Origin of the sequence: Pantoea hericii, assembly GCF_014155795.1 — a bacterium.
GTDB lineage: Bacteria > Pseudomonadota > Gammaproteobacteria > Enterobacterales > Enterobacteriaceae > Pantoea > Pantoea eucalypti.
On sequence record NZ_SCKV01000001.1, the window covers coordinates 170,730 to 401,415 of the forward strand.

170 protein-coding genes, 1 tRNA gene, 2 pseudogenes, 1 riboswitch and 1 other annotated feature (2 of these 175 only partly in view) are annotated in these 230,686 nt (G+C 53.9%); of the genes and pseudogenes, 86 read left to right on the plus strand and 87 right to left on the minus strand.

The genetic code is table 11. The annotated features are described in order from the left end of the window. On the plus strand, nucleotides 1–887 hold the 3' portion of the coding sequence (locus tag H7K52_RS00820) for a LacI family DNA-binding transcriptional regulator (RefSeq protein ID WP_154926613.1). The gene continues 175 nt to the left of window position 1, outside the view; 887 of the gene's 1,062 nt are visible here — the last part of the coding sequence; its start codon lies beyond the left edge, outside the window; its stop codon occupies nucleotides 885–887. Between the two features lie 95 nt (nucleotides 888–982). Here H7K52_RS00820 and tmaR read toward each other — a convergent pair whose 3' ends face one another. From tmaR to dacD, 3 genes are all read right to left on the minus strand, one after another. Beyond that, the gene (gene tmaR, locus H7K52_RS00825; protein WP_004571340.1) at nucleotides 983–1,309 is read right to left on the minus strand and encodes a PTS system regulator TmaR; all 327 of its coding nucleotides are present in this window, start codon (nucleotides 1,307–1,309) and stop codon (nucleotides 983–985) included. Nucleotides 1,310–1,469: 160 nt separating this feature from the next. Beyond that, complete coding sequence (locus H7K52_RS00830) at nucleotides 1,470–2,528, minus strand: FUSC family protein (RefSeq protein ID WP_154926614.1); 1,059 nt, start codon at nucleotides 2,526–2,528, stop codon at nucleotides 1,470–1,472. A 252-nt stretch (nucleotides 2,529–2,780) separates the two neighbouring features. After that, the gene (gene dacD, locus H7K52_RS00835) at nucleotides 2,781–3,944 is read right to left on the minus strand and encodes a serine-type D-Ala-D-Ala carboxypeptidase DacD (RefSeq protein ID WP_181162198.1); all 1,164 of its coding nucleotides are present in this window, start codon (nucleotides 3,942–3,944) and stop codon (nucleotides 2,781–2,783) included. A gap of 577 nt (nucleotides 3,945–4,521) precedes the next feature. Here dacD and sbcB point away from each other — a divergent pair. Then, complete coding sequence (sbcB, locus tag H7K52_RS00840) at nucleotides 4,522–5,949, plus strand: exodeoxyribonuclease I (protein ID WP_004571337.1); 1,428 nt, start codon at nucleotides 4,522–4,524, stop codon at nucleotides 5,947–5,949. Between the two features lie 60 nt (nucleotides 5,950–6,009). Here sbcB and H7K52_RS00845 read toward each other — a convergent pair whose 3' ends face one another. The 5 genes from H7K52_RS00845 to ltnD all read right to left on the minus strand — a co-directional run bounded on the left by H7K52_RS00845 (nucleotide 6,010) and on the right by ltnD (nucleotide 11,079). Then, nucleotides 6,010–7,365, minus strand: coding sequence for a GntP family transporter (locus H7K52_RS00845; RefSeq protein WP_004571336.1), 1,356 nt, complete (start codon nucleotides 7,363–7,365; stop codon nucleotides 6,010–6,012). Nucleotides 7,366–7,489: 124 nt separating this feature from the next. Beyond that, nucleotides 7,490–8,275 carry an HPr family phosphocarrier protein gene (locus H7K52_RS00850; protein ID WP_004571335.1) on the minus strand — a complete coding sequence of 262 codons (786 nt, stop codon included), beginning with the start codon at nucleotides 8,273–8,275 and terminating at the stop codon, nucleotides 7,490–7,492. Then, entirely contained in the window at nucleotides 8,275–8,919 is a 645-nt protein-coding gene (gene otnC / locus H7K52_RS00855) for a 3-oxo-tetronate 4-phosphate decarboxylase (protein ID WP_105098999.1), read from the minus strand. Before otnC ends, H7K52_RS00850 begins: the two co-directional genes overlap by 1 nt. After that, nucleotides 8,912–10,174, minus strand: a complete 1,263-nt coding sequence (gene otnK / locus H7K52_RS00860; protein WP_008926048.1) for a 3-oxo-tetronate kinase — start codon at nucleotides 10,172–10,174, stop codon at nucleotides 8,912–8,914. The genes otnC and otnK overlap by 8 nt, the downstream gene beginning before the upstream one ends. Then, complete coding sequence (gene ltnD, locus H7K52_RS00865) at nucleotides 10,174–11,079, minus strand: L-threonate dehydrogenase (RefSeq protein ID WP_039659849.1); 906 nt, start codon at nucleotides 11,077–11,079, stop codon at nucleotides 10,174–10,176. Before ltnD ends, otnK begins: the two co-directional genes overlap by 1 nt. 266 nt (nucleotides 11,080–11,345) lie before the next feature. On the opposite strand from ltnD, the gene ygbI reads away from it, so the two are divergent. Continuing rightward, entirely contained in the window at nucleotides 11,346–12,107 is a 762-nt protein-coding gene (gene ygbI / locus H7K52_RS00870; RefSeq protein ID WP_182629524.1) for a DNA-binding transcriptional repressor YgbI, read from the plus strand. A 49-nt stretch (nucleotides 12,108–12,156) separates the two neighbouring features. On the opposite strand, the gene H7K52_RS00875 is transcribed toward ygbI, so the two are convergent. Together H7K52_RS00875 and H7K52_RS00880 are read right to left on the minus strand one after the other, a co-directional pair. Beyond that, nucleotides 12,157–13,515: an APC family permease gene (locus H7K52_RS00875; protein WP_008926051.1), complete on the minus strand. Its 1,359-nt coding sequence runs from the start codon at nucleotides 13,513–13,515 to the stop codon at nucleotides 12,157–12,159. Nucleotides 13,516–13,919: 404 nt separating this feature from the next. Next, the gene (locus H7K52_RS00880; RefSeq protein WP_004571329.1) at nucleotides 13,920–15,335 is read right to left on the minus strand and encodes a glutamine synthetase family protein; all 1,416 of its coding nucleotides are present in this window, start codon (nucleotides 15,333–15,335) and stop codon (nucleotides 13,920–13,922) included. A 204-nt stretch (nucleotides 15,336–15,539) separates the two neighbouring features. Between H7K52_RS00880 and puuD the strand changes: the two genes are divergently transcribed. The 6 genes and pseudogenes from puuD (at nucleotide 15,540) to H7K52_RS00910 (ending at nucleotide 21,156) form a co-directional block, all read left to right on the plus strand. Then, complete coding sequence (gene puuD / locus H7K52_RS00885) at nucleotides 15,540–16,307, plus strand: gamma-glutamyl-gamma-aminobutyrate hydrolase (RefSeq protein ID WP_182629525.1); 768 nt, start codon at nucleotides 15,540–15,542, stop codon at nucleotides 16,305–16,307. Continuing rightward, nucleotides 16,300–16,857 carry an HTH-type transcriptional regulator PuuR gene (gene puuR, locus H7K52_RS00890; protein WP_008926054.1) on the plus strand — a complete coding sequence of 186 codons (558 nt, stop codon included), beginning with the start codon at nucleotides 16,300–16,302 and terminating at the stop codon, nucleotides 16,855–16,857. Before puuD ends, puuR begins: the two co-directional genes overlap by 8 nt. A gap of 19 nt (nucleotides 16,858–16,876) precedes the next feature. After that, complete coding sequence (locus tag H7K52_RS00895) at nucleotides 16,877–18,154, plus strand: NAD(P)/FAD-dependent oxidoreductase (protein WP_182629526.1); 1,278 nt, start codon at nucleotides 16,877–16,879, stop codon at nucleotides 18,152–18,154. 418 nt (nucleotides 18,155–18,572) lie between these two features. Beyond that, nucleotides 18,573–18,932: a GtrA family protein gene (locus tag H7K52_RS00900; RefSeq protein ID WP_110411272.1), complete on the plus strand. Its 360-nt coding sequence runs from the start codon at nucleotides 18,573–18,575 to the stop codon at nucleotides 18,930–18,932. After that, entirely contained in the window at nucleotides 18,929–19,873 is a 945-nt protein-coding gene (locus tag H7K52_RS00905; protein WP_110411271.1) for a glycosyltransferase family 2 protein, read from the plus strand. Before H7K52_RS00900 ends, H7K52_RS00905 begins: the two co-directional genes overlap by 4 nt. A 297-nt stretch (nucleotides 19,874–20,170) precedes the next feature. Next, nucleotides 20,171–21,156: pseudogene (locus H7K52_RS00910) on the plus strand (DDE-type integrase/transposase/recombinase). 327 nt (nucleotides 21,157–21,483) lie between these two features. On the opposite strand, the gene H7K52_RS00915 reads toward H7K52_RS00910, so the two are convergent. Next, nucleotides 21,484–22,782, minus strand: coding sequence for a DUF6056 family protein (locus tag H7K52_RS00915; RefSeq protein ID WP_220486687.1), 1,299 nt, complete (start codon nucleotides 22,780–22,782; stop codon nucleotides 21,484–21,486). 694 nt (nucleotides 22,783–23,476) lie between these two features. Here H7K52_RS00915 and H7K52_RS18895 point away from each other — a divergent pair. Further along, nucleotides 23,477–24,491, plus strand: a pseudogene (locus H7K52_RS18895) (transposase). Between the two features lie 412 nt (nucleotides 24,492–24,903). Here the strand turns inward: H7K52_RS18895 and H7K52_RS00920 are convergent. Next, nucleotides 24,904–25,731 (minus strand): SDR family oxidoreductase, encoded by an 828-nt coding sequence (locus H7K52_RS00920; protein WP_182629528.1) that lies wholly within the window; start codon nucleotides 25,729–25,731, stop codon nucleotides 24,904–24,906. Nucleotides 25,732–25,910: 179 nt separating this feature from the next. On the opposite strand from H7K52_RS00920, the gene hisL reads away from it, so the two are divergent. The 12 genes from hisL (at nucleotide 25,911) to H7K52_RS00980 (ending at nucleotide 35,988) form a co-directional block, all read left to right on the plus strand. Next, the gene (hisL, locus tag H7K52_RS00925) at nucleotides 25,911–25,958 is read left to right on the plus strand and encodes a his operon leader peptide (protein WP_100396937.1); all 48 of its coding nucleotides are present in this window, start codon (nucleotides 25,911–25,913) and stop codon (nucleotides 25,956–25,958) included. Beyond that, nucleotides 25,934–26,054, plus strand: a sequence feature (His leader region). (Overlaps the previous gene by 25 nt.) Before the next feature lie 45 nt (nucleotides 26,055–26,099). Next, nucleotides 26,100–26,999, plus strand: coding sequence for an ATP phosphoribosyltransferase (hisG, locus tag H7K52_RS00930; protein ID WP_004571317.1), 900 nt, complete (start codon nucleotides 26,100–26,102; stop codon nucleotides 26,997–26,999). 3 nt (nucleotides 27,000–27,002) lie between these two features. Then, nucleotides 27,003–28,307, plus strand: coding sequence for a histidinol dehydrogenase (gene hisD / locus H7K52_RS00935; RefSeq protein ID WP_039659829.1), 1,305 nt, complete (start codon nucleotides 27,003–27,005; stop codon nucleotides 28,305–28,307). Further along, nucleotides 28,304–29,380: a histidinol-phosphate transaminase gene (gene hisC, locus H7K52_RS00940; protein WP_182629529.1), complete on the plus strand. Its 1,077-nt coding sequence runs from the start codon at nucleotides 28,304–28,306 to the stop codon at nucleotides 29,378–29,380. The genes hisD and hisC overlap by 4 nt, the downstream gene beginning before the upstream one ends. After that, the gene (gene hisB, locus H7K52_RS00945; protein WP_078804558.1) at nucleotides 29,377–30,444 is read left to right on the plus strand and encodes a bifunctional histidinol-phosphatase/imidazoleglycerol-phosphate dehydratase HisB; all 1,068 of its coding nucleotides are present in this window, start codon (nucleotides 29,377–29,379) and stop codon (nucleotides 30,442–30,444) included. Before hisC ends, hisB begins: the two co-directional genes overlap by 4 nt. Beyond that, nucleotides 30,444–31,034 carry an imidazole glycerol phosphate synthase subunit HisH gene (gene hisH, locus H7K52_RS00950; RefSeq protein ID WP_182629530.1) on the plus strand — a complete coding sequence of 197 codons (591 nt, stop codon included), beginning with the start codon at nucleotides 30,444–30,446 and terminating at the stop codon, nucleotides 31,032–31,034. Before hisB ends, hisH begins: the two co-directional genes overlap by 1 nt. Then, entirely contained in the window at nucleotides 31,034–31,771 is a 738-nt protein-coding gene (hisA, locus tag H7K52_RS00955) for a 1-(5-phosphoribosyl)-5-[(5-phosphoribosylamino)methylideneamino]imidazole-4-carboxamide isomerase (RefSeq protein ID WP_182629531.1), read from the plus strand. The genes hisH and hisA overlap by 1 nt, the downstream gene beginning before the upstream one ends. Beyond that, nucleotides 31,753–32,529 (plus strand): imidazole glycerol phosphate synthase subunit HisF, encoded by a 777-nt coding sequence (hisF, locus tag H7K52_RS00960; RefSeq protein ID WP_182629532.1) that lies wholly within the window; start codon nucleotides 31,753–31,755, stop codon nucleotides 32,527–32,529. The genes hisA and hisF overlap by 19 nt, the downstream gene beginning before the upstream one ends. After that, complete coding sequence (hisIE, locus tag H7K52_RS00965; RefSeq protein ID WP_039659822.1) at nucleotides 32,523–33,134, plus strand: bifunctional phosphoribosyl-AMP cyclohydrolase/phosphoribosyl-ATP diphosphatase HisIE; 612 nt, start codon at nucleotides 32,523–32,525, stop codon at nucleotides 33,132–33,134. The genes hisF and hisIE overlap by 7 nt, the downstream gene beginning before the upstream one ends. A gap of 114 nt (nucleotides 33,135–33,248) precedes the next feature. Continuing rightward, entirely contained in the window at nucleotides 33,249–33,725 is a 477-nt protein-coding gene (locus H7K52_RS00970; RefSeq protein ID WP_004571308.1) for a YbaK/prolyl-tRNA synthetase associated domain-containing protein, read from the plus strand. Nucleotides 33,726–33,791: 66 nt separating this feature from the next. Continuing rightward, nucleotides 33,792–34,583 carry an ABC transporter substrate-binding protein gene (locus H7K52_RS00975; protein WP_182629533.1) on the plus strand — a complete coding sequence of 264 codons (792 nt, stop codon included), beginning with the start codon at nucleotides 33,792–33,794 and terminating at the stop codon, nucleotides 34,581–34,583. Between the two features lie 106 nt (nucleotides 34,584–34,689). Continuing rightward, a complete protein-coding gene (locus H7K52_RS00980) occupies nucleotides 34,690–35,988 on the plus strand; it encodes a succinylglutamate desuccinylase/aspartoacylase family protein (protein ID WP_004571306.1) in 1,299 nt (432 codons plus the stop codon). 36 nt (nucleotides 35,989–36,024) lie between these two features. Here the strand turns inward: H7K52_RS00980 and gndA are convergent, their stop codons facing one another. From gndA to wbaP, 24 genes are all read right to left on the minus strand, one after another. Then, complete coding sequence (gndA, locus tag H7K52_RS00985) at nucleotides 36,025–37,434, minus strand: NADP-dependent phosphogluconate dehydrogenase (RefSeq protein ID WP_039659816.1); 1,410 nt, start codon at nucleotides 37,432–37,434, stop codon at nucleotides 36,025–36,027. Nucleotides 37,435–37,687: 253 nt separating this feature from the next. Continuing rightward, a complete protein-coding gene (locus tag H7K52_RS00990) occupies nucleotides 37,688–39,835 on the minus strand; it encodes a glycoside hydrolase family 99-like domain-containing protein (protein WP_154926621.1) in 2,148 nt (715 codons plus the stop codon). A 34-nt stretch (nucleotides 39,836–39,869) separates the two neighbouring features. Continuing rightward, on the minus strand, nucleotides 39,870–41,888 hold the full coding sequence (locus H7K52_RS00995) for a class I SAM-dependent methyltransferase (RefSeq protein WP_182629534.1): 2,019 nt from the start codon (nucleotides 41,886–41,888) through the stop codon (nucleotides 39,870–39,872). Continuing rightward, nucleotides 41,881–43,254: an ABC transporter ATP-binding protein gene (locus H7K52_RS01000; protein WP_154926623.1), complete on the minus strand. Its 1,374-nt coding sequence runs from the start codon at nucleotides 43,252–43,254 to the stop codon at nucleotides 41,881–41,883. The genes H7K52_RS00995 and H7K52_RS01000 overlap by 8 nt, the downstream gene beginning before the upstream one ends. Next, entirely contained in the window at nucleotides 43,244–43,996 is a 753-nt protein-coding gene (locus H7K52_RS01005) for an ABC transporter permease (protein ID WP_375150327.1), read from the minus strand. Before H7K52_RS01005 ends, H7K52_RS01000 begins: the two co-directional genes overlap by 11 nt. A 115-nt stretch (nucleotides 43,997–44,111) precedes the next feature. Further along, nucleotides 44,112–45,080, minus strand: a complete 969-nt coding sequence (locus H7K52_RS01010) for a glycosyltransferase family 2 protein (protein WP_110411259.1) — start codon at nucleotides 45,078–45,080, stop codon at nucleotides 44,112–44,114. Beyond that, nucleotides 45,043–45,591 carry a dTDP-4-dehydrorhamnose 3,5-epimerase gene (rfbC, locus tag H7K52_RS01015; protein ID WP_110411258.1) on the minus strand — a complete coding sequence of 183 codons (549 nt, stop codon included), beginning with the start codon at nucleotides 45,589–45,591 and terminating at the stop codon, nucleotides 45,043–45,045. Before rfbC ends, H7K52_RS01010 begins: the two co-directional genes overlap by 38 nt. Beyond that, a complete protein-coding gene (rfbA, locus tag H7K52_RS01020; RefSeq protein WP_182629535.1) occupies nucleotides 45,591–46,472 on the minus strand; it encodes a glucose-1-phosphate thymidylyltransferase RfbA in 882 nt (293 codons plus the stop codon). The genes rfbC and rfbA overlap by 1 nt, the downstream gene beginning before the upstream one ends. 44 nt (nucleotides 46,473–46,516) lie before the next feature. After that, the gene (rfbD, locus tag H7K52_RS01025) at nucleotides 46,517–47,404 is read right to left on the minus strand and encodes a dTDP-4-dehydrorhamnose reductase (RefSeq protein ID WP_039659807.1); all 888 of its coding nucleotides are present in this window, start codon (nucleotides 47,402–47,404) and stop codon (nucleotides 46,517–46,519) included. Beyond that, nucleotides 47,404–48,483: a dTDP-glucose 4,6-dehydratase gene (gene rfbB, locus H7K52_RS01030; protein WP_004571295.1), complete on the minus strand. Its 1,080-nt coding sequence runs from the start codon at nucleotides 48,481–48,483 to the stop codon at nucleotides 47,404–47,406. Before rfbB ends, rfbD begins: the two co-directional genes overlap by 1 nt. A gap of 435 nt (nucleotides 48,484–48,918) precedes the next feature. Further along, entirely contained in the window at nucleotides 48,919–49,935 is a 1,017-nt protein-coding gene (gene galE, locus H7K52_RS01035) for a UDP-glucose 4-epimerase GalE (RefSeq protein WP_182629536.1), read from the minus strand. Nucleotides 49,936–49,977: 42 nt separating this feature from the next. Next, on the minus strand, nucleotides 49,978–50,880 hold the full coding sequence (gene galF, locus H7K52_RS01040) for a UTP--glucose-1-phosphate uridylyltransferase GalF (RefSeq protein ID WP_004571293.1): 903 nt from the start codon (nucleotides 50,878–50,880) through the stop codon (nucleotides 49,978–49,980). Between the two features lie 278 nt (nucleotides 50,881–51,158). Continuing rightward, entirely contained in the window at nucleotides 51,159–52,499 is a 1,341-nt protein-coding gene (locus tag H7K52_RS01045; RefSeq protein ID WP_004571292.1) for a lipopolysaccharide biosynthesis protein, read from the minus strand. Continuing rightward, nucleotides 52,496–53,719, minus strand: a complete 1,224-nt coding sequence (locus tag H7K52_RS01050; protein ID WP_004571291.1) for a glycosyltransferase — start codon at nucleotides 53,717–53,719, stop codon at nucleotides 52,496–52,498. Before H7K52_RS01050 ends, H7K52_RS01045 begins: the two co-directional genes overlap by 4 nt. 4 nt (nucleotides 53,720–53,723) lie before the next feature. Further along, nucleotides 53,724–54,986, minus strand: coding sequence for a colanic acid biosynthesis pyruvyl transferase WcaK (gene wcaK / locus H7K52_RS01055; RefSeq protein WP_033762030.1), 1,263 nt, complete (start codon nucleotides 54,984–54,986; stop codon nucleotides 53,724–53,726). 161 nt (nucleotides 54,987–55,147) lie between these two features. Next, on the minus strand, nucleotides 55,148–57,364 hold the full coding sequence (locus H7K52_RS01060) for a phage tailspike protein (protein WP_110411253.1): 2,217 nt from the start codon (nucleotides 57,362–57,364) through the stop codon (nucleotides 55,148–55,150). A gap of 82 nt (nucleotides 57,365–57,446) precedes the next feature. Then, the gene (locus tag H7K52_RS01065) at nucleotides 57,447–58,481 is read right to left on the minus strand and encodes a glycosyltransferase (RefSeq protein ID WP_004571288.1); all 1,035 of its coding nucleotides are present in this window, start codon (nucleotides 58,479–58,481) and stop codon (nucleotides 57,447–57,449) included. Nucleotides 58,482–58,527: 46 nt separating this feature from the next. After that, the gene (locus H7K52_RS01070) at nucleotides 58,528–59,280 is read right to left on the minus strand and encodes a glycosyltransferase family 2 protein (protein ID WP_039659802.1); all 753 of its coding nucleotides are present in this window, start codon (nucleotides 59,278–59,280) and stop codon (nucleotides 58,528–58,530) included. Nucleotides 59,281–59,350: 70 nt separating this feature from the next. Next, the gene (locus H7K52_RS01075) at nucleotides 59,351–60,268 is read right to left on the minus strand and encodes a glycosyltransferase family 2 protein (protein ID WP_182629537.1); all 918 of its coding nucleotides are present in this window, start codon (nucleotides 60,266–60,268) and stop codon (nucleotides 59,351–59,353) included. Nucleotides 60,269–60,397: 129 nt separating this feature from the next. Further along, complete coding sequence (locus tag H7K52_RS01080; RefSeq protein ID WP_039659798.1) at nucleotides 60,398–61,534, minus strand: EpsG family protein; 1,137 nt, start codon at nucleotides 61,532–61,534, stop codon at nucleotides 60,398–60,400. Between the two features lie 277 nt (nucleotides 61,535–61,811). Next, nucleotides 61,812–63,989 carry a tyrosine-protein kinase Wzc gene (gene wzc / locus H7K52_RS01085; protein ID WP_004571284.1) on the minus strand — a complete coding sequence of 726 codons (2,178 nt, stop codon included), beginning with the start codon at nucleotides 63,987–63,989 and terminating at the stop codon, nucleotides 61,812–61,814. A 12-nt stretch (nucleotides 63,990–64,001) separates the two neighbouring features. Next, nucleotides 64,002–64,436 (minus strand): arsenate reductase/protein-tyrosine-phosphatase family protein, encoded by a 435-nt coding sequence (locus tag H7K52_RS01090; protein WP_008926086.1) that lies wholly within the window; start codon nucleotides 64,434–64,436, stop codon nucleotides 64,002–64,004. Between the two features lie 9 nt (nucleotides 64,437–64,445). Beyond that, nucleotides 64,446–65,585, minus strand: a complete 1,140-nt coding sequence (locus tag H7K52_RS01095; protein ID WP_033762024.1) for a polysaccharide export protein — start codon at nucleotides 65,583–65,585, stop codon at nucleotides 64,446–64,448. 294 nt (nucleotides 65,586–65,879) lie between these two features. Then, the gene (gene wbaP / locus H7K52_RS01100; RefSeq protein WP_004571283.1) at nucleotides 65,880–67,313 is read right to left on the minus strand and encodes an undecaprenyl-phosphate galactose phosphotransferase WbaP; all 1,434 of its coding nucleotides are present in this window, start codon (nucleotides 67,311–67,313) and stop codon (nucleotides 65,880–65,882) included. A gap of 794 nt (nucleotides 67,314–68,107) precedes the next feature. Here wbaP and H7K52_RS01105 point away from each other — a divergent pair. After that, entirely contained in the window at nucleotides 68,108–69,679 is a 1,572-nt protein-coding gene (locus H7K52_RS01105) for a TerC family protein (protein WP_154926627.1), read from the plus strand. Nucleotides 69,680–69,709: 30 nt separating this feature from the next. Here the strand turns inward: H7K52_RS01105 and asmA are convergent, their stop codons facing one another. From asmA to udk, 3 genes are all read right to left on the minus strand, one after another. After that, nucleotides 69,710–71,533: an outer membrane assembly protein AsmA gene (asmA, locus tag H7K52_RS01110; RefSeq protein WP_154926628.1), complete on the minus strand. Its 1,824-nt coding sequence runs from the start codon at nucleotides 71,531–71,533 to the stop codon at nucleotides 69,710–69,712. Nucleotides 71,534–71,545: 12 nt separating this feature from the next. Further along, nucleotides 71,546–72,127, minus strand: coding sequence for a dCTP deaminase (dcd, locus tag H7K52_RS01115; protein WP_004571280.1), 582 nt, complete (start codon nucleotides 72,125–72,127; stop codon nucleotides 71,546–71,548). 82 nt (nucleotides 72,128–72,209) lie between these two features. Further along, on the minus strand, nucleotides 72,210–72,851 hold the full coding sequence (udk, locus tag H7K52_RS01120; protein WP_004571279.1) for a uridine kinase: 642 nt from the start codon (nucleotides 72,849–72,851) through the stop codon (nucleotides 72,210–72,212). A 283-nt stretch (nucleotides 72,852–73,134) separates the two neighbouring features. Between udk and H7K52_RS01125 the strand changes: the two genes are divergently transcribed. The 3 genes from H7K52_RS01125 (at nucleotide 73,135) to yegD (ending at nucleotide 78,682) form a co-directional block, all read left to right on the plus strand. Then, nucleotides 73,135–73,749, plus strand: a complete 615-nt coding sequence (locus H7K52_RS01125) for a phosphatase PAP2 family protein (protein WP_008926091.1) — start codon at nucleotides 73,135–73,137, stop codon at nucleotides 73,747–73,749. A 163-nt stretch (nucleotides 73,750–73,912) separates the two neighbouring features. Further along, nucleotides 73,913–77,254: a diguanylate cyclase gene (locus H7K52_RS01130; RefSeq protein ID WP_182629538.1), complete on the plus strand. Its 3,342-nt coding sequence runs from the start codon at nucleotides 73,913–73,915 to the stop codon at nucleotides 77,252–77,254. 75 nt (nucleotides 77,255–77,329) lie between these two features. Then, the gene (gene yegD / locus H7K52_RS01135; RefSeq protein ID WP_182629539.1) at nucleotides 77,330–78,682 is read left to right on the plus strand and encodes a molecular chaperone; all 1,353 of its coding nucleotides are present in this window, start codon (nucleotides 77,330–77,332) and stop codon (nucleotides 78,680–78,682) included. A gap of 371 nt (nucleotides 78,683–79,053) precedes the next feature. Here the strand turns inward: yegD and H7K52_RS01140 are convergent, their stop codons facing one another. Both H7K52_RS01140 and H7K52_RS01145 read right to left on the minus strand, forming a co-directional pair. Beyond that, the gene (locus tag H7K52_RS01140) at nucleotides 79,054–80,394 is read right to left on the minus strand and encodes a carbohydrate porin (protein WP_182629540.1); all 1,341 of its coding nucleotides are present in this window, start codon (nucleotides 80,392–80,394) and stop codon (nucleotides 79,054–79,056) included. A gap of 206 nt (nucleotides 80,395–80,600) precedes the next feature. Then, on the minus strand, nucleotides 80,601–81,560 hold the full coding sequence (locus H7K52_RS01145; protein WP_004571274.1) for an aldo/keto reductase: 960 nt from the start codon (nucleotides 81,558–81,560) through the stop codon (nucleotides 80,601–80,603). Between the two features lie 240 nt (nucleotides 81,561–81,800). Between H7K52_RS01145 and H7K52_RS01150 the strand changes: the two genes are divergently transcribed. The 13 genes from H7K52_RS01150 (at nucleotide 81,801) to H7K52_RS01210 (ending at nucleotide 101,522) form a co-directional block, all read left to right on the plus strand. Next, entirely contained in the window at nucleotides 81,801–83,039 is a 1,239-nt protein-coding gene (locus H7K52_RS01150) for an MdtA/MuxA family multidrug efflux RND transporter periplasmic adaptor subunit (protein WP_182629541.1), read from the plus strand. After that, nucleotides 83,039–86,161, plus strand: coding sequence for an MdtB/MuxB family multidrug efflux RND transporter permease subunit (locus H7K52_RS01155; protein ID WP_078804578.1), 3,123 nt, complete (start codon nucleotides 83,039–83,041; stop codon nucleotides 86,159–86,161). The genes H7K52_RS01150 and H7K52_RS01155 overlap by 1 nt, the downstream gene beginning before the upstream one ends. Next, nucleotides 86,158–89,229 (plus strand): multidrug efflux RND transporter permease subunit MdtC, encoded by a 3,072-nt coding sequence (mdtC, locus tag H7K52_RS01160; RefSeq protein WP_004571271.1) that lies wholly within the window; start codon nucleotides 86,158–86,160, stop codon nucleotides 89,227–89,229. Before H7K52_RS01155 ends, mdtC begins: the two co-directional genes overlap by 4 nt. Nucleotides 89,230–89,283: 54 nt before the next feature. After that, entirely contained in the window at nucleotides 89,284–90,690 is a 1,407-nt protein-coding gene (gene mdtD / locus H7K52_RS01165; protein ID WP_140916245.1) for an MFS transporter, read from the plus strand. Then, a complete protein-coding gene (gene baeS, locus H7K52_RS01170) occupies nucleotides 90,687–92,075 on the plus strand; it encodes an envelope stress sensor histidine kinase BaeS (RefSeq protein ID WP_004571269.1) in 1,389 nt (462 codons plus the stop codon). Before mdtD ends, baeS begins: the two co-directional genes overlap by 4 nt. Before the next feature lie 6 nt (nucleotides 92,076–92,081). Continuing rightward, complete coding sequence (gene baeR / locus H7K52_RS01175; RefSeq protein WP_004571268.1) at nucleotides 92,082–92,789, plus strand: envelope stress response regulator BaeR; 708 nt, start codon at nucleotides 92,082–92,084, stop codon at nucleotides 92,787–92,789. A gap of 120 nt (nucleotides 92,790–92,909) precedes the next feature. Further along, nucleotides 92,910–94,292, plus strand: coding sequence for a prephenate-dependent tRNA uridine(34) hydroxylase TrhP (trhP, locus tag H7K52_RS01180; protein ID WP_110411246.1), 1,383 nt, complete (start codon nucleotides 92,910–92,912; stop codon nucleotides 94,290–94,292). Between the two features lie 222 nt (nucleotides 94,293–94,514). Beyond that, nucleotides 94,515–95,414, plus strand: coding sequence for a lipid kinase YegS (gene yegS / locus H7K52_RS01185; protein WP_004571266.1), 900 nt, complete (start codon nucleotides 94,515–94,517; stop codon nucleotides 95,412–95,414). A 206-nt stretch (nucleotides 95,415–95,620) separates the two neighbouring features. Continuing rightward, nucleotides 95,621–96,835, plus strand: coding sequence for a D-mannonate dehydratase ManD (gene manD / locus H7K52_RS01190; protein WP_182629542.1), 1,215 nt, complete (start codon nucleotides 95,621–95,623; stop codon nucleotides 96,833–96,835). A gap of 10 nt (nucleotides 96,836–96,845) precedes the next feature. After that, nucleotides 96,846–97,856, plus strand: a complete 1,011-nt coding sequence (locus H7K52_RS01195; protein WP_110411245.1) for a Zn-dependent oxidoreductase — start codon at nucleotides 96,846–96,848, stop codon at nucleotides 97,854–97,856. Between the two features lie 80 nt (nucleotides 97,857–97,936). Further along, nucleotides 97,937–99,220 (plus strand): MFS transporter, encoded by a 1,284-nt coding sequence (locus H7K52_RS01200; protein ID WP_004571263.1) that lies wholly within the window; start codon nucleotides 97,937–97,939, stop codon nucleotides 99,218–99,220. A 67-nt stretch (nucleotides 99,221–99,287) separates the two neighbouring features. After that, nucleotides 99,288–100,748: a mannitol dehydrogenase family protein gene (locus tag H7K52_RS01205; RefSeq protein WP_008926101.1), complete on the plus strand. Its 1,461-nt coding sequence runs from the start codon at nucleotides 99,288–99,290 to the stop codon at nucleotides 100,746–100,748. 87 nt (nucleotides 100,749–100,835) lie between these two features. Beyond that, nucleotides 100,836–101,522, plus strand: coding sequence for a GntR family transcriptional regulator (locus H7K52_RS01210; RefSeq protein ID WP_004571261.1), 687 nt, complete (start codon nucleotides 100,836–100,838; stop codon nucleotides 101,520–101,522). Between the two features lie 51 nt (nucleotides 101,523–101,573). Here the strand turns inward: H7K52_RS01210 and thiD are convergent, their stop codons facing one another. Next, entirely contained in the window at nucleotides 101,574–102,374 is an 801-nt protein-coding gene (gene thiD / locus H7K52_RS01215) for a bifunctional hydroxymethylpyrimidine kinase/phosphomethylpyrimidine kinase (RefSeq protein WP_008926102.1), read from the minus strand. Beyond that, nucleotides 102,361–103,158: a hydroxyethylthiazole kinase gene (gene thiM, locus H7K52_RS01220; RefSeq protein WP_008926103.1), complete on the minus strand. Its 798-nt coding sequence runs from the start codon at nucleotides 103,156–103,158 to the stop codon at nucleotides 102,361–102,363. Before thiM ends, thiD begins: the two co-directional genes overlap by 14 nt. Before the next feature lie 34 nt (nucleotides 103,159–103,192). Beyond that, a riboswitch (TPP riboswitch) is annotated at nucleotides 103,193–103,289 on the minus strand. Nucleotides 103,290–103,745: 456 nt separating this feature from the next. Between thiM and H7K52_RS01225 the strand changes: the two genes are divergently transcribed. The 6 genes from H7K52_RS01225 to H7K52_RS01250 all read left to right on the plus strand — a co-directional run bounded on the left by H7K52_RS01225 (nucleotide 103,746) and on the right by H7K52_RS01250 (nucleotide 108,832). After that, entirely contained in the window at nucleotides 103,746–103,997 is a 252-nt protein-coding gene (locus tag H7K52_RS01225; protein WP_182629543.1) for a hypothetical protein, read from the plus strand. 1,249 nt (nucleotides 103,998–105,246) lie between these two features. Beyond that, nucleotides 105,247–105,615 carry a hypothetical protein gene (locus tag H7K52_RS01230; RefSeq protein WP_182629544.1) on the plus strand — a complete coding sequence of 123 codons (369 nt, stop codon included), beginning with the start codon at nucleotides 105,247–105,249 and terminating at the stop codon, nucleotides 105,613–105,615. Continuing rightward, nucleotides 105,612–106,079: a hypothetical protein gene (locus H7K52_RS01235; protein ID WP_182629545.1), complete on the plus strand. Its 468-nt coding sequence runs from the start codon at nucleotides 105,612–105,614 to the stop codon at nucleotides 106,077–106,079. The genes H7K52_RS01230 and H7K52_RS01235 overlap by 4 nt, the downstream gene beginning before the upstream one ends. Before the next feature lie 17 nt (nucleotides 106,080–106,096). Further along, nucleotides 106,097–106,513 carry an endonuclease domain-containing protein gene (locus tag H7K52_RS01240; RefSeq protein WP_182629546.1) on the plus strand — a complete coding sequence of 139 codons (417 nt, stop codon included), beginning with the start codon at nucleotides 106,097–106,099 and terminating at the stop codon, nucleotides 106,511–106,513. A gap of 444 nt (nucleotides 106,514–106,957) precedes the next feature. Beyond that, a complete protein-coding gene (locus H7K52_RS01245) occupies nucleotides 106,958–108,034 on the plus strand; it encodes a primase-helicase family protein (protein ID WP_259400567.1) in 1,077 nt (358 codons plus the stop codon). Between the two features lie 372 nt (nucleotides 108,035–108,406). Continuing rightward, nucleotides 108,407–108,832: a hypothetical protein gene (locus tag H7K52_RS01250; protein WP_182629547.1), complete on the plus strand. Its 426-nt coding sequence runs from the start codon at nucleotides 108,407–108,409 to the stop codon at nucleotides 108,830–108,832. Between the two features lie 7 nt (nucleotides 108,833–108,839). Here H7K52_RS01250 and H7K52_RS01255 read toward each other — a convergent pair whose 3' ends face one another. The 3 genes from H7K52_RS01255 to H7K52_RS01265 form a co-directional block, all read right to left on the minus strand. Next, on the minus strand, nucleotides 108,840–109,577 hold the full coding sequence (locus H7K52_RS01255; protein ID WP_310736368.1) for a recombinase family protein: 738 nt from the start codon (nucleotides 109,575–109,577) through the stop codon (nucleotides 108,840–108,842). Nucleotides 109,578–109,978: 401 nt separating this feature from the next. Further along, complete coding sequence (locus H7K52_RS01260; protein ID WP_182629549.1) at nucleotides 109,979–110,995, minus strand: Shedu immune nuclease family protein; 1,017 nt, start codon at nucleotides 110,993–110,995, stop codon at nucleotides 109,979–109,981. A gap of 2 nt (nucleotides 110,996–110,997) precedes the next feature. Continuing rightward, the gene (locus H7K52_RS01265; RefSeq protein WP_182629550.1) at nucleotides 110,998–111,330 is read right to left on the minus strand and encodes a hypothetical protein; all 333 of its coding nucleotides are present in this window, start codon (nucleotides 111,328–111,330) and stop codon (nucleotides 110,998–111,000) included. A gap of 591 nt (nucleotides 111,331–111,921) precedes the next feature. Here H7K52_RS01265 and H7K52_RS01270 point away from each other — a divergent pair. Then, nucleotides 111,922–112,890 carry a DUF4062 domain-containing protein gene (locus H7K52_RS01270; RefSeq protein ID WP_182629551.1) on the plus strand — a complete coding sequence of 323 codons (969 nt, stop codon included), beginning with the start codon at nucleotides 111,922–111,924 and terminating at the stop codon, nucleotides 112,888–112,890. A gap of 67 nt (nucleotides 112,891–112,957) precedes the next feature. Here the strand turns inward: H7K52_RS01270 and H7K52_RS01275 are convergent, their stop codons facing one another. Beyond that, nucleotides 112,958–114,262: a tyrosine-type recombinase/integrase gene (locus tag H7K52_RS01275; protein WP_182629552.1), complete on the minus strand. Its 1,305-nt coding sequence runs from the start codon at nucleotides 114,260–114,262 to the stop codon at nucleotides 112,958–112,960. 493 nt (nucleotides 114,263–114,755) lie between these two features. Here H7K52_RS01275 and H7K52_RS18995 point away from each other — a divergent pair, with 493 nt between their 5' ends. Both H7K52_RS18995 and H7K52_RS01280 read left to right on the plus strand, forming a co-directional pair. Further along, nucleotides 114,756–114,953 carry a hypothetical protein gene (locus H7K52_RS18995; protein WP_004571258.1) on the plus strand — a complete coding sequence of 66 codons (198 nt, stop codon included), beginning with the start codon at nucleotides 114,756–114,758 and terminating at the stop codon, nucleotides 114,951–114,953. 98 nt (nucleotides 114,954–115,051) lie between these two features. Then, nucleotides 115,052–116,011, plus strand: coding sequence for an AEC family transporter (locus tag H7K52_RS01280; protein WP_004571257.1), 960 nt, complete (start codon nucleotides 115,052–115,054; stop codon nucleotides 116,009–116,011). Nucleotides 116,012–116,074: 63 nt separating this feature from the next. On the opposite strand, the gene ahpF is transcribed toward H7K52_RS01280, so the two are convergent. Together ahpF and ahpC are read right to left on the minus strand one after the other, a co-directional pair. Beyond that, nucleotides 116,075–117,640, minus strand: coding sequence for an alkyl hydroperoxide reductase subunit F (gene ahpF, locus H7K52_RS01285; protein WP_004571256.1), 1,566 nt, complete (start codon nucleotides 117,638–117,640; stop codon nucleotides 116,075–116,077). 71 nt (nucleotides 117,641–117,711) lie between these two features. Next, a complete protein-coding gene (gene ahpC / locus H7K52_RS01290) occupies nucleotides 117,712–118,275 on the minus strand; it encodes an alkyl hydroperoxide reductase subunit C (protein ID WP_004571255.1) in 564 nt (187 codons plus the stop codon). Between the two features lie 247 nt (nucleotides 118,276–118,522). Here ahpC and H7K52_RS01295 point away from each other — a divergent pair, with 247 nt between their 5' ends. Further along, nucleotides 118,523–118,978 (plus strand): GNAT family N-acetyltransferase, encoded by a 456-nt coding sequence (locus H7K52_RS01295; protein ID WP_004571254.1) that lies wholly within the window; start codon nucleotides 118,523–118,525, stop codon nucleotides 118,976–118,978. Here the strand turns inward: H7K52_RS01295 and apbC are convergent. Then, on the minus strand, nucleotides 118,975–120,087 hold the full coding sequence (apbC, locus tag H7K52_RS01300; protein ID WP_004571253.1) for an iron-sulfur cluster carrier protein ApbC: 1,113 nt from the start codon (nucleotides 120,085–120,087) through the stop codon (nucleotides 118,975–118,977). The two genes, H7K52_RS01295 and apbC, sit on opposite strands and share 4 nt — an antisense overlap. A gap of 176 nt (nucleotides 120,088–120,263) precedes the next feature. Between apbC and metG the strand changes: the two genes are divergently transcribed. The 6 genes from metG (at nucleotide 120,264) to sanA (ending at nucleotide 127,437) form a co-directional block, all read left to right on the plus strand. Continuing rightward, a complete protein-coding gene (gene metG, locus H7K52_RS01305) occupies nucleotides 120,264–122,297 on the plus strand; it encodes a methionine--tRNA ligase (protein ID WP_182629553.1) in 2,034 nt (677 codons plus the stop codon). Nucleotides 122,298–122,526: 229 nt separating this feature from the next. Next, on the plus strand, nucleotides 122,527–122,919 hold the full coding sequence (locus tag H7K52_RS01310) for a CidA/LrgA family protein (protein WP_004571250.1): 393 nt from the start codon (nucleotides 122,527–122,529) through the stop codon (nucleotides 122,917–122,919). Next, a complete protein-coding gene (locus tag H7K52_RS01315) occupies nucleotides 122,912–123,604 on the plus strand; it encodes a CidB/LrgB family autolysis modulator (RefSeq protein WP_004571249.1) in 693 nt (230 codons plus the stop codon). The genes H7K52_RS01310 and H7K52_RS01315 overlap by 8 nt, the downstream gene beginning before the upstream one ends. A gap of 120 nt (nucleotides 123,605–123,724) precedes the next feature. After that, a complete protein-coding gene (cdd, locus tag H7K52_RS01320; RefSeq protein ID WP_182629554.1) occupies nucleotides 123,725–124,615 on the plus strand; it encodes a cytidine deaminase in 891 nt (296 codons plus the stop codon). Nucleotides 124,616–124,884: 269 nt separating this feature from the next. Continuing rightward, nucleotides 124,885–126,582, plus strand: coding sequence for an NAD-dependent malic enzyme (locus H7K52_RS01325; RefSeq protein WP_004571247.1), 1,698 nt, complete (start codon nucleotides 124,885–124,887; stop codon nucleotides 126,580–126,582). 135 nt (nucleotides 126,583–126,717) lie between these two features. Continuing rightward, nucleotides 126,718–127,437 carry an outer membrane permeability protein SanA gene (sanA, locus tag H7K52_RS01330; RefSeq protein ID WP_004571246.1) on the plus strand — a complete coding sequence of 240 codons (720 nt, stop codon included), beginning with the start codon at nucleotides 126,718–126,720 and terminating at the stop codon, nucleotides 127,435–127,437. Between the two features lie 442 nt (nucleotides 127,438–127,879). Here sanA and mglC read toward each other — a convergent pair whose 3' ends face one another. The 7 genes from mglC to H7K52_RS01365 all read right to left on the minus strand — a co-directional run bounded on the left by mglC (nucleotide 127,880) and on the right by H7K52_RS01365 (nucleotide 136,117). Beyond that, nucleotides 127,880–128,890, minus strand: a complete 1,011-nt coding sequence (mglC, locus tag H7K52_RS01335; RefSeq protein WP_003854114.1) for a galactose/methyl galactoside ABC transporter permease MglC — start codon at nucleotides 128,888–128,890, stop codon at nucleotides 127,880–127,882. Between the two features lie 19 nt (nucleotides 128,891–128,909). Continuing rightward, nucleotides 128,910–130,430, minus strand: a complete 1,521-nt coding sequence (gene mglA / locus H7K52_RS01340; protein WP_003854115.1) for a galactose/methyl galactoside ABC transporter ATP-binding protein MglA — start codon at nucleotides 130,428–130,430, stop codon at nucleotides 128,910–128,912. Between the two features lie 68 nt (nucleotides 130,431–130,498). Continuing rightward, nucleotides 130,499–131,494: a galactose/glucose ABC transporter substrate-binding protein MglB gene (mglB, locus tag H7K52_RS01345; protein ID WP_003854116.1), complete on the minus strand. Its 996-nt coding sequence runs from the start codon at nucleotides 131,492–131,494 to the stop codon at nucleotides 130,499–130,501. 309 nt (nucleotides 131,495–131,803) lie between these two features. Continuing rightward, nucleotides 131,804–132,844, minus strand: a complete 1,041-nt coding sequence (galS, locus tag H7K52_RS01350; protein ID WP_182629555.1) for an HTH-type transcriptional regulator GalS — start codon at nucleotides 132,842–132,844, stop codon at nucleotides 131,804–131,806. 146 nt (nucleotides 132,845–132,990) lie between these two features. After that, the gene (yeiB, locus tag H7K52_RS01355) at nucleotides 132,991–134,151 is read right to left on the minus strand and encodes a DUF418 domain-containing protein YeiB (protein ID WP_008926106.1); all 1,161 of its coding nucleotides are present in this window, start codon (nucleotides 134,149–134,151) and stop codon (nucleotides 132,991–132,993) included. Between the two features lie 48 nt (nucleotides 134,152–134,199). Then, a complete protein-coding gene (gene folE, locus H7K52_RS01360; RefSeq protein WP_008926107.1) occupies nucleotides 134,200–134,865 on the minus strand; it encodes a GTP cyclohydrolase I FolE in 666 nt (221 codons plus the stop codon). A gap of 124 nt (nucleotides 134,866–134,989) precedes the next feature. Next, nucleotides 134,990–136,117: a YbfB/YjiJ family MFS transporter gene (locus H7K52_RS01365; RefSeq protein ID WP_008926108.1), complete on the minus strand. Its 1,128-nt coding sequence runs from the start codon at nucleotides 136,115–136,117 to the stop codon at nucleotides 134,990–134,992. Nucleotides 136,118–136,234: 117 nt separating this feature from the next. On the opposite strand from H7K52_RS01365, the gene ptrR reads away from it, so the two are divergent. From ptrR to fghA, 3 genes are all read left to right on the plus strand, one after another. Next, nucleotides 136,235–137,146: a putrescine utilization regulator PtrR gene (gene ptrR / locus H7K52_RS01370; protein WP_003854125.1), complete on the plus strand. Its 912-nt coding sequence runs from the start codon at nucleotides 136,235–136,237 to the stop codon at nucleotides 137,144–137,146. 73 nt (nucleotides 137,147–137,219) lie between these two features. Then, nucleotides 137,220–138,344, plus strand: coding sequence for an S-(hydroxymethyl)glutathione dehydrogenase/class III alcohol dehydrogenase (locus H7K52_RS01375; RefSeq protein ID WP_010248270.1), 1,125 nt, complete (start codon nucleotides 137,220–137,222; stop codon nucleotides 138,342–138,344). A 12-nt stretch (nucleotides 138,345–138,356) separates the two neighbouring features. Continuing rightward, nucleotides 138,357–139,199, plus strand: coding sequence for an S-formylglutathione hydrolase (gene fghA, locus H7K52_RS01380; protein WP_182629556.1), 843 nt, complete (start codon nucleotides 138,357–138,359; stop codon nucleotides 139,197–139,199). A 143-nt stretch (nucleotides 139,200–139,342) separates the two neighbouring features. Here the strand turns inward: fghA and H7K52_RS01385 are convergent, their stop codons facing one another. The 5 genes from H7K52_RS01385 to H7K52_RS01405 all read right to left on the minus strand — a co-directional run bounded on the left by H7K52_RS01385 (nucleotide 139,343) and on the right by H7K52_RS01405 (nucleotide 144,261). Further along, a complete protein-coding gene (locus H7K52_RS01385) occupies nucleotides 139,343–140,131 on the minus strand; it encodes an ABC transporter ATP-binding protein (RefSeq protein WP_003854130.1) in 789 nt (262 codons plus the stop codon). Beyond that, on the minus strand, nucleotides 140,131–141,207 hold the full coding sequence (locus tag H7K52_RS01390) for a FecCD family ABC transporter permease (RefSeq protein ID WP_003854131.1): 1,077 nt from the start codon (nucleotides 141,205–141,207) through the stop codon (nucleotides 140,131–140,133). Before H7K52_RS01390 ends, H7K52_RS01385 begins: the two co-directional genes overlap by 1 nt. Nucleotides 141,208–141,426: 219 nt before the next feature. Then, the gene (locus tag H7K52_RS01395) at nucleotides 141,427–142,893 is read right to left on the minus strand and encodes an amino acid permease (RefSeq protein WP_003854132.1); all 1,467 of its coding nucleotides are present in this window, start codon (nucleotides 142,891–142,893) and stop codon (nucleotides 141,427–141,429) included. 117 nt (nucleotides 142,894–143,010) lie between these two features. Next, nucleotides 143,011–143,877, minus strand: coding sequence for a DNA-binding transcriptional regulator YeiE (gene yieE, locus H7K52_RS01400; RefSeq protein ID WP_003854133.1), 867 nt, complete (start codon nucleotides 143,875–143,877; stop codon nucleotides 143,011–143,013). Nucleotides 143,878–143,886: 9 nt separating this feature from the next. Continuing rightward, on the minus strand, nucleotides 143,887–144,261 hold the full coding sequence (locus H7K52_RS01405; protein WP_003854134.1) for a YkvA family protein: 375 nt from the start codon (nucleotides 144,259–144,261) through the stop codon (nucleotides 143,887–143,889). A gap of 106 nt (nucleotides 144,262–144,367) precedes the next feature. Here H7K52_RS01405 and H7K52_RS01410 point away from each other — a divergent pair, with 106 nt between their 5' ends. Both H7K52_RS01410 and nfo read left to right on the plus strand, forming a co-directional pair. Further along, nucleotides 144,368–145,423 carry a YeiH family putative sulfate export transporter gene (locus H7K52_RS01410; RefSeq protein WP_182629557.1) on the plus strand — a complete coding sequence of 352 codons (1,056 nt, stop codon included), beginning with the start codon at nucleotides 144,368–144,370 and terminating at the stop codon, nucleotides 145,421–145,423. A gap of 51 nt (nucleotides 145,424–145,474) precedes the next feature. After that, nucleotides 145,475–146,320: a deoxyribonuclease IV gene (gene nfo, locus H7K52_RS01415; protein ID WP_003854136.1), complete on the plus strand. Its 846-nt coding sequence runs from the start codon at nucleotides 145,475–145,477 to the stop codon at nucleotides 146,318–146,320. A gap of 165 nt (nucleotides 146,321–146,485) precedes the next feature. Here the strand turns inward: nfo and fruA are convergent, their stop codons facing one another. The 4 genes from fruA to H7K52_RS01435 form a co-directional block, all read right to left on the minus strand. Next, nucleotides 146,486–148,198 (minus strand): PTS fructose transporter subunit IIBC, encoded by a 1,713-nt coding sequence (gene fruA / locus H7K52_RS01420; RefSeq protein ID WP_110411237.1) that lies wholly within the window; start codon nucleotides 148,196–148,198, stop codon nucleotides 146,486–146,488. Between the two features lie 16 nt (nucleotides 148,199–148,214). Then, nucleotides 148,215–149,153 (minus strand): 1-phosphofructokinase, encoded by a 939-nt coding sequence (gene fruK, locus H7K52_RS01425; RefSeq protein WP_003854138.1) that lies wholly within the window; start codon nucleotides 149,151–149,153, stop codon nucleotides 148,215–148,217. Beyond that, on the minus strand, nucleotides 149,150–150,280 hold the full coding sequence (gene fruB, locus H7K52_RS01430) for a fused PTS fructose transporter subunit IIA/HPr protein (RefSeq protein WP_105098969.1): 1,131 nt from the start codon (nucleotides 150,278–150,280) through the stop codon (nucleotides 149,150–149,152). The genes fruK and fruB overlap by 4 nt, the downstream gene beginning before the upstream one ends. A gap of 272 nt (nucleotides 150,281–150,552) precedes the next feature. Continuing rightward, nucleotides 150,553–150,807, minus strand: coding sequence for a YkgJ family cysteine cluster protein (locus H7K52_RS01435; protein ID WP_003854141.1), 255 nt, complete (start codon nucleotides 150,805–150,807; stop codon nucleotides 150,553–150,555). A 163-nt stretch (nucleotides 150,808–150,970) separates the two neighbouring features. On the opposite strand from H7K52_RS01435, the gene yeiP reads away from it, so the two are divergent. From yeiP to yejF, 9 genes are all read left to right on the plus strand, one after another. Then, nucleotides 150,971–151,543: an elongation factor P-like protein YeiP gene (gene yeiP, locus H7K52_RS01440; protein ID WP_003854146.1), complete on the plus strand. Its 573-nt coding sequence runs from the start codon at nucleotides 150,971–150,973 to the stop codon at nucleotides 151,541–151,543. A gap of 73 nt (nucleotides 151,544–151,616) precedes the next feature. After that, on the plus strand, nucleotides 151,617–152,585 hold the full coding sequence (locus H7K52_RS01445; RefSeq protein WP_182629558.1) for a CobW family GTP-binding protein: 969 nt from the start codon (nucleotides 151,617–151,619) through the stop codon (nucleotides 152,583–152,585). 42 nt (nucleotides 152,586–152,627) lie between these two features. Continuing rightward, nucleotides 152,628–153,335, plus strand: a complete 708-nt coding sequence (locus H7K52_RS01450; protein WP_008926115.1) for a phosphatase PAP2 family protein — start codon at nucleotides 152,628–152,630, stop codon at nucleotides 153,333–153,335. 512 nt (nucleotides 153,336–153,847) lie between these two features. After that, nucleotides 153,848–154,423 carry a bifunctional murein DD-endopeptidase/murein LD-carboxypeptidase gene (gene mepS, locus H7K52_RS01455; RefSeq protein WP_071591717.1) on the plus strand — a complete coding sequence of 192 codons (576 nt, stop codon included), beginning with the start codon at nucleotides 153,848–153,850 and terminating at the stop codon, nucleotides 154,421–154,423. Nucleotides 154,424–154,639: 216 nt separating this feature from the next. After that, nucleotides 154,640–156,202, plus strand: coding sequence for a cyclic di-GMP phosphodiesterase (locus tag H7K52_RS01460; RefSeq protein WP_033763094.1), 1,563 nt, complete (start codon nucleotides 154,640–154,642; stop codon nucleotides 156,200–156,202). Between the two features lie 44 nt (nucleotides 156,203–156,246). After that, nucleotides 156,247–158,055: an extracellular solute-binding protein gene (locus H7K52_RS01465; protein ID WP_182629559.1), complete on the plus strand. Its 1,809-nt coding sequence runs from the start codon at nucleotides 156,247–156,249 to the stop codon at nucleotides 158,053–158,055. An 11-nt stretch (nucleotides 158,056–158,066) separates the two neighbouring features. Continuing rightward, nucleotides 158,067–159,161 carry a microcin C ABC transporter permease YejB gene (locus tag H7K52_RS01470; RefSeq protein ID WP_003854153.1) on the plus strand — a complete coding sequence of 365 codons (1,095 nt, stop codon included), beginning with the start codon at nucleotides 158,067–158,069 and terminating at the stop codon, nucleotides 159,159–159,161. Continuing rightward, on the plus strand, nucleotides 159,158–160,180 hold the full coding sequence (locus H7K52_RS01475) for an ABC transporter permease (RefSeq protein WP_008926119.1): 1,023 nt from the start codon (nucleotides 159,158–159,160) through the stop codon (nucleotides 160,178–160,180). The genes H7K52_RS01470 and H7K52_RS01475 overlap by 4 nt, the downstream gene beginning before the upstream one ends. Next, nucleotides 160,181–161,785, plus strand: coding sequence for a microcin C ABC transporter ATP-binding protein YejF (gene yejF, locus H7K52_RS01480; RefSeq protein ID WP_039659754.1), 1,605 nt, complete (start codon nucleotides 160,181–160,183; stop codon nucleotides 161,783–161,785). Here yejF and H7K52_RS01485 read toward each other — a convergent pair. The 3 genes from H7K52_RS01485 to rsuA form a co-directional block, all read right to left on the minus strand. Further along, complete coding sequence (locus H7K52_RS01485) at nucleotides 161,772–162,092, minus strand: YejG family protein (RefSeq protein WP_003854157.1); 321 nt, start codon at nucleotides 162,090–162,092, stop codon at nucleotides 161,772–161,774. The genes yejF and H7K52_RS01485 overlap by 14 nt on opposite strands. Nucleotides 162,093–162,379: 287 nt before the next feature. After that, a complete protein-coding gene (locus H7K52_RS01490) occupies nucleotides 162,380–163,576 on the minus strand; it encodes a Bcr/CflA family multidrug efflux MFS transporter (protein ID WP_182629560.1) in 1,197 nt (398 codons plus the stop codon). Nucleotides 163,577–163,625: 49 nt separating this feature from the next. Beyond that, nucleotides 163,626–164,345: a 16S rRNA pseudouridine(516) synthase RsuA gene (gene rsuA / locus H7K52_RS01495; protein WP_105098965.1), complete on the minus strand. Its 720-nt coding sequence runs from the start codon at nucleotides 164,343–164,345 to the stop codon at nucleotides 163,626–163,628. A 155-nt stretch (nucleotides 164,346–164,500) separates the two neighbouring features. On the opposite strand from rsuA, the gene radD reads away from it, so the two are divergent. Both radD and rplY read left to right on the plus strand, forming a co-directional pair. Beyond that, nucleotides 164,501–166,255 carry a DNA repair helicase RadD gene (gene radD / locus H7K52_RS01500; protein ID WP_182629561.1) on the plus strand — a complete coding sequence of 585 codons (1,755 nt, stop codon included), beginning with the start codon at nucleotides 164,501–164,503 and terminating at the stop codon, nucleotides 166,253–166,255. Nucleotides 166,256–166,431: 176 nt separating this feature from the next. Then, nucleotides 166,432–166,716: a 50S ribosomal protein L25 gene (gene rplY / locus H7K52_RS01505; RefSeq protein ID WP_003854168.1), complete on the plus strand. Its 285-nt coding sequence runs from the start codon at nucleotides 166,432–166,434 to the stop codon at nucleotides 166,714–166,716. Nucleotides 166,717–166,836: 120 nt separating this feature from the next. Here the strand turns inward: rplY and yejK are convergent, their stop codons facing one another. After that, complete coding sequence (yejK, locus tag H7K52_RS01510) at nucleotides 166,837–167,841, minus strand: nucleoid-associated protein YejK (RefSeq protein WP_033743236.1); 1,005 nt, start codon at nucleotides 167,839–167,841, stop codon at nucleotides 166,837–166,839. A gap of 158 nt (nucleotides 167,842–167,999) precedes the next feature. Here yejK and H7K52_RS01515 point away from each other — a divergent pair, with 158 nt between their 5' ends. From H7K52_RS01515 to H7K52_RS01540, 6 genes are all read left to right on the plus strand, one after another. Further along, the gene (locus H7K52_RS01515) at nucleotides 168,000–168,227 is read left to right on the plus strand and encodes a YejL family protein (protein ID WP_010248348.1); all 228 of its coding nucleotides are present in this window, start codon (nucleotides 168,000–168,002) and stop codon (nucleotides 168,225–168,227) included. A gap of 22 nt (nucleotides 168,228–168,249) precedes the next feature. Then, entirely contained in the window at nucleotides 168,250–170,004 is a 1,755-nt protein-coding gene (yejM, locus tag H7K52_RS01520; protein WP_182629562.1) for an LPS biosynthesis-modulating metalloenzyme YejM, read from the plus strand. 73 nt (nucleotides 170,005–170,077) lie between these two features. Then, nucleotides 170,078–170,154: transfer RNA gene (locus H7K52_RS01525), tRNA-Pro, on the plus strand. Between the two features lie 449 nt (nucleotides 170,155–170,603). Further along, entirely contained in the window at nucleotides 170,604–170,807 is a 204-nt protein-coding gene (locus tag H7K52_RS01530; RefSeq protein ID WP_003854174.1) for a hypothetical protein, read from the plus strand. Between the two features lie 68 nt (nucleotides 170,808–170,875). Continuing rightward, a complete protein-coding gene (locus H7K52_RS01535; protein WP_182629563.1) occupies nucleotides 170,876–171,592 on the plus strand; it encodes a 4'-phosphopantetheinyl transferase family protein in 717 nt (238 codons plus the stop codon). 255 nt (nucleotides 171,593–171,847) lie between these two features. After that, entirely contained in the window at nucleotides 171,848–173,512 is a 1,665-nt protein-coding gene (locus H7K52_RS01540) for a carboxylesterase family protein (RefSeq protein ID WP_182629564.1), read from the plus strand. 229 nt (nucleotides 173,513–173,741) lie between these two features. Here the strand turns inward: H7K52_RS01540 and H7K52_RS01545 are convergent, their stop codons facing one another. From H7K52_RS01545 to apbE, 3 genes are all read right to left on the minus strand, one after another. After that, on the minus strand, nucleotides 173,742–175,394 hold the full coding sequence (locus H7K52_RS01545) for a multidrug ABC transporter permease/ATP-binding protein (RefSeq protein ID WP_039659748.1): 1,653 nt from the start codon (nucleotides 175,392–175,394) through the stop codon (nucleotides 173,742–173,744). A gap of 96 nt (nucleotides 175,395–175,490) precedes the next feature. Continuing rightward, nucleotides 175,491–176,132 carry a DNA oxidative demethylase AlkB gene (gene alkB, locus H7K52_RS01550; RefSeq protein ID WP_003854182.1) on the minus strand — a complete coding sequence of 214 codons (642 nt, stop codon included), beginning with the start codon at nucleotides 176,130–176,132 and terminating at the stop codon, nucleotides 175,491–175,493. Then, the gene (gene apbE / locus H7K52_RS01555; protein ID WP_003854184.1) at nucleotides 176,132–177,181 is read right to left on the minus strand and encodes an FAD:protein FMN transferase ApbE; all 1,050 of its coding nucleotides are present in this window, start codon (nucleotides 177,179–177,181) and stop codon (nucleotides 176,132–176,134) included. Before apbE ends, alkB begins: the two co-directional genes overlap by 1 nt. A gap of 168 nt (nucleotides 177,182–177,349) precedes the next feature. On the opposite strand from apbE, the gene H7K52_RS18840 reads away from it, so the two are divergent. Continuing rightward, a complete protein-coding gene (locus H7K52_RS18840; RefSeq protein WP_008926126.1) occupies nucleotides 177,350–177,460 on the plus strand; it encodes a hypothetical protein in 111 nt (36 codons plus the stop codon). A 361-nt stretch (nucleotides 177,461–177,821) separates the two neighbouring features. On the opposite strand, the gene ompC is transcribed toward H7K52_RS18840, so the two are convergent. The 6 genes from ompC to H7K52_RS01585 form a co-directional block, all read right to left on the minus strand. Then, nucleotides 177,822–178,934: a porin OmpC gene (gene ompC, locus H7K52_RS01560; RefSeq protein ID WP_003854188.1), complete on the minus strand. Its 1,113-nt coding sequence runs from the start codon at nucleotides 178,932–178,934 to the stop codon at nucleotides 177,822–177,824. Nucleotides 178,935–179,532: 598 nt separating this feature from the next. Further along, complete coding sequence (locus H7K52_RS01565; protein WP_008926127.1) at nucleotides 179,533–180,702, minus strand: beta-barrel domain-containing protein; 1,170 nt, start codon at nucleotides 180,700–180,702, stop codon at nucleotides 179,533–179,535. Then, a complete protein-coding gene (locus H7K52_RS01570) occupies nucleotides 180,699–182,843 on the minus strand; it encodes a type I secretion system permease/ATPase (protein ID WP_140033193.1) in 2,145 nt (714 codons plus the stop codon). Before H7K52_RS01570 ends, H7K52_RS01565 begins: the two co-directional genes overlap by 4 nt. A 16-nt stretch (nucleotides 182,844–182,859) precedes the next feature. Further along, nucleotides 182,860–184,215 carry a TolC family outer membrane protein gene (locus H7K52_RS01575; RefSeq protein WP_003854194.1) on the minus strand — a complete coding sequence of 452 codons (1,356 nt, stop codon included), beginning with the start codon at nucleotides 184,213–184,215 and terminating at the stop codon, nucleotides 182,860–182,862. Nucleotides 184,216–184,518: 303 nt separating this feature from the next. Then, nucleotides 184,519–186,453, minus strand: coding sequence for an Ig-like domain-containing protein (locus tag H7K52_RS01580; RefSeq protein ID WP_182629565.1), 1,935 nt, complete (start codon nucleotides 186,451–186,453; stop codon nucleotides 184,519–184,521). Nucleotides 186,454–186,794: 341 nt separating this feature from the next. Then, nucleotides 186,795–204,494 carry an Ig-like domain-containing protein gene (locus tag H7K52_RS01585; protein ID WP_182629566.1) on the minus strand — a complete coding sequence of 5,900 codons (17,700 nt, stop codon included), beginning with the start codon at nucleotides 204,492–204,494 and terminating at the stop codon, nucleotides 186,795–186,797. Between the two features lie 749 nt (nucleotides 204,495–205,243). Between H7K52_RS01585 and H7K52_RS01590 the strand changes: the two genes are divergently transcribed. The 3 genes from H7K52_RS01590 to rcsB are packed head-to-tail and all read left to right on the plus strand — an operon-like array spanning nucleotide 205,244 to nucleotide 209,727. Next, nucleotides 205,244–206,398, plus strand: a complete 1,155-nt coding sequence (locus H7K52_RS01590; RefSeq protein WP_003854200.1) for an MFS transporter — start codon at nucleotides 205,244–205,246, stop codon at nucleotides 206,396–206,398. A 19-nt stretch (nucleotides 206,399–206,417) separates the two neighbouring features. Beyond that, on the plus strand, nucleotides 206,418–209,075 hold the full coding sequence (rcsD, locus tag H7K52_RS01595; protein ID WP_008926131.1) for a phosphotransferase RcsD: 2,658 nt from the start codon (nucleotides 206,418–206,420) through the stop codon (nucleotides 209,073–209,075). Between the two features lies 1 nt (nucleotide 209,076). Next, on the plus strand, nucleotides 209,077–209,727 hold the full coding sequence (gene rcsB, locus H7K52_RS01600; RefSeq protein WP_003854204.1) for a response regulator transcription factor RcsB: 651 nt from the start codon (nucleotides 209,077–209,079) through the stop codon (nucleotides 209,725–209,727). 52 nt (nucleotides 209,728–209,779) lie between these two features. Here the strand turns inward: rcsB and rcsC are convergent, their stop codons facing one another. Both rcsC and gyrA read right to left on the minus strand, forming a co-directional pair. Next, a complete protein-coding gene (rcsC, locus tag H7K52_RS01605) occupies nucleotides 209,780–212,632 on the minus strand; it encodes a two-component system sensor histidine kinase RcsC (RefSeq protein WP_003854206.1) in 2,853 nt (950 codons plus the stop codon). A gap of 1,064 nt (nucleotides 212,633–213,696) precedes the next feature. Beyond that, entirely contained in the window at nucleotides 213,697–216,369 is a 2,673-nt protein-coding gene (gene gyrA / locus H7K52_RS01610; RefSeq protein ID WP_003854208.1) for a DNA topoisomerase (ATP-hydrolyzing) subunit A, read from the minus strand. Between the two features lie 177 nt (nucleotides 216,370–216,546). On the opposite strand from gyrA, the gene ubiG reads away from it, so the two are divergent. The 4 genes from ubiG (at nucleotide 216,547) to yfaE (ending at nucleotide 221,529) form a co-directional block, all read left to right on the plus strand. Beyond that, on the plus strand, nucleotides 216,547–217,272 hold the full coding sequence (gene ubiG, locus H7K52_RS01615; RefSeq protein WP_182629567.1) for a bifunctional 2-polyprenyl-6-hydroxyphenol methylase/3-demethylubiquinol 3-O-methyltransferase UbiG: 726 nt from the start codon (nucleotides 216,547–216,549) through the stop codon (nucleotides 217,270–217,272). Nucleotides 217,273–217,777: 505 nt separating this feature from the next. Next, nucleotides 217,778–220,063, plus strand: a complete 2,286-nt coding sequence (gene nrdA / locus H7K52_RS01620; protein WP_003854215.1) for a class 1a ribonucleoside-diphosphate reductase subunit alpha — start codon at nucleotides 217,778–217,780, stop codon at nucleotides 220,061–220,063. Between the two features lie 72 nt (nucleotides 220,064–220,135). Next, entirely contained in the window at nucleotides 220,136–221,266 is a 1,131-nt protein-coding gene (gene nrdB, locus H7K52_RS01625; RefSeq protein ID WP_003854217.1) for a class Ia ribonucleoside-diphosphate reductase subunit beta, read from the plus strand. Nucleotides 221,267–221,268: 2 nt separating this feature from the next. Continuing rightward, entirely contained in the window at nucleotides 221,269–221,529 is a 261-nt protein-coding gene (gene yfaE / locus H7K52_RS01630) for a class I ribonucleotide reductase maintenance protein YfaE (protein ID WP_003854219.1), read from the plus strand. 139 nt (nucleotides 221,530–221,668) lie between these two features. On the opposite strand, the gene H7K52_RS01635 is transcribed toward yfaE, so the two are convergent. Together H7K52_RS01635 and elaB are read right to left on the minus strand one after the other, a co-directional pair. Then, entirely contained in the window at nucleotides 221,669–222,865 is a 1,197-nt protein-coding gene (locus tag H7K52_RS01635) for a nicotinamide mononucleotide deamidase-related protein YfaY (protein WP_008926467.1), read from the minus strand. A gap of 245 nt (nucleotides 222,866–223,110) precedes the next feature. Next, the gene (gene elaB / locus H7K52_RS01640; protein WP_003854223.1) at nucleotides 223,111–223,422 is read right to left on the minus strand and encodes a stress response protein ElaB; all 312 of its coding nucleotides are present in this window, start codon (nucleotides 223,420–223,422) and stop codon (nucleotides 223,111–223,113) included. Between the two features lie 335 nt (nucleotides 223,423–223,757). Here elaB and H7K52_RS01645 point away from each other — a divergent pair, with 335 nt between their 5' ends. Continuing rightward, entirely contained in the window at nucleotides 223,758–225,416 is a 1,659-nt protein-coding gene (locus H7K52_RS01645) for a glucan biosynthesis protein D (RefSeq protein ID WP_182629568.1), read from the plus strand. A 32-nt stretch (nucleotides 225,417–225,448) separates the two neighbouring features. Here the strand turns inward: H7K52_RS01645 and H7K52_RS01650 are convergent, their stop codons facing one another. The 4 genes from H7K52_RS01650 to nuoL all read right to left on the minus strand — a co-directional run. Beyond that, nucleotides 225,449–225,907: a GNAT family N-acetyltransferase gene (locus tag H7K52_RS01650; RefSeq protein ID WP_182629569.1), complete on the minus strand. Its 459-nt coding sequence runs from the start codon at nucleotides 225,905–225,907 to the stop codon at nucleotides 225,449–225,451. A gap of 124 nt (nucleotides 225,908–226,031) precedes the next feature. Further along, the gene (gene nuoN / locus H7K52_RS01655) at nucleotides 226,032–227,489 is read right to left on the minus strand and encodes an NADH-quinone oxidoreductase subunit NuoN (protein ID WP_003854230.1); all 1,458 of its coding nucleotides are present in this window, start codon (nucleotides 227,487–227,489) and stop codon (nucleotides 226,032–226,034) included. A gap of 6 nt (nucleotides 227,490–227,495) precedes the next feature. Further along, nucleotides 227,496–229,016 carry an NADH-quinone oxidoreductase subunit M gene (nuoM, locus tag H7K52_RS01660; protein ID WP_003854232.1) on the minus strand — a complete coding sequence of 507 codons (1,521 nt, stop codon included), beginning with the start codon at nucleotides 229,014–229,016 and terminating at the stop codon, nucleotides 227,496–227,498. A gap of 210 nt (nucleotides 229,017–229,226) precedes the next feature. Next, on the minus strand, nucleotides 229,227–230,686 hold the 3' portion of the coding sequence (gene nuoL / locus H7K52_RS01665; RefSeq protein WP_182629570.1) for an NADH-quinone oxidoreductase subunit L. The gene runs 376 nt beyond the window's last position; 1,460 of the gene's 1,836 nt are visible here — the last part of the coding sequence; its start codon lies beyond the right edge, outside the window — the gene reads right to left on this strand; it ends in the stop codon at nucleotides 229,227–229,229.

The following is a 230,686-nucleotide window of genomic DNA, read 5'->3' on the forward strand; positions in this document are numbered from 1 at the left end:
CGGGCAAAGCGACGCGCACGCTCGGTCTGGCTACCAGCGATCTGGCGCTGATGGCACCGGCGCAGATCGCCTCGGCGATTCAGCAGCGTGCTGCGAGGGCGGGATATCATCTGGTGATCGCGATGGACAGCGGTAACGATGCGGCCGCCACCGTGAATGAACTGCTGGCACAGCGGGTCGATGGGCTGCTGATCAATCTGCCGCTGGAGGCGGACGAGGCGCAGCAGATCCAGTTGCTGTGTGGCAGTAAACCGGTAATCTTTCTGGATGTTGAACCCAGGGCCGCGGTGGCGCAGTGTCAGTACCCGAATGAGTCTGGCGCGCGCGCTGCCGTTGAACATCTCGTGGCGCTGGGTCACCGTCAGATTGGCCTGCTAAATGGACCGCTGCGCTCGGTGTCCGCCCGTCAGCGTGAAAACGCATGGCGTCAGGCGCTGGCCGATCATCAGTTAACGCCGCACTGTTCCCTGCGGGGCGACTGGAGCGCACAGTCCGGCTACCAGGCGCTGCTGGCGCAGTTGCCCGACGATCTGCCACAGGCGCTGCTGGTCGCAAACGATCAGATGGCGCTGGGTGCGATGCGGGCGCTGCATCAGTATGGCGTGGCGATTCCCGGTGAGATATCAGTGATTGGTTATGATGATACCGCCGAGAGCGCATGGTATCAGCCGCCGCTGACCACGGTGCGGCAGGATTTACACTTTCTTGGCGCACAGAGCGTCGAGCGGATGCTGGCGCGGCTTCAGGGTGAAGAAGCTTCACACATCGCGCTGGAAACTACGCTGGTGATCCGCGAGACCACCGCCCCGCCCGCAGATAATCAGGTCGATTTAGTGGCGCTGTCACAGCAGCTACAGGGGATTGCGCGAAGGCTGGCGGGTAAATAAATCTGCGGTTATGCGGGCAATAAAAAACCCGCTCCACCAGAGTGGAAGCGGGTTCGCATGGGAGCTCAGTCGCATTAGCGCTCAGCTATAGGCCCTTACGCTTTTGGGTGTTCGCCCACGCCCATCGCTTTGATCTTTTTAGACAGCTCGCGACGCTCTTTCGACAGGTCGGCGTTTTTGATGATGTACTCATCGACGCGATCTTCATAATCCACACGCATGCTGGCGATGATTTCCTGAATAGCCTCAACGCTCATGCCCGGTTTGATATATTCGCTCAGGTTGTCGAGCAGCAGAACGCGCTTCTGGTTGTCGCGAATTTTCTTCTCGTTGTCGACGATTTCACGCTGCAGTTTGTTTTTGCGGCGGAACATACGCACGAACTCCAGTACGTCCTGAAATGACTGCTTGGCATTTTCCATGATGGCACCTTTCTTTGAGCCTGCTGACGCAGGGAGAGAGTCAAAACGATCAGCTTAGCGGCTAGCCCGCCAGGTAAGCAATTTTCACAGCTAAATTCAGACTGGCTCTTATCTTAGCGCAAAGAAACCCGGTTTCACATTAAGTCATTGTCTGAGGTGATTATTTGCGCAGCGCCATTCGCATCAGATCGGTCATCCGCTCCAGCTGTTTCGCCAGTTCCAGCGTCAGCCAGACGTAGCCGTAGATGGGCGTCTCTTCCAGACCATCGCTGCCCGCGTCGGCGATCAGCCGTCGCAGTTCGCCGCTGATTTCAGTCAGCTCATGGCTGTTGGCAATCACATCTTCCGTTTCCCCCTCAATCGCCATCACCGACAGCGCCCGCAGCGTGTTCTCGGTCATCTGCTGGGTGCGGCGAAGTGCGGGTGCGTTAAGCATAATCAGATGGCTTTCACGCGATGCCCACCAGGCATTAATCTGCATCTCAATGGTGTTAACCATATTACGGTTAATGGTCTGAATGGCTTCAAGCACCGACTTCGGGATGCGCGTCTCTTTGCTCGACGGCTCCAGCAGCGCTCGCATCTTAATGACGCTGCTCAGCAATTTGCTCAGCGGCTTGTTGAGACGCGGCTTTTCAACCAGGTTGGGCGAAAAACCGGCGTGATAGATCTTCGCCATTTCCGCCAGCGCGTCAGAGAGCTGAATACGCCAGTGGATGTAGGCCCGCTGCGCCCAGATCGCGGTAAACAGCAGCGCCATCAGCGATCCCAGAATCACATCACCGCCCCGCCACAATGCCATGGTGAAATCGCCGGTTGGCGCACCCACCACCACACTCAGCGTAATTCCGATCAACAGCGCCATGTAGGGATGTTTGCCCAGCGTCAGATAGCCGCTGATCACCATGATGACACCGCACCAGGCCAGCATCACCGGCATCGAGATCAGTTCCAGCTTCAGAGCAATCAGACCGGAGATGGAGCCCGCCACCGTGCCGCTGATACGCTGCAGCGCGCGCGGAAAGACATTTCCCCAGGTGGAGATCGGTCCCATCACCACCACCAGCGTAATCAGCGGCCAGGTGCCTTCAGGTATCCCGGTTGCCCGGACAAAGATGAAGCAGAGCAAAAAGGCGATGGCAATGCGCACGCCGTGAACGGAGCGGTAATGGCGATAAAACCAGAACTCCAGTTTTGATATGGGCTTATCAGGACGCAAGGTGGCTTTCCGGTTGCGGGAACATAATGTGGCTATCTTAACCCTGAACGCGGCTCAGGCTTAGCGCAGGCGGGATATTTCAAACAGTTTTGACGTTCGCTTACAATTATCAACATCCGTCTCACATACCTGCCCGGAAGTTAAAAACAACTGGCTACGGCTCTGTAACTTTTATCGACACGCAGTCACAGGGCATCAATGTGAAAACGGGCAGCCCGCAGGCTACCCGTTTAAGTGCTGACAATCGGCTAATCAGAACTTCTGCTTCAGATAATCCGTCACGCGGGTAATGACACCGGCCGGTTCAACCGCACTGAGCGCCACCAGCGGATAGTGAGCAATCTGCTGATCTTTATCGATCACCTGAATTTCACCCACCACTTCATTGGCTTTCAGCGGGGCTTCCAGATCTTTGCGATTAATGACGTACTTCGCTTTCACGTTCTGCACTTCACTGCGCGGCAGCGACAGATACACATCATCTGCGGTTCCGACATCGACCTGATGAGGATTACCGTACCAGACATTTTCAGTGCCAATCTTCTTACCGGCGTGGAACAGCTGAACAGTATCAAAGGTGTTCTGGCCCCAGACCAGCAATTTACGCGCCTGCTCTTCACGGCCTTTTGAACTTTTACCCCCCATCACAACGGCGATGAGGCGATGCTTGCCCACCACATTCGAGGCAATAATGTTAAAGCCTGCCGTCTCAGTGTGACCGGTTTTCAGTCCATCAACGTGAAGATTATTGTCCCACAGCAGGCCATTACGGTTGTTCTGAGTGATGCCGTTCCAGGTCAGGGTTTTCTCACTGTACATGGCATAAAAGTCCGGCTCACCATCAATAATGGCGCGTGACAGTTTTGCCATATCAAGCGCACTGGAGAACTGACCGGGTGCATCCAGTCCATGCACTGTTTCAAAATGGGTATTCTGCAGACCCAGTTTTTCGACATAGTGGTTCATCATGCCGACAAAGTTTGCTTCGCTGCCCGCCACGTAATCCGCCAGCGCAACGCAGGCGTCGTTACCGGAATCGATGATGACGCCACGGCTTAAGTCCCGGACGCTCAGTTTATCGCCTGGCTTCAGGAACATCAGCGATGAGCCTTTAAACACCGGATTACCCGCTCCCCAGGCATCTTTTCCGACCGTGACCATATCGTCGCGGCTGATTTTTTTCTGGTCGATAGCGCGATCCACCACGTAACCGGTCATCAGCTTAGTCAGGCTGGCGGGGTTGCGGCGTTCATCGGGATTACCCGCCGTCAGGACCTGCCCGGTGGTGGCATCCATCAGCACCCAGGAAGCGGCATCAATCGCCGGAGGCGTCACAGGAAAGGGGATCGCATCAGCCTGTGCCAGCGAGGCCCAAAATAGAGTAGCGGTAACGGTGAACAGCAGACGCCTTTTCAACACTTCATCCTTAATTACACGGGAGAGAAAATTTCTAAAACGAAACGGAAACAGCCGCACGTTTTACGTTAAAAGCGTTGTGAAGGTTTGAATAAATTGAAAAAAAGTATGAACTGATGACGGGGTTTGACCTGCCAGGTGTCGGATTACCGCCAGTGATCCGCGTCATCCCACAGGTAAAGAGCAGATTTCATAGGGCGACCTGCACCGCGAGCGCCGGGCATGACGCAGTAAGAACAGGCGAAACAGCGTCCGGTCTGGGAGCGTGACAAACGACACCAACAGGGTCTTATTCGTCTGACGCTGCGGTTCTTGCTGCGGTGCAGCTAAAAAGCAATGTAGCGGGTTAAACCCTTAACTTCTGGCGTGCCGGATTATGGTTTACCATACAGGTAAAGCCCCATCGGCTGTATTGGGCCACTATAATGGCACGACACGGCTGAACCACAATCAGCGCACATCAGACACAACGAACATCATTCAGCCTGCTGTGCGCAGACAAATTCAGAGCGAACAGAGAGCCGTTTTCTCGCTTTCTGTTTATAAAGTCAGTGAACGCAATGAACGGATATGAAATTTGAATAACGACCGCGTACAGCCTACTTTCCTCTTCCACGATTATGAAACCTTCGGCACCAGCCCCTCTCGCGACCGGCCCGCCCAGTTTGCCGGCCTGCGCACCGACAGCGAGTTTAATCCGGTTGGCGAGCCCGACGTGTTCTACTGCCGTCCGCCTGATGACTATCTGCCACAGCCCGAAGCCGTGATGATTACCGGCATTACCCCGCAGATAGCGATGAGTCGCGGCATGATCGAAGCAGAGTTTGCCGAGCGTATTCATACGCTGTTCACCACCGAACAAACCTGTGTGGTGGGCTACAACAACGTGCGTTTCGATGATGAAGTGACACGCAATATCTTCTATCGCAACTTCTATGACCCTTATGGCTGGGCCTGGCAAAATGGCAACTCACGGTGGGACCTCCTGGACGTGATGCGTGCCTGTTACGCATTGCGCCCTGACGGGATCATCTGGCCGGAGAATGAAGAAGGCTTCCCCAGCTTCCGGCTGGAGCATCTGACCAAAGCCAATGGCGTAGCCCATGAAAATGCCCATGATGCGATGTCTGATGTGTACGCCACGCTGGCGATGGCGAAGCTGGTAAAAGAGAAGCAGCCAAAACTGTTTGAGTTTTTGTTTACTCATCGAAACAAAAACAAGCTGATGAACCTGATCGACATCCCGCAGATGAAGCCGCTGGTCCATGTCTCCGGTATGTTCGGTGCCGCGCGCGGCAACACCAGCTGGATCGTGCCGCTGGCCTGGCATCCCGATAACCGCAATGCGCTGATCGTCGTGGATCTGGCGGGTGACATGTCGCCGTTGTTGCAACTGGATGTTGACACGCTTCGTGAGCGTCTTTTTACGCCGAAAAACGACCTTGGCGATCTGCCGCCGGTGCCGGTAAAACTGGTGCATATTAACAAATGTCCGGTGCTGGCCCCTGCCAGTACGCTGCGTCCGGAAGATGCGGCCCGTCTGGGCATTGACCGTCAGCACTGTCTGGCGAATCTGGCACTGCTGCGTCAGCAGCCCGACGTGCGGGAAAAGCTGGTCACGCTGTTTGCGGAAGCGGAGCCGTTTACGCCGTCAGACGATGTAGACACGCAACTTTATGATGGCTTCTTCAGTGATGCCGACCGCGCCGGGATGAATATCATTCGTCAGACCGCGCCCGCGAATCTGCCCGCGCTCGACCTGAGCTTTGAAAGTGCACGGGTGGCAAAACTGCTGTTCCGCTACCGGGCGCGTAACTTCCCCGGCACGCTGGATGATGCCGAGCAGCAACGCTGGTTGCAGCATCGCCGTGAAGTGCTGAATGCTGAGCGCGTGTCGGCGTTTATGCAGGAGCTGGAGGGACTGGCCAATCTGCATGAAGCGGATGCAGAAAAGGTTGGGCAGCTGAAAGCGCTCTATCTCTATGCGCAGGAGCTGGTTTCCTGACGTACTGAGACACTCAGACCCGGCATCACCTGCCGGGTCTGAGTGTCTGATATTGCTGAATCAGAGTACGGTCCACGCCAGCCAGGTCAGTGCAAAACCGCTTAATCCCATTATTGTCGTCAGCACGGTCCAGGTGCGTAAACCATCGGCGACGGATAATCCAAGATAACGTGTCACCACCCAGAATCCCGCATCGTTGACATGCGACAGTCCCAGGCCGCCAAAACAGGCTGCGAGGGTGACCAGTACCCGCTGCATATCCGTCACGCCAGTTACCGCCTGCGTCAGCAAACCGCTGGTGGTCAGGATGGCCACCGTGGCTGAACCCTGTGATGCACGCAGTGCCAGCGACAGGATAAACGCAGCCGGGACCAGCGGCAGATGCAGCGTTTCAAGCGTGACCGCAAGCGCTTTACCCACGCCCGACTCCACCAGCACTTTACCGAATGCCCCACCCGCACCGGCCACCAGAATCACGCTGGCTGAGGTGGGAATGGCCCGACCGGTCAGATCTTCCAGCTTGTCTTTGCTCCAGCCCCGTCGCACGCCCAGCAGCCACGCCGCCAGACCTAAAGCAATCAGCAGGGCAATCGGCGGCGTGCCAATCACGGTCATCACATTTCGCAGCAGGCTCCCTTCTGTCAGGAGTGTGTGGGACAGCGTTCCCAGCACAATTAACACGATCGGAACCACAATCAGACCGCTGATGGTCAGCGCGCCGGGTGGAGCTGGCTCATTTTTCTTTTCCTGTCCCTCCGGCTTCGCCATCTGCAACTGTTCCAGCACCTCCACCGACAGATGGTAATGGCGACGGTTCATGACCTTCGCCACGTAGTAGCCGATGATGCCGACCGGCACTGAAATCGCAATACCCAGCATCATCAGCCAACCCATATCGGTGTGCAGGATGCCCGCCGCAGCGGCTGCTCCCGGATGGGTCGGCAGCGCCACGTGCACTGTCAGCATCACACCCGCCATCGGCAGACCAAATTTCAAAGGTGAGACGCGTGCCACCTTAGTGAAGCCATAAATCAGCGGGATGACGATAATAAAGCCCACTTCGAAAAACACCGGAATGCCCAGGATAAAGGCCGCCATGGTCAGGGCCGCGACGGTTCGCTTTAGCCCCAGCGTTTTACTGAAGCGTTGCGCCAGCGATTCAGCACCGCCCGAGGCTTCAATAATCGCCCCAAGCATGGCACCCAAAACGATAATGATGGTGATATGACCGAGCAGTCCACCCATCCCGGTGATAATCGTCTCCATGATTTTTTCAGCCGGAATGCCGGTCGCGATAGCCACCAGCAGACTGACAATTAACAGGGCGACAAACGGATGAACTTTGGCTTTGATGACCAGCAGCAGCAGGATCACGATGCTGGCGGTCGCTATGGCTAACAGCAGTGCGGTGGACATAGTAAACCTCAGAAATTGTTATATTTTTTGGGTTATCGGCGTACAGAAATAGCAGGTACAGGGCCAGAAAAAAGGCAAGCCTCTCCCTACCGGTGCCGAAACACCGGTTTTAAAGCACGTTAAATCAGGTTCTTATCTTCCAGGTTTTAAACCAGCCAAGCCCCTCAGTAGTTTTTCCGCGCGGGATATACTCGCAGCCGATCCAGCCGGTATAGCCAACCTCATCCAGCAGCGCGAAGAGGTACGGATAATTAATTTCACCCTCATCCGGCTCATGGCGATCCGGTGCCGACGCAATCTGTACGTGACGATAGCGTCCGGCATAGTGGCGAATCAGATGGCTGAGGTTGCCGTCAACGCGCTGCGCATGGAACAGGTCAAGCTGAGTAAACACATTAGGCCGGTCGATCTGTTCAGCCATCTCCAGCGTCTGATACTGGCTGGCGTAGAGATAGTTGGGTTTGGTTGTCGGGTTAAGTGCTTCTATCAGCAGGGTGATGCCGTGCGGCGCAAAGCACTCAGCCGCATAACGCATGTTGCTGATAAAAGTCTCGACGTAGCGCTGGCGGTCGGCACCAGGCGGCACCGTCGCGGCCATGATATGAACCTGCGGGCAGTTCAGCGCAATCGCATAACTCAGGGCGCGATCGATATCCGCCTTAGCTTCCGCTTCCCGTCCGGGAATGGCAGAGACGCCCCACTCACCCGCCGCAATGTTGCCGGGAGCCGTGTTGAACAGCACCAGCTCCAGATGATTATCATCAAGCCACTGTTTTATCTGCGCGGCGGGATAGTCATAAGGAAACAGAAATTCCACCGCAGTAAAACCGGCTTCAGCTGCTGCCGCGAAGCGTTCAGCAAAGGGGTATTCTGTAAACTGCGTCGAGAGGTTAGCAGCAAACTTCGGCATTATCGTCTCCTTAATTCCGCCACTTCGCCATCATTGAGATAACGAATCGGGCGGTCGCCCAGGGTAAAGATCAGCCGGGCAGTCTCTTCCAGCTCTTCGGTGTTGTCTGCCGCTTCCTGTAGTGACTTGCCCACCACCACCGGACCGTGATTCGCCAGCAGAAAGGCACGGTAGCGCGGAGCCAGCGTTGCCAGATCCTCGGCCAGTCGTTCATCGCCCGGCTTGTAGTAAGGCACGACCGGCACATCACCCACGCGCATCACGACATAAGGCGTAAACGGGCGAATGCAGTTTTTCTTGTCCAGACCCTGTAAACACGACAGCGCTGTGAGGTAGTGGCTATGCAGATGCACCACTGCCCTGCAGTCGGGATTATTCAGGTAGAGCGCGCGATGAAACGCGATTTCCTTGGAGGGTTTATCACCGGAGAGCCATTCCCCCTCAGGCGTGACTTTTGACAGCCGATCACCCTGTAATTCCCCGAGGCAGGAACCGGTGGGTGTCGCCAGCAGATTGCCATCGGCCAGCAACATAGAGAGGTTACCTGCGGAGCCGGTGGCATAGCCACGCTGAAAGAACGACGCGCCAAGACGCACCATCTCGTCACGCGCCTGCTGCTCCGCGAAAGAGAAAGATTCAGACATAAGTAAACTCCGTTTGCGCGCGGCGGAAAAAGTCTTCATCGCCAAAATTGCCTGATTTCAGGGCCAGTGAGAGCGGCTGATGGATATCGCGAACCCAGGGTACGCCAGGTGAAATGGTCGGGCCGATGTGAAAGGCCGTTACGCCCAGGCTCTGCGCAACCACACCGGAGGTTTCACCGCCCGCTACGATAAAGCGCTGCCAGCCGCGCTGCTTCAGCTCACGGGTGACGGCGGCGAACAGCTGCTCAACGGCTTCACTGCTGCGCTGCGCACCATAGCGCTGCTGAATGACCTGCAACTGTTGCGCGTCCGCAGTGGCAAACAGCAGCGGTGCCAGCGCCTGATGGCGATGTGCTTCTACCCAGTCGCACAGCTGTCGGGCATACCCTTCAGCATCTTCCAGGCAGTGTTCAATCTCAACTTCGCAGGCCGGTGCCAGCTGGCGATACGCGGCAACCTGCCGGATGGTCATCTGCGAGCAGGAGCCGGAAAGCACCACGGCGCGATCGCCCTGCGGACGACCAGCCTGCTCCGCCTCAGCGTCGGTCTCAGCCGTCGCCCACTGCCGTGCCAGACCGATAGCCAGCCCCGAACCGCCGGTGACCAGCCGCATATCGCTTAGTGCCGCGCCCAGCGTCACAAGATGATCCTGATGCAGAGCATCGGTCACGACGTAGTTGATCCCCTGCGCCGCCAGCTGGCCCAGCGCCTGACGCACTGACTCTGCGCCCTGTTCGACCTTCGCCGCTGCGATCAGCCCGGCTTTTCCCGACGCCTGCGACGTCATCAGACGCAGCAGGTTGCTGTCGTGCATCGGTGTGACCGGATGATGACGCATCCCGGAATCTGACAGCAGCTGATCACCGACAAACAGATAGCCCTGGTAGACAGTGCGGCCATTGACAGGCAGCGCCGGACAGATGACCGTCTGCGTTTCACCCAGTGCGTTCAGCAGCGCATCGGTCACCGGACCGATATTGCCCTGCGCTGTGCTGTCGAAAGTAGAGCAATATTTGAAGTAGAAGCGCTCGCAGCCCTGTTGCTGCAGCCAGGCCAGCGCCGCCAGCGACTGGGCAACCGCCTGCTCTGCCGGACAAGAGCGGCTTTTCAGGCTGACCACTATCGCCTGCGCCCCGGTGATTTCTTCGCTGGCGGGAATGCCGTTGAACTGAATAGTGCTCAGGCCGTTCTGCACCAGAAAACTGGCGATGTCCGTTGCACCGGTGAAATCGTCCGCTATGACCCCAAGACGCATCAGTTTTTCTCCCCGGCCTGTGGCAGCGTGATGCCGCTGAAGATTTTAATTACCGCGCTGTCATCTTCGCGGCCATATCCCGCGTTGCTGGCTTCGGTGAACATGTTGAGGGCGGTTGAGGCCAGCGGCAGCGGGAAGTGCAGCGATTTGGCAGTATCGGCGACCAGGTTAAGATCTTTCACAAAGATATCGACGGCTGATTTCGGGCTGTAATCCCCGTCTACTACATGCTTCATACGGTTCTCGAACATCCACGAATTGCCCGCCGCATTGGTGACGACTTCATACATGGTGTCCAGCGGGATACCGGCCCGCGCCGCCAGCGCCATCGCTTCTGCACCCACGGCGATATGAACACCCGCCAGCAGCTGATGGATAATTTTGACGGTAGACCCAAGGCCGATTTCACTGCCCACGCGGTACACTTTGGCCGCGACAGCATCCAGCACCGGCTGCAGGTACGCAAAGGCTGCGTCGCTGCCTGAGGCCATTACGGTCATTTCACCGCTGGCCGCTTTGGCGGCACCGCCGGAAACCGGGGCATCCAGCATCAGCAACTGGTGTTCGGCCAGCCGCTGTTCAATCTGCTGCGCATCGTGCGCGGAGAGCGTGGATGAAACCATGACTGCGGTGCCGGGACGCAGTTTTGCAGCCAGGCCCGCTTCACCGAACAGAATGGCGTTTACCTGCTGCGCGTTCACCACCAGCAGCAAGACGGCATCAAGTTGGTCTGCAAAGGCAGAGGCGGATGGCTGCGCATCACGTGCGCCGGCCTGACGTAAACTCTCCAGCGCAGCGGGGTTTAAATCGACACCCCAGGTGTTTAAACCGGCACGCAGACAGGATTTCGCGGCACCCATGCCCATAGAACCTAACCCGATAACACAGATATTTTCAGCTGGCACGTTACGCCTCCACTGTTAAATTAAGTGATTATTTGTTTGTTACTGTTAATCCTGCCAGCTTACTCCCGGTAAAAATGTGTCGCCCCTCACAAAAAAACATCACACTTGTGAACAGGAACAATTTTTAACATGGCATACTTGTCCGCAATCAGGCCATTAAACGGCGTTTAAGCACGGTATCATGGGGTGCATGCTGTTATTTTTTGTTCTGGATAAGCGGCAGATACTTTATAGTGTGAAAAAATGATAATTATCAGGGAGCAGATATGATTCCGGTTGAACGTCATCAACAGATTCTGGCGCTGGTCGCCGATCGTGGCGTGGTCAGTATTGCAGAACTCACTGAGCGGCTGGGTGTGTCACACATGACCATACGTCGTGATGTGCAGAAACTGGAGGAACAAGGTGCGGTGCTGTCCGTTTCTGGCGGCGTGCGATCGGCCGATCGGCTGGCGGCTGAACCCTCACATCTGACGAAAAGCGCCCTCTACAACGATGAAAAGTGCGCTATCGGCCGCACCGCGGCCCGGCACATTCCGCGTAACAGCTGCATCTATCTGGATGCCGGCACCACGACACTAGCGCTGGCACGAGAGCTGGTGGATCGGGATGATGTGCTGGTGGTGACCAATGATTTTATGGTGGCGAATCTGCTGATGGAAGCGAGTCAGTGCCGGGTTATTCATACCGGCGGCACCGTATGCCGGGAGAACCGCTCCTGTGTCGGCGAGTCGGCGGCACGAAGCCTGCGTCATCTGGCTATCGATATTGCCTTTATTTCCGCCTCCTGCTGGGGGCCGCGCGGCTTGTTTACGCCGGATGAAGATAAAGTGATGGTGAAACAGGCGGTGAGTGAGGTGAGCAGTAAGCGGGTGCTGCTGAGTGACAGTTCAAAGTACAACAGGATTGCGACGTTTCTGGCATTACCGCTGGAGAAGTTTGATGTCGTTATAACCGATAAAAAACTGAGCGATGCAGGGCGGGAGTTGTTAAATACGGGTAACTGGGAGCTGGTGCTGGCCAGTTAAACCGTTGCCGCCTTCCCGCAAGATCGGAAAGGCGGCAACGTTAGCGCGATTAGACTTCTTCGCTGAACTGCGGCACCGGATTACGGAAGCTGCGGGTCACAAAGGCCAGGTAGATAATCCCGATGGCGGCCCAGATCAGGCCCAGCTCCATAGAACTCTCTTCCAGGTTTACCCACAGCGCACCCACCGTCAGTGCACCCAGCAGCGGCAGCAGCAGATACTGAACGTGATCTTTCAGCGTGCGGTTACGCTTCTCACGGACCCAGAACTGCGCGATCACCGACAGGTTAACGAAGGTAAACGCCACCAGCGCACCAAAGTTAATCAGCGCGGTAGCCGTAACCAGATCAAAGTTAATCGCCATCAGCGCAATCGCACCGACCAGCAGCACGTTGAGCGACGGGGTACGCCATTTTGGATGGATGTAACCGAAGAAACGCTCCGGGAACACGCCATCACGGCCCATTACATACATCAGACGCGATACGCCAGCGTGCGCTGCCATACCGGATGCCAGCACCGTGACCACCGAGAAGATCAGGATGCCAACCTGCAACGCTTTACCGGCGACAAACAGCATGATTTCAGGCTGTGAGGAGTCCGGGTGCTGGAAGCGGGTGATGTCCGGGAAGTAAAGCTGCAGGAAGTAAGACGCAGCGATAAAGATCACACCACCAATCAGCGCAGTCAGGAAAATAGCGCGAGGAATCGTGCGTTCTGCATCTTTGGTCTCTTCCGACAGCGAACTGATGCCATCAAAGCCGAGGAACGAGAAGCAGAGTATGGTCGCACCGGTAATCATCGGCACCACATGGGCATTCTCAGACCAGAACGGACGGCTGCTTACCAGCGTACCGGAACCGACGCCGCTGGCCACACCGTAGATCACCATCGCAGTGATCCCGACCATGACAACCACCTGCAGCACCACAATCACGCTGTTGAAGTTCGCAACAGTTTTGATGCCCTTGAGGTTAGAGAGCGTCATAAACCCAACCAGCAGCACAACAAAAATCCACGACGGAATGCCCGGCACCAGCGATTCGAAATAGTTTTTAGCCAGCAGGATGTTGATCATCGGCATGAACAGGTAGTCCAGCAGAGATGACCAGCCGACCATAAAGCCGACGTGCGGACTGATTGCCTTCTGAGCGTAGGTATAAGCGGAGCCCGCAGAGGGGAAGCGGCGTACCAGCTTACCGTAACTTACAGCAGTAAACAGAATCGCAACCAGCGCAAAAGCATAAGCGGTGGCGACGTGACCGTCGGTCAGCCCGGAAACGATGCCAAAGGTATCGAACAGGGTCATAGGCTGCATGTAGGCTAAGCCCATCATGACGACCGGAAGTAACGTGAGTGTTTTTTTGAGTTGCGCACGCTGCGGTGCGGCGGAGGTATTAAGCGACATGCTTCAGTCCCCCATGTGCAACAACCTGGCTGGGCTGGGTCACAGGGCAACTGCGCATTAAGCGACAGGGAGAAAGGTTAGCGGTTGACGCGGCGCCGTAGTCATCACGAAAACGCGTACCAGCGTTAGCTGGCAGAGTGTAAAACATCCCCATCTTTGTAATCCTCAATCTCACGCTTACGCGTGTTTTCAGTGTTTATCTATCCGGGTGCGTGCCCGGCCTCGGTTAAGTCAGCAAAAACGCTCTATTAAAACCTGATGCAAAAAAAATAACCGGCGCGTGAAGCGTCGGTTATCATCTGATTTTGCAGGCCGCGTATTCTGCCCCAACCCGTGGCAGAAATACAAGCCATCGGGACATCATATGCAAAAATAACGCACGGAATTGCTGGTAAACCGGCGTTTCAGGCGTTTTTCAGCATCCAGTCAATTTCCGTAGAGGTAATCAGCCGTTCAAACTGCATCAGTTCATAATTTTTGCAGCTGTGCCAGACACTGGCAAAACGTTCGCCCAGTAACTTCTGCAACGGATAACTGTTGTCAAATTCATACAGTGCATCGCTCTGACGAATCGGCAGTGCCAGCCCCTCGGCATGATGACCGTTGCCAGTGACCGGATGCGGCAACGGCAACTGAGTATCGAGTCCATGGAGCATCCCGGCCAGGATAGCCGACACCACCAGATAAGGGTTAGCATCGGCACCGGCCACGCGATACTCGATACGATGGTTATCAATATCGCCACAGGGAACGCGCAGCGCAACCGTCCGGTTGTTATGGCCCCATGAGGCCTGTAACGGCACATAGGCATCCGGAACAAAGCGGCGATAGGCATTCACGTTAGGTGCCAGCAGCGCCATTGACGCGGGCATCAGATCGATCATCCCGGCCAGCGCGCGTTTCATCAGTGGCGAATCACTGCCGTCATCGCAGGCGAAAGCATTGTGATCGGCCGCATCCAGCATGCTGATATGCACATGCATGCCGCTGCCCGCATATTCCTCATACGGCTTGGCCATAAATGTTGCGGTCATACCGTGATTTTCCGCCACCTGACGAATCAGACGCTTGAGCTGCACCGCATGGTCGCAGGCGCGCAGCACGTCGCGCGTGTGGTGAAGGTTAATTTCAAACTGTCCGGGCGAGGCCTCCGCCAGTGCGCCGTCGGCCGGTATACCCTGCTGACGCGCCAGATCGTCAATGTCTCGAAGCACATCGGCGAAGTGATCGAGGTTATCTACCGAGTAGACCTGGCTCTGCATATTGCGTTCATCACTACCAGGCGAACACGGCGGCTGGATAAAGCCTTCTGCATCACGCTTTTTGTCCACCAGATAGAACTCCAGCTCTACCGCTACCACCGGAAACAGCCCTCGGTTACGCAGCTGTTGCCACAGCCGGTTAAGGACATTTCGGGGTTCAACGTCAAAGGGAGTGCCATCTTGGTTGCACATGGTTAACAACAGCTGCGCAATGTGTTGAGGGTCAGACGCGGAGGGAACTAACGTACCGGTGACGGGCAGACAGAGGTTATCAGGTTCGCCCAGTGACTGGCCGAGTCCCGCTTCTTCCACCGTGTTGCCGAGGATATCCATGGCAAACACCGAGGCGGGGAAATAACACCCTTTTTCCAGTTTAGACAGCGCAGAGACCGGAATGCGCTTGCCGCGGAACACACCATTTAGATCATTTAACAGGATGTCGACATACTGCGTTTCAGGATGGCGCTCCAGCCAGGTTTTCACCTCAAGCTGGAACGCGCTGGTTCGTTTCTCTTCACTGTGAAGCATGAAGTCTTCCACTTCTACCAGGTTAGTCATGATCTCACCCGCCCCTATTAGGTTTGCGTAATGCTCAAAATAACAGCCACACCACTAACATAGCGCCAACATAAAAAGTGTGCAAATGTAACAATTCTGTTTGAAGAACAAACAGCAGGTTGTTAGATTGAAAAAATATTGCACACTTAGTCACCAGACGTGCCTTTTCGGTAGATATTTCGAACAGCGATGCGAGGACGGGAGATGGGCATTATTTTTGACAAGCCGTTGATTGGCGTAGTGATGTGTCAGAAAGATTTGGGCGGCCATCTGACCCAGACGGTTCAAAACAAATATATCGACGCGATTGTTCTTGCAGGCGGTGTGCCGCTGGCACTTCCCCACAGTCTGATGAATGCCCCTCATCTATTAGAAAACGCTATGGCTGTTCTGGATGGCCTGCTGCTAACCGGCAGCCCAAGTAATATCGAACCCTGGCATTATGGCGAGCCGGGCGAAGAGCCCCATGCCGATCCGGGGCGGGACCATCTTGCCTTTCAGCTGATCACCTGGGCCACCAGCCATAAAATGCCGATATTCGGCATCTGCCGTGGCATGCAGGAGCTGGTGGTGGCGAATGGCGGCGCGCTGTGGAGAGAAGTCAGCGGTCAGCCGCCGTTTCAGCGTCATCATGAAGATGAGACGCTGCCACTGGATCAACAGTATGCACCGGCACATCAGGTCACTATCGAACCGGATGGCGTGCTGGCAACATTACTCGACAGTGATAGCCCACTGAGGGTCAATTCACTGCATCATCAGGGCGTACGCGAACCGGGCCCGCAACTGCGCGTTGAAGCGCGTGCGCCGGATGGCCTGATTGAGGCCGTCAGTCTGCGCCATCATCCCTTCGCCCTCGCGGTACAGTGGCATCCCGAGTGGCAGCCAGAAAGCACGGCGGGATCGCAGGCGCTGTTCAGCGGCTTTATTCAGGCCGCCATTCGCTATCACAGGGGAAAAGCAGATGAGTGATGCCACGCTGGCACCAGGACGACGGCTGGCGCAGATTCGCCAGACGCTGGGGCTGTCGCAACGCCGGGTTGCCGAACAGGCCGGGCTGACTCACAGCGCCATCAGTACCATTGAGCAGGATAAAGTCAGCCCGGCAGTCAGCACGCTGCAGAAGCTGCTGAAGGTTTATGGGCTATCGCTGTCAGAATTCTTTTCGGAACCCAAACCGGACGCAGAACCCAAAGTGATTGTCCGTCCCGGCGACCTGGTGGAGATTGGCAGCCAGGGTGTTTCGCTGAAGCTGATCGACAACGGTGGTGCGCAGCGCTCGCTGGGCATGCTGCTGGAAACGTATCAACCCGGCGCCAGTACCGGCGAGAAGCTGCGTCATCCGGGCGAGGAAACCGGCACGCTGCTGGAAGGCGAAATTACGCTGGTGATTAACGGACAAGCGTTTCATCTCTCCGCCGGAGAGAGCTACGTGATTGATACCGGCTTACCGCACAGCTTTACCAACAGTGCAGACTTCCCGTGCCGCATTGTCAGTGCCCACACGCCAGCAAATTTCTAGGCGCATTCCGGAGGTTGTTATGAATTATGTGGAGAGTTATTACGCTGCGACAGCCAATACGCATGCGCCCTGGCCGACGCTGCAGGAGAGCATTCAGTGTGACGTCTGCATTATTGGCGGTGGTTTCACCGGTCTTTCGGCGGCACTGCATCTGACCGAGGTGGGTTACGACGTGGTCGTGCTGGAAGCAGCACGCGTCGGCTTTGGTGCCAGCGGTCGTAATGGCGGTCAGGTGGTGAACTCCTACAGCCGCGACGTGGATGTGATTGAACAGCGTTACGGCAAAGAGAGCGCCCGCATGCTGGGCGGCATGATGTTTGAAGGCGCTGAGATTATCCGCGACCGCATCAAGCGGTATGCAATTGAGTGTGACTACCGTCCTGGCGGCATCTTTGCGGCCCTGAATACGCGCCAGATGGCGCATCTGCAGAAACAGAAAGCGTTATGGCAGCAGTATGGCAATTACGATCTGGAGCTGCTGGACGAACGCGCCATTCGCCGCGAAGTCGCCACCGAACGCTACGTCGGCGGACTGCTGGATCGGCGTGGCGGTCATCTGCATCCGCTGAACCTGGCACTGGGTGAAGCAGAAGCCATCCGGCGACATGGCGGGCGCATCTATGAACAGTCTGCGGCAACCAATGTGGTTTACGGCACACCTAATCGGGTGAAAACGGCTCACGGCGAGGTGAGCGCAACGTTTGTGATCTTCGCCGGTAACGCCTATCTGTCACCGCAACTGGAGCCGCGCCTGAGCAGGAAAAGCATGCCGTGTGGATCGCAGATTGTCGCGACCGAGCCGCTGACACCCGACCAGGCGTTATCGCTGATGCCGAACAACTACTGTGTGGAAGATTGTAACTATCTGCTGGATTACTTCCGACTGACCGCAGATAAGCGGCTACTTTATGGCGGCGGTGTGGTCTATGGCGCACGTGAACCGGCGGATATCGAAGCGTTAATACGACCCAAACTGGCGCGCACGTTCCCGCAGTTGCAGAATGTGAAGCTTGACTTCAGCTGGAGCGGCAATTTCCTGCTGACGCTGTCGCGCATGCCGCAGTTTGGCCGGCTGGAGAACAATGTCTATTTCATGCAGGGCGACAGCGGCCATGGTGTGACCAGCACGCATCTCTCCGGCAAGCTAATCAGCGAAGTGTTACGCGGCGACGCCGAACGGTTCGATGCTTTTGCCCGCCTGCCTCACCTGCCCTTTCCCGGCGGACGGCGGTTTAAAGTGCCGCTGACGGCGATGGGCGCGGTGTGGTACGCGCTGAGGGACCGATTGGGGGTGTAGTCGATTATTTTATTGTGCAGCCCGGCCAGAGGCTCTTTCCGTCAGAAGTTTGGACTTTATCGATTTCTGGCGATCGCCAGGTTGATGAGTTTTAAGGGGTACACTCATCAACCTCTACTGCAACATTCCGATGCTGCTGATGCCCGACTCATGGCTTTCCATCTATTTTAGAGCACCAATGCCACGGGATTTTCATAAGAACAGACAGGGTCACTAATTTTTTTGCTGAGTGCGGACTGATCTTGCACTTCCTGATTCACATCATTAGAAATCGCTGGCCTCTGTATAGGCCTTTTTCATTCAATAGACCACCTTAACGGATTTCCCCGAGTAACTCACTTAACCCCCTTTAACAATTTCTTGATCCTGACGCTGGCAAGTGTCAGGATTTGCCCCTCACTTTTTACAGAATTTTGCCATGCTGAAACTTTTTGCAAGATACATGTCAGTTGGTGTCATTAACACGCTAATTCATTGGACCACCTTCGCTATCTGTGTCACGAGTGGGCTACAGCAATCACTCTCCAACTTTATTGCGTTCTGTGTTGCCGTCACCTTCTCTTTCTTTGCTAACGCAAAATGGACGTTTGGTTCTGAAGCCACTACTACGCGATACATCATGTATGTGGTTTTCATGGGGATGGTGGCCGTCATGATTGGTGCATACGCCGATCGCATGAAGGTGAATCCGATCATCACCCTCGTCGTCTTCTCAGCAATAAGTCTGGTGTGTGGTTTTATCTATTCAAAATATATTATTTTCAGAGATAAGAAATGAAGATATCGCTTGTTGTTCCCGTTTTAAACGAACAGGAAGCACTTCCTGTTTTCTATCAGACCGTAAGAAATTACATGCCGCTTGCAGATGATGAGATTGAGATTGTTTTCGTCAACGATGGTAGCACTGACAACACAGAATCTCTGATTCAGGCGATCATGAAAAATGACGTCTTGGTAAAATATGTCAGCTTTACACGAAATTTTGGTAAAGAACCTGCTCTTTTTGCAGGTCTTGAAGCATCAACTGGAGATGTTGTTATTCCTATAGATGTTGACCTGCAGGACCCAATCGATGTTATTCCTCTTCTGCTTTCGAAATGGAAAGAAGGTGCAGATGTTGTACTTGCTAAGCGTGTGGACCGTTCATCAGATAGCCGTCTTAAGCGTAAAAGCGCTGAATGGTTCTATAAGTTGCACAACATGATTAGCAAACCGCAGATTGAAGAAAATGTGGGCGATTTCAGGCTAATGTCCCGCCATGTTGTCGATAACATTAAGCTTTTGCCTGAGCGAAATCTGTTCATGAAAGGCATTCTTTCATGGGTGGGTGGTAGAACAGAGGTGGTTGAATACACTCGAGCTGAACGCGTTGCTGGTTCGACAAAATTTAATGGATGGAAACTCTGGAACCTGGCACTAGAGGGTATAACGTCATTCTCTACGTTTCCTTTGCGCATGTGGACTTATATCGGTTTTTTTGTAGCCGGTCTCTCTTTCTTATACGGCGTATGGATGATTGCCGACAAACTAATCTGGGGAAACCCAGTGGCTGGTTATCCGTCAATCCTGGTTTCGATTTTATTCCTTGGAGGCATTCAGCTAATAGGGATAGGCGTGCTGGGTGAGTATATAGGTAGAATTTATATTGAGACCAAACAACGTCCTAAATATATAATCAAAAAAGAGCATCGCTGCATTAGGCAATTAAATGAAGATTAGGATAGATTAGTGCTATGCCCCCCTGAATTTTACCTAACTTGATAAGATTGGTATCAATTTTTTCCAGACCTCAGGGGGAATAATTAATGAGCATCAAAAAGAAAGGGAGATAATAAAAGTCTCGCATTTATTCCAATCTGTAAATTCAAGGTAATATTATATGAACGAAACTTGCACCTTTACTCTAATTTTAGGATTGAGTGACTTTCTCTCAGTTGATTGGTACCGCCTATTTCAATAATGTCTTCATAAGCCACATGAGGCCCCTCAAGAAGAAGCTTTTTTTACAACAAACAGATCAACAGTATTCTCCACGAGGCCTAAGCCGGAGTTTCCGCCAAAAAGTCCTACCGTAAGCACGCCATTTTCAACGCCACGTTTTACACCCTACGTAAGAAGGATAGCGGTATAGAGGCATTTCAGGTGGTTCTGGGCCGAAAGTTCTGACGACAGATCAGAAGTGGGAAGCCGTGGAGGTCATGTGTGATGCAATTTTTCTTTCGCAACGCCGTGTCTGCAGTCTGGCAGGTCTGCCACTTTCAACCTGCCGTTATTCGACTCAGCGTCTGGCTGCTGACGCGTAGCTGCATTTACCTGGCACTTGAACGCCGCCGCTTTGATTACCGGCGCACCTGGCAATTATTGCACCGGGGAGGCCTTTACATCAACCACAAGCGGGTATACCGACATCTATCAGTTCAACGGCTTGGGAGTAAAGCGCAAGCGGCGCCATAAGAGTCTGGCGACTGAGCGGCTTCCGCTTTTTCGCCCGGATGCGCCGAACCTGACATGGTCGATGGATCTTGTCATGAATGCACTTGCCAGCGGCCGCGGATTAGGTGCCTGACATGTGTGGACGACTTAACGAAGGAGTGTCCAACGTTTACCACTGCATTCGAAATTTCAGATGTTCAGGTCATGCGCATTTTGGAAAGCATTGCACTTTTTTGGGGCTATCCAGCGACGATGAAAACTGACAAGAGGCCGGGATTCGCATGCCGCGCACTGGTTCAATGGTCCTTTGAGCATGGCGTTGAGTTGCGACTTATCCAGCCAATAGAACGGATTGATTGAGAGTTTTAACGGACGAATTTAGCGATGAATGTCTGAATGAGCACTGGTTCACCGATATCGTTTACAACAGGAGAATTATTAATGACTGGCGGCAGGATTATGACGAGTGTCGTTTATATTTAACACTTAATTATCAGACACAATCAGCGTTTGCAGCACGGTGGCGAAATGGAAAATGTGAAGTTAAACAAACCGACATTGCTAACTGACGGTTGTATCTGATACTGGGACAATTTAGAAATAAAGACTAAATCGCGATTTCTGCAAAATCTTAGTTAAAAAGCAGAAGTAAGTTATGATTTAATTAAAATTAACTGAGTAGGATTTATAAATAATTACATTGAGCCTAAGTCCGATGACATACCGCCTGGTTGTTTATCGATTGAAAATCTGGACATACATGTCACACCCTAAAAAAGTGGAATTAGACTTCAAATTATTAGGCTACAAAAAATAATGCAGCCCAATCTGTTGATATATAAAAATACTATACTAATAATAAATTAAACATATAGTGCCTCGTAAATTTATTAATACTAACCTTTCAAAATGCAACTATAAAAATAATTTGGCTTGTTAGTCATATTAAACATAAACCAATCATCTCTATTGTTTATATACCTGTATCCCGCATCTGTATTCAGGTGTGACACCTTCACTCCAGTTTCACACTCCTTTGTTCCATATGCAGAAAGAATTTTAGCTTCACGCTCATTCGATTTAAAGCTAACTTCAGAATATATATTAAAAGTATACAAACCAAAGAAAAGAGACAAAATAAAAGGTGCTACTAAAATATTTTTTGTCTTAACGGGTTGGATTAATTCACTTATCGCGTAAGCCACAAAAGAAAACATAACACACCACGCGAACAGGAAACCTCTTGGCTCTGTATAAGGTGATGCCATCATAGATCCGACGACCAAAATGGAGGCCGCAATCATTGAGTAATGGTAAGCAGTAAGTTTTCCTTTTTTCTGAAGGTAACAACAGGCGGCAATAGCGATGACCAGCATAACAGACGTTGTTTCAAAAAATTTGGCACACACATCTACAAACCTGGATATGTAATAGGCTGCGAAGTCAGATCCCTTGTTTATCGTTGAGTCATAATATGCCTTCCTAATCTTTGTCGAGGGAGCGAGCATCAATATAGTCCAGCCTGTCATAATGGATATGATCGGAAGGTAGTTGGAGATGCCTTTCCGATTTTCAACCACACAAAGCAGAAGGAGCGCAACGGACAGAGCAAGTGGGACGTTTTCGAAACTTAAACCAGAAAGTAGACAAACAACAAGATATGTGCCGAACGTTAACTTTCTTGATTTCAATCGTTCGAGTCTTTCCTTTTTGGAATATGCAAAAGCAGTAGCCATAACAAGTATCATGGGCTGCAAATACTCTGAATTCGCTGTTTTCCAGAAAAAAACTTCCATACCTGGCCAAAGAACAAAAAGCATTACCATGCAGATAAGTGCTACTAGAATTCGCTGTCCTTTTTCTTGGGCTCCTGATAATAGTGACAAACAATACATAAATGGTATTACTGATAGGGAGTAAAACATCACTGATATCCAGTGTGGAAGACTTAGCTCGAATATAGCTATTTGCTCTCCCAATCTGGCATTCCATCCTGATATCTGCATACTAGATTTCGCAGCGGCAAAACTGAGCCTTTGAATAAGCCCCCCATCTATGAAGTGCTTGGTCAAGCCATAATCTTCGCCCATTTTTGGCGCTATGAAAACAATCGACAAATAGATTGAATATATAACAAGAGAAAATATAGCCATATCTCTTTTCAAGTATGAGCTACATTCAAAATTCTTATCCATACTATACTAACTCTCTCTTTATAATGAATAACAAATTGATGACAAAAAAATCCACACAAATAAACTATTGCTGTAAATACAAAAGCTTCGATGGCATGACTTTTATTGTGCCTGCGGCATTAGGGTCAGTGTCGGACGCCATTCCACCCCTGGAAGAAATGCAGAAAATCGCTAATAATACTGGTTTACGAATTAAGTATCTATATGACATTAGTAAAAAAAGAAAACATCTCGGACAGAAAAAATGCTTCGAAGTAAACGAAAGCTTTCCATTGCTCTTCAACAAGAAAACAGCTAAAACCAGCAACTGAATAACCGTATATATCACGTTAAAAAATATGTAACGTGCTAAGATAAGGAGCATTAAAATTCCCTCATTAACAATGATGGCACGGATCTTGTCATTAGAACACAAACAACGCAAGAATTGTTAAGCATTATTGAGCGTTCAAAAGCCAAGTCATCGGATAATGACTCAAGATCTGCTGTCTGGACAGGCTGCGCAGTGTATAACTTTAGCTTAGTTACTTGCCATATCAAGCATCAATCAAATCCCCCTTCCCGTTGAAGAGTTGAATCGTCACGCATAATCTAAATAGCTGCGTGGAATAGTAGTTCACTTAACGGGAACTTATCCCGGATGGCGCGATCTTATCATTCGCCAACCATCAAAAACCAACAATCGTACTGAACGATGCCGATCATAGTATCCATTTCCCGCGGCGAACGACGCGTGTTGCAGAAAGTAGCCCATAAAACGCGTTAAAAAAATCATGCCTGCAGACTAACCAATATGCTCATGCTGTATCGGGACGATCGCGTCAGCGACGTTGGTCGAACGCTCTGCTGCCCCCGTTCATCTTAGGGTAGCTGGATTAACTGTTTTACTTTATCGGGTGTTGAAGGCCAGAAATCCTTACACGCAGGACGCTCCCGATACTAGCCCTTTGAACTTATCTGTACATTGTTACGTGAGCCGATAAAACTCTCTCCCGGCGTTTTTGGTTTTCAACACTTCTGTTGGATCGCGGAATTAATGTTGAAATGATTAGTAATATAATCGAATTTCAGTTGCATTCGGAACGATACGTTGCTGGTTGCCATCTGCTGAGATTGGTCTGGCTCAGTGCTGCACATTCGTTGTATATCCGCGCCCCGTATAAAGAAGAAAAACTGGCTGCTATCCATAATGCACTAAAAAATGTAGCGCAGCCCATCTGGTCTTTTATGAAGATGAGGTGGGCATTTACCCATTTACCTCAATCCTAAAATCGGTTCAGCTTTGCAGGCAACAAAATTGCGAAGTCACACTGGAACAAAAGGAAAATACTATCTGGCCAGGGCGTTACATTGTGGCAATTGAAAATTCAGCTACATTGATGGCAACAGTAAAAGATTAGTACTGTTTATTAGCCTGCTCAAACTCTTTAAGGCCGCATATTGACGGAAAAAAACCATAATCTTTATGTGTAGATAACTAAATTATCAACAAGCCATTAAACAAAGCGCTAGCTGAAAGCGACCCCAAAACTCAGCGTTATTTCCAACCTATTCAATCGACCTGATTGAATGACGTTGAGCTGTTATGACAGGCACGTCATGACACGACAACTCGCCACTATTAATACCGTTCAATGCGGCAACTGCTGAAAAAGGTAAGCCACTTTATGAAAAAATCAGGCCATTTCCCGAGGAAAAATATAGTCTGACTAAACCGAAGCGGTATTAGGCGCAGATGTTTAACAATGTAACTATATTTGAAGCCAAACTTGGTCAATAATCAGAAATTTGTATTAATGGCGTGCCTTCAAGAAGAGATCCTATCAGATGCCCGTAAAGCATAAAGCCCTTTAGAGCTCGTGACTCAGAACTTAAACTATCTTACTCAATACAATAATTAACTAAACGAAGCACACGTAATTGTGAGCGAGGTAATAAAATCTATTACCCACTTAAAATATGAATATGTCTTATAATAATTTGCAGACACGCTATTTCTTTGTAAGATATCTATAGGAAAACGACCAAGTGTAGAGGCTGAATTTTTTCATCCCCGACACATGTATGAAGTAAATTCACGAAGCCCTTTTGCCTCAAACATAATCTATTTGGAGACATCTGTTACTCCAGTGGCATCTTCACAGGATCGTCATAGCGGTACTCAAAACCGAGTTCGCTACAGATCCGCGAACCATCAATCAGCTTGCCACTGTCTTTGACGGCTTCTGGCGCGAACTGCGGCGGCTGCAGACCCAGCTGACGCGTAACCGCTGGATAGAATGTGTCACGCGACGGATGTTTTGATGCACTCAGATTATACACCCGGCCGCCTTTCGGCGACTGTAGCAGCAGCGCAATCGCCTCGACCACATCATCCAGATGCACCAGATTCACGCCCTGCGAGCCATTTGCCACATCCTGCTTACCCGCCAGGAAGCGACCTGGATGGCGTTTTGGCCCGACCAGACCGGACAGACGCAGAATATCCACGCTGGTCCCAGGCAGATCGTGCAGCCAGCTTTCCAGTTTCACCAGCGTCTTTCCGGCTACCGTTTCTGCAGCCAGCGGACTGTTTTCCCGCTTAACACCTGAACTGCCGCCATAAACTGACGTTGAGCTGGTAAAGATGATGCGCGGCACTTTGTAGACCAGCGCGGTATCGACCACATTCTGCACCGCCTGCAGATAGGCCTCGCCACCTTCTGCGGTGCGGCTGGCGGGCAGCGTAACGATCACTGCATCAACGTTGAACAGCGGTTCAATATCGGCGGCATCACAGAGCAGTTCCGGCGTCAGTTCCAGCTGGAACGCCTCAATCCCGCAGCGACGTGCGGCTTCAACACCGTCTGGCGTGGTTTTGCTGCCGGTAACCTGCCAGCCTCGCGCGGTTAACGCCGTGGCCAGCGGCATGCCCAACCAGCCCAGTCCCACAATCGCGACCTTCTTCATTTTGACTCCTGACGTGAAACATCAACCCCGACTTCACCGTAGTTTGCCCCCGGATTGCAAACCAGAACAACCTGTTTCAGTGCTTTCCGAATCGCCTGTTTAAAAAAGTGTTGCCAAGCGCAGCCATCTTCGTTAGGTTAAACCCCACAAATGAATACTCATTCATCGACGAGATTATTATGACACGCGTTCAGTTCAACCATCATCATCACCATCATCCTGATTAGTCTTTCAGGCGATTGGTGCTGGAAGACTTTCAAGATCTTCCAGTGGTGTGAACGCAAGAGAACCCCCGGAAGATCGTCTTCCGGGGGTTTTTTTATGGGCTGACGTAACCACACATTCAGGACAGGAAAAGGACAGGAACCATGTTAGATAACACCCGTTTACGCATAGCTATGCAGAAATCTGGCCGTTTAAGTGATGATTCACGCGAACTGCTGGCGCGCTGCGGCGTTAAAATCAACCTTCAGCAACAGCGCCTGATTGCGTTTGCGGAGAACATGCCAATCGACATCCTGCGTGTGCGCGATGACGATATCCCTGGCCTGGTGATGGATGGCGTGGTCGATTTAGGCATCATCGGTGAAAACGTCCTGGAAGAAGAACTGCTCTCACGTCGTGCTCAGGGTGAAGATCCGCGCTATTTCACGCTGCGCCGCCTGGATTTCGGCGGCTGCCGCCTGTCACTGGCGATGGCGACTGACGCCGAGTACACCGGTCCGGAATGCCTTGATAAGTCCCGTATCGCCACCTCTTATCCTCACCTGCTCAAACAATACCTCGACAAAAAAGGCGTCAGCTTCAAAACCTGTCTACTGAACGGTTCCGTGGAAGTGGCGACCCGTGCGGGTCTGGCGGATGCCATCTGCGATCTGGTCTCCACCGGTGCAACCCTGGAAGCCAACGGCCTGCGCGAAGTTGAAGTCATCTATCGTTCCAAAGCCGTATTAATTCAGCGTGACGGCGAGATGCCTGCCGCCAAGCAGGAGTTGATCGACAAAATGATGACCCGTATTCAGGGCGTGATTAAAGCGCGTGAATCGAAGTACATCATGCTGCACGCGCCGAGTGAGCGTCTGGAAGAAGTCATTAGCCTGCTGCCTGGCGCAGAGCGCCCGACCGTTCTGCCACTGGCAGGTGATGTCAGCCGCGTAGCGATGCACATGGTCAGCAGCGAAACCCTGTTCTGGGAAACGATGGAAAAACTGAAAGCACTGGGTGCCAGTTCCATTCTGGTGCTGCCTATTGAGAAGATGATGGAGTAAGCCATGGCCTTTTCTACCCCGATTGAGTGGCAGCAGTGCACCCCCGAACAGCAGCAGGCGCTGCTGTTACGTCCCGCTATCGCCGCCTCTGAAAACGTCACGCTGACGGTGCGCAACGTGCTGGAACAGGTAAAGCTGAACGGCGATGACGCTCTGCGCGAGTTCAGTGCCCGCTTCGACAAAGCGCAGGTGGAAAACCTGCGCGTGACGCCGCAGCAGATAGCAGAAGCCAGCGCCCGTTTAAGTGACGAACTGAAGCAGGCGATGGCCGTCGCGGTGGGGAATATCGAAACCTTCCACAACGCGCAGATTCTGCCGCCGGTGGATGTTGAAACACAGCCTGGCGTGCGCTGCCAGCAGATCACTCGCCCGGTGAAATCGGTCGGACTCTATATTCCTGGTGGTTCCGCCCCGCTCTTCTCTACCGTGCTGATGCTGGCGACACCTGCCCGTATCGCTGGTTGTGGCCGCGTAGTGCTCTGTTCGCCGCCGCCGATTGCCGATGAGATTCTTTATGCCGCGCAGTTGTGTGGCGTAGAAGAGGTGTTCCAGGTGGGTGGCGCGCAGGCTATCGCCGCGCTGGCCTTCGGTACGGAAACCGTGCCGCGCGTCGACAAGATTTTTGGTCCGGGCAATGCCTGGGTCACAGAAGCAAAACGTCAGGTGAGTCAGCGTCTTGATGGCGCCGCGATTGATATGCCAGCCGGGCCTTCAGAAGTGCTGGTGATTGCTGATGAAGGTGCCACCCCCGCGTTTGTTGCGTCTGATCTGCTCTCACAGGCCGAACATGGTCCTGACTCGCAGGTGATTCTGCTGACGCCGTCACTTAAGCTGGCCGAAGCGGTCGCGGTCGCCGTTGAGCAGCAGCTGGCGCAGTTGCCGCGTGCGGCCACGGCGCGTCAGGCGCTGGAAAGCAGCCGCCTGATCGTGGCGCGCGACCTTGAGCAATGCGTTGAGATTTCCAATCTTTACGGCCCGGAGCACCTGATTCTGCAGACCCGCCAGCCACGCGAACTGGTGGAGTCCATCACCAGCGCCGGTTCGGTATTTTTAGGCGACTGGTCACCGGAGTCCGCAGGCGATTACGCCTCAGGCACCAATCACGTGTTACCGACCTACGGTTATACTTCGACCTGTTCCAGCCTGGGCCTGGCTGATTTTCAGAAACGCATGACGGTGCAGGAGCTGACGCCACAGGGCTTCCTGAATCTGGCCGCGACCATTGAAACCCTGGCCGCCGCCGAGCAGCTGGATGCCCACAAAAATGCCGTCACCCTGCGCGTTGCCGCACTAAAGGAGCAAGCATGAGTCAGGATATTGAGCAGCTGGCGCGCGCCAATGTACGCGCTCTCACGCCTTATATGTCGGCGCGTCGTCTGGGTGGCAATGGCGATGTCTGGCTTAACGCCAACGAGTTTCCGTTGCCGGTGCCGTTTGAACTGTCACAGCAGACACTGAACCGCTATCCGGAGTGTCAGCCGAAAATCGTGATTGAGCGCTATGCGGCTTACGCAGGTTTAACGCCGGAGCAGGTGCTGGTGAGCCGTGGGGCAGATGAAGCGATTGAACTGATCATGCGCGCTTTTTGTGAGCCGGGGCAGGATGCGATTCTGTTCTGTCCACCGACTTATGGCATGTACAGCGTCAGCGCCGAAACCATCGGCATTGAATACCGTACCGCGCCGGCGCTCAGCGACTGGCAGCTGAATCTGCCTGCTATCGCGGAACAGCTGGACGGCGTGAAAGTCGTTTATCTTTGCAGCCCGAACAACCCGACCGGCAACCTGATTAATCAGGATGATATCCGTCAATTGCTGACGATGACCGCCGGTAAAGCGCTGGTGGTGGCCGATGAAGCCTATATTGAATTTTGTCCTCAGGCGACGCTGACTGGCTGGCTGAAGGATTATCCGCACCTGGTGGTCCTGCGTACCCTCTCGAAAGCCTTTGCGCTGGCGGGCCTGCGTTGCGGCTTTGCGCTGGCCAATAAGCCCGTTATCGACCTGCTGATGAAAGTGATTGCGCCCTACCCGCTGGCGACCCCGGTGGCCGATGTGGCCGGTCAGGCATTGAGTGAACAGGGTATTGCGCTGATGCGTGAACATGTTGCGGAGCTGAATGCAAACCGCAGCTGGCTTCTGGCCGAACTGCCTCAGTTGGCCAGCGTTGAGCAGGTTTTCCCCAGCGAAACTAACTATGTTCTGGCGCGCTTTACCGATTCACCAAAAGTCTTCAAAACCTTATGGGATCAGGGCATTATCCTGCGTGATCAGAACAAAAATCCGGGCCTGTCGGGATGTCTGCGCATCTCCATCGGCACGCGTGAAGAGTGCGCACGAGTGATCGCCGCGCTGCAAGCCTTTTCTGTGGAGCAAGCATGAGCCAGAAGACCCTTTTTATTGACCGCGACGGTACATTAATCTCTGAGCCGCCTGAAGATTATCAGGTGGACCGACTGGATAAGCTGGCGTTTGAGCCAGACGTTATCCCGGCGCTGCTGGCGCTGCAGGCCGCCGGTTATCGCCTGGTGATGATCACCAACCAGGATGGTCTTGGCACCGCCCGTTTTCCGCAGGCCGATTTCGACGGTCCGCACAATCTGATGATGCAGGTTCTGACGTCGCAGGGCATTGCGTTTGACGATGTACTGATCTGTCCGCACATGCCGGACGACCACTGCGACTGCCGCAAGCCCAAAACTAAAATGGTGGAAGCCTGGCTGACAGAGGGCGCGCTGGATACCGCCAACAGTTACGTGATTGGCGATCGCCTGACCGACGTTCAGCTGGCAGAGAACATGGGTATTCAGCCTATCCGCTACGGCGCTGACGGCGAGAACTGGCAGACCATCCAGCAGCGTCTGACGCAGCGAGATCGCCATGCGCTGGTGCAGCGCAACACCAAAGAGACGCAGGTGCGGGTTGAACTGTGGCTGGACCGCGAAGGCGGCAGCAAAATCAATACCGGCGTGGGTTTCTTCGACCATATGCTGGACCAGATTGCGGTGCACGGCGGGTTCCGCATGCACATCGAAGTAAAAGGCGATCTCTACATTGACGATCACCACACGGTGGAAGATACCGGTCTGGCACTCGGCGAAGCGCTGCTGAAAGCGCTGGGAGATAAACGCGGCATTGGCCGGTTTGGCTTTGTGCTGCCGATGGATGAATGCCTGGCGCGCTGTGCGCTGGATATCTCCGGCCGACCGCACATCGAGTTCAAAGCAGAGTTCAACTATCAACGCGTGGGCGATCTCAGCACCGAGATGGTCGAGCATTTCTTCAGCTCGCTCTCCTACGCCATGATGAGCACGCTGCATCTGAAAACCAAAGGCAAGAACGACCATCACCGGGTCGAGAGCCTGTTTAAAGCCTTTGGTCGTACGTTGCGCCAGGCGATCCGCGTTGAGGGCAATACGCTGCCAAGCTCGAAGGGAGTGCTGTGATGAACGTGGTGATCATGGATACCGGTTGCGCCAACCTCTCATCGGTAAAGTGGGCGATTGAACGTCTGGGTTACACCCCGGACGTGAGCCGCGATCCCGATGTGGTGCTGCGCGCCGACAAACTCTTTCTGCCCGGCGTCGGCACCGCACAGGCAGCAATGAACCAGCTGCAGGAGCGTGACCTGATCGATCTGGTGAAAGCCTGTACCCAGCCGGTGCTGGGGATCTGTCTGGGTATGCAGCTGCTGGGACGCGGCAGCGATGAAAATGGCGGCGTGCTTACCCTGGGTATTATTGATGAGCCAGTGTCTTTGATGGACACTCATGGCCTGCCATTACCGCACATGGGCTGGAACCAGATTACCGCGCAGGCGGGCAATCATCTGTTCCGTGGCATCGACGAAGGATGCTACTTCTACTTCGTCCACAGCTACGCCATGCCCGTTAACGCCAGCACCATCGCCCAGTGTCACTACGGTGAAGCCTTCACTGCCGCGGTGCAGAAAGATAACTTCTTCGGCGTCCAGTTCCATCCGGAACGCTCGGGCAAAGCGGGCGCGCAGCTGCTGAAAAACTTCCTGGAGATGTAATGATTATCCCCGCGTTAGATTTAATTGACGGCAAAGTGGTTCGTCTGCATCAGGGCGATTATGGTCAGCAGCGCGATTACGGCAGCGATCCGCTGCCCCGTCTGCAGGATTACGTAAGCCAGGGCTCGACCGTACTGCATCTGGTGGACTTAACCGGCGCGAAAGATCCGGCGAAACGCCAGATTGCGCTGCTGAAAACTCTGCTTAACGGCGTTGATGTCACGGTGCAGGTCGGTGGCGGCATTCGCAGCCGGGACGATGTTCACGCGCTGCTGGAAGCCGGAGCCAGTCGTGTGGTGGTCGGTTCCACCGCGGTGAAACAGCCTGAAGAGGTAAAGCGCTGGTTTGCGGAGTTTGGCGCAGAGGCGATTGTGCTCGCGTTAGACGTGCGCATTGATGCCAGTAACCGCAAAGAAGTCGCAATCAGTGGCTGGCAGGAAGCGGCAGGCGTGACGCTGGAGGAGGTCATTACCGATTTTCAGCAGGTGGGTCTGAAGCACGTGCTGTGCACCGACATTTCGCGCGACGGCACCCTCAGCGGCTCCAATGTTTCGCTCTATCAGGAAGTCACGGCGCGCTTCCCGACGATTGCTTTCCAGTCTTCGGGTGGCATTGGCGAACTCAATGATATCGCCGCCCTGCGCGGTAGCGGTGTTCAGGGCGTAATTGTCGGACGTGCGCTGCTGGAAGATAAATTCACTGTTTCGGAGGCGATTGCATGCTGGCAAAACGGATAATTCCCTGCCTGGACGTACGTGACGGCCAGGTGGTCAAAGGCGTACAGTTTCGCAATCACGAGATCATCGGCAACATCGTGCCGCTGGCGCAGCGCTACGCCGCTGAAGGTGCCGATGAACTGGTGTTCTATGACATCACCGCCTCATCTGATGGCCGCGTCGTCGACAAAAGCTGGGTGTCGCGCGTGGCTGAGGTGATTGATATTCCGTTCTGCGTAGCAGGCGGGATTAAAACCCCGGAAGACGCGGCGCGCATTCTGGAGTTTGGTGCGGATAAGATTTCGATTAACTCACCAGCGCTGGCCGATCCTTCGCTGATCACCCGCCTCGCTGAACGTTTCGGTGTTCAGTGTATTGTGGTCGGCATTGATACCTGGTTTGATGAAGCCAGCGGTAAGTATCAGGTGAATCAGTACACCGGTGACGAAGCGAGTACCCGCGTGACACAGTGGGAAACGCTGGAGTGGGTGCAGGAAGTCCAGAAACTGGGTGCAGGCGAAATCGTGCTGAACATGATGAACCAGGATGGCGTGCGAAACGGCTATGACCTGGTGCAGCTGAAGAAAATGCGTCAAGTCTGCCATGTGCCCCTGATCGCCTCTGGCGGTGCCGGCACGATGCAGCACTTCCTCGACGCGTTTACTGAGGCGAATGTGGATGGTGCTTTAGCGGCCTCGGTATTCCATAAGCAGATTATTAATATTGGTGAGCTGAAAAGCTTCCTGATCGACAACGGAGTGGAGATTCGCGCGTGCTAACCGAACAACAACTGTCCCAGCTCGACTGGGACAAAACACAGGGCATGATGCCGGTCATCGTTCAGCATAACGTCTCAGGCGAAGTGCTGATGCACGGCTATATGAACCCAGAGGCGCTGGAAAAAACGCTGGCAGAAGGCAATGTCACCTTTTTCTCCCGCACCAAAAACCGGTTGTGGACCAAAGGCGAGACCTCCGGCAATTTTCTGCAGGTCGTAAGCATTACGCCCGACTGCGACAACGACACGCTGCTGGTGCTGGCAAACCCGATTGGCCCGACCTGCCATCTGGGCACCACCAGCTGCTTCTCGCCGGCTGTGCCTGAGTGGACTTTCCTCTATCAGCTGGAAGAACTGCTGGCGTCACGCAAGACGGCCGATCCTGAAAGCTCCTACACTGCCCGGCTTTACGCCAGCGGCACCAAGCGCATTGCGCAGAAAGTGGGCGAAGAAGGGGTTGAGACCGCGCTGGCGGCCACCGTCAACGATCGGGATGAACTCACTAATGAAGCGTCTGACCTGGTCTATCACCTGATGGTGTTGTTACAGGATCAGGATCTGGACTTCAGCGCCGTGATCAACAACCTGCGCGCCCGCCATAAATAATTGTGCAATATGCTGCTCAGAATTTCGCCTTTATGGGGGTTCTGAGCAGAATCCTTCTCAATCCTCACCCCCATCCCGCACAATAATGGCGACTCAAACCTCGGGGAGAGAACCGTGACGACCCATGAAAAATTAATCGCCCTGCTCGACCAGCATCAGGCTCGCTATCGTCTGATGGAACATGAAGCAACAGGCAAATGTGAAGCCGTTGCGGCGATACGCGGCACCGAAATCGGCCAGGGCGCGAAAGCGCTGGTCTGTCATGTGAAAGGCAATGGCGTGAAACAGCACGTGCTGGCGGTGTTACCGGCTGATCAGCAGGCCGACCTGAGTAAAGTCGCAGCGGCGGTCGGTGGACGGCGCGCCTCACTCGCCAGCCCGACAGAGACCGAACTGCTGACCGGTTGTGTATTCGGGGCTATCCCGCCGTTCAGCTTTCATCCTGACCTCAGACTGGTCGTTGACCCCACGCTGTTTGAACGTTATCCGGAGATCGCGTTTAACGCCGGTCTGCTGGAGCGCTCAGTGATCCTGAACACCGAAGATTACCGGTCGCTGTGCGCGGCTGACGTGGTGAAGATAACGCAGTAATTGCCATCCCGGCAGCCCGGCGATACTCTGCATAAACATGCATCACGACAGAATAAGAGCAAAATCATGAACATTTTCACTCAACGCCTGCGTCAGACGCTGGCAGTGGCGGTTATGGCTGGTTGTGCGTTTGGCGCGCAGGCGAAAATCGAACAGGTGCGTTTCGCGGTCGATCCGACCTATCCACCGTTTGAATCGAAAACACCACATGGCAAGCTGGTCGGCTTTGATATCGATCTGGGCAATGCGCTCTGTACCCAGATGCAGGCGAAATGCGTCTGGGTTGAAAGCCAGTTTGACGGCATGATCCCGGCGCTGAAAGCGCGTAAATTCGATGCCATTCTCTCTGACATGGGCATTACCGAAGAGCGCCTTAAACAGATCGATTTCACCATGCCGCTCTATGACACCCACACCCAGCTAATCGCCCGTAAGGGTTCTGGCATATTGCCAACGGTTGAATCCCTGAAAGGGAAAACAGTCGGCGTGGAACAGGGAACAGTACAGGAGCGCTATGCGCTGGCGAAATGGCAGCCCCATGGTGTGACCGTGGTGCCTTATGGCGATCAGGCACAGGTTGAAAGCGATCTGGTTTCAGGCCGGCTGGATGCGGTCTTCACCGATGCGGCACAAGCGGCCATTGGCTTCCTGAAGCATCCGCAGGGTAAAGACTTTGAGCTGGCTGGCCCGATTATTCAGGATCCGATTATCGGCCCTGGCACGGCAATCGGCCTGCGCAAAGGCGATGCGGAGCTGAAAACGGCACTGGATAATGCCTTTGCCGGAATCAAAAAGAACGGCACGTTTGACAAGATTCAGAAGCGCTATTTCGCTACGGATATCTCTATCCAGCAGTAACCTCGCGGTCGCCCTTTTTCGTCCTCACCGCGATCCGGCACTATACTTTAACTTTTTCAGGACGGCGCACTGTCGTCCTTTGCCGATTAAAGGACATTAACACGGTATGCATCAACAACATCATCCACTGTTAAGCGCCTCTTTAGGCACCCAGCGTGAAATCATCAGTTTTCATTTTGCTCCGGACCACGAGCGTCAGGTCTATATCCAGGCTGCACTTCATGGTGACGAACTGCCCGGTATGGCGGTGGCATGGTTTCTGAAACAAAGACTGCAGTCGCTGGAGTCCGCCGGACAGCTCAAAGCCGCGTTTACCCTGGTGCCGGTTGCTAATCCCCTGGCGCTGGGACAGCACTGGCACGGCACCCATCTGGGTCGTTTCCATACGCTCTCTGGTCAGGACTTTAATCGCCGTTTTCCGTCACTGGGTACCACGCTGGCGGCCGGACTGGCGGATAGCCTGACGCAGAGTGAATCGCAGAACCGAAGCCTGATTCGCGACGCGATCGATCGTCACTATCGCGATACCGTGCCAAAAACGGAGCTGGATGCGCAGCGTTATACGCTGATGCGAATGGCCAGCCAGGCGGATCTAATGATTGACCTGCACTGTGACTGGGAAGCCGTGCCGCATCTCTACACCACGCCGCATGCCTGGCCGGACATTGAGCCGCTGGCGCGATGGTTAGGCAGTGAAGTGCAGCTGCTGGCGCAGATCTCTGGCGGTGAACCGTTTGATGAAGCCTGCTGCGAACCCTGGCTGACGCTGGCAGAACGCTTTGGCAAAGATTACCCCATGCCACGTGGATTGCTGCCGGTGACGCTGGAGTTGCGTGGCGTGCGTGATGTGTCGCCTGAACAGGCGGAGAAAGATGCAGATGCGATTATTTCGGCACTGCAGGAAAGTGGTTATATCGGCTACAGCGAGCCATCAATTTCCGTGGAAGTGGCTGCTCCTGTAATCGGTGGCGATGAACTGGTTCCGGCAAGCGCGGGCGGTGACGATATCGTGGCAATCAATGACGGTCCGATTGGTTTAAACGTGCCTGACGTTGCTGAAGCGCCAGGAGAGACGGGCGTGATTAAAGAACGTCACAGCGAAGGATCGGCGGCAGCCTCCCCTGCCCTGAAAAATCCCCCTACGCCGTTAGCAGGTTGCGAATATATTCATTCGCCGGTGTCAGGTCTGATTCTGCATCGTAAACCGCTTGGCGCACAGATTCGGCCAGGAGAAGTGGTCGCTGAGATTGTCGATCCGATTACTGACCATATCACGCCACTGGTGGCAGAGCATGGCGGTATCCTTTATGCAAGGCACTGGGTGAGGTTTGCGACGGCAGGCATGCTGGTGGTGCGGCTGGCGGGTGAGAAGGAGATTCGGAGCGGGGATTTGCTGGTAGGGTAAAAAAAAGGGCTTCCCGAGGGAAGCCCATTTTAGTGATTAATCTAACCACTCGGTGTGGAACACACCATCTTTGTCAATGCGCTTATAGGTATGCGCACCAAAGTAGTCACGCTGCGCCTGAATCAGGTTGGCAGGCAGCACTTCTGAACGGTAGCTGTCGTAGTAAGCAATCGCCGCAGAGAAGGTTGGCGTCGGGATGCCGTTCTGAATCGCGTAAGAAACCACATCACGCAGCGCCTGCTGATACTGATCCGCGATATCTTTGAAGTATGGCGCCAGCAACAGGTTAGCGATGCCTGCATCTGCTTCATAAGCATCAGTGATTTTCTGCAGGAACTGAGCACGGATGATGCAACCCGCGCGGAAGATCTTAGCGATTTCACCGTAGTGCAGGTCCCAGTTGTTCTCTTCTGACGCAGCACGCAGCTGTGAGAAGCCCTGCGCATAAGAGACAATTTTACCCAGGTACAATGCACGACGAACTTTCTCGATGAACTCTGCTTTGTCACCAGTAAACGCTTTAGCTTGTGGACCGCTCAGTACTTTAGAGGCCGCAACGCGCTGCGTTTTCAGTGACGAGAGGTAACGGGCAAAAACAGACTCGGTGATCAGTGACAGAGGCTCGCCAAGATCCAGTGAGCTCTGGCTGGTCCATTTACCGGTACCTTTGTTTGCTGCTTCATCCAGAATCACATCAACCAGATATTTACCTTCTTCGTCTTTCTTGGTGAAGATATCTTTGGTGATGTCGATCAGGTAGCTGCTCAGCTCGCCGTTATTCCACTCGGTGAAGGTTTCAGCCAGCTCTTCGTTGTTCAGGCCCAGAGCGCCTTTCAGCAGAGCATAAGCTTCAGCGATCAGCTGCATGTCGCCATACTCGATGCCGTTGTGAACCATCTTCACATAGTGACCCGCGCCGTCCGGACCGATGTAAGCCACACAGGCTTCGCCATCTTCCGCACGTGCCGCGATCTTATCCAGAATCGGCGCAACCAGCTCGTACGCTTCTTTCTGACCGCCAGGCATGATTGATGGGCCTTTGAGTGCGCCCTCTTCACCGCCGGAAACGCCGGTACCGATGAAGTTGAAGCCCTGATCAGAAAGCTCTTTGTTACGACGGATGGTGTCTTTATAGAAAGTGTTACCGCCATCGATCAGGATGTCACCTTTATCCAGGTGTGGAGTCAGTGAGGCGATAGTCTTATCAGTCGCTTCACCTGCCTGAACCATCAGCAGGATACGACGAGGTTTTTCCAGCGATTCGACAAACTCTTCAACGGTGTAAAAAGGAGCAAGCTTCTTACCCTGGTTCTCAGCGATGACTTCATCAGTCTTTTCGCGTGAACGGTTGAAGATAGAAACAGTGTAACCGCGGCTCTCAATGTTAAGAGCCAGATTGCGGCCCATCACTGCCATACCTACAACGCCGATCTGTTGCTTGGACATTACATACTCCTGTCTGTGGTCTCGCATGGTGTTACCCGTAACACCACTTTGTAAGTGATCAGTATGTTAACTCAGGATAGCGGATTAAAGGTAATGAATGGTGCGGTTGCGTGAGGAAATTATGTTAAGAAAAATCAACCTGATAGGTTAATTATCCTAAATATGATTCATCAGTTTAAAACGCACGGAAAGTTAATAAAAAAAGTTAACCAGCAGGCATCAACCTTAATGGGCATTGATGCCTGACAAAAAGTTAAAGTGAGGTGATATCGACCACTTTAAAACCTTGTGCATTCGCAACTGCACCAGTCACCCTTTCGACGCTGTGAGCAAGCGTGCCATCTAGCTGACCCGCCTCAAGTTCAAACTCTTCTTCATCCAATAAATTGCTGGCCAAAGGATCGAGAGCATCTTTCCTGAACCAGAACATTGAACCCGCCGGGAAACTGGTTTTGAATGTCTTAAACAATTCTGGAGAATCCATTCTTGTAAAAAGCTTTTCGAGCCAATATCTGTTGCCCAAATTTATTTCAGGGATGGAAAGATCAGTTATGGAATTTCTTGGGGCAATTATTCCTATATCATCATGAAGCTCGAAATGGTTAATGATTTTTGAAACATGTTCGCGCGATCCAAGAAGATCTGCGAACAGACTTTCACGCCATTGCTGGCCATCAACTCGATGAGGTGATTTCTTAGTATGGACTTTACAAATATATTTATAACCGAAGCCATCTGCAACCTTAAGCGCTTTGATGAAAGGTCGGATATCTCGTCCACGATTATCTACCATCACAAAAAACACATTTGCAAACGATGCTTTTATTTTCTCAAGCGTGGTCAGTTTAACATCACTGCGCATGGTGATGATGAGGTCAAGTTTATCCTGATACTGCGCAATATATTTTTCGACCAATTCGCAAGCCAAATCTTCATAATAAGCATGTAGAATTACAGCTGACTTAAAGCGGGGTTTAAACTCCTGATTAATATCTGCAATAAGTTGGTTATCGCAATCATATTTCAAGAGTGAATTACGTAAGATGTTTGCTGTAGCATGTAAATATGCATATCCATTATGACGATCAGGCTCAAGATGCGCACCTTCGGCCCATTCATTCCAGGCGTTGACAAAGACAAGGCGTTCTTCAGGTTTGCGATTCATTGTGGTTTTAATTGCACTATCAAGCCACTTAGCATAGAGCTCAGGTTTAGCATTATAGAAAGAGAAACCTTGAGTGGGCTTTCTGGCTTCATTATCCCATGATGGCATAACTGCTTTGAAACAGGTAAAATCCTGGTTATCGATTTTACCTGCTCGCAACGCCAACTCTTCATAATCATAAACCCGACCAGAAAAGTTTTTATTTAATGGCGTGATACTATCAGTAATATCTTTTGCACCAACCTGATGTGGTGGGAATTCTACAATAGCATCGAAGTCGTAAGGTTGCGGACTTGAGACATCGAAAGCATTAACGACAACCAGGTAAAGACCTGGTAATCCATTTTTGATGGCATGCTCGCGCCAGCGTTTACCCGTCTCTTTGGCATCAGGAAGTGAGCTTGCACGATACAGAATAAGCAGTGGCTTACCATCTACCCTGATATAACGCTCATCCTTAAGTGCAGGCATGATATCATCTAAAAAGGCAATATCATCTTCTGGAGAATGTTTTTGTGAAATCAAAACATCATTTTCCAGACCGTCCCAACGACGTGTCCAGTTCTCATTAGCCCAACATAAACAAAAATCAATATCGAGCGATTTATCCTTAAGGAAATTTTGTACAGGCGTTTCCATCAAACGCTTGCCACCAAACCAGTAATGGTGGAAGCAAAAACCGTTAACGCCATACTGTTTAGCAAGATCGATCTGCTGTCGCATTACCTGAGGTAAACGTAAGTCATAAAACCCAAGTTCGCCAGGTAAGCGTGGCTGCTGATGCCCAAGATATTGCGGCCTTGCTTTCGTCACGTTTGTCCATTCAGTAAAACCTTCCCCCCACCACTCATTGTTTTCTTTAAACGGATGAAATTGCGGAAGATAGTAAGCAATAACTTTTACAGGTAAGTCAACACCTTCAAGGCTATCAAGCGCCTTAGGAACATAATGACTTTGTTCGTTGACTTTCAATGACGCTTTTTTGAAATCAGTTTTTAACCAGGCCTCAATGAGCGAAGATCTATCGTTGATAGATGTTTCTTCAAAGCTATTTTCAGAAGTAGGGTTATAAGCATAAACGCCAGAATTATTATTCTTATAGGCTGAATGCAATCTGCTATAGACAGCTTTAACGCCTTCTTCCTTATAAAGCTTTGAGACCAGTTTAATGCGATATTTTAAAAGATCGCGATCTCCAGAGGATAACATCTTTTTTGCAAAACGATAGATTTTCAACGTCAACACCCTTATCTGATTTCAGATTGCCAGTTTAGTATTTGTTCAGCGATTTAGCAGACCGACTGAAAAATGAAGCTAATTTCCATGCTCTTGATGAAGTAATTTTCTGTAATTTATCCGTCTTAACTTTAACCTCTTCCATAAGTTTTTCTTCTCTGGATTTTTGTTCGGCGGCAACGCTAAGAAGGTTATCGATTTGCTCCTGCAACCGCGAACATGATGCTTGCGCATCTATCAACTCTTTCTCTTTTACATCCAATAAACTATTTTTACCAAATATCTCCTCGCCTTTCTCCTTAATCTGCTTTTCGACATCCTTCATTTGATTTTCGACATTGGCTACAGTAGAGGAGAGATCCTGATTTGAATGATAAACTCTGGCAAGTTCGCTTTTATAATCATTCAGGAAATCACGGACAACGAAATACGAATTTTTATAGCGTTCAAATAGATCGTTAGTGTCAACATTGACCACTTGCGAAACCAAAGCGACTTCTTGTTTTAAGTATTCGTTAAAATGCTCTTCCGTTAGCTCCGGGAAAATTTCTGTTACTATAAACTTTGTAGTGTTAAATACATTAGAATCTGACAACTCTTTTGTAGGAGCAACGGATGTCACTCGTAAAAGTGAGTTAAATACACCCCTGAAAACGAGATATGAAAGCATCAGTGGCCTTTCAGAACTTAATTCCAAATCGAATATTTTGTAACCTTGTACCGTTTTTATAATATTAAACGGAGTTGCGTCCAGGTATTCGGGTGGCAACTCGGTACTCCATTTCCATGAAGAAGAAATATTTTCAGTGACCAGCGCTTCACTAATCCACACTCTTGCCCAATCAATAACGCTGCTTAATTGCCAGCCGTGCTTGTTTATGATGCTTACCAGGCTTAGCCACAGGCTTTCACCTTGATAGAAAGGTTCACCACCAATAAACTCCCCTGAAATTTTATAGCTCTCAATCTTATAATTTCCGTTAATCTCAAGGAATTTTATTTTTTTCTGACTATCATTTATTCTTGCATCGGAATAATACCATGCTAATGTATTATCACTTACGTGATTTTTAGATGACATTGAAGCTATCATCAGAAATGAGTTTGACAAATCTGATGAAAGTTCATTATTCCAGATTATTTTCGTGGACTCTTCTAAGGAAAAAGTATAGGAATCAGGGGCCTGCGCATCTTTGTGATGAACTTCACTCACTAACGGATAAATTACTGAACTACGCTGCTGATGACCATAGGGAGTAATAACTAAAGTAGGTAACTTGTAGTCAGGAAAGGGCAGGAATTCTTCAACATTGCTAAATCCTGCATTTTGCATCATTTGTATGAGTTCGATTCTACCAAAAGTGCGTACACCATTATCATGATAGGCGTTATTAATGCCCACCATAGGTATACCCAAATGATCTTCTTTAGCTCCGGCTAAATACTTCATGCCGAGTTGGTTCTCAATGGCTACGAATAATGAACCATCAGAGTTCAATCTCTTCTTACAAAAGGATAAAAGTGATAATTGCCCTTCAGCACCCAGGAAGCATTGAGCATATTCAAGAACGCCAATCAATAAAACGTAATCAAATTCACCAATATCCGGAATTTTATCGCTTGAACAATTAATTACTGTAACATCTTCTAAATCTTTACAGCGTTTACGCGTTATAGATGCTCTTCTTTTGCTGCCTTCAATTGCGATGACTTCTGCACCAGCTTCAGCAATAAAGCGGGTTATTGCACCACATCCACATCCAATCTCGAGAACACGTTTACCCTTGAAATTTTTCCCGAACGGTCTTAATAAGTTAGATCTTTTTGAAGTTAAATGATATTGTGAAGGCCAGTCTTTTATATATCCAGCAAGTTCCTGAGAAAGCACGGAGCAGTCTTCAGCTTTTGTGACGACATCTAAAATGTAGTTTTCATGATAATCGCCGTCATTATAATTAAATTCCTGCTGATCTTTTTCGGTCCAGATTTTAAGTTCAGAGTCGTAAACGAAATCAGACGATAGTAGTACCGTAGAAAGTTTTTCTTTATTCACAGTTAATCGAAGCCTCTAAATTTACCAGACCTAAGAATTCTGGGGTAGGTTCTACTGCAATATGAATTGAATCATATCTCCGATCGTGCGGAACCACCTCTCCTGATGTGTTATAGCTGGCCAGGCCTATTGAAATGAAATAATCACCCTGGAAAAGACGCATGGGTAGTTCAATATTAACTGTATAGGATTTCCCTTCCTCTCCAACTTCAATAAAAGGAATTTCTAATATATTTGTATTGGTATTATAAATTGTTATTCCATCTTTAGTTTTAACCGCAAAACCAAAAATAGGTCTGAAAATGGTCGAGTTGAACTTAACAAGGAATTTAAATTTCATATTCCCGTTTCCCGACACACTATACGGGTATAAGTTTTCACCCTGAACAAGCGAAAAGTCTTGGATCTCAGCAGTCCTGTCACCCCAACGAAATTCGTTCGCGTTATAATTATTACGCTTTTCGAACCCAAATTCTTCTAAAGTGACGACTGGCTCAACCTCCTGACTTACGTTAAATCTTTCAGTCTGATTTTTCTCGATTTCGCTAGCTGATTTTATATGATCATCTTCTACTGCTCGCTTAGTATTGGTTGATGATGACTTTCCAAACAATAGATCGAGATACTGATTAACAATATCTTTAGGAGCACCGTTGTCTACTATTGAACCATCGTTCAATAGTAGAGCTTTATCACAATGAGTAATGATCTGTTCAGTCGCATGTGATACAAAAAGAATAGATGTGCCATCATTTTTGAGTTGCTTAAGTCTGGCAAAGCATTTTGCCTGAAACTTAGCATCCCCGACGGCTAATGCTTCATCAACGATTAATATCTCAGGGTCAATTTGAGCCTGTACAGCAAACGCAAGACGAACCATCATTCCGCTTGAATAAGTCTTAACTGGTGTATTAATAAAATGTCCAATATCGGCAAAAGCCAGGATATCATCCAGTTTATTATCAATCTCTTCCTTAGTCAGACCTAATAGCGCGCCGTTAAGATAGACATTTTCACGCCCAGTGAAGTCACCATTAAATCCAGCACCTAATTCAAGCAGGGCAGCAACACGACCTTGAATATTGACAGTTCCTTGGGTAGGAGATAATGTACCCGCAATAATCTGCAATAATGTTGATTTGCCAGAGCCGTTACGACCAACTACACCCAGCGTTTCGCCTTTAGGTAAATTAAAACTTATATCCTGAAGCGCCCAAAACTCTTCATGATACACCCGGGGGACTTTCCCAAGTCTGCGCTCGATATTAGGTACTATAAATTGTTTAAGTCGTCTGACAGGACTATCGAAAACCTGATAGCATTTGCTAACATCAATTATTTCTAATGCATTATCTTTAGATAACATCAGCAAATCCCTTACGTGTTTTCTGGAACCAGAAGTAGCTAAGCCATAATATTACTGTTGATATACAAGCATATATTATCAGACCATTGAAATCAGGCAATCTACCCCAAATCACAACTTCCCGAGTTTGCTCGATTATGAACGTTAATGGATTAGATAATATAATGACCTGATATTTCTGAGGCACAGAAGAAAGCGGGTAAAATACGGGCGAAAGAAAAAGTATTACCGTAATTAACAACGTTATAAACTGCCCTAAATCTCTGATAAAAACACCCAGCGAAGAAATCAAAAAACTTAAAGCCAAAACTAAAATTAATACGGGAATGAATACCAATGGAAGTAACACCGCCGTCCAGTGGATATAACCGTTCGCAAAAGCAAATGCCAGTAAGAGTACAAAAATATTGATCAGCGCCTGAAAACATGCGGACAATAAAGCTATTACTGGGAAAGAATCAAGTGGGAAAACTACTTTTTTAACATAGTTGGCATTATTAAGTATTAATGTGGGTGATTTAGTTAATACCTCGCCAAAAATCCCATGCACAATCAACCCTGCAAAAAGAATTATCGCAAACTGCGCTTTTGACTCATTTGCCGCAGCATTCCCCCAACGTGCATTAAATACTTCTGAAAAGACAAGCGTATAGACAGCTAACATAAAAACAGGATTTATGAAGGACCAGAAAATGCCCATCACTGAGCCTTTATATCTGCTTATTACGTCGCGCTTGGTCATTTCGAAAATAATATGTCTATTAATATAGGTATTCTTGCATAACGACCATAGGGATGTATCGTGTCTAGTATTCTGCTGCAAAATTTCACCTTTAATGGGTAAATTTATTTATCGATCATAATTTCTTCAGAAATATAGCAACGTAAAGGCCTAAAGTGCCTAAAAACGTCTGACGGTACATATCCAACTTTCTGAATATATAAAGTCTTTTAAATAAATTACTGCTTCTGGCATCATTAAATCTATCAAGAATAACCTTTTTCTCGGGAGCGACATTGATGTCGGCTTTACTTAACGCGTAAAGATTAGCGTCAATCCATTTCTTGAAATGCCCATCAAGTAACCCGCCAATACGTTTAAATCTTGCTATCCATCCCAGGTTTGATCCAACAATGTTGTTGGTATGTTGCCGATAATTGATTGCAGGTTTAGGATCGTAGTATATATGCCCATCGACTGCTGTTATAACAATGTATATCCACCAATCGTGAGATATGATCAATACGTCTCTCGGCGTTTTATTGATGATATTTCGTGCTGTTCGATTAAGTACCATGGTATTGCCACCAGCAATACTTTGAATAAGGGCATTCTTGAACGATGGCGGCTTACTGAATAGCGGTGACTCACCCAGATGATGACCATTCTCATCGATTAATCTGGTTCGCCCACAATAGACTGAAGGGACATTATGACTGTAGCCAGATAGAGCCGATATGCTCCTTGCTAATTTATCTGGCATCCATTCATCATCTTGATCACTGAATGCATAATAATCAAACGCATCCCCGCACTTCTCCAGTAAAGATAGAAAATTCCAGGCAAATCCCTTGCCTGGACCATTGATTATAACAAAACGCTCACTGCCTAACTTCTCCTGATAATATTGCAATATATCAAGAGTCCCGTCAGTTGATCCATCATCCGAGACAAACACCGTCCATTCTTTTTCAGTCTGATTTATAATTGAATCAATCTGCTGTCTTATATATTGACTACCATTGTAAGAGCATAAAAGGACTGCGGTACGCGTTTTTATTTGCATCTCAATCGAAAGTTTCTGCGTTATTAAGTAATACGCCATCTTTATCTTTACCAGATAAAGTCATTTCTTCAACTTCAGGCCATTCAATATTTATCTGCGGATCATTCCACAAAATGCTTCTTTCGGACTGAGGAGCATAATAATTTGTAGTTTTATAAATAAACTGAACACGCTCTGAAAGCGTTATGAAACCGTGAGCAAATCCCTCAGGAATCCATAGCTGACGGTTGTTTTCAGCACTTAAATGCACGCCGACCCAGTGTCCAAACGTTTCGGATGAACGTCTGATATCCACCGCGACATCAAAAACCTCACCTTCAACGCAGCGTACGAGTTTGCCCTGCGCATGTGGATTAAGCTGATAATGGAGTCCTCTTAGTACGCCTTTTTTGGACATTGAGTGATTGTCCTGAACAAAATCGACATGACGACCAACAGCTTTATCGAAAATAGACTGATTGAAGCTTTCCAGGAAAAATCCACGTTCGTCACCAAACACTTTAGGCTCAATGATTTTTACGTCAGGAATTTTAGTATCAATAATATTCATTATAAACGTCCTTCAACCAGCGCCATCAGGTATTTGCCATATTCATTTTTAAGATATGGTTTGGCCAGTTCCTGTAATTGCTCTTTATTAATGAAACCCATTCTGAATGCGATTTCTTCCGGACAGGCAACTTTTAGCCCCTGACGTGATTCTATAGTCTGGATAAAATTGTTCGCTTCCATCAGGCTTTGATGTGTGCCGGTATCTAACCAGGCGTGTCCGCGGCCCATAATTGATACAGAAAGCTTCCCCTGCTCCATGTAGATCCGGTTGATATCCGTAATCTCCAGTTCACCGCGGGGTGATGGCGCAAGGTTTTTCGCCATTTCCACAACACTGTTGTCATAGAAATAGAGACCGGTCACTGCATAGTTGCTGCGAGGATGTTCAGGTTTTTCTACCAGAGAAATGGCTTTGCCATCTTTATCAAATTCAACAACGCCATAACGCTCAGGGTCAGTGACGTGATAGGCAAAGACAGTTGCCCCATCATCTTTCTTCGATGCAGTTTCAAGTTGCTTGTAAAGATCGTGACCATAGAAAATATTGTCGCCAAGGATCAGCGCGACTGAGTCGTCACCAATAAACTCTTCACCAATGATAAATGCCTGAGCAAGACCATCAGGGCTAGGCTGAACTTTATACTGAATCGAAATTCCCCACTGTGAGCCATCTCCCAGCAGACTTTCAAAGCGCGGCGTGTCCTGCGGGGTACTGATGATCAGAATGTCATTAATTCCTGCCAGCATCAGCGTACTGAGCGGATAGTAAATCATTGGTTTGTCGTAAACCGGCAGCAATTGCTTGCTGACTGCCATCGTTACCGGATAGAGGCGCGTTCCTGAGCCACCAGCGAGAATAATGCCTTTATTCTTTTTCACAATTTCACCTTAATTGGCCAGGCCGCTATTGCGGCCTGCTTCTATTAAATAAGAGTTTCAAGCAACATACGTTCAACGCCAACTGTCCAGTCGGGCAGGTTCAGACCAAAGGCCTGTTGAAACTTTTCTGTATTGAGTCTTGAGTTTGCCGGTCGTTTAGCCGGTGTAGGGAACGCACTCGTTGGCACAGCTTTAATTGCCTGTACCTGCAGTTCGATGCCTTGCGCTTTTGCAAACTCTATCACTTTAGTGGCATAGGCATGCCAGGTTGTCTCTCCCCCTGCAATCAGGTGATACAGACCAGTAACGGTCCTGTCATTCAGAGCAACTCTGATTGCATGAGCAGTGCAGTCAGCAATCAACTCAGCGCCGGTTGGTGCACCAAACTGGTCATTGATTACTGATAATGAATCGCGATCTTTTGCCAGTTTCAGCATCGTTTTGGCAAAGTTATTACCTTTAGCTGCGTAGACCCAGCTTGTACGGAAAATAAGATAGCGGCTCATGTGGCGGACAATGGCTTGCTCACCTTCCAGCTTACTCTGTCCATAAACATTCAGCGGAGCGGTTGCATCATCTTCGCGCCAGGGTCTATCACCTGAACCGTCAAAAACATAATCCGTTGAGTAGTGAACCAGCCACGCGCCGATTTCCTCGGCTGCCTGTGCCAATGCTTCAATAGACGTTGCATTGACCACGTGCGCTTTATCTTGCTCAGTTTCGGCTTTATCAACAGCAGTGTAAGCAGTGGCATTCACGATCACGTTCGGATTGAGCTTTCGAACTGTCTCGGCGATGCCAGCAGGATTTTCAAAATCACCACAGTAATCAGTTGATTGACGGTCAACAACCGTCAATTTTCCAAGCGGAGCCAGCGCCCGTTGTAACTCCCAACCCACCTGGCCGTTTTTACCAAAAAGCAAAATATTCATTAGCTACGCTTCTCGTAATTTTCTTCGATCCAGTTCTGATAAGCACCACTCTTGACATGCTCAACCCACTGCGAATTGTTGAGATACCATTCAACGGTTTTTTTCAGGCCCGTTTCAAAGGTCTCTTCCGGTTTCCAGCCAAGATCTTTTTCGATCTTAGCGGCGTCGATCGCGTAGCGGCGATCGTGACCCGGACGATCCTGAACGTAGGTAATCTGATCGCTGTACGGGGTTGCTTTTGGTCGCAGCTCATCCAGCAGTTCGCAGACTTTCAGCACAACATCGATGTTTTTCTTTTCGTTATGACCACCGATGTTATAGGTAGTGCCGGTCTCTGCATTTTTCACCACGGTATAGAGCGCGCGCGCGTGGTCTTCAACATAGAGCCAGTCACGAATCTGGTCGCCTTTGCCATAGATAGGTAACGGTTTGCCTTCCAGCGCATTACTGATAATCAACGGGATCAGTTTTTCCGGGAAATGGTAAGGACCGTAGTTGTTTGAACAGTTTGTCACAATCACCGGCAACTTGTAGGTTCGGCCCCAGGCGCGTACCAGATGATCGCTGGCTGCCTTCGTTGACGAGTAAGGGCTGCTTGGCGCATAAGGGGTTTCTTCGGTAAACAGCGGTAGTTCACCGTCCATCTCGTCCGGATGAGGTAAGTCACCATAGACTTCATCCGTTGAAATATGGTGAAAACGGAAAGCTGATTTACGCTCTTCAGGCAGAGCGCTCCAGTACTGACGGCTTGCCTCTAGCAGTGCATAGGTGCCAACCACGTTGGTCTGTACGAATTCCGCCGGACCGGTGATTGAACGGTCTACATGGCTTTCTGCGGCAAGGTGCATGATGGCATCTGGCTGAAATTCATTTAACGCTTCAGTGATAGCCTGACCGTCGCAGATATCGATCTGCTTAAAGGTGTAGCGTGGATTGCTGCTAATCTCTTTCAACGATTCAAGATTGCCTGCGTAAGTAAGTTTATCAACGTTTATGACTTCATCGTTCGTATTGTTGATAACATGACGCACAACCGCTGAACCGATAAAACCTGCACCACCAGTGATAAGAATCTTCATAACGTATTTATTCCTGACAAGCTATCTGAGGCATGGGCGCCTGAATAAGAAGCAGACAATCATAGGTGTTTTCAGAGCACGCTACCGCCCCTGGGTTACAGCTCCCACGATGCTGATTATCTTTGACCGAATAAGTATGCTGAAACATGAACTCGCCAGGTGTTCAGCATTCAATTGATTGATATCACTTTATTAATGAAATTAGTTAAGTGGGTTTATCATTCAACCATCGTAAATTCTATCACTCAGGTATAGCTATTACGAATAAAATGCGATTATGCCGAGGGTGTTAGTTCAACTTATGAGCGCTTTGCAGGCACAGATGATGGTTGCTGATGCGCCAGGACGATGCAATCAGAATATTGAGAAAGGTCTTATAAGATAATTCAAACCAAATATAAGAAAGGCGAACCTATGTTCGCCTTCTGTTTTCAGCTACTTAAACCCATCCGGGTTCTTACTCTGCCAGTTCCACGTATCGCGCATCATCTCATCGATGCCGCGCGTCACGCGCCAGTCGAGCGTACTGTTCGCCAGTGACGCATCGGCCCAGAATGCAGGCAAATCGCCATCACGGCGTGGCTTAATTTCAAACGGAATCGCTTTACCAGACGCCTTCTCAAACGCCTTGATCATCTCCAGTACAGAGAAGCCTTTGCCGCCGCCCAGGTTAAAGGCCGTGTAGCCCTCAACTTTATTGAGGTGGTCCAGTGCTTTCAGGTGCCCTTCCGCCAGGTCTACCACGTGGATATAGTCACGCAGGCAGGTACCGTCTGGCGTATCGTAATCACCGCCAAACACGCCCAGCTTCTCCAGACGCCCAATCGCAACCTGCGCAATGTATGGCAGCAGGTTGTTCGGGATACCCGTCGGGTCTTCACCAATTTCGCCAGACTCATGCGCGCCAACCGGGTTGAAGTAACGCAGGGCAATGGCCTTGAACTTCGGCTCTGCTTTAGCGAAGTCGCGCATCACGAACTCGGTCATCAGTTTAGAGGTGCCGTAAGGACTGGTGGTACCGCCAATCGGGGTGGTCTCAACGTATGGAACCGGTGCATCTGCGCCGTAAACGGTCGCTGATGAGCTGAAGATGAAGTTCCAGACGCCGGCGTTGCGCATCTCTTCCAGCAGTACCACGGTGCCTGCTACGTTGTTCTCGTAGTATTCCAGCGGCATGCGGGTTGATTCACCCACTGCTTTCAGGGCTGCGAAGTGGATGACGGCTGAAATGCTATTTGACGCGAATAAATCACGCAGGCAGGCACGGTCACGGATATCGCCTTCAACGAAGGTCGCTTTTTTACCCGCCAGTTTCTCAACGCGATTAATCGCTTCGCGAGAGGCATTGCAGAGGTTATCCAGAACCACAACATCATCATCACCGCGCTGCAACAGCGCCAGTACGGTATGGGAGCCGATATACCCTGCTCCGCCCGTTACTAAAATTGCCATGTGAGCTCCTTTCAATCTGCCGCGCAGAACGCGGCGAATTTATTACTTTTGTTTTGCGAGGATGGTCTGGATAGCTTCGCGGAACTCACGACCCTGCGTGTTACTGCGCAGTCCGTAAGAGACAAACGCCTGCATGTATCCAAGTTTACGACCGCAGTCGAAACTGTGACCGGTCAGCAGCGAAACATCAACGGTTTTGTTTTTGCTCAGGCTGGCAATCGCATCGGTCAGCTGAATACGACCCCATGCGCCTGGCTCAGTGCGCTCCAGTTCCGCCCAGATATCAGCAGAAAGAACATAGCGACCTACCGCTGCCAGGTCAGAGCTCAGTCCTGCAGTATCTTCTGGCTTCTCAACGAAATCGGTGATGGTGCTGATGTCACCTGGGTGTTCAATCGGCTCTGCAGTGGTGATCACTGAGTACTCAGTCAGATCGGACGCTGGCATATGCTGTGCCAGAACCTGGCTGTGGCCGGTCTCTTCGAAACGGGCAACCATTGCAGCCAGGTTATAACGCATGTGGTCCGCGGTAGAATCATCCAGCAGGACGTCTGGCAGCACCACCACGAACGGGTTATCACCGATCATTGGACGGGCACAGAGAATAGAGTGACCCAGGCCCAGTGGCTGTGCCTGACGCACGTTCATGATCGTTACGCCTGGCGGGCAGATAGACTGCACTTCGCTCAGTAGCTGACGCTTCACGCGTGCTTCGAGCAGTGCTTCCAGCTCGTAAGTGGTGTCGAAGTGGTTTTCTACTGCATTTTTAGATGCATGCGTGACCAGCACAATCTCTTTAATACCCGCGGCAACGCACTCGTCAATGATGTACTGGATCATCGGTTTGTCGACGACAGGCAGCATCTCTTTCGGAATGGCTTTAGTCGCAGGGAGCATATGCATACCGAGGCCCGCAACGGGGATTACTGCTTTAAGCTTGGTCATATTTATTCCGTTTAATAAAATGAAGATGTGGGTCGATTATGCAGGATCGGCCGGAAGTCCAAGTATAATCTTTATCTGAAAAGCGGACAGTAACTCTCTGTCATATCTTGGAAATTCGGCATTTTGCCCATTGCCAGATACGGCATAAACTGAATAAAGACAATCAGTAATCAAATATGACGACTGTGATCTGCAGCACTATCCGTTGGATGCCTGAGACCAGCCATAAATGAAAACGGGCGACCCTAAGGTCGCCCGTTGATATATCTGTGCAGTAATCAGAGCCAGCCTTCAAACCACTCTGGCATCACAAACAGATTAAAGTGATTTACCAGCAACATCACACCGACAAATACCACCGACACCGCCACCCACTGACGGGCATAAGGAATAAACCGAATGCCAATCACCGGCTTGATAAAGAACGGATGCGCCAGTGCGGAGATCAGGATCTGCGAGATAGAGAGCGTAAGCGCCACGTAGAGCACGTTAGGCCAGATAAAGGTGGTCGCCAGTACGGCCAGCACCACAATACTCGCCACGATGTTCCAGTAAAACTCTACGTTGGTCCGCCCGTTGGCCTGTGAAATCGCCCCGGTCAGGCCGCCCATCGGTCGCAGCATGCCAAACAGCAGCATTAGCGGGATCAGATGATAAACCTGCTCATGCGACGCACCATAAAGCACACGGACGATGACCGGCGAGAAGATACCAATCACCAGGTACATCGCGCTGCTGAACAGCATGATCCCCAGCGTGCCCTTCAGGAACAGCTTTTTCAGCTGCTCGGCATCGTGCTGCTTTTCAGCAAAACGTGGCAGTGCCAGACGGTTGATCACCGGCGTGACCAGCTTCAGCGGTTGCAGTACCAGCTCTTTCGCCAGCGAGTAGACACCCAGCATCTCGGCACCCATCACTTTACCCACCACCAGCGCATCCGCCTGGGTACGCAGCTGATTAATAGTCTGCGAGCCGAGCTGATAGCTGCCGTAGCGAATGGCGCCGATAAAGGTCGCTTTGTCGAACTCCCACGTCGGACGCCATGACTTTTCGCCCAGCGCAATCATGCAAAGGATGCGGGTAAAGGCGTTGATAAACAGACCCAGAATCGCGGCTGCCACCGTGAGCGAGGTGAACTCCAGCATCGCCACGACACAGAGGAAGGCAAACAGCTTGGTGCCCATCTCAATCTTCGCCAGCGAGACCATCCGCTTGGTTTTGATGTAGTGCGCCTGATATTGGGACAGATGCCCCAGCACCAGGAAGTTCAGGCTGGTCAGCATGATCAGCCCGGTCAGCTCTGGCAGATGATAGAACCAGGAAACCGGGAAGGCGATCAGTAACATGATCAGACCGGTGCACAAGCTGAGTGAGACGTTCACCCAGTAGATAGTGCTCTGCTCACGACGAGTAATATTCTGGCGATGCACCAGATAACTGCTCATCCCCATATCCTGCAGCACACCCGCCACCGCCAGGATGGCGTTGATGATGGCTAACAGGCCCAGCTCGTGGGTTTCCAGTTTGCGGGCGAGAAAGCTCAGCTGTGCAACCTGCAACACTGCGGAAAAGCAGGTGCTGCCGAACAGCCAAATCGCCTGTGACTTAAATCCACTCACACCAGTCGCTCCAGAATCTGTGCCAGTTCGCCATAGGCGATATGCTGATTAAATTCAGTCTCAACTTTGTGACGTGCAGCTGCGACGACGGGCGCCACATCCACTTCGCCCTGAGAGAGCTTCAGCAGCGTTTCCGCCAGCGCCTCAGGATCATCCTCTTCCACCAGCCAGCCAGACACGTTGTTCTCAATCAGTTCCGGAATACCACTGTGGAAGGTTGAGACGACCGGCAGGCCCACCGCCATCGCCTCCATCAGTGCAACCGGAATACCTTCCATGTCACCATCTGCGGCGGTTTTAGACGGCAGAAGGAAGATATCGGCTTCGCTCAGCGCACGACGAATCTCCTCCTGCGGTTTGAAGCCCGGCATGCTGACGCAATCCTCCATCCCCTCGCGGGCGATGAAATCACGCATCATCTCATCCTGATCGCCATTGCCGATGATGGTGTACTGAAACTGACCGCCACGCTGCTTCAGGATGGCGCTGGCTTTGACCGCCACATCCAGCCCTTTCTTCTCGGTCAGACGCGCCACCGAAACGATACGCAGCGGCGTCTGGAACGCCTGCCGCGGCTGGAAGTTAAATTTCTCCGGTTCAATGCCCATACGCGTCACGTGAATTTTTTCCGGCGGACAGCCCATCTCGATCAGCTTGTTCTCCCACAGGTGGCTGATAGGCAGCATCAGCTCACTCTGGCGGAACAGATTGACGTAATCGAGTTTGTGCTCTTCCAGAATGTGACGACGGGAAATATCGGCGCCATGAAACACGGTCGCCTGTTTACCCTTGAGCACGCCCAGTTCACGCAGCTTGTTCGCCAGCGCACCGGCATAGCCGAAATGCACCAGGAACACATCTGCAGTGAAGGTCTGCTTTGCATTCGCCACAATCGACGGCAGCAGCAGTTTGCTGGACTGCGCGCCATAACGGCGCACATTCAGCGAACGCAGTAGCGACGGTTTGGTCACTTTTGGCAGCACCAGTTTGATACGCTGGTTCAGCTTATCGACAATTGAGATTTTCTCTTCCGGCAGCAGATAGTGCGTCTTCGCCGCCAGACCATACTCATCAAACGCGGCATGCCGGTTCACTAAATCGCCGGGAAAGACTGAAATGATCTCCACCTCGTAACCGGCATCAATAAAATGGGTTACCTGATTTAGTACGAATGTCTCAGAGGCAACCGGGAAACGCATGGTGAAAAAAGTCAGTTTCATCACATTACCCTAATACTTTGAGAATCTCTTCAGTGATCCGGTTGCCAATTTCCCTTTCATTCGCAACGGCCGTGTTGACCTTCAGCTTGATGTTGTCGTAATCAGCAAGGACCGTTTTCACCTTGTCGATCAGCGAGCCATCCATCAGGCTTTTTACGTCGGTTGCCATCTGCGGCAGACCAAGCTGGTTCATCACACCCATCGACTTGTGCTCGTAGTTGATTGCCACAGCCGGGGTGCCAAAGTTCATGGAGATAATCGCCGAGTGCAGGCGGGTACCAATGGTCAGATGACAATGACTCAGCAGGATGCCCAGCTCCAGGTCATTAAACTCATCCATGATGACATGGTAATATTCAGGCTGCGTCACGTGGTCACGCAGTGTCAGTGCGACCATGCGATCATCTTTGGCATAGCTGTCGATGCCGGTACAGGTTGAGAACGCCACAACCTGATAGCCTTCCGCAATCATGGCGTTGATGACCCGGCCAAATGCTGCTTCATACTCTTTCTGTGTGACACCCAGACGCTTATCAAACGGCGCCAGTTCACGCACGGTGATCGCGATGGTTTTACGACCATCGATAATGCCCTGCCAGTAGAGCAGGTTATGGCTTGGGTTTTCGACTTCACGCGCACGTACCAGGAAAGCAGTATCCACACCAGACGCCACTTTAGAGCTGGTCACACCATCGCGCTTCATCAGATCAAGGCTGACCGATTCGCGCAGCACCAGGCTGTCGACCCGATCAAAGACAAAATTCGCCAGCGCATTAACGCGCGGGTTCTGGAAAGGCCCCACTGAGTGACCAATCAGGTAGATCGGCTTTTTGGCCATCAGTGCACAGAGCGCATGGTCGAACTGGGTTACGCCATAGAGGTCAACGAAGAACGATCCTCCCACCTGAATAATCGCATCATATTTTTCCAGACTTTCCGTAAACGCTTTCAGGTGCGGTGGTACTGAGAAGGACTTAAAGATACCGCCCTTGCCCAGATGCGCCATCATGATATCGGGCATCAGGCGGTTCGCGACTTTACGTTTAAACGAACCGACCAGACCTTTACCAGACTTGCTGTTGTGCAGATACAGCGCATCCTGCTGTATATCCTGCTGGAGCAGATAACCGGAGCTGGTTGGATAACGGCTTATAACGTCAATCTCTAAATCACTCCGTGCAGACCGCATTGAATCAATCAGTCCACGAAGAATCGCGCCATCCCCGCGGTTCCCACACGTGTGGTTACCCACCAATAAAATTTTCATAAAAACTCCGAATGAATTTTTTTTAATTCTGAAAGCCGCCCAGATCCGCAATGGGCAAAATGAACTCTGATTAAAAGTAATGCTTTACGGGATAACGCACCCAAAGGTAGTGCTCCTGTTGAAACCGGCCGCCTCCATTCTGGCGGCCGTTATAGACGCTGTTACGACTTAATCGCGAAGTAAGGCAGTGCAACCTGTTTCCCGTTGATTACCACGGAAACAAACCCTTCTGGCTTACTGGTATCAACCTGATCGGCTGAGATCGGACGGGAAGCCATTAACAGATCGCCCTGCTCGTTGGCACCGATACCCGCTTTGCCGTTGTGCAGGCTGAAGCGCTGTGGCGCGCGTTTCGTCGCGTCACCTGACGGTGGATTGCCCTTCTCCATTACCGCATTGACCCGCGCACAGCGTCCGGTCACAAAGCGATCTTTACCGGTGGTTTTCACCAGCACGGCAGCCGACGGCGTCCAGCCCGCCAGTTTGACGTAGAGATGCACATCGGTGTCATGCTCAGCCACATAGCGCACATCCACAATCGGGCAGCTGCCTTCGGCTGACCAGCTCGCTTCCGAGCGGTCTTTCTTACGCTGCACGTGGATTACCGCGCGGCCGCCGGTGGTCTTGTCGCCGATCAGGTTCATCAGCGGCTTATCACCACTGCCGTTACTGAATTGCGACTGACCGAAAATCTCGATCTCCCATGAATCCCCCACCGTCGGTGAGTAGAGGCTACCGAGATCAAACCAGGTTTCCTGATTCGTGTTGTTCTCTAAGCGCCAGCGCGAGGTGATGTAGTTGTACTTCAGGCTGCCATCCAGTGCGACGCCATAGGACTCAACGCGGGTAGAGCCCATTTCCCAGATGCTAAGCAGACGATCGCCCTGCATGGAGTTATCAATCCAGCTGCCCGACTGGAGACTGGTCTGACGCATATTCAGGCGAGTGTTATGGGCGATAAGCGGATTCTTACAATCCTCAATGCTCAGCGCATCAACGATCCACTGGCCGTTGGAGAGATCGCCTGGGTTATCGCAGTGCTCAATCCAGCCGTTATGGATAATTGACTGGCCGCAGCGCGGCAGGTTAAGGACTTTACCGCCACGACAGTGCTGCGCATTGAAGTTTGACAGCTCAATTGCGGTGCTGTGGTCCCATTTGCCCTGCTTCTGCCCTGACCAGCCCGATTTAATCACGTCGCCGCTGCAACGAGAGGCGTACCACTGGTCAATTTTACAATCGAGAGTATCCTGCAGGCTGATGGCCGTGCCGCCAACGGCGTTAAAGCGCAGGCAGGCACCCCGGAAATATTGTCCGCCAGGACAGTTGTTATGGAAAAAACCCTGCTGATTTGCACTCTTATCGCTGTTGCCATTAAAAATCAGGTTGGAAAGTTCAACGCGACGGGCGTTCATCTCAAAGACGAACGCTGACTTACCATCCGAGACAATTGTGGTCGCTGGAAAATAGCCGAAGTTCACCATCGCACCGGACATGCGGAAGAAGTTGAGATACTTATCGCCAAGGTTACAGGCTGAGACCATAAAGGTACCGGCCGGGAACTGGACGCAGATCTGCTGGTTAGCCTGCTGCGACCACTGGAACATCGCCATAATGGCGGGTGCCGTATCGGTTTTGCCATCGGCAATCGCACCGAAATCAAACAGCGTCAGGCGGTTAAAATCGTCTACCACGCGACGCCAGGAGAACCCCTCGCCGGCAAAATTCACACCGCCATCATTCTGGGCAGGCTGGAAGCTCCCGACAAACTCGCCGCCGCCAACTTCCCGTCCTTCATGCCAGCTTTTCAGCTTAACCTTGGCCCCTTCAAACAGTGGACGGGTTTTACGTAACTCCGCCACAGACGCAATCTCACCAATCAGCTGATAACCCGCTGGCTGCGCCAGACGCTGACTGAAATCTGCAGCGCCCGGACGACTGACATCCGCAATATTGAACAGCGTCTGACCGTTGCTGTCTTCCACCGTCATCGAATGCGAAGGATCGGCAATCAATGCGGCATTGTCCTGAATAAACTGGGTAAAATTGCCTTTATTCAGCGCGATGGGCTGCGCAATCTCAGACACCTTACCGCTGGCGTCACGCAGGAAGACCGGAATCTGGTTACCAGGCTTACTGGCATCCGCACCCGCTTTACCGATCCAGAGTTTTCCTTCAAAGCTCTGCCAGAATTGCGGTGGCATCGCGTAGACATTTTCTGGCGTCAGGATCGGCACGTCGCCTTTCGGGATATTAGTGGCATCAACCGGCTTCAGGGCAATACCGTTACTTTTTGCAGCGTAGCTGGAAAAGGTGCTCACGGAGAGAGCCCCCACCAGAGCGGAGGCGGCGGTCTGTAAAACTTCTCTTCTTTTCATGCATCAATTCCCGTAGTCAATAAGGCCATTGGCCATGGCGGTGTCCCTGAGGCACGTCGCAAGTGAGCGTTTCCAGCTCCGGTTAAACCAATGACAGCCAGCTTTGCTTAATCTGGTTACCGTCGAATTTCAGCGCGGTTTGTTTGGTTTTTTCGCTCATGGCATAGAACAGGGCGTCATCGGTAGCGAGCTGCTCCATTCGTGCCAGAAACGTGGCTTTATCATTCATCGGAACCAGGAAACCGTCTTCACCGTGATTGATGATCTCCTGCGGTCCGGTCGGACAGTCATACGCTACAACGGGCAGTGACCAGGATTTTGCTTCCAGCAGCACCAGTGGCAATCCTTCATAACGCGAGGTCATCAGCGCCATATCGCTGTCACGGTAGTAGTCATTGATATTGCTGACCTTACCGACAAACTTCACGCTGTCAGTGATGCCCAGTACGGCGGCCTGATCGTGCAGCTGCTGACGCAGTTCACCATCACCGGCAATCACCAGCGTCCAGTCCGGATGGCTGCGTGCGAAGTCGCGCCAGATATCCAGCATCAGATCAAACCCTTTCTGGTTATCCAGACGGCCCACCGCCAGCGCCTGACGATGACGAGTCTGACGCTGAAAACCTTTGTAGACGACGGGGTTAGGAATTTGCTTGCTGGGAATGTGCCAGCGGCTGAACACCTGATGATCTTTGTCGGTCAGAACAATCACGCGGTCGTAGTAGCGCAGCAGCAGAAACTTGAGGAACTTGATCGGCTTGCTGAAGGAGTTAATGGCAATGTGCTCGCAGGCGTAGGCTTTGCCCCGTTTCTTCTTCATTGCCAGCAGATTCCAGAAGGCAAACATGACGCTCAGACGCCCCATGCTGATCAGGAAGACGGTATCGAAACCCTCTTCGTGGATCCGGGCTACCGCGCTTTTAATGGGGTTGCTCTGCCCTTCGAAGCTGACAATCTGTCTGACATGTTCAAACGGATAAAAAGTCTTACCACTGCCTTCCAGCGAGTAGATGGTGACGTCATGTGTTTCGCCAAGACACTCTGACATGAAGTTACAGATGTTCTCGGTGCCCGCATACGAATAAGCATCTTTGATCACCAGGACAATTTTTTTCATGAAACGCTATCCACCTCAAATAATAAAGACAATCCTGCCGACAGGCTCAACGATGCTTAAGGGTAAACAGCACACCATTCACCATATACCAGGCGTAATAGTAATAGATTTTTAACGGATTGTTTTTATAGATAATTCTTAATAATTCAAGGTGCCACTGGGCTGCTTTGTTCTTATTGCGAGAAAGGGAATCGCCTAATTCGTAATAGTTGACAAGAATCGTCTGAATTACCCGTGCCTGCTTATAGCGGGTGAATAATTCATACAAAAACAGGAAATCTTCATGACCTTTGCGCTGGAAGAAAAGTCCCTGTGGCGGACGACGGAAACAGACAGAGGAGAAGCAGACGCGATACTGCTTTTTCACAAAGTTGTCCTGCTGCAGGTAAGGCTTTCCGTAGGTAATGTCGTGCTCAGCCTTGCGGGTTTTATAGTGATATTCGGTAATCACAAAATCATCACCGGCGGCGATAGCAGCTACCTGCTGGGTCAGCTTATCCGCATGCCACTCATCATCGCTGTCAAGAAAGGCAATAATCTCTTCAGTGGCCGCGCGCAGTCCGACGTTGCGGGTCTCTGCTGCGCCCATGTTGACCGCGTTATCCAGAATGGTAATGCGCGGATCCTGACAATGCTCCCGCACAAATGCCAGCGAGTCATCAGTGGATTTATCGTTGACCAGATAGAGGTGCCAGTCGGTATAGTGCTGATTGATAACCGATTGCACAGCGCGTAACACGGTCTGACGGGCATTGTACATAGGCATAACAATGCCAACGGTTCCAACAGAAGTATTCATCTTCAACCCTGAATGTAAACGAAAAGAGAGGTGCTCCTGGTATCAGGAGCAGAGCGAGGCGCAGTGCGCGTCAGGAGATCGCTTTCTCACCGCCAAAACGTGCTTTGACCTTGTCTTTAACCCGGTTCATAAAATAAGCACGGTTGTCTTTATTGGTGAGGAAGAAGTAGCGAGCAAAGCTCAGGCTCGCCATCAGCGACTTACCGTCCATTTTGTAGCGCAGCGGCAGCTTAAAAGCTTTGTAGGTGTGGATATCACGCGGGGTAAGATGCGGCTTCATGCTATCAAGCCAGAACATCGAGTAGTTCACCGATTCGCCTTTATGTTTTGAGCCAAATTTTGTGACCAGGTGGTAGTTCGCCAGCGGTGCGGCGATCATCACAAAGTCATAGCCCATGCGGTCGGCACGAATGCAGAAATCATAATCCTGATGACGGATGTAGCGGGTATCGAACTGAATTTTCGCCGCATCTTCCCGTTTCAGCACAATCGTGCTGGTCTGGATAAATCCATAACAGCCGAACAGATACTCAGCGACGGTTTCATTTTTGCCTGGTGGCTGCATTGGCATCACTTTCAGGAATGTGCCGTCCTGATAGATATTTACCTGGCTGAAAATAATGACATTCTTTTTGCCCTGTGCGTCCAGTTGAGCAATTTTTTCAGTTACCTGCTGCAGTTTGTCCGCCGCCCACTCATCATCGGCGTCAAGAAAACTGACATAATCACCGGTCGCCAGCTCAATGCCTTTGTTACGTGCACCGGCCCCGTTGAGTTTGACCTCAGAAAGCACCAGATTGATGTCGAGATCCTGATAGCGTTCGCTGCGAACGACCTCCGCCAGCGCGGCGGCATCTGCAGACTTATCATCCACGATGATGACTTCGAAATTACGATACGTTTGTGCTTTAACGCAATCCAGCGTCGTGACAATCGATTCTGACGCGTTATAAGCCGGAATTACGATGGAGAAACGAATGTCCTTCATTGCCAGCACCTCATTAAAAAGTTCAAAAAAATAAACAGTTCAGTCGACAACGGTCGATTAAAAATCTGAATTCTCACACGCGAGCGCCCCCGCGTGACACTTATCACGAAGGGGCGCCCGTCGGGTCAATCAGTGGACCAGCCAAAACTCCCGCGCCACTTCATAGCCAGTAACGGCCTGCTTGGTTGAAATGGTGTTGTAGTAGAGGTAATAGAGCAGGAAGAACACCAGCATGGCGTACAGCGCTGGCTTCCACGATCGCCTTGCCTGATAAATCAGTGAGGTCAGGATGATCGGCTCGACCTGTTGCAAATAGTTGGACAGGCGCGAACCTGAAGGGAAGTTGTACAGGAAGATCCTGACAGCACCGCCAATAGCAAAACTCATGATCAGCAGATAGTTAAGACGATACTGAGCATAATTTTCGCGCTTCAACTGGTCAGTAAGCATGAAATAGAAGAAGACAAACACCAGCATGATGTTTTTCAGGTTCGATACGGCCAGGATGCTGCCACCCATTGCGTAGGACGGGTCATTGTTATAGCCCGATGCCCTTTCCCCCAGCGATCCAAGATGACCCGCAATCAGGGCAACAAAGCTGGATCCGCCCACTACGGACAGCGGCAGACTGGCAACGATAATGACCACAGGCCACCAGCGCCAGTCGCGAATAAACAGGAACGGCACAAGTGTTACCACCATTACGGCAGTGTTATGGCTTGTAAACGACAGAATAAAGAAGGCAAAAGCCCACCAGTAACGCTTGAGATAGATTGACCACAGGACACCAAGGAACAGCGCAGAACTCAGTCCAAAGCGAATCTGGTTTATATCTTTGTTAATAAAGATGTGCGCTGAATAGAGCACCAGCGCCAGCACCGGATACGGTGACATCTTTTTGAAAAAGTAAGCATTGATGGATACGGCAAGGGCGCAGAAAACAAACAGAAAGATGCTGGCATTATGCGAAAACAGACTGGTGATCCAGGCCGTGGCAAAAATCAGCGGTTCGTAACGGAAAAAAGCAACGGTTTTAAAGAAGCCGTTAATCTCTATACGTCGAACAAAGTCTTCAAAGAAGCTCCGGTACTGGAAGTCATCCATGCCGGTGCCAAGGCCGCGTATTCCCCCAAAAACAATCAATAGAATGGCAGCAAAACAGAGCAGCCAGGTCAGAATATGATTTGTGCGTTCGTCTTTTTTCAGGGCTAATTCAAACAGCGAAATCAGCAGTAAAAATCCTGATACATACCAATATGGAGCCATGGTGTGATTCCTTAATTCCACAAGTTCTCATGCCAGCAATAATCACGCTTCGCCTTCCCGACGGGCTTTTCAGTAAACCTGACAGTACGGTCACACATTGCGTGCAGGCAATGCCATGCTGGTGATGAATTCTGTTGATTGACGCTCGCCATGCGATTTATAGAGGTATCGCTTTTGTGGGTTTGGACAGAATAACCTGTGTAAATTGATGCGTGTCGTCATTCAAAAGGACGATAAAAAGGGGCGGTCAGACCGCCCCCTGGTTATTACTCAATGATCAGCTTTTGCTGGGCTTGCTGTAGTCATAGGCGTAGTAGTCATAGCCATGTCCGTAAGCATTGGCAGCTTTACGCACCACGGCATTGAGGATCACACCTTTAATCTCAATACCGTTCTGGGCAAAGCGTTTGAAGCTGACGTCCACTTCTTTGGTGGTATTGGCTTCGAAACGCGCCACCATCAGTGAAGTACCGGCCATTTTACCGATAATTGACGCATCGGTGACGGCCAGGATTGGCGGCGTATCGATTAACACCAGGTCGTAGTTCTTGCTCGCCCAATCCAGCAGCTCACCCATACGACGATGCATCAGCAGCTCAGACGGGTTCGGTGGAACCTGACCACGTGGCAGGAAGTCGAAACCGTAGACGCCCTGCTGAATCAGCGCCGGGCTGAATTCCGTTTTACCGGAGAGCACGTTTGACAGGCCTGATTTGTTATCAGCGCCCAGCAGCTCGTGGGTGTAACCACGACGCATGTCGCCATCGATAAACAGAACACGCTGACCCGCTTTCGCGACCAGTGTCGCCAGGTTGGCACAGATAAAGGTTTTACCAATACCCGGGCTGGCGCCGGTGATCATCAGGATGTTGTTTTTCGCTTCCATCATGGCGAAGTGCAGGCTGGTGCGCAGGCTACGAATCGCTTCGATAGAGAGGTCAGTCGGATTACCCAGCGCCAGCAGTGTTTCGTGCGGGTCGGTTTTCACCTTGCTGCCACGACGCGCCAGCGCTTCGGTATCTTTCTTACGCTGCCACTCAGAGAGTGGAACGCTGGCGTAGACATTCATGCCCAGCTCTTCCAGCTGTTCCGGGTTCTCGATACCGTGATGCAGCAGAGCTTTCAGCAGAACCAGACCCACTGACACGAACAGGCCCAGAATCAGGCTTGCAGCGATAATCAGCAGCTTCTTCGGTGCAACCGGTGAATTAGCCGTCTGCGCATTGTCGATGATGCGGACATCACCCACGGTGCTGGCTTTGCTGATGCTCAGCTCCTGCTGACGGTTCAGCAACTGCATGTAGATCTCCTGACCTGACTGAACGTCACGGGTCAGACGCAGGATTTCCTGCTGAGTCTGTGGCATGCCAGAAATTTTCTTGTTCAGCTGAGCCTGTTCACCTTCCAGCGTTTTGCGTTTTTCAAGCAGCGCGCGATACGTTGGGTGATCTTTGGTAAACAGCTGAGACACTTCAGCTTCACGGAAGGTCAGTTCGTTCAACTGGCTCTGCACGCTGACAGAAGAGTCCAGGGCGGATTTCGCTTCCAGTGACAGGTCAACCGATTCGTTCTGACGACGGAACGTATTCAGTTTGTTTTCTGCTTCATCCAGCTTGGCGCGAACGGCAGGCAACTGAGTGCGTAAGAAATCCAGGCTTTTCTCTGCCTGCTCTGACTTGCGCTCAACGTTCTGTAACAGATAGTTGTTCACAATCTGATTCAGGACTTTGCTGATCTGCTCGGGATCTTCACCCAGATACTCCAGACCCAGTACGCCGGTATCTTTACCTTTGTCTGCAACGGTCAGGTTAGCCAGTACGGAACGGATCGCCTGCAGGTCATTCAGCTTAGTCACGGTGAAGCTGGTGCCTTCATCGGCATGAATCTCGCTCACCAGCATGCTGATGTCGCCGTGCGACTCCAGCTGGCCGACTTTACCTTTAAACAACTCATCGCCATCTTTAGAGACGGTGTAGCTATCCGGACCGGTAACTTCCAGCTCGACATTACGTTTTTCGACAGTGCGTGGGATTTCCAGACGCGAAATCGCGATATCAGCAGGTTTGTTGCCCATCAGGCGCGACAGGCCCTTGCCGATAACCGGGAAGTAGTTCTGCTCAACCACAGTATCCAGACCCAGATCGTCAACGGTTTTGCCGATGACCATACGGGATTCCAGAATCTCGATCTCCGTATCGGAGGCTGGCGTTTGTGGCAGAATGCTGTCAATTTCGTTCAGGACGGTACTGGCATTCTTCTGCTCAACCTGAACTAACGCATCTGCGCTGTAAATCGGTGTTGCAAACAGTGTGTAGAGTGTTCCCGCCAGCATGAAAAATGCGGTAACGGCAACAATGATCCAGCGATGATCAATTAGCTGTCCCACAAGATGCGCCAGATCCCATCCATTCGAATCCTCTCCCGGCGCAGTTCTGACCTTATTTTTTATATTCATGGATAATCCCAACTATCGGCTTAATACGTTGACCCATTTCTGGGTAGCGTTTTCCAGTAACCCGTAAATCTCTTCAAAGGCCTCACGGCTTTTTCTGTACGGATCCGCAATTTCTTTCTGATTGAGCCAGTGCCCAAGCAACATGGTTTTGCCACGTGCAGCCGGGTCGATGCGATTGACCTGTTCAATATGTCGCTTTTCCATGACCAGAATCAGATCAGCCTGGCGGCACATTTCGGCCGTCAGTTGCTGTGCCTGATGTCCTTCCAGCGACAGGCCCTGCGCTGCCGCGACCTCGGATGCCATTCTGTCGGCCGCATGGCCTACCAGCGCTCCCAGGCCAGCAGAGCGAACATCCAAATCGGGCAATGCACGTTTAAACAGGCGCTCTCCGGTAGGAGAGCGGCAGATGTTGCCAATGCAAACGACTAACACGGACGTAATCATGGTCAGACCTTAGTTCGACCAGTTGCGGATACGCTGTGCGGCCTGAGTCGCATCGTTGATACCAGCAATGGTTGGTATCAGTTGCGAAATCACACGGTTCCAGCGCGTCAGCGGTGTAGAGGTGACATAGACGATGTCATAAGGCTGGAGCTGGAAATCGGTTCCCATCACCATGGATGCCGCATCTTTGGTGTTCAACTGATAGATGTTGGCAATCTTGCTGCGATCGGTGCCGTGCAGTGGACGGATAACGAAGACACCAGTAGCGTCAGAGGTGGTTTGATCCATCCCCGCCGCATTGCCCAGCGCTTCCGCCAGCGTCATGCCGCTACGGTCCATTTTCAGCGTGGTTTGCTGCTTCACTTCACCCATCACGAAGATTTTCAGATCATCGTTACGCGGAACGTAGAGAATATCGCCTGGATAGAGCAGGTGGTTCTGGCTCAGGTCGCCGTTCTGCATCAGTGCCTGCAGAGAGACGCGCTGTTCACGACCGTTGTGCGTCAGCACGACGTTACGCCAGTCAGCATCAGGTGCCAGGCCGCCAGCGGCGTTGATCGCATCCAGAACCGTCAACGGTACGTTGGTGATCGCCTGCTGACCTGAGGTGGTCACAGAACCCGTAACATAGGTTTTCTGCGATTTGAACGAGGCGATGCTGACATCAACCTGTGGACTTTCAATGTACTGAGCCAGACGACGCGAAACTTCGTCACGCACTTCGCCGACGGTACGGCCCGCGACACGGACGCGACCAATGTAAGGATAGAAGATGGTGCCGTCAGAATGCACCCAGTTACCGGTGTCGCTAGCGCTACGGTATTGACCCGCTGGCGTGGTCAGTTCCGGGTGATCCCAGACTGTCACGGTCAGGACATCGCCCACGCCAATACGGTATTCATAGTTCTGAATTTCGTTCTGCAGTGCCGGGTTCGTCTGAGCCACCAGAGGCTTAGGACGCATCTTTTCAACCAGTGAAGGCGTTAACGGAAAGACGTTGACGTATTTATCGATGTCAAAGTTGCTATCCTGCTGCTCGATAACATCTTTTCCTGATGTAGTAAGACGAGAACCGGGTTCGATTGTACACCCGACAAGGAATGTGGCGGATACCAGCAAGGGTATCAATTTCATTTTGATTGTAATCATTTAGATCTTCGCTATCAGTTATTTATTGATAGAGGCGAAACCGCCGCTGTGTAAGCGTCCAACAAAAAGTAAATCCTGGCTGACTAAAGCCTTAAGCACTGAACCTGTCGTTCATTATCCTTGCTCCACTTGTTATAAGTAGTGGCCATCAACCAGGGTGTACCTGAAACGCCTTGCATCATAGCGGACTATGGATGCACTGCGATATCCCTGGTGATGGCCGCTATTAACGACACGCCTGACAACGGCACAACACCTCTGAGCGCGCGTTAGCACGCTCATTTCGACTCACGGTTAATAGGCACCGTCGCGTTTTAACACCACACCCACTGTTTTGAACAGAATGGCAATGTCATTCCACAGTGACCAGTTTTTTACGTACCACGAATCGAAATAGACGCGGGTTTCATAGTCAACGTCATTACGACCGCTGACCTGCCACAATCCCGTCATGCCCGGCTTAGCCATCAGGTAATAATCAACATCACCAGCATAACGACAGAGTTCATCTTCAATGACCGGACGAGGTCCAACCAGACTCATATCACCGCGCACCACGTTCCAGAGCTGAGGCAGCTCATCGAGGCTTGTTTTACGGATGAAGTGGCCCACTTTAGTAATACGTGGATCATTTTTGAGTTTGAAATCTTTATCCCATTCCGCACGCGCAATCGGATCGGTGCGTAATACCTCTTCCAGCACTTCTTTGGAATTGATGACCATTGAACGGAATTTCAGGCATTTGAATTTACGGCCATTCATTCCCACACGTTCGTGACCATAAATCGGCGGTCCACCATCACGGCCCACCAGGAAGCCCAGCACCAGCAGCGCTGGCATCAGCATCAGGATAATTGAGAGTGCACCCACGATATCGAATGCCCGCTTCAGGAAACGCGAGGTGCGTTTAGCCAGGTTATTCTGAACACGCAGAATCATCACCTCATGGCTAAAGATATAAGCCATGTCTGTACCGTAAAGCGGAACACCACGCAGGGTCGGAATCACTGAAACTGAACGGCAGTTATGCATCGCCAGCGATTTTAGCCAGATATCACGATACTGACTCTGCTCATACTCGACTGCCACGATAAACTGGGTTTCGCTGTTAGTCAGGCTCCAGAGCTCCTGCTCATCACGCAGCACTGGCACGCCATTCATGATCTCCTGCGGACAGGTTCCATCAACGTCGTAGAAAGCGATAACGTCAAAACCCATGACCTCTTCGCTTTGCAGTGCCTGCCAGGCTTCGTGCGCATTTTTGCTGCTGCCGATAATAATGGTTTGTTTCTTCCACAAGCCTTTTTTATTCAGCAGACGTTTTGAGAGCGCACGACAGGTTGGAATTAAAATCAGCGCCAGAACCCAGGTCAGTAACCAGACGAAACGCGACATCTGCCACTGCGACAGTGCGGTGATCGACAGATCGATGACAGAAAATATAAGAATGGTACGAAAAACTTCTTTTAATTCGAACCAGAAAGGTTTCCGGTAGGTATAGTGCCGAAGCCTTACCCAGAACCAGCCAATACAAATTACCGACAGACAAATGTGTGTGGCAATTTTTAAATTCATTTCTTTTTCAGAAATATCTGCCAGCGGCGAACCTGAGTGAAGATTAATTAGCATCATCGCCACAAATAATGCTGCGTTGAAACAAATTAAGTCTGAACATGCCAGCATTAATTTGGTAATAAGACTTTTAAACGTAAATTCTGTATCGCGCATATTTAACTCTTTATTTTATTTCCTTAAACCCGCAACGGCTATCGCCTGTTAAATCATTAAGCGACGAAACCTCTCCAGACTGAGCCGTTTCTAAGGGGAGCTCCTGCGGCGTTTACGCCAATGATCTTAACCATAAACCAGTAATATTGTGATGAATACCAACAGATTACTCTGACTTAACCACCGCCAGCGCTGCTCACTTTATCAACAAAAACACGATTCGGGCACGCTACCGCCCTTGGCTGTCGCTGCCAATATCGCTGTCGTCATTCATATTGATCCCCGTAATGCAGTAACGTTATCGCATTGCATCGTGCAGACGTTCACCGGCGAATGACTCATTCGTCACATTGCGATTAATGTCGAATAGGCTCGCGAATTACGACTCTGGGGCAGAGTTTGCAAACTTGTTGCTATACTAGTTATTACTGGCTTGTTTACAAGCAGGTCCCGCTATCCCTGGACTATTTTAGGAAAAAGACTACCAGCGATTAGTATTGAGGCCTGACAGGCAGTGCAATGCTTTCTTCAAAATTAGGATTAATGCCATACTCGTGATGAGATAAATCGCATAAGCCCGACAGGTGAATATCTCATCCAGGGTTAAAAAGGAGTCAGAATACTCTCTGCTGCATTCTGTGAATTTAATCAAAACGTCACACTCATATGTTCATATTTTGCACGATATATCGCCTTGATTGGGTCATCGCTCCCCTGCCCTGCCATTTGTACGTGGCTTCGCACTCCTCTATCATCAGAGAAAACTCAATTTAAAATATTCAGGTGAACATGACATGCTGGAGGTAATTGCAGATCCCTCGCTATGGGCGGGATTAGTAACGCTAATCGTTCTGGAACTGGTTTTAGGCATCGACAATCTTATCTTTATTGCCATCCTGGTTGAGAAGCTGCCTGGACCGCTTCGCGACCGCGCACGTGTGATAGGACTGCTGCTGGCGTTATTCTGCCGATTATTGTTACTGGCATCGCTTTCCTGGCTGGTTACCCTTAAAGAACCCTGGATCACGCTGGGCGGACACCCCTTTAGTGCGCGCGATCTGTTGCTGCTGTCAGGCGGCATTTTCCTGCTATTTAAAGCCACTACAGAGTTGAATGCGCGTCTGGAAGGACACGATGAGGCGTCCGGTCAACAAAAAGGCGGCGCTAAATTCTGGCCGGTGGTGGCGCAAATCGTGGTGCTGGATGCCATATTCTCACTGGATGCGGTCATTACCGCCGTGGGCATGGTGAATGATCTGCCCGTCATGATGGTTGCTGTCACCATTGCCATTTTGCTGATGCTGCTCGCCAGCAAGCCGTTAACCCGCTTTGTGAACAACCATCCGACAATTGTCATCCTCTGCTTAAGCTTTTTGCTGATGATCGGTTTCAGCCTGGTGGCGGAAGGCTTTGGCTTTGTCATTCCTAAAGGGTATCTCTACGCGGCCATCGGCTTCTCAGTTGTCATCGAAGCGCTTAACCAGCTGGCACACTTTAATCGCCGCCGCGTGCTGTCGGCTGGTCGCCCACTGCGCCAGCGCACGGCTGAAGCGGTATTAAGGCTGCTGCGCGGGGCAGCAGAACCGGCGGAGCTGGATGCCAAAACCTCATCGCTGATTGCTGACAGCGATGAGAGTATGCTCTTTAACCGCCAGGAACGCGCAATGATTGCCCGCGTGCTGGGCATGGGTCAGCGTCACGTTAACAGCATCATGACCTCGCGTCACGACGTCGACCATATTGATCTCAGTGATGATCCGGCTGAGATCATGTCGCGCCTTGACCGCAATCAGCACACGCGCATTCTGATAACCGAGCACTCCAGTGAACCACTGGGTGTGGTGCATGTTATCGATCTGCTGCACCAGTCGCTGCACAACAATTCACTCGATTTACGCGCCCTTATCCGACAACCGCTGGTATTTCCTGAGCGACTGACCCTGCTGCAGGCGCTGGAACAGTTTCGTCAGGCTCATACACATTTTGCCTTTGTGGTGGATGAGTTCGGTTCAATGGAAGGCGTGGTGACGCTGAGCGATGTGATGGAGACCATCGCCGGCAATCTGCCGAATGAGGCGGGTGAAATTGACGCCCGTTACGATATACAGATTCAGGGTGAAGGTCACTGGATTGCCAACGGCCATATGCCACTGGACGATCTGGCGCTCTATGTGAAATTGCCGCTGGATGAACAGCGTGACTACCATACGCTGGCAGGCTTACTGATGGATAAGCTGCAACACATTCCTCAGGAAGGCGAAGTGTTGCAACTGGGTGACTATCTGCTGCGAACGCTGCAGGTTGAAAATCATCGGATTCAGAAGGTAGAAATCCTGCGGCAGCCTGACGCAGATTACGAGGTATAGCCACTGCCAGGGGCGCAGGGAATGCGCCCGCTAGGGACGCATGATTTTCTTCAGATTCTCTTTGTTCTCGCCCTCTTTCTGGCGATCAATCCACTGATTCAGACGTGACCTGGCCTCACTCTGCAGACGGTTACGAAGAACATCATCCACTGGCAGGGAATATTGCAGGCTGTTCCAGCCGCCATACATACGCAGTGGGATAGGCTGACTGGAAAGTGCCTTTACCAGCGCATCATCGCCACGCCAGCCGCTGATTTTCAGTCCCAGCGTCACATCCAGCTGTTGCTGCACCATGTCGACTTTGCCCGCGCCCTGTAATCCCAGATTCTGACCGTTACCATTGAGATCACTGAAGCTGAGTACACCTTTATTCAGCGCCACCTGCCCGCTGATCGACTCAATACCCTCTTCTACGGCATCCTGGCTGCTGACCTTATCGCTGACCCGAGCCACAGCACGCTGCACCATTTGCTGGAGATTAAGCTGTGCCAGCTTCAGGTTGCTGGCACTGATCGTCGCCCTGCCCTGCCAGCTGCGCTTTGCCGCCTCGACTGTCAGCGTATCGCCGGACAGCTCCCCGTCAAGACTCAGGTTGCCCTGCAGACTTTCCGGTAGTGCAAACGCTTTCAGCAACGGCTGGATTTGAATAAACCGGAGTTGCGGTTTCAGGCTGACCCGTGTCTCTGGATGACGAATGTCGATGCTGCCGGGAATCGAGAAGCTGCCATTACCCAGCTTGCCGCTGAGGGTGTTCAGCGTCATGAGTCCCTGCTGATTGCGGGCATTTAACGTAAAATCAGTCAGCGAGAGGCCGCGCCATACCGCATTATTCGCCTGAAGTTTTAGCGCCAGATCCATGTCGTTGAGAGGAGAGTCCGCATTGGTGCGTTCACGCGGCGCAGCAATCACCGGCGAACGGGCCACGGTGGCGTGCTGCGCGCCAGGCGCTTCAGAAACGGGCGCACTGGTGAGTAAATTATCGAGATTCAGGTTGCTGGCTTTCAGATCCAGCGCCAGCTGCTGTGGCGGCACCACATGACCACTGCCCTGCCCGGTCAGGGTACTGTCATTTGCGGTGAGCTGCAGACCACTAAAGGAGAACTGCTGCCGGTCACCATTCCATTCGCCTTGCAGGCTTAACGACCCTTTAATCCCCTGAGACGGAATGTCGGCGCCCGATAAGGTGTAATCGAGCTGCTGCAGCTGGCCGGTAAGACGGTGCGGATATTGCGCAGCATCCAGCTGGCCTTTGAGATTCAGCGCGGCGTTGCGCTGGTTGCGCATCAGCGTCGTGCTCAGAGAGAGTGTCGCCAGCTTGTTCGCGTCCTGATCCATCGTAATGTTGAGGTCGCGGAAATTATATTCGTCGCCGCCTGGCTGTTGCCAGATCAGCAGACTGTCGGCTACCCGCAGTTTAGCGATATCAAATGACCAGCCGGTGGATGGCGAGGCAGGCTCCGCATCACGCGGACCCTGAGGGGCATTTCTGGCAGGCTGCGCGCTACTGTCGGGCGTTACCCGCACTATCGCATTTTTCAGCAACACCTGACTGACGCTGAGCTGATGGGATAAAAGAGGCCAGAGATCAACATCGAGACGCATGTTCTCCGCTGAGACCAGCGGCTGAGTCGCCCCCGGCGCGGTGAGGCTCATCCGCCCAGCCAGGATGCTGAGCTGAGGCCAGACGTGCCAGCGCAAATCGTTACTGACCTCAAGGCGATAACCACTGCGTTGTTCAACCTGTTGCACCATATAGGTACGGAAGTCGTTGGGATTGACCAGCAGCACCAGCGCGCTCAATCCCGTTACGACCACCACTAACAGGATGGCCAGCGTGGTTATCACTCTTTTCATTACATCCTCAGATCAGTCTTTATCGATACGGCTGGCATCAGCGCCCTGCTGACCCCGATATTTAGCATCTTCACGTCGGTTATAAGGACGCGCAGCCGGGCCTGAAAGCGGTTCAAAACTCAGCGCGCCGATTAACATACCCGGACGCAGAGCCAGTGGCAGTTTACCTGAATTGTAGAACTCCAGCACGATACGACCCTGCCAGCCTGGATCAATGCGGTGCGCCGTCACATGCACCATCAGCCCGAGGCGCGCCAGTGATGAACGGCCATCCAGCCAGCCGACCAGGTCGTCAGGCAGCGTCACGGATTCCAGCGTTACCGCCAGCGCCAGCTCACCCGGATGGAGGAAAAAGGCTTCACCATCAGGCAACACGATCTCATCGCTCATGACCCGATCCAGTGCCGCGCTTACTTCCTGTTTCGGGCCACTCAGGTCGATAAAGGCCGCGGTATGGCCGCTGAAGGTGCGGAACTGATTCCCCAGGCGCACATCGACGGTTGCCCCATTAATGCGCTCGACAGGCGGGCGTGGCTCAATGGCCAGTTTGCCATTGTCCAGCCAGGCTTCAATATCGCGATCGCATAATCTCATTGCGGAAACTCCATGGCATAAGTGTAGCGAACCGGTGACAGCGTGCCTGCCACCGGTCTGCACCCGTCCGGATGGACGTGGGTTATTCAAAAAACTGGTTAATTTTCGCCTTCAGGATATCAATGGCGATACGGTTTTTTCCGCCGCGCGGCACAATGATATCGGCGTACTGTTTTGATGGCTCGATAAACTGCAGAAACATCGGACGTACGGTCTTCTGATACTGACTCATTACCGAATCCATTGAGCGGCCGCGCTCATTGACGTCACGTTTCATACGGCGCATCAGACAGATATCAAGCGGCGTGTCGACGAAGATAGAAAAGTTAAGTTCCTGGCGCAGACGGGCATCGGTTAACAGCAGAATGCCTTCAAGAATAATGACCTTTTTCGCTTTCAGGTGCTGCGTTTGCTGAGTGCGGGTGTGCTCAACGTAGCTGTAGACCGGCAGCTCAATGTCCTGCCCGGCTTTTACCGCCTGCAGATGCTGCAACAGCAAATCATGATCCATCGCACTCGGATGGTCATAATTGGTTTTAACCCTCTCTTCCATGGTGAGGTGACTTTGATCTTTGTAATAAGCATCTTCCGGGATAACCCCGATATGCTCGTCACCTACCTGATCACGGATTTCACGATAGAGCGTGCTGGCAATTAAACTTTTACCGGATGCGGAAGCGCCGGCAATGCCTACAATCACGCACTGATGAGACTTGTCAGTCATACTTTTTTAAGACCTGATAACTGGAGCCTGCCACTGGTCACACATTACGCGGGCAGCGGACGGGCCGAAATGGAGAGGGTGTGTTCGCGCTAAGTATAGGGATTTCGGCCTTTTGATGCCAGAAAAATGGCACCGGCGTCTTTTCAGACTTTCTCCTTTGGACGCCACTCATTTCACCGATAAACTAGCAGCACACCATATTATAAAAAAATGGCCTGTGCGGCACGCTGTTGTCTGAACGCGTGTCGTTAACATGACGACCAAATGATGCATCAGGAGTGGTATGCACTGGAAGACTTTGACCTATTTTGGCGACAGCATGCTGTTGATTCCGACAGCGGTGATTATTGCGCTGATTTTGCCGTGGAAAAGTGATAACCGCCTTACGGTCTTTTACTGGATTGTGGCCTTTGGCCTGGCTGGCCTGACAGTCAGCATCTCAAAGATTCTGTTTCTCGGGTTTGGCATCGGCAGTGCCCGCTTTAATTTTACCGGCTTCAGCGGTCACAGCGCGATGTCCGCTACCCTGTGGCCAGTGATGCTGTGGCTGATTTCCGGACGCTGGTCAGCAAAATGGCGCATTGCCGCGATTGGCGTGGGTTACCTGATTCCTCTGATGGTTGGGTTCTCGCGTCTGATCATCCACGCTCACTCGAAAAGTGAGGTTGCCACCGGTTTGCTGCTGGGCTTCACGTTGAGTACCGCGTTTCTGATCTCTCAGCGCCGCACCGCGCTCAAAGGCTTTAGCTGGCCACAGATCGGTGCTGCACTGTTAGTGCCGTTTCTATTAATGGGTCATGGCCGTGTCGCCACGACGCAACAGTTTCTGGAACGCTTCTCAGCCAGCCTCGCGGGGCTGGAGAAGCCCTATACCCGCGCCGATCTTTTCCGCCAGTAATCAATACGCTGGTCATCAATTTCTCTGTGCCCGTCAATTCACCGAATAACGGGCAATATTGATTTCACCCCTTTTTTCTTTGCCGAATGTGCTAGCATGCAGTCAGAGAATGACTGGTGCCTGATTCGCCGTAGCGGAGCGTTGCACCCTGACGGAAGTCCGCATGACGATAGAGATCCTGTCCCCGCAAAAGAGCACGCCAAACTGCTGGCTTTCGGCGCTGTTCCTTGGCTGTATAGTGTTTGTCCTGACACTGTTCTGTCTTGAACTGATCGTGGTCAGCGGGAAAATCTCCCCGCTCTGGTTCCCGACGACATTAATGACTGTGGTGGTTTTCCGCTGTCCGTCACGACAGCTACCCCTGCTGCTGACTGCCTGTGTGCTGGGCACCGCCGCGGCCAACGCCATCATCATCGGGCCCGCCTTTTCAAACATTAAATTCGCCCTGTTAAACCTTATTCAGGCCAGTGTCGGTGGCATGCTGCTGCGCGCGCTGCTGGATCGGCGCGCGCCACTGAACTCTCTGCATGACTGGGCCCGGATGGTGTTATCGGTGGGTATCGTGACACCGGTTCTGGGCGGACTGCTGGCGCTATGGACGCTGCAGGTCAGCGGCCATGCTTCGTTTCCCTTCTTCTATACATGGGTGATCTCAGAAATCATCGGCATGCTGGTGTTAGGCCCGATGCTGCTGCTGCTGCCCTGGCCGCTGCGACGGGCCCAGTTCAGCGAGCTGGGCAGGCAGTTGCCAGAAACGTTGATGACGCTGCTCCTGACCCTGGGTGCCAGTTATCTGTCGCTGCGTTTTCTGCCCTGGCCCTTTACCTTTATTGTCGTAATCCTGTTCTGGTGCGCGGTGCGCCTGCCCAAGCTGCAGGCGTTTGTGCTGTTCTTCATCAACGCCAGTTTTATCTCGATGCTGCTGGCTTTGGATGCGGTCAGCGTAGTAAACAACAACAGCGCGCTGGGCCCGGTCTCCAGCTGGTTACCTTTCCTTCTGGTGTTGATCCCCAGCCACATTATGTCGCTGGTGATGGATGCGTTCCGGCGTGAAAAACTCCACATCACCGACAGCGAAACCCGCTTCCGTCACGCCATGGAATACTCTGCAATCGGTATGGCGCTGGTGGCGCCTCAGGGTAAATGGCTGCAGGTTAACCGCTCGCTGTGCGATATCCTTGGCTATCCGGCCGAAGAGCTCAAACGCCTGACATTCCAGCAAATTACGCATCCCGATGATCTGAGCCTTGATCTGCAACATACCAGCCGATTGCTGGAAGGTGAGATTGATACGTACACGTTTGAGAAGCGCTATTTTCGTAAAGATGGTGAGATTGTCTGGGCACGCCTCACGGTATCGCTGGTGCGCGATGGCAGCCAGGAACCGCTCTATTTTATCGCGCAAATTATTGATATCTCTGAGCTGAAGCAGAGTGAGCAGGTGAATCGCCGGCTGATGGAGCGCATCACGCTGGCCAACGAAGCCGGTGGCATTGGCGTGTGGGAGTGGAACCTGCTGACCGGTGAAATGTTATGGGACAAGCGCATGTATGCCCTGTTTGGTCTCGCCTCTCATGAGTCGCCCAGCTATGACCTCTGGATCCATCTGCTGCATACCGCAGATCGGGAGTATGCTGCGCTGACGGTGCAACAGGCGATTGAGCTGCGCAGTGCTTTTCACATGGAGTATCGCGTGGTTAATGCCGAGGGCCAGCGCTGGGTGCGCACCCAGGCAAACCGTTTACTGAGTAAAGAGGGCCGCATTGAGCGCATGCTGGGGATCTGCCAGGACATCACCCCGCTTCGTAATCTGAACGAAGCGCTGTTTCAGGAGAAAGAGCGCATGGCGATAACCCTGGACTCAATTGGCGAAGCGGTTATCAGCACGGACAAAGAGATGCGTGTCGCCTTTATGAATCCGGTGGCGGAGAAGATGAGTGGCTTGTCACAGGAGCAGGCTGCCGGGCAGCCGCTCAGTGAGCTGCTGCACATAACTCAGGGACGTAACGGCCCGAAAGTGGAGAATCTGCTGTTGTGCCAGTTGCCACCGGAAAAAATCACCCCCAGTCTGGCTGAAGATCTGGTGCTCCACACCCCGGATGGCGGCCACATCGATATTCATTACAGCATCACGCCACTGCGTTCAGAAGCGGGCGTGGAACAGGGTGCCGTCATGGTTATTCAGGATGTGAGTGAATCACGTAAACTGATGAAGCGCCTGAGTTACAGCGCCCTCCACGACACCCTGACCCGCCTGCCTAACCGCGCCAGCTTTGAGCTTCAGCTTAAACGTCTGCTGTTTGATGCCGCTGAACATCAGCATCAGCATGTGCTGGTGTTTATCGACCTGGATAAGTTTAAAGCGGTCAATGACACCGCAGGGCATGCTGCAGGCGATGCATTGCTGCGCGAGCTCTCCGATCTGATGCAGCACCATCTGCGCAGCAGCGACTTCCTGGCCCGACTGGGCGGCGATGAGTTTGCGCTTCTGATGCCTGATTGCGATGTGGGTCAGGCACATGACGTGGTGCAGCGCATCGTCGCTGCAGTCAACGATTACCGCTTCCAGTGGCTGGGTCGCCTCTATCATGTGGGCGCCAGTGCGGGAGTGACACAAATTTCAGCAGAAAACTGTCAGAGCAGCGACGTCCTTTCTCAGGCGGATATCGCCTGTTACAACGCCAAACGCAGTGGGCGTGGACGACTGATGATTTATGAGCAGCATAGCTTACCGCTGCCGGGTAACCATCAGGGAATGGATGCCGCGATGATTGATGCGCTGCAGATTGAACTGCCCGCCTGGCCTGTTGCGCCACCCAAAACCCCGCAGGCCGCCTTTATCTGGCTGCTTGATGTACAGCTGTTAACCGCAGATGGATTACTGCTGGATGAGACGTTGCTGCGCAATAACCTGCACGATGAGACGCTGCGACGTCGTCTCGATAACAATATTCTTGCGGTTTTTTTCCGCCACGACGTGGAAAAGCTCAATCAGAAAGGCATTCCGGTGATTTTGCCGCTTGATGCCGGGATACTCAGTGATGCCGCCTTTGTGGAGCAACTCTGTCAGCGCTTTGTCGCGGCCGGTCTCTCTGAAAGCCACTGTGGTTTCGCTTTCCCTGCGGCCAGCGTGTTGAGCAAAGGCGATCAGCTCTATTCCGCACTGCTGCAACTGCGGCAGTGTGGCTGCCGTATCGTATTGCAACATTTTGGCCGAAATCTGGACGCGTTTACTCTGCTGAGTAACGAGGTAGTTGATTACCTGGTACTGGCACCTGAACTGGTTGCTAACGTTCACAATAATCTGATGGATGAGATGCTGCTGACCATTATTCAGGGCCAGGCAACGCAGCGTAACATCGCGGTGCTGGCCGGTCCGGTTTCGGTCCCTGCTGTGCTCAGCACGCTGGCTACCCTTGATGTGGATGGCGTCTGGGGCAGTGCCGTGGCCGAGCGGCAGCCATTACGCGCACTGGCCGAAGATCGAATCTTCGCTATCCGTTAATTCCAGCGCGACCTGCTTGCTACACTGATGAAGCTGCGCTAAAGTCGCCCCCTTTTTTCCGGCATGGGGGCGAAAATGTTCATAGGATTCGATTACGGTACGGCTAACTGCTCAATTGCAGTCAGCGAAAATGGCACGCCACGTCTGTTAACGCTGGAAAATGATCAGCGCCTGCTGCCGTCGATGATCTGTGCGCCTACCCGCGAGTCGATCAGCGAATGGCTCTATCGCCATCATCAGGTGGCAACACCTGATAGCGAAACCACCGCGTTGTTGCAGCGCGCCCTGCGTTATAACCGCGAAGAAGATATTGAGGTTCAGCCCAACAGTGTGCAGTTTGGCCTTACCGCGCTGCAGCACTATATGGTCGATCCCGAAGATGTCTGGTTCGTTAAATCCCCCAAATCCTTTCTCGGTGCCACTGGCCTGAAGCCGCAGCAGATTGCTCTGTTTGAAGATCTGGTCTGCGCTATGATGCTGCACATCCGCCAAAAGGGCGAAAGCCAGCTTGATCACGCTATCGATCAGGCTGTGATCGGGCGTCCGGTCAACTTCCAGGGCTTAGGCAGTGAAGAGTCTAACCAGCAGGCTGAAGGCATTCTGCTTCGCGCAGCACACCGTGCCGGTTTCCGCGACGTGGAATTTCAGTTTGAACCGGTGGCAGCCGGACTCGATTTCGAAGCCACACTCAAACAGGAAACAACCGTGCTGGTTGTGGATATCGGCGGCGGAACCACCGACTGCTCGATGTTGCTGATGGGGCCAAAGTGGCGTGATAAGGCCGACCGCCGCGAAAGCCTGTTGGGCCATAGCGGTTGCCGCGTTGGCGGTAACGACCTGGATATCATGCTGACGTTTAAGACCCTGATGCCGCTACTTGGCCTGGGTGGTAATACCCAGAAAGGCACCGCCTTGCCAGCCCTGCCGTGGTGGAACGCCATCGCGATAAATGATGTGCCGGCACAGAGCGACTTCTACAGCCCGGCCTGCGGAAAGTGGCTGCGGGATTTAGTGCGGGATGCTGAACAGGGTGATGTGGTGGCTCGCCTGCTGAAAGTGTGGCAGCAAAAACTCAGTTATCGCCTGGTGCGGGCAGCGGAAGAGAGCAAGATTGCGCTGTCAGCCAGCCCGGCGCATACCGCCTCTCTCGACTTTATTGCCGCGGCCTTAGAGACAGAAATTGGTGTGGAGCAGTTGCAGGACGCCATCAGTCAGCCGCTGGAGAAAATTCTGGAGCAGGTGCAGCTGGCCTTAGCCACCAGCCAGATTAAACCGGATGTCATCTACCTGACCGGCGGCAGTGCGCGTTCACCGTTACTGCGCGCGGCACTGCAGCAGACGCTGCCGGATACGCCGATTGCGGGCGGCGATGATTTCGCCTCCGTCACCGCCGGGCTGGCCCGCTGGGCAGAAGTGATGTTCCGTTGATCTTTGGCAGCCCTGCTATGTAAAAAAAAGCACCTTTAAGTGCCCTTTCAGACTGCTGACAAATTCAAATCATGGTGTAACTGGCAGCGACGGAATAACTCAACAAGCAGGGAACACGGTCAGAGGAGGAAAGCGTCCCGCGCCATGGACGGCGCGGGCCGAGCGTGCTAGGGATTGGTGTAAGCGACTTTCCGATCTGACCGTGTTTACTGCACTGGCTCGATCTCACAGCTAACCGAGCCAAACTTCGTCATCAATCTCAAACGGCAACTGCTTATCGTTTTTGTTTGCAGACAACGATGAGCACGCTCCCATCGCTTTACGTTTGGGAGCAGTCTGCCTGATACATCTGAGCCCTTTTGGGCTGTAAATCAGAAGGCAATATTGGCGCTGATACCGCCGATAAACGCATCCTTCACTTCGCTTACCGCGCCTGGCGCCACCACATACTGCAGGTTTGGTCGCAGTGACATCCAGTTCGTCACTTTGGCGTTGTAATAAACCTCATAGTTGTACTCTGAACCTTCCTGAATCGGCAGATAAGTCGGGCTGTCAAAGCGGCTCTCGCCATTCGCCTGATTCTGCTGACGCAGAGCGCGGGTGTAGTCGCTGTTCACATGAATACGCGACGCGCCCACGCCGATCTCATCCTGAGGACGGGCATCAAACGGTCCTGTCCAGGTAAACGCGATAGACTGGTAGTTATCCGTCTTCGAGGTCTTGTGATCGTTCATCACCGCCTGAACCCGCACGCCCAGACCACGATTCACATCGCCATCCTGCGCGGTCAGCTGTTGCTGTAACAGCAGATAGCCGCCATAGGCATGCGCCTGATCCTGATAGCCGCCATTGCGCCAGCTGCCATAAACATCGCCATCCACCGACGAATAGTAATAACCGATGCGGTAGTTACCCGGTAATTTCTCCGGCCCGAACGTCGGTTTCCAGCCCAGTTCCACCGGCACCAGATTGCCCTCGGAATTGCTGGTATCCAGACGGAAGCCATCTCCACGATCATAGTTAGCTCGGTTCTGATCGTAGAAACCAACCTGGAAGAAGACCTCCGGGGTGATATTGAACTTAATCCGACCGCCCCACTGCGATACCGGCCAGTTGAACCAGCGGTCGCCGCGCCAGTTACCTGCCTGTCCGCTGCCCAGTGCCAGGTTCTGGAACAGGTTGCCATCGAAATTATCGAAGTCTTCACCCACCGTCACGCGTCCGGCTTTCAGATCGACCACATCGTTAAACAATCCTTTGCGTAACCAGAACTGTGTCAGACGCCAGGTCTGGCCGCGACCATACACCTCCTGCACGGAGGAGAGCATCCCGGTGCGTTGATCCGCGACCTGCTCAGAAACATTCTGTCCGTTACGATTCGTCACGGTCATCTGAAATTCGGCATCCTGCCAGTCCAGCAGCTTTTGCAGGTCGAAATTGGTACCGAACGTCCACTGGTCGCTGTAGCGCATGGTGGTGTTGGTATTTGCGCCACCCCCTAAATTTGCGGCGCTCTCCATGGTGTAGTTGACGTCAAACTTGATGCCGTCATCCTGCAATTGCGTTCGGTAGCCGCCCCAGTCACCAAACATCCATTCGGAGTCCGGACTCAGCGCGTCAGCAGCCATGGCTTGTGAAGAAAAAATGGCCAGGATCAGGGTGCCCGTTGCCATACTGGCAGCGGAAAAGGTGGGTGCTTTTCTGTTTTTCATCTTGTTTATTCTTATGTGAGTTACGGGAAGTGACGCGCAGAGGATAGTGCTGGGTAAACGCTGTTTTTTATAAATACGTGCGCATAATTTCCCGTAACATCCGTTTATTAATGCAAGTGTGATCGGGATCTCTGATTGATTATTCTTTGGGCGGGCTTACTTCCTGCACAGGCATACCGTAAAAAGGGGCGCTGGCGCCCCTGAATTTAACGGCTCGCCTGGTTCAGTTGCGCGATCTGCGCGGGGGTCAGCGTCAGTTGCATCGCACCAGCCAGATCGTCGAGTTGTTTAATCGACGTCGCACTGACGATCGGGGCGGTGATGCCAGGACGGGCAATCAGCCATGCCAGTGCCACCTGAGCTGGCGTCGCCTGATGGGCTTCACTGATGGCATCCAGCGCATCCAGGATCCGCAGACCGCGCGGGTTAAGGTATTTCTCCACCACGCCCTGCCCGCGTGCGCTTTTACCGGCATCTGCTGCATCACGATATTTGCCACTGAGAAAACCGCTGGCAAGCGAGTAGTAGTTGATCACGCCTAAACCCTGCGCCATGACAACGGGCTCCAGTTCCGACTCATAAGGCTGGCGGTCAAACAGGTTATATTGCGGTTGCAGCGTTTCATAACGCGCCAGCCCCTGCGATTCACTCACCTTCAACGCCTCCTGCAGACGCGCTGCGCTGTAATTGGAGGCACCAATGGCGCGCACTTTACCTTCACGGATCAGGCTGTCAAAGGTGCTCAGCGTTTCCGTCAGCGGCGTATCCTGATCGTCGCGGTGTGCCTGATAGAGATCGATATAGTCAGTCTGTAAGCGGCGAAGTGAATCTTCGACTGCCTGACGGATATATTGCGGCTTCAGCCCGGTCTTCTCAGGCGACATTTCCATGCCAACTTTGGTTGCCAGCACGATCTGGTCACGTTTTCCGCTTTTCTTCAGCCACTCTCCAATAATGGTTTCGGATTCACCGCCTTTATTGCCTGGCGCCCAGCGGGAGTAGACATCGGCGGTATCGATGAACCACAGCCCTCGTTCAACCAGCCCATCCAGCAGAGAAAACGAGGTGGGTTGATCCACCGTCCAGCCAAACACATTGCCGCCAAACGTCAGTAACGGCACCGTAATCCCACTGTCACCCAACTGCCGGGTTTGATTCTGACTCATTATCTGCTCCTTAATTTGCCTGACAAACTGCCTGTTTCTCAGCATAGCAAAGTGTTTTCACGCCTTTATGACGATTGTGCTGCGATTAATGTAATAACAGGCATAATTACCCGGCCCTGACAGATATCCTTATTTCCTTCAAATTTTGCCTGTCAGAGGCGACTACACTCTGTCGTTTGCAGGCTACCCATTTGATGCCTGCGCCTGGGACTACGTCACTGCTGGAGAGCATCAACAATCATGAGCACCCGACACCCTGTTATGAAGAAAACACTGATCGCACTGGCCCTGATTGCTGTGGCCGCTGGCGGCTACTATGCCTGGCAGCGCACTGCCCAGCCACAGAGCAGCAGCCAGACGGACTCGCCCGGGCCTCGAGGTGGCAAGGGCAGCGGTGACGGCGCTCGTCGGCCACTCGCCCCGGTTCAGGCAGCGACGGCTACCAGCCAGAGCGTGCCGCAATACCTTAGCGGATTGGGTACCGTCACGGCGGCTAACACGGCCACGGTGCGTAGCCGGGTCAATGGCGATCTGCTGGCGATCCACTTTACCGAAGGCCAGCAGGTCAACGCGGGCGATCTGCTGGCAGAAGTCGACCCACGTCCTTACCAGGTGGCGTTAACCCAGGCTCAGGGCCAGCTGGCGAAAGATCAGGCGACGCTGGCCAATGCCCGTCGCGACCTGGCGCGCTTCGAGAAGCTGGCAAAAACGTCGCTGGTATCGCAGCAGGAGCTGGATACCCAGCGCTCACTGGTGAATGAAACGCTGGGCACCCTGAAAGCGGATGAGGGCGGCGTCGCCAGTGCGCAGCTCAATCTGACCTACAGCAAAATCACTGCACCGATTGCCGGCCGTGTCGGCCTGAAACAGGTGGATGTCGGCAACTACGTCACCAGTGGCGACACCACCGGTATCGTCGTGATCACCCAGACGCACCCGATTGATGTGGTCTTTACCCTGGCGGAGAACAGCATCAGTTCCATTCTCAAGGCACAGAAAAGCGGCCAGCCGCTGCTGGTGGAGGCCTGGGATCGCAGTAATGAGAATTTAATCGCCAGCGGCAAACTGCTGAGCCTTGATAACCAGATTGATGTGACGACCGGCACCATAAAAATCAAAGCGCGGTTTGATAATCAGGATGACGCCCTCTTCCCTAATCAGTTCGTCAATGTTCGGCTCAAGGTCAACACCTTGCAGAATGCCGTTGTGATTCCGCCTGCCGCATTACAGATGGGCAACGAAGGCCACTTTGTCTGGGTGGTCAACAGTGACAACAAGGTCAGCAAGAAAAGCGTGATTGCCGGCCTGCAGGATAGCCAGAAAGTGGTGGTCAGCGCCGGTCTGGAAGCCGGTGAACGGGTCGTGACCGATGGTCTGGATCGTCTGACCGAAGGCGCGAAAGTCGAGGTGGTCGCGCCGCAGAGCAACGCACCGCGCGCCACCCGCGCCGCCCTGCCGTCAAAAGGAGAGCGTGAGTAATGCAGGTCATGCCTCCCGATCACAGTGGCGGGCCGTCACGCCAGTTTATTCTGCGTCCGGTCGCCACCACGCTGTTGATGATTGCGATTTTGCTGGCCGGAGTGCTGGGCTACCGGTTCCTGCCGGTCTCGGCACTGCCGGAAGTCGATTATCCGACCATCCAGGTGGTTACGCTTTATCCTGGTGCCAGCCCGGATGTGGTCACCTCCTCCATTACCGCCCCACTAGAGCGTCAGTTTGGTCAGATGTCGGGGCTGAAACAGATGGCATCGCAAAGCTCCGGCGGTGCCTCGGTGGTAACACTGCAGTTTCAGCTGACGCTGCCGCTGGATGTGGCCGAGCAGGAGGTGCAGGCGGCCATTAACTCCGCCACTAATCTGTTGCCCAACGACCTGCCCAATCCACCGGTCTACAGCAAAGTAAACCCTGCCGATCCGCCCATCATGACGCTGGCCGTCACGACGCGCAGCATGCCGCTGACGCAGGTGCAGGACATGGTGGAAACGCGGGTCGCGCAGAAAATTTCGCAGGTCAGCGGTGTCGGCCTGGTGACGTTGTCAGGCGGTCAGCGCCCGGCAGTGCGGGTAAAAATGAATGCGCAGGCGCTGGCGGCGCTGGGTCTGACCAGTGAAACGGTGCGAACCGCCATCAGCAATGCCAACGTTAACTCCGCCAAAGGCAGTCTGGATGGTCCGACGCGTTCTATTACCCTGTCAGCCAATGACCAGATGAAATCCGCGGAAGATTATCGCCAGCTGATTATCAGCTACAAAAATGGCGCGCCGGTGCGTCTTGGTGACGTGGCGACCATTGAACAGGGAGCAGAAAACAGCTGGCTTGGCGCCTGGGCCAATCGCGATGCGGCGATTGTGCTTAATGTCCAGCGTCAGCCTGGCGCTAATATTATCGCCACTGCAGATAATATCCGTGCCATGTTGCCCGCCCTGACGGAAACGCTGCCCAAATCGGTAGAGGTGAAACTGCTCACCGACCGCACCACCAATATTCGCGCGTCGGTGAACGACACGCAGTTTGAGCTGATACTGGCGATGGCGCTGGTGGTGATGATTATCTATCTGTTCCTGCGTAACGTGCCCGCCACGCTGATCCCGGCGGTGGCGGTGCCGCTGTCGCTGATCGGCACCTTTGCGGCGATGTACTTTCTCGGTTTTTCCATTAATAACCTGACGCTGATGGCGCTGACCATTGCCACGGGTTTTGTGGTCGATGATGCCATTGTGGTGATTGAGAACATCTCGCGCTATATCGAAAAAGGGGAAAAGCCGCTTACCGCCGCGCTGAAAGGTGCCGGTGAGATCGGCTTTACCATTATCTCCCTGACCTTTTCGCTGATTGCGGTACTGATTCCACTGCTGTTTATGGGCGACGTAATTGGCCGTCTGTTCCGCGAATTTGCCGTGACGCTGGCCGTAGCGATTCTGATTTCCGCAGTAGTGTCACTCACCCTGACGCCGATGATGTGCGCCCGGATGCTGAGCGCAGAGTCGCTGCGTAAACAGAACCGCTTTTCACGGGCCAGCGAGGCGATGTTTGATCGTATCGTGGCCGCCTATGGCCGTGGCCTGAAACGGGTGCTGAATCACCCCTGGCTGACATTGTCGGTCGCGCTTGGCACCCTTGTGCTGACGCTGCTGCTGTGGATGGTGATCCCGAAAGGCTTTTTCCCGCAGCAGGACAACAGCATTATTCAGGGTACGCTGCAGGCACCGCAGTCGGTCTCCTACGCCAGCATGGCAGAGCGCACCCGCGACGTTGCCTCCATCATCATGAAAGATCCGGCGGTTGAGAGCATGACCTCGTTCGTCGGCGTCGATGGCACCAATGCCTCACTGAACAGCGCGCGACTGCAGATTAACCTTAAACCTCTGGATCAACGCGACGACCGCATTCCGGCTATTCAGCAACGCCTGCAACAACAGGTCAGTCAGCTGCCGGGCGTGCAGCTCTGGCTGCAGGCGGTGCAGGATCTCACCATCGATACCCAGGCGAGCCGCACGCCGTACCAGTTCACGCTGCAGTCCGGCTCCCTGTCGTCGCTTAGCACCTGGGTGCCGGCCCTGCTGACCCGGCTCAGTACCCTGCCACAGCTGCGTGACGTCAGCAGTGACTGGCAGGATCAGGGGCTGGAAGCTTATGTCAACGTTGACCGCGACAGCGCCAGCCGCCTCGGTATCAGCATGGCCGATGTCGATAACGCGCTGTACAACGCGTTTGGGCAGCGACTCATCTCCACCATCTATACCCAGGCAAATCAGTATCGTGTGGTGCTGGAGCAGGATAATAACGCCACACCGGGGCTGGAGAGCCTGGAGGCGATTCGCCTTAACAGCAGCGATGGCGGCAGCGTTCCGCTGAGCGCCATCGCCCGTATTGAACAGCGTCACACGCCGCTCAGCATTAACCATCTGGACCAGTTCCCGTCGGCGACCTTCTCCTTCAACGTGGCTGATGGCTATTCGCTGGAAGATGCGGTGAAGGCGGTGTCGCAGGCGGAAGCGCAGCTGGGCATGCCCGCGGAGCTGATGACCCAGTTCCAGGGCAGTACGCTGGCGTTTGAGGCGGCGCTGAGCAGCACCGTCTGGCTGATTGTGGCAGCCATCGTGGCGATGTACATCGTGCTGGGCGTGCTCTATGAAAGCTTTATTCACCCGATTACGATTCTCTCAACACTGCCCACTGCCGGTGTCGGCGCGCTGCTGGCGCTGATGCTCAGCGGCAATGAGCTGGATATCGTGGCAATTATCGGCATCATCCTGTTGATCGGCATCGTGAAAAAGAACGCCATCATGATGATCGACTTTGCGCTGGCAGCCGAACGTGAACAGGGCATGAAGCCGGTAGATGCCATCTATCAGGCCTGTCTGTTGCGCTTCCGTCCGATTCTGATGACCACACTGGCAGCCCTTCTCGGTGCGCTGCCGCTGATGCTCAGCACCGGCGTCGGTGCCGAATTGCGTCATCCGCTGGGAATCGCCATGGTCGGTGGCCTGATTCTGAGTCAGGTACTGACGCTGTTCACCACACCGGTGATCTATCTGCTGTTTGACCGCCTGGCGCATGCTACCCGCCGACGCTTTGGCCGTACGGAGGCCGCAGAGTGAAGTTTTTTGCCCTCTTCATCCATCGGCCCGTCGCCACGACCCTGCTGACACTGGCCATCGCCCTGGCCGGGATGCTGGGCTTCCGTCTGCTACCGGTGGCACCGCTGCCGCAGGTCGATTTTCCGGTCATCGTCATCTCGGCCTCGCTGCCGGGCGCCTCACCGGAAATCATGGCATCGTCGGTGGCTACACCGCTGGAACGCTCGCTGGGACGCATCGCGGGGGTCAGTGAAATGACCTCCACCAGTTCGCTGGGTAGCACCCGCATCATTCTGGTGTTTGATTTTGATCGCGACATTAACGGCGCGGCGCGCGACGTGCAGGCCGCCATTAACGCCGCGCAAAGCCTGCTGCCCACCGGCATGCCGTCGCGTCCAACCTACCGGAAAGTTAACCCTTCTGATGCGCCGATCATGATCATGACGCTGACCTCAGATACCTACAATCCGGGTCAGCTTTATGACTACGCCTCTACCCAGCTGGCGCAGAAGCTGTCACAGATTGAAGGCGTGGGCGATGTCACCGTGGGCGGCAGTTCGCTGCCTGCGGTGCGCGTGGCGCTGAATCCCCAGGCACTGTTTAACCAGGGCGTATCGCTGGATGCGGTGCGCACCGCTATCTCCAATGCCAATCAGCGACGACCGCAGGGCGCACTGGATGACGGTCAGCAGCGCTGGCAACTGCGAACCAATGACGCGCTGCAGACTGCCCGGGAGTATCAGCCGCTGGTGGTGCATTACAACAACGGCGCGGCGGTCAGGCTGTCGGATGTGGCGACGGTAGAGGATTCGGTTCAGGACGTGCGCAACGCCGGAATGTCACGGGGTAAACCTGCGGTTCTGCTGCTGATCCGCAAAACGCCTGAAGCGAACGTCATTGATACGGTCGATCGGATTCGCGCTGAAATGCCGCTGTTGCATGAAGTGATCCCTGCTGCCATCGATCTTGAGATTGCTCAGGATCGCTCGCCCACTATTCGCGCCTCGCTGCATGAAGTGGAGCAGTCGCTGATTATCGCCGTGGCGCTGGTGATTCTGGTGGTGTTTGTTTTCCTGCGCTCGGGCCGCGCCACGCTGATCCCGGCCGTTGCCGTGCCGGTTTCGCTAATCGGCACGTTTGCCGCGATGTACCTGTGCGGCTTCAGCCTGAATAATCTGTCACTGATGGCGCTGACCATTGCTACCGGTTTTGTGGTGGACGATGCGATTGTGGTGCTGGAGAACATTGCCCGTCACGTGGAAGCCGGCATGAAGCCGCTGGCTGCCGCGCTAAAAGGGGTGCGTGAAGTCGGCTTTACCGTGCTGTCGATGAGCCTGTCGCTGATTGCGGTGTTCCTGCCGCTCCTGATGATTGGCGGGCTGATTGGCCGCTTCTTCTCTGAGTTTTCCATTACGCTGTCGGTGTCGATTCTTATCTCGCTGTTTATCTCGGTCACGCTGACGCCGGTGATGTGCGCTTATCTGCTGAAGCCGCACGCGCCGCGCAGCCAGCCACGTCAGCGCGGGGTGGGCCGGCTACTGATGGCGATTCAGCAAGGCTACGGTCGGTCGCTTAACGTGGTGCTGAACCATGCACGCTGGGTGCTGCTGCTGTTTTTCGCCACCATCGCCCTGACAGGCTGGCTATTCGTTCATATCCCGAAAACCTTTATGCCGGAACAGGATACCGGGCGACTCTCCGGCTTTATCTCTGCCGATCAGAGCATTTCCTTTCAGGCGATGCGCAGCAAGCTGCAGGATTTTATGGAGATTGTCGGGGCCGATCCGGCGGTGGACAGCGTGGTGGGCTTTACCGGTGGGATGCGGACCAACAGCGGCTCGATGTTTATCTCGCTGAAGCCGCTGTCGGAGCGTAAAGAGAGTGCCCTTGAAATAATCGCCCGGCTGCGCACTAAGCTGGCGAAAGAGCCGGGGGCGAATCTCTATCTGAATGCGGTGCAGGATCTGCGCGCAGGGGGGCGGGAATCGAATGCTGCTTATCAATATTCATTGCTCTCGGACGATCTCGGCGCACTGCGGACGTGGGAGCCGAAAATCCGCGAGGCGTTCTCCGCGCTGCCGCAGCTGGCGGACGTGAACTCCGATCAGCAGGATAAAGGCAGCGAAATGGCGCTGACCTACGATCGTGAAAGCATGGCCCGGCTTGGCATTGATGTCTCTCAGGCCAATGCCCTGCTGAATAACGCTTTTGGTCAGCGTCAGATTTCCACTATCTATCAGCCGCTTAATCAGTACAAAGTGGTGATGGAGGTCGATCCGCGCTACACCCAGGATATCAGCGCTCTTTCACAGATGTTTGTGATAAATAGCGACGGTAAAGCCATCCCGCTGTCGTGGTTCGCCCACTGGCAGCCGGCGAATGCGCCGCTGTCGGTGAACCATGAAGGGCTGTCAGCCGCCTCGACGATCTCTTTTAACCTGCCAGAGGGTGTGTCGCTGTCACAGGCATCGGAAGCAATTGAACGGACCATGACCGCGATTGGTGTGCCCTCCAGCGTGCGCGGCAGTTTTGCCGGTACGGCGCAGGTGTTTCAGCAGTCGCAAAGCAGCCAGCTCTGGCTGATGCTGGCAGCCATTGCGGCGGTCTATATCGTGCTGGGCATCCTCTACGAAAGCTATGTGCATCCGCTGACGATTCTCTCTACCCTGCCCTCGGCGGGTGTCGGGGCGTTGCTGGCGCTGGAACTGTTCGATACGCCCTTTAGCCTGATTGCGCTGATCGGTATTCTGCTGCTGATTGGCATCGTGAAAAAGAACGCCATCATGATGGTCGATTTTGCGCTGGAGGCCGAGCGTAACGGCCAGCTGAGTGCGCGAGAGGCGATTTTCCAGGCGTGCCTGCTGCGCTTCCGGCCAATTATGATGACCACGCTGGCGGCATTGTTTGGCGCGCTGCCACTGGTGCTGAGCAGCGGCGACGGTGCCGAACTACGTCAACCGCTGGGAATTACCATTGCAGGCGGGCTGGTGATGAGCCAGTTGCTGACACTCTACACCACGCCGGTGGTCTATCTGATGATGGATAAATTGCGGCGCAAAAAGCGTCCGCTGACCGCCGCCGCGCAATAGCCGTAATGAGTGTGTCGGCAGGCACGGCGCGTAATGCTTTTATCGGGGGGATCGATGACTACGCAAAGCACTAACGTCCGCTGGCAACTGTGGATCGTTGCCATCGGCTTCTTTATGCAGACGCTGGATACCACCATCGTCAATACCGCGATCCCATCGATGGCGCACGATCTGGGAGTCAGTCCGCTGCACATGCACTCGGTGATCGTCTATTACGTGCTGACGGTGGCGGTGATGCTGCCGGTCAGTGGCTGGCTGGCGGATCGTTTTGGCGTGCGCAACGTTTTCTTCTGCGCGATTCTGCTGTTCAGTATCGGCTCGCTGCTGTGCGCCATGTCCGGCACGCTGGATCAGCTGGTGCTGTCGCGCGTGGTTCAGGGGATTGGCGGCGCCATGATGGTCCCCGTGGGTCGCCTGACGGTGATGAAAATCGTGCCGCGTGAGCAATATATGTCCGCCATGACCTTTGTCACCCTGCCCGGCCAGATTGGCCCGCTGCTGGGTCCGGCACTGGGCGGTGTGTTAGTAGAGTACGCCAGCTGGCACTGGATCTTTCTCATCAATATTCCGGTCGGCATCGCCGGCGCTATCGCCACTCTGATGCTGATGCCCAACTACAGCATGCAGACGCGGCGCTTTGATTTCGCCGGGTTTATCCTGCTGGCCGCTGGCATGGCAACCCTGACACTGGCGCTGGATGGCCAGCGCAGCAGTGGTGGCTCACCGCTGTTACTGGGTGCCATGATTCTCGTTGGCCTGTTCTCTCTGCTCTTCTACCTGATACATGCACGCGGCAATGATAATGCGCTGTTCAGCCTGAAACTGTTTGATAACCGCGTTTATGCCATTGGTCTGCTGGGCAGTTTTACCGGCCGCATCGGCAGCGGCATGCTGCCCTTTATGACCCCTATTTTTCTGCAGATTGGCATGGGCTACAGCCCGTTTCACGCCGGTCTGATGATGATTTCAATGGTGCTGGGGAATATGGGGATGAAGCGCATAGTGGTGCGCATCGTCAATCTTTACGGCTACCGCAACGTGCTGGTGATGTCGACGGTGGCGCTGGCGCTGGTGGTCCTGCTGTTCCCCCTGGTGGCGCTCATGGGTTGGGTCTGGCTACTGCCGCTGGTGCTGTTTCTGCAGGGCATGGTCAATGCCATTCGCTTCTCTTCAATGAATACCCTGACGCTGAAGGAGCTGCCCGATGAGCTGGCATCCAGCGGCAACAGCCTGTTGTCGATGATTATGCAGCTGTCGATGAGTGTTGGCGTCACCGTCGCCGGGCTGTTGCTGGGCGCATTTGCTCATGAAAACATGGCGAACAGCACCGCGAATCACTCAATGTTTATTTATACCTACCTTTGCATGTCGCTGATTATTCTTCTGCCCGCGCTGGTGTTCTGGCGCGTTCCGCCACAGACGAATGCCAACGTTGATTTGCGACGCCGGAGAGAAAAATGAGAGTTAACCTGCGACTGGGCATCGGTGCCAAACTGTTTATGGCGATTTTCGCTACCTGCATGCTGGTCCTGATCACCATGCACTGGGGCGTTCGGATGAGTTTCGAGCACGGCTTTGTCGACTACATTAAACGCGGCAACGAGCAGCGGTTGAACCTGCTCAGCGATGCCCTCGCCGATCAGTATGAGCAGCACGGCAACTGGGATTTCTTGCGCCATAACGATCGGCTGGTCTTTACCATGCTGCGCTCGCTGGAGCAGAATCCCGACAGCAACAGCCAGCTACCGCCGCACGGCTGGCGGACCCAGTTCTGGATCCTCGACCAGCAGTATAAAGTGCTGGCCGGACCAAAATCGCCGGTGCCACCCGAAGGCACACGACGCAACATCACCACCAGCAACAATAAAGTGGTCGGCTGGGTGATCGGCTCGCCGCCGGAGCGGCTGACGCGCAGCACGGACATTAACTTTGATCAACAGCAGCGGCGGACCAGCTGGATTATCGTGGGGCTTTCAACGCTGCTGGCGGCACTGGCGACCTGGCTGATGGCGCGCGGTCTGCTGGCGCCGGTCAAGCGACTGGTCGACGGCACCCATCATCTGGCGGCCGGTAATTTTGCTACCCGCGTGGAGGTCAGCAGCCGGGATGAGCTGGGCCAGCTGGCCGGTGACTTTAACCTGCTTGCCAGCTCGCTGGAGAAAAACGAGAGCATGCGGCGCGCTTTTATGGCCGACATCTCCCATGAGCTGCGCACGCCGCTGGCGATCCTGCGTGGTGAACTGGAAGCGATGCAGGATGGGGTGCGCAAACTGACGCCGGAAGCGATCGCCTCGCTGCAGAGCGAGGTGGTGGTGCTGACCAAGCTGGTGGACGATCTGCACCAGCTGTCGCTGTCGGATGAGGGTGCCCTTGCCTACCGCAAACAGGCCACCGATCTGGTTCAGTTGCTGGAGGTGACGGCGGGCAGCTTTGCCGAGCGCTATCGCGCACACGGCCTGACGCTGAAACTGAATCTGCCCGAAAACGCCCCGTTCTTTGGCGATCCCGACCGGCTGATGCAGTTATTCACCAACCTTCTTGAGAACAGCCTGCGCTACACCGACAGCGGTGGCCGCGTTGAAGTGACACTGAAGTATGAAGCGCCCCACTGGTGCATCGATTTTGATGACAGCGCACCTGGCGTGGATAAAGAACATCAGGTGCAGATTTTTGAGCGTTTCTTCCGCACCGAAGGCTCGCGCAACCGCGCCAGCGGCGGCTCGGGTCTGGGACTGGCCATCTGTAAAAATATCGCTGATGCACATGGTGGCGATATTCATGCGTCGCACTCTGATTTAGGTGGACTGAAAATCGCGCTACACTTGCGCTATGTTCCCCTTGTGTAAACGCTTATGAGCCAGGAAAACCACGACCCGCTGATTCTGGTGGTCGAAGATGAGCCGAAACTGGCGCAGCTGATGATCGATTATCTGCACGCCTCAAACTACCGTACCCATCACATCGCCGACGGCAACGCGGTGCTGGAGTATGTGCGTCAGACGCCACCCGACCTGATGCTGCTGGATTTAATGCTGCCTGGCACCGATGGCTTAACGCTTTGCCGTGAAATCCGCCGTCATTCCGAGCTGCCGATTATTATGGTTACCGCTCGTACCGAGGAGATCGATCGGCTGCTGGGATTAGAGCTGGGCGCGGATGACTACATCTGCAAACCCTTCAGTCCGCGTGAAGTGGTCGCACGGGTCAAAACGATTCTGCGCCGGGTCAGGCGTTCAGCGGAAGAGCCGCAAAGCGCCTCGTTGCTGCGGGTCGACGAAAGCCGCTTCTTCGCCAGCTGGCGCGAAAAGCCACTGGATCTAACTCCGGCGGAATTCCGCCTGCTGAAAACGTTGTCGCTGGAACCGGGCAAGGTCTTTTCACGTGAACAGCTGCTCAACCATCTTTATGATGACTACCGCGTGGTCACGGATCGCACCATCGACAGCCATATCAAGAATCTGCGGCGGAAGCTGGAGAACCTCGACAGTGAGCAACCTTTTATCCGCGCCGTTTACGGGATGGGCTATCGCTGGGAAGCCGATGCCTGTCATTTGATCTAGTTTGATCCCGATCAATTTACTTCCCTTTTCTCACTGCCTACAATTCCGCACCCTTTGCAGGGCTTAATGGTCCTGCACCTGTCGCCTGAAGCGACATACTGACCTGACATCAGTGAGAAGATCATGAAACCCGAACTGCTTTCCCCTGCTGGCACGCTAAAAAACATGCGTTACGCCTTTGCTTATGGGGCCGATGCCGTCTATGCCGGCCAGCCGCGCTATAGCCTGCGGGTGCGCAATAACGAATTTACTCACGAAAATCTTGCGCTGGGCATCAATGAAGCGCACGCGCTGGGCAAAAAATTCTATGTGGTGGTGAACATTGCACCGCATAACGCCAAGCTGAAAACCTTTATTCGCGACCTGACGCCGGTGGTGGAGATGCAGCCTGACGCGCTGATCATGTCCGATCCCGGTCTTATCATGCTGGTGCGCGAGGCTTTTCCGACGATGCCGATTCACCTGTCGGTGCAGGCCAATGCGGTCAACTGGGCCACGGTAAAATTCTGGCAGCAGATGGGGCTGAGCCGGGTAATCCTGTCACGCGAGTTATCGCTGGAGGAGATTGGCGAGATCCGCCAGCAGGTGCCGGAGATGGAGCTGGAAGTCTTCGTTCATGGCGCGCTCTGTATGGCCTATTCCGGTCGCTGCCTGCTGTCAGGCTATATGAACAAGCGCGACCCGAATCAGGGCACCTGCACCAATGCCTGCCGCTGGGAATATAAAGTGCAGGAAGGCCAGCAGGATGAGGTGGGGAATATCGTCGGTATTCACACGCCTGTCGCAGTGCAGGATGTCACGCCTGTGCTGGGCATCGGTCAGCCTACCGACAAGGTGTTTCTGCTGGAAGAGAAGATGAAACCTGGCGAAGTGATGAGCGCGTTCGAAGATGAGCATGGCACCTATATCATGAACTCGCGGGATCTGCGCGCGGTCGCGCATGTTGAACGGCTCAGCGAGATGGGCGTTCATTCGCTGAAAATCGAGGGGCGTACCAAGTCCTATTACTACTGCGCCCGCACCGCCCAGGTGTATCGCCGGGCGATTGATGATGCCGCTGCCGGGAAGCCGTTTGATCCGTCACTGCTGTTAACGCTGGAAGGTCTGGCCCATCGCGGCTATACCGAAGGCTTCCTGCGCCGCCACACGCATGACAGTTATCAGAATTATCAGCAGGGTTTTTCCGTGTCCGATCGCCAGCAATTCGTCGGCGAATTTACCGGCGAGCGTCGGGGTGAGTGGGCTGAAGTGGCGGTGAAGAACAAGTTTATGCTGCACGACAGCGTGGAGATCATGACGCCCGAAGGAAACCTGAATTGCCAGCTTGATGCGCTGCAGAACGCGCGCGGCGAACCCACAGAGGTTGCGCCGGGCGATGGCCATCGTGTCTGGTTGCGGGTGCCGCAGGAAGTCGATCTGCGTTTTGCACTGCTGCTGCGCAACTTCGATCATGGTGAAGATACCCGGGATCCACATAATCGTTTACCAACGGAAACATTTTGAGGAAATCAGAACAGGATCACAGACCCCTGTTCAGCGCTGCTTTATAGTCCTGCCTGCTGCTAATGAGTAACAACAAACGGCAGATTTACCTGGAACCACCTCATTTACCCGCCCGGCTCCCCCGTGCGGGTTTTCTTTTTTCTCTCTTTCGCCAATTATTTACTGCTGGCAGCTATGTTATAAATTCCCCTTCTTACTCTGTAGATCTTCAAGGAACGCAAAATGGATAATAAACCGCTAACGCTACTCATTCTGAATGGGAAAGGCGCGGGCAATGATGATCTGCGCGAAGCCATTACTGCCCTTCGTGAAGAAGGCTTCGATATTGCGGTGCGTGTCACTTTTGAAAAAGGTGATGGCGACAGGTACGTCAAAGAGGCGATTGCGCTGCAGGCGGAGACGGTGGTAGCAGGTGGTGGCGATGGCACCATCAACGAAATCGCGACGGCGCTGGCGGCATCGAATGCCGATCATCGCCCGGTGCTGGGCATCCTGCCGCTGGGAACGGCCAATGATTTTGCCACCAGCGTGGGCATCCCGGAAGAGATGGAACCGGCATTACGCCTGGCGATCCAGGGCAAAGCCAGCACCATCGACCTGGCCAGAGTGAACCAGGATCACTACTTCATTAACATGGCGACGGGTGGATTTGGCACCCGCATCACCACGGAAACCCCGGAAAAGCTAAAGTCGGCACTGGGCGGTGTTTCCTATTTTATTCACGGCCTGATGCGCATGGATACGCTGAAACCTGATACCTGCGAGATCAGCGGTCCCGATTTCAACTGGCAGGGTGATGCGCTGGTCATTGGTATTGGTAATGGACGTCAGGCGGGCGGTGGTCAGCGACTCTGCCCTTCGGCCCTGATTAACGATGGCCGGCTGGACGTCAGCATTGTCACCGCACAGGAGCTGCTGCCGACCCTGTTGCACTCACTGACGGGCGACGATGACAATCCGGGCATCGTCACCGCACAGCTGGAGTCACTGACCATCCGTTCTCCGCATGAAATGACCTTTAACCTTGATGGCGAGCCGCTTTCAGGACGGGAATTCGTGATTGAGGTGATGGCAGGCGCATTAAGCTGTCGCCTGCCACCACAGTGTGAACTCCTTTCCTGAGCCTGATTCAGGGGGCGAAAGCCCCCTTTTAATGCCGGTCTGAATCTCTGTTTGTAAAAAACACCTCTTTCATTCCCTTTTTTGCCGCGCCTGGGTACCCCTGAAAACACTCTGTGACTGGGTTCACAACTCTGTCAGACCAACTTGTATGGTAGTATTAAAGTGCGTACTTTTTCATCATTGAACGCTGACTGAAAGGCACCAGGATGAAAATTGTTAAGGCGGAAGTATTTGTAACCTGCGCAGGCAGAAACTTTGTCACTCTAAAAATCACCACCGATCAGGGACTGACCGGCATTGGCGACGCCACGCTGAATGGCCGTGAATTACCGGTCGCCTCCTACCTGAAAGATCACATCTGTCCGCAGCTGATTGGCCGCGATGCCCATCAGATCGAAGATATCTGGCAATATTTCTACAAAGGCGCTTACTGGCGTCGCGGTCCGGTGACCATGTCCGCTATCTCTGCGGTCGATATGGCACTGTGGGATATCAAAGGTAAAGCCGCCAATATGCCGCTTTACCAGTTGCTGGGTGGTGCCTCACGCACTGGCGTTATGGTCTATTGCCACACCACTGGCCATTCCATTGATGAAGTGATGGATGACTACGCGAAACACAAAGAGCGGGGCTTCAAAGCGATTCGCGCCCAGTGCGGCGTGCCGGGCATGAAAACCACCTATGGGATGGCGAAAGGCAAAGGCCAGGCTTACGAGCCGGCAACCAAAGGTCACTGGCCGGAAGAGCAGTTCTGGTCAACCGAGAAATACCTCGATTTCACGCCGAAACTCTTTGCGGCTATCCGCGACAAATTTGGTTTCGATGAGCATCTGCTGCATGACATGCACCATCGCCTGACACCGATTGAAGCCGCGCGTTTTGGCAAGAGCGTGGAAGATTATCGCCTGTTCTGGATGGAAGATCCGACACCCGCCGAAAACCAGGAATGCTTCCGTCTGATCCGCCAGCACACCGTCACGCCGATTGCGGTGGGCGAAGTGTTTAACAGCATCTGGGATTGTAAGCAGCTGATTGAAGAGCAGCTGATCGACTACATCCGCACCACCATCACACATGCGGGCGGCATTAGCGGTATGCGACGTATCGCTGATTTTGCCTCGCTCTATCAGGTGCGCACCGGCTCCCACGGTCCTTCAGATCTCTCCCCGATTTGCATGGCGGCGGCACTGCACTTTGACCTCTGGGTGCCGAACTTCGGCGTGCAGGAGTACATGGGCTTCTCTGAACAGATGATGGAGCTATTTGACGCAAACTGGACCTTTGATCAGGGCTATATGCATCCCGGCGACAAACCGGGCCTTGGCATAGAGTTCAACGAGAAACTGGCTGCGAAATATCCCTATGAACCTGCCTATCTGCCGGTCGCCCGTCTTGAAGATGGCACCCTGTGGAACTGGTAAGGAGAAACTCATGAAAAGTGTTGTTATTGAACAGCCAGGCGAACTGGTGATAGCTGAACGTCCACTGCCACAACCGGCGGCAGGTGAAGTCCGGGTCAAAGTGGCCTATGCCAGTATCTGCGGTTCGGATGTGCATATCTGGCACGGCCATAACCCGTTCGCGAAATATCCTCGGGTTATTGGTCACGAATTTTTTGGTGTGATCGATGCGGTAGGTGCGGGAGTCGATGCGGCCCGACTGGGTCAGCGCGTGGCGGTCGATCCGGTGGTGAGCTGCGGCAGCTGCTATCCCTGCTCAGTAGGCCGCCCCAATGTCTGTACCACACTGCAGGTGATTGGCGTGCATCGCGACGGCGGCTTCAGCGACTATGCGCTGGCCCCGGCAAAAAATGCCTGGGAGTTGCCGGACGCCATCCCCGACAAGCTTGCCAGCCTGGTTGAGCCCTTTACTATCGCAGCCAACATCACGGCGTTTCTTAAGCCGCAGCCAGACGATGTCGCCCTGATTTATGGCGCCGGACCAATGGGGCTTACCGCGATTCAGGTGCTGAAAAACGTCTATAAAGTGAAAAAAGTGATGGTAGTGGATCGTCTGCCGGAACGCCTGGCGCTGGCTGAAGAGAGTGGTGCCGATCAGCTGTTCGATAACAGCGAAATCCCACTGGCAGCACAGCTTGAGGGCGTCCAGCCCACGCTGATTATCGACGCCGCCTGCCATCCCGCTATTCTGGCAGAAGCCGCCGCGCTCGCCTCACCGGCCGCGCGTATCGGTCTGCTGGGATTCTCCGGCGAACCGTGCAGCATTACTCAGCAGAGCCTGACCAGCAAAGAGCTGTCGCTGTTTACCTCGCGTCTCAACAGCAACCGCTTTCCACAGGTGATCGCGTGGATGGAACAAGGCTTGATCCAGCCAGAGAAACTCGTGACGCACTACTTCCCGCTGCAGGAGATTGAACGCGCGATGAGCCTGTTCGAAAAAGATCCGCGCACCTGCTGCAAAGTGATCCTGCAAATGGGTTAACTCCCGCTGAACACCAGGTCTCCTTCGCCGGTGCGTACCCGCCGGCCTGATTAAAAAAGAAAACAGATCACGGAGTTTGTATGTTCAAGAATCTGCGCTGGACCCTCGTTTTGCTGCTCTTCCTGGTTTACATGATCAACTACCTCGATCGTGTTGCCCTCTCACTGACGGTGCCGCTGGTGGAGAAAGATCTGGCGATCAATGCTGAGCAGTTCGGCATGATTTTCGGCAGCTTCTTTTTCGGCTATGCCCTGTTTAACTTTGTCGGCGGCCTCGCCACTGACCGCTTTGGCCCGAAAATCGTGCTGGCCGTGGCGGTGGGTGCCTGGTCCATTTTCTGCGGCATGACCGCACTGGCGACCGGCTTCTGGTCGCTGCTGATTCTGCGTGTGCTATTCGGCATGGCGGAAGGCCCAATCTGCTCCTCAGCCAACAAAGCCATTAACGGCTGGTTCCCGAAAAAACAGGCCGCAACAGCGATGGGCTTACTGAGTGCCGGCTCACCTTTGGGTGGTGCCGTCGCCGGTCCGATCATTGGCTATCTTGCTCTGGCCTATGGCTGGCGTCCGGCGTTTGTGATCGTCTGCTGTATCGGTCTGGTCTGGATGGCGTTCTGGCTCTTCTTTGCCGCTGATAACCCGGCAAAAAGCAAAATTGTCACCGAAAAAGAGCGTCTGCTGATTGATCGCCTGAAAGCCACCAATCCGAATGATGAGGTTGACCTGGCTGAAACGCCGCATCCGTTTGGCTACTACCTGCGCCAGCCGATTATCCTGGTCACGGCGTTTGCCTTCTTCTGCTACAACTACATCCTGTTCTTCTTCCTGAGCTGGTTCCCGGCCTATCTGGTGCAGGCGCACGGCCTGGATATCAAATCCATGAGCATCACCACCATGATCCCGTGGATAGTCGGATTCGTTGGTCTGGCGCTGGGTGGCTGGATCTCCGATAAAATCTTCAATATCACCGGCAAACTGTTGTTGTCCCGTAAAATTGTGCTGGTTGTCTCACTGCTGGCAGCCGCAATTTGTGTGGCACTGGCGGGTACGATAAAAGAAGTGGTTCCCGCCGTTATGATGATGTCGGTGTCGATTTTCTTTCTCTATATCACCGGCGCGATCTACTGGGCGATTATTCAGGATGTGGTACACAAGAGTCGTATCGGCAGCATCAGCGGCTTTATCCATCTGGTGGGTAGCCTCTCCGGCATCATCGGGCCGATCGTCACCGGCTTTATTGTCCAGCACACCGGTAAATTCGATAGCGCCTTTGTACTGGCGGGTTGTGTCGCCGCGCTGGGGGCTTTCCTGGTGCTGTTCGTGATTCGCAGTCCGAAATCCCAGGATAAACCGGTTTCGGTCTGAGTGTTGTTCCGCTAACAGAACGATGATTTCGGGGCGCCATGCGCCCCGTTTGCCATAAGGACGGAGTATGTTACAGATTGATCGCCTGCCCGCTGAGGTCCAGCGCCCCACTTACGACCGCAGCAATTTAAAGACTCGCATGGTACATATTGGTTTTGGTGCGTTTCACCGCGCGCATCAGGCACTCTGCAGCGATAAGCTGGCTGAACAGGGCAGTGACTGGGGCTACTGCGAAGTTAACCTCAACAGCGGCAATCTGATTCAGGCTCTGCGTGAGCAAAATCTGCTCTATACCCTGACAGAGATGGCCGATGACTCACTGCAAACCCGGGTCATTGGCGTGATTACTCAGGCGCTGCACGGCAAAAGTGATGGGATTGAGGCGGTGATCAACGCAATGAGTCAGCCAGAGGTGGCCATTGTCTCTATGACCGTCACCGAGAAAGGCTATTGCCATCAGCCCGCCAGTGGAAATTTAAACCCCGATCATCCTGACATCGTGCACGATCTGCAGAATCCAGACTCGCCTCGCTCGCTGCCGGGTCTGATTCTGGCCGCGATTCGCCGCCGGCGGAAGCAGGATCTGCCTGCGTTCAGCGTCATGTCCTGCGACAACATGCCGGAAAATGGTCACGTCATCCGTAATGTGATTGTGCAGCTGGCACAGTATCAGGATCCGGCGCTGGCAGACTACATTCAGCAGCACATCACCTTCCCCTCCACCATGGTGGATCGCATCGTTCCGGCCATGACCGATGCGGCATTTGCCGCGCTGAACGCGCGCCTGGGTTGCAGCGATCCCGTTGCGGTTGAAGCGGAACCCTTCTTCCAGTGGGTGATCGAAGATAACTTCGTTAATGGTCGTCCGGCGTGGGAAAAAGCAGGCGCAGAGCTGGTCAGCGATGTCCTGCCCTATGAAGAGATGAAACTGCGGATGTTGAATGGCAGCCACTCTTTCCTGGCCTATCTTGGCTTCCTGGCCGGTTATGAGTACATCAGCGACTGCATGGCCGATCCTCATTTCCGCGCCGCCGCCCGTTCACTGATGGTGGATGAGCAAGCCCCGACGCTGCGCACTCAGGGCGTGGATCTCAATGCATACGCCGATTCGCTGATTGCCCGTTATGAAAACCGTGCGATTAAACATCGCACCGGACAGATTGCCACTGACGGCACCCAGAAGCTGCCACAACGTATGCTTGATAGCCTGCGCTGGCACCTGCAGCGCGGCAGCGACTGCGACCTGCTGCTGCTGGGCGTGGCGGGCTGGATGCGCTATGTCGGCGGCATTGATGAGAAGGGTCAGCCGATTGAGATTCGTGATCCGATGAAAGCGCAACTGGCAGAATGCGTCGCCAGCAGCGAAGAGGGTGAAGCGCGTGTTCGGGCGTTACTCTCCATGCGCGAAGTGTTTGGCGACGATCTGGCGCAGAATGCCGATGTGGTCGGCCGACTGACCGCCTGGTATAACAAACTGACCGCTCAGGGCGCGCGCACGACGGTGCATCAGTCTCTCAACCGCAGCTAAAAGGGCTGGCGCAGACGCAGCGCGCTGATTAGACTGGCACTTTCCCATCGCGCTGGCTTTTGCCAGCCGTAATATGGATATTGCTGCATGTCGATCGCCTATACCATTACGACCAGCGAACCGGTAAATCAGCAGATTTACCGGTATCTGCGCAAAGATATTGTCACCTGCGCAATTCAGCCAGGCTCGCTGCTTTCTGAAAAGGAAGTGTCCGCGCGCTTCAACGTCTCACGCCAGCCGGTGCGCGAAGCGTTCATCAAGCTGGCTGAAGCCGGACTGGTACAGGTATTGCCGCAGCGCGGCACCTTTGTGCGCAAAATCTCCGCTAAGCGGGTAGCGGATGGCCGCTTTATCCGTGAAGCGGTGGAAGTGTCGGTGGTTCGTCGTGCGGCGCTGGAGATAGACGATTCGTCGCTGATGGCGCTGGAACATAACCTGCAGCTGCAGCGCATGGCTGCTGAGCGCCATGACAGCCAGGCTTTTCTTACGCTGGACGATGAGTTTCATCGCCTGATCGCTGAAAGTATCGACTGCAAGCTGGCCTGGGAGACGGTGGAGAACATCAAAGCGGCAATGGACCGCGTGCGCTTTCTGACGCTGAGTGAAGTCTCGCCGCCAGAAAAGCTGATTGAGCAGCATGAAGAGATTTTTGCCGCGCTCAAGGGCCATGACGACAATGCCGCCGAAGCGGCGATGCGTCGCCACCTGCAGGAGATGATCTTCTCAATCACCCCCATTGCCGAGCGTAACAGCGCCTGGTTTGAAGCACCCTAATCGCTCATCACCCGCACCGCCTGAATTTCAGGCCGGTGCGGGTCTTCGCCGTCACCACCATTGATGAAAATGGTGAACCGGCCCGATGCCCTTCCCGACCTCCAGCGTATCTGCCATTAACAACGCCTGTTGTAACCAGTTTTTGGCTTCCCCAATCGTCTCTGCCCAGTCAGCATGACGCGGACGCAACGCGGCTAAGGCGGCCGACAGCGTGCAGCCGGTGCCATGGGTGTGACGGGTGTTGACGCGAGACGTGCTGAATCGCTGCTCAGTGGAATGCGTGATCAGCCAGTCCGGGCTCTCTGCCGCCGTAAGATGTCCGCCTTTCATCAGCACAGCCTGACAGCCCAGCGCCAGCAATGCCCGTCCCTGCTCGCGCATCTCCGCCTCATCGCTGGCGACAGCACAGTTGAGCAACGCCGCCGCTTCCGGCAGATTCGGTGTGATCAACGAGACCTGCGGCAATAACAGCTCACGTACGCTGGCCACGGCGTCTGGCGAGAGCAGCGCATCGCCACTTTTTGCGACCATCACTGTATCCAGTACCACAAACGGGATATCAGCCTTTCTCAGCCGGGCAGCAACCTGCTCTACGATAGCCGTTTCTGACAGCATGCCAATTTTTGCGCTGTCGATGCGCACATCACTCAGCACCGAATCGAGCTGGGCGGCAACAAAGTCAGGTGCAATCCGGTAAACAGACTGCACGCCTTGCGTGTTTTGTGCCACCAGCGCGGTTATGACGCTGGTGCCATAGGCGCCCAGAGCCGAGAAAGTTTTCAGATCGGCCTGAATGCCTGCCCCGCCGCTGGGATCGGTACCGGCAATCGTCAGGGCATTAATGCGCTTCATTGCCGACCTCCAGCGTCCAGAGGGCATCAATAAACGCGGTGGCAAAACTGCCCGGCCCGGCAGCCTGCGCCGCTGCCTTTTCCCCCGCCAGGGCCATGAACTGACAGGCGGCCGCGACATTCATTAGACGATCACCAGGCAGACTGCTGAAGCCCGCTACCACGGCGGAGAGTGCACAGCCGGTGCCCACCACCCGTGTCATTAACGGGCTGCCACCGCTTATGGCGAGGATCCGCTGACCATCCGTGGCGTAGTCCACTTCACCGGTGACGATCACCAGCGTTTTCCAGGTCTCAGCGAGTTGCTGTGCTGCATCAATTGCCGCATCCGCCTGATGCAGTGTATCAACGCCCCGCCCGCCACTGGCCTGCTGTGCCAGCGCCAGAATCTCTGATGCATTGCCGCGGATCACCGCCGGTTGCTGACTCAATAACTGCTGACAGAAGTCACTGCGCAGCGTCAGCGCGCCGACCGCAACCGGATCGAGTGTCCAGGGTGTGCCCGCCAGATTAGCGGCAGTGATGGCAGCCTGCATCGCCTGCTGCCGTTCGCGGGTTAACGTGCCCACATTAATCAGCAGCGCATCGGCCAATTCACTGAACTCTGCGGCTTCTTCCGGATCGATCACCATCGCCGGTGAGGCATTAAGTGCCAGCAGTACATTGGCGGTGAAGTTCTGAACCACGTCATTGGTCATGCAGTGCACCAGCGGTGACTGACGGCGGAAAGTGTGCAGGATGGGCGCGAAGTGCGCGGCAGAAAGGTGTTGAGATTGATGTGTCATCGTAGCTCCCAACCGGCGAACAAGAAGGCGAATGCGGTCAGGCATCAGACTTCCCTACGCTGGCATTATCCAGATCAGGTAATACGGGTATTTCTCAGCCTTCACAAAGAAGGGCACCCCGAGTCTTTGAAGTAAATCTCTCATTACTTTTCACCAGCATACGGGAAGTGTCGCTTGCAAAGCAAGCTTGCCTGACCGCATTCGCCTTCTTGATCGCCGGAAACAGATAAAGCCACAATACCTCACCTTTGACCTCACATTTTACCACACCTTTGACCTCACCTAGGGATTATCCAGCAGGCAACAAAAAATCCGCCATAAAGACGGGTGTTTGTTGAAATGCTTCATTGTTGGTCGAAGCTGTAAGGATGTGTGGAAAAGAGGAATTATAATTTTCTGCTATCCAGTTGAGTTTAGATAGCTCAAAAAACCATCGGAATAACCTCATGTGGATTTATACAGTTTTTAGCATGTTTGGGTATTGAATTGTTCTCGCTTCGCCTTAACATAGAACACTACATATGGTGTAAAATTAATTTATCGGCACTATATGTAGTAACTTTATACCTCTACATAGGAAAATAATTATGGGCAATAACTCTAAGCAATCATCAAACAAACTAGGCTCTCTCGCTGCCAGCATTCTGAACGATCCGAATGCATCGGGGATTCAAAAGAAGCTGGCTGGTTCTGTGTTATCTCAGACACATACGCCAAAGCAAACCAGTGCTGAAATGGAACACATTGCCTCTCAAGTATTGAAAAATGGAAATTCAGCAGAAAACACCAAGATTCTGGCTGGCTCCGTCCTTTCGCAATCAGTGAAAGAGCGCAAGTGATAATCGGCGGGGAAACCCGCCTTCAATCTTTCCAATACATACTTTATGATAAAATACAATACAAACGATAAAAAATATTGACTTAGAAAAAGAAATATGCTACCCTACACCCGAAAACGCGAGCGATAGCGAGTGTTATAATCCATTTCTTTAAAAATACTCTATAGCTATGTTTCATGTAGTAGATGACTATCGAAGATAGGAGTCTAGGAATGGAACATAGCTAAAGAATATATCCCTTCCTGATAAGGATAAAGGGATAACATCATTGAATGGTTAGATGCATAACATTACTCTAATATCCACCAATGTTAGTTCTAACCTCTCTGATTTAACAGATGGAACACATTACAACTAGGAAAGCTTAAATTGACATCAATCTCAAGATTATCCCACTGGGAATACAAACCCATTAAGCCATTCCTTTAATCCTCTCTTACATCCTCAACACTGAACCTTAATTCAATCATTAATATCTTTAAAATCCCTTCTTGGGACGTCACAGAAGCTTTCTGACCCAACTGTATAATGATGCTCTGCTCACATTCTACCGCCCCACTAATTCCCCCACTCCGATAGTCCTGAATAATTTTAGCTTTGATTGAGAAAGAGTAAGGAGAACTCTAATAGCAGGCTTGTGTCCAGCACTGTGCAAAACTATTTGCCGTTAATAGTAAAAACTACCGGGACTCGCTCATCAACTTTGCAATGATTTTCCCAAGCTACTAGAAAAATTTATCAGTGGTGATCTCACGCATCTAAATCGTGCTGAATGGTTAGACTTACCGCAAGGTGCCTAAATCTATTTAATCCGCTTTAGTAAGAAACTTAGCCGCCATAGAGAAGCGAGGATTACAGAACGGCAGTCAACCAATCCACTACTCACCCTCGCAATAGACCCATACCGAACGAGACTTCAATAACAGACCTTACGATTTAAGTCAATATTTTTATCTTGACATTTTGTGCTAAATCTGTTATCATAAGATTGTAGGGTAAGCAAAGCGCGAGATACTTATCACAGAGTTTACTTCTTCCTATCAAGCTTTGAGCATCACAGGCCCAGCCGTGATCGCGTCACACAGCACCATTTCATAGCAAACCTTCACACACCAGTGAAACCCAAAATCTCCCACGCGATTGCCGCGCTCATTATCAAAACTGTCATCCAAGCAGTGTCTCCGTAATGAGCCGGAACATTCCTTTCGCGTGGGATTTTTTCATCTAAACAAAAGGAAATCTCATACAGATGAGTGACAAAGATCTGAACCTTATCGAGACGTGGCTACCTCGTTTCGACTACCACGTTTACCGTGACCGCCTACGTAGTCACAACCTACCGACAACCCCAACCCGTGTGGCCTTCCTGTATTGGGCTGAACAGAGGATGAAGCACTGCTTCACCTGGGAAGACTTCATTCAGGAATGGGACAACGGCAACCCGCACCGCGTGATCAATCAGTGGCTGGAATCGGGCCTTATTCAAAAGGACTTCTACAACGGCACCTGGTATTACGTCACCGAATACTCCGCAGACAGCAAATCCCCATTTACGTGTAAGAGCTGCAACCGCACGAACATCAAACGACTTTTAGAAATCAAGGAACAACAACAATGAAACCATTCTCACTACCACCAGCAGCAATCAAAGAAATCAAAGCCATCTACAAGGCAGAACGAGACGGATATGTTCACCAATACGTGCAGCGCCTTCTACGTGAACGTGTCGAGCTGACAGAACCCCACCCGATCAGTTTAGTGCGCCTGCAAGAGCACATCCTCAACGGATACCGCATCGCAGACCTGAGATCACAGGCTATCTTCATTCCGGGTAGCCCAATGATGCGAGTGGTATTAGATCGCCCTCAATCTGTCATCGATGCAGATCGTGCAGAGCTTATCACCCAAGCAGAAGCCGCATTAATGGACGAAATCACCGACGAGATCACAAAGGTTTATGAAACAGCTTATCGCGCTGAAATGGAAGCCAAAGCAGCAGAAGAAGCCGCAGCACTTCAGGCAGAAGCACCAACAATGCGCGAACGTATCCGTGCCGCACTATCAGAGATTGAGGTGGGCTAATGTTCAGTGAGTTTGCTATGAAAAAGAATCCTGAACGCCTGGCAACGGCGAAACGTGCACCCTATCGGGAAATGATGACAAAGGCACAGGGTGGCATTGACTGGATCACCGGGGCGCGTCTGCGCAAACCGATGATTGACCACGACCACAACACAGGACGTTGCCGCCTCATCCTGAACGCCAACACCAATACATTTGAGGGACGGCTCAACGCCCTACTGAGTGCCACGCTTGAGCGCCACGAGTGGAGTGCAGCCCTGTTTAACCGCCATCCAGACGTTTACGCCTCAGTGGTGGATCTCATCTGTGAGTTTTGGCCCTATCAGGCAAACTATGAGTTTATCCGTAGGGTGAGTCTGAGATTTGGCGTCTATTACAGCGCCGTATGGGAAGAAATGGGACACCTTAAGTATGAGGTAGTGAATGGAAGCTGATTTGCTCGAACTGGTGAGGCTTAACCTCATCGAGCTACGTTACACAGACGAAGGAACGCCAGTTATCTACCACATTGCAACCGACAGATTTCACTCCCTTCTCGACCTGCACCACCTCACATCATAGGTAATCAAATGAACAACACAGAACGCGGGATTCCACTTCGAATCCCCCAGGACTTACGCGCCGTTATTGACCAGCAGCGGGGCGATTTATCACAACAAGCTTTTATCCTGAAACAGCTTTATAACACTTTGGAGACTTCCCTTAATGCACGACAAGATCAGACCATTCGCCAGGCACCTTGAGTCAGAGGGCTACGGCTTTATTTCCCTGCCAAACGGCGTAAAGCTACGTAATACGCATACAGGTGCACGCATACAGGTGCAGATCACAGCCTTGAATCATTAGCACCAAAATACGTGCGATGGACACACGGCGAAGTGTGGAACCCCACCCACATCAATAAACTTTACCAGCTATTACCGTTCATCGAATCTATCGTATTTGACCCGGCAATGCCGCAGGGTTTCAACGGTAACACGATCAACACATACCGGACGTTTACGCCAGCGCGTGACGCAGCTACTGATCTGACTCTCTGGCACGAATACACGGAACGCCTCTACCCGGACGAGGCAGACCGCCGCGCCGTGTTCAGTTGGCTGGCGCACATCTTCCAGCACCCGGAGCAGCGCCCAACGTGGCATATCGTTTCGCCATCCGATACCGGAACGGGGAAAGGGTTTCTATTCCAGCAGGTGTTATCTCCCTTGCTGGCAGACCAGACGAAGCATTACAGCAGCTATACCCAACTTACTGAGAAGCACAATGAAAGCCTGAGCAATAACCTGATCATAGTGTTCGATGACCCGCCACAGGCGTCCAAGCGTGTAGCTGAGAGCCTTAAATCAATCCAGACGGAGCCAACGGTAGACATTCGCCCATTGTATGAGGGCGCACGTAAGGTGCGCACATACGCCAGGTTTATTACGTTCAGCAACAACGATCATCCAATTGACGTGGAAGCCAACGACCGCCGCCACTATGTCACCAGAAAGATGCACCACAAGATCGACGGAGACGAGACGGCGACTTTCATCGCGCAGCTTGCTTGCTGGTTAGAAGCCGGAGGATTGGAAGCGGTTCACCGCTGGTTTATGGAGTATGACCTGTCAGAGTTCAACCCATACCGACCACCGTTTAGCGCGGAGCTGGAGATCCTGAAACAGGCAAGCATCAGCCCGGAACACCACGAGGCCGAAGCCTTTACCGAAGAAAGAAAGGTATTTACGTTCGACGTTTTCCGCGATAGTTGTCCGGCATTCTCACGCCAGAATGAGGCCAGCGATTGGCTGAAGGAACACGGTTACACCGCAGATAGACTTTTCAGGAATGGCCCACACAAGAACGTGCCGAACATCACCAAAGGTGCGCTGTGGTATCCCGCCAACTGGACGAAGGAACAAGCCTCAGAATGGTATCTGTCACACATTCATCATCTGGAGATTGCCGCTTAGCCGGGACTAATGCCATTTCAGCCGGGACTAAATATTTAGCCACGTCCAGATTCAGCCCTTGTGCCATAAGGGTTAGACGGGACAGACGGGACTAAAGTCTATACTTCTTATTATCTTTGGACTGATCATTTCCGGGACTCTCCGGAGATGGGCATCTCACGCAAGCAAACTTTCCCCGCGAAAGTGCCGCTACGCTTAACAACCCTTCATTCAAAAGTTTTATTCAATACCGGCGTTTCATACCACAGCTTGACAAGTGGTATGACCAGTGGTATGACCAGTAGATGGTTTTAATTTTAATAATCAACAGGTGCAACTAATCCACGGCATACAGCCGATGCATCAGATCACCGCAGACTTACAGGAGGCCATTTGGCAGCTAACAAACGATACAAAAAGAACCTGGATACCTTCCTTGCAGATCCCGCAAGAAATGAACGCATCAGCGCCATCAGGAGCGATTTAAACCGTATAGACAAGACAAACACACAGGAAGCAACAAGCGTTGCTGAAAAGGCCAGACAGAAGCTAATACCGTGTCCCCGCCGTATTGACGGGACACCTCTCATAGAATATGCATCGGGCTACCTGATTCATCAGGATGACTTTGAGGATTACGTAAGCGGTGCGCGTCAGCTACCCACGGACAAACGTCAGCAGGTGGACGCAGAGAGCATCACTGAGAGTTGGGAATGGTTTATTGTGAAATGGCGAACAGCCTGGACACTTGAGAATTGGGATTTTAATGTATGGCCTTGCACTCTGGCAGATGATTTAAGACAGGTGCACCACCCATAGGAGAGGGTTACGCCCTCTTCTCGATCCGCATCACCTGAGTTGCAGTCCACTCGCCACCGCGACGAGTCTTAATCCCTTTCCCGTTCAGGTAGTCAGCAACCGCCTGTAATGTCTCAGCGCCACGCGCACGGGCCGCAAGGATGTTATCCGCGACAGTAGCGGCGAACGCATCAGCCTTAGCTTTACGCACCACCACAGAAGCACCACGGTTAGCGCCGGAGGCATTCACCTTTTGAATATTGTCGCTCCACGTCTTCACCTTCTCTTGTGCCACCGTATCGCCACCAGCGGCACGGGTTTTGAGTGCCTGTAATGCCGCTTTGGTTCGGCTCTTGATGAAGTCGCGCTCTTGCTCAGCCAGCGCCGCGAACAAATGGATCTGGAAGTTATCAGCACCGGGCATAGTTGCCACCAGAACAGAAACAATCTCCATCACTGTAGCCACATCCTTAACGGAACGGCTCAGCCTGTCCACCTTAGCCACCAGTAGGCCAGCGCCAGTGCGTTTACAGTGTTCCAGTGCAGCGCGTAAGCCGGGACGCTCCATCGGGGCCAGCGCCCCAGACACGCCTACATCCTCATACTCACCAACTACACACCAGCCACCAGCAGCAACAGCCGTTGTAATGTAGTCCTCTTGGGCTTCCATACCTAAGCCGCTCTTGCCTTGCTTTTCAGTCGAAACACGCTTGTATGTGATCACGTTCATCTGTGGCTCCCTCCTCTCGTTGTCGTTGAGATGCATTTTACATTTAACTTTTACATTTATCTACCGCACGGGTGCTATATGTAATATTTATAGGTTAAGCAAAAACTGTCAAAAAGACTTCATTAATCGATAGTAACTATCAGATATTTGAACGGCATCAGAGCCAGGTTTTAGGGCGGGGAGAAATTTCGTATTAAGTAGTCAGAAAGTGACAGTTACAGGCAACACTAAACGACACCTGAGCTTGCGGCGTGGAAATTTAGAAATTGGGTTGCAGAGGGGGTCGTCAAAATTTTCCGGTAATCGCAGGTAGTATGAATTAGGTGTGAGGGAGTGAAGAACATGTTTAAAAATTTAAATACAATTGAGTCGCCTTATCAGGAAAAATGAAATTTTCTATAGAACTAAAGGCATAATAACTTTAAGATGCAAAGAAATTACTCACGAAGAACTAGCGTTGATGTTAGTTTGTCTTCAATCACCTCAGCACTTTTAACAATATATCGTGATCTTTCAAGCAACTCATCATAAAAGAGTATATCGATATTTTTCAAATTCCTACGATATAGCTCTAAGGTTTTCCTTTTTATTGCTTTTTCTTTATCCGTTCCTTCGATTGAAGAAAGAGATCCTATGATAAGAATGCATTCAGCATCAAATGTTTCTTCGCGAATCAAATTACCATCAGCAGTATAATTACGAGTTTGACTTTCAATTTCCCAATTGGCTTTCTGTGCAATAATTTGACTCACTGCATCCGTTAATTCACCTGATAAAAACCAAGTGTCAGACCTACCCTGACGTTTCGTGAAAAGTTTCGTAGTTGGGGTTTTTAGCTCAACTATTTTAGTATACCGGGAATCTGACATTAGAAAATCAGCGATAACATCATTTGCGCCATTTAGATCAGTCTTTGATACATGGGCTTCGCGTTGTAATATCTTAAGGTATTTATATGTCAGCCCATAACCAAAAATCCACTCATTACGTTCAAAGAATTTTTGCCAATCAGGCTCATTGTATTGATCTGAATCCTTCAGCATATCTTCATATTCTGCCAAGGAATCTTTTCTACCAAGGATGGTATTAATATCATTGTGGGTTAACTTCTTGCTAACCAGATGCTGTAGGGCCATGATCAAGGATGCATTATCTGTATTTTCCAGGATATTAATCACTTCCTGATAATTACCTTTAACTTCAACAAAGCGTCCAGTTGACAACGATTTATGATCACAGATAATACTATATTTCGAAAGGTGATGATGTAACTCGCGTAAATTTTGAACATCCAATTTGCAGGTAAATCTTGAAGCACCTGTAGTCGAGCATAAAGCATAAAAGTTTGCTGATAAATCCGCTACATTCTTTTCACAAGAATCAAGACCAGAGATATTCAACATTAACTCATTATTATGATCACTTCCAATAAGATAAGAGTGATTGAGACTCATGACTACACCTTAGCAATAACATTCAAGTAGTAATCAGATTCAGGTCTGTATTTATCATCAATTGGAAAGTCAGGCTCACTGCTCAAAATTACAACATCAGTGATTGACTCTATATCAAATTGGCGAAACTCGGGGAAATTAACTTCACTATCTGTTACACCCGCAGTCTGAACTATGTGCAGCTTGGTAGTTTCAACGCCATCAGATTTTCGACGAAGTATATAAATTGCATGCACATTACCTATACGCTCTCCTCTCACCTTGCCGGGCTTATTGTATTGAAAAGATATGGGCTTACGGCTGAGAACAGACTCTCTTAAAAGCTTTAGACTCATTTCAACATCCCTTTGCAGTTGGTAGATAACAGTGTTTTTTTGGGAGATATCTTATTGACCATACGAACATATCCAAATTCCATCAAACGTGTCAATGTATTTCGAATAATTTCTGCTCAAGAAATTTCATTCACCAACTCATGAGCCCTATTCATCTATCAGAGATTCGATGAACCGCCGCTGCTGTTCAGATAATTCCCAACCATCAAGTGGCAATTTTTCTTCCTCACTCTCCTCTTCTTTCACATTATCATCCATAACACACTACTCCAAAAGAGAAAACAGGCACCAGCCATTAACATCCATGCAGTTCTACGAGTCATGTTACATACCACTATTGATAGTATTAATCGATCAATATTATTACATTGATATGTTTTAACGATCAATAATTATCCTTCAACCAACTTTTTGATTAGCATTTTTTGTATTTTTGATTTAAAAAAAACAGCATGCACTCTCAAATTTTACTGGTTATATAAACAGCACTTTGAAAATAATCTATAGTTTTCTATGAATCTCGTTATAGATTTTTTGAATAATTTAAGAGTATCTTAACGGGATTAATCCCAAGGAAAGGCATCAAGGCTTATGAAACGAAAGCTTCAAATTTTTGTATCAAGCACGTTTACGGATTTAATACCTGAAAGGCAGGCCGCTGTTAGCGCTATTCTTAAGGCTGGGCATATTCCTGCTGGTATGGAGCTTTTCACTGCTGCGGATCGCTCACAGATGGACACAATCAAACGCTGGATTGATGAATCTGATGTTTACATGCTTATTCTTGGGGGTCGATATGGATCAGTAGAGTCTTCGTCAAACAAAAGTTATACAGAGCTAGAATATGATTATGCTATTGAAAAAGAAAAACCATTATTTGCAGTTGTAATTAATGAAGATGCTTTAGCTGCAAAAGTTAAATCTCAAGGGATTGAGATTGTAGAAATGAAGAATCCTAAAGAGTTAGCTTCCTTTAGAGGTAAGGTATTGTCAAATATATCTTCTTTCTTCTCCGATGAAAAAGATATAAAGCTTTGCGTTCATGAAATTTTATCTGATTACGCTTCAAATCGCAGCCTTAAAGGTTGGGTTTCGGCATCTGAAATACCTGACGTAGAGACTTTAGTAAGCGAAATTAGTAAGCTACAAAAAGAAAATGAGAGCTTACAAAAACAGTTAAGCAAAAGTGAAACGAGTTTAAAATCTAAAGGCGGAATAACTGAGGAAACATTCTTAGATATTAAAAATGTTCTCAAAACCAAGAAAATTGAAATCCCTGCCAACATATCCTCATCTAAAGAATCATATGAAAGCAATATATTTAATGTTTTTGTTTCCAACTCACCATCTATGGTTAAGGGCATAACAAATTCAGCACAAAACACTCCAACTGAGCTATTTTACTATCACAAAATCTGTCCCATTCTACAAATTCATGGATTAGTTGAAAACGAAAAGGTTCCTAGTGTTAGATACAGACGCTATTTTGTTACTAAGAAAGGCATTGAGTTTCTAGCTCAGCATGAGCTTTTGCAAGCCCAGAACGCTGATAGAAAATAGCTCTACATTTTAAAAGAATGCGAGGTATACCTCGCATATTCAAAACCAAGTAAGTTGTAATTCATACTTATAGATTGCAACTATTCCATTTTAAACCATCAATAACATAGCATATTGTTGAAAGAGGAAACGAGTGTAAGTATCGCTTTGTAACGCCAATTCCCGTCATTTGATGCCCTAGTGTAGCCTGAAGATGTGCAACGTTTTTCACCCAACCAGCCATTGAGGTTGTGGCTACAGCATGGCGCATTGAATGAAGTAACCTTCTTTGCAGGTGATCATCAATATAGGGAATACCAAGTAGATCCCTAACATCAGAAAATGTTTTACCAATCTTTGTCATGTTGCTTCCTGAGACATCAGGGAAAAGAACATCATCAGATGATGCTACAAAGTTTAAGAAGCCCAATTCAATCAGGTGCAAGTGTATAACCACTCTACGGGTTGCATTGTCTGTTTTTCCCTGCCCACCTTCAGCAATAAGCAGGTAATGACGTTTGCTGTCTTCGTCATATTTGATTTGCTGTTTACGAAGCGTGGCTATTTCACCTCTTCTGGCACCGGTGTAAGCAAGCAGCAGCATTATCCATTTCTCCCAGCCCTCCGGCTGCCCAATAGCCCAATGAACAAACTTCCTCATCTCAGATGCAGAGTAAGCGCCATACCGTGCTTTAGAGGCTGAAGCAGAGATCCCGTCTGTGGGACTCTTTTCAAGTATTCCTTTGTCATCAGTAAGGAAGGTTTTGAATAGGCTTTTGTAGACCTTCAAATGCTTATGCACTGCCTCATCACCCACAAGATTAGCCTCTGGAACGTCTTCAAGCGCAATCAATTGTTCTAGTGTCATAGAGCGGTATGGCTGCACAACGCGCTTGGGAAGACTTTCAACCACTTCCATCACTTGCTTGATGTCGTGTTTATTGACTGTGGCTACATCCTTATCCCTGCCGAGAACAACAAACAAAACTTCCATAAAGCGCTCATTGGCCTGTGCTATTCCACGACTCCACTTTGTGCCTTTAGCTGCCCTATACATTTCCCAGGCTTTAACGAGTGACAAACCAGATTTTACCTCTTTAGGCTTCACTACTTTCTCAGACTTAGATTTACCACCTGCAAACGAAAGAACGCTTTTCAAATCACCTGCTATTGAGGATTTGATTGCATCAATGCGTTTTGTGAAATCTGTTAGTGCAAGAGTTTGATCTTGGACAAATGGAACTAGAGGAATCAGCGAAGCCATTATTGCGCTGGCAACACGATAGCTATCAGTGTCGAGGCTACGTTTAAAAGATTTCCCGTCAGAAAAGCGGAATTGGATGTAATAAGTATTTGCACGCTGAAACGTATAGCGAAGAGATTTATACCTCACAATGTCACCCTCAATTGACCTCAGTGAAAAACAGAGAGCAATGAGAGATAAGTAACCCGTTGTTTTTACTCAAAACGGGTTACGATTCCTTCTTTGACGCTGGCCCTACGCTGGCATTATCCAGTTCAGGTCAGCGGGTTTTTCTCAGCCCTTTCCGTGTGGAAAGCGGCACCCCGAGTCGTGTTACGGCTTGCAGCATAGGAGAGCTATACGGTGAAAGCAAGCGACACCTGTCGGGGAAATAATCCGTGCTGAAACAATTCATATGATCCCGATCAACGCCTGAGGTCACAAAAAAAGGCTTAATGCTGCGGGCTAAAAGGATACCTCTTTATGGTTATCCCTGTTAATCACTCTGGTGGGCAATATTTCCTGCAGTGTCTCTGACTGCATAATAATAATTAACCTGCTTGCAGCATCATCGTAAAAAATATTTTATTTCATGAGGTTAGTTACCTCCTGAAGCGGAACTTCATACTATGCAGGATGTATGATGCGATTTTTAGCGCTTATTCCACACCGTCATCGATGGCAGGATATTATTATTGAACGTCAGGGTGCCGTCGCACCCAGTGGCAGATATTATTTTTCAACCTATATTTCCGCACGCTGCTCAGGCTGTAACGAAATAATCCATCGCGTCTATTATCGTGATATCACCGATGAACAGGCGCGTCGCTGGTTAGATTAGTCGCCCTCACGGCGGAGGGTTCAGACACCGTTCCAGTTAACAGTTAGTTAGCAATTTGTTAGTCTGGTAACTAATCATCGCCTGATCAGACGCCCTCTATGCCACTGCTGTTTGAAAGCTTAAGCCATCAAATTTATCTTTCTGCCCCGCTATTTATCCTGATCTTACTGGGATACTGCCTGACACGCCTCGGAAAATGGCCTGCCAGCATCAGCGAAGGGATGAACCGCTTTGTGTTTAACGTTGCACTGCCCTGCATGCTGTTTCGGGTAATGAGTACCTTCTCACAAAGCCCGCCGGTGGATGCGCGCCTGTTACTGGCCTTCTTCGGCAGTTGCCTGCTGGTGTTTATCGTGGGGCGACTGCTGGCAACAAGGCTGTTCGATCTGGATGGCGTGGCGGCTTCAGTCTTTGCCCTGGGCGGTATCTTCTCTAATAACGTGATGCTGGGGATCCCGGTGGCCACCGTGTTACTCGGGCCGGAAGCGCTGCCACCGGTGGCACTGGTATTGGTGTTTAACAGCCTGATCCTGTGGACTTTACTGACCGTTTCAGTCGAGTGGGCGAAACAGGGCAGCTTCTCGCTGAATGGCCTTTGGCGCACATTGATCGGTGTGCTGAAGAATCCGCTCATCATTGGCATTCTCAGCGGTACAGCCTGGAGTTTTCTGCAACGCCCGTTGCCACTGCTGGCCGCTGAACCATTAAAGATGCTGGCCTCGCTGGCCGCGCCGCTGTCGCTGGTCACGCTGGGCATGAGCCTGGCGCACTATCGGGTGCGGGACGGCTTAAAAGAGAGCTACACCATTTGCCTGCTGAAGCTGGTGCTGCAACCGATGACGGTATGGGCTATCGCGTGGCTGACCGGTCTGCCGCCGCTGGAGAGTAAAGTGGTAGTCCTGCTGGGATCAATGGCGGTGGGAGTAAACGTTTATCTGATGTCGCAGAAGTTTAATGTCATTACCGGCCCGGCGGCGGCCAGCATGCTCTTTTCTACGGTGTTTGCCGCGGTAACGACGCCGATATGGATGATGCTGATGACGCTGGCGGGCTATTAACAGACTAAAAAAAGCCCCTCAGCACGAATGCTGAAGGGCTATTGTCTGTCTGACTAAACGTTATTAAGCTGATTTAGTGCGAATCAGATAGTCAAAAGCGCTCAGTGAAGCTTTTGCGCCTTCGCCGCTGGCAATAATAATCTGCTTGTACGGCACGGTGGTGCAGTCGCCCGCCGCGAACACGCCTTTCAGGCTGGTTTCGCATTTACCATCGATGATGATCTCACCCATTTTATTGCGCTCAACCGCGCCTTCCAGCCACGGGGTATTTGGCAGCAGACCGATCTGAACGAAGATACCAGAGAGCGGCAGCTCATGGGTGGTCTGCGTCGTACGGTCAAGATAGTGCAGGCCGGTCACTTTAGTGCCGTCGCCTTTCACTTCGGTGGTCTGCGCGTTCAGGATGACATCAACGTTCTTCAGGCTACGCAGCTTATCCTGCAATACCTGGTCGGCACGCATCTCACCGGCAAACTCCAGCAGCGTAACATGTTCAACGATACCCGCCAGGTCAATGGCTGCTTCAACGCCGGAGTTACCGCCGCCGATCACTGCCGTACGCTTGCCTTTAAACAGCGGGCCATCGCAGTGTGGGCAGTAGGTGACGCCTTTGGTGCGATACTCTTCCTCACCCGGCACACCCATGTTGCGCCAGCGTGCGCCGGTCGCCAGAATGATACTGCGAGACTTCAATACTGCGCCGGAGGCGGTTTCGATGGCATGCAGTCCGCCCTCTTTCGCCGCCGGGATCAATTTGATGGCGCTCTGGCTTTCAATGACATCCACATTGTAATCATCAACGTGTGCGCGCAGTGAACCTGCCAGTTTCGCGCCTTCGGTTTTCGGTACGGAAATATAGTTTTCGATATCCACCGTATCCAGTACCTGGCCGCCAAAACGTTCGCCCATCAGGCCAGTACGGATACCCTTACGCGCTGAGTAGATGGCTGCCGCTGCACCCGCCGGGCCACTGCCGATAATCAGGACTTCATAGGCGTCACGCTTGTTCAGCTCTTCCGCTGCACGTTTATCCGCGTTGGTATCTACTTTGCTGACGATTTCCGCCAGGCTCATGCGGCCCTGACCAAACTCCTTACCATTCAGGTAAACCGCTGGCACGCCCATCACGTTGCGTTCCTGAATCTCGTTCTGGAACAGGCCACCGTCGATAGCAGTGTGGCTGATGCGCGGGTTAATCACCGCCATCAGGTTCAGCGCCTGGACGACGTCCGGGCAGTTATGGCATGAGAGTGAATAATAGGTTTCGAAATGGAAGTCGCTGTCCAGCGCGGCGATCTGGTCCAGCAGGCTCTGTGCTTCTTTAGACGGATGCCCACCGGTCTGTAACAGTGCCAGCACCAGTGAGGTAAATTCGTGACCCAGAGGTGAACCGGCAAAACGCGGGCCGCTGTTCGAACCTGGGTTGGTGATCAGAAATGAGGGCTTACGCACCTGACGATCGTTCTCTTCGCGGAAGCTGACTTTGTCAGACAAGCCGGCGATATCAACCAACAGTTCACGGATCTCGGTTGATTTTGCACCCTCATCCAGGGTGGCAATCAACTCAACAGGTCTGGTTAATTTCTCAAGGTAGGCCTTGAGCTGGGTTTTCAAATTTGTGTCGAGCATAGTGATATCCTGGTCAAAAAATCGGGTGCCGCAGCACCCGATTGGAGAATGATCGAAAGAGCAAAGCGGGATTAGATTTTGCCAACCAGGTCCAGAGACGGAGCCAGTGTTGCATCACCTTCTTTCCATTTAGCCGGGCACACTTCACCTGGGTGAGAAGCCACGTACTGAGCCGCTTTCACTTTACGCAGCAGGTCAGAGGCGTCACGGCCAATGCCTTCAGCGGTGATTTCGATTGCCTGGATTACGCCTTGCGGGTCAACGATGAACGTACCACGGTCAGCCAGACCTTCGTCTTCACGCATGATTTCGAAGTTACGGGTCAGCGCGCCAGTCGGGTCACCGATCATTGTGTATTTGATCTTCGCGATGGTGTCTGAAGAACCGTGCCAGGCTTTGTGGGTAAAGTGGGTGTCGGTAGAAACGGAGTAGATGTCTACGCCCAGTTTCTGGAACTCTTCGTAATGGTCAGCTACGTCGCCCAGTTCGGTCGGGCAGACGAAGGTGAAGTCAGCTGGATAGAAGAAGAACACACTCCATTTACCTTCAACGTCTTTCTCGGTTACGTCGATGAATTCGCCGTTTTTGAATGCTGCGTTTTTGAACGGCTTAATTTTGGTATTGATAATAGACATCTGGTGGCCTCCGTTAAAATATGTGATGCAGGTTACATAATTTTCGGGCCAACATCTAATATGCGGACGTTATCAATCTGATAAACGAAAGCTATCAAACGCTGAGAGCCTGATGCTCTCTGGCCCGGCAGGCAGTGTACAGCGATTTACGTGACATTTAACCCGCTTTATCTTTTACGTGATCTTTTAGGCACGTCTCCGCTAATCACTGCTAGTTTTGTAAGACCAGATGATAAGGAGCTGACCCGTGGAGATTCGTCCGTTTACTGAAGCCGACCGTCCTTTCCTGCGTACGCTGTTTCTGGCAGCGCGACGACATAACTGGCGCTGGCTGGAGGGCAGCGAGTGGCAACTGGAAGATTTTGATGGCGTTATTCTGGGGGAGACCGTCCTGGTTGCGGAGGCTGATGGCCATCGGGTCGGCTTTGCAGGTCTGCTGGAGAACGACAACTTCCTGCACAGTCTCTATGTCGATCCAGACTGGCAGGGGCGCGGCGTGGGCAGCGCGTTGCTGGAGGCGGTAGAGGCGCGTTTTACCTCAACCGGCGCGCTTAAGTGCCTGCAGAAGAACAAAGCGGCGCAGGCATTTTATCTGAAGCATGGCTGGAAGATGATTTCACAGGGCGAAGGCGAGCACGGCGGTTATGTGCTGATGCACTACCCGCTGGCCTCACAATACGCCAGCGGGTCGGGTCGGGCTTAAAGCGCGCGGAAGGCGATATCGCCAGGGATGACCTCGCCCTGCCAGTAAAGCTGGGCCGCGACGCGTCCGGCCAACTGGCGATACAGCGTGGTAAACTCGCTATCGGGCCGGCGAATCACTGTCGGTTCACCTTCATCAAGATCCTCGCGCAGATCAATGTGCAGTGGCAACTGGGCCAGCAGTTGCGTCTGGTAATCTTCCACCAGTTTCTGCGCGCCGCCGGTGCCGAAAATCGGCTCGTGGAAGCCACACTGGCTGCAGACATGCAGGCTCATATTCTCTACCACGCCCAGCACCGGCACATTGACCTTTTCAAACATGACCAGTCCTTTGCGGGCATCAATCAGGGCGATATCCTGCGGCGTCGTGACCACCAGCGCACCGGTTACCGGCACGTTCTGCGCCAGCGTCAGCTGAATGTCGCCCGTGCCGGGCGGCATATCCAGCACCAGATAATCCAGCTCAGGCCACAGAGTCTCATTCAGCAACTGCATAAGCGCTTTACTGGCCATGGGTCCGCGCCACACCATCGCATTGTCATCCGTGACCAGATAACCAATGGAGTTGGTGGCCAGCCCATGTGCCATGATCGGCGCCATATGGGTCCCATCCGGCGAGGTTGGCCGCTGGTCCTGAGTCCCAAGCATGTTCGGCACAGACGGGCCGTAGATATCCGCGTCAAGAATGCCGACGCGCGCGCCCTCAGCTGCCAGCGCCAGTGCCATATTTACGGCGGTGCTGGATTTACCCACGCCGCCTTTGCCGGAGCTGACCGCAATAATGTTTTTAACCCCGTTAACGCCCGGCTGGTTTTTCACCCGCTTCAGGGTGGCGATATCGTGGCTGAGCCGCCAGTCGATGGCGCGTGCGCCGGTCTGACGCAGCAGGTCGGCGCTGACCTGCTCTTTCAGGGCATCGAACCCGCTGGCCCACGCAAACGGCATCAGCAGTTCAACATGCAGCGTTCCATCCAGCTGCGCCACGTGGTGCAGCGCTTTCAGCGAGGTGAGATTCTGTTTAAGGGTCGGATGCTCAAAGCTTCTCAATACGCCCGCTACGATGGCGCGCAGGCCCTCTGGCGTATGCGGTTCCCGGGATTGTACTGTCATCCCCTGCTCCTTATTTCTGCTGTGCTTACGCTGTGTTTCAGCGATGTATTGTCAATGATATCAGATGCTCGTGGATCTGCGGCGACTGGCGGGGTGAATCCCTTATGTTTACGCAGGAGAAGCCATCAGTTACCATCTAAGCCCGTTTTTTCAATCAACAGAAAGCTACGCAAACTATGACTCAAGTCGCTAAAAAAATTCTGGTAACGTGCGCACTGCCTTACGCGAACGGATCAATCCATCTCGGCCACATGCTCGAGCATATCCAGGCAGATATTTGGGTGCGTTACCAACGAATGCGTGGCAATCAGGTTTATTTCATTTGCGCCGATGATGCGCACGGCACGCCTATCATGCTGAAAGCTCAGCAGCTGGGCATTGCGCCGGAGCAGATGATTGCAGAAATGAAAAGCGAGCATGAAGCCGACTTTGCCGGTTTCAACGTCAGCTATGACAATTATCACTCCACTCACGGCAATGAAAACCGCGAGCTGTCTGCGCTGATTTACGGCCGCCTGAAAGAGAACGGTTTTATTAAAAACCGCACCATTTCCCAGCTTTACGATCCGGAAAAAGGGATGTTCCTGCCGGACCGTTTTGTGAAAGGCACCTGCCCGAAATGTAAGTCACCTGATCAATACGGCGACAACTGTGAAGTCTGCAGCGCGACCTACAGCCCGACCGAGCTGATCGATCCGAAGTCTGTGGTTTCTGGTGCGACGCCAGTTCTGCGCGACTCTGAGCACTTCTTCTTTGATCTGCCGTCCTTCAGCGCCATGCTGCAGGCGTGGACCCGCTCCGGTGCGCTGCAGGATCAGGTGGCGAACAAAATGCAGGAGTGGTTTGAGTCAGGCCTGCAGCAGTGGGATATCTCACGCGATGCGCCTTACTTCGGCTTTGAAATTCCGGATGCGCCAGGCAAATACTTCTACGTCTGGCTGGATGCGCCTATCGGCTACATGGGCTCGTTCAAGAACCTGTGCGACAAGCGCGGCGACATCGACTTCGACGAATTCTGGCGTAAAGACTCCACCACCGAGCTGTATCATTTCATCGGTAAAGATATCGTCTATTTCCATAGCCTGTTCTGGCCAGCGATGCTGGAAGGCAGCAACTTCCGCAAGCCGAACAATCTGTTTGTACACGGCTATGTCACCGTTAACGGTGCCAAGATGTCGAAGTCGCGCGGCACCTTTATCAAAGCCAGCACCTGGCTGCAACATCTGGATGCCGACAGCCTGCGTTACTACTACGCGGCGAAACTCTCTTCACGTATCGACGACATCGACCTGAATCTGGAAGATTTCGTCCAGCGCGTAAATGCCGACATCGTCAACAAAGTGGTTAACCTGGCGTCACGTAACGCAGGCTTCATTACCAAACGCTTTGAGGGCAAACTGGCAGCAGAACTGGCCGATCCGGCGCTCTATCAGACCTTCGTTGATGCGTCAGAGAAGATTGGTGATGCCTGGGCTGCGCGCGAATACAGCCGTGCTATCCGTGAAATTATGGCGCTGGCCGACCTGGCGAACCGTTATGTCGATGAGCAGGCTCCGTGGGTGGTCGCGAAGCAGGAAGGCCGTGATGCCGATCTGCAGGCCATCTGCTCAATGGGCATTAACCTGTTCCGCATTCTGATGACCTGGCTGAAGCCGGTGCTGCCGTCACTGAGCGCCCGTGCAGAGGGCTTCCTGAACTGTGAATTGAGCTGGGATGCCATTGCGCAGCCGCTGCTGGATCATCAGGTTGCGCCATTCAAAGCACTCTACAGCCGCATTGAAATGGCGAAGGTTGAGGGACTGATTGACGCCTCAAAAGAGGATGCTGCCGCAGCAAGTGCACCAGCCGCAACCGGTCCGCTGGCAGATGCGCCGATTGGTGACACCATCACCATCGACGATTTCGCCAAAGTGGATATGCGCGTTGCGCTAATCGAGCAGGCGGAACGGGTTGAAGGTTCAGACAAGCTGCTGCGTCTGCAACTCGACCTGGGCGGTGAAAAGCGTCAGATTTTCTCGGGCATCCGCGCCGCTTATCCTGATCCCTCTGTGCTGGTCGGTAAAATGACCATCATCGTGGCCAACCTGGCGCCGCGTAAAATGCGCTTCGGCATCTCCGAAGGTATGGTGCTGTCAGCGGGTCCGGGCGGGAAAGATCTGTTCGTGTTGTCCGTTGATAGCGGTGCTGTACCGGGCATGCCGGTTAAGTAAAGGTCTGCCCTCTGCGGTTTAAACTGTAAAGCACACTGCCGTTCTGAAACCCTTCGTGCCTTAGCTCTGGCGCGAAGGGTTTTCTCTTCTCTGTTCCCACGACTACCCAACCTCTCCTTTTCTTTCCCGGCACGCTTCACCCGGCACTGCCCTGTACCCATAAGTGTGATCGCTAGCACGCTAAGCGGTTAATGCGTATGATGAAGCTCAGTGAAAACAGGAGCCTGCCATGCTCACCGTGCTGTCTGTCTGCGGACGTTATCTTCGCGCTTTTATCATCATTTATCTCTGCTTATACGCCGGTATCGGTATCGCCTCGCTGCTGCCTATCAAAATGCCCGGCAGCATTCTGGGGATGTTAATTCTGTTTGCCCTGCTTGCGTCACAGATTTTGCCAGTGAGCTGGGTGAAGCCGGGATGCCATCTGCTGATTCGCTATATGGCGCTGCTGTTTGTGCCGATTAGCGTCGGGGTAATGAGCTACACCGATATTCTTACCGCGCAGTTCGGCCCTATCGTTGTCTCCTGCGTCGTCAGCACCCTGCTGGTCCTCTCCATTGTTGGCGTAAGTGCCCACAAGCTTCACAGCCGCCGTCCGGCCGGGGAGTCTGCTGATGAGTGAGATATGGTGGTCGCTGCCATTGACGCTGGCCGCCTTTTTTCTGGCGCGCAAGCTGGCGATAAAACTGAAGATTTCGCTGCTAAATCCGCTGCTGGTGGCGATGGCGATCATTATCCCGATACTGCTGCTGTTACAGCTGCCCTACTCGCGCTATTTCGCAGGCAGTGAGATTCTCAATCAGCTGTTGCAACCGGCCGTGGTTGCGCTGGCATTGCCGCTGTATGAGCAGATGCACCAGATTCGTGCCCGCTGGAAGTCCATTATCGGCGTCTGCTTTATTGGCAGTGTGACCGCCATGAGTTCAGGTACTGCTATTGCTCTGTGGATGGGTGCCACGCCCGAAATTGCCGCCACGATCATGCCCAAATCCGTGACCACACCCATCGCGATGGCTGTCTCCGGCTCGCTGCATGGTATCCCCGCTATCAGCGCTATTTGTGTACTTATTGCCGGGGTGCTGGGTGCGGTGTTCGGGCACACGGTACTGAATCTGCTGGGCGTGAAGTCTAAAGCCGCGCGCGGACTGGCAATTGGCAATGCGTCACATGCCCTGGGCACAGCACGCGCGGCCGAGCTCGACTATCAGGAGGGCGCCTTCAGTTCACTGGCGCTGGTGATCTGCGGCATCATCACCTCACTGCTGGCGCCCTTTATTTTTCCGCTCCTGCTGCACTGGTTTGGCTGAAACTTTGCGATAGATCTCGCAAAGTTGAAACATGCAACACAGGTTACATTGTCAGAGCGATGTGGATCACATATAAACCGGTGACTGGCACATCGCCCTGCTGAATTTAATGAGGCTCACATGCAATCCCGTTTCCTCTCCGCTTTTGAGGCATTGCCGTCAACGCTGCAAACTGCACTGGCTCCCCTGCTGAACGAGGCTGACTTCAACGCCGTGCTCAGCGCCGACCAGGTCGCCTCGCTGCAACAACAGACCCAGATGGATGCCGATGCACTGGCGCTGGCGCTGCTGCCTCTGGCGGCGTCCTGCGCCGTGGCTACCGTGTCGCATTTTAACGTCGGGGCGATTGCCCGTGGCGTCAGCGGCAACTGGTACTTCGGGGCCAACATGGAATTTGTCGGCACGGCGATGCAGCAGACGGTTCACGCCGAGCAGAGCGCCATTACCCATGCGTGGCTGCGTGGCGAGCGCCAGCTTGAGACGATAACCGTTAACTACACGCCGTGCGGGCACTGCCGTCAGTTTATGAACGAGCTGAACAGCGGCACCAGCATTCGTATCAGCCTGCCAAAGCGCGCGATCAGCACCCTGGCCGACTATCTGCCCGATGCCTTTGGCCCACGCGATCTCGACATCACAACCTTCCTGATGGATGAGGTTGATCATGGTTACGTCGCCGGGGGCGATGAACTGGTACAGGCCGCCGTGGCCGCCGCCAATGCCAGCCATGCGCCTTACAGTCAGTCACACGCTGGTGTTGCCCTGCTGACCCAGGATGGCGCGATTGTCGCGGGTCGCTATGCGGAAAATGCCGCGTTCAACCCAAGCTTCCCGCCACTTCAGGCGGCGCTGGTCTTGCTGAACATGCAGGGCGGCGATGTTCATCAGATAAAAAAAGCGGTTTTAGCTGAAGTAGAAAATGCCACGTTAAGCCAGTTCGCCGCCACACAGGCAACACTTGAGACATTTGGTTGCGGTGAGCTGCTGCAGGTGACGCTGTACAAAGCATAACCCGCTGTCAGAGAGGCCACAGTTTTGTGAGCTTTTATGAACAAACGCTGTACTTCTGCGGGAAATTTCATAGGATCTGGCGCCAGAATTCACGTGATCACAAATTACTCTGAATAATTCAGGTTGCAGGATGGCACCGCGGTCGTGAATCTTTCTGGAGCGGTTACCCTGCCGCTGCCGGGCCTGCAGTCTGAGCTATAACGGGTAAGAAAACTGGCGCTACCTTTCCGGCGTGACGCCAGACAACACTGCAACCGGAGCATCACTGCATGGAACTCGACTACGAAAGTAAACGCCCGCTGTATATCCCTTATGCTGGCCCGATTTTGCTGGAATTTCCCCTGTTAAACAAAGGCAGCGCCTTCAGTATCGAAGAACGTAACGAATTCAACCTCAATGGTCTGCTGCCAGAAGCCGTAGAATCGATTGAAGAACAGGCGCAGCGTGCCTGGCGTCAGTTCCAGGACTTCAAAAACAATAACGATAAGCATGTCTACCTGCGCAACATTCAGGACACCAACGAAACGCTGTTTTACCGCCTGCTGGATAACCATCTCGAAGAGATGATGCCGATTATCTACACCCCGACCGTTGGCGCAGCGTGTGAACACTTCTCTGAAATCTACCGCCGTGCGCGTGGCGTGTTCATCTCCTACCCAAACCGCGATCGCATCGAAGATATGCTGCAAAACGCCACCAAGCAGAATGTGAAGGTGATTGTGGTGACTGATGGCGAACGTATTCTGGGCCTCGGCGATCAGGGCATCGGTGGCATGGGTATCCCGATTGGTAAGCTTTCGCTGTATACCGCCTGTGGCGGCATCAGCCCGGCGTACACGCTGCCGGTTGTGCTGGATGTCGGCACCAACAATCAGCAGTTGCTGAACGATCCGCTCTACATGGGCTGGCGTCATCCGCGTATCACTGGCGAAGAGTATGATACGTTCGTGAATGAGTTTATTCAGGCCGTTAAGCGCCGCTGGCCGAAAGTGCTGTTGCAGTTTGAAGATTTCGCCCAGAAGAATGCCATGCCACTGCTGAACCGCTATCGCGATGAAGTCTGCTGCTTTAACGACGATATTCAGGGCACCGCCGCCGTGACCGTTGGCACGCTGATTGCGGCCAGCCGCGCAGCCGGTAGCCGCCTGTGCGAGCAGAAAGTAGTGTTCCTGGGTGCCGGTTCTGCGGGTTGCGGAATCGCTGAACAGATCATTGCGCAGATGAAATCAGAAGGTCTGAGTGATGATGAAGCGCGTGGCCGGGTAATGATGGTGGATCGCTTTGGTCTGTTGACTGATAAGCTCCCCAACCTGCTCGACTTCCAGAGCAAGCTGGTGCAGAAAAGCGAAAACCTGCAGACCTGGGATATCACAAATGATTCCATTTCGCTGCTGGATGTCGTACGCAATGCGAAACCCGATATTCTGATTGGTGTCTCCGGCCAGCCGGGTCTGTTCACCGAAGAGATCATTCGCGAGATGCACAAGCACTGTAAGCGCCCTATCGTGATGCCGTTGTCGAACCCGACATCACGCGTGGAAGCCACACCTGCGGATATCATTGCCTGGACTGACGGTGCCGCGCTGGTCGCCACGGGCAGCCCGTTCTCACCGGTGAGCTGGAATGGTAAAACCTATCCGATTGCGCAGTGCAACAACTCCTATATCTTCCCCGGTATTGGGCTGGGTGTGATTGCGTCAGGCGCCAGCCGCGTTACCGATACCATGCTGATGACCGCCAGCCGTGCGCTCGCCGACTGTTCACCGCTGGTGAATGAAGGCGAAGGCCCGGTGCTGCCTGAGATTAAAGATATTCAGGGTGTGTCGAAAATCATTGCGATGGAAGTGGGTAAAGCGGCTCAGCTGGCGGGTGTCGCCGTAGTGACCTCAGAGGATGTGTTGTCACAGGCTATCGCCAACAACTTCTGGCTGCCGCAGTACCGTCATTATCGTCGTACCTCGATTTAACCTTCAGACTGCCGGATCGCAGGCGATCCGGCAGTGTTCAAAAATAGCACAGCCAGCCGGCAGTAACTTGCTTCACTGCGACAGCTCAAGTAGCCTTGTCCCATCTCAACATTCTGACATCGAGTCTCCAGGCGCATGCTGAAACGCGTTTCCATTGGTCTGCTTTTCATCATCTTACTGATGATGGCAACGGCGCTCGGCCTTGATCGTTGGATCAGCTGGAAAACTGCGCCTTTTATCTACGAAAATGTCGCCTCTTTACCCCATCGTCAGGTTGGCGTGGTGCTGGGTACGGCTAAATATTATCGTACCGGCGTCATCAATCAGTATTACCTCTATCGCATTCAGGGCGCGCTGAACGCCTACAACAGCGGCAAGGTCAATTACCTGCTGCTGAGTGGTGATAACGCGCTGCAAAGTTATAACGAGCCGATGACCATGAGACGCGACCTCATCAAAGCTGGTGTCGATCCGGCTGATATCGTGCTCGATTATGCCGGGTTCCGTACGCTGGACTCCATCGTTCGCACACGTAAAGTGTTTGATACCAACGATTTCATTATTATCACGCAGCGTTTTCACTGTGAGCGTGCGCTGTTTATCGCCTTACAGCTGGGCATTCAGGCGCAGTGCTATGCGGTGCCCTCACCTAAAAACATGCTCAGCGTGCGCTTCCGTGAAGTCGGTGCCCGACTGGGCGCGCTGGCGGACCTCTTTCTGCTCAAGCGTGAACCTCGCTTCTTAGGTCCGCTGGTACCTATTCCCGCCGTACGCGATGTCCCTGAAGATGCGCAGAGTTACCCTGCGGTGACGCCGGAGCAGCTGCTGGAGCTGGAACAAAAACTGCGGAAATAGCTGGCGCTCAGCGGCTTCTTTTAGCTTTGCTGAAATCGCATTGTTAGCAGTTTGCTGCGGTCTGGCAGCAAGGTACAAGGTTCAGGGAATTCTGACAGCAACGACTAAGCTCAACGCGCAGGGAACAGGGTCAGAAGAGGAAAGCGTCCCGCGCCATGAATGGCGCGGGCCGAGCGTGTCATGGATGACGGCCTTTGCGACTTTCCGATCTGACCCTGTTCCCTTCGCTGACTCGATCTCACAGCAATGCCTCCAACACTCTCCCTCATAAAAAGCGTTCTGCAGAGGAATAACACGAGCCGAGCGTGTCATGGATGACAGGTTTTGCGTCTTTCCGATCTGACCCTGTTCCCTTCGCTGACTCGATCTCATAGCAATTCCTCACAACATCTGCCCATAAAAAAAGCGACCCGAAGGTCGCTTTCTTAGCGTTGAATCAGACTTACTTCTTACGAGAGTATTTCAGTGAATCCAGCGCAACGGCGAAGATAATGATGCCGCCTTTAATGATGTACTGCCAGTAAGGGTTGACGCCGATATAGGTCAGACCGTAGTTGATAACGGTGAAGATCAGTACACCGGTCACGACGCCCGCTACGCTACCCACACCACCGGCGAAGGAGACGCCGCCGACCACACAGGCCGCAATCGCATCCAGCTCATACATAAAGCCGAGGTTGTTGGTGGCAGAACCGATACGACCCGCTTCCAGCATCCCGCCGAAGGCGTAAAACACACCTGACAGGGCATAGATCATGATCAGGTTCATCGGGACGTTCACGCCTGACACTTTCGCCGCTTCCGGGTTACCGCCGATAGCAAAAATGTTTTTGCCGAAGCGGGTTTTGTTCCACAGCACCCAGACGAAAATAATGGCAATCACAGCGTAGAACGTGATGAACGACAGTTTGAAATCACCAAAGCGCAAGAAGCCCTGGGTGAATTTCGAGAAGCCTGCGTCAAAACCGGCAATCGGTGATGCGCCAACAAAGTCATAATAGAGTGAGTTGATACCGTAAACGATAATCATGGTGCCCAGCGTGGTGATAAATGGCGTTACCTTCAGGTAAGCAATAATCACACCGTTGACCAGACCAATCACACCGCCGATGATGCACACGGTCAGAATAACCAGTGGAATCGGCACGGTATCCAGCGTCGGGAAGACTTTGTTCGCGTTATCCATCGCCTGCAGCAACGTCGCGGCGACAACCGCAGCCAGACCAACCTGACGTCCGGCTGACAGGTCAGTACCCTGGGTCACAATCAGACCCGCCACACCCAGTGCAATAATAATGCGCACTGAAGATTGGGTCAGAATATTACTCAGGTTCATTAAACTTAAGAACGATGGATCCTGGAAGATAATAATAGCCAGCAATACCAGCAGAACGACGTAAATGCCGCCCTCTTTTAACCAGGTTAGCGCATTCTTTTTTGTGGTCGCTTTCATGTTAACAGCCCTTGCTTCATTAAAGGTGTAATGACGCTAAACGCAATATTTCGTTCTGCGTGGTCGTTTTGGTATCAACTATGCCTGCTACCAGTCCATTACTCATTACCAGAATACGATCGGTAATGCCTAACAGCTCCGGCATTTCAGAAGAGATAATAATGATGCCCTTTTCTTTCTTCGCCAGCTCAGCAATCAACTGGTAAATTTCGAATTTTGCACCAACATCAATACCGCGAGTTGGTTCATCAAGCATCAGGATTTCAGGCTGGGTCAATAACCAGCGGCCAATAATCACTTTTTGCTGGTTACCGCCCGAAAGCGAACCAATTTGAGTATGGTGGCCTGGTGTCTTAACGCGCATAGAATCGATCACCCACTGGGTATCACTCTTCATGCGTTTATTATCCAGCAGCCCCATACTGTTTTTATATTTTTTAATATTGGAAATAAGCGAGTTAAAACCAATATCCAGATAAGCATAAATACCGGTTGAGCGACGCTCTTCCGTCACCAGCGCGAAACCGTGGTTAATGGCTTCGTTGGCGCTGTGATTATTAATCGGTTTACCATGCAGTTTAATGGTGCCGCCCGATTTTTCGCGAATGCCAAACAGCGTTTCGACGATATCGGTACGTTTGGCGCCCACCAGCCCGGCAATGCCGAGTATCTCCCCTTTACGCAGATCAAATGAGATGTCACGAATCGACGGCTGACGCAGCGACGTCAGATTGCGCACCTCAAGAATGGTCTCGCCTGGCACGTTGGTACGGTCAGGGAAACGCTGGTTCAGTGAACGGCCGACCATCATAGCGATGATCTTATCCATATCCAGCCCTTCCAGCGGCTGAGAGGTAATCCACTGACCATCACGCAGAATGGTGATCTCATCGCACAGCTGGAAAATCTCTTCCATCTTGTGCGAAATATAAACAATGCCGCAGCCGCGATCTTTCAGTTTGCGAATAATCGTGAACAGGTGATTAACCTCTTTCTCAGTCAGCGAGGAAGTCGGTTCATCCATAATCACAATTTTCGCGTCGTAAGAGAACGCTTTGGCAATTTCAATCATCTGCATCTGAGATACAGAAAGATTGGCAACTTTGTCGCGCGGATCGATATCGATATCCAGCTCGTCAAAAATCGCTTTTGTATCCTGATACATTTTATCCTGATCGACAAAAAAGCCTTTGCGCGGATAGCGCCCAAGCCACATGTTGTCCATCACGGTACGTTGCAGTACCAGGTTTAATTCCTGATGCACCATCGACACGCCATTTTCCAGCGCCTCTTTGGAGCTTTTATAATCGATCTCGTTACCCTGAAACAGTATACTGCCGGTATCTTTTTTATAGATACCAAACAGGCATTTTAATAATGTGGATTTCCCGGCACCGTTCTCGCCCATTAATGCATGAACAGAGTGAGGCCGCACTTTCAAATTAACATTATCTAACGCTTTAACGCCGGGAAATGATTTTGAAACATTCGTCATTTCCAGCAAATATTCTCGCTGCGCGGTCGTGTTATCACTGGCCATATTTTACCTGGCTAAAAAACGGTGGTGACATAAAAAAGGCGCGACCGCGGTCGCGCCCGTAATCGATCTTATTTCACGAACTGAGACAGATTTTCTTTATCAACCGGCACGTAAGGAACGCGGACGATCTTATCAACCATCTTGAAGTTAGTGCCGTCAGTTGCCGCTTTGCCGTTCGCCAGGTTATTGGCAATATCCAGCGTCGCTTTCGCCTGGTTTTCCGCATCGTTCAGCACGGTACCGGCCAGCGCACCGGATTTAACCAGCGCCAGCGCTTCTGGCAGGGCATCGACGCCGAACACAGGGATTGACGTCATGTTGTGCGCTTTCAGCGCTTCAACCGCACCCATTGCCATCGCATCGTTGTTGGCAATCACCACTTCGATTTTTTTGGCGTTCGGGCCTGACAACCATGCATCCATCTTATCTTTAGCCTGAGCGGTATCCCACATGGCCGTATCCATTGCTAACTGCTGGGTTTTCAGACCATCTTTGTTCAGGGTGTCGATCACATATTTGGTACGGGCTTCTGCATCAGGATGACCCGGCTCGCCTTTCAGCAGCACGAACTGAATGGTGCCATCTTTGTTCAAATCCCAGGCTGGCGTCGCTTTCCAGTGTTTCTCGATCAGCTGACCCTGAATGATGCCGGACTCTTTAGAGTCGGTACCGACGTAGTAGGCTTTGTCATAACCAGCCAGCACTTTGGCGTTCGGTTCTTTGTTGAAGAAGACAACCGGCACATCGTTAGCACGCGCTTTGTCTACGATCACCGCAGCGGCAGCCGGGTCAACCAGGTTAATCGCCAGCGCTTTCACGCCTTTTGCCATCAGCACGTCAACCTGATCGTTCTGTTTGGACTGGTCGTTTTGTGAGTCATTCATCAGCAACTGTACGCCACCGATCGCTTTCGCTTCTTTCTCGATGTCTTTACGCACCATTGACATGAAGTTGTCATCGTATTTGTAAATGGTCACGCCGATACGGGTGTCAGCTGCGTGAGCGGTTGCACCAAACATCATGCTGGCAACCAGTGCTGTAAGCGTGAAAACCTTCTTATTCATGGTATCTCCGGTTTTATTATGCAGGGTCTTTTTAGCGCTACCGCGTAACATGCGGGAGAGCAATCGGTAAAACAGATCGGCGCGTCGGCTAACGTAATGGGGATGTTGAGCCGTTGAACACCGTCTAAAACCTGACATCCTTGTGCCTGAATGCTTCCATGAAGAGGGGGTGAACCCTATAACCGGCTACTGAGACCACAACTGATGCCGTTACACTGGCGTTACATAATGTTTCAGTCCGGTAAGACGCTGCCATCATAGTGAGAGCAATGTTAATTAACTGTGAATGTAATCACAGATTGAAAACGGTTACATGCCTGAATCACCTGAATTAGTGACGGACTCCACATTTTGCCGCTGCGCCACCGAATGACGCCGCACCAGCGTCGGCATAAAGATATGTGTTGCGGTGTCATCAAGCAGGCCTGCTGCGCCCTGCAGTGCCAGTTCTGTGGCGATTTTTGCCATAGATACAATGGGATAGCGAACAGTCGTTAACTGTGGGTCGGTGTAACGGGAAATGGGAATATCATCGAAGCCAATGACAGAAAAATGCTGTGGAACCTGAATGCCGTTGTCTTTCAGCGCAGTGAGCGCGCCAGCAGCCATGCCGTCGTTATAGGCAAACACCGCCGTAAGGTTGAGATTGCGCCCCAGCAACTCCACCATCGCTGCTTCACCGCCCTGCATGTCGGGCTCTGCACTGGCTATCCAGCTCTCCTGGGGCCGAACGCCCTGCTCTGCCATTGCCTGCATCCATCCTTCACGACGCTGGGCCACATCTTCGATCGGATGACTGGAGCAAAGATAGCCGATGCGGCTATGTCCCTGTTGTAAAAGGGTTCTTGAAGCCATCAATGCGCCAGTGACGTTATCCAGACTGACGCTGCGGTGTTCAAAACCGGGAACGATACGGTTAATGACTACCATGCCGGGTACGTGCTGCATAAAGTCCGCCAGTTCCGCGTCCGGCAGTGTTTTTGCGTGCACCACCAGCGCGCTACAGCGTTGACGGATCAGCACTTCAATGGCATGACGCTCTTTCTCTTCCTGATGCCAGGAGTTGCTGATTAACACATGTTTGTGCACGCGCTGCGCTACGGTATCGACTGCTTTAACCAGCGCCCCGAAGAAGGGATCGGAGACATCCATCACCACCACCCCAATCGTGTCGCTGACCTGCGTCGCCAGCGCCTGGGCGTTGGCGTTAGGGCGATAGCCCAGCGCTTCAACCGCCTGTAACACGGTATCACGGGTGTCTGAGGTCACGGCGTTGCTCTGATTAAGGACGCGCGACACGGTCGCCACTGACACGCCAGCCTGACGGGCAACATCACGAATAGTTATCATGCAGCAGTTCCAGAAAGGAAAATTAGGCATCACGCCGGGTTGTACACCGGCGCTATTCTGTCAGGGGCGGGAGGCGAGCAGCGTGAATTGCGTCACATCAATGAAAACGGTTACATACAATTCTGCAACCTTTGTGATGGCGGTCATTATCCTGCGTTGTCAGTGATGCGTGATTTACCGGCTGAGAGCAGCGTAAACCGCCGCCACAGCCATTCCAGCGGACCCTGTGCGAAGAAATGTAACCAGATGAGAGAAAACAGAATATTGATGAGCCACACCGCAGGCACCATCAGCACCAGCTCCAGCCGGGTGAAGTGCATATAGAAGCCAAAGCGATAGAACAATGTAGTGCAGATCACGGTCTGAAGCAGGTAGTTGGTCAGCGCCATCCGGCCCACGCACTGGATGGCATAGCTGATGCGCCAGCGCGCGATCTGCGGCCAGTAAGCCAGGCAGAGTGCGGTGTAGCCCAGACTAATTAGCGGGCTGGCAAGGTCGCGCGGCGCTTGCAGGTAAAATGCGGTCCAGCGAAACTCCCAATGTAACAGCCATTGCGCTGCCACACCGGCCACCGCAATGGAGAACCCAATGATTAACAGCAGCGCCGCCGCCTGACGATAATGCCGTGCAGGGAATTCGCCAATCAGCCAGCCGCTGCGCAGCAGTGCGCCACCGATCATCATCAGACCTGCCAGCTGCCAGCCATACTGCGCTGCAAGCGCCATCAGCCCTGACGAAAGATGGTCCAGCCGGTTCTGTATCGCGTCCCAGCCGCCAGCAAGTTTCCAGAACTGTTCATATTGCAGTTCTGCTGCACCCGGCAGCCAGGAATTAGTCGGCTCAGGAGAGGAGATCGACCCAAACACCAGCAGCACCCCGCAGCCGACCAGGTAGAGCAGAATGCCGGTATTCATCAGGCTGCGGGTGGAGGGAACATCACGCAGTACCCGCCACACCACCAGCCCGATAATGCCGTAGTCCAGCAGGATGTCCCCTTCCCAGAGAAAAACCCCGTGAACAAAACCGATCAGGACCAGAAGGGAAAGCCGGGCTGTGAGCCAGCGACTGCCGCGCGGCAGCTGCATTTGCAGACCCGCGCCAAACAGCAGCGCAAACAGCGTGAGGAATTTGAGCTGAGCAAAAACGTCAGAGAGTGCCCATGTCCAGGCATCGGAAAGCGTGACGCTACCCTGCCAGGCTGGATTAAGGTAGGCGGCTGAAGGCAGACCGAAGCCGACAATATTGAGCAGCAGAATGCCGAGAATGGCACATCCACGAATGAAATCCAGCGCGTGATAGCGTTGCATGCGGCACCTGCACATTGAGGCGGGCAACGTTATGCGCCCGCCATAAACTCAACTATGGCGCACCGCGCGCAAAAATTCCTGACGGGTGTTCTGACTGGACTTGAACAGGCCACCCAGCGACGTCGTGGTGGTGGCGCTGGTGGCATCTTTTACGCCACGCGCTTTGACACAGTAGTGCACCGCATCAATGGAAACAGCCACATTGTTAGTGCCCAGCAGCGTCTGCAATGCAACCAGAACCTGCTGCGTCAGCCGCTCCTGCACCTGCGGACGCTGAGCAAAGAACTGCACGATGCGGTTGATTTTCGACAGGCCAATCACCTTTTCTTTAGGAATATAGGCGACGGTAGCCTTGCCATCGATGATCACAAAGTGGTGTTCACAGGTGCTGGTCAGGGTGATATCACGCACGGTCACCATCTCATCGACCTTCATTTTGTTCTCAATGACGGTGATTTTCGGGAAGTTTGCGTAGTCGAGACCGGAAAAGATTTCATCCACATACATTTTGGCGATGCGATGTGGCGTTTCCATCAGGCTGTCATCTTCAAGATCCAGATTCAGCAGCTGCATAATCTCGGTCATGTGCCCGGCAATCAGGCTTTTACGCGTTTCGTCATCAATGTCGCGCGTCGGTGCACGTAACGGCGTTTCCAGTCCACGCGCCAGCAGCGCTTCGTGAACCAGGGCAGCTTCCTGACTTAAGGTGCTCATCTACTCTTCTCCGGCTGGTGTTGCGCCCGCAAGCTTTTGCCTGCGGGCCCTGTAATCAGGCGCGTATTGTGAAACTTTCTTTGCGGGGAATCCAGCAATCAATCAGATTGGTGATGAAAGCTTTTCACTCAATTCTTCGCCAGACCAGCAGGCCTGCCCAGACCAGACTCACCCCTGCCACCCAGAGCGCAGGCTCAAGCCGATGTAACAAGGCCGTTGAGAGAAAAGAGAGCAGCGGGCCGACAAGTTGTCCAATCGCATAGCCGGTCGTCAGCAGGCCAGCCATGAATCGCAGATGGTTGGGCGCCAGTTCGCGGGCGCAGAGCATAGACAACTGCACCACACTCAGGAAGCCGCCTCCGACCAGCAACGCACCGGCCAGCAGGCCACTAAAGCCGGGCAGCAGCGCCGCAGCAAACACACCCAGCGCCTGTGCCCAGAGCACCAGCGCCAGGCGGACATGGCTGTGCCCCCAGCGCCGCGTCAGAATACCCAGCAGGATACCGATCATTGCCGCCCCGCCAAATATCGGCCAGACAAACTGCGCGAAGATGCCGTCAGGAAAACGTGTGGCGGCCATCTGCGACAGAAAAGTCGCGGGCAGGATGTAGCCAAACCCTGCCAGACTGTAACTCAGCACCAGCCGTTTAAGATTGCGGTTCAGCACCAGCGGCTCGGGTGCCTGATCCGGACGATGCAGTTCGCCGCGACGCGGTAAATTACGGGTGATTAACGCAATCAGCAGCAGCGCCAGCGCCCCGTAAGCAGCCCAGGCAAGACCGGCGGAGACCTGGAATGTGTGCAGCGCTACCCCCAGTAAACCACTGACAAAAATGCCGCAACCCGGCCCGGCGAACACCGCCGCCGACAACCCTGCCCGCCCATGCCGATGCAGCTGTTCGTTGCTCCAGGCCGCCACCAGCACCATCGCCCAGCCGCTGGCCCAGCCAATCAGAAAACGAATAGCGCCATGCAGCCACGGGCCGGTTGCCAGTGCCGAGAGCAGCGTCAGGATTACCGCGCCCCATACACCCGCCTGCAGCCGCAGTTCGACCCTTTGATGCGCCCGCATCGCATCAAAGGAGCCACACAGGTAGCCTAAATAGTTGAGGGCTGCGACCAGGCTGGCACTGGTAAGCGTCAGCTGGTGAGCCTGAATCATCAGTGGCACCTGCGGCGTAAAGGCAAATCGCCCTATGCCCATCGCCACAAATAAAGTTAAAAATGCACTGAGCGCGACGCGTAACGCCATTGCTGAACTCCTGTTGTTCTGCCCTGAGATCTCTTCTGACTTGCTAATAGCATGCAGGATGACTAAACTCACGGAAAGTGAATAATATTAACCAACTTGCTTACAGGAAGAGAAGATATGGATTTAGTTCAGCTGCGTATGTTCTGTTCCGTCGCCGAAACGGGTTCACTGGCGCGCGCAGCAGAACATCTGCATCGCGTCCCCTCTAATCTCACCACGCGGCTGCGTCAGCTGGAAGAGGAATTAGGTGTTGATCTCTTTATTCGTGAGAAGCAGCGCATTCGCCTGTCGCCGATGGGCCATAATTTCCTGAATTATGCGCAACGCATTCTGGCGTTAAGTGAAGAAGCGATGAGCATGACCCGAACCGGCGAACCGGCGGGAAACTTTGCACTGGGCTCCATGGAGAGCACCGCAGCGACCCGTCTGCCTGGCCTGCTCGCCGCCTATCATCAGCGCTTTCCTAAAGTGGCGCTGTCGCTGATTACCGGCACCTCAGGCGAAATTATCGATCGGGTCCGTGAAGGCACCCTGGCCGCTGCGCTGGTGGATGGCCCGGTTTCTCATGATGACCTGAATGGCTGCATCGCCTTTCGCGAGGAGATGGTGCTGATCACCGGGCTGGATCATGGGCCAATCACCACGGCGCGCGACGTGCAGGACGATACTCTGTTTGCGTTCCGCAACAGCTGCTCTTACCGGGTGAAGCTGGAGAGCTGGTATCGCGACAGCCAGACCGCACCCAACAGTGTGATGGAGATTCAGTCCTATCACGCCATGCTGGCCTGCGTAGCGGGCGGCGCAGGGGTCGCGATGATTCCAGCCTCGGTGCTGAAGCAGATGGCAGATCGGTCGCGGGTGCAGGCGCATACCCTGCCCGCAGCTTATCGCGACACCGCCACCTGGCTGATGTGGCGGCGTGACGCCTTTACCCCGAATGTCGAAGCGCTGAAATACCTGATTATTGAACAGTTTGACGATCGTCCGCTCAACGATGAGCTGATCCACCCATTGCAGGCGACGGAATAAGCGTTCCACGCTATGTTTAACTCACGAAAAAAGGCGCTATTACGCGTCACAATCTGACTGGAAGAGGGATTGCATGAACATGATCAAAACCCGTGCCGCTGTTGCCTGGGCTGCTGGCGAACCACTGAAAATCGAAGAAGTGGATTTAATGCCACCGCAGAAAGGTGAAGTGCTGGTGCGTATTGTCGCGACCGGTGTCTGTCATACCGACGCCTACACCCTCTCCGGCACTGACCCGGAAGGTGTTTTCCCGGCGATCCTTGGCCATGAAGGCGGCGGCATCGTGGAAGCGGTGGGCGAAGGCGTAACCAGCGTGGAAGTGGGAGACCATGTCATCCCGCTTTACACCCCGGAGTGCGGCAAATGTAAGTACTGTCTGTCGGGCAAAACTAACCTCTGCCAGGCCATTCGCACCACCCAGGGTAAGGGCCTCATGCCGGACGGCACCACCCGCTTCTTCAAAGATGGCAAACCGATTTTCCATTACATGGGCACTTCGACCTTCTCTGAGTACACCGTCATCCCGGAGATCTCACTGGCAAAAATCAGTAAAGAAGCACCGCTGGAAGAGGTTTGTCTGCTGGGCTGTGGCGTCACGACCGGCATGGGCGCGGTAATGAACACCGCCAAAGTGAAAGAAGGCGACACCGTGGCGATCTTCGGTCTCGGCGGCATCGGTCTTTCTGCGGTGATTGGCGCGAAAATGGCGAAAGCAGGCCGTATCATTGCCATCGACCTCAACACCAGCAAATTCGATCTGGCACGTAAACTGGGTGCCACCGATCTGATTAACCCGAAAGATTACGACAAGCCGATTCAGGATGTGATTGTCGAGCTGACCGACGGCGGCGTGGACTTCTCGTTTGAGTGTATCGGTAACGTCAACGTAATGCGTTCCGCACTGGAGTGCTGCCACAAAGGCTGGGGCGAGTCTGTGATTATCGGTGTTGCCGGTGCCGGTGAAGAGATCTCTACCCGTCCGTTCCAGCTGGTTACCGGTCGCGTCTGGCGCGGTTCCGCGTTTGGTGGCGTAAAAGGCCGCTCACAGCTGCCAGGCATTGTGCAGGATTACCTCGACGGTAAATTTGCCCTTAACGACTTCATCACCCACACCATGCCGCTGGAAGAGATCAACGACGCCTTTGATTTGATGCACGAAGGAAAATCGATTCGCTCGGTCGTGCACTTTAACAAGTAATCAGGAGGCGTTATGGCATCCACTCTGGAGCTACTGGAAGAACACCGTATTTTTGGCGGCTGGCAGCAGCGCTGGCGTCATCAGTCAGCCGTGCTGAACTGCCCGATGACCTTTAGCATCTATCTGCCCACCCCGCACGGTGATGCACCGCCGCCGGTGGTCTGGTTTTTAGCCGGCCTGACCTGTAACGACGAGAATTTCACCACCAAAGCGGGCGCGCAGCGCGTTGCGGCGGAACTGGGTCTGGTGCTGATTATGCCGGACACCAGCCCGCGCGGTGAGGGCGTGGCGAACGATGAGGGATACGATCTGGGTCAGGGTGCGGGATTTTATCTCAATGCCACCCAGCAACCCTGGGCGAGTCATTTCCGCATGTTCGACTATCTGAGCAGCGAGTTACCTGCCCTGATTGCAGATAACTTCAAGGTCAGTGAACGCCAGTCAATCATGGGTCATTCTATGGGCGGACACGGCGCGCTGATGCTGGCGCTGCGTCTGGGTAACCGCTTTGCCTCGGCTTCAGCCTTTGCACCGATTGTGAATCCAATGCAGGTGCCTTGGGGCCAGAAAGCGTTTCAGGCCTATCTGGGCGACGATCGTGCGGCGTGGCGGGAATATGACAGCTGCCAGCTGATGGCGGAAGTCTCCCATCGGTTGCCAATGCTGCTCGATCAGGGTGACAGCGATCAGTTCCTGGCCGATCAGCTGCAACCAGAGCGGTTAGAGGAGATCGCCCGCGAGGTGGGTTTCCCGCTGACGCTGCGTATTCAGCCGGGTTATGACCATAGCTACTTCTTTATTGCCAGTTTTGTGGAAGATCATCTTCGCTTCCATGCCCAGCATCTGCTGGCGTAAATAATCAGGGCCGCTATTGCGGCCCTCTTTTTTTGCATGCTGTAGAGGCGGGAACATTGTTGCAACGTCAGCGCCCTGCCAGCCCTGCACTCTCCTTTCCGAAAGAGGCGGATACTTCAGCCGCCGCAACCTTAACCTGACGATCAGACTAAGGCCGGACCGGTCAGCCCATCGATCATCACCTGCGGAATGCCGCGTGAGCAGTGTTCGATACGCCCGTTGACGCCATACACTTTTGCCAGCGTAGCCGGCGTAATCACCTTATCCGGCTGCCCTTCTGCGACCAGCGCGCCCTGCTTAAGCATCAGGGCATGTTGCGCATGACGCAGCGCGATGTTGATGTCATGCACCACCACCACCGTCACGATGTTGCGCTGGGCCGTTTCGCGGCGCACCAGGTCCATGACGTGGAACTGGTAATTGAGATCCAGCGCGCTCAGCGGTTCATCCAGCAGCAGCAGTTTAGGGCGACGGATTAAAGATTGCGCCAGCCCAACCAGCTGCTTCTGTCCGCCCGAAAGCTGATCAAGGTAGCGCATCGCCAGATGGGCAATGCCCAGTTGTTCCAGCAGATGCATGATTTCCGCTTCACTGCTGGCACTGTGCAGGCCACCGGAGGCACGCTGTGCCACGATAATCGATTCCAGCACATGCAGATGCACGCCCGCAGGCAGCGACTGTGGCAGATAGACTACGTTTTTCGCACGGCGGGCAAACGGCTGAGTCATGAGATCTTCACCGTTAAGCCACATCTCGCCCTGACCTTTATTCAGACCAGCCAGTGCACGCAACAGCGTCGATTTACCACAACCATTCGGTCCCAGCAGAACGGTAATCTCACCGCGTGGCAATGGTGCCACGTTGAGGTTTTCAATCACTTTATGTTTGGGATAACCGGCACTGAAGCCGCGTAATGTCAGACCCGTTTCCATTATACCGTCCCCCGATGACGCAGAATAATACTCAGGAAGAACGGCACACCAATCAGTGACGTCACAATACCCACGGGAATAATGACACCCGGCAGCAGGTTTTTCGACGCGACTGACGCCAGGGAGAGCACCAGCGCGCCAACCAGCGCACTGGCAGGCAGATAGAAACGGTGATCTTCACCAAACATCATGCGGGCAATGTGGGGTGCGACCAGGCCGATGAAGCCGATGGGGCCCACAAACGCCACCGCCAGCGCCGAAAGGATACTGATGCGCAGCAAGGTGGTCAGGCGCAGCCGGCGCACGTCGATACCAAAGCTCACGGCGCGATCTTCACCCAGACGCAGCGCCGTCAGCTTCCAGCTGCTCATCATTGAGAACGGCACCAGGATGGCCAGCGCCACGGTCAGCACGCCCAGCTTCTCCCAGGAGGCGCGCGCCAGGCTGCCCATGGTCCAGAACACCAGACCCTGCAGCGTATCTTCGCTGGCAATGAACTGCATCATCGAGACCAGTGCGTTAAAGGTAAAGACCAGTGCAATACCGAACAGCACGACGCCCGCAGAGGAGACCTGCGTCCAGCGGGTCACGGCATCCAGCATCAGCGCGGCAAACAGTGCAAAGACAAAGGCGTTGGCTGAGATTAACCACTGATCAGGAATGCCAGGAATACCAACGCCGAGAATGATCGCCAGTGCGGCACCAAACGCCGCTGCCGATGAGACACCGAGCGTAAACGGGCTGGCCAGCGGGTTATTCAGGATAGTCTGCATTTCTGCGCCTGCCAGGCCCAGCGACAGCCCGACCACCAGCGCCATCAGTGCATAAGGCAGACGAATATCCCAGACGATAACACGGGTACCGGCATCGACACTGTCGGGGCTGAGCAGCGTATTCCACAGCGTGTCCAGTGAGAGCCCGGCCGGACCGAGCGTAAAGTCGAGGATTAACGAGGCAACAATCGCCACCAGTAATACGCCAATCCAGATCAGGCGGCGGCGCAGCACCTGATGATAGTTTTGCATGGTGTGGTGAAGCGTCTCTTCCCCCGCCAGCAGCGAAGTTTCGGTAGTCATTTTTGAACCCTGTGTGGCTATCACGTCAGAAAACGCAGTCACAATAGTGCAGGTGATAATAATTATCAATTCGTTCGCATAAGCGAGGCGAGAAAAAACCGTAAAAAATGGTGTTGTTAGGGGAACGATAATGGCAGTTATAGCGCCTTGACGTTAAAGATGGGGAAGAGCTCAGGGCGCTGTGTCAGGTACCTGACTTAACAGCGCCAGCGCACAGTTCTAATCTTTATGAACCGGGAACTCCATCTCGCTGTACTTCACGAAACGGCTGCCGCGCGTCAGCCTGTAGCCGAACCAGATAATCAGGAACAGCGGAAGGCCAATGTAGGTGGCCGCTACGCTGTACCAGTCAATGCTGTCGTTAAGGAATGCCTGATAGTTCTGACCCAGCGTAATGATCAGGCAAAGCACAAAGGCGAAGATCGGCCCCAGCGGGAAGAAGCCGGAACGGTAAGGCAGATCGTTCAGGTCATGTCCCTGAGCGACATAGCCGCGGCGGAAACGATAGTGACTGATGGCAATACCCAGCCAGGCGATAAAACCGGTCATGCCTGAGGTATTCAGCAGCCACAGATAGACTTCCTGATTACCAAACTTAGAGGTCAGGAAGCACAGCCCGGCCACAACGGTCGTCGCCCATAAGGCATTGCGCGGAACGCCGCCTTTGGAGAGTTTCGCGAAAATGCGCGGCGCTTTGCCTTCACTCGCCAGGTTGTAAAGCATACGCGTTGAGGCGTACATACCGGAGTTACCGGCTGACAGCACCGCCGTCAGGATCACCGCATTCATCACCGCTGCCGCAGAGAGCAGACCGGCGTTCTGGAACACCAGGGTGAACGGGCTGACGCTGATATCGTCAATGTCGTTATGCAGCAACTGCGGATCGGTGTACGGCAGGATCAGACTGATAATCAGGATGGCGAACACATAGAACAGCAGGATACGCCAGAAAATCTGCCGCACCGCGCGCGGGATATTTTTCGCCGGATCTTCAGATTCGCCCGCCGCGATACCGATCAGCTCGGTGCCCTGGAAGGAGAATCCCACAATCATCGCCACGCCAATCATTGCCGCAAAGCCACCCGCAAACGGCGCATCGCCAACCTGCCAGTTATGCCAGCCCGCATGCTCCGCACCGCGCATAATGCCGGTAATCATCAGCACGCCAACAATGATAAAGATAATCACGGTGGCCACTTTAATCAGCGAGAACCAGTATTCCGCCTCGCCAAAGCCTTTCACCGAGATGTAGTTAAGCAGAAATATCAGACCCAGGAACAACGCGCTCCAGATCCAGCCTGGCGTGTCAGGGAACCAGTAGGTCATCACCAGCTGGGACGCCACCAGGTCAACTGCGATGGTCACCGCCCAGTTGTACCAGTAGTTCCAGCCGAGGGCGAAGCCAAAACCCTCTTCGACATATTTCGCGCCGTAGGTGGCGAAAGAACCCGAGACGGGCATAAAGGCGGCCAGCTCACCGAGACTGGTCATCAGGAAGTAGACCATCAGGCCGATGAGCATATAGGAGAGAAGTGCTCCGCCGGGGCCAGCCTGTGCGATAGTTGCGCCAGAGGCGACAAACAGGCCGGTACCGATTGAACCGCCGATGGCGATCATCGTCAGATGACGGGCTTTTAACGCACGTCGTAATGCAGGTTGTTGTGTTGTATTTGGGTCATTATGCATGTGTTAACGCTACGCTGGGTAAAAATGAGGCGCGATTGTAGCAGCCAGACCGCCTCTGTATAGCTGATGCCATGCTGTTATAAGTTATGTTCATGATCGCGCCCGAATTATTAGCGGTCACTCACGGCAATAGGACAAAAAGCGCGTCAGCGCTTTTGAAATATGCTTCTGCCGGTGATGAATGCGGTAGAGCGTTCGGGTCAGACGCGGCAACGGAATCGTTAGTTCTGTCAGCGTGCCCGCCTCCAGCAGATCGGCAATCACCCGGCGTGAAAGACAGCTGATCCCCATGCCATGCCGCACTGCATGCTTGATCGCTTCGGAGTTGCCCAGCTCCATGCCCAGCTGAAAACTTGGCAGGTGTGACAACAGCAGATAGTCGACGATTTCACGGGTGCCCGAGCCGCGCTCGCGCAGGATCCAGGGCGCTTCGGCCAGCGTTTTCAGCGTCACCGGCTGTTGCAGGATCGCGGCGTCAGGTGCGGCAAACACCACCAGTTCATCTTCCAGCCAGGGTTCACTGACCAGCTCGGTCATGTGACACGGCCCTTCAATCAACCCGACGTCTACGCGAAAATCGGAAACCGCCTGAATCACATCCTGACTGTTTCCGACGCTCAGCTCCAGCGGCAACCCCGGAAAATCACGGCGATAAGCGGCCATCATGCCCGGCAGCAGATAGTTACCGATGGTGCTGCTGGCGAAGATGCGGATTGCGCCGTTATCCTCTTTGAACAATTGCTCAATTTCACCCGCCTGCTCCAGCAGTCCTACCGCACGCGGATAGAGCAGCCGCCCGTGCTCATTTAGCACCAGCCGTTTGCCGACCCGATCAAACAGCTGCACCCCAAGTTGACTCTCCAGATCGGCCAGCGCCGCGCTGACTGCGGACTGCGACAGCGCCAGCAACTGCGAAGCCTGCGTCGTTGAACCGCTTTTGAGCACTTCGGTGAACACTTCGATTTGCCGCAGCGTAATGTGCATTGTTGCCTCTTAACTCAATGAATGCCTGACAAGATAAATCATTAATGCCAGCCAGAGCAGCCCGGCGATGCCCAGCCAGCCTGCCATTTTTTTACCGCGCGCACGCTGAGACTGCGCTTTCGCGATGCTGCTGATACGCACGTCTTTCGGCAGCAACCGCATCAGCACCATGACGCCCGTCGGGATAATCACCGCGTCATCCAGCAGACCAACAAACGGGATCACATCCGGGATGAGATCGATCGGGCTGACGCCATACGCGACCAGCCCCAGCATCGCCACTTTGTTCCACCAGGGCGTGCGCGGATCGCGAAAGGCAAACCACAGCACCCGGGCATCTCTTTTGATCAGCGTCGCCCAGCGGCGCAGACGCGAAACTATCATGATTGCGGCCTTATCGTTTATTCTGGTCAATTATAAATATATTATCAATTTCACTTTTAAGCCAGTCGCCGTCATGATCATGACTCAACCATGAGGAGTGACCACCATGACCGAACTGAGCATCGCTAAACCCCATCATCCTGTTACGCTCTGGTTCCCCGGTCTGCTGCTGACTGCCGCAATTGCCGCGGCTGCCAGCTGGCTCGCACAGCAACCGGTGGTGGCAGCAGCGGGGCTGGGTTCACTGACCCTGGCAATCATGCTGGGCATCCTGGTCGGCAATAGCGTCTATACGCCTCTGGCGTCGCGCTGCGACAGCGGCGTGATACTGGCTAAGCAGAAGCTGCTGCGGCTGGGGATCATCCTGTTTGGATTTCGCATCACTTTACAACAGATTGCCGACGTTGGTTTTAGCGGCATCCTGATTGATGCGCTGACGCTGAGCAGCACCTTCTTTATTACCTGCCTGCTGGGCATCCGGCTGCTGAAGCTGGATCGCGATACCGTCTGGCTGATTGGCGCGGGCAGCAGCATCTGTGGGGCAGCGGCCGTACTGGCGACCGAGCCAGTGGTAAAAGCCGCCTCCTCGAAAGTGGCGGTGGCTATTGCAACCGTGGTGCTGTTCGGCACGCTGGCAATCTTTATCTATCCAATGCTGTGGCCGCTGGCGCACCATCTTTTTCCAGGCCTGAGTGCATCGCAGTTTGGGGTATTTACCGGTTCGACCATCCATGAAGTGGCACAGGTCGTGGCTGCCGGACACAGCATCAGCCCCGATGCCGAGAACAGCGCGGTGATTGCCAAAATGCTGCGGGTGATGATGCTGGCCCCGTTCCTGCTCTGCCTGAGTACAGTGCTACGCGGCAAACGCAAAGCGAGCAACGCGCGTCAGCCGGTGACGTTCCCCTGGTTCGCCCTGCTGTTTATCGCAGTCGCGCTGTTTAACTCGCTGCAGCTGCTGCCTGCCACGGTAGTGGCCACGCTGAATGAGCTGGCGGGTCTGCTGCTGGCGATGGCGATGGCGGCTCTGGGATTAACCACCCGTTTTAGTGCATTACGTGAGGCGGGCGTTAAACCGCTGCTGCTGGGCGCACTGGTATTTGGCTGGTTAATCGCGGGTGGCGGCACCATCAATCTGCTGGTGCAACATTTCATGGGCTAACAGCATCGGGTATCATGCCGTTTCATCCGTGCATAGCCCCAGGAGAAAGGCATGAAATATATCGGCGCACACGTGAGTGCGGCAGGTGGTGTGGATCAGGCAGTGATTCGCGCCCATGAAATAGAAGCCACCGCCTTTGCCCTCTTTACTAAAAATCAGCGTCAGTGGAAGGCCGCCCCGCTCTCCACTGAGGTGATTGATGCTTTTCGCGCCGCCTGCGAGACGTACAAATTCAGTCCGCAGCAAATTCTGCCGCACGACAGTTTTCTGATTAACCTCGGTCATCCGGTTGAAGAGGCGCTGGAGAAATCCCGCGCGGCCTTTATTGATGAATTAAAACGTTGTGACCAGCTCGGCCTGACGCTGCTTAACTTCCATCCCGGCAGCCATCTGCATCAGATTGAAGAAGAGGCCTGCCTGAAGCGGATTGCGGAGTCGATCAACATCGCCCTCGACCAGAGCCAGAATGTGACCGCCGTCATTGAGAATACCGCTGGTCAGGGCAGTAACCTCGGATTCCGCTTCGAGCACCTCGCCACCATTATTGAACATGTCGAAGATAAGTCGCGCGTCGGCGTCTGCATTGATACCTGTCATGCGTTTGCTGGCGGGTATGACCTGCGTACCGAAGCGGACTGCGAGGCAACCTTTGCTGAGTTTGAGCGCATTGTCGGCTTTGATTATCTGCGCGGTATGCACCTTAACGATGCCAAAAGCGCCTTCGACAGTCGCGTTGACCGCCATCACAGCCTGGGTGAAGGGAATATCGGCAAAACCGTATTTAGCTGGCTGATGAAAGATCCGCGGTTTGATGGTATTCCGTTAATTCTTGAGACTATTAATCCCGACATCTGGAAAGATGAGATTGCCTGGCTGAAAGCCGAACAGCAGGGATAGAAAAAGGGAGCCAGCTGGCTCCGAGATTTTTGACAAAGTCAGGCCTGGTTGCTGTAAGACTGAGCCTGCACAGGGAACAAGGTCAGATCGGAAAGACGTAAAAGCAAACAGGGAGCCACCGGCTCCCTGTTGTTATCACTTCAGCAGATTATGCATTTCTGCACATCAGGCTTTCGCCAGCTGCTCTTCCGGACGTTTCAGTATCGCATAGCCCAGACCCGCAACCGCAGTACCGATGACAATCGACATCAGATAACCGACAACCGGGGTAATGGCGCCAGGGATCAGCAGTACAAACAGTCCACCGTGCGGTGCCATCAGTTTCGCGCCAATCGCCATGGAGATCGCGCCGGTGATTGCGCCGCCCACGATACAGCAAGGCAGAACACGCATCGGGTCACGGGCTGCGAATGGAATCGCTCCTTCAGAGATAAAGCAGAGACCCAGAACCAGTGCCGCTTTACCACCTTCCTGCTGACCTTTGTTGAATTTACGACGGGCAACCAGCGTAGCCAGACCCATCGCCAGCGGTGGCACCATACCGGCTGCCATGATGGCGGCCATCGGTGCATACGTCTGCGAACTCAGTAAGCCGACGCCAAATGCGTAAGCCACTTTGTTCACCGGACCGCCCATATCGGTACACATCATGCCGCCCAGGATTGCGCCCAGCAGGACCGCATTCGCCGTGCCCATGTTAGCCAGCCAGTGTGTCAGGCCATTCATGATGCCCGCAACCGGTTTGCCCACCACGTAGATCATCAGCAGGCCGGTGATCAGACTCGCGAACAGCGGGATAATCAATATCGGTTTCAGCGCTTCCATACTCTGCGGCAGTTTGACTTTGCCGCTGATCAGCTTCGCTGCATAACCGGCAATAAAGCCCGCGATAATACCGCCTAAGAAGCCTGCATTGATGCTGGTGGCGATCATACCGCCAATCAGACCTGGCGTCAGACCCGGACGGTCAGCGATGGAGAAGGCGATAAAGCCCGCCAGCACTGGTACCATCAGAGCAAAAGCGCTGCCCCCACCGATTTGCATCAGCGCAGCGGCCAGAGTGCCCTGTTCTTTAAACGCTGTGATACCAAAAGCAAACGACAGGGCGATGCTCAGACCACCCGCGACCACCATCGGCAGCATGTAAGAAACACCGGTCAGCAGGTGACGATAAGCCCCTGCCCCGCCTTTCTTCTCTTCTTCACTGCTATTGCTCTGTCCACCAGCCACCGCTTTATACGGCTTCGCTTCTGCAACCGCTTTATCCAGTTCCTGCGCGGTTTTCTTCAGCGCCAGACCGGTTGAGGTGCGGTACATCGGCTTCCCGTCAAATTTCGCCAGATCCACTTCGATGTCAGCTGCGACGATCACCAGATCGGCGGCAGCAACTTCTTCCGGGGTGATGGCGTTACCCGCACCCACTGAACCGCGAGTTTCAACTTTCACCCACCAGCCGCGACGGGTCGCTTCAGCCTGAATAGCTTCGGCAGCCATAAAGGTGTGTGCCACGCCGGTCGGACAGGCGGTAACGGCCACAACGCGTTTCTGCGCGCCAGCCTGAGCCGGTGCTGCAGCTGATGCACCTGCAGGTGTTGCCACAGCCGCAGGAGCCTGCCAGGTTTTGGCTTCAGCTTTGGCGCGGTTAAGGAAGGTTTCCGGCTCGCGGACCGCCAGCTGGATATCACCCAGCCAGACCGCTTTGCCGTTCAGCGCCGCATCATCCGGCACGTTTTTACCCAGCACAATCGCCAGTTCAGCGTCGGCAGGGTTCTCAGTCAGGGTCAGGCCCGCAGCAGCTGCGGCGGCAGCCAGACGTTGTTGCGCCATATATGCGGAAGCCAGTCCCAGTGTAGGGTCTTTAATCAGCAGCGTTTTCATTATCGCTCTCCTGCTGTCAGTTAACGGGTTGTAAGTCGACACGCGCCATCATTGCGGCCAACTGCGTACGATCGGAAACGCCAACGTTGCTCTGGCTGACGGCCATCGCCGCCACGGCAGTCGCAAGACGCAGCGTGTGTTCGCTGGATTCACGCATCAGCAGGCCATAAATCAGGCCGCCCACCATCGAATCACCGGCACCCACGGTGCTGACGACTTCACACACCGGCGGTTTAGCAATCCATTCGCCTGACGCGTTGACCCACAGTGCGCCTTCCGCGCCCAATGAAATCACCACATGGGCGATGCCCTGCTCGCGCAGTTCGTGCGCAGCGCCAATCACATCCTGCAGACCAGGCAGTTTGCGACCGGCCCAGATCTCCAGCTCACGGCGGTTAGGTTTCACCAGCCATGGTGCGGCTTTCAGTCCTGCCACCAGCGCCTCGCGGCTGCTGTCAAAAATGATGCAGGGGCAGTGAGTACGCAGTTCGGTCATCCAGCGGGTAAAGGCATCGTGATCAACGCCTTCTGGCAGGCTGCCGCTGACGCAGACCATGTCGAACTGGCCCAGCCAGGTCAGAGAATCAGCCGTAAAACGATCCCAGTCCTGACCCGTGACCTGGAAACCGGAGAAGTTCAGATCGGTAACGTCGCCGGTCTGTTCAGTGAGTTTAACGTTAATACGGGTACGGCCCGGCACCACCTGGAAACGGTTGGCAATGCCCAGCTCGCTGAACAGCTGCTGGAAGCCGTCCTGATTCTCTTTACCCAGGAATCCACCCACGGTGACATCGATACCCAGGTCTTTCAGGACTTTAGCAACGTTGATGCCCTTGCCCGCCGCGTGCAGCCCGGTGGTTTTCACCAGGTTGACTTCGCCGCGTTCAATTTCAGGGGTATATCCCACCAGGTCATACGCCGGATTCAGCGTGATGGTGGCGACGCGTCTGCTCATGCTGCCCCCTCGCCCAGACCGCTGTTGATCGCCTCTTCAATGGCGGTCAGCGCCTGCTGTGCATCGTCACCGCTGGCGGTGAAGCGCAGGCGATGGCCTTTCTTCACGCCCAGCGCAACCACTTTCATCAGGCTACGGCCGTTAGCAGGTTTACCGCTGCCGTCGAGATTGGTCACCGTGATGTCGCTGTTGAACTGCTTGATTACGCTAACCAGCGCGGTGCCTGGACGGGCATGGAGACCATGCTCGTTGCGAATAGTGAATTCTGCGGTCAGCACCTCAGCCTGCTCATCAACTTCGCTGGTCAGCAGTGCGTAAACGCCAGCTGCATCCGCTTTAAGCAGGCGATCTGCTTTGTTCTGCTGCAGTAATGCGCTGAGGTAACCCAGCACTTCCAGTGGACGTTCATCGGTCGCTGAAACGCTGATTAACATCGCCGCGGATTCGCCCTGATGGTCGAATGCATGTTCAGCGCGGCTGATGGCAACACCGCTGCGCAGGTTGCCGAGGCTGCTGTCGCTGAGCCAGATGCCCTGACCCAGATTCAGCGGAGCCGTCGAGACCACGTCTGCGACGTAGCTCGCATCCACCACACCCGCGGACTGCAGCCGGCCAGCATTCATTGCCTGCAGAGTGATCAGATCGCTGGCAGCGACGTTGAGCGTAATTAATGAGGTGTCAAAGCTGAACTCGGCGGCCTGTTTTTCGCCCATCAGCAACGCACGGAGATCTTCAGCAGAGGCGGTTTTGAGCTGTTCAGCAATGGTGTCATCGCTCAGAACATGGGTCAGCTGACGCAGCAGCGCCAGATGCTCATCCGACTTAGCGGCAATCCCGATGGCGACATAAGCAGTCTGATCGTCACCCCAGGCAATGCCCTGCGGGAACTGAAACACCTGAACACCGGTTTTCAGGACCATGTCTCGGGTATCGGTGGTGCCATGGGGAATTGCGATGCCGTTGCCGAGGAACGTTGAGGTTTGCTGTTCGCGGGCCAGCATGCCATTGACGTAGCCTTCCGTCACATTACCCGCAGCGGTTAACGCGGCAGCAACCTGACGAATGGCCTCTTCTTTATTCTGGGCGCTGGCTCCGGTATGGATGGCCTGCAATTCGAGCTGGAACATAATTCTCCTCGCTTGCTGAGATTGAATCGTTTCAGCCAGTGGGGATTTTTTTACGCCATGCTGTTGAAAACAGGTGGCGCAGTCACCGCTGAAACGTTTCAGGGATTGTGGTACAGCAATTTTCCGGAGGCAAGAGAATGCGCAAACGGCGTAACAGATTTTTGACGTTACGCACATTTCAGGGGGATTATGGGGAATAAAAAGTGAACAGGCTGACGCGGTTGCTGTAATGCAGAGATCTGTGGACCGAAAATGTCAGCAGCGTCAGCGCTTCAGGGGGCAGTATCGGCTTCGAGCTGAAGTAAGTATGTCATCGCCTCCTGGCGTGAGTTGCCACACATGCTGTATGCAGGCTGCAGGCCTGCGCAGACGGCAGGACGCAATGGCGAACCAAACAGTTTGCAGCGCAGTAAGTCATCGAGCTGAACGCAGGGCGTGTTCGCGGGCTTGCCGTCAGGCATGCCAGGAATGGGTGAAGAGATCGAGGGCGCTGTACAACAGGCACCGCACTGGCTACGGCATTGCATGCTGTGCTCCGGCAGAGAAAGTCGCGGCGACAATAGCAGTCCGGGGCAGAAATTGCCATGAAAGCCGCGGCCTGACATAAAATTTCGCCACCACCATATTGCCAGTTTTCACCGGCACGCGTAACGTTGCGCGCACTTCACTCTCAAGATAGCGAGAACAGCAATGCCAAAAGCCAATGAAATCAAAAAAGGGATGGCCGTCACGCACAACGGTAAACTGCTGCTGGTTAAAGACATTGATGTCCAGAGCCCAAGCGCACGCGGTGCTGCCACCCTGTATAAAATGCGCTTTACCGATGTCCGCACCGGTTTAAAAGTTGAAGAGCGGTTCAAAGGCGACGAGATTATTGATGCGATTTCGCTCAGCCGTCGCAGCGTCACCTTCTCTTATATAGATGGTGATGAATATATTTTCATGGATGACGAGGATTACACCCCTTACTCCTTTAAGCAGGAGCAGATCGAAGAAGAGCTGCTGTTTATCCCTGAAGGCGGCATCCCTGGCATTCACGTGCTGACGATGGAGGGTCAGGTACTGGCGCTGGAACTGCCACAAACTGTGGATATGGAGATCGTGGATACTTCACCAGGCATTAAAGGGGCTTCCGCCAGCGCCCGAACCAAACCAGCCGGAATGAGCACAGGCCTCTCTATTCAGGTTCCGGAATATTTGAGCAACGGTGACCGCATCCGCATCCATATCGCTGAACGCCGTTACATGGGCCGCGCTGACTAACCGCCAGCCTGCTGCTGATCGCGATAGTGTTATAGTATTACACTATTGCGTTATTTTCTGGCGGAGGCGTCCCATGACACGCGTTAATCTGATTACCGGTTTTTTGGGCAGCGGCAAAACCACGCTGCTCTGCCATCTGCTGGCAGCGCGGCTCGCAGGAGAAAAGTGGGCGGTGCTGGTCAATGAATTTGGCGAGATTGGGATCGACGGTGCCCTGCTGGCCGATCGCGGTGCCACGCTGAAGGAGATTCCCGGCGGCTGCCTGTGCTGCGTTAACGGTCTGCCGATGCAGGTTGGGCTGAATATGCTGCTGAAGAGCAAGCCCGACCGACTGCTGATTGAGCCAACGGGTCTGGGCCATCCGCGTCAGGTGTTGCAGATGTTAAGTGCGCCGGTGTATCAGGCGTGGCTGCAACTGAACGCCACTCTGACGCTGCTGGATGCTCGTCAACTGGCTGAGCCGCGTATTGTTGCCAATGAAAACTTTCGCGATCAACTCGCTGCCGCCGACATTATTATTGCTAATAAGCGCGACTGCTGGAGCGAAGAGGACCGTCAGCGCCTGGCTGACTGGCAGCAGCAGATGCAGCCTGCTCGTCCTCTGATACAGACCGAATTCGGTCAAATCCCCCTTTCCCTGCTTGATGCCCCTTATCTGCCGCGCGACCTCCCTGCGCCGCATCATCATCATTCGTCGCCCCCGACCAGCGGTCTGGCGGCATTACGACTGGATGGCGAGGCGCGATGGCGTCGGGCGCTGAACCACGGCCAGGGCTATAGCGCCTGCGGCTGGCTGTTTGATGCTGACACGCTGTTTAGCCGCGATGCGCTGCTGGAGTGGGTCCGGCTGGCAGCGGTCGATCGCATTAAAGGGGTAATGCGCACGCCAGAAGGCACAATGCGTATTAACTGCCAGGCAAAAGAGTTGCAAAGTGAGACATTCACCTCACTGCCGCCCGATAGCCGTATTGAGATCATCCATTCTCAGCAGGTCGACTGGAATCAGCTACAATCGGCATTGTTGAAGTGCCGTTTACGCTAAGACAGGTATTGTCGGCGGTTATTTTTTTAATGAGTTTTAATTATGCGCGTAACCCGCCTTATTACTATCCTGCTGCTCAATGCACTGGGCATAGTGCTGTTTCTTTCCTGGTATTTGCCGCCTGAACACGGTTTCTGGTTTGGCATCGATAAATCTGTTTTCTTTGGCTTCAATAATCAGATGGGCACTCATCCGCTCTTCGCGCTGATCGTCGCTATCACCAATTTTCGTGGTTTTGATGCGGTATCCCTGCTGGCGATGGGTCTGCTTTATCTGTCGATCTGGCGGCAGGAAACGCCAGAGGCCAGGCGTCGGATGCTGGCCATTGGTATCACCATGTTGTTAACCGCCGTGGTGCTTAATCAGCTGGGCCATTTATTGCCCGTGAAACACTCGAGTCCGACGCGATTCTTTGATCACGTTTATCGCGTCAGTGAATTAACCGGTATTCCCGCTAAAGATGCCTCAAAAGACAGTTTCCCTGGGGACCACGGTATGATGCTGATCATCTTCGCCTGCTTTATCTGGCGTTATTTTGGTTTCAGCCGTTTTATCGTTGCCGCCGCTATTGTGGTGATATTTTCACTGCCGCGCGTCATGGCGGGCGCGCACTGGTTTACCGATATTGCCGTCGGTTCACTGTCGGTCGTTTTAGTCGGACTGAGCTGGTGGCTATTAACACCAGCGAGTGACGTATTGGTTAACTGGTTTTATCGCAAATTACCGGGTAAATATAAGCCCGTGACGTAAATGTTAAGCGCGGTCGGTTTACCCGCCAGGTTCATAACCGCCCGCGCTTATAAAAAACAGCTCCTCACTATTAGGCTGCTAATTAAATTCACGAAAAGAAAAGGTTATGACCCGGCTTACGCGTTAACGGGTCTTCACACCAGGCTGTCAATTAAGAAAACACTGAAACAGCAGGCTATGCCCCGAATTGACCTCCCTTTCATCCCCTGTTCTCACCATTATTTCCCCACAATTGTCTCTAAAATAGTCAGTGTGTTACGGTTTGATTCTCATCAAAAAAACCTATATGAAATTGATTAAAAGCACTCGCCACGGCGTCTGTAATCAGTTAACCTCAGTCGCAGTGAGACTACAGCGGCAGAAAATTCAGATTTTTTACCGTTAAAGTGTGTCCATTAACACATTTTAGTAATTAAGGATTTGTCTTAGCCTGTTTCGCTTATTAATCTCCCTGTTTTGTCATCTGGCTGGCGACAATTTTGTCGTAAGGAAATCGAAGGAAAACCCGAATAATGGTCAAGTCTCAACCAATACTGAGATATATAATGCGGATCGTGCCCGCATTGGCGCTAGCCACACTCCTCTCAGCTTGTAGCAGTACCCATAGCAGTCAAAACGCGAATAACGAGAATCATGAAGTTAACAACCACAATGGTTTTTTACTTCAGGCGTCTCAGGATGAGTTTGAAGAAATGGTGCGTAACGTCGATGTTAAGTCGCGCATCATGGAACAATACGCCGTCTGGAAAGGTGTGCGCTATCGCCTCGGTGGCGATACCAAACGCGGGATCGATTGTTCCGCCTTTGTACAACGCACCTTCCGCGATCAGTTTGGCTTAGAATTACCTCGTTCTACCTCTGAGCAACAAGACACAGGCAAAGAGATCACCCGCAGTAAATTACGCCCTGGCGATCTGGTGATGTTCCGTGCCGGTTCAACGGGCCGCCACGTGGGCATTTACCTGGGTAACGATAACTTTGTTCATGCATCTACCAGCAGTGGCGTGATGATCTCCAGTCTCAATGATGACTACTGGAAAAAGCGTTACCGTGAAGGGCGTCGTGTATTAAGTCGTAACCCGACCTGATTATCACCTTCGATTTTCTCTCGCCAGAGAATAAGAAACGCTGCCTGTGCAGCGTTTTTTTTCGTGCCTGAAGATGGCAGGCAGATTTTTATCAGATAAAAGCATTGTATTTCAGATAAATAACGAGACATTTCAGACTCTCTCGTTATATTCTCGGTCGCTTAAACCGAAGCAGTCGTGCGCAATAACATAATAATAATTTATCAGGAGCACCTCATGCCATTGTCGGGGGCACTACGGCGCCGTGACACTACTCCTCGCCGTATCGCATGCAGTAGCGCGATGGCTGGCGGCTTATTCTTTCTTTTGTTCGCCGTACTCTCTTTTCACCAGACCTGGCAGAAGCGCGAACGGCAGCATCAGCAACTGCTGGAGAACAGTCGCACGGCATTGCAGCAAACGCTCTCCACGTTGATTAACAGCACTCTCACTCCCCTGCTTCCGTTTACCCACACTGCCTGCCATAACATAGATCGTGAACTGACCTCACGCGCCGCCTTTGCCGGAAACCTTCGCGCCATTCTGCTGGTTGATAACGGTACAGCCTTTTGCTCGTCAGCGACCGGCAGTTTTAGTCTGCCACTTAATGTGATTGCGCCGCACAGTGACATTTCTCGCGATACCGACCTGCAACTGATGCCAGGCACGCCGTTGCAGCCGAATAAACCGGTGCTGGCCTTGTGGATCAAAAATCCAGGCAGCCTGCAGTCAGGCGTTTTCGCGACGCTCAATATCACTCTCGCGCCATATCAGCTGCTGGCGTCCCGGCGACCGGAAATCACCGGCATGGCACTCATGGCACAGCGCAGCGCCTTAACCAGCTGGCAGTCCGGCCTCATTGAGAATAAAAACCTGCCGACGCCCCTGCACCAGCAGGCGCTGACAGGGTATCCGCTCCAGTTTGTCGTGTACGGCTCTACTCTGGCAGTCAGCGACTATCAAACTATCCTGCTAAGTGGCCTGTTGCTGTCGCTGCTGTTTGCAGGGGGATGGTGGCTACTGTTGTCGGTGTATCAGCGTCCCGGCAGAGAGCTGATTCGGGCCATGAAACGCGGCGAGTTTCACGTTGAGTATCAGCCGCTGGTGACGTCTCATGATGGCCAGCCTTATGGTATGGAAGCATTATTACGCTGGACTCACCCGACGAAAGGCCCGGTTCCGCCCGATGTCTTTATTCATTTTGCAGAATCACAGAATCTGATTATTCCGCTGACGCGGCATCTGTTTCAGCTGGTTTCCCGTGATGCACATCTGCTGTGTCATACCATTCCCCGTCATGCCAGCCTGAGTCTCAACATTTCGCCCCTGCATCTGGCTGACAGTGGTTTCCGTCAGGATGTGCTGCACTGGCTTGATACCATGCCTGCGGGACACTTTAACTATGTGTTTGAGATTACTGAGCGAGCCATGGTGCGGGATGAAAACGTCGGAGAACTGTTTGACTGGCTGCATCAGCAGCAGATTCATATTGCTATTGATGATTTTGGTACCGGGCATAGCGCGTTAATCTATCTGGAACGTTATGACTTTGATTACCTCAAAATCGATCGCGGTTTTGTTCAGAGCATCGGTACAGACACCCTGACCTCACCGGTTCTGGATTCCGTGTTGCAACTGGCGAAGAAACTCAACTTAAAGAGTGTGGCCGAAGGCGTTGAGACCGGTGAGCAGGCCACCTGGTTAATTAATCGTGGTGTAACGCATTTGCAGGGTTATATCTTTAGCCGTCCGTTACGGCCAGAAACGCTGATAGACTATTTCCGTCGTCATAAGGCCTGACATGACCTGGCCTGAAACGCCCCGGACATCTGACTGGAGGAATCATGCTGTTTCGCTTTGGACTCATACTGCTGTGTGGCCTGCTCAGCGCCCAGCTGCTGGCTGCCTCTGTCCAGCAAAGCTATGCATTCACCCAGGCTGGTGAAGCAAAATATCCGCCCGGTTTCAGCCATTACGACTATGCCAACCCCAGCGCGCCCAAAGGGGGCAGCATCACCCTGGCGGTGATCTGTACCTATGACAACTTCAATCGCTATGCCTCACGCGGCAATCCAGGCATTAACACCGGCTCGCTTTATGACGGGCTTTACACCAGTTCAGACGATGAACCCGGCAGCTATTATCCGCTGATTGCCGAGTCGGCGCGCTATGCCAGCGATTTTTCGTGGATCGAGATCCAGATGAATCCCCACGCCCGCTTCCAGGATGGCACACCGATCACCGCCCGCGACGTGGCGTTCACCTTTGAAAAATTCATGACTGAGGGCGTGCCCCAGTTCCGCGTCGCCTACCGTGGCGTTAGCGTAAAAGCGCTGAACGACCTCAAAGTGCGTATAGAAGCACAGAAGCCGGATAAAGACCTGCTGCTTGGATTACTGACGCTGCCGGTGATCGCCGAGTCATTCTGGCACGATAAAAAGTTTAATGAACCGTTAAGCGCACCGCCGTTGTCGAGCGGACCCTATCGCATTATCCGCTGGAAGCTGGGCCAGTTTATTGAGTTCAGCCGGGTAAAAGATTACTGGGCCGCCGATCTGCCGGTAAACCGCGGACGTTTTAATTTTGATCGCATGCGCTATGACTACTATCTGGATGACAATGTGGCGTTTGAGGCCTTTAAGGCTGGCGCTTTCGACTGGCGTGAAGAGACTTCGGCGAAGAAATGGGCCACCCAGTATCGCGGCCGCCATTTCGACGATGGCAGCATCGTCAAAGAGACTATGCCCAATGACGCTGCTATTGATACCCGCTGGCTGGCATTTAACAATGAAAAACCGCTGTTTCAGGATCGACGCGTGCGTCAGGCTATCTCACTGATGTTCGATTTCGAGTGGATGAACAAAGCGCTTTACTACGGAGCCTGGCATCGCGCCAGCAGCTATTTCCAGAACACGGAGTATGCTGCCAGTGGTGTGCCGGATGCACAGCAACGGGCGCTGCTTGAACCCTGGCGCGCACAACTGCCGCCAGAGCTGTTCAGCCAGCCCTATCAGCCACAAAAAACGGATGGCAGCGGCTATGACCGCGCCAGTCTGTTAACCGCATTTGACCTGTTAAAACAGGCGGGCTGGCAGATTAAAAATCGCCGCCTGGTCAATGATAAAACCGGTCAGCCGTTCACCGCAGAGTTGCTGTTACGCAGCGGTTCTGACATCGACTGGGCACTCCCGCTGCAGCACAATCTTTCGCGGCTTGGCATTACGCTGAATCTGCGGCAGATCGACAGCTCGCAGTATCTGCGGCGCAAACGGGAAGGTGACTACGATATGATTGCCACCGCCTATTCAGCGATGCCCATCCCGACGTCCAGCCTGCAGATCCTCTGGCACTCCGACTACATCAATTCGTCGTGGAACAGTGCGCGGGTTAAAGATCCGATAGTGGATCACTTTGTGAAACAGATTGTGGCGCATCAGGACGATCCTGCTGAACTTCGTCCGCTGGCACAGGCGCTGGATCGGGTGCTGCTGTGGAATGCCTATATGATCCCAATGTGGTACAACGCTGAACAGCGGCTGGCATACTGGGATAAGTTTTCTCACCCTGCACGCAAGCCCGCCTACAGTACAGGGCTGGAAAACTGGTGGTACGACACAAACAAAGCCGGACGCCTGCCGGCCAGTAAACGCTAAGGAGATCACCGTTGGCCGCTTACTTTCTGCGCAGACTGCTGCTGATTATCCCGACCTTGTGGGCGATCATCACGCTTAATTTTTTTATCGTGCAAATCGCGCCCGGCGGCCCGGTCGATCAGGCGCTGGCAAATATTGAGTTTGGTCAGACAACCGGCCTGCCCGGCAGCGGGGCGGAGAGCGCCAGTTCACGCGCCAGCTTCAGTCACATTAATCCTGGCGATAATCAGTATCGTGGCGCACGCGGGCTGGATCCTGAAGTGATTGCTGAGATTAAAAAGCGTTACGGCTTCGATAAACCTCTCTGGCAGCGCTACGGCGAGATGCTGTGGAATTACCTGCGTCTGGATTTTGGCGACAGCCTGTTTCGCAGCGCCTCGGTGATCGGGCTGATCAAAGAGAGCCTGCCAGTCTCGATCAGCCTGGGACTCTGGAGCACCCTGATTATTTATCTGGTGTCGATTCCACTGGGGATCCGCAAAGCGGTGCGCAATGGCAGCGCCTTTGATGTCTGGAGCAGCGCCTTTATTATCATCGGCTACTCTATTCCGGCCTTTCTGTTCGGCATCATGCTGATTGTGCTGTTTGCCGGTGGCAGCTATCTCGACTGGTTTCCGCTGCGTGGGCTCACCTCTGCGCAGCACGATACACTGCCTTGGTATGGCAAAGTGCTGGACTACTTCTGGCATATCGCTCTGCCGGTGCTGGCGACAGTGATCGGCGGCTTCGCCACGCTGACCATGCTGACCAAAAACGCCTTTCTGGACGAGATCCGCAAACTCTATGTGGTGACCGCGCGCGCCAAAGGGGTGCCAGAGCGACGCATTCTCTATCATCATGTGTTTCGCAATGCGATGCTGCTGGTGATCGCCAGCTTTCCGGCCACGTTTATCAGCATGTTCTTTACCAGTTCGGTACTCATCGAAGTGATGTTTTCGCTCAACGGGCTTGGGCTGCTCGGCTATGACGCGACATTGCAACGCGACTACCCGGTGATGTTTGGCACGCTCTATATTTTCACGCTGATCGGTCTGCTGATGAATATCCTCAGCGATCTGACTTATACGCTGGTCGATCCCCGCATCGACTTCGGGAGCCGCTCATGACGCTCTCACCGCTGAATCAGCAGCGCTGGCAGCGCTTTCGTCACAACCGACGCGGCTACTGGTCGCTCTGGATCTTTCTGATCATTTTTCTGCTGTCGCTGGGTGCTGAACTGATCGCGAATGACAAGCCGTTGCTGGTGCATTACCAGCAGCGCTGGACGGTGCCGCTGCTGTTTGACTACAGCGAAACCGACTATGGCGGTGTACTGGCGACAGCGGCGGATTATCAGGATCCCTGGCTGCGGCAGCGCATCAGGCAGAATGGCTGGGCGCTGTGGGCACCGATTCGTTTCAGCGACGGAACCATTAATTTTGCTACTCAGGTGCCCTTCCCTTCTCCGCCTTCTGCGCAGAACTGGCTCGGCACGGACGCCAACGGCGGCGACGTACTGGCTCGGCTGCTCTATGGCACACGTATCTCTCTGCTGTTCGGTCTGCTGCTGACGCTTCTCTCCAGCGTCATCGGGATTGTGGTCGGCGCGGTGCAGGGCTATTTCGGCGGCAGAATTGACCTGATTGGGCAGCGGATGATTGAAGTCTGGTCTGGCATGCCCGCGCTGTTTCTGCTGATTCTTCTCTCCAGCGTGATTCAGCCTGGCTTCTGGTGGCTGTTGCTGGTCACCGTGGCGTTTGGCTGGATGAGTCTGGTAAGTGTTGTCAGGGCAGAGTTTCTCCGTACCCGAAATTTTGATTACATTCGTGCCGCGCAGGCGCTGGGCGTCAGCGATGGCCGGATTATGTTGCGCCATATGCTGCCTAACGCGATGGTAGCCACACTGACCTTTCTGCCGTTTATTTTGTGCGGATCGATTACCACGCTGACCTCACTCGACTTTCTGGGCTTCGGCCTGCCGCTGGGTTCGCCCTCGCTGGGCGAGTTACTGCTGCAGGGCAAAAACAACCTGCAGGCTCCCTGGTTGGGTCTGGCAGGCTTTTTCACGCTGGCGATCCTGCTTTCGCTGCTGATTTTTATCGGCGAAGCGGTGCGCGACGCCTTTGATCCGGGCAAAGGAGCCTGAATGACGACGCCATTGCTTGCTATCAATCATCTTTCAGTCGCCTTTCGTCAGGGCAAGCAGCTTCGACAGGTCGTGAATGACGTGTCGCTGCGCATTGACGCAGGTGAAACGCTGGCGCTGGTGGGTGAGTCTGGTTCCGGCAAGAGCGTCACCGCGCTGTCGGTAATGCGACTGCTGCATGAGGCTTCAGTGATTTATCCCAGCGGCGAGATTCTGTTTAACGGTGAAGATCTGCTGCGCGCCCGCGAGCAGCGTCTGCGGGGTATTCGCGGCAACCAGATCGCGATGATTTTTCAGGAGCCCATGGTGTCACTGAATCCGCTGCACACCGTGGAGAAGCAGCTGTATGAAGTGCTGTCACTGCATCGCGGGATGCGTCGTCCGGCCGCACGCGGTGAGATTCTCAGCGTGCTCGATCGGGTCGGTATCCGGCAGCCCGCCACCCGGCTCAATGATTTTCCCCACCAGCTTTCCGGCGGTGAACGCCAGCGGGTGATGATTGCCATGGCGCTGCTGACCGAGCCGCAGCTGCTGATTGCCGATGAGCCGACCACGGCACTGGATGTGACGGTTCAGGCCCAGATCCTGACGCTGCTGCGCGAACTGCAACGTGAGCTGAACATGGGCATGCTGTTCATCACGCATAACCTGAATATTGTGCGTCAGCTGGCAGATAATGTCAGCGTGATGCGCAACGGTCACATCGTGGAGCAGAATCGCTGCCAGACCCTGATGAACCAGCCGCAGCATCCTTACAGCCAGCAGTTGCTGGCTGCGGAACCGGAGGGAAAAGCCGTTCCGCTGCCCGCAGCGTCGCCCATTCTTCTTCGTGTCGGGCAGCTTCAGGTGAGCTTTACACAGCGGCGCGGGCTGTTCCGTCGCCAGAACAGTGAAAAGCGGGTGCTTTCCGGATTGAGTTTTAGCCTGCGGCGTGGCGAAAGTCTGGGCCTGGTGGGTGAGTCCGGCTCGGGTAAAAGCACCACCGGGCTGGCACTGCTGCGGCTGATTGCCTCACGCGGCGAGATCTGGTTTGACGGTCAGCCGCTGCATCAACTGTCGCGTCAGCAACTGTTGCCGCTGCGTCAGCGTATTCAGGTGGTGTTTCAGGACCCTAACTCCTCACTCAATCCGCGCATGACGGTGCAGCAGATTATTGCTGAGGGTCTGGCGGTACATCAGCCTGAACTCGACAGTGTGCAGCAGACGCAGCGGGTTATCGCCGTCATGGAGGAAGTGGGGCTTGAAGCGGAAAGTCGCCATCGTTATCCGGCCGAATTTTCTGGCGGTCAGCGACAGCGTATTGCTATTGCGCGGGCATTGATTCTGGAGCCGGAGTTGCTGGTGCTGGATGAACCGACTTCATCGCTGGATCGCACGGTGCAGAAGCAAATTCTGACGCTGTTACGCCGTTTGCAGCAGCAGCGGCAGCTCAGTTATCTGTTTATCAGTCACGACCTGGATGTGGTTCGCGCGCTGTGCCACCAGCTTATCGTGCTGTGCCAGGGAGAGGTCGTGGAACAGGGCGAGTGTGAAAGGCTGTTTGCTTCACCCGTGGCAGATTATACCCGCGAGCTACTGCAGTCGGCGCAGCTTAACCTCCAATAAAGGTTTCTGCTATCGCCACGCCCTGATTTTTCAAACAGCAGTTAGTGGCACTTTCGTCACGACGCTGAATGAACAGGCAGGGCTGCCCTTCGCACTCAGCAACTTTGCAATCAACCTGAATATCCGCCAGAACCTCTTTTAACTGCTGCAGAATCTCCCACGCCGGAATGCCGTCATGGCTGATCAATCGCAGCGCCACGAAATCCTGCTCATCCAGCGTTGCATCATCAGAATCAATGGCGCTGTGGTGATCGCTGGCCCAGCGAAAATGCTGTGGCAGACGATGCACAATTGAAAGTTGCAGCATAGTTTACTTTCCCCGGATGAGTTTATGTCGCAACACCGACCTGCCCGCAGCCAGCGGGTCATTCACCGCAGAGTCCGGACAGGGAGGCCCATCCGTGCGGATTGCAGAAGCGCATTTTTGCGACTTACATCGCACTTCAGCCTATATGTACCGCGTTCACTCACCGTTAACAATCATTTTAGACGCATTGTGATTACTTTTTTAACTAAAAATTTTCACAATAAAGAAACAAAACCGTCGGGATATGCATCACTGCGGGCAATCGGGGAAGAAACCACTGCGCCCGGTTAACGGGTCGCAGTGCGGGGACGTGAAGCGTAGAAGAAGAGCAGCAGAGAAATTGTCGCGCACAGGGCAATTGTGCCGACCATCGGCCAGGCGCTGTTGAAACTCACCAGCGACAGCAGTGCACCGACAAAAGCACCCACGCCAAAACGCAGCGTGCCCGCCAGAGAGGATGCCGTTCCGGCCATATGCGGAAACTCATCCAGGATCACCGCCATCGCATTCGATGAGACCATCGACACGCAGCCGATAAACATCGCGATTCCCATCACCAGCGGCAAAAAGCCGAGGCTGAAGGCGCTGACAACCAGCAACCAGATGCCCATGCAGAACTGTATCAGCAGCCCCAGCCGGAACATCGCCACCGGGCCAAAGCGGCGCACGGCACGGCTGTTAATCAGCGTCAGGACAAACAGAAACACCACGTTGAGACCAAAGTAGTAGCCAAAGTTTTGCGGTGAGACGTGATTCAGCTCAATGTAAACAAAGGGGCCGGCATTGAGAAAAGTAAAGAGCCCGGCAAAGGATAAGCCGCTCGACAGCATGTAACTGAACGCCCGTTTGTGGCGAAACAGCGTCACGAAATTGCCGAGCGTGGTGCGCAGATGAAAACGCTGTCGCTGCTCCGGCTTCAGGGTTTCGCGGATTTGTGTGGTTACCAGCACGGTGGTCACTAATGCCGCTCCCGCGAGCGCCCAGAAAATTGCGTGCCAGCTCCAGAGCACCAGCAGCCAGCCACCGATGATCGGCGCCAGCAGCGGCGCGATGGTGGTAATCAGCATCACAAAGGACATCATGCGCGAGAAGTCCTCTTTCGAGTAACTGTCACGCATCAGCGCGTTGATCACCACACTGGCTGCGGCGGCAGAAAGTCCGTGCAGGAAGCGCATCAGAATCAGCTGGTCGATGGTTTGTGACAGTGCACAGGCCGCAGCGGCGCAGGCAAAGATCAGCGTGCCGAGTGCAATTACCGGCTTACGCCCATAGCTGTCTGCCAGGGGCCCATAGATAAGCTGGCCAATCGCGAAGCCAAGGATGTAGAGGTTAAGCGACATCTGCACGCTACCGGCTGACACCCCGAACTCACGCGCAATCTGCGGCATGGCAGGCAGATACATGTCAATCGACAACGGCATCAGCATGGCTAACAGACCGAGGATGACGACCAGTCCTGTTGGCGAGTTCTTTTCCTTACGCACACCTTCTCCTGCACAAATGAGTCTGGGTCGGGCCGCCTGGCCCGCCCGGTTATTTTGTCTGCAGCTCTTTCGGCAGACCAATACTGGCGATCTCGTCTTCTGTCAGCGCACGGTATTCGCCCGGTTCCAGATCCTCGTCCAGCACGATGTCACCGATGCGTTCACGATGCAGCTCAATGACCCGATTGCCGACGGCTGCAAACATCCGTTTCACCTGGTGGTAACGACCTTCGCTCAGTGTCAGCCGCACATCTGTGGGGGTAATCACCTCCAGCTGTGCCGGTTTCGTCAGGCTCTTCTCATTGTGCAGCTGCACGCCCGCTGTAAACTGTGCGGCCGTATCGTCACTGACTGGCGATTCCAGTGTCACCCGATAGGTTTTCTCGCAGTGATGACGTGGCGAGGTAATGCGGTGTGACCACTGGCCATCATCTGTCAGCAGAACCAGTCCGGTGGTGTCGATATCCAGACGCCCTGCCGCATGCAGTTTGAATGACATCGGCTCTTCGATGAAATAGATGATGGTGGGATGATCGGGATCGTCGGTTGAGCAGACATAACCCTGCGGTTTGTTCAGCATAAAGTAGCGGGGACCGGTCTGCATCTGCAGTACGTTGCCGTCATAGACGACTTCATGGTCGGGCAGCAGTTTGAACGCGGTATCGCGGACAACTTCCCCGTTAACGGTGACACGCTGGCCACGGATCTCGCGATGAGCGATGGCGCGGCTGATTTCCAGTTGCTGAGAGATGAATTTGTCGAGTCGCATGAATTCGTTTTGCCTGTTACTGCGGAGGGAATCTGAAACGGCCTGGTTAACCGTTGAAAATGTGCGGGAAGTATAACGTGATCCGCGCCAGCCTGACAGCGCGTTTACCGCACTTTCATGGCATAATTGCCGCCAGTTAGACAAAAGTGAGCAACATGTCTTTTACCTTACGCCCCTATCAACAGGATGCGGTGAATGCCACCGTGGCGCATTTCCGTCGCCATCAGGAACCTGCCGTCATTGTGCTGCCAACCGGTGCCGGCAAGAGTCTGGTGATTGCCGAGCTGGCCCGGCTGGCCCGTGGCCGGGTGCTGGTGCTGGCGCACGTCAAAGAGCTGGTGGCGCAGAACCACAGTAAATATCAGGCCTACGGGCTGGAGGCGGATATCTTTGCTGCCGGACTTCAGCGCAAAGAGAGTCAGCGCAAAGTGGTGTTTGGCAGCGTGCAGTCAGTGGCGCGTAACCTCGACCAGTTCGACAGCGCCTTCTCGCTGGTGATTGTCGATGAGTGTCACCGCATTGGCGATGATAAAGAGAGTCAGTATCAGCAGATCTTTAATCATCTGCGTCAGCACAATCCGCAACTGCGTTTACTGGGACTGACCGCTACACCGTTCCGTCTGGGTAAAGGCTGGATTTATCAGTTCCACTATCACGGCATGGTGCGTGGCGATGAAAAATCGCTGTTTCGCGACTGTATCTATGAACTGCCCCTGCGCTACATGATCAAGCATCAGTTTCTGGTGCCGCCGGAACGACTGGATATGCCGGTGGTGCAGTATGACTTCAGCCGACTGACGGCACAGTCCAACGGCCTGTTCAGCGAAGCCGATCTGAATCGTGAACTGAAGCAGCAGCAGCGCGTGACGCCCCATATCATCCGCCAGATCGTGGAGTTCGCTGAAGATCGGCTGGGCGTGATGATTTTCGCCTCAACGGTGGAGCATGCGCGTGAAATCCTGCGGCTGCTGCCAGAAAACAGCGCGCTGGTCTCGGCCGAAACGCCAGCCAGAGAGCGCGATGCCCTGATTCTGGCGTTTAAGGCGCAGCAGCTGAAATTCCTGGTGAATGTGGCGGTGCTGACCACCGGGTTTGATGCGCCGCACGTTGACCTGATCGCAATCCTGCGTCCGACCGAGTCGGTCAGCCTCTATCAGCAGATCGTCGGACGCGGCCTGCGGCTCTCACCGGGTAAAACCGACTGCCTGATTCTCGATTACGCGGGTAATCCGCACGATCTCTTTACGCCCGAAGTTGGCGCCCCCAAAGGGGCCAGCGACAATCAGCCGGTTCAGGTTTTCTGTCCCGCCTGCGGTTTCGCCAACACCTTCTGGGGCAAGGCGACCGAAGATGGCATGGTGATCGAGCATTTTGGCCGGCGCTGTCAGGGCGTACTGGAAGATGACGAAGGTGAGCGCGAACAGTGTGATTTCCGCTTCCGGTTTAAAAGTTGTCCCGACTGCGGCGCAGAGAATGATATTGCCGCCCGACGTTGTCACCAGTGCGACAAAATTCTGGTCGATCCGGACGATATGCTGAAAGCGGCGCTGAAACTGAAAGACGCACTGGTGCTTCGCTGTGGTGGCATGACGCTGGAACAGGGCCATGACGCCAAAGGGGAATGGCTGAAGGCGACCTATTTTGATGAGGAAGGCACCAGCGTCAGCGAACGCTTTCGTCTGCAGACGCTGGCCCAGCGTAAGGCGTTTGAACAGCTCTTTATGCGTCCGCATCAGCGCGCCCCCGGCGTGCCGCTGGGCTGGCAGACCGCCGCTGATGTCCTGGCACTCCAGCCGCTGCTGCGTCATCCCGATTTTGTCGTCGCACGGGCCAAAGGCCAGTTCTGGCAGATCCGCGAGAAAATGTTCGATTATCATGGCCGCTATCGCCGCGCCAATGAGCTGCGTTAACAGGTGATGCCAGCGAGGGCTGACCGGATGCTGAACCCGGCGAGCGGGTATATCGTTTGCTACCACCCGGCATAACGGCTATACTGCCGCCCGCTTTTGCATGTGCATCAGCGGTATTGAATAACCTGCCTGTTACTGGGTCGCCTGTAGCAGGATTTAAATAAAGAGATATATTAATGCTCACTATCAATGCAGTAGAACGTAAAGAGCAGGGTAAGGGTGCGAGCCGCCGCCTGCGTACAGCAAACCGTTTCCCGGCCATCATCTACGGTGGTTCTGAAGCGGCTGTTGCCATCGATCTGGATCACGACTCAGTAATGAACCTGCAATCTAAGCCAGGTTTCTACGACGAAGTTCTGACCCTGTCAGTTGACGGCAAAGAAACTAAAGTGAAAGTTCAGGCTGTTCAGCGTCACCCGTTCAAGCCAAAACTGTTCCACATCGACTTCGTTCGCGCTTAATCGCGAATTACGTTGAAATGTAAAAGGGCCGGTTGAGAAACCGGCCCTTTTATTTTGTCCCTGATACACAGAGATAATCGACGTGTCAGAGAACAGAAGCCGGGCTAAGCCCGGCTTTTTTTATTTGCTGCTGGTACGGCGCTGAAGCTGGTCCCGCAGATTGGGTGGTGTGCCCTTAATCGTCAGGGTGTCCGTGGCCGGATCCCAGAAAATGCGCTCGCCCAGTAACATCGCATCAAAATTCAGGGTCAGTCCCCCGCCGCTGCCGGCAAACTTCGTCAGCTGACGCAGCGTACTGCGATCCGCCGGGAAGCTCTCTTCCAGCTCGTAGCCCTGCTCCTGGGTAAAGGCCTGGAAGGTTTTCTCGCCCAGTGGTGGCAGCTCGCTCGACAGATCTTCCAGTGCAATTTCCTCGCCCGCCTGCAACTGTTCGTTGCAGTAGCTGTAAACCTGCTGGCGATAGTTCTGCCGTTCCTGCTTATCCAGTTCGGATTCGTTGCAGTAATCATCAACGGCCTGCAACAGACCGCGGTTCTGCGCCTTCGTGTCTAATCCCACTTCGGCACCCAGGAAGTCCATGAAGAAGTCAGCCACTTTACGTCCGACGCGGCCGCGCAGGAAGGTCAGGTAACGGGTCGATTCCGGGTTGGTTTCCCATTCGGTTAAATCAATTCGCGCCACGATGTCCGCATGATTGATGTCGAGATAGTGGGTGCTGCTGATATCCATCTGCTCATTGACGCGCATACTGGACTGGCTGTTCAGCACCGCAATCAGCAGATATTCCACCGCCAGATAGCGATAGTGAATAAACAGCACCACGCCGCCTTCAGCGAACGGATATTTGGCCAGCTCGTCGCGCAGACGACCTGTTGCAGCGCGGCTAAAAGCGAGAAAATCATCGTTGCCCTTACGACAATTACGCAGCGCTTCTGCCAGTTCACTTTCTGCATTGAACAGGCCATAGGCTTTGCTTTTTGCGCTGTAAACCCGGTGTAACTCCTCCACCATCGCGTTAACCGTGTTGGTGGCAGGCAGCAGTGAATCGCGCAGCGCCAGTTCAAGCTGGTTTTCATCGCGTTTGATTAACTGATGCAGGGCAATCTGGTCGATATCCAGACTCATGGTAGACTCTCCTTTTAGCACAGGCGCGTATTCAAACACCGCCAGCATCGGCTTTCAACTCTATGCGTGAAGCGAACGTACTGCTTTCGATAAAATTGCGGTAAAAAGTGCGCTATTCCGGTAATATATCGCCTTTTGAAATGAGCTTAGACGACGATATGGCACAATCATCCCGTTACAGTGACGAACGCGTGGAACAACTCCTCGCGGAAATGGCCCAAATCCTGCACAAGGACAAGGCCCCCACCGATCTCTCCCTGATGGTTCTGGGAAATATGGTGACCAACTTAATTAACAGCGATGTCGCTCCGGCGCAACGTCGTTCACTGGCACGTTCTTTCGCCGATGCCCTTCAGGCATCAGTGCGTGACGATAACGCCCATTAATTGGCTGATTTGATTTCATAATATGGTAACCAACCGGCAGCGCTACCGCGAAAAAGTCTCCCAGATGATCAGTTGGGGGCACTGGTTTGCTCTGTTTAACATCTTATTCGCGCTGATTTTAGGCAGTCGCTACCTGTTGGTCGCCGACTGGCCTTCTTCGCTGGCGGGGCGCATCTACGCCTATACCAGCTGGGTTGGCCACTTTAGTTTTGTCGTTTTCGCTGCCTATCTGCTGATTATCTTCCCGCTGACCTTTGTGGTGATGTCGCAACGGCTGATGCGGGTGTTATCCGCGGTGGTCGCCACTGCCGGACTAACGCTGATAATGGTCGACAGTGCAGTGTTCAGCCGTTTCCACCTGCACCTTAATCCTGTGGTGTGGGAGCTGGTCATTAACCCTGACCAGAGCGAGATGGCGCGCGACTGGCAGCTGATGTTTATCAGCGTGCCGCTGATATTCCTGGTCGAGATGCTGTTTGCGACCTGGAGCTGGCAGAAGCTGCGCAGCCTGAATCGCCGCTCGTTTGGTAAACCTGTCGCCGCTCTGTTTATCAGCGCTTTCTTTGCCAGCCACCTGATGTATATCTGGGCCGATGCCAACTTCTATCGCCCGATTACCATGCAGCGCGCCAATCTGCCGCTCTCCTATCCGATGACGGCCCGTCGCTTCCTTGAACGTCACGGTCTGCTGGATGCGCAGGAGTATCAGCGCCGGTTGATTCAGCAGGGCGATCCGGAAGCGGTGGCGGTAGAGTATCCGCTGAGCGATATCACCTTCCGCGATGCTGGCACCCGTAACAACCTGCTGGTGCTGACTGTTGATGGTCTGAACAATGCTACGCTTGCCAAAGCCCTGCCGCAGCTTAATCAGTTCGCCAGCGAAAACGTGCGTTTTACCCAGCACTACAGCGCCGGTGATACGCCTGAGAAAGGGTTGTTTGGCCTGTTCTATGGCATCTCCTCCAGTTACATGAACGGTATTCTGGCATCACGAACACCGTCGGCACTGCTGGGGGCGCTGAGTACTCAGGGTTATCAGTTTGGCCTTTTCTCCTCGGAAGGCTTTAATCCGCCGCTCTACCGTCAGGCGCTGCTGACCGACTATTCACTGCCTGCAACAACCAGCCAGCCCAACGCCAGCACCGTGGCGCAATGGCAGAACTGGCTGGAGAAACAGAAAGCTTCGCAGGCGCCGTGGTTCTCATGGATTGCTCTGAACGGGCCTGATGTCACTGGCGACAACAGCAAAGCGCGTCAGCGTAGTTATCTCCGTCAGGCACCTGCCGTTGATGAACAGATTAGCGCCGTGCTAAGCAGTCTGCAGGCGCGTGATTTGCTGAAGAACACCGTCGTAATGATTACGGCGCAGCGTGGTCTGGCACTGGATGGCGATCCTGACAGCGCCGGAAACCGTCAGACGCTGCAGGTGCCACTGGTGATTCACTGGCCTGATACACCGGCGCAAACTGTTGATCGGCTCTCTGATCATCAGGATGTAATGGCAACGCTGATGCAGCGACTGCTGCATGTGCGGACCAATCCGGTGAACTATTCACAGGGTGAAGATTTGTTTGCTGCACGTCGCCGTCATGACTGGGTGGCGAGCAGTGAAGAGAATAAGCTGGTGATTACCACGCCGCAGGTGACGCTGGTGCTCAACAACAACGGCAGCTATCGCGCTTATGATGCACAGGGCAACGCGCTGAAAGATCACAAGCCAGAGCTGGCGCTGCTGTTGCAGGTCCTGACCGAGGAGAAGCGGTTTATCGCTAACTGATTAATTATCAGGCAAATAGTCGGCAGGTATCTTGCATTCATGACGATAACCAGTAGACTAATCCTCCAGTGTTCGGCACGTAGCGCAGCCTGGTAGCGCACGGTCATGGGGTGTCCGGGGTCGGAGGTTCAAATCCTCTCGTGCCGACCAAATTCCCTGAAAAGCAGCCCAAAAGGCTGCTTTTTTCGTTTCTGTCATCAAAACATAACTTTCATCACATCTCCTGCAAAGCGTTCTATACTTAATAGCGTGTGGGTAACAAGAGGAGAGTTCATGACATTAATCGAAAAAGATGATCCATCCGAAGCACCCGAGTCCGGCGATAAGCAACCTTCCCCGCCAGACCAGAAGTAACCCACAGGGCCGCGTATGACGCGGCCTTTCTGTTTCTGTTATCTCTGCCCACTCTCCGGCTTAACATTCAGAATTGTCCGCTGAAGCAGTTAACATTTCTCTTACAATCAGCAGGTTAACGCGGGCGCCCGAAACTGATCTGCCTCACAAAATCGGCCATCAGTCGCGTCTTTTCATCAAACTGAAACAAAAATGTCACAGAAATTGCCTACTCTAAACTCCCCAGAAATTGACGGATAATTTTTATGGCGATCAAAGCGAAAAGCCTGAAAGATGCGGAGGCTTTACTGCATTCAGGCATTAGCAAAGTGGAACTGGCGTATGACATTGGTAGCGACGACTTCTTTCGTCTGGCGAGCCACTGGTGCGACCGGGGTGCACGCATCAGCAGGGGTCACCACCATTTTGTTGTTTCTCTGAAGAGTTTTGCCATTCCTCCCAACGACTGATTACGGCGGGCTGCTTGCCCTGATGCATCGTGCCTGATTTAATGCCTTTTTGGCTTAAATGGTTTCGCATGCGCTATCCCGACCTGCCGCTGCCGCCTGTTCCAGGCGGCTTTATTCTTTCCAGCCACCTGAACCACAGCGATTATTTGCTGGCGGTGAGTCGCTTTGACCCGCAAAAGTATCATGACGTGCTGGCTGTCGAATGGGGTATTCCCTTACCCGCCCGACTGCAGCAGGCTGTCACTAAACGGCGTGCTGAATACCTCGCCAGCCGTTTACTGGTCCGGTCGGTAATGAAAGAGCTGGGCATTGCCGATTTCATCCTGACCAACGCACCCGATCGCTCCCCCTGCTGGCCCGCTGGCGTTCAGGCGTCGCTGTCGCACAGTGCCGGTGTGGTCGTGGTAGCGGCAACCCGGCAACGCTGTGCGGTTGGCGTCGATGTTGAGCAGTTGATGTCAGAGACGACGGCGCAGGAAACGGCAGAGTTGTTGATGAATGCGCAGGAACAGCATCTGTTGCAGACGCTGCCCGTCTCCTTCAGTACTGCGGCGACGCTGCTCTTCTCCCTCAAAGAGAGCCTTTATAAAGCGCTGTGGCCACAACTGCTTCAGCCGATGGATTTTCTGGATGCTGCACTGGTGTCGGTAGATTTCGCACAGCAGCGCGCGACGCTGCAACTGGCTCAGGACTTCGGTGGCTGTTTTGCGATGGGGACGTTACTGGAGGCGGAGTTTATGTGGCGCGATAATCAGGTGATCACGCTGATTATGCATCGGATTTAAAAAAGCGTTTAAACAGAACGCCAGTGTGATTTTTCCTGTCCTGTCACCTTGTAATTTGCAACCACCACTAAAGCAGAATTCACAATAAGCAGAGGCACAACAGGGTCGATGCGTTCCGCCAGCCACAGGCATATTTCACCACTAAAAAAGAGTAACACGCGATAATGGCTGGATTTGTGCTGTTTTGTGAGCCAGACATGAGTGGGTATTGCGACACTTCAGGTATAAGAAATATTTCCCTGAAACAAGGTACGCATGAAAAATTCTCTGTTCAGATTGTCCCCGACTTTTTTACTCTTTTTGCTTGCCTCATCAGCCACTGCACAAACGATCTCCCCTGAAATTACGACGCAGTCAGGCAAAGTCAAAGGCGCAGAGCATCAAAACACGCTGTCCTGGACCGGTATTCCTTATGCAAAAGCACCGGTCGGGGAACTGCGCTGGAAAAAACCGGTTTCCCCTGACGCATGGCAAACCGTTTTCGATGCGACCCGGCCCGCGACAGACTGTATCCAGGTTTCTCCTGACGGACCCAAAGGTGATGAGGATTGCCTGAATCTCAATATCTATCGCCCGACAGAGAGCAGCACACCGCTTCCGGTGCTGGTCTATATTCATGGCGGCAATAATCAGCTGGGCAGTTCCACTGAGTTCGCGCCGGCGTTTATCGCTGAAAAATACAATGCCGTGATTGTCACCGTAAACTACCGTCTTGGCGCACTCGGCTTTAATCCATTGAAAGCGCTGAACGATGGTAACCCGCTGGATGACTCCGGTAATTACAGCTTACTCGACATCAAACAATCGCTGGCGTGGATCAAAGACAATATTGCGGCTTTTGGTGGTGACAGAAATAATATTACCGTTTCCGGATTTTCAGCGGGTGGCAGAGACGTGATGGCGATGCTTATATCGCCCCTTTTTAAAAATACTTTCAACAAAGCCATCGTTTTCAGTGGTGGCATGACCACCTCTGACAACCATGAAGCGGAAAGCATCTTCGCGCAAAGAATAGCGCCTCTGGTCGTTAAACAGGGCATTAAACCGGATGCCGGCGCAGCGAAAAGCTGGCTCCTGTCGGGCTCACCAGAGGTTCGTCATTTTCTCTATCAGCTTCCGGCAGCAGATCTGGCAATGCTTTTTGGCGATGCGGGAATTCGCATGAATCAATTCCCGCATCTCTACCGCGATGGTGTGGTGATCCCGAAGGATGGATTTGAGACCAAAAATTATAATGCCGTCCCCGCCATCATGGCCACAGGACAACAGGAGTTTTCTTTCTTCGCCCGTAACGACCCACTGTTTGCAACACAGGTGAAAGACGGTTCGCTTAAAAATGATACCGCGCTGCTGAATAAATACACCTTTGCAAATTATTATGGCGGGCTGCTATATAGCCTGTTTAATGTTAACCAGTCTGCTGAGCGCATGTATAAAAATTATAACGCGCCGCTGTATGGGATGGAGTTCCGTTATGGCACGGATGCGTTTGTCACAGGTGATAAACTATCGGCCATCGGTTCTTTCCACGGCGTGTTTATGCCTTTTTGGGATAAAAATAAGTATGCTGAATTTACGCAGGATGCGCTGAAGCTAAAAGGCTCTCAGGCATTAGGTGAATCTTTTAATTCCTACATTAAAAACTTCCTGGCAACAGGGTCACCCAACGATCAGACCCTTCCGGAATGGAAGAAATGGACACCGGAAAATGCCGCAGCGGGGGAATCGCTGCTGGTGATGGATGCTAACAAGCAGAAAGCCATTATCTACATGAGCAATAAGACTTATAGCTATAACGATATTCTCACCCGCATTGAACAGGACAACGCCCTGTCAGCGGCAGACAAAAAGAGTGTTATCAAAAACGTGCTGAACAATCGCTGGTTCAGCGCACCGCTTGATCAACATTTCGCCCACTAATCCGCGGCCTCCTGCGCTGGCAGGAGGCAAACTTTAACGGATCGACTTCACTGCAGATGACCTGCCGTACAGGGCTGTTATCTGTGATGTACTGCGTATGAGGCACACCTGCCAACGGATTGTTCAGTCAGCACGGCTGCCTGCTGCTGACGCTTACAGAAGTGTTAACACCGTGTTCAGCGACCTGCACGGAACTTAACGCGCTAGCTGCTGAGTGTGCCATCTGCCGTCAAAGCCCGGTATCGGTGCGTTTAACCGAGTCGAGCGTGGCGAGGTCGCGTTCATTACCGGTCAGCTCCGTCAACTGGCCTTCGCGCATCTCCAGCAGCCGATCGGCATGAATGAAGTAGTGATCGTCATGGCTGATAGCAAACACCGTTTTACCTGCCTGCTGCAACCACGGCAGCAGCTCACGATAGAAGATGCGTCGGAAATGTGGGTCCTGATCTGCCGCCCACTCATCCAGTAGCAGCACATCGCGTTCTTCTGCCACCGCCAGCAACAGCGCCAGTCGCTTACTCTGTCCTTTTGAGAGCCGCAGATTGAGCACTTTATTGCCTTCAATCTTCAGCTTGTCCTGCATCTTCAGCCTTTCCAGCCACTGCTGCACCAGCGCCGGATTGGCGGCAACGCCTTCCCGCCCGATTAACCGGTCAAACAGATGCAGGTCGGTAAAGACCGCGGAGAACTGACTGCGCCAGACATCCAGCTCGTCTGCCGTGATCGCTTTACCATCCAGCAGCAGCGTGCCGGACTGCGGTTGATACAGCCCGGTCAGCAGCATCGCCAGCGTCGATTTTCCGCTGCCGTTGCCACCAATCAGAAACACCAGTTCGCCCCGGCGCAGCGCCAGGTTAATCGGCCCGACCTGGAAGCCGTTGTCACCATAGTGAAAAGAGACGTCGCGCAGCTCCAGAGTTTGCCAGTCTGACGACGCCGATGGCGCGTGAAACCCTGCCTGATAAGGCGCGAGGTCAAAGGCGTTGAGCTTACGGAATGCGACCTGGGCGCTGAGCAACGTGGGTAACGCGCCCACTGCAGAAAGCAGCGGCGTGCGTAAGAACAGCAGCGTCAGGGAGAAAGTCGCGGCCACAGCAGTATTGGCCCAGCCCAGGCTGTTAGCCATGAAAAAGACCATGCCGATAGCGCCCAGGGTCATGATATTTGACCAGTTGACCGCACTCAGATGATAAGTATCGGCACGCACAATATGGTGACGCCAGGCGCGGGCATCTTCCTGATAAACCGTGTCATAGACCTGTTGCGCACGTGAGCGGTTAAGCTGTAACTCTTTACGCCCCTCAATCACCGTCTGGTAATCACGATAGAGGTTGTCTTCGATTTCGCGCAACTTTGCCATGTGCTGGTAAACCCGCGAGACCAGCATCCAGCCGCCCACCAGCGTCACACCCAGCCAGAGACTGGTCACCAGCAGCATTTTTGGTGACAGCCACGCGAGATAGATGGCTGAGCCGAGGGTAATGATTACGCCCTGAAACAGCTCCGGCAGACGCACAAAAGCCAGCGTAATTGCTCGCACGTCGCTGGTCAGTCCCGCCAGCAGTTGTGCACTGCCGAGTTGCTCGATGCGTTCAACCCGGCTATCAAGGATTCGCTTGATGAACTCGCCACGCAGTCGCCAGACAAACTGATGCCCGAGCATCGTCAGTGCCAGCTGCGAAGCCAGCGTCACCGCCATCAGCACCACCAGCTGCAACAGGAACTGCGGCAGCACCGCGAATGAGGTGTTGATGGCGACAATCATTTCGCGGTTGATAAAGGCGATCATGCCGATACCCAGCACGGCGCTTAACAACGTCAGGGCAATGACCCCGATAAAAGGCCAGCGAAACTGGCGAAAAACAACGCTTAACAACGTCATGCAGGCAATCCATCAGCTAAAAAACAGCCTGCAGTTTAATGGGATGCCAAATGATAGCAATAGTTATTCTCACCACGCCGTGACTGCCGTAGTGGGTTAAAAGGCGCGACGAAATGTCAGGTTATAACGCCAGGCGCCGGCCAGCGGATGCACGCCTGGCTTAAGCGGCAAAATGCCGTGGTAACGCAGGCGCGACGGCCCGCCCCACACCACAATATCACCATGCTCAAGCAGCACACGCTGGGTGCTGTCGCCCCGTTCGAAGCCACCGAACTGAAACACGGCCGGCAGACCCAGCGACACCGAAACGATGGGCTGGTGCAGGTCTTTCTCATCTTTATCCTGATGCAGCGTCAGCTTCGCACCCGGTTCATAGCGATTAAGCAGACAGGCATCCGGATTAAAGCCAGGAAAGCCCGCCTCCGCCGCGGCCTGCTGCGCCAGCTCGCGAAACAGCGGTGGCATGGGCGGCCATTTGCGGCCATTGAGGTTATCCTGCTGCTGATAATTGTAGCCGCGTGAATCCACCGACCAGCCAAAATCGCCGCAGTTGGTCATCGCCACCGACATGCGATGGCCACCCGGCGTAATGCGATGGGCAAAGGGGTTCTGATCCGCAATCGCCAGTATCTGCTGATACAGCGCCTCTGCGTCATCACGTGCGCGGCGCCGCAGGATCACGGCCCCCTCCGCCAGCGGCTCCTGCCAGGGTTGCTCTTCACTAAAAAGATCTAACATCAGGGTTCTCCGGATTCAGCGGGAATCAGAAAAGCAGCAAACTGCGGCGACATCCAGCTGACAAATTTATCGCCCTGCTTGCTGATCAGATAGACCGCCAGATGCTGTTCAATTGCCAGCGCTTTGGCTTTCTCGGTGCCGAGCACCATCAGTCCGGTGTCCCAGCCATCGGCTTCCAGCGCCGTGGTGGCAATCACCGTGGCAGAAACCAGTTTATGCTCAATGGGTCGTCCGGTAACGGGATCGATCACATGAGAAATGCGCTTGCCGTCCAGTTCATAATAGTTGCGATAACTGCCGGATGTACTGATACCGTGTCCCTGCAGACTCACGCGTGCCTGAACCGCATTCTCCTGATCGGTGGGTTTCTGGATCGCCACCCGCCACGGCTGCTGTTGCGCATTAAGACCCCGGCTCAGCACGGCACCGCCGACTGACACCAGATAGTTGTTGATACCGAGCTGCTCCATCAGCCGTGCCAGATGATCGGTGGCAAAGCCCTCACCCACCGTCGAGAGATCGACATAGAGCTCTGGCAAATCTTTCTGCAACCATTGTCCATCCGCACCCTGCAGCACTCTCAGATGCTGCAATCCGGTCTGCGCACGGGCGGCGGCAATTTGGGCTACATCCGGTGTATGGATGGGCTGTTTCGTCGGGCCAAAGCCCCATAAATTAACCAGTGGACCGACGGTAATGTCCATCGCCCCGCCGGTTTTACGGCCAATCCGCAGCGAGGTCGTGACAATGTCCGCCATGTTTTCACTCACCGGCTGCGGTGACAGGTCACGGCTCTGGTTAAAGCGCGATAACGCAGAGTCCGGCTTCCAGGTGGAGAGCTCGGCATCATCCGCGTCCAGCTGCTGCTGAATCCGCTGCTGTAAGGCCGCTTTACGCTTACTCTCAACACCCGCCAGGCTCACCCGCCAGACGGTGCCCATGGTTTTTCCTTCCAGCACCATCGCTGTTGTCGGTGCTGATTGATCACAGCCCGCCGCCGTCAGAATTAAAATCGACATAAACAGCAGATTAATCTTATAACTCATCATTCCTCGCCTGTAACACTTTATGAATAGCCACTACAAAGCATAAAGTTTGGGTAAATTCGCTTAAATAGAGTTGAATATTTCACTGAATCACGAGAGCATTCCCCGGTCATCTATCCTGATCCCGCCTCGCGACAGGGGATTAACATTAATCAAAGTAAGGAGCTACAGATGATCTATGCGATTCTGGTCGTTGCCCTGGGTCTGTTTGTTTACGGCAGTTATAAAGTTGTCGAACAGCGTCGTCATCGTCACATGACCCCTTCCCGGCCGCGCCAGTAACGGGCTTAACTGCACCTGATTGGGGCAATCGCTCCCTGACGTGCGCGGCAAGTGTATCAAAACGGGCGTAACGCCTGTGGCTGTGAGAGCGGTAAAGCTGGCATGAATTCTGCACTGTTGAAACAGTGTTTATCTCTGAGAGGTGCAGAATGAAAAATTCACAGAAGTGGCAGTCAGCATGGCATCACTGGTTGAGCTTTTCTGCTTTCACTCTGGCAGGCGTGGCATTTGAAGGCGCGCGGTTTGGCAGCGTTATGTCATCAGAAACAACGGCGCCGGAAGCAACGAAGTGGCCAAAGGCTGACGCGTTTAGCCCGGAAGATAACGCAGGAGCGCAGCCGTAACTGCGCTCCCTTATCACTTAGAACTGGTAAACCAGGCCTACACCCACCACGTCGTCGGTATTGATACCGGCCGCGTCGGTGAAGGCGTTGTCGTCCAGCAGGTTGATCTGGTAATCAACATAGGTAGACATGTTTTTGTTGAAGTAATACGTCGCGCCAACATCGATATATTTTTTCAGATTCTGTGTGCCCCAGTTCTGAACATCGGTGCCGCGTGAGGTCACGTACGCCAGAGATGGACGCAGACCAAAGTCGAATTGATACTGCGCAACCAGTTCCCAGTTATCCGCTTTATCCGCATAACCAAACGCTGAAGAGTCGGTGCTGCCGAAGCGGGTTGCGTTGAACGAGCGTGAGTACATCGCTGCCAGATAGACGTTGTTCGCGTCATATTTCAGACCGCCAGTATACACTGCCGCTTTATCGCCATGGCCGAGGATACCTGATGTTTCGCTGTTCTGGTCGTTGGTACGGTCAGACTGGAAGGTTGCCGCACCAATGCCGAAGCCTGAACCCAGATCATAGGTCGTGCTCAGACCCCAGCCGTCGCCGTTCTGGCCCAGCACGTCACGGCCATTCGGTGACTCGCTGCTGTTGCCATTCTTGCCCTGATACTGGACTGCGAAGTTCCAGCCATCCACCAGACCGAAGAAATTGTTGTTACGGTAGGTCGCCATGCCGTTACCGCGCTGATACATGAAGTTATCCGCGCCATAGGTATCGCCGCCGAACTCAGGCAGCACGTCAGTCCATGCGCCGATGTCATAGGCTACGCCGTAGTTACGACCATAGTCGAAGGATCCCGCATCACCAAATTTCACACCGGCGAACCCAACACGGGTAAAGCTGTCTGCTGTCCCCTGGTCTTCAGAGTTGTTTAGTGCTGCCTGGTATTCCCACTGGCCGTAACCGGTCAGCTGATTGCTGATTTCTGTTTCGCCTTTGAAGCCGAAGCGAACGTATGACTGGTCGCCGTCGGAACTGCTGTTGTCAGAGAAGTAGTGCAGGCCGTCAACTTTACCGAAGAGATCTAATTTGTTGCCGTCTTTATTATAGATTTCAGCTGCGTTTGCTGATCCTGCTGCAACCAGCAGTGCAGGAATCATCAGGGAGAGAACGCGACGTTTCATTTTATTACCCTCTGTTATATGCCTTTATAATTTGCCACTGCTAACTGAATGATTAAAAATTCAGCCGGCAGGTCATTGTTGTTTTATAGCGGGTAATAATCCACCAGGAAAATGCTACTAAATTTCCAAAACTGTTTCATCCATCGAAACAGTTATTTCATAATGTAAATAGCGGGGAACTAATAACCAGCACAGATCGGTAAAAAAAACCGCACAAATTGATACACCCCTTCCGATATCTTTGTTATCAACAGTTTACATCAGAGCATTCTGAAGCACTGAATGATAAAACTTATACGACATCTGGTAATAGAATAGACCCCGCTATCATCATTTATTCCATTATTACCTTCATTCTCCCCGAATGAGATGTACAACTTATTATTTCCCGCCGGACAATCTGTCCGGCATTTTTTTGCCTGTCATTCGCCGTCGCACTATATCTTCGTAAACATTTTTAACGTGGTTAAATTAACTTCACTCTGCTTCCGCACAGTTTGTTAAATTGCGCACACTTTGTGCCCGGATAGTCTGAATATCCGCCATGTTAATTTATCACCGTAATTAAGCAAATAAGCCTCTCAGCTGGACCGCATTTTCAGCGCTCGCGCAGCGATTCTTTGACTTTATTCAGTGGTTTAATCAGGTAATCCATGACGGATTTCTGACCGGTTTTAATCTCCACATTGGCCACCATTCCGGGCACAATCGGGAATTTTCGGCCAGCGCGGTTGGTCAGCTCGGCTTTCTGGGTACGAACGTAGACACGATAGTAATATTGATCACGTTTCACCTCATCCTGCAGCGTGTCTGGCGACACCGTTTCCACTTCGCCGTGCAGATCGCCATAAATAGAGGAGTCATAGGCGGTGACTTTCACGGTGGCGGCCAGTCCGGGCCGAATCCAGGCGATATCGCGTGGATTGATACGCGTCTCAATCAGCAGTTGATCCTCCAGCGGCACAATTTCCATCAGTTTACCGCCCGGTTCCAGTACACCACCCACCGTGGTGACCTGAATATCTTTGACGATGCCGCGCACCGGCGAGTAGAGCGTCGCGCGCGTCAGCTGATCCTCTTTGCCTGCGGCAACCTGCAACTGCGCATCCAGTTCCGCATTGTTTTTCACCTGCTCTTCGTGAGCGCGCACCAGATAGTCATTGCGCGCTTCGTCGATTTTGCCACGTAGATCGCTGACCTGACGACGCAGACGGATCACCTCAACCTGCCCTGCCGCGCCTTTCGCCACCAGCGGTTCGGTGAGCCGCAGCTCATCCTGCACCAGTTTCAGCGACTGCTGCAGGTTACTGATGGTTTCAGTGAGATTACGACGTCGCGACTCATAGAGCTGCCGCTCGCGCGTAACCAGATTCGGCTCCTTCAGCGTTTCGGCACTGAACTTCAGCGGCGTGCCCGACAGCTCCGCTTCCAGCCGCTCGGACGAGGCACGCAGCGTGCGCACTTTAGCCTGCGCTTCACCGAAATTTGACTGAAAGCGCGTTGGATCGAGGGTCGCCAGCACCTGCCCTTTCTCAACAATGTCACCTTCATGCACATTAAGCTGTTTGACGATGCCGCCATCCAGGCTGTCGATCACCTGCGCGCGGCTGGAGGGCGTCACTTTACCGGTGCCCACTGTGACCTCATCCAGAATGGCAAAGTGCGCCCAGATCAGAAATATCGCCAGCGCGGCGGTGCAGAGCCAGATAATCGCTGATGTCCGGCGCTCATGACGGGCAAGATCTTTATCAACAATCACCAGACTCATGCCACATCTCCTTTACCTGCCGTAGCAGGTGCAGTCGCGCGGCGCAGGATCTCGTCGCGCGGACCATCAGCGACAATGCGCCCATTATCCATCACCACAATACGATCGACCATTTTCAGCAGTGCCGGACGGTGCGTCACCAGCACCAGCGTCCGGCCGCTGATCCAGCCCTGCAGCTGACGAATCACATGCTCCTCCAGCTGTTCATCCATTGCCGCAGTGGGTTCATCCAGCAGCACCACCTGCGGCTGACGCAGGATCAATCGGCTCAGCATCACCATCTGACGTTGCCCGCCAGAGAGCCCGCGACCGCCTTCATTGATAATACGATCCAGGCTGGCGGCGTCCTGCTGGATCAGCGACAGTGCGCCGCTGATACGCAGTGCCTGCAGCATCTCCTGTTCGCTGGCATGGGGATTGCCCAGCATCAGGTTCTGCCGCAGCGTGCCAAAGAAGAGGCGGGAGTCATGCGACAGCCACCCGAGCTGACGGCGTAAATCAGTGGGATCGATACGCTCAATATCGACACCATCAACAATCACCTTGCCCTGACTGGCCTGTGCCTGACCGGCAAGAATCTTCAGCAAGGTCGACTTCCCTGCCCCGACCTTACCCAGAATGGCAATCTTCTCGCCGGGCTTGATCTGCAGCTGCTGCACGTTGAGCACATTTTTTTCATTCTCTTCGTCATAGCTGTAATGCACATTGCGCAGATCGTACTGGCCGGTGAGCGTCGGACAGTGCGCCAGCGTGGCGGCTTCAGGTTGATCGAGCGGCTTTTTCAGCAACTCATCCAGCCCTTTCATCGCCATTTTGGCGTGCTGCCAGCGTGAGAAGACCATGGTCAGCTGCATCAGTGGAGCGATAGTGCGGGATGAGAGCAGGCTACAGGCGACCAGCGTACCGGTGGTGATGTGTGAATCGAGCACCAGGTAAACCCCAAACACCAGCATCCCTGCATAGGTGAGCTGCTGCACCGTCGATGCCCAGCCGGTAAGGCGCGCGCCCCACAATCGCTGCTGATTGCTGATCGCGGCGCTGACTTCATGCGTCTGCTCCCACTGACGCTGGAAATAGGGTTCGGCCTGAAGCGCCTTGATATCCTCAATGCCTTCAATGGTCTCCACCAGCACGGCATTACGCAGCGCGCCCTCACGCAGCCCCTCTTTAGCCAGCCGCGCCATGGGAATCTGAACCAGCAGACCCGGAATGACGATCAGCGGGATCGCCGCCAGCGGAATCAGCACCAGCCAGCCGCCTATAAACGACATGATGAACAGGAACAGGATAACAAACGGCAGATCGGCCGCGGCACCAACCGTGGTCGAGGTCAGCAACTCGCGCACCTGGTCGATCTCACGCAGTTGCGAGATAAATGAGCCCGTCGATTTCGGCCGCGCCTCATTACGGATGCTCATCGCCCGGGCAAACAGCATGGCGGAAACTTTCAGGTCGATGCGTTTACCCATTAAATCTGAGACCTGGGTTCGCATCAGCCGGATAAGATATTCAATAGCCGCAGCAATCAGTACCCCGACAAACAGCACCCACAGCGTGGACTGTGACTGCGCCGGAATCACCCGATCGTAGACCTGCATCGAAAAGAGAATTCCGGCCAGTGCCAGCACATTACCGATCACCGACGCCAGTGAGATCTCGGTGATACGACGCCCCATGCCGCGAAAGTTTTTCCAGAACCAGTGTGGCTCATAAGGCTGAATGAATTCGTCGATGCGCGCATCACGGCCACGCGCCGCCACCCCAATCACGCCAACATCGCCCTGAGCACGTGTCAGCAGCTCCGATAAGGCGCTTTCACGCACCACATCGCCGCCTTCACTGAGCCAGTAACGCGCGCTGCCGTCCGCATCGATATTCTCCAGCACCGCTACGCTGGCATTTTCCAGCACCAGCACCACCGGCGTGATCTCCTGACGCCAGCGCAGTTTGTTCTGCGGCACCATGGTCAGATGCAGTCCCAGCAGGCCGGAGAGCCGCTCCAGCTGCTGTGACACCGGCAGATGTTCAAACCAGCGCATCTGCTGACGCAGGGTTTTGCCATCGGCAGGCTTACCGAATCGCGCGGCGACGCGCAGCATGGCGGCAATCCAGTTATCGGTGTTCAGGGTTAACGTACTCATGATTTTTGCCTTATCGCTATTGCAGCGAAGGAAGGAGATCGCCGCTGCTTTGCTGGCGATCGATACCCATGATATCGAGCAGATTGTCTACTGCGGCGGCATAGCGTACGGTGGCGTCCCAGCCATCGTAGAGCGCGGTGATACGTGAGCTGTCAGCCTGAAACACATCCTGTTCTACACTCAGCAGATCGTTCAGGCTGCGCTTGCTCAGACGATATTCATCGGCATAAACATTGCGGGTATGGTCGGCGCTGGCCAGCTGCACTTCCCCGGCAGCCTGCCGTTGCTGCGCGCCAATCATGTCGGCATAGGCGGTTGAGGCGTTCTGATTAATGGCGAGTTTGGCTTGCTGCACTGCAGCCTGCGCTGCCTCACGGTCGCCCTCCGCTGATTCAGTTTTGGCATTGACCATGCCACCCTGATAGAGCGGCGCTTCCACCTGCAGCTGCACTTCATCATCCCAGTAAGACTGGCGATCGTTTTCATAGCGGGTCCGGCCCGCCTGCACTTTGATGGTTGGCCAGTGACCGGACTGTGCCTGGCGTACCCGTTCACGGGCGGCCTCCTGTTTAGACTGTGCGCTGCGCACCGCCGCGCTGCTTTCATAGGCAATTTTGTCGAGGGTGATCTGCTGTTTCAGGAGTGCCTGGGGCAGTTCTGGCAGTGTGGCGGGCACCACACCGGTCAGTACAGTGAGTTGGGCGGTAGCGGAGCGCAGCTGGGCGCGATACTGCTCAAGCGTGGCCTGCATTGCGGCGATGCGGGTTTCCGCCTGCAGCACGTCTGACTGTGAGTTGAGCCCCGCATCGGCGCGCAGTTTCGCGATATCCCGCACCCGCTGCAGTGAAGCGATATTAGTGTGCGCGATGTCTGCCAGCGCCTGGTAGCGTTTGACTTCGAGGTAGGCCTGCAGCGTATCTTCCGCCACGGTGGTCATGGAGTCGAACAGGCCGAAGCGATAAGCCTCTGACAGTGCATGCTGTTCATCGATGGCGCTGCCGGTACGCCCAAAGTCGTAGAGCAGCTGGCTAAGCGTGATACCGCCGGAGCCATTGTTGTTGAGGCTCCCGGCGGAGTCAGTCTGATGGGAGCGGCCCGCCGCACCCTGTAGTGAGATCTGCGGATACCAGGCGCTGCGGGCGGCATCAAGATCGCCCTCGCCAACGTGGATCTGTGCCGCCGCTTCCGAGATTTTCGGATTACGGGCGAAGGCCCGGAGAATGGCGTCGCGCAGCGTTAAGCTGGCAATCTGTTCTTCGGTCGGCGCTGCGCGCCAGTTAAATTCTGCTTTGGGTAAGGGTGCGGAAAAGACCGCATTCACTGACACGCCGCTCAGGGCGCACAATAAAAAAGTTAACTGCGCTTTGTTCATTATCCATACCAACAGGGGGTTTTATCATCATGATGTTTTTCCTGGTGAACAACGCGAGCAAAAGGGATGACGATCAGATCCTGACAGAGTTATTGCATTATTTTATTTATGATTAACATCAGAGACACTAAATAACTATTAACATTATTAGATCATATTCTGTACTTATTCCTGTTAAATAGTGATGAAATCTTTAATATTCCGCCTGAATGAATGAAAATCAACCACCCAGCCACACCTGACCACTCCAGACAGGCTTAACAGACCTGCCCGGAAGTCAGTACTTTTACTAATGATTTAGCGTCACACTATCGGCTGTGCTGCCGGATGCTGCAACAGGTGATCGGCAAGCGTATAAGGCACATCTGAGAAGAGATGGCTCTCCTGAGGGAGGACAGCAACAGATGCCTGTGCCACATGCCCGGTCTCTGCCTGCTGAGTCTGACTAACGGTTTCCAGCAGCTGATCCAGCGTCTGCCCCTCTGTCAGGCTCGCCGTTTCGGTATGCGATGCCACCTGCACCGTCTGGCTGGCCGTCGCGATATTACCGGCGCTGTCTTTGGCGCTGACCGTCATCGGATATTCCCCCTCATCCAGTGGAGCCAGTTGTCCGGCCAGAATGGTCAGGGACCAGCCACCATCCGCTTTGACACTGGCGCTGTAATGCTGATCGCCCAGCGTTAATTCCACCAGGCTCCCCGGTTGCAGATTGCTGGAACTGCCCTGAATCAGATGCCAGCTGTTCACATCGGCAGCATCGATTTTGTTGTCGCCAAAGGCGATGTCCAGCGTCAGGGTTGGCCGCTGATGTACGGCAACGGTAAATAGCGTGTCCCAGCTTTGGGTATCGCTGTTGCCATAGTCATCCTGGCGATGGAAAGTGGCGGTGACCGGACCATCCGGCAGCGCCATAAGCTCGCCGGAGGTCATCGTGACCATGCCTTTTGCGTCAGGCTGGTAGGTTATCCCATTGATTTCCAGTGTTCTGCAGCCCTCAATATAGAAGCTCAGATCGTGCTGCGCTTCCTGATAGTTGAGGATCATGTCACCACCGATATCCATTTCGGTGTAGACCTGCTGTAAATCCGTATGGATATTCAGTTCATGGGTGACGTCGGTGTAGTTTTTTGCCCCATCAATGGACCAGGCACGGATTTCCCCGGCGCTGATAAAGGCGTTCACCTCCGCTGCCGGGATGATCACCTGCCAGTGTCCTTCCTGGCCCAGGGTGGCGTTATAATCTTTTCCGTTGGCGCCGCTGATAACCAGCTGATGGCCCGGCATGACGGTGGTCAGCATGCCGCTCAGCAGCAGATCCTGCTGGCTTTCCGCAAGGTTAATCACATCGTCCGCAGTAATCTTATCGAAGGTTATCTGTGGCAGGCTGCTCTGATGAGTGATCAGCGTCAAATCGTGAGAGTCAGTTGCCGTTTTTCCGTTGGGATCGGTCGCCGTGACGTTGAGGCTGTAAACGCCATCCGGCAGCGCGGTTAAATCACTTTCTGCAAAAGAACCGTACCATTTGCCGTCACTTTCCATGTGCGCGGTGGTGGTTTGCGTGCCCAGCGTTAGTTTCAGCACCGACCCCACCGGCAGGTGTGTTGCGCTGCCGCTAATCTCAACACCATAAATGCTCTCGGCAATACTCACCGCGTTGTCACCACTAACCGTATCCACGGTCAGTGTCGGTTTGATGGTGCGATCAGCATAGAGACCAAAATCGACGTCGGTAGTGGTACTGTGGCCCGCTTTATTGGTGAGGATCAGTTGCAGGCTGTGATTGCCATCCGGCACCCCTTTTAGCGCCTCAGCGGGCATAGAGGCGTTCCAGTAGCCCCACTTATTGACCGTACTGTGCCAGCTCTGGTCGTTAAAAGTCAGTGTCACTGTTGAACCCGCTTCACCTTCAGCACGCCCCCGCAGATGTACTGGCTTATGCGCTTCCCAGCTGGCGATAACGCCGTCCATGGCGATGGGTTCGTAAGGCCGTAGTGCCGGGGGAGATGAACTCTTCACCGTGGACAGCGTATTGTCATTAACCGGGCTGCTATGCAGCGATTCCGTGGAGAAAGTGCTGATTGGCAGGTTCAGGCTTTGCGTAGCCACCGGAAGGCTCAGGCTTTGCAGGGGAAGTGGCACGATGGCTGGCAGCGTGCTGTCGGTAACGGCAAAGTCGCTGACTGCCGTCTGGAAAATGGATTCAAGCCGGACAGAACGAAACGTATCACGTGTTGACATAGGTAACCTCAGTTCAGAACAGAAACGCAGACTAAAACGCCCGGATAAACCGGACGTTAAGGCTGTCGACAGGTGGTGGGTCAGCTGATGCTGCCCGTTTCCGCTGGTCGGAACTGGTTACCCGCAGGTAACAGGGATGGAGAAAGAGGACGCTGATAAAGCGACAAAGGGAGCCAGAATAATGATTCACGGCGTGACGCCGTTTGTTGCACCTACCCTAATCTTTCATTCTGCTAATGAATATTGGCGATTATCTGGAAAATAAATTATCACGTGACTAAATAAAAAAGCGGGTGCTTTCGCACCCGCTTCTCCGATCAGCCTGACCGACGTTATTATTGCTACACCACATGAACCTGCAGATTCTGCTGCACCAGCACATCACCAAGGGTGTTCTCACTGGTCAGCGCCGAGTTGTGGTAGATCTCAAAGACTCTGCCCTCTACCGTGCGCTCGCCAGTCACTTCCCAGATACCGCCGTTGCTGTTCGCCAGAGTGACCTGACTGCCATCCGCGCCTTTGATCATCAAATCGTCACTCTGTTTGTCCGTAATATTGAGTGCCTCATTGAGATCGAGTTTCACGGAGTTGGTGCCGGTTTTACCCAAATCGAGCACTTCAATGTGTTCAACTTTCAGGCCCAGCGCGGTGAGGTCCAGACTGAGGTACTCACCGTTAAGCACAAGTGTATCCGTGCCTGCGCCGCCATCAATATGGGTAAAGTTAAGGTCACTGACCGTCACGGTATCCGCGCCGCTGCTGCCGGTAACCGACGCCCCTTCTGCCGTCGTGCCATCAGCCAGCGTAATCACTACGCCGCCGATGGTATAGCCCGCCTCCTCTGCCGGTGCCGCTGCCACCGCGGTGTCACTCGCTGTGGCGGTTTCACTGCTGACCGGCGTTACGGTATCCGCTTCGGTAATCAGCGTCGAGGTCACTGCGACATGGGCGCTGTTATCGTCGCTGCTGGTGCTCGTATTGTGCTGCGTTTCCGTGCTGGCACTGGCGACCGTGGCGCTGTCATCCGCTATTGAGAACAGCGCAAGCGACTCGGATGCCGCCAGCGTGACCGGCAGCACAGCACCCAGCAACAGCGTGTTTGTGGTGGTGTAACTGTTACCGGCTGCGTCGGTAATCGAAACTTTTGCCAGCGTACTCAGCGACAGCAGCAGGCCACCCACCGACAGCAGTGACGGTGAGAAGTTAACCGCATAACGCCCCAGCGCATCGGTTGTGGTGTTCAGCGTCGGACCGTTGTTGCCGTTGGCCAGAAGCAACGTTACGCTGACTTTTGAGCCCTGCGCGGCATTCAGCGATCCGCCCTGCACCACCAGACCGCTGAGCAGAGAACCCACAATGCTGAGTACAGGATCAACACCCACCAGCGGCTGATTATGCGACAACGCGGTAAAGCTGCTGGTACTGGTCGCGGTGTTGCCACCAATATCCGCCACCGTCACGGTCAGCGGATGGCTGCCGTCCGGAATGCCTTTCAGCGTCGCTGATGGCACGCTGATGCTCCATGCGCCGTTCGCACCGATGGTGGTGGTGAGGATGTTGCCCGCCACGTTCACCGTTACCGTGCCACCCGCCGCGTTAGTGCTGGTTCCTCTGATGGTCTCAGGGGCATTGGCCTCTGAGATGTTGAGGTAGCCATCGCCACCAAAGAAGCTGTTCACGCTGACCGTCGGCGTGGTGTGACTCACCACACCCAGCGACGCCGAAGTGGAACCACTGGTACCTGCACCGTTGATGACGCTGGCGGTGACAGTCTGTAGTCCATCTGCAATGGCGGCGAGGTTAGCTGCCGGAACAGAAAGACTCCAGTTGCCATTGCTGCTCACGGTAGTGCTGTATGTCTGCCCACCCAGCGTCACCCGCACCACCGATCCCTCAGCATTGCTGGCGGTACCTGAGATAGTCTGTGCGGTTTTTACATCCACCGCGCTCAACGCACCGTCTCCAAACAGTGAGGTAATGGCGACCACTGGCGTCGACTGGCTGATGGCGTTCAGCGTTCCACTGCTGTTCACCACATTTCCGTAGGCATCGGTGCCAGTGACCGTCACGGTTTTAATGCCGTCAGTGATCAAGGCAAGGTCCGCTTTTGGCACGCTGATGCTCCAGTTGCCGCCACTCACTACTTTGGTGGTATAGGTCTGGCCATTCAGTGTGGCGCTGACGACAGAACCCGCTGAAAGGCTGGAGGTCCCGCTCAGGGTCTGGCTGGAAGCCAGATCCAAGGCGCTCAGCACACCGTCGCCAAACACCGTATTCACTGTCAGGGTTGGCTGGACCAGTCCCAGGGAGACGCCCGCGCTGGTGCTGCTGACGTTACCGACCGTGTCGGTGACCGACGCACTGACGGTGAAGTTACCGTTAAGCAGCGTCGAGAGCACCGCTGGCGAGATGGCAGTAGAGAACGTACCGTCGGCGTTGACCTGCGCGGTGACGTTGGTACTGCCAATCGCCAGCCTGACGCTGCTGCCCGCCGCCAGCCCGGAGACGGTGCCGCTGATAGTCTGCGTGACCAGCGATTCCGCCAGGTTAAGCACGCCGTCACCAAACAGCGGATTGAGCGTCACTTTCGGCAGATTGTGAATACCCACCAGCGCCCCGGCAGTGGTGCTGGTGGTGTTACCGGCGCTGTCGGTGACACTGAATCCGACCGTCAGGTTACCATCGGCAATCCCCTGCAGCAGCGCAGGCGTCAGCGAGACGGTAAAGTTGCCATTCGCATCCGTTGCCGTCACAAACTGCTGTGCGCCCACCGACACCACCACACGCGACCCCGTTTCCGCACCGCCCACGACGCCGCTGATGATCTGCGTCGACAGCGCATCTGCCACGTTCAGCAGACCGTCGCCGAACAGCGGATTCACCGTGATGGTCGGCAGCAGCGTATCGACGCGGACACCGGCGCTGGTGCTGGCGGTATTGCCCGCTGCATCCGTGACCGAAGCCCCTACCGTCACGTTGCCCTGTGCCAGCGTGCCCAGAATATCCGGCGTTACCGTGGTGCTGAAGGCGCCGCCCGCACCCACGGTAGCGCTGAGCTGGCTGTTGCCCACCGAGAGTGTGACCACACTGCCCTGCGCAACGTTATTTACCACGCCGCTGATCACCTGTCCGGTGGCGATATCGGCCAGATTCAGTACCCCATCACCAAACAGTGACGTCAGCGAAATGGACGGTGTCTGGGTAAAGATACCAATTGAGGCGCTGTTAGAGGCAACGTTACCCACGGCATCCCTGACACTGACGCCCAGCGTCAGATTGCCATCCAGCAGTGAAGTCAGATCGCTGCCCGGCAGGTTAACGCTCCACCTTCCGCCCGCCTGCACCGTTGTACTGTACGTCTTGCTGCCAAAGGTCACAGTCACCTGTGAACCTGCAGCTGCATTGCTGATGACGCCACCGACCAGCTGTCCGGCTGCGGCTTCTGCAATGTTCAGCAGGTTATCGCCGCCAAACAAGCCGGTGAGCGGACCAACGACCGGCACCGCATCGACAATCGCCGTAGCAGTTTCACCCACCGTGCGGGTGTTGCCTGCGGCATCCGTCAGGGTGACGTCAATATCCAGCTGACCATCGGTGAGCAGACCCAGTACCGACGGTGGCACCACGATAGCCCATTTACCATCCTGACCCACTGAGGCAGAGAGCGTGGTCCCGCCCAGCACCACGGAAACTGTGGCACCGACGCCCGCGGAGAGTGCGGTCCCGGAGATCGTCTGCGCGACGGTGGTATCCAGCGCACTGAGCGTGCCGTCGCCGAACACCGAATCAACCACCAGCGTCAGCGCACTGTTGACCACTTTATTGACCGTTAGCGTGGCGTCGGTCTGGTTGCCTGCAAGGTCATTGACCCGCACGCCAAACACCAGCGCGCCGTCATTGAGGCTCGACAGGACGTTCGGCGCAAGATCGATGCTCCAGCGTCCGTCAGCCCCCACCGTCGCGGTGGCGATCGGCGAGGCATCACCCAGATAGAGGCTGATGGTCTGGCCTTCGGCGCCCGTCGCGCTGCCGGTCAGCACCTGACTGGCCACCAGGTCAGCGGCGTTGACCACATTGTCGCCGAGGAATGCGTCCACCTGCACCAGTGGCGCGGCGGTATCTACCGTCACTGTCTGGGTAGCCGTCCCCACATTACCGGCGGCATCCGTCAGCTGCGCGGTGATTGGCGTGGTGCCATCGGTAAGTGCCTGCATTGCGCTGGCAGGAACGGTAGTGGACCAGGTGCCGTTGGTTTGCACCACCGCGTTGTAGGTCTGGCCATTGAAGGTCACAACGACCGTGCGGCCAGCCTCAGCGATATCGGCGGTGCCGGTAATCGCCTGGCTTAGGGTGCTTTCATTGCCATTAACCTGGTTATCACCCGCAAAGGTATTGATCGACAGGGTTGGTGCAGTCAGATCGATCAGCACGTTACCGCTGGTCGTCACCGGTGTTGTGCCATCTGTGGCCGTCACGGTGATGCCGACGCTGCCGTCCGCATTGCCAAAGGCGGTGACGGGCAAGGCCCCGGTCGACCAGTTGCCCGACGCATCCAGCGTGGTGGTGTAGGGAACACCATTGATCACCACCTCCACTGACCCGTTCGCGCCGAGGTTAGCCGAAGTACCACTTACCGCTACCCCACCCGCCACATCCTGGGTGCTGATAATGTTGTCGCCCGAGACTGTGTCCAGCGTTACCAGCGGGCCTGGTGGTGGCGTCAGATCGACGGTCAGCGAGACAGGCACGGTTGCGGTATTGCCAGCCAGATCGGTCACTGCCAGCGTCAACGTGGTCGATGGCGTAAAGGTGGCCATCTGCTCTGGCGTCAGCGTCACGCTCCATTTGCCGTTACCGTCAACAATTGCGGTGCCAAGGATGGTGGTATTCAGCGAAACCGTGACGACAGAACCGGTTTCTGCGCCGGTCGTGGTGCCGCTGAGTATCTGCGGCTGAATGCTCTCGGCGTAGTTAACGACGTTGTCGCCAGTGAAGTCGGTAAAGCTAAGCACCGGCGGGGTTTTGTCGAGCACCAGCGAACTGGTAATGGTGGTGCTGTTGCCCGCTGCATCGGTTGCTGTCACGCTGACCGGATAGGTGGCATCCGGCAGTGCTGAAAGCTGCGCCTGAGTCAGGGGCACCGTCCAGTTGCCATTCGCATCCACTGTTGCGGTATAGGTCGTGCCGTCAAGCGTGAGCCCCACCGTCTGATTCGCGCCCACCTCACCGGTGGTGCCGCTCAGGGTAATGCCCGCGGCAACATCGCTACTGTTTACATAGCTGCCGAGGAATTCCGGATTGACTGCAGGCTGTGGCGCGGTGAGATCAGCGGTGAATGGCAGTTGCGCTGATGCGCTATTGCCCGCTGCATCCACCACGTTGACCGTCAGCGTCTGCGGCCCGCTACCCAGTGAACTCAGGGCATCCGGCGGAATATCCACGGTCCAGTTACCGTCGCCATCCACTGAGCCAGAATAGCGACTGCCGTTAATATCGACGGTGATGCTGACCGCCTGATTCGCCCCCACACTGCCGGTGGTGCCGGTCAGGGTCACGCCTGCCGCCGCTTCACTGATGTTCAGCAGATTATCTCCGCCAAATGCACCAGGGTTAAAGCCGGGTACCGGCACGGCCACTTCGGTGACCACATTCAGCGCCGTGTTATCGTTGTTACCCGCGATGTCGGTTGCGGTCACGGTAATAGTGTGAGTGCCGCTGGTGAACGTGGCCAGCTGCGCTGGCGACAGGGCCAGAGACCAGCTGCCGTCGGTCTGCACCGTTGCAGCCAGCGGCTGATCATTATTGAAGCCGGAGATCAGGACCGATACAGTCTGACCGGCACCGCTAATGCCGGTGGTACCCGTCAGGATCTGTTCCGTTCCCGCCTCGGCAGCGTTCAGCGCACCGTCACTAAACGGCAGATTCAGGCTGACATCCGGCAGCGAGTTAATCGCCACCAGTACCGTACCGCCGAAGCTTCCGGTGTTGCCGTTCACATCGGTGACGGTCACCGTCACCGGCCAGTTGCCATCCGGCAGTGACTGCAATACAGCAGGTGGCAGGTCCAGTGACCAGCGGGAACCATCCTGACTGAGCGTTGCGGAATAAACAGTCCCATTGAGCGTGACGGTGACCCCCGCTGCGTTATCAACATTCACCGCACCGGTAAGCGATCCCCCTGCGGCCGCCTCTGCGGCGTTAATCCGCCCATCAATAAAGGGTGTATCCAGCGAGGGGTCAGCAATCGGTGTAATCGCAGAGATAAATGTTTTGGTCGCCTCGGTCGTGTTTCCTGCCCGATCGGTGGTTGTGAGGGTCAGGGTATGTTCCCCGCTTCCCAGGCTGGCGATCACCTCTGGCGTCAGGCTGGCCGTCCAGTTGCCACTGGCATCGACCGTGACGGATAACGGGATAGCGTCATCACCTGCCGTGACGCTCAGCGTCTGACCCGCCACGACGGTGGAGGTGCCGGTAACCTGCTGCACCGAGGCGGCTTCACTGATATTAATGACGTTGTCGCCGAACTGTGTAACAGCAAAGTCAGCGGAAACCGGTGGGGTTTGCAGGATCTCAACGCCTGCAGTGGCCTGCGCCGGATTTCCGGCAGCATCAACAGCAGTGACCACCACCTGTGTCAGTCCATCGTCAAGGCCTGTGAGCGCACCTGATGCCAGGTTCAGCGTCCAGCTGCCGCTGGCATCCGTGGTGGTGCTGAACGTCAGCCCGCCGACAGCGATGTTTACTACACTGCCTTCCGGCAGGTTGGTACTGTCACCACTCAGCGTTATCGGGCCTTCGGTTTCTGCCAGACTGAGCAGCGAATCGCCAAACGGTCTGTTCAGGGTCAGCGCTGGCAGGGTGTTAAACGCCACATCCAGTGAGGTGGTGGTGTCCGTGGTGATATTGCCCGCCGCGTCAGAGACAGAAACGGTGACCGCATTGGGGCCATCCGCCAGTTGTTGCACGTCGGCCGTCGGAACAGTAATTGTCCAGTTTCCGTCGGCATCTGCCGTGGCGGTGTAGCTGACATTATTCAGCGTTACCGTCACAGGTATTGCGCCCGTGGTGGTGCCGCTAATGGTGAGATCCTGCAGCGACTCCGACAGGTTAAGGGGGTCGCCCGCGCTGACCGTGATATCCGTCAGCACAGGACGTGTGGTAATAAAATCAACCTCCTTCGTGGCGGTCGCCGGATTACCCGCGACATCCGTTGCGCTGACGGTAAAGGTCTGGCTGCTGCCTGGCGCCACATCGGCAAAGGCCGCGGACGGCACATTCACCGTCCAGTTGCCGTTTGCATCAAGCAGAGTCGTCGTCGTGTAATCCGTGCCGCTCAATGACACCGTTACGACAGTACCCGCTGCCAGCAGCGTGCTGCTGCCGCTGACCGCAACCTCTGCAGTGGACTCGGTGGCATTGATCACATCATCGCCGGCGACCACGTTCATGGTCAGCGTCGGCTGAACCTGCGCGCTGGCCAGCACAACCAGACTGCCACTGGCACTGGCCGGGTTACCAGAGGCATCCGTTGCCACCACCTGCACCAGTTGATCGCCATCCGGAAGATTACCCAGGGCGGCGGCCGGAACAGTGACCGTCCAGCTGCCGCTCGCGGTCACCGTGCCGCTGTACTGCAGGCCGTTCAGCGTCACCGTCACCAGCTGGCCCTCAGCCAGATTGGTGCTGGTGCCGCCGATGCTCAGATCCTGCTGCGACTCGGCCTGGTTAAGGAAGTTATCCTCACTGAGCGTCCCGAGGGTCAGGGTCGGCAGATTCAGACTGTCAGCATCGCGCGTCAGTGTGGTCTGAACCGCAACCGCCGGGTTGCCCGCTGCATCGGTCATTGAGACAACAACCGGGTAGGTGTTGTCCGCCAGCCCCTGCACAACGCTGGCAGGCAGCGTCACCTGCCAGGTGCCGTCAGAGAGCACCAGAGTGGTGTAATCGACATTCTGGAAACTGACCGTCACTGTCTGCCCGGCATCCGCCACCGTTGCCGACCCACTGATGGCGACCGCTTCCAGTACCTCCAGGGAATTGATGATGTTATCGCCGCCGATGGGGTTGACGCTCAATACCGGCGGTGTGAGATCAACGGTGACGGCGCTGGTCAGCAGACCGCTGTTACCGGCCGCATCGCTGGCATTGACCACCAGGGTATTGATCCCCTCGTCCAGCGTCTGCACCTGCGCAGGTGTTAAATTCAGCGTCCAGTTGCCCTGCGCATCCACCGTGGCCGGGTAATCATTCCCGCCTAGCGTCACGGTGACGGTCTGGCCGTCGCCCGGCACACCGGTGCTGCCGGTCAGTGTCTGGCCGACACCCTGCTCAGCCAGATTCAGATAACCATCACCAAACGGGGTGTTTATGCTGACCGACAATGCCCCGGTTGCCACGGTGATTTCACGCGTTTCCGTGACCGGGTTACCCGCCGCATCACTGACTGTCACAGTCAGGATGTAAGCGCCGGCCTGAATACCGGCCAGCGAACCTGCAGGCAGTGTCAGGCTCCAGTCGCCCTCCTGGGTAACGGTAGTCGTCCAGAGCTGATTGTTCAGGGTAATCGTGACCTGCTGCCCGGCTTCAGCATTGCTGCTGCCGCTGAGGACAATCGGAGCGAGGCTTTCGGCGATATTAACGCTGTTATCGCCCGCAACGGCGTTCAGGGTCAGCGTCGGTGGCGTCAGATCCACCGTTACGCTGCCCGGTGTGCTGCCGGTGTTACCCGCCGCATCCTGCACCGTGACGGTATAGCTAATAACATCTTCTGGCAGGTCAGCCAGCGCCGTAGCAGGCACGTTGATCTGCCAGTTGCCGTTGCTGTCGACCGTACCGTTATACGTGACGCCATTCAACTGCACGCTGACGCGCTGTCCGTCACCTGTTACACCTGTGGTGCCGCTCAGGGTTTGTGCTGTGGCGATCTCGCTGCTGTTGAGCACTCCATCGCCAAAGGCAGAGAGGATTTGTGGTGCCGGCAGAGTGGTCGCCAGTACGTTAAGCGTCGCCTCACTGCTCAGGGTCGACCCGCCGCTGTCTGTCGCGGTGACGGTCACGGTGTAAGGCCCATCGGCGAGCGCCGTGAGTGCCTCAGCCGGCACGATCGCACTCCAGCGGCCAGTGGCCGAGACCTGCGCGGTATAGCTGATGTTGTTAAACAGCAGCGTCACCGTACTGCCCTCAGGCACATTCACCGAGGTGCCGGTCACGATCAGCGACTGACCCAGCTCCTGTGCATTCAGGTAGTTGTCCTGGCTGATGGCGTCCATCGCCAGGCCAGAGGCGTTGCTGTTCACGTCAAAGTTGAGATCACGGCTAGTGGTGTTGCCTGCCACATCGCTGACCGCCACAGTGAAACTGGCGCTACCGTCATTAATGGCCGCCAGCGCACCGGCTGGCACGGTCAGGCTCCACGCGCCGCTCGCCTGCACGGTGGCGCTGTAAACCGTCCCCTCAATGTTCACAGTGACCAGCTGGCCCGCTTCAACATTGGTGGTGGTGCCCGAGAGACGCTGATCGGTGAGGCGTTCCGCGCCATCAACCACGTTGTTACCGGCAAACGCATCCAGCGTCAGGGTTGGCAGTGTGCCGGGTTCCACTTTCAGCGCCAGGTCACGGCTGGTGGTGGTGGCATTGCCTGCCGCATCGCTGGCGGTCACGGTCAGTGGATAGCTGCCGTTGCCCAGCCCGGCGTAAACCGTGGCAGGCAATGCCAGCGACCAGCTGCCATTGACGTCAGCGGTGGTGCTCAGCGTGGTGCCGTTGAAGCTGGCCACAATCAGCGCGTTTGCTTCGCTGCTGCCGGTCAGCGTGAGCGGCTGCTGACTCTCGGCAGCGTTGATAATGCCATCGGATGGCGTGATGAAGTTCAGCACCGGAGGCACGGTATCCACCACAATGTTGCCATTCGCCTGGCTGGTATTGCCTGCTACATCACTGACAACCACGGTGTAAGGTGCATTGCCCTGTGGCAGCGCAGCCAGAATATCGGCCGGAACCGCGACCTGCCAGTTGCCGGTAGCATCCACCGTGCCGCTGTAGTTGCTGCCGCCCAGCGTCACAACGACCGTCTGGCCGTCACCGGTTATGCCGGTGCTGCCGGTGATCACGCCACCTGCCGAGGCTTCCTCACCGTTGAGAATGCCATCATTAAATGCCACACCGGGAGTGGCCACTGGCAATGCGCTGGCGACAACCGTCAGCGTGGCGTCACTGGTCGCAAGCTCTGTTCCGTTAGCGTCGCTGGCGGTGACCGTGATGATTTGCGGGCCATCTGCAGTGCCGGTAAAGGTGCCAGCCGGTAAGGTGAGGCTCCAGCTTCCCTCTGCCGCCACGGTGACACTGACCGGCGTCCCATTAGCCACGACGGTGACAATGCTGCCGTCCGGCAGACCACTGGTGCTGCCGCTCACGACGATGGCGCCATTCACTTCCTGTGCATTGAGGTAGTTGTCGTCGCTAATTGGTGCCAGCGCAATCGACGGCAGGGTGTTGTCCACGCTGAAGTTAAGCGGGCTGCTGGCCGTATTACCCACGACGTTAATCACACTGACGTTCAGTGTCTGATTACCCTCCCCCAATTCAGCCAGTGCGCCTGCAGGCAGAATGATACTCCAGTTGCCACTGGCCGCGACCACGCCACTGTATTCGGTGCCATTCAGAGAGATGATGACCTGCTGGCCCGCTTCAACATTGCTGCTGCTGCCGCGGACCGTAATCGGCTGTAGCTGCTCTGCCGCCGTCACGATGCCATCACCGGCAAAGGTGCTGCTATCTATGGTCAGCGCAGGCTGTATCTCCGGCGAGGTAGCCACATTCAGATCAATCACCTGGCTGCTCTGATTACCGTTCGCACTGGTTTCCGTCACCGTTACCAGATTACTGCCTGACGGCAGTGCTGCTAGCGCTTCAGAGGCGATCTGCAGCGTCCACTGTCCATTTACGCCAACCGTGGTGCTGTAAATCTGGTCATTAAGCTGGACCGTGACAATATCGCCATTCTGACCGCTGCCACTGACGACCAGCGGCTCCGCCAGTTCACCTGTGTTCAGCGCATTGTCGCCGCTGATCGGTGCGACCACCAGCGGAGGCGGCGTTGTGGCAACTGTCAGCGCACTGTTCTGGCTGTTGCTGTTCCCCGCCTCGTCGGTGACGGTGATCACCACGGGATAGCTGATGCCGTTAGTCAGACCGGCCAGTGCCGCTGGCGGCACAGCCAGCGTCCAGTTTCCGCCCGCCTCAACGGTGCCTGTGTAGGTGACGCCATTCAGCGTGACACTCACGCTGTCGCCTTCAGTGCCTGCACCGCTGAAACTGAAGCCGTTGGCCTGTTCTGCAATGTTCAGCACGCCATCGCCAGCAGGCGTATCAAAGCTGAAGTCGGGTGGCGTGGTATCCACGGTAACCGGGAATGGCGTGGTGGCGACGTTGCCGCTCAGGGTCGTGACAGTCACGTTAAGATCGTAACGCCCCTCTGGCAGCAGTTGCAGACTGGCAGCAGGCACGGTAGCCGTCCAGCTGCCGTCGGCGGCAACTACTGCCTCATAGGTCTGGTTATTCAGTACAAGGCTGACGCTGCCGCCGGGCGCAACGGTGCCGCTCAGGTTCAAATCCGTGGTCGTTTCAGTCGCATTGATAATGCCATCGATGGCAATCGGATTAACGGTCAGCGCGGGTAAGCCGGTATCAACAATCAGCGGTTCACTGATGCTGGTGCTGTTACCTGCCACATCGCTTACCGTCACGGTAACCGGATTGCTGCCCTGCGGCAGTGCCTGTAGCGCATCTGGCGGCAGCGTGACGCGCCATTCACCATTTGCTGCGACCGTTGCCGGATAACTTATGCCGCCCAGGGTCACGCTGACGGCCTGGCCTGGCTGGACTGAGCCGGTCAGCGTCTGCGCCACGCTGGCTTCATCCGTGTTGAGAATGCCGTCAGTGAAAGGCGTATTGATTTCCGGGTCTGCCAGCGGCGTAGTCGCCACCAGCAGCGGCTGATTGATCTGCACATCACCCGAAGAGACGGTAACCGTGGTGTTACCCTGCGGCAGATTTGCCAGGTCAGCAGCGGGCACCGTCAGGGTCCAGCTGCCGTTTATATCGGTTGTGGTGGTGTAAACCGTGCCGTTGGGTTCCAGCGTCACGCTGATCGGACTGTTAGCCGGCAGGTTTGCCGAGCCGCCACTTACAGTGAGATCACTCTGTGCTTCCAGCCCATTCAGCGCATTGTCACCACTGATCGGGGTCACCGACAGCGACGGTTCGGGTAAGATAACCACGCTGAATTGCCCTTCAGCAGGCAGCGCCGGGTTACCGGCCTGATCAGTAATCGCTACGGTAAAGGTTTTTTCGCCCAAACCGCCCAGCGATCCGGCGGGCAGCGTCACACTCCAGCGACCGTTCGCCAGTACCTCACCGTCGTAAGACTGCCCGTTAATGGTCAATAATACCGGCGAACCGGCCGGTACGCCGGTGACATTGCCGGTGACCAGAATGTCGCTGAGCTGTTCCGCGCTATCGACCTGATTGTCGCTGGTGACGGGATCAATGGTCAGGGCGGGTGACGTGGCCGCCAGCACGGTAACGCTGGTCAACTGCGTGGTGGTGTTGCCATACGCATCGCTGATGGCAACGTTGATCGGATAGATCTCATCGCCCAGCTGGCTGACAATCGCGGCGGGAACCGTTACGCTCCACGCGCCGTTGGTATCCACGGTGGCGGTGTAGGTTTCATTATTGAACGTTACCGTGACCGTATCGCCCTGCGCACCGCCACGCCCGTCGAGAGTGAGATCCTGGGTGTGCTCAGCGATATTGATATAACCATCGCTGCCCGGCGTGGAGACTTCCAGCAGCGGCGGCGTGGTGGCGAAAATCAAGGGACTGCCGGTTTGTGTGGTGTTGCCATCGGCGTCCGTCGCCACCACCGTTACGGTCTGGGTGCCATTCGGCACATTCGCCAGATCAGAGGCAGGAATATTGACGCTCCAGTTGCCACCCTGCGCCACCACGGCGCTGTAAGTCACGTTATTCAGTGTGACGCGAATGATGTCGCCTTCGTCGCCAGTGCCGCTGACGATCAATGGCTGCTGCGCATCGCTGTTGTTGATCGCGCCATCATTAGTGAGATCGTTGATCGTCAGAGCCGGTACGGACGTGGCGACCCGCAAAGACGTATCCTGCGAGCTGCTGTTACCGGCCGGATCGGTCACCGTAACCGTTACCGGATAAGTCTGATTGGTCAGCGGGCCCAGATCGGCAACCGGAACGGAAGCACTCCAGGTTCCGTTTTCATCAACAACGGCGTTATAGGTCTTGCCGTTTAACCCCACCGTTACGGTGTCGCCCGTGGTGCCGGTGCCGCTGATCAGCAGCGGCTGAGTCAGTTCGTTGTTGGTCAGAACCCCATCACCGCCCGGTGCGGTCACGGCCGCAACCGGAAGTTGTGTGTTGACTAACAGCGGTTGCGTCTGGGTGGCGATGTTCCCGCTGGCGTCGGTCAGCGTGACGGTCAGCGTATAGCTGCTGCCATCAGACAATGCCTGCAATGCTGCTGGCGGCAAATCAACCGTCCAGTTGCCCTGCTCATCGACTGTGGCGCTGTAACTCTGGTTGTTCAGCGAAACAGAAACCCGCTCGCCCGGCAGTGCACCTGAACCACTGACCGGCACACCCGCCGTCACTTCACTGCTGTTGAGAATGCCATCGCCACCTGCGACCTCAGCCACAATCAGCGTCGGTGGCAGCGTGTCGACGCTGAAATTCACCGTCTGGTCCGCGCGGTTGCCCGCCTCGTCAATGGCGGTAATGATCAGGCTGTTAGCGCCCTGCGCCAGTAAAGCGAGATCGCTGGCAGGCACTGGCAGGCTCCAGCTGCCGTCGGCATTGACAGTGGTACTGTACGTTTTGCCGTTAAGTTCCACTTCCACCTGCTGGCCCGCGACGGCCTTGCCGGTGCTGCCGCCGATCAGCAGATCGCTACCCGCTTCCGTCCGGTTGAGAATACCATCGGTGATCGCACTCTCGTTCAGCGTGATTTGCGGCAGCGTAGAGGCGACCACATTCAGCGGAGCGGAGGCGGTCAGCAGCGTATTGCTGGCATCGACGGTCGTCACTGAAATCTGTTTCACACCGTCGGTGATATCGGTGAGTGCACTTGCCGGAACGGTGACGCTCCAGACGCCATTGCTGCTCACCACTGCGCTGTAATTACCGCCGTTAAAATTAAGCTGCACCGTCTGGCCTGGATTAACACCCACCGCCGAACCGCTGATGATCAGATCGCTGCTCAGCTCCTGCAAATTGAGGAAGCCATCCGCGCTGACCGGTTCATTGATTGAGACGATGCCAGGTTCGCCTGCTGCTGGCGCGACGTTAATGTCACGGGTGTCAGTGGCCACAGCACCGGCTACCGTCGTGACGCTAACCGCAATGGCGGTGCTGCCCGCTGCCAGTGCGCTGAGCGCTGCAGACGGGATCTGTGTACTCCAGCTGCCATCAGGATTGACCGTGGCACTGTAATTCTGACCGCCCAGGGTGATGGTGACCGTCTGGCCCGCCTCCACATTGCTGGTGGTGCCGGAGAGCGTCTGATCCAGGGCTTTTTCGCTGTTATCCACCAGATCGTCACCGGCGAACAGGGCAATAGCCACTGTCGGCGTTTCCGGTTGCGCCGGGGTATCCACCACAATCGCCCGATCTTCGCTGGCGATTATGCCCGCCTGACTGGAAACCGTGGCCGCGATAGTTGCACTGCCCGCCGCCAGTGCTGCCAGTGCGCTGGCTGGGACATTCAGGCTCCAGCTGCCATCCGCGCCGACCGTGGCGCTGTAAGTCTGGTCGCCCAGCGTGACTGTGACGATTTGACCCGGCTCGACATTGGTACTGCTGCCGCTCAGCAACTGGTCGCTGGTTTTCTCATCGTTGCTCAGGACGTCATCACCGGCGAACTGATTGATGATGAGGGTGGGCTGGCCCGGCTCAGTCACCGGTGGCTCGACGGTGATCGCCAGCGTGTCGCTAACGCTGGTGCCCGCTGCGTTGCTGACCGTCACCACCAGCGAGGCAGATCCTGCGGCCAGCGCACCGAGTGCATCGGCCGGAATCGCGATATTCCAGCTGCCGTCAGGATTGACCGTGCCGCTGTAGCGCTCTCCGCCCAGGGTTACGGTCACAATCTGGCCCGCTTCGATGTTGGTGGTGCTGCCTGAGACCGCCTGAGCCTCCAGCTTCTCATCGTTGCTCAGGATGTTGTCTTCAGCGAAGGCATTGACGGTTAACGTTGGGGCATTCGGTGAAGTGCCCGCTGACGCCACCAGGAAGTCACGGGTTTCACTGACGGCTGCGCCGAGCGTATCGGTGACTGTAGCGTTCAGGGTCGTGCTACCGGCGGCCAGCGCCGCCAGCGAACTGGCTGGGATCGAGACGCTCCAGTTGCCATCCGCGCCAACCGTGGCGGTAAAGGTCTCACCATTCAGGGTGATAGTGACCTGCTGGCCCTCAGCAATATTGGTGGTGGTGCCGCTCAGCAGCTGATCGGTGGCTTTCTCGCTGTTGCTGAGGATATCGTCACCGGCAAAGGCGTTGATGGTTACGGTGGCTTCACCCGGCTGCGTCGCCGGGGCTTCGACGGTGATCGACTCCGAAGTTGTCGCGGTGTCGCCCGCCGCATTGCTGACCGAGGCGGTCAGGGTAGTGGTGCCTGCTGCCAGTGCGTTCAGCGCGGCGGATGGCACGGTGACGCTCCAGCTGCCGTCACCCTGCACGCTGGCGCTGTAGGTCTGACCACCGAGGGTCACGGTGACGATCTGTCCGGCTTCAACGTTGGTGACCGTGCCGCTGACAGGCTGATCGGACGCTTTCTCGGCGTTGCTCAGGTCGTTATCGCCAGCAAATTCATTCAGGGTCAGCGCCGGCACGCCAGGCTCAGTCACAGGTGCCTCAACCGAGATATCGCGGGTTTCGCCTGCGCTCACACCATCGACGTTGCTGACGGTGGCGCTGATGACATTGGATCCCGCAGGCAGGTTGCCCAGCGCACCAGCCGGAACAGTCACGCTCCAGTTACCACTGCCATCCACGATGCCAGCGTAAGTCTGGCCACCAAAGGTGATCGTGACCGTCTGGCCCGCTTCGACGTTGGTGGTGGTGCCAGAAAGCGTCTGGGCGGTCCCTTTTTCGTCGTTGCTGAGGATGTCATCCCCGGCAAATTCATTGATGGTAACGGTCGGTTCGCCCGGTTGCGTCACCGGCGCTTCCACGCTGATGGGCAGGCTGCTGGTCGCGGTGTTACCGGCCGCATTGCTGACCGAAACCGTCAGTGTCGTTTCACCTGCCGCCAGTGCGCTCAGGGCCGCTGAGGGTAGCGTGATGCTCCAGTTGCCCTGCGCATCTACGCTGCCGCTGTACGTCTGACCGCCCAGCGTGACCGTCACAACCTGACCCGGTTCGATATTGCTGGTGCTGCCGGTCACCGTCTGATCGGTGGTTTTCTCTGCGTTGCTCAGCTGGTTGTCACCGGTAAATTCATCCACAGTGACCGCAGGCGGACCCGTAACGACAGGCGTATCGACGCTGATTGCGCGGTTTTCACTGGCTTCAATGCCAGCCTGATTAGTGACGACCGCAGAAATCGCAAGTGAACCGGCATTGAGCGCATTCAGCGCCGCAGGTGAGAGCGTGACGCTCCAGTTGCCCTGCGCATCCACGACTGCGCTGAAGGTCTGATTGCCCAGCGTGATGGTGACAACCTGACCCGCTTCCACATTGCTGGTGGAGCCGCTCAGCAGCTGATCGGTGGCTTTCTCGCTGTTGCTGAGGACATCATCACCGGCAAACTGATTGATGGTGATAACCGGCGTTCCCGGCTCGGTCAGGGGCGGCTCGACGTTAAAGGTCAGGCTGCCACTGGCGGCGGTGCCTGCCTGGTTAGTGACGGTTGCTGTGAGGGTGGCGTTGCCGGTGGCCAGCGCGCTCAGCGCATCCACAGGCACAGTAATACTCCAGCTTCCGTCCGCGGCTACGCTACTGCTGTAGCTCTGGCCGCCCAGTGTCACGGTGACCACCTGCCCGGCTTCAACGTTACTGGTGCTGCCGGAGAGCGTTTGTGGCGTTGTTTTTTCGCTGTTATCCAGCAGGTTGTCGCCGGCAAAGGGATTCAGACTGATAACCGGTGTCGCGGGTGTACCGGGATCGGCGGCAGCGACGGTAACCGGCAGGCTGCCCGTAGCGCCTGTGCCCACCGCGTTACTGACGCTGACGTCGATGGTGGTGGTGCCTGCGGGAAGTCCCGCCAGCGCGGCGGCAGGGATCGTAACGCTCCAGCTGCCATCCGTGCCGACTGTGGTGTTGTAGGTCTGTCCGCCCAGCGTAACCGTGACAATCTGACCGGCTTCGACATTGCTGGTCGTGCCGCTCAGCACCTGATCGGTCGTTTTTTCCGCATTATCCAGCACATTATCGCCAGCGAAGGCATTCAGGGTGATGGCAGGTGTCCCGGGTGTGACCGGTGTTCCCGGATCGGTGCCACCGGCGTTGCCGCCGCCGTTACCTCCACCCCCTCCGCCACCGCCGCCGATGCCCACTGCCAGTCCGGCTAAACCGAGCACACCCAGACCGCCTGCGGTGATGACGCCCATTGACGTATTGGCGTTATCCGCCAGCAGCAGCGGCTCTACGCTGTCGAGTGATTCATAGGTCGGTGTGATCGAACGGGAAGCGAGTTCAGCCCCTTCTGCGGTCTGCGGGAAAAGTGCATGTTCCGGTGGATTGACGCCATCATCGAACACCAGTTCGCTGTGCTGACCATCGGCGTCATCAAGAAAGAATTTTTGGTAGCGTACTGTGCTGCCGTCACGCATTTTCAGCACCAGATCGTTACCCTGGCGCTCAAACTGCGTCACCATGTCTCGCGTGCCGCTGATACGTACAACGCTGGGTTCGGTGAGGTTAATGGACTGTGATGAACCGCCAGTGGTCTGTGAGAGGAGTGTACCGTTTTCGCGCGAGATGATATCTACACGGCTCTGTGTGAGTTCTGCCATTTATAACCTCTGTTACACCAGATTAGCTAATATACTGAATCCTTAAACATAAATTTATTTTATGCTTGAAGTCTTCACGCATCATTTCACCTCCTGAGATGAAGAAGGTGTCTTAACCTGGCGCAGGTAAAAATGGCGAAACTAAGCCGCGTCACTAACGCACATAAAATAGGCGCGCAGCGGTATTATTATTAGTTTTTGAGTGTTTTAAGCTGTACAGACTTTCACACAACGTAAAGGTTGTGACTGATTAACTTTTAGCGTAACCATGTTAAAAATCAATTTCAATGTACAGCTTTAGTTATGATTAAAACATTATTACATTAGCCATAACCGAAAATTCGTTTTCAGGTAATGCGCTTTGTCTTTGTTTTTTCATGTCAATTTATTGCTGACTGTTTCCATAAATGATGCGATGAGGCTTAAAACCACTGCGTCATTAACGTGAGGGCAATGACAGGAATTTTTTTAATTGTGTGATTCAGTCAGCATTTACAGGTGGTGCTGTTCTGCGTTTTTAACAGCAAGCCCTTGAAAAAAGGCAGGGAAATTTGAGTTAAGTACTCCCGGATGAGCGGTGGTCATACCAGGAAAGTTCTGGAAAAAATTTGCGATGCAACAAAAGTCGGTAAACTGCCGGTTTTGCCATTTATGCGATGTGACTGCACCACTTTTGACAAGAGGCGCAACGGCCACTGACTCGCGGCCAGTGCTACACTTTTCCGCTTTAACATTGATGAATCCGACCTATGACCGCACTGGACGCTTCACAACAACATAAACATCAAAGCCGCCTTAACTGGGGTACACGCACTATCTTTTTAATTAATGGCTTAGGGATGTCAGCCTGGGCTCCGCTGGTGCCGTTTGCCCGGGATCGTCTGCAGCTCAGTGGCGCGTCCCTGGGCGCCTTGCTGCTCTGTCTGGGTATTGGTTCGCTGGCGGCGATGCCGGTGACCGGCACGCTGGTGGCGCGTTTTGGCTGCCGTCGCGTGATGTGCGTCTCCACCCTGTTAGTACTGATGATGATGCCGCTGCTGGCGACAGCAGACTCTCATCTGGTGATGGCGGCTGCGCTAATGCTTTTTGGTGCCGGGCTGGGCATGCTGGATGTGGCGATGAATTATCAGGCGGTTCAGGTTGAGCAGGCTGCAGATAAACCGATGATGTCGGGCTTTCATGGTTTCTTCAGTCTTGGTGGTATTCTGGGCGCAGGAACCGTCAGCCTGTTGCTGAGCCGGGATTTCACTCCACTGACCGCTACGCTGGTGGTAATGGCAATAATGCTCTTGCTGCTGCTGTGGCGATTGCCGGTCCTGATGAATGCGCGACTGCATCAGCCCGATCAGCCCTGGCTGGTGATCCCACGTGGCTGGGTTGCGTTCCTTGGCCTGCTCTGCTTTATCCTTTTCCTGGCGGAAGGGGCCGTACTGGACTGGGGCGCGCTGCTGCTGCTGCAGAACCCGGCGATGTCACCCGCCTATGCCGGACTCGGCTATGCCGTCTTTTCCGTCGCGATGACGCTGGGCCGTTTTAGTGGCGACAAGATCATCCAGCGTTTTGGCCGCTATCCTGTGATGCTCTCCGGCGCCCTGACCGCCGCAGCGGGTATGTGTCTGGCCGTCTGGCTGCCGTGGCCGGAGATCGCTCTGCTGGCTTTCCTGCTGGTCGGCTTTGGTTTATCCAATACGGTGCCGATGTTGTTCAATGCTGCCGGGAATCAACAGGATATGCCTGCGAACCTGGCGATTTCTGCCATGACAACGCTGGGATATGCGGGTATTCTCTCAGGTCCGGCTTTAATCGGATTCATTTCGCAATGGATCAGCCTCAGCGGCGCATTTTTACTGATCGCCCTGTTGCTGTTAGCGGTAGCCGCCAGTGCGCGAAAAGTTGCGCGATAATTCAGGTACCTGACACGCTATGTTGTATAAGTTTCCACTGACCTCCGGCAATGTCACCCGCTTTTTTGTGGTTTTCAATCTGGTGCTCCTGCTGGCGCTGGGCTTTATGGTGCATAACTCGGTCAATGCCTGGCTGACCGGGAAACGCTATGCCATGGACGATCTGGCGCGTGACGTACAGAAACGTATTGATGCCTATCGCTTTGCCACCTGGCAGATATATGAAAACCTCTCAACCAGCGCAGCCGGTGCGCCACCTGGCAGTAACCTGCAGGAGACGCGGCTGCGTCCTGATGTCTATTATCTGGAAAAAACCCGGCGTAAAACGGAAGCACTGATTTTCGGCTCACATGACAGCAGTACGCTGGATATGACCATGCGGATGTCGAACTATCTCGACACGCTGTGGGGCGCGGAAAATCCCACGTGGTCGATGTACTTTTTAAATGGTCAGGACAACAGCCTGATTATGATTTCGACCCTGCCACTGAAAGATATGGCAACGCGCTATAAAGAGAGCGCCATCAGTTCAATGGTGGATAGCCGTCGCGCTGAGATGCTGCAGCAGGCCAATGCGCTGGATGAACGCGAGAGCTTCTCGCCACTGCGCCACCTCGCCTTCCAGAACGATCACTATTTCACGCTGCGCACCACCTTTAACCAGCCGGGCCATCTGGCCACTGTTGTCGCCTTTGATCTGCCGGTTAACGATATCGTTCCGCAGAACATGCCGCTGGAAAACTTCCAGCTGCGTCAGGACACCTCAATGCCTGCCAGCAGCAGTGAACAGCAGGATGTGGAAAATACCCGTGTCTCACTGGTTAATCCCAATATTGAGATTGCGGCCACCCTGCCAAGTACGCCGTTGCAGCTGGTTTATCAGGTGCCGATTACTCGCCTGATTATCGACAGCCTGCATAATCTGCTCTGGCCGCTCCTGATCAACCTGCTGCTGTTCCTGCTCTCGCTGGCGGGGATCGTGCTGCTGCGTCAGCAGTCACTGCGTCCCAGCGAAAACCAGAGCGCTGAACTCGATTCACTGCGGGTGCTGAATGAAGAGATTGTGGCCAGCCTTCCGGTCGGTCTGCTGGTGTATGACTTTGCCAGCAACCGTACTCTGCTGAGCAATAAGATTGCTGAACATCTTTTGCCTCACCTCAATCTGCAGAAGATCATTAATATGTCCGACCAGCATCAGGGCGTGCTGCAGGCCACCATCAACAACGAAGTGTATGAGATCCGTCACGCCCGCAGCGTGCTGTCGCCGCATACGCAGCTGTTTATGATGCGTGATCAGGATCGCGAACTGCTGGTGAACAAGAAATTGCAGAAAGCGCAGCAGGTGCTGGATCGCAATCATCAGATGCGCCAGCAGCTGCTGCATAATCTGGGCCATGCGCTGAATCAGCCACTGGAAAAAATGGTGGCGCAGCTGGTGCAGCTCAGCCAGCGTGATGCCGATGAAACCGTACTGGACCTGCTCGACGAGAGCCAGGGCCTGGCGCGACTGGTAGATGATATCGTGCTGCTGAACCGGCTTGAAGCACACGACTGGTCACCGGATGCGACCGTCTTCAACCTGCAGGAACTGCTGGATGAGATTGCGCTGGAAAGCCTGCCGTTGATGCGCCGCAAAGGGCTGTCGCTGGTGGTGAATAATCATCTGGCGAATGACGAGACGCGCTTTGGCGACCGTCGCGCCCTGCGCAAAGTCCTGACCACGTTGATGCACTACGCCCTGACCACGACCCGCTGGGGGAAAATTACCCTGGAAGTTAAGGCTGCGGAGAAGCAGGCCGACAGAGTGATCATCGAACTGGTGGATACCGGTGCGGGCCTGACGGTGGATGAACTGGCGAATGTCGACTTCCCGTTCCTGGGGGATACCAGCCAGGATCGTTACGGACAGGCCTCCGGCATGGCGTTCTTCCTGTGTAAGCAGCTCTGCAAGCAGATGGGTGGCAGTCTCGATATCGTGGCAAAAGCGGATATCGGCACGCGCTATAACATGCAACTGCCGCTGGTGCTGGAAGAGAAGCGTGAGGAAGAAGAGGAAAAAATTCTGGATGGCGTGACCGCGCTGGTGGAGATCACCGTGGAGGACGTACATAAAATCGTCTGCCGCCATCTGGAGAACTGGGGAGCGCGTTGTCTGACACCTGATGAGCGCATTTCCGGTCAGGATCACGATGTCATGGTGACCGACGATCCCTCGAAGCTTAGCGGCTGGGCACTGCTGCTGGCGGAAGATGAATTGGGTCATCATGCACTGAACGACCAGCAGTATCGGGTCAATTTCAATCTCAGTAATGCGATGCTGGATGCATTGCTGGCCCTGATTGAGAAACAACTGTCGCATGATGTGATGGATAACGACATGGAAGACGACGCGGCCACGCCATTAATGAGCGGCGGCTATTTCCAGCTGTTTACGGAGACAGTACCGGTTGATGTGAAGAGACTGTATACTGAGTCGGCGGAAAAGGACTACGCCTCGCTTGCTCAGACAGCGCATCGCCTAAAGGGCGTGTTTGCCATGCTCAATCTGACTCCCGGCAAACAGCTTTGTGAAGAGTTAGAACACCACATTAAAGCGTGTGACGATTCAAACATTACAAATACCACCAGTGATATTGACGCTTACGTCAATCAACTGCTGCAGCAAGGTAACCAATAAGATGAATAACTTAAACGTAATTATTGCCGATGACCATCCAATTGTCCTTTTCGGTATCCGAAAGTCTCTGGAACAAATTGAATGGGTCAACGTTGTAGGTGAGTTCGAAGACTCAACAGCACTGATCAATAATCTGTCCAAGCTTGATGCCAACGTCCTGATCACCGACCTCTCTATGCCAGGTGAGAAGTATGGCGATGGTATTACGCTGATTAAATATATTAAACGCCACTACCCGGATCTCTCGATTATTGTTCTGACCATGAACAATAACCCCGCGATTCTGAGTTCAGTCCTTGATCTCGATATCGAAGGGATTGTCCTGAAACAGGGCGCGCCTACCGATTTACCAAAAGCATTGGCTGCACTGCAGAAAGGCAAGAAATACACGCCAGAAAGCGTTGCGAAACTGCTGGAGAAGATCAGCGCGGGTGGTTATGGCGACAAGCGCCTGTCACCGAAAGAGAGTGAAGTGCTGCGTCTGTTTGCAGAAGGTTTCCTGGTAACCGAAATCGCCAAGAAACTGAACCGCAGTATCAAAACCATCAGTAGCCAGAAGAAATCAGCGATGATGAAACTGGGCGTGGATAACGATATCGCACTGCTGAACTACCTGTCCTCTGTCAGCCAGAGTCAGGTCGAAAGAGACTAAGTTCCTCCTGAAGCGGTGCAGCTGCACCGCTTCGCCTCTGCCCTTTCCTGCCCTATCCCCGCCGCGTTTTACGAACCCGTTCAGCATAGATTGCCAGCGTCACTTTCAGCACGTCTAACGTCACCGGCTTCGACAGACAGTTATCCATACCTGCATCCATACAACGCTGTTTCTCTTCTGCCAGCGCATTCGCCGTTACGCCCACAACCGGGAACAGATGGCCCAGCTGACGTAATCGCTGCGTCAGGCGATAACCATCCATGTTCGGCATATTCACGTCGGTGAGCACGATATCAATCTCATTACGACTCAGGACATTCAGGGCATCAACGCCATCCTGGGCCGTTTTCACCTGATAGCCCAGCGTGCCAAGCTGTTCAGACAGCAGCATGCGGTTAATGGGATGGTCATCGACGATCAGCACCATGATGTCATCGTTATGAACTTTCTCTTCTACCGGGGTGGCCAGCAGCAGCGCATCGGCGGCGTCATTGCCCAGTGCAATCCGGTAGATGCGTGCCAGCAGCGCCGGCACCTCGTGCAGTGTGGCGGTGGAGTGGATCCAGCGTCCCGGCTGACGTTCACGCGGCATATCGACATGGGATCCGTCAAACGTGACCAGTGCGCGAAGCGGTGCATCAGTCTCCAGTTCGTAATCCGTCATGACCACATCATCCGGGCCTGGCTTACCGTTATACTCCGCAACCTGAATACCCTGCTGCTGAATCTGACGCGTGATAAACGCCGCAAGATACTCATTGCGCATCGCCAGCCAGATTCTCTTATCCTGTAAGTCCTCCAGCAGCATCAGTGATGGCTTCTGTCCCTGGTAGATCGGAATACGCACAATAAACTGGCTGCCCATGCCTGGCTCTGAGTCGACCTCAATGTCGCCATCCATCATATTGATCAGCTTTTCACAGATCGCCAGTCCCAGCCCGGTCCCCTGGAAATTACGCTGTACGCCATTTCCCACCTGGAAGAAAGGATCAAACAGGCGTGGAAGCTCTTTCGCCGGAATGCCGACACCGGTATCACGAACGCGGAAAGCCAGATAGCCCTGTGCAACGTAGGCGTGCAGAATAATACAGCCGGTATGCGTAAACTTAATCGCGTTGTTAAGCAGGTTCGAGATCACCTGCTGCAGGCGCAACGGATCGCCGTCCAGCACCTGCGGAACGTCATGTTCGATAAAGCAGTAAAGCGTCAGCCGCTTCTTCACCACCAGCGACAGATAGTTGCCGACAATGTGCGTGACAATTTCGCGAGGGGCAAACGGACGTGGCTCAATTTTCAACTGCTCTGACTCGATTTTCGAGAAGTCGAGAATATCACTGATGATCTTCAGCAGCAGGCTGGAGGAGTTATTCATGGCCGTCACCAGCGAGTCGATACCGCTGGGTAGCTCTTTGGTCTGCAACAGATCGAGGTTACCGATAATGCCATAGAGCGGCGTGCGCAGTTCATGACTGACGGTGGCAAGGAACATCGATTTTGACTGGCTCGCCTGCTCTGCCGCGTGGGCCATCTCCTGCAGAGACTGCTCCATCCTTACGCGCGCCGAGACATCAACCAGCACACAAATCGCGACGTTCTCATTACGATAGCGCGAATGCACAAAGCTGATTTGCAGGTTGGTATTGCTGCCGGTCAGCACATCGACAAAGTTAACCTGCTGCCCGCCAATGATTTCATTCAGCCGAAGCCGGTCCTCCTGCGTCAGCAACGTCAGATAATTATGTGCCAGCTCATTACTCAGAATATTGGTGCCGTCGCTGGTGCGTAAGATACAGATCCCCACCGGCGCCGAGGCGACAATCTTACGGTTAAACTGCTCATGCTCTTCCAGACGATGTGCATTCTCCTCTGCCGGCAGGAACATCCGGCGCTCGAATACCCAGGCGAGAGTAAACAGGATAACGGCACTGAAAATATTGAGCAGCAGCGCATTGATGATCATCAGCTTGAGCTGATCCACCATGACATCGGTAGGTACTGACCACACCACATTCAGATCGGAGGGCGGAAGTGGCTTTTTCAGCACCAGCTGACGATACCCATTCAGGTAACCGAACCAGGTTTTATCATCAGGCAGATTGTCGAGCGAGAAGCCCAGGCCGCCGCGCCGCGAGTTAAGCAGTGGACGATAGTTCTCATCGGTAATCGACGCAATGATCGGCAGGCTGCCCGGCTGAATAAACTCATCCAGTCGGATATTTTGCTCAACACCCAGCAGTGCCTGTAACTTGTTCGCGACGTAAACCGGCACCACCATATAGAAAGTGCCGACGCCAGGCTGAGCACTGCTGTTGATCCAGTACATCGGATTTCGGCGCTCTTCTTCACTGCTGTTGCGATAACGCAGCACATTCTCACGCAGCGATTTCAGGCTGCGTTCCCGATCAGCGTTGCTGCTGCCAATCGTAAAGTCGGCCAGACACTGACTTTCTCCACCGATAAAGAACACCCGATTCAGTTCATACGACGAGGCGAAGTTACTTTTCCAGTAATTGATGTAGTAGCTGAGAGAATCGAGCGAGTTGCGCCAGGTATTGCTCATTGAGGTACAGTCGCCATCCGAAAAGAGTGGCGTAAACTGCGGCTGGGTTGTTTTGCCTGGCATCATGCCGGTCAGTACATCCAGGCCACTGCTGGCATTGGTTAAGCGGTTCTCGGTGATATATTTCAGTTCACGCACCATGTCCGCCGAATGGCGCACATACCACTGAATCGTGCCGTAGTTGCTGGCAAACTCCTGCCGAACCTGCGTCTCTTTATTATGCAGTACGCTGATAATATAAAACGCTGTCAGAACGGCGCCCAGCGTCCAGATTAGCAGCGCCAGCGCGCGGAAAAGGTAGCGCGAGATGCGAAGCGTAGTGCGGAAAGAGACAGGATATTTCAAAGGTGACTCGCAGTTGGCAAGGTTAGTCGCATCATCGATTTTTAATGCCCATACACTAGCTTTATCGGGCGAAAAAAGCCAGCCAGCCGCAGGTTTAGCGGAAAGTTTGGGAATCTTTTAAGACAGTGAAAGCGACACGTTAACTCCAGCATCCAGTGGCCGCTTCTGCGCACTCAAACAAACAGACGCTCACAACATTGAAAAGCGACGCCGCTGACTAAACAAGAAAGGCCCGCACTGCCCGAAGAGCAAAGCGTCCACGCCAGGGATGGCGTGGCCGATCCGCAGGGATGCGGGATTCCTTTGCAATCGGGCAGTGCAGGCCTTTCGGCTACACCCGACTGACAGCCACCGCCTCCCCCACCCAGTCACCTCTGTCCTGCAATCCACACAAAGCGACGCCGCTGCCTAAACAAGAAAGGCCTGCACTGCCCGAAGATCAAAGCGTCCACGCCAGGGATGGCGTGGCCGATCCGCAGGGATGCGGGAATCCTTTGCGATCGGGCAGTGCGGGCCTTTCGACGGCTCCCCTCTCACAGCCACCAGCTCCCGCCCCTCTGCCACCTCTGTCCTGCAACCCACTTAACGCGACGCCGCTGCCTGAACAAGAAAGGCCTGCACTGCCCGAAGAGCAAAGCGTCCACGCCAGGGATGACGTGGCCGATCCGCCGGGTTGCGGGAATCCTTTGCGATCGGGCAGTGCGGGCCTTTCGGCGGCTCCCCTCTCACAGCAACCGACTCCCGCCCCTCTGCCACTTTGTCCTGCAACCCACACAAAGCGACACCACAACCCCAACAAGAAAGGCCTGCACTGCCCGAAGAGCAAAGCGTCCACGCCAGGGATGGCGTGGCCGATCCGCAGGGACGCGGGATTCCTTTGCGATCGGGCAGTGCGGGTCTTTCGGCGGCTCCCGACTTGCAGATACCGTTGCGATCGGGCAGTGCAGGCCTTTCGACGGCTCCTGACTGACAGCCACTTGCTTCCAAATCCCATAAAAAAACGGCAGGCCGGGTTTCCCCTGACCTGCCGTTTCTGCAACGAACCTCAGCTCACATCAGACAAATTATTCTTCGTCTTCAGCCGCGTCGTCTTCGTCTTCTGCATCCGCTTCCGGTGCAATCTCTTCATCGTCGATCTCTGCTTCTGGCGCGATATCATCCTCGCCTTCCGCTACGCTACCGTCGATTGAATCCAGCTCTTCTTCTTCAACCGGCTCGGCAACACGCTGCAGACCGACCACGTTCTCATCCTCTGCGGTACGAATCAGAATCACACCCTGGGTATTACGACCCACGACGCTCACTTCTGACACGCGGGTACGCACCAGCGTACCAGCATCGGTGATCATCATAATCTGATCGCCATCGACAACCTGAACCGCGCCAATCACCGGACCATTACGTTCGGTCACTTTGATGGAAATAACACCCTGCGTCGCACGCGACTTGGTCGGGTATTCGCTGTTGGCAGTACGCTTACCGTAACCATTCTGGGTCACGGTCATAATTGCACCCTCTTCACGCGGTACAATTAGCGAGACCACACGATCGCCTTCAGCCAGCCTGATGCCGCGAACGCCAGAGGCGGTACGACCCATCGCACGAACTGCGGTTTCTGCAAAGCGCACCACTTTACCGGCCGCTGAGAACAGCATCGCTTCGTCATTACCATTGGTCAGCGCCACTCCGATCAGCTCATCATCGTCACGCAGGTTCACGGCAATAATACCGGCGCTGCGCGGACGGCTGAACTCTTTCAGCGCGGTCTTCTTCACGGTTCCCAGCGCGGTCGCCATAAAGATATTAAAGCCTTCGGTATACTCACGTACCGGCAGAATCGCTGTAATACGCTCGTTGGCTTCCAGCGGCAGCAGGTTCACGATCGGACGTCCCCGCGCACCACGACTCGCTTCCGGCAACTGATAAACCTTCATCCAGTAGAGACGACCACGGCTTGAGAAGCAGAGAATCGTGTCATGGGTATTGGCCACCAGCAGACGGTCAATGAAGTCCTCTTCTTTAATACGTGCGGCTGACTTGCCTTTACCACCACGACGCTGCGCTTCATAGTCGGTCAGCGGCTGATACTTCACGTAGCCCTGATGCGACAATGTCACCACAACATCTTCCTGATTGATCAGGTCTTCGATATTAATATCAGCGGTATTGGCAGTAATCTCTGTGCGACGCTCATCGCCGAACTGATCACGCATCAGCTCCAGCTCTTCGCGAATCACTTCCATCAGACGATCGGCGTCAGACAGAATGCGCAACAGCTCTGCGATCTGCTCCAGCAGACCTTTATACTCATCCAGCAGCTTCTCGTGCTCAAGACCGGTCAGTTTCTGCAGACGCAGATCCAGAATCGCCTGAGCCTGCTGCTCGGTCAGATAGTACTGACCGTCACGGATGCCGTACTGCGGATCCAGCCACTCCGGACGAGCGGCATCGTCGCCCGCACGTTCCAGCATCGCTGACACATTACCCAGATCCCACGCCTGCGCAATCAGACCCGCTTTCGCTTCTGCCGGGTTAGGTGCACGACGAATCAGCTCAATAATCGGATCGATATTCGCCAGCGCAATCGCCAGACCTTCCAGAATATGCGCACGGTCACGGGCTTTACGCAGTTCGAAAATGGTACGACGCGTCACGACTTCACGACGATGGCGAACGAAGGCGTCCAGAATCTCCTTCAGTGCCATAATCTTTGGCTGGCCCTGATGCAGCGCCACCATATTGATACCAAAAGAGGTCTGCAGCTGGGTCAGTGAATAGAGATTATTCAGAACCACTTCGCCGACGGCATCGCGCTTGATCTCAATCACGATACGCATGCCGTCTTTATCAGACTCATCGCGCAGTGCGCTGATGCCTTCAACGCGCTTCTCTTTCACCAGCTCCGCAATCTTCTCAATCAGGCGTGCTTTGTTAACCTGATACGGAAGCTCATGAATGATGATGGTCTCGCGGCCCGTTTTCGCATCGGCTTCCACTTCGCCACGCGCACGGATATAAATTTTACCGCGACCGGTGCGGTACGCTTCTTCAATACCACGGCGACCATTGATGATGGCGGCTGTCGGGAAATCTGGCCCCGGAATGTGCTCCATCAGCTCTTCGATGCTGATGTCTTCATTTTCAATATATGCCAGGCAGCCGTTAATCACTTCACGCAGGTTATGCGGTGGAATGTTGGTTGCCATACCCACAGCGATACCGGAAGAACCGTTCACCAGCAGGTTAGGGATTTTGGTTGGCAGAACTTCAGGGATCTGCTCAGTGCCGTCATAGTTCGGGACGAAATCGACGGTCTCTTTTTCCAGGTCAGCTAACAGGTCGTGGGCAATTTTCGACATGCGAATTTCGGTATAACGCATCGCCGCGGCGGAGTCGCCGTCGATGGAACCGAAGTTGCCTTGTCCGTCCACCAGCATGTAACGCAGGGAGAAAGGCTGGGCCATACGTACAATGGTGTCGTAAACGGCGGAATCACCATGCGGGTGATATTTACCGATAACGTCACCGACGACGCGGGCAGATTTTTTATAGGGTTTGTTCCAGTCGTTACCCAGTACACTCATCGCAAAAAGAACGCGACGGTGAACCGGCTTCAGGCCATCACGCACATCGGGTAAAGCTCGGCCAACGATGACCGACATGGCGTAACCGAGGTAAGAATTTTTTAATTCTTCTTCGATATTGACCGGTGTAATTTCTCTCGCAAGGTCGCTCATGGAGCCGCTATCCCTCTACTTAATCCCGGATTTTAAAGGTGCGAAAGTATATCACACTGCAATGCTCTGGTGAACGTTAACCACCGATTTCCCCCGCTTTTCATTGCCCCTGAAAGGTGTGCCAACTGCGGTTAAGCGTTTATACTGTGGGCACATTTTGTCAGGAGTTACGATTCAATGAATGCACAACCGCAGAATCATCAGCATAACGTCGATGCGCAGGAAATTGCCAAGTTTGAGGCCGTTGCCTCGCGCTGGTGGGATCTGGAGGGTGAATTTAAACCGTTGCACCGTATCAACCCGCTGCGCCTGGGCTACATCGTGCAGCACAGCAACGGTCTGTTCGGTAAAACCGTGCTCGACGTCGGATGCGGCGGCGGCATTTTATCCGAAAGCATGGCGCGTGAAGGCGCCGTCGTGACCGGTCTGGATATGGGTGCGGAACCGCTGGCCGTGGCGCGCCTGCATGCTCTGGAGAGCGGCGTGACGCTGGACTATGTGCAACAGACCGTTGAAGAGCATGCCGATCATAACGCCGGAAAGTATGATGTGGTGACATGTATGGAGATGCTGGAGCACGTGCCGGATCCGCGCTCGGTGATTCACGCCTGTGCGAAGCTGGTCAAGCCCGGCGGCGAAGTCTTTTTCTCAACGCTGAACCGCAATCCAAAGGCCTGGCTGCTGGCGATTTTCGGCGCGGAATATGTGCTGCGCATGTTGCCGCGCGGCACCCATGATGTGAAGAAATTCATCCGCCCATCCGAACTGCTGGGCTGGGTCGATGAAACGCCCCTGCGTGAACGCCACATTATTGGCCTGCATTACAACCCGGTGACCAACCGCTTCAAACTGGCGCCCGGCACTGATGTGAATTATATGGTGCACACTCACCACGCGGGTTAAGTCATCTGCCCGCCTGAATCCGGGCGGGCACTTTTTCCTCTGCCTGCTCTTCCTGTCAGAGCGGTCACTGCCCTCGCCTGGTGGCAGGCATTCCGATGGCTGCCAATAGGTTACGTCAGCCATGCCCGCATCCGCTCAACGTCGCGGCCCCCTGCTAGCGGCTTTTATCCATTTTTCATCCCTTTTCTGGCTGAATCCTGAGGATTGAATAAGAAACACGCGCCCGATCATAATAAGAAAAAAAAGTGTGATCCGGTTGACATGTTGCCAGGCCTTACAAGGCGTGGGCTAAGAAATTTCGCAAGAATTACAACCCCTCCAGCCATCATTTTTTGCTCTTGTTAAGCGGCCGTAAAATACTAAAATATGCCCCCATGTAGTTATGACTTTTCTCTTCACCCCCTAGATGTAGTGTTTATCCACACATTATTCACAATGAATAGGCTGTGTATAAACCGGGATTTCTTTTAATTTTTGGATACTCACGCAAAGGTAAATACGCGACATGAACCAGAGTCTGCTCGTTACTAAACGCGATGGCCGCCAGGAGCGCATTGATCTCGATAAAATTCACCGTGTGCTGGACTGGGCAGCTGAAGGGCTGAACAACGTCTCAGTGTCACAGGTGGAACTGCGCTCTCACATTCAGTTCTATGATGGAATCAGAACGTCTGACATTCATGAGACTATCATCAAGGCCGCAGCAGACCTCATCTCTCGCGATGCCCCTGACTATCAGTACCTGGCTGCCCGCCTGGCGATCTTCCACCTGCGCAAAAAAGCGTATGGTCAGTTTGAGCCGCCGAAGCTTTATGATCAGGTCGTTAAGATGGTCGACATGGGCAAATATGATCGCCACCTGCTGGAAGATTACAGCCAGGAAGAATTCGCGCAGATGGACGAGTTCCTCGACCACTGGCGAGACATGAACTTCTCCTATGCCGCCGTGAAGCAGCTGGAAGGCAAATATCTGGTGCAGAACCGCGTCTCGGGTGAAATCTACGAGAGTGCGCAGTTCCTCTACATTCTGGTCGCGGCCTGCCTCTTCTCTGGCTACCCGCGCGATACGCGTATGGATTACATCAAGCGTTTCTATGATGCGATCTCAACGTTTAAAATCTCGCTGCCGACGCCAATCATGTCAGGTGTGCGAACCCCGACGCGTCAGTTCAGCTCCTGTGTGCTGATCGAGTGCGGCGACAGCCTGGACTCCATCAACGCCACCTCAAGCGCGATTGTGAAATATGTTTCTCAGCGTGCTGGTATCGGCATCAACGCCGGTCGTATCCGTGCGCTGGGCAGCCCGATTCGCGGCGGTGAAGCGTTCCACACCGGCTGTATCCCGTTCTACAAGCATTTCCAGACTGCGGTGAAGTCCTGTTCTCAGGGCGGCGTGCGTGGCGGTGCAGCGACGCTGTTCTACCCGATGTGGCATCTGGAAATCGAAAGCCTGCTGGTGCTGAAAAACAACCGTGGTGTTGAAGGCAACCGCGTGCGTCACATGGACTACGGTGTACAGCTCAACAAGCTGATGTATCAGCGCCTGCTGAAAGGCGAAGATATCACCCTGTTCAGCCCGTCTGACGTGCCAGGCCTGTATGATGCGTTCTTCGCCGATCAGGATGAGTTCGAACGTCTCTACACCAAATATGAGCAGGATCAGAGCATCCGTAAGCAGCGTGTTAAAGCGGTCGATCTCTTCTCGCTGATGATGCAGGAACGTGCTTCAACCGGCCGTATCTACATTCAGAACGTCGATCACTGCAACACTCACAGCCCGTTTGATCCGCGCATCGCCCCGGTTCGCCAGTCTAACCTCTGCCTGGAAATCGCCCTGCCGACCAAACCGCTGGAAGATGTTAACGACGAAAACGGTGAGATTGCACTGTGTACGCTTTCTGCGTTCAACCTTGGCGCCATCGAAAGCCTCGACGATCTGGAAGAGCTGGCTACCCTCGCCGTTCGTGCGCTCGATGCGCTGCTCGATTATCAGGATTACCCGATTCCGGCTGCCCAGCGTGGCGCAATGGGTCGTCGTACCCTGGGTATTGGCGTGATCAACTACGCTTACTATCTGGCGAAGCACGGTGTGCGCTACTCCGATGGCAGCGCCAATGGCCTGACGCACAAAACCTTTGAAGCCATTCAGTATTACCTGCTGAAAGCGTCCAATGAGCTGGCGAAAGAGCAAGGTGCCTGCCCGTGGTTCAATGAAACCACCTATGCGCAGGGCATCATGCCGATCGATACCTACAAGAAAGATCTGGACGCGATCAGCAACGAACCGCTGCATCTCGACTGGGAGAGCCTGCGTGAAGAGATCAAAACGCACGGCCTGCGTAACTCGACCCTGTCTGCGCTGATGCCGTCTGAGACTTCGTCGCAGATCTCCAATGCCACCAACGGCATCGAGCCACCACGCGGTCACATCAGCATCAAAGCATCGAAAGATGGCATCCTGCGTCAGGTGGTGCCGGAGTATGAGCGTCTGAAAGATCAGTACGAACTGCTGTGGGAAATGCCGAACAATGACGGTTACCTGCAACTGGTGGGTCTGATGCAGAAATTCATCGACCAGGCGATTTCGTCTAACACCAACTACGATCCATCACGCTTTACTAACGGTAAAGTGCCGATGAAACAGCTGCTGAAAGATCTGCTGACCGCGTACAAGTTTGGCGTGAAAACGCTCTACTATCAGAACACCCGTGACGGTGCGGAAGATGCGCAGGATGACCTGGCACCTTCTATCCAGGATGATGGCTGCGAGAGCGGCGCCTGTAAAATCTAATGGTCAGGCGGGAGATTCTCCCGCCTCATTCATTTCACGAGGCCTGGCTTCGTCTACTTTTGGACAACTTTTATGGCTTACTCCACTTTCTCACAGAACAAAAATGATCAGCTGAAAGAGCCGATGTTTTTCGGTCAGTCCGTAAACGTGGCGCGCTTCGATCAGCAAAAATATGACATCTTTGAAAAGCTGATCGAAAAGCAGCTCTCCTTCTTCTGGCGTCCGGAAGAGGTTGATGTCTCACGCGACCGTATTGACTACCAGGCGCTGCCGGACCACGAGAAGCATATCTTTATCAGCAACCTGAAGTATCAGACACTGCTGGATTCCATTCAGGGTCGCAGCCCGAACGTCGCCCTGCTTCCGCTGATCTCGATTCCTGAGCTGGAAACCTGGATTGAAACCTGGGCATTCTCCGAGACGATCCACTCGCGTTCTTACACCCATATCATCCGTAATATCGTTAACGATCCGGCGGTGGTATTCGACGATATCGTCACCAATGAGCAGATTCTGGCGCGTGCCCAGGATATCTCTCGCTATTACGACGATCTGATTGAGATGACCAACTACTGGCATCAGCTGGGCGAAGGCACGCATAAGGTCAACGACAAACAGGTTGTGGTCAGCCTGCGCGCCCTGAAGAAGCAGCTCTACATCTGCCTGATGAGCGTCAATGCGCTGGAAGCGATCCGTTTCTATGTCAGCTTCGCCTGTTCATTCGCTTTCGCCGAGCGTGAACTGATGGAAGGCAATGCCAAAATCATCAAACTGATCGCCCGCGATGAAGCGCTGCACCTGACCGGCACCCAGCATATGCTGAACCTGCTGCGCAGCGGCGAAGACGATCCGGAAATGAAAGAGATTGCGGCAGAGTGTCGTGAAGAGTGCTTCGAGCTGTTTAAGAAGGCAGCGCTGCAGGAGAAAGAGTGGGCGGAATATCTGTTCAGCGGCGGTTCAATGATCGGCCTGAACAAAGACATTCTCTGCCAGTACATTGAGTACATCACCAATATCCGTATGCAGGCAGTTGGCCTTGATCTGCCCTTCCAGACGCGCTCTAACCCGATCCCATGGATTAACTCCTGGCTGGTGTCTGACAACGTGCAGGTTGCGCCACAGGAAGTGGAAGTGAGCTCCTATCTGGTGGGTCAGATCGATTCTGAAGTAGGCGCTAACGACTTCGACGACTTTCAGCTTTAATCATGAGTCGCGACGTTGTTATTCTGCGCAGTTCCGGCGCCCGGCTGGAATGCGCAGAAGATCACCCCAATCTGCTCTCCCTGCTGGAAGCCAATAATCTCTGCGTGGAGTTTCAGTGCCGCGAAGGTTACTGCGGCTCCTGCCGGATGCGGCTGCTGAAAGGCGAAGTGCATTACCCACAGCGGCCGCTGGCGTTTGTGCAGCAGGATGAGATCCTGCCCTGCTGCTGCAAAGCTAAAGGCGAGATTGAGCTTGAGTTGTAGCTGAGGCGGAACAAGTCTGGCTTGATTTGCGGTTGGATCGAGTCAGCTTATTTATTGCTGTGAGAATGCTCCTGCAAAGGGTCATTCACAGTCACATACAAAACGGGCGCCTCTGGCGCCCGTTTCGTTTTCACTGAAATTACTGTCTGACAGTTTCAACCACATCAATCCAGCCGTGACCGGTGCTCACTTCGCTGCCGTGTAACCAGCGGCGCAGCATGTTCATCGCCATCATCGCCACCACCTTCTGCCGCGTCTCCAGGTTATGACGACCGGTGCTGAACTTCACGCGCTGACCAAAGCCGCCATCCGGCGTATGTAACGCTACCGAAATCGTTTCCTGTTCCAGGCTGCCAACAGAAAGCGCCAGCGCTGCCTGCTGCTGTGCGGCAAGTTCGCGCGTGCGCGTCACCTGCTGCTCCAGCGTCTCCTGCGTTGATGGCAAAATGTCAGCGCCCCGCAACGGCACGCTGGCGGCAGCCAGCTGCCAGTAAAGCAGCCCGGCGGTGTATTGCTCACTGACCGCCAGCTGCTCGCCACGCTGCGTCAGCTCGCGTGCCAGCAGCGCCGGTAACCCTTCCGTGCCTTCAAAGATAGTGCACTCCGCCAGTAACAGACGCACCTGCTGCCACACCTGCTCCATCGCGACACGCTGACTGGCCGGGCCGGTCAGTTTGATCTCAATGATCGGCATCGACGAGCGATAGCCCATCACCACACCTTCCGGCAGCGCCAGCGGCTCCAGCTCAGCGGCAATATCACTTTCACCGCGACCAAAGGTGGTCAGTCGCAGACAAATCGGCGGTTCGGGCGGCGAGAATTTTGCTTTCAGACGGGGAATGATCTGCTGCTCCACCATCACCTTAAATTCAGATGGCACGCCAGGCGTGAAGAATATCCAGCAGCGGTTGAGTTGCAGGGCAAAGCCACAGGCGGTTCCAACCGGATTATCAATCAGCTCCGCATTGGCCGGAATTTCAGCCTGCTTGCGATTGCTGGCGGCCATCACCCGGCCACGGCTGGCGAACCAGGCTTCCATTTGTGCCAGCCAGTCCTGCTGCATCTCCAGTTCAACCCCACAGGCGCGAGCGGCTGCCAGCGCGCTGAGATCGTCACTGGTGGGACCCAGGCCGCCATTCACAATCAACACGTCGGCCTCATGGCTTCGTGTCTGCAGGGTGTCGATGAGCGATTCCAGTGAATCCCCAACCGTGGTTCGACTGGTCATGGGCAAACCTTGCTGGAATAAAATATCAGCCAGCCAGGCGGCATTGGTATCGACGATTTGGCCATGCAGCACCTCATCCCCGGTAGACAGCATCTCAATTCTAATCACGTCCGGTTCTCCTTTTCACGTTTATTTAACTGTATGAAGTCCACCTGCGAAACACAATCTGTGTGACCCGTGTTTGTTACTGGTTTATCTAAAGCAGCACGTTGCGCATAAAAATGAATGAGGGCGAAGCAGGCTCAACAGAAGTGAATCAATGAGGGGTTGAGAAAAGAATAAAAAACGGCGGGATTTCCCCGCCGCAGGTTTACTGCTGTCGTCTGTTACCGCGCTACATCAGCGAATCGCGATTAGCGACGCGCCAGCAGCAGGCCGAGAACCAGGCCCGCGGTTGCACCAATACCTACGCCCTGCCACGGTTTTTCGTGCACGTAATCGTCTGCACGGTATGCCGCTTGTTTAGCGCGATAGTAGTAACTGTCGGACGCCTGGCTGACACGGGATTTAACATCGTTCAGCGCCTGTTCAGCTTTGCTTTTAAGCTCAATGTATTTCTGATCGGCCGGATCGCCTGATGCCTTAAGCACTTCTTCCAGGGTTTCGGTCAGTAACGCAATATCGTCATCGAGGCCCGATTCGAATTGATTTGTCTGATTTACCATCATTTCCTCCGTGTGAATTGCAAAGCAGTTCATTAACTATAGCCATAATCTGGCGCTCTGCTGATTTCCTGCTCCAGGAATCACCTGATTTTTCATCTGTTAATCTTACTCAGTGCAGGCGGTGCGCCGCTTCGCTGCGCAAAGAAGTGTAAGACGCAGCGGCAACCGCCGAATTTCGCTTCGCTTCTTTGATTAATCTGATAAATTTTGTCGTGACTGAATTTTCCAGTAACCCTACTGTCGTACCCCTCTGTTGCCTGTGATTATCGGGCCATGAAAGTGCATGTTGCACAACAGTCACGACACCCTCGAACAGCTAAGGAATGATCTCTGGCATGAATCGAAGAATGTTTATGAAAGCGTCAATGGCCTTCTCTGCCGTCAGCGGCATGACCGGCCTGTCAACGCTGTTTGCGCAATCCGCATGGGCAGAAGATGGCATTGCTGACGGAACCGCCGTACGCTTCGATTTCGACGTATTGAAGAAAAACGCGGCTGCGCTGGCGAAGAAACCCTGGGGCGGTGCACCAGGTGCACTGCCGGAGACGCTGGCCACACTGACCCCACAGGCGTACAACGAAATTCAGTATGACGCCAACCACTCACTCTGGAATAACCTGCCCGATCGTCAGCTGGACGTGCAGTTCTTCCACGTCGGCATGGGCTTCAAGCGGCGCATCCGCATGTTCTCTGTTGACGGCGAGAGCCGTCAGGCACGCGAAATTCACTTTCGCCCTGAGCTGTTCAACTATAACGACGCGAAGGTTGATACTAAGCAACTGGAGGGCAAAACTGACCTCGGCTTCGCCGGTTTCCGCGCATTTAAAAAACCGGAACTGGCCCGTCGCGACATCGTATCCTTCCTTGGCGCAAGTTACTTCCGTGCGGTAGACGATACTTACCAGTACGGCCTCTCGGCCCGTGGTGTCGCGATCAACACCTTCAGCAATGGCCAGGAAGAGTTCCCCGATTTCACCGCCTTCTGGTTTGAAACGCCGAAAGCGGAAGATACCACCTTTACCTGCTATGCCCTGCTGGATGGCGCGAGTGTCACCGGTGCCTATAAGTTCATCATCCACTGCGAAGAGAAACGCGTGGTGATGGAGGTGGAAAACCACCTGTTCGCCCGTAAAGAGATCCGTCAGATTGGCATCTCGCCAATGACCAGTATGTTCAGCTGCGGCACCAACGAGCGCCGCATGTGCAACACCTACCATCCGCAGATCCACGACTCCGATCGTCTGGCGATGTGGACCGGTAAAGGCGAATGGATCGCCCGCCCACTGAATAATCCGCAGCGTCTGCAGTTCAATGCCTATGAAGATGAGAATCCGCGAGGCTTTGGCCTGCTGCAGTTAAATCACGACTTCAAAGATTATCAGGATGTGATTGGCTGGTATGACAAACGTCCGAGCCTGTGGGTGGAGCCGGTCGGCAACTGGGGCAAAGGCGCAATTAACCTGATGGAGATCCCGACCACCGGTGAAACGCTGGATAACGTAGTCTGCTTCTGGCAACCGGCTGAGCCGGTCAAAGCGGGCAGCGAGCTGAACTTCTCTTACAAGCTCTACTGGAGTGGTCTGCCGCCAGTGCGAAGCGGTCTGGCACGTGTGGATGCGACCCGTACCGGTATCGGTGGTTTCCCGGAAGGCTGGGCGCCTGGCGAACACTTCCCGGAAACCTGGTGCCGCCGCTTCGCCATCGATTTTATTGGTGGTGATCTGCAGGCTGCTGCGCCGAAAGGCATTGAGCCGGTGATTACCGTTTCATCCGGCAGCGTGAAGCAGGTTGAAATTCTGTATGTCGATCCGCTCAAAGGATACCGCATCCTGTTTGACTGGTATCCGAACAGCGATTCCACCGAGCCAGTGGAGATGCGTCTGTTCCTGCGCAGCAAGGATGAGACGCTGAGTGAAACCTGGCTTTATCAGTATTTCCCGCCTGCGCCGGATCAGCGCAAATATGTCGATGACCGTCAGATGACGGTGGGTTGATGGAATAAAGCGAGGCTCAGGCCTCGCTTTTTTTATGGCGCATTCTTCAGCATATCGACGTGCGGAATGCCATCTTCCAGATAGTTCTCCCCCACCGCCACAAAGCCGTGCTGCCCATAGAAGTTTTCAAGATGCGCCTGCGCAGAGAGAAATATGTCACGGCCTGGCCAGTGCTGCTGACAACTGCTGATCGCCTGTTCCATCAGACGATTGCCCAGACGCGCACCGCGCACCCGATCTGAAACAATGACCCGTCCAATTTTCACCGGGCTGGTTTCATCTTCCGGGGAAAGAAGTCGCGCATAAGCCACCAGCTGATCATCCACCGTGCCCAGCAGATGCCTGTTTTTGGCCTGTAAATCTTTGCCATCCACATCAAGGTAAGCACACTGTTGCTCCACCACAAACACCGCACTGCGCAACGCCAGCAGCGCATAGAGTTCCGGGGCGGTAAGTTCGCTATGGTGTTTATCCTGCCAGTCAATGTTCATGGTCTCTCCTTACTAAACCAGACACTCTACATCAGCGCGAGGTCGTCAGCACCAGCTGGTCACCTCATCTGACAGACAAAAAAATCAGGCCCGGAGGCCTGATTCATTATTCGCAGTTATCAGCTTACATCAGTGGCTGAGCCATCTGCACCAGTCTGATGAGCGGCTGAGGGTAAACCCCTAACAGCAGTACCAGAATGGCAGATATCAGGACCACGACACCACCGGCGGTGAATGCCCAGTTAGCCGGGGTATCACGGGTGTGCAGTTCCGGCGGGCTGAGGTAGAGACTTACCGTTACGCGCAGATAGTAGTAAAGGCCAATCGCACTGCCCGCTACCACCGCACCGGTCAGCCACCAGAGATGCGCACTGACGCCTGAAGCAATCACGTAGAATTTACCGATAAAGCCCAGCGTCATCGGGATACCGGCCAGTGACAGCATCATCACTGTCATGACCGCTGACAGGATAGGACGATGCCAGAACAGACCACGATAAGAGTAGAGTGAATCTGCATCCGGGCCACGATACGGGCTGGACATCAGGCTCACCACACCAAAGGCACCCAGGCTGCTGAACAGATAACCGGCCAGGTAAACACCGGAAGTTTCCAGCGACAGCTGATGATCTTTCACTGCAATCAGCGCGACCAGCAGATAACCGAGGTGGGCGATAGAGGAGTAACCCAGCAGACGCTTGATGTTGCTCTGCGAAATCGCCATCAGGTTACCGAACAGAATCGACACAAAGGCGATCATGGCCAGCACGGTGCGCACCGCTTCGCTGTCGGTCACCGGCGCGTACATAAACAGACGCATGATGACACCGAAGATCGCAATCTTGCTGGCCGTCGCCAGGAAGGTTGAAACCGGCGCAGGCGCACCCTGATACACATCGGGCGTCCAGAGATGGAACGGAACCAGTGAAAGTTTGAAGCCCAGGCCGATGATCATCATGCCCAGACCCACCAGCAGCAATGGCTCATGGATCATGCTGTCAGTCAGGCTCTGACCCAGCGCAACAAAGCTCAGGTTACCGGAATCGGCGTAGATCAGCGCAATACCAAACAGCAGGAACGATGAGGCCGCCGCAGACAGAATGGTGTATTTCAGTGCGGCTTCCAGCGAACGTTTCTGGCGGAAAGCGTAGCCAATCAGACCAAACAGCGGCAGCGACAACAGCTCAATGCCGATGAAGAGCGAGGCCAGATGGTTAGCACTGGCCAGCACGATGCCACCGAGGGCCGCAATCAGCACCAGCAGATAGAACTCATCTTTGTTGTCCGGGTAACCCGCCAGCCATGGATAGGCAAAGGTACAGGTCGCCAGACTCGCCAGCATCACCAGCGCGGTATAGAACATCGAATAGCCATCGACGCGCAGCAGCGGCGTGACATCCATCGCCCCGACCTGACCGACAAAGTAGAGCGAGAGCAGCGCCAGGTTCAGGCCAACTACCGTTAGCGTGGCGTTAACGAAGTGGTTGCGTCGCCAGGCAATGGACAGCATCACAACCACCACCGTCAATCCGACGATTAACAGCGGTAGTAACGCAATCAATTGGTGAGGAGTTATTGTCATGGCGAATTACGGCCTTGTAGTTGAAATTGAAGCGGTAAACCACTGCTGAATATTGCTCATGGCAGCGTGCGAAGTATCCAGAATCGGCTGTGGATAGACGCCCAGCAGCACCAGCAGCACCACCAGAACACCGATGGTCATAAACTCACGCGGCGACATACCTGGCAGCGGATCTTTCGATTTCGCTTCGCCATAGTAAGCGCGCTGCATCATCACCAGCGAGTAAATCGAGGCGAACACCAGACCAAAGGTCGCGATGATGATAATCATCGGCACTACCTGGAAGCTGCCGGTCAGAATCATAAATTCGCCGACGAAGTTACCAGTACCCGGCATACCGAGGTTGGCGACAGCAAAGAAGAGCGACAGACCCGGAATCCATTTGATGCGCGACCACAGACCACCCATCTGACGCATATCACGGGTATGCAGACGCTCATACAGCTGACCACACAGAATGAAGAGTGCCGCTGCGGACAGACCGTGTGCAATCATCTGAATCACCGCACCCTGCAGCGCCAGCTGGCTGCCGGTGTAGATAGCAATCAGCACAAAGCCCATGTGCGAAATCGAGGTATACGCGATCAGACGTTTGATATCGGTCTGCGAGAAGGCCATCCAGGCACCGTAGAAGATACCAATGATGCCTAACCACATAGCGATTGGCGCAAACTCCGCTGACGCGTTCGGGAACAGCGGCAGACTGAAACGCAGTAAGCCATAAGCCGCGGTTTTCAGCAGGATACCTGCCAGGTCAACAGAACCCGCAGTCGGCGCCTGACTGTGCGCATCCGGCAGCCAGCCATGCAACGGTACGACCGGCATCTTCACCGCAAAGGCGATAAAGAAGCCCAGCATCAGCAGATATTCAACACCGCTCGACATTGGCGTCTTCAGAAGCTGCTCGTAGTTAAACGTCCAGACACCGGTCGCGTTGTAGTGGACAAACACCAGACCCAGAATCGCAATCAGCATCACCAGACCGGAAGCCTGGGTGTAGATGAAGAACTTAGTCGCAGCGGAGATGCGGGTTTTGCCGTCAGACGCTTTATGACCCCAGAGCGCGATGAGGAAGTACATCGGCACCAGCATCATTTCCCAGAAGAAGAAGAACAGGAACATGTCGATGGAGAGGAACACACCGATCACGCCGCCCAGGATCCACATCAGGTTCAGATGGAAGAAGCCCTGATACTTTGAAATCTCATTCCATGAACAGAGCACCGCCATCAGACCGAGCAGGCCGGTCAGCACCACCATCAGCAGCGAAAGGCCATCAATGGCTAGATGGAAGCTGATGCCGAAGCGTGGGATCCACGGAACGGAGAAACTTGACTGCCACTGCGGAATGCCCGCTGCCTGCGTCAGTGAATAGCCTCCCTGCAACCAGAGTTGCAGCGAAAGCGCCAACGTCAGCCCCATGGTGATCAACGCGATCCAGCGTGGCACCTTCGCGCCAAGGCGCTCAGTGAGCCAGCAGATCAGACCGCCGACGAAGGGTATGATAATTAGCCAAGGTAATAACACGGCACACTTCCCTTTTCTTTGTCTTAGTTCGGGCTATCTTACTTGCCAGTTTGATTCCCGGCAGTGCTCGCAATCCTCACATACCTCGGTATGCTCCGGTTGCTGCGCGCTGGCGGTAACCAGACTGGCTGCGACGATAACGCCCTTGCTCAGGACAATTTTTGACATTCTCAATGGGCAGATTAACTAACCTGCCCCGCTCATCAATCTTTAAATCACCAGCAGCAGAGCCAGCACCAGTACGGCACCCAGGCTCATTGACGCAATGTACCAGCGCAGGTAGCCGTTCTCACTGACAACCAGGCCTTTGTTGGCAATGCGTGACAGCAGCGCAGGCAGGTTCATCAGACCATTCAGTGGGTCGCGCTTCAGCAGCCAAGCAATGCCCAGATAAGGTTTGACGAACACTTTATCGTAGAGCCAGTCAAAGCCCCAGGCCGCAAACCACCAGGTGCCGAAGAAGCGGCCTGGCGCACTGTTTGCGATACGGGTAACCAGCTCACGTTTGCCCAGCCACAGCGCAGCAGCGATCAGAATGCCGACAATCGCTACGATGCCTGAGGTGATTTCCAGTCCCACTTTGCCCGCTTCACCAAACTCACTGGCTGGCAACACACCCGCCAGCGGTGGCGTAATCAGCGCACCAATGAAGGTAGAGAGCAGCAGCAGTACAATCAGCGGCAGATGATGGGTAATGCCTTTACCGGCGTGCGCATGAATTTTCTCTTCGCCGTGGAACACGATGAAGATCATGCGGAAGGTGTAGATAGAGGTCAGGAACGCCCCTACCAGACCCGCAACCATCAGGTTGATGTGACCGTTAGCCAGTGCGCCGAACAGAATCTCATCTTTACTGTAGAAGCCCGCCGTAATCAGCGGCAGTGCCGCCAGCGCCGCGCCGCCAACCAGGAAGCAGGTGTAGACCAGCGGAATGCTCTTACGCAGGCCACCCATTTTGAAGATGTTCTGTTCGTGATGGCAGGCCAGAATCACTGAACCCGAAGAGAGGAACAGTAACGCTTTAAAGAAGGCGTGCGTCATCAGATGGAAAATCGCCGCATCCCACGCCTGAACACCCAACGCCAGGAACATGTAACCAATCTGGCTCATGGTGGAGTAAGCGAGAACACGTTTGATGTCGGTCTGTACCAGCGCGGCAAAGCCCGCCAGCACCAGGGTAATTGCCCCGACGATGCCGACCAGATGCAGCACTTCCGGCGTCAGCAGGAAGAGACCGTGGCTGCGGGCAATCAGGTAAACACCCGCTGTCACCATGGTCGCGGCGTGGATCAGTGCTGAAACCGGTGTCGGACCGGCCATCGCATCAGCCAGCCAGGTCTGCAACGGCAACTGTGCCGATTTACCGACCGCGCCACCCAGCAGCATCAGCGTTGCCCACTGCAGCATATGGTTGTCTGCGGCAAAGTGCGCCGGCGCCAGTTCCATCATCTCGCGGAAGTTCAACGTGCCCAGCTCGTTGTAGAGAATGAACAGGCCGAATGCCAGGAAGACGTCGCCCACGCGGGTGATGATAAAGGCTTTCATCGCCGCTTTGCCGTTTTCCGGATTGCTGTAGTAGAAGCCGATCAGCAGATAAGAGCAGAGCCCTACCCCTTCCCAGCCCAGATACATCAGCATCAGGTTATCGGCCAGCACCAGAACAACCATGC

Coding starts and splice junctions, on each gene's coding strand:
- tmaR (WP_004571340.1), bottom strand. CDS start 1,309: ATGGAAAATGCCAAGCAGTCATTTCAGGACGTACTGGAGTTCGTGCGT.
- H7K52_RS00845 (WP_004571336.1), bottom strand. CDS start 7,365: ATGTCCACCGCACTGCTGTTAGCCATAGCGACCGCCAGCATCGTGATC.
- H7K52_RS00850 (WP_004571335.1), bottom strand. CDS start 8,275: ATGCCGAAGTTTGCTGCTAACCTCTCGACGCAGTTTACAGAATACCCC.
- otnC (WP_105098999.1), bottom strand. CDS start 8,919: ATGTCTGAATCTTTCTCTTTCGCGGAGCAGCAGGCGCGTGACGAGATG.
- otnK (WP_008926048.1), bottom strand. CDS start 10,174: ATGCGTCTTGGGGTCATAGCGGACGATTTCACCGGTGCAACGGACATC.
- ygbI (WP_182629524.1), top strand. CDS start 11,346: ATGATTCCGGTTGAACGTCATCAACAGATTCTGGCGCTGGTCGCCGAT.
- H7K52_RS00875 (WP_008926051.1), bottom strand. CDS start 13,515: ATGTCGCTTAATACCTCCGCCGCACCGCAGCGTGCGCAACTCAAAAAA.
- H7K52_RS00880 (WP_004571329.1), bottom strand. CDS start 15,335: ATGACTAACCTGGTAGAAGTGGAAGACTTCATGCTTCACAGTGAAGAG.
- puuD (WP_182629525.1), top strand. CDS start 15,540: ATGGGCATTATTTTTGACAAGCCGTTGATTGGCGTAGTGATGTGTCAG.
- puuR (WP_008926054.1), top strand. CDS start 16,300: ATGAGTGATGCCACGCTGGCACCAGGACGACGGCTGGCGCAGATTCGC.
- H7K52_RS00895 (WP_182629526.1), top strand. CDS start 16,877: ATGAATTATGTGGAGAGTTATTACGCTGCGACAGCCAATACGCATGCG.
- H7K52_RS00900 (WP_110411272.1), top strand. CDS start 18,573: ATGCTGAAACTTTTTGCAAGATACATGTCAGTTGGTGTCATTAACACG.
- H7K52_RS00905 (WP_110411271.1), top strand. CDS start 18,929: ATGAAGATATCGCTTGTTGTTCCCGTTTTAAACGAACAGGAAGCACTT.
- H7K52_RS00915 (WP_220486687.1), bottom strand. CDS start 22,782: ATGGATAAGAATTTTGAATGTAGCTCATACTTGAAAAGAGATATGGCT.
- H7K52_RS00920 (WP_182629528.1), bottom strand. CDS start 25,731: ATGAAGAAGGTCGCGATTGTGGGACTGGGCTGGTTGGGCATGCCGCTG.
- hisG (WP_004571317.1), top strand. CDS start 26,100: ATGTTAGATAACACCCGTTTACGCATAGCTATGCAGAAATCTGGCCGT.
- hisD (WP_039659829.1), top strand. CDS start 27,003: ATGGCCTTTTCTACCCCGATTGAGTGGCAGCAGTGCACCCCCGAACAG.
- hisC (WP_182629529.1), top strand. CDS start 28,304: ATGAGTCAGGATATTGAGCAGCTGGCGCGCGCCAATGTACGCGCTCTC.
- hisB (WP_078804558.1), top strand. CDS start 29,377: ATGAGCCAGAAGACCCTTTTTATTGACCGCGACGGTACATTAATCTCT.
- hisH (WP_182629530.1), top strand. CDS start 30,444: ATGAACGTGGTGATCATGGATACCGGTTGCGCCAACCTCTCATCGGTA.
- hisA (WP_182629531.1), top strand. CDS start 31,034: ATGATTATCCCCGCGTTAGATTTAATTGACGGCAAAGTGGTTCGTCTG.
- hisF (WP_182629532.1), top strand. CDS start 31,753: ATGCTGGCAAAACGGATAATTCCCTGCCTGGACGTACGTGACGGCCAG.
- H7K52_RS00975 (WP_182629533.1), top strand. CDS start 33,792: ATGAACATTTTCACTCAACGCCTGCGTCAGACGCTGGCAGTGGCGGTT.
- H7K52_RS00980 (WP_004571306.1), top strand. CDS start 34,690: ATGCATCAACAACATCATCCACTGTTAAGCGCCTCTTTAGGCACCCAG.
- gndA (WP_039659816.1), bottom strand. CDS start 37,434: ATGTCCAAGCAACAGATCGGCGTTGTAGGTATGGCAGTGATGGGCCGC.
- H7K52_RS01000 (WP_154926623.1), bottom strand. CDS start 43,254: ATGTTATCTAAAGATAATGCATTAGAAATAATTGATGTTAGCAAATGC.
- H7K52_RS01005 (WP_375150327.1), bottom strand. CDS start 43,996: ATGACCAAGCGCGACGTAATAAGCAGATATAAAGGCTCAGTGATGGGC.
- H7K52_RS01010 (WP_110411259.1), bottom strand. CDS start 45,080: ATGGCGTATTACTTAATAACGCAGAAACTTTCGATTGAGATGCAAATA.
- rfbC (WP_110411258.1), bottom strand. CDS start 45,591: ATGAATATTATTGATACTAAAATTCCTGACGTAAAAATCATTGAGCCT.
- rfbD (WP_039659807.1), bottom strand. CDS start 47,404: ATGAATATTTTGCTTTTTGGTAAAAACGGCCAGGTGGGTTGGGAGTTA.
- rfbB (WP_004571295.1), bottom strand. CDS start 48,483: ATGAAGATTCTTATCACTGGTGGTGCAGGTTTTATCGGTTCAGCGGTT.
- galE (WP_182629536.1), bottom strand. CDS start 49,935: ATGGCAATTTTAGTAACGGGCGGAGCAGGGTATATCGGCTCCCATACC.
- galF (WP_004571293.1), bottom strand. CDS start 50,880: ATGACCAAGCTTAAAGCAGTAATCCCCGTTGCGGGCCTCGGTATGCAT.
- H7K52_RS01050 (WP_004571291.1), bottom strand. CDS start 53,719: ATGAAACTGACTTTTTTCACCATGCGTTTCCCGGTTGCCTCTGAGACA.
- wcaK (WP_033762030.1), bottom strand. CDS start 54,986: ATGAAAATTTTATTGGTGGGTAACCACACGTGTGGGAACCGCGGGGAT.
- H7K52_RS01060 (WP_110411253.1), bottom strand. CDS start 57,364: ATGAAAAGAAGAGAAGTTTTACAGACCGCCGCCTCCGCTCTGGTGGGG.
- H7K52_RS01065 (WP_004571288.1), bottom strand. CDS start 58,481: ATGAAAAAAATTGTCCTGGTGATCAAAGATGCTTATTCGTATGCGGGC.
- H7K52_RS01070 (WP_039659802.1), bottom strand. CDS start 59,280: ATGAATACTTCTGTTGGAACCGTTGGCATTGTTATGCCTATGTACAAT.
- H7K52_RS01075 (WP_182629537.1), bottom strand. CDS start 60,268: ATGAAGGACATTCGTTTCTCCATCGTAATTCCGGCTTATAACGCGTCA.
- H7K52_RS01080 (WP_039659798.1), bottom strand. CDS start 61,534: ATGGCTCCATATTGGTATGTATCAGGATTTTTACTGCTGATTTCGCTG.
- wzc (WP_004571284.1), bottom strand. CDS start 63,989: ATGAATATAAAAAATAAGGTCAGAACTGCGCCGGGAGAGGATTCGAAT.
- H7K52_RS01090 (WP_008926086.1), bottom strand. CDS start 64,436: ATGATTACGTCCGTGTTAGTCGTTTGCATTGGCAACATCTGCCGCTCT.
- H7K52_RS01095 (WP_033762024.1), bottom strand. CDS start 65,585: ATGATTACAATCAAAATGAAATTGATACCCTTGCTGGTATCCGCCACA.
- wbaP (WP_004571283.1), bottom strand. CDS start 67,313: ATGCGCGATACAGAATTTACGTTTAAAAGTCTTATTACCAAATTAATG.
- H7K52_RS01105 (WP_154926627.1), top strand. CDS start 68,108: ATGCTGGAGGTAATTGCAGATCCCTCGCTATGGGCGGGATTAGTAACG.
- asmA (WP_154926628.1), bottom strand. CDS start 71,533: ATGAAAAGAGTGATAACCACGCTGGCCATCCTGTTAGTGGTGGTCGTA.
- dcd (WP_004571280.1), bottom strand. CDS start 72,127: ATGAGATTATGCGATCGCGATATTGAAGCCTGGCTGGACAATGGCAAA.
- udk (WP_004571279.1), bottom strand. CDS start 72,851: ATGACTGACAAGTCTCATCAGTGCGTGATTGTAGGCATTGCCGGCGCT.
- H7K52_RS01125 (WP_008926091.1), top strand. CDS start 73,135: ATGCACTGGAAGACTTTGACCTATTTTGGCGACAGCATGCTGTTGATT.
- H7K52_RS01130 (WP_182629538.1), top strand. CDS start 73,913: ATGACGATAGAGATCCTGTCCCCGCAAAAGAGCACGCCAAACTGCTGG.
- yegD (WP_182629539.1), top strand. CDS start 77,330: ATGTTCATAGGATTCGATTACGGTACGGCTAACTGCTCAATTGCAGTC.
- H7K52_RS01140 (WP_182629540.1), bottom strand. CDS start 80,394: ATGAAAAACAGAAAAGCACCCACCTTTTCCGCTGCCAGTATGGCAACG.
- H7K52_RS01145 (WP_004571274.1), bottom strand. CDS start 81,560: ATGAGTCAGAATCAAACCCGGCAGTTGGGTGACAGTGGGATTACGGTG.
- H7K52_RS01150 (WP_182629541.1), top strand. CDS start 81,801: ATGAGCACCCGACACCCTGTTATGAAGAAAACACTGATCGCACTGGCC.
- H7K52_RS01155 (WP_078804578.1), top strand. CDS start 83,039: ATGCAGGTCATGCCTCCCGATCACAGTGGCGGGCCGTCACGCCAGTTT.
- mdtD (WP_140916245.1), top strand. CDS start 89,284: ATGACTACGCAAAGCACTAACGTCCGCTGGCAACTGTGGATCGTTGCC.
- baeS (WP_004571269.1), top strand. CDS start 90,687: ATGAGAGTTAACCTGCGACTGGGCATCGGTGCCAAACTGTTTATGGCG.
- baeR (WP_004571268.1), top strand. CDS start 92,082: ATGAGCCAGGAAAACCACGACCCGCTGATTCTGGTGGTCGAAGATGAG.
- yegS (WP_004571266.1), top strand. CDS start 94,515: ATGGATAATAAACCGCTAACGCTACTCATTCTGAATGGGAAAGGCGCG.
- manD (WP_182629542.1), top strand. CDS start 95,621: ATGAAAATTGTTAAGGCGGAAGTATTTGTAACCTGCGCAGGCAGAAAC.
- H7K52_RS01195 (WP_110411245.1), top strand. CDS start 96,846: ATGAAAAGTGTTGTTATTGAACAGCCAGGCGAACTGGTGATAGCTGAA.
- H7K52_RS01200 (WP_004571263.1), top strand. CDS start 97,937: ATGTTCAAGAATCTGCGCTGGACCCTCGTTTTGCTGCTCTTCCTGGTT.
- H7K52_RS01205 (WP_008926101.1), top strand. CDS start 99,288: ATGTTACAGATTGATCGCCTGCCCGCTGAGGTCCAGCGCCCCACTTAC.
- H7K52_RS01210 (WP_004571261.1), top strand. CDS start 100,836: ATGTCGATCGCCTATACCATTACGACCAGCGAACCGGTAAATCAGCAG.
- thiD (WP_008926102.1), bottom strand. CDS start 102,374: ATGAAGCGCATTAATGCCCTGACGATTGCCGGTACCGATCCCAGCGGC.
- thiM (WP_008926103.1), bottom strand. CDS start 103,158: ATGACACATCAATCTCAACACCTTTCTGCCGCGCACTTCGCGCCCATC.
- H7K52_RS01225 (WP_182629543.1), top strand. CDS start 103,746: ATGGGCAATAACTCTAAGCAATCATCAAACAAACTAGGCTCTCTCGCT.
- H7K52_RS01230 (WP_182629544.1), top strand. CDS start 105,247: ATGAGTGACAAAGATCTGAACCTTATCGAGACGTGGCTACCTCGTTTC.
- H7K52_RS01235 (WP_182629545.1), top strand. CDS start 105,612: ATGAAACCATTCTCACTACCACCAGCAGCAATCAAAGAAATCAAAGCC.
- H7K52_RS01240 (WP_182629546.1), top strand. CDS start 106,097: ATGAAAAAGAATCCTGAACGCCTGGCAACGGCGAAACGTGCACCCTAT.
- H7K52_RS01255 (WP_310736368.1), bottom strand. CDS start 109,577: ATGCATCTCAACGACAACGAGAGGAGGGAGCCACAGATGAACGTGATC.
- H7K52_RS01260 (WP_182629549.1), bottom strand. CDS start 110,995: ATGAGTCTCAATCACTCTTATCTTATTGGAAGTGATCATAATAATGAG.
- H7K52_RS01265 (WP_182629550.1), bottom strand. CDS start 111,330: ATGAGTCTAAAGCTTTTAAGAGAGTCTGTTCTCAGCCGTAAGCCCATA.
- H7K52_RS01270 (WP_182629551.1), top strand. CDS start 111,922: ATGAAACGAAAGCTTCAAATTTTTGTATCAAGCACGTTTACGGATTTA.
- H7K52_RS18995 (WP_004571258.1), top strand. CDS start 114,756: ATGCGATTTTTAGCGCTTATTCCACACCGTCATCGATGGCAGGATATT.
- H7K52_RS01280 (WP_004571257.1), top strand. CDS start 115,052: ATGCCACTGCTGTTTGAAAGCTTAAGCCATCAAATTTATCTTTCTGCC.
- ahpF (WP_004571256.1), bottom strand. CDS start 117,640: ATGCTCGACACAAATTTGAAAACCCAGCTCAAGGCCTACCTTGAGAAA.
- ahpC (WP_004571255.1), bottom strand. CDS start 118,275: ATGTCTATTATCAATACCAAAATTAAGCCGTTCAAAAACGCAGCATTC.
- apbC (WP_004571253.1), bottom strand. CDS start 120,087: ATGACAGTACAATCCCGGGAACCGCATACGCCAGAGGGCCTGCGCGCC.
- metG (WP_182629553.1), top strand. CDS start 120,264: ATGACTCAAGTCGCTAAAAAAATTCTGGTAACGTGCGCACTGCCTTAC.
- H7K52_RS01310 (WP_004571250.1), top strand. CDS start 122,527: ATGCTCACCGTGCTGTCTGTCTGCGGACGTTATCTTCGCGCTTTTATC.
- H7K52_RS01315 (WP_004571249.1), top strand. CDS start 122,912: ATGAGTGAGATATGGTGGTCGCTGCCATTGACGCTGGCCGCCTTTTTT.
- cdd (WP_182629554.1), top strand. CDS start 123,725: ATGCAATCCCGTTTCCTCTCCGCTTTTGAGGCATTGCCGTCAACGCTG.
- H7K52_RS01325 (WP_004571247.1), top strand. CDS start 124,885: ATGGAACTCGACTACGAAAGTAAACGCCCGCTGTATATCCCTTATGCT.
- sanA (WP_004571246.1), top strand. CDS start 126,718: ATGCTGAAACGCGTTTCCATTGGTCTGCTTTTCATCATCTTACTGATG.
- mglC (WP_003854114.1), bottom strand. CDS start 128,890: ATGAAAGCGACCACAAAAAAGAATGCGCTAACCTGGTTAAAAGAGGGC.
- mglA (WP_003854115.1), bottom strand. CDS start 130,430: ATGGCCAGTGATAACACGACCGCGCAGCGAGAATATTTGCTGGAAATG.
- mglB (WP_003854116.1), bottom strand. CDS start 131,494: ATGAATAAGAAGGTTTTCACGCTTACAGCACTGGTTGCCAGCATGATG.
- galS (WP_182629555.1), bottom strand. CDS start 132,844: ATGATAACTATTCGTGATGTTGCCCGTCAGGCTGGCGTGTCAGTGGCG.
- yeiB (WP_008926106.1), bottom strand. CDS start 134,151: ATGCAACGCTATCACGCGCTGGATTTCATTCGTGGATGTGCCATTCTC.
- folE (WP_008926107.1), bottom strand. CDS start 134,865: ATGAGCACCTTAAGTCAGGAAGCTGCCCTGGTTCACGAAGCGCTGCTG.
- H7K52_RS01365 (WP_008926108.1), bottom strand. CDS start 136,117: ATGGCGTTACGCGTCGCGCTCAGTGCATTTTTAACTTTATTTGTGGCG.
- ptrR (WP_003854125.1), top strand. CDS start 136,235: ATGGATTTAGTTCAGCTGCGTATGTTCTGTTCCGTCGCCGAAACGGGT.
- H7K52_RS01375 (WP_010248270.1), top strand. CDS start 137,220: ATGAACATGATCAAAACCCGTGCCGCTGTTGCCTGGGCTGCTGGCGAA.
- fghA (WP_182629556.1), top strand. CDS start 138,357: ATGGCATCCACTCTGGAGCTACTGGAAGAACACCGTATTTTTGGCGGC.
- H7K52_RS01385 (WP_003854130.1), bottom strand. CDS start 140,131: ATGGAAACGGGTCTGACATTACGCGGCTTCAGTGCCGGTTATCCCAAA.
- H7K52_RS01390 (WP_003854131.1), bottom strand. CDS start 141,207: ATGACTACCGAAACTTCGCTGCTGGCGGGGGAAGAGACGCTTCACCAC.
- H7K52_RS01395 (WP_003854132.1), bottom strand. CDS start 142,893: ATGCATAATGACCCAAATACAACACAACAACCTGCATTACGACGTGCG.
- yieE (WP_003854133.1), bottom strand. CDS start 143,877: ATGCACATTACGCTGCGGCAAATCGAAGTGTTCACCGAAGTGCTCAAA.
- H7K52_RS01405 (WP_003854134.1), bottom strand. CDS start 144,261: ATGATAGTTTCGCGTCTGCGCCGCTGGGCGACGCTGATCAAAAGAGAT.
- H7K52_RS01410 (WP_182629557.1), top strand. CDS start 144,368: ATGACCGAACTGAGCATCGCTAAACCCCATCATCCTGTTACGCTCTGG.
- nfo (WP_003854136.1), top strand. CDS start 145,475: ATGAAATATATCGGCGCACACGTGAGTGCGGCAGGTGGTGTGGATCAG.
- fruA (WP_110411237.1), bottom strand. CDS start 148,198: ATGAAAACGCTGCTGATTAAAGACCCTACACTGGGACTGGCTTCCGCA.
- fruK (WP_003854138.1), bottom strand. CDS start 149,153: ATGAGCAGACGCGTCGCCACCATCACGCTGAATCCGGCGTATGACCTG.
- fruB (WP_105098969.1), bottom strand. CDS start 150,280: ATGTTCCAGCTCGAATTGCAGGCCATCCATACCGGAGCCAGCGCCCAG.
- H7K52_RS01435 (WP_003854141.1), bottom strand. CDS start 150,807: ATGCAATGCCGTAGCCAGTGCGGTGCCTGTTGTACAGCGCCCTCGATC.
- yeiP (WP_003854146.1), top strand. CDS start 150,971: ATGCCAAAAGCCAATGAAATCAAAAAAGGGATGGCCGTCACGCACAAC.
- H7K52_RS01445 (WP_182629558.1), top strand. CDS start 151,617: ATGACACGCGTTAATCTGATTACCGGTTTTTTGGGCAGCGGCAAAACC.
- H7K52_RS01450 (WP_008926115.1), top strand. CDS start 152,628: ATGCGCGTAACCCGCCTTATTACTATCCTGCTGCTCAATGCACTGGGC.
- mepS (WP_071591717.1), top strand. CDS start 153,848: ATGGTCAAGTCTCAACCAATACTGAGATATATAATGCGGATCGTGCCC.
- H7K52_RS01460 (WP_033763094.1), top strand. CDS start 154,640: ATGCCATTGTCGGGGGCACTACGGCGCCGTGACACTACTCCTCGCCGT.
- H7K52_RS01465 (WP_182629559.1), top strand. CDS start 156,247: ATGCTGTTTCGCTTTGGACTCATACTGCTGTGTGGCCTGCTCAGCGCC.
- H7K52_RS01475 (WP_008926119.1), top strand. CDS start 159,158: ATGACGCTCTCACCGCTGAATCAGCAGCGCTGGCAGCGCTTTCGTCAC.
- yejF (WP_039659754.1), top strand. CDS start 160,181: ATGACGACGCCATTGCTTGCTATCAATCATCTTTCAGTCGCCTTTCGT.
- H7K52_RS01485 (WP_003854157.1), bottom strand. CDS start 162,092: ATGCTGCAACTTTCAATTGTGCATCGTCTGCCACAGCATTTTCGCTGG.
- rsuA (WP_105098965.1), bottom strand. CDS start 164,345: ATGCGACTCGACAAATTCATCTCTCAGCAACTGGAAATCAGCCGCGCC.
- radD (WP_182629561.1), top strand. CDS start 164,501: ATGTCTTTTACCTTACGCCCCTATCAACAGGATGCGGTGAATGCCACC.
- rplY (WP_003854168.1), top strand. CDS start 166,432: ATGCTCACTATCAATGCAGTAGAACGTAAAGAGCAGGGTAAGGGTGCG.
- yejK (WP_033743236.1), bottom strand. CDS start 167,841: ATGAGTCTGGATATCGACCAGATTGCCCTGCATCAGTTAATCAAACGC.
- H7K52_RS01515 (WP_010248348.1), top strand. CDS start 168,000: ATGGCACAATCATCCCGTTACAGTGACGAACGCGTGGAACAACTCCTC.
- yejM (WP_182629562.1), top strand. CDS start 168,250: ATGGTAACCAACCGGCAGCGCTACCGCGAAAAAGTCTCCCAGATGATC.
- H7K52_RS01530 (WP_003854174.1), top strand. CDS start 170,604: ATGGCGATCAAAGCGAAAAGCCTGAAAGATGCGGAGGCTTTACTGCAT.
- H7K52_RS01535 (WP_182629563.1), top strand. CDS start 170,876: ATGCGCTATCCCGACCTGCCGCTGCCGCCTGTTCCAGGCGGCTTTATT.
- H7K52_RS01540 (WP_182629564.1), top strand. CDS start 171,848: ATGAAAAATTCTCTGTTCAGATTGTCCCCGACTTTTTTACTCTTTTTG.
- H7K52_RS01545 (WP_039659748.1), bottom strand. CDS start 175,394: ATGACGTTGTTAAGCGTTGTTTTTCGCCAGTTTCGCTGGCCTTTTATC.
- alkB (WP_003854182.1), bottom strand. CDS start 176,132: ATGTTAGATCTTTTTAGTGAAGAGCAACCCTGGCAGGAGCCGCTGGCG.
- apbE (WP_003854184.1), bottom strand. CDS start 177,181: ATGATGAGTTATAAGATTAATCTGCTGTTTATGTCGATTTTAATTCTG.
- H7K52_RS18840 (WP_008926126.1), top strand. CDS start 177,350: ATGATCTATGCGATTCTGGTCGTTGCCCTGGGTCTGTTTGTTTACGGC.
- ompC (WP_003854188.1), bottom strand. CDS start 178,934: ATGAAACGTCGCGTTCTCTCCCTGATGATTCCTGCACTGCTGGTTGCA.
- H7K52_RS01565 (WP_008926127.1), bottom strand. CDS start 180,702: ATGAGTCTGGTGATTGTTGATAAAGATCTTGCCCGTCATGAGCGCCGG.
- H7K52_RS01570 (WP_140033193.1), bottom strand. CDS start 182,843: ATGAGTACGTTAACCCTGAACACCGATAACTGGATTGCCGCCATGCTG.
- H7K52_RS01575 (WP_003854194.1), bottom strand. CDS start 184,215: ATGAACAAAGCGCAGTTAACTTTTTTATTGTGCGCCCTGAGCGGCGTG.
- H7K52_RS01580 (WP_182629565.1), bottom strand. CDS start 186,453: ATGTCAACACGTGATACGTTTCGTTCTGTCCGGCTTGAATCCATTTTC.
- H7K52_RS01585 (WP_182629566.1), bottom strand. CDS start 204,494: ATGGCAGAACTCACACAGAGCCGTGTAGATATCATCTCGCGCGAAAAC.
- H7K52_RS01590 (WP_003854200.1), top strand. CDS start 205,244: ATGACCGCACTGGACGCTTCACAACAACATAAACATCAAAGCCGCCTT.
- rcsD (WP_008926131.1), top strand. CDS start 206,418: ATGTTGTATAAGTTTCCACTGACCTCCGGCAATGTCACCCGCTTTTTT.
- rcsB (WP_003854204.1), top strand. CDS start 209,077: ATGAATAACTTAAACGTAATTATTGCCGATGACCATCCAATTGTCCTT.
- gyrA (WP_003854208.1), bottom strand. CDS start 216,369: ATGAGCGACCTTGCGAGAGAAATTACACCGGTCAATATCGAAGAAGAA.
- ubiG (WP_182629567.1), top strand. CDS start 216,547: ATGAATGCACAACCGCAGAATCATCAGCATAACGTCGATGCGCAGGAA.
- nrdA (WP_003854215.1), top strand. CDS start 217,778: ATGAACCAGAGTCTGCTCGTTACTAAACGCGATGGCCGCCAGGAGCGC.
- nrdB (WP_003854217.1), top strand. CDS start 220,136: ATGGCTTACTCCACTTTCTCACAGAACAAAAATGATCAGCTGAAAGAG.
- yfaE (WP_003854219.1), top strand. CDS start 221,269: ATGAGTCGCGACGTTGTTATTCTGCGCAGTTCCGGCGCCCGGCTGGAA.
- elaB (WP_003854223.1), bottom strand. CDS start 223,422: ATGGTAAATCAGACAAATCAATTCGAATCGGGCCTCGATGACGATATT.
- H7K52_RS01645 (WP_182629568.1), top strand. CDS start 223,758: ATGAATCGAAGAATGTTTATGAAAGCGTCAATGGCCTTCTCTGCCGTC.
- H7K52_RS01650 (WP_182629569.1), bottom strand. CDS start 225,907: ATGAACATTGACTGGCAGGATAAACACCATAGCGAACTTACCGCCCCG.
- nuoN (WP_003854230.1), bottom strand. CDS start 227,489: ATGACAATAACTCCTCACCAATTGATTGCGTTACTACCGCTGTTAATC.